Raw genomic sequence first — 226901 nt, 5'->3', positions numbered from 1 at the left:
CGGCGAAAATTGCCGGCGACCTGGATGCCCCATGGTTTGACGTTGATCGAGGCCATCGCAACGGTCTGCGACATGATCACCGGCAGCTTGCGGCAGGCGACGGCAAAATCCGCCTTGGCGTCGAGCGGCTCGATTTTTCCGGCATAGGTGAGGTCGGTGAACTTGTCGACCGGCTCGCCCATGATGTCGAAGACGTAGCTCTCGGTCTCCATCGGCAGGAAGCCGCCCGAACCCAGCCAGCGCGACACCCGGCTTTCACCGGCATTGTAGGCGGCGGCCGCCAGGCCAAGATTGCCGTAGCTGGTCTTCATTTCGGCGAGATATTTTGCCGAGGCCGGGATCGCCTGGCTGATGTCGAAGGAATTTTCGAGCCCCCGCATCTTGGCGGTGCCCGGCATGAACTGGGCGATGCCTTCGGCGCCGACCGGGCTGACGGCGTTGGGATCGAAACGGCTTTCCTTCCAGATCAGCCGGGCGAAGAAATCCCGGGGCAGGCCGTTCTGGTCGGCATGGGCTTGGATCAGGTTGCAGACCTTGTCGATCAGCCGTTGCTTGGCCGATTGCGGCGGATCGGCCTGGACGAGCGTCGACCAGGCCAGCCCGCAAAGCAGTATAAGCGTTGCCAAGAGGAAACGCTGCATCGCGGCTACTCGGCCGCGGCCTTGCCGCGACCAAACCTCTGCTCGATATAGTCGGCGACCATCTTCTCGAAATCCGCCGCGATCGACGGTCCGCGCAGCGTCGCCGCCTTCTTGCCGTCGACGAAGACGGGCGCCGTCGGCGTCTCGCCTGTGCCGGGCAGCGAAATGCCGATATCGGCATGCTTGGACTCGCCCGGGCCGTTGACGATGCAGCCCATCACCGCGACCTTGAGGTTCTCGACGCCGGGATATTTTTCGCGCCATACCGGCATGTTCTTGCGCAGATCCGCCTGGATGTTCTGGGCAAGCTCCTGGAACACGGTGGAGGTCGTGCGGCCGCAGCCGGGACAAGCGGCGACGATCGGCACGAACTGCCGGAAGCCCATGGTCTGCAGCAGTTCCTGCGCCACCTGCACCTCGCGCGTGCGGTCGCCATTCGGCTCCGGCGTCAGCGAAATGCGGATGGTGTCGCCGATGCCTTGCTGCAACAGGATGCCCATCGCGGCGGACGAGGCGACGATGCCTTTCGAGCCCATGCCGGCCTCGGTGAGGCCGAGATGCAGCGCGTGGTCGGAGCGGGTGGCGAGCTCGGTATAGACGGCGATCAGGTCCTGCACGCCGCTGACCTTGGCCGACAGGATGATCTTGTCGCGGCCAAGGCCGATCTCTTCAGCCATCTCCGCTGACAGGATCGCCGACTGCACGATCGCCTCGCGAGTCACTTCCTGGGCCGTCAGCGGAAAACCCTTGTCCTGGTTGTCGTCCATCAGCCGGGTCAAGAGCTCCTGATCGAGCGAGCCCCAGTTGACGCCGATACGCACCGGCTTGTCGTGCTTGATCGCCATTTCGACGATATCGGTGAACTGCCGGTCCTTCTTGTCCTTGAAGCCGACATTGCCGGGATTGATGCGGTATTTTGCCAGTGCCTCGGCGCAGGCCGGATGATCCGCAAGAAGCTTGTGGCCGATATAGTGGAAGTCGCCGACCAGCGGCACGTTGATGCCAAGCCGCAGCAAGCGCTCATGGATGCGCGGCACGGCGGCGGCACTCTCGTCGCGGTCGACGGTGATGCGCACGATCTCGGAGCCGGCGCGGTGAAGTGCCGCGACCTGCGCGACCGTCTGGTCGATATCGGCGGTGTCGGTGTTGGTCATCGACTGCACGACAACCGGGGCGCCGCCGCCGACGACCACGCCGCCGACATCGACGCCGACCGAGGTGCGGCGCGGGAAGGGAAAGGAAAAATATCCGGTCATGCCGGCAGCCTCTAATCTCTGGAGCGCCGTGCGTCCACTTGGGACGTGCGAGCACTTCCCCGGGGCCGATGCGCTGAAGTCCGGGCATGAGGTGGAGGAGCAAAGATGGCTTGTCAATGGCGACAGGTCGCCACCAGCCCCGAAATGAACCGCGAACAGTTGCCCGGCGCCCAGGTTTTTGCCCGGGCGCTTGGCGTTTGCGAATGGCATACCTTGGCGATTGGCTGGACCGCCCACCACTTCGTCATCCACGGGCGGAGCAGGAGCAAAGCTCCGTCGCGTAGACTCGAGGATCCATTCCGTGACCTATGCCATGGAGTGCGGCGGGACAAAATTCCGAACCGTGGCAACGCTTTGAGGTCGCGGCATGGATCCTCGGATCTGCGCCGCGTCGCTACGCTCCTTGCTTCGCCCGTGGATGACGAAGTTCAGGAGGCTTCGGCCAATCTCAAATGTTTATGAGGGTCGGTCGGAAGTAATAAAACGACCACACCGGCGGCAACAGCCGCCGGCAAGGAAGACCGCCTAGTAGGCGGCTATGTCAGTCGGGCATCAATGCGTGGTCGGCTGCGCTTTCAGTTTCTCAATCGCATCCTTGAGTGCCAGCTTGCGTCGCTTGAGATTCACGATTTCGAGGTCGTCCACCGATGGGTGGTTCATCGCGTCATCGATCTCGCGTTCGATGTCGCCGTGTTTCCGCTGCAACTCATCAAGATGGGATGCAAGAGACATGATTGGTTCTCCCTTTCATGGTTTCCTCGATTGCAGCCGCCAAAGGCGCGTCCACCGCAGGTCGCTTCTGTGACGGCACAATGACACTTTGCCACCTTCCGACTGCGATGTCGAATGCTGCTTGGTAGCATTCCACGTCAATGTGAAATGTGATATGGCGTGCGCGCCGGTGGCAGAAATTGCCGCCCCCGCCCAATCAGGCCCAGTTTTGGGCGCCGCAGACGTGCAGACGGTAGAGAATGTCCGATCAGGAACAGGCCGATATTCGCCTCGAATTTTCGCGGCTGAAGCAGGAACACGCCGATTTCGACGTGGCGATCAACGCGATGATCGCCACCAACTGCGATCCCCTGCAGATCCAGCGCATGAAAAAGAAAAAGCTGGCGCTCAAGGACCGGCTGATGAAGCTGGAAGACAGGATCATTCCAGACATCATCGCGTAGCCGTTATTCGCCTACCCACCGATCGAAAGCCTGCCCGCGCGGTCGCGCAGCAGGCCGATGAGACTGCTGGTCCGCTCCTCGGAGGTGTCGATGGGAACCACCAGGCACATCGTCGCCTCGACCTTGCCCGGCGCTGAAAACACCGGCGCCGCAAGACATTTCGTATAGGCATCGACCAGGCCCGAGGTGACGCAGTAGCCGGTCACCCCGGCCTTGGCGATGTCGGTGATGAAATCGTCGAGTTCGAGCTTGCGCCCGTCAGGCAGCACGAGATCGTCGTCCGACACCATGGCTTCGACCTCGGCCCGCTCCAGCCCTGCCAGTAGCAGCCGGCCGGATGCGGTCCACGGCAGTGGAATCTGCAGGCCGGTGGCCGAGCTGATGCGGAACGGCCTGGTGCCGGGGCTGGAATGGACGATGGTGTAGCGGCCACTCTGCAGCATGCAAAGTTCCGAGGTCTCGCCGGTCTCGCGCGACAGATGGTCGACTTCCTGGCGCCCTCGCCGCAGCAGATCGTTGCCGCGCACATAATCCATTCCATAGAGATAGAGCTTCTTGCCGAAATAGACGCGGTTGCCGTCGCCGGCCATTTCCAGCAGGCCGGCGTCCACCAGCGACCGCACCAGCGTGTAGGTCGTCGAGCGCGGAGCGTTCACCCCCTTGGCGAGGTCTCCAATGCCGATCGCCCGCTGCGTCGTGTGCAGAAAGTCGAGGATCTCAAGCACCCGGTTGAGGCCCTTTTCGCGCGAGGCCGTCGTCTTTTCGTCGGCCGAAACGGCCAAGGCATTGCCATCTTGCATTGTCGATTCCTGGTGTTAGTATCTGTCTTGTACAGGATACATGCGTCTCTTGTAAGAGACAATCTTCTCGTAGTCATCATCGCGTGTATGGCCTGTGCATAGGGGAACACAACACGAAAGGAGGTCGCCGTGAACGACACATCCGGAAGACGTGATTTTCTGAAATTGGGAATGGCGGGACTGGCTACCGCCGGCGTACTGGCAACCGTCGATGCTCAGAAGGCAGCCGCCCAAGCCGCATCCGACAGCCTGCTGCGCACCGTGCTCGATCGCGGCAAGCTGATCGTCGGCACCGGCAGCACCAACGCGCCATGGCATTTCGAGAACGATGCCGGCGAACTGGTCGGCATGGACATCACCATGGGCCGCATCCTGGCCAAGGGCCTGTTCGACGATCCGACCAAGGTCGAGTTCGTCATGCAGGATCCGGCGCAGCGCATTCCCAACGTCACCACCAACAAGGTCGACATAACAATCCAGTTCATGACGATGACGGCGCAGCGCTCGCAGCTGATCAACTTCAGCAGGCCTTACTACGTCGAAGGCGTTGCCTTGCTGACGCTGCCCACAGCCGAGAACAAGACCTTCGACAAGCTGCTCGCCGGCGGTTCGGCGACGCGCATTTCCATTCTGCAGAATGTCGACGCCGAAAGCTCGGTCCACTACGCCTTGCCGCAGGCGCAGGTGCTGCAGATCGACACCCAGGCCAACGTGCTGCAGGCGCTGGAATCCAAGCGCGCCGACGCAGCCGCAGTCGATCTCTCCACCGTGCGCTGGCTCGCCTCGCGCAATCCCGACAAATATTTCGATGCCGGCAAGAGCTGGTATTCGATGCTATACGGCGCGGCCTTGCGGCAAGGCGATCTCGACTGGCTGACCTTCGTCGACCAGACCTTCACCATCGCCATGTTCGGTCATGAATCGGCGCTCTACGATGCCGCCTTCAAGGACTATTTCGGCCAGGAGCCGCCGGCCCGCCACCCCGGATTCCCCGTTATCTGATCCTGGTTGGCAACTGATCCCGGATTGCGGAAGGGCGGCATTCCCGCCCTTCCGCAAGCGACACGACGCCCTTCACACCGAGGCGAATGCATGGGCTATGCCCTGAATTTCAATCTCATCTGGCGGCATTTCGACAAGCTCTGGGGCGGTTTGCTGCTCAGCCTCGAGCTTGCCGTGATCTCGATCGCCATCGGCACCGTCATCGGCCTGGTGCTCGCGGTCTGGTATGTCTCTGCCGGGCGCACGGTGCGGGCAATCATCGCCGCTTACGTCGAATTCATCCGCAACGTGCCGCTGATCCTGCTGGTCTATCTGGTCTTCTACGGCCTGCCGACCGTCGTCGACCTGGCTTACAGCGCGCCGACCTCTTTCATCCTGACGCTGTCCGTCTATAGCGGCGCCTATCTGGTCGAGGTGTTTCGCTCCGGCCTCGAAGCCGTCCCGCGCGGCCAGCTCGATGCCGGCAAGGCGATCGGCCTGACCCCCTGGCAAAGACTGCTGCATGTTCGCCTGCCGACGATGCTGCGTATCACCTTGCCGGCGCTCTCCAACACCTTCATCTCGCTGTTCAAGGACACCTCGATCGCTTCGGTCATCTCGGTGCCGGAACTCACCTTCGGCGCCCAGTGGATCAACTTCAACACCTTCCGCATCGTCGAGGTCTATCTGGTGACGACGGCGATGTACCTGGTGACCGGCTACATCCTGCTTTTCGGGCTCAGGCTCGTCGAGCGCCGGTTCAGGGCGGCGCGCTGACATGGTTGGCCAGATCCTCTACGCCCTGCCGTTCCTTGCCCAAGGCTTCGCCCTTACCCTTTGGGTATCGCTTCTGGTCGTGGTGCTGTCGCTCATCGCCGGCGTCACGCTTGGCGTTGGCCTGGTCTATGGCCCTGCCCCATTGCGCTGGGCGGTGCGCATCTTCTCGGATACCATTCGCGGCATTCCGATCCTGGTGTTGATGTTCTTCGTCTATTACGGCCTGCCGGCGATCGGGTTGCACCTGCCATCCTTCTGGGCCGCCGTCCTGGCGCTGACGCTGTTCAAGACGGCGCAGGTCATCGAATATCTCAGGGGCGCGGTCGCTTCGATCCCGAAGGGCCAGTCCGAGGCGGCGATGGCGATCGGGTTGACCTTCAGCCAGCGGTTGACCTACGTCATCTTTCCGCAGGCCTTCAGGCGCTTCCTGCCGCCCTGGATCAACGGCGTCACCGACGCGGTCAAGGGCAGCGCGCTGGTGTCGCTGCTCGGCATCACCGATTTGATGCAGGCCATCAACCAGGTCATCGGGCGCACCTACGAGGCGATGCCGCTCTATATCCTCGGCGCGCTCATCTATTTCGCCGTCAACTACGCGCTCTCGCTCGCCAGCCGGCGGCTGGAGCGGCGTTTTTCTTTCATCCGGGAATAGCACGATGTCCGAAACCTCAAACGCTGGTCCCGCGCTGCTCGACGTGCGCGACGTTTCCAAGGCCTTCGGCGCCGTCGAGGTGCTGCGTTCCGTCAGCCTTCAGGTCAAACGCGGCGAGGTGGTTACCGTCATCGGCCCATCGGGAAGTGGCAAGACCACGCTGCTGCGCTGCGTCAACTTCCTCGAAAGCTACGACTCAGGCTCGATCCGCATCGACGGCAAGGAGGTCGGCTACCTCTCAGCCGGAACACGCCAGCGCCGCGGCGAGCGCGACTTGGCCGCGATGCGTGCCGAGACCGGCATGGTGTTCCAGAGCTTCAACCTGTTTCCGCATCTCACGGCAGCCGGCAACATCATGCTGGGCTTGACCAAGGTGCGAGGCAAGAGCCAGGCCGAGGCACGCCAGGCGGCCGAACACTGGCTCGGCCGCGTCGGCCTCGCCCACAAGGCCGACAGCCTGCCGGCCGAGCTCTCCGGCGGCCAGCAGCAGCGCGTCGGCATCGCACGCGCGGTGGCGATGGAGCCAAAAATCCTTTTGCTCGACGAGATCACCTCGGCCCTCGACCCCGAATTGGTAGGCGAAGTACTGGCCGTCGTGCGCAACCTTGCCGAAGACGGCATGACCATGCTGATGGTGACACATGAGATGGCCTTTGCCCGCGACGCTTCGAGCCGCATCGTCTTCATGGCCGATGGCGGCGTCAGCGCTGTCGGCCCGCCGAAGGAGATCCTCGCGGCGGAGACCAGCAACGAGCGTCTCCGCACCTTCCTGGCGCGTTTTCGCGCTTCGCATTTCTGAGATTGGACGACTAAAGCCGTCCCAAGGAGCCTTCATTCATGTCGCCTTACACCAGGCTCGCCGAACTCGGCCTGACGCTGCCCGAACCGCCGACGCCCATCGCCAATTTCGTCACCCATGCCGAGAGCGGCCGGCTGATCTTTCTGTCCGGCCAGGGGCCGCTGCGCGCCGACGGCACGCTCTGCACCGGCAAGGTCGGCGAGGATGTCACGGTCGAGCAGGCCTATGAGCATGCGCGCCTGACCGGGCTCAATTTGCTGGCCGTGATGCACGCCGCCGCTGGCGATCTCGGCCGCATCGTGCGCGTCGTCAAGCTGCTCGGCTTCGTCAACGCGACGCCGACCTTCAGCGACCACCCGAAAGTGGTCAACGGTTGCTCGGATTTGTTTGCCGATGTCTTCGACAAGATCGGCGGCCACGCCCGCTCGGCGATCGGCGTCGGCTCGCTGCCCGGCAACATCACCGTCGAAATCGAAGCGGTCGTCGAGATCGCCGCCTGACCTGCCACTCACGGGATTCGCTCACATGAAAACCACTTCCTCCGCCGGTTCCAACACCACCATCCGCGAACGGCTGGGTTTGCGGCCGATCATCAATGTCTCCGGCACCATGACCGCGCTCGGCGCATCGATCATCGTTCCCGAGGCGATCAGCGCCATGGCCGAGATGGCCTCGCAATGGGTCGAGATGGACGATTTGCAGCGCGCCGCCAGTACGGTCGTGGCGCGCCTCACCGGCGGCGAAGCCGGCTTCATCACCGCCTGCTGCGCCAGCGGCATCACCATGGCGATCGCCGGCGCGATGACGGGAAACAACCTGCTCGCCATCGAACGGCTGCCGGACGACACCGGCGATCTCAAGTCGGAGGTCGTCATCCAGCTCGGCCACATCGTCAATTATGGCGCGCCGATCGACCAGTCCGTCCGCGTCGCCGGCGCCAGGGTGATTCCCGCCGGCACGGTCAGCGTAACGCAGGACTATCATGTGCGCGAGGCGATCAATGAGCGCACCGCGGCCGGGCTTTATGTCGTTGCTCACCACACGGTGCAATACGGCATGCTGTCCCTGGACGAATTCTGCGATATCTGCCACGCCAAAGGCGTGCCGGTGATCGTCGATGCCGCCTCCGAATACGATCTGCGCGGTTTCCTTGCGCGCGGCGCCGACGTCGTCATCTACAGCGGCCACAAATTCCTCTCGGGCCCGACCAGCGGCATCGTCACCGGCCGCAAGGACCTGGTGCGATCAGCCTATTTGCAGAACCGCGGCGTCGCCCGCGCCATGAAGGTCGGCAAGGAAAGCATCGCAGGCACCATGGCGGCACTGGAAGCCTGGGAGAAGCGCGACCACGCCGGCATCCGCCGGCGCGAGGAGGCTGCGCTCAATCTGTGGAAGGACGCCTTGCAGGGGCTGCCGGGCATCTTTGCGAAAATCATTCCGGACCCGACGGCCAACCCGCTCGACCGCCTGCAAATCTTCGTTTCGCCGGAGAGCCGGTTCAGTGCCGCCGGTCTTACCTCGGCGCTGGCCGCCGGCTCGCCGCCGATCATCGTGCGCAACCACGAGATCGAGCGCGGCCATTTCTTCCTCGATCCCTGCAACCTTCATCCTGGCGAGGCGGAAATCGTCGCCGAACAGCTGCGGGCCATACTGACCGCTAAGGATCGCTCCGCCGACGCGATGAAAGCCGCCCGCAAGGATTCTTCCGGCGTCTTGCGCTGGCCTGACTGAGCGCCAACCCTACTGAAAACACCAGTTGATCACGCTACTGTGATCAACTGGATTTGCGCTGCGGGAATAAACCGGCGCCGCGCCAAGTCTCCTCGGCATACGCCACCATTGGCGTTGAGGAGACCGGCATGCCGTATCATTGCAAGGACAGCGACTTTAGTCGCGGCGTCAGCCATCACCATGTGCTGGCGAGCATGATCGTCGTCAGGCTCTCCTTTGTAGCGCCCCTTCTTCCCACAGCGCTTGACACCGGTGACGCAGATGAATTCAGTTTCGGCAAGGCAGGCGGCTCTGCCTGCTTCCGGGGGATTTCCCCCTGCGAGCAAGGCAAGGCCACCGTCGCATCTTGAGGCGGCACGGCCCGGAGTATCCGATCATGGTGCTGCTTTGAGCGAGAGGGCCCTGGCAGAGCGCTTCAACCAGGTGGTGCTGCCGCATCTTGGCGACGCGCTGTCGCTCGCCCGCTGGCTGACCGGCAATGCCGCCGACGCCGAGGATGTCGTGCAGGACGCCTGCATCAAGGCGCATGCCGGCATATCAGGCTATGCCGGCGGCAACGCTCGTGCCTGGCTGCTGACCATCGTGCGCAACACGTCCTACACCTGGATGGCGCGCAACCGGCCGCGCGCCATGATGGCCGTCGGCGACCTTGGCGATCTCGACGACATGGCGGCGGCACACGGCACCAGCCTGCCGGACGAGGACGGCCCGGAGGCGAGCCTGATCGCCAGGGCCGACACGGCGGCACTGGAGGCCGCGATCGCGGCCCTGCCGCAGCCATTCCGCGAAACGCTGGTGCTGCGTGATATCAACGGCCTCAGCTATCGCGAGATATCGGCCATGCTCACCGTGCCGATCGGTACCGTGATGTCCAGGCTGGCCCGCGCCCGCGGCCTGCTGGCGTCTGAACTGGGGAGAGCGTCATGACGCACGACGACGGACTGCCCAATGATCCCGAAGGTATCAGACTGATGATCCACGCCCTTGTTGATGGTGAGCTCGATGCGGCGGCCGCCCTTGCCGTGGAGCGTCGCATCGCCGCCGACCCCCGGCTTGCCGCCGAGCATGCCCGTATTGTCGCCTTGCAAGGCGCGGTCAGCCGCTTGCCGCGTCCCGATGTCAGCGACGCCTTTCGGGCCCGCATCGCGGCGATCGCCATGGCCGGCGCCGACGAGCAGGCGACCGCCGAGGCGACAGGGCCGCAGCGGGGCGCGGCGTCGGCGCTACCGGGATTGATTTCGGTCGCCGGCGGCGGCCAGAGGCGAGACGCCGGGACACGCCCCGCGCAGACACGGACATCGCCAAGGGCACGCCGCTTCGGCTCGTTCGACTGGCGCGCCATGGCCGCGTCGATCATGATCAGCGCCGTGCTGGCCAGCGGGGCGACCCAATGGGTGATGCAGAGCGGCGTGGATGACGGCTTTGCCGCGGCGGTCGCCAGCGGCCATCGCCGCAGCCTGCTGGCATCAAGCCCGATCGACATCGTCTCGTCCGACCGTCACACCGTCAAGCCATGGCTCGACGCCCGCATCGGCGTGTCGCCGCCGGCGCCCGATCTTGCCCAGGACGGCTATGCGCTGATCGGCGGCCGGGTCGAGGTGATATCAGGCCGGCCGGTGCCTGCCCTGGTCTACCGCCACCGCGAACACCTCATCACGCTGGTCGCCGAACCGCAGCAGGGCGGCAAGACCACCCAGCCGGACGACCTTTCGTCGGGCGGCTTCTCGATGGTGCACTGGAGCGACGGCGCCTTCTCCTACTGGGCGATCTCCGATATGGAACGCCCCGAGCTCGACGACTTCGTCGCCCGCTTCCGCAAGGCGGCGGTGTGAGCCGGATTGTGGCCGTCGGCATCCAGCCGAGGCCTGAAATCCTTGCGGCCCCGCGCGAATTCCGCTAAGGCGCGCCTTTGTCGCCGGGGAGCAATAGCTTGAACGATCAACGCGCCGACGTCGCCATCATCATGGGCAGCCAGTCCGACTGGGCGACGATGCGCCAGGCGGCCGAAACGCTCGAGGCGCTGGGCGTCCCGCATACAAGGCTGATCATCTCGGCGCATCGCACACCCGACCGTCTCTATGAGTTCGCCAAGGGCGCCAAGGCCGCCGGCTACAAGGTTATCATCGCCGGCGCCGGCGGCGCTGCCCACCTGCCCGGCATGACGGCGGCGATGACGCCGTTGCCGGTCTTCGGCGTGCCGGTGGAATCGAAGGCGCTGTCGGGACAGGATTCACTCCTCTCCATCGTTCAGATGCCCGCTGGCATTCCGGTAGGGACGCTCGCCATCGGCAAGGCTGGCGCGGCCAATGCGGCCCTGCTGGCCGCCGCCGTGCTGGCGCTGAACGACGACAAGCTTGCCCAGCGGCTCGACGCCTGGCGCGCCTCGCAGACCGCCAAGGTCGCGGCTGAGCCGACGGACGCGCCGTGAGCCTGCCTGCCGGATCGACCATCGGCATCATCGGCGGCGGCCAGCTCGGCCGCATGCTGGCAATGGCTGCCGCCCGCCTCGGCTACCGCACCGTCGTGCTGGAGCCGCAGCCGGATTGTCCGGCCGCCCAGGTCGCCAACCGTCAGATTACGGCCGCCTACGACGACCCGGCCGCCCTTGCCGAGCTCGCGGCGGCCAGTGCCGTCGTCACCTACGAATTCGAGAATGTACCGGTCGCGGCGGCGAAAATGCTTGCGGCCGAGGTGCCGGTCTATCCGCCGGCACGTGCGCTTGACGTCGCGCAGGATCGCGTGAGCGAAAAGACATTCCTAAACGGCATCGGCATTGCCACCGCCGATTTTCGTCCGGTCGATACCGACGGCGAACTGGCGGCGGCGCTGAAAACATTCGGCGGCAGCGGCATATTGAAGACGCGGCGCATGGGCTATGACGGCAAAGGCCAGCGCGTCTTCCGCAACATGGAATCAGGCGGCTTTGCCGGCACCTGCGAGTCGATGGGAAATGTCCCGCTGATCCTGGAAAGCTTCGTGCCGTTCGAGTGCGAGATTTCGGTAATCGCCGCGCGTGGGCTGAACGGCACGGTCGCCGCCTACGATCCGGCCGAGAATGTCCACCGCGACGGCATTCTCCACACCTCGACGCTGCCGGCCGGCGTCAAACTTGAAACGGCTGAAGCAGCGCGCGCGGCAGCGGCAAGAATCCTGTCGGCGCTCGACTATGTCGGCGTTATCGGCGTCGAGTTCTTCGTGCTTTCCGACGGTTCGCTGCTGGCCAACGAGATTGCGCCGCGCGTTCACAATTCAGGTCACTGGACCGAGGCCGCCTGTATCGTTTCGCAGTTCGAGCAGCATATCCGCGCCGTAGCCGGCCTGCCGCTGGGCAGCCCCGGCCGCCATTCCGATTGCGTGATGGAGAACCTGATCGGCGACGACGTGCTGCGCGTGCCCACCCTGCTCGCCGAGCCCGAGCTGATGCTGCATCTCTACGGCAAGGCCGAGGCGCGGCCCGGCCGCAAGATGGGCCATTTCACCCGCATCAGCCGCCGAACTTAATCCCGCAAACGCGCCTATTGCACCTCGTCGCTGTCCTGGTCGGGACTGGCGCAGCTCACGTCGCCTTCCTCGCAATCGGCCGAGGCGGCGAGCTGCTTGATGCGCTCATTGGTCAGCCTGGTCAGGCACTGCGAAACCACCATCGGATGGATGGAACCGCCGGCGCTGGCGGCGGTGGTGTGCGCGCATTCAGCGTCACGAAAGGTGATCCAGGCCCGCTGCGCCGCCTGCAGCAGTCTCTTGGCATCGGCATCGTCGGAACTGATCAGGTTCTGATAGGCGGCATTGAGCCTGGCGTCGGCGGCCTGGTAGTCCTCGCCGGCGCAGATGTTCATCATCTGCTGGCTGTCGTCGGTGCGGTCGCATTCCTGCGCACCCGCAACCGACGCTCCCGCCAGCACGGTTAGGCAGGCGGACAGCAATATTCGGCGCATGATCGTCCCCCAAATCACTTGAAATACACCGCATCATCCCAGCCCGCCCGGCGCCGTGCAATGCCGAGCGGCGGACGTGGCGGATATTTGATGATATGGCGGTGTCGAGCATTCTTACGGCTGACTTATGGTTGACATGGGCGAGGCTCCTCGTTTATGAGCCACCCACCGTTGAAAAGGCGCGTCTTCTGGCGCGCCTTAAAATTTCGACCCGGAACCGGGTCCACACCGACAGGCAAGACCATGAAGATCAAGAATTCGCTCAAGGCGCTGAAGGCGCGTCACCGCGACAACCAGCTGGTTCGCCGCAAGGGCCGCATCTACATCATCAACAAGACCGCCCCGCGCTACAAGGCGCGCCAGGGTTGAGGTTTCGGCCGGAGGCTTTTGCCTCCGCCAATTGATGCTTGTCGGCCTGCCGACCCCTTTACGCTAAAATCACTTTGCTGTTCCGCCGCCCGGGACTAGGATCGGGCGATGCGGATTCTTTTTGCATTTTTGACAGCCCTGCTCGTTTCCGGCGCCCTGCCGGCCACGGCCGCGGACGATCAGCCGGCAGCGCCGGCCACCCCGGATGCCGCGCCGATGACGAAACAGGCCCGGCTCGACAAGCTGTTTTCCGACCTGAAGCGCGAGCGCAACGAAAAGGCGGCCGAACGCATCGCCGGCAACATCTGGAGCGAATGGTTCCAGTCCGGCAGCGCCTCGATCGACCTGATGATGCTGTGGTCGCAAAAAGCGATGGACAACCAGAAATTCGACGTCGCGCTCGATTTCCTCGACCAGGTGGTGACCTTGCAGCCTACCTATGCCGAAGGCTGGAACCGGCGCGCCACGGTGCATTTCATGATGAAGAACTACGGCAAGTCGATGTCCGACATTGAGCGCACGCTTCAGCTCGAGCCGCGCCATTTCGGTGCGCTGTCGGGTCTGGCGCAGATCATGGCGCTGACCGGCCACAAGCAATCAGCGCTCGAGGCCTGGCAGAAGGTTCTGGCCATCTACCCGATGATGCGCAGCGCCCAGGACCAGGTCGCGACACTTTCCGAAGAGCTGGCCGGCGAAGGAATTTGATGCTCTGAAGGGAGTAAGGGAATAGGGCAGTAAGGCAGTAGGGAGTGGATTGTGCTGCTGGACGCATGACCCTAGTGCCCTACCCCACAACTTATTCCCCTCCACCCCCGTATCTCCCCGGATGAACCTGATCTACGCCGCCTTTGCCTTTCTCCTCGCACTCGTTTTCACCCTAGTCGGCGTCACCCGCGTCGGCTCGTGGCTGATCGAGCGCCGCAATCCTCCGATTGGTGAATTCGCCGACATCGGCGGCGTCCGCATCCACTACGTTCACATTCCCCGCCCCGCCAACGCCGACCTGCCGCCGATCGTCTTCATCCACGGGGCCAGCGCCAATCTCAGGGACCAGATGCTGCCGCTACGGCCGCTGCTCGAAGGCCGCGCCGAGATGCTGTTCTTCGACCGGCCGGGCTTTGGCTGGTCGGGCCGCGGCCCCGGCAACAATGAAAACCCATCGGCGCAGGCCGCCACCATCGCCGCCCTGATGGACCGTCTCGGCATCAGACAAGCAGTCATCGTCGGCCATTCCTTCGGCGGCGTCGTCACAGCCGCTTTCGGCCGCGAGCATGCGGACAAGACGCTCGGTCTCGTCTTCCTGGCGCCGGCGACCCATCCGTGGCCGGGAGGCGCGACGTCCTGGTACTACGACCTGACCACCGTTCCGCTGATCGGCCGGCTGTTTTCCGAGACCCTGACCTATCCGGCCGGAACGCTGCAGATGGCTGATGCCACGACTTGCGTGTTCTCGCCCAACAAAGTGCCTGACAATTATCTCGGCAACGCCTCGATCCCGATGGTGCTGCGGCCGGCGGCATTTCGCGCCAACGCCACCGACGTCGCCGGCCTCTACAGCTATGCGCTGGGAGCCGCACCGCGCTATAACGAGATCACGGCGCCGACCGTCGTCATTTCGGGCGACCGCGACAAGGTTGTCTACGCGCATATCCACTCCGTCGGCCTGGTGCGCGACATAGCCGGCGCCGAGCTGGTCTGGGTCCACAATCTCGGCCACAAGCCGGACTGGATCGCCGGCGACCTCGTCGTCGGTGCCATCGAGAAAGTCGCCGGCAAGGAGATCGATCTGGAGGCGATGGCCAGAACGGTGGAGGCGCGGATATCAGGCGACGCCTATGGCGTGGGCATATGCCCCGACATCAAAGAGCCTCAAGCCGAACTGGCGCCGGGCTGACATGTACGTCCTCAAGCATGGAATAAAGAAAGACCCGGAAAGGCGGTGGGCGCTGCCTGATCGCATCTTTTTCGGTTACGGCGCGTGCCACATTCTTGCAGGTGCTTTCCTGGAACATCCCCCCGTTGAAGGATTCTATGCGGAACGGATCATCCCCGCTGACAACTTTTCGGGAAACCATGTCTATGTGACGAACGGCACGATCGCCTTCGACTACCACAGCTACTCCGGCCGCGTGCGCCTCCTGGACCATCATCGAAGGGGCTGGACCTCTCACAGTGCCGGCTGGAACTGCGCGATAGAGAAGGTTGATTTCGACTTGCTCGAGACGGCCGAATTGAATCAGCGAAAGATGCTGGGGCCGGACCAATATCTACATGACCCCATTTCTCGGGCGCGGCGGTTTCTTCAGCGCATAGACCATGCTGAAGCCGCGACGAGAGCGCTGAGGATCGCGACGGCATGAAATCCGTCAGGCCGCGACTCGGAAGCACTCAGGCGACCTTTCCGTGAAGGATGAACCGCTCTAGCGGCTGCTTTGCGCTTCCGATCCGACATAGGCGATGCGCAGCATGTTGGTCGAGCCCGGCGTCCTCAGCGGCACACCGGCCGTGATGATGACGCGGTCGCCAGGCTTGCCGAACTCTTCTTCCAGCGCGATGCGGCAGGCGCGGTTGACCATGTCGTCGAGATCGATGGCATCCGGCGAGACGACGCAATGCGTGCCCCACAAGAGCGATAGCCGCCGCGCGGTATTGAGGATCGGCGACAGCGCGATGATCGGCACCTGCGGCCGCTCACGCGCGGCGCGCAGGCCGGTGGTGCCGGACGCCGTATAGGTGATGATCGCCGCCAGTTTCAGCGTTTCGGCGATCTCGCGGGCCGCCAGCGAAATGGCGTCGGCGCCGGTCGCTTCCGGCTCGGAGCGCTGGGCATTGATGATGCCGGCATAGGTCGGATCGGTTTCGACCTTGGTGGCGATGCGGTTCATCATCGCCACGGCTTCGACCGGATAGGCACCCGCCGCCGATTCCGCCGACAGCATGATGGCGTCGGCGCCCTCGAACACCGCGATCGAGACGTCGGAGACTTCGGCGCGGGTCGGGACCGGGGCGGTGATCATCGATTCCAGCATCTGCGTGGCGACCACCACCGGCTTGCCGGCGCGGCGCGCTGCGCGCGTGATCTGCTTCTGGATGCCGGGCACAGCCTCCAGCGGCATCTCGACACCGAGATCGCCGCGGGCGACCATCAGCGCGTCGGACAATTCGATGATCTCGGCCAGCCGGGCAACGGCCTGCGGCTTTTCGATCTTGGCCATGATCAGCGCCCGGCCGCGCGCGATCTTGCGCGCTTCGGCCAAATCTTCGGGGCGTTGCACGAAGGACAGCGCGATCCAGTCGACGCCCGTGGCGAGCACCGCGTCGAGATCCTTGCGGTCCTTCTCGGTCAGCGCGCCGACCGGCAGGTCGGTATCGGGCAGGCTGACGCCCTTCTTGTCGGAAATCGTGGTGCCGGCGACGACGGTGCAGGTGATCGACTTCCCATCGCTCTTCACCGCCTTCAGCTCGAGCTTTCCGTCGTCGATCAAAAGACGGTGACCCGCCTCGACCGAACTCAGGATCTCCGGATGCGGCAGGTATACCCTGGTCGACGTGCCGGGCTCGGGATTGTCGTCCAGCGTGAAGGTCTGGCCCGGCGTCAGCACTTCCTTGCCATTGGCGAACCTGCCGACGCGCAGCTTCGGCCCTTGCAGGTCGGCGAGAATGCCGATCGGCCGGCCGACCTTTTCCTCGACGGCGCGGATGCGGCCGACCAGCGTGCGCATCAATTCATGATCGGTATGGCTCATATTGATGCGGAACACGTCGGCGCCCGCTTCGAACAATTTCTTCAGCATCTCCTCGGAGGAGGAGGCCGGACCGATTGTGGCTAGGATCTTGACCTTGCGGCTACGTCTCATTGACTGTTGGTTCCCGGGGCGGCTGGAGCGCCTCCCGTTGCGGGCTCATCGGTCAGCTGGACCATCCAGCTTGCCTGTTCGCCCGTGTCATATTCCTGAAATCCGGCGCGTTGGAAGCCCCGGGCGACGCAGTCGTTTACGCCGGCGATCTTGAACTCTTTTTCAGCCACGCACATGTTGATCGGGCCGTCCCAGCGCCCGCCGCGCTCGGCGTCTTCTGCATAAAGATAGTAAAACCTTGATGACAGCGGTCCTTCGATCAGCGTCTTGCAGCTCGATCCTTCGATGTGCCACCAGCCCTCGGTGATCCAGCCGGCCTTGGCGCGATAGCCGATGCCGACGCCGACCAGGTTCTGCGTGGCGTTGCAGACGCGGAAATCGGCGCGGGCCGGCGAGGCCATGACCATCGCCGACACGCCAACGGTCAGGATCAGGAACGGCATGGCAAAGGCGGAGCGCATGCGCTGCCTGCCGGCGGACCTCATCCAAAAACCCCTCAAGAACCACATCAGCATCTCTCTGCGCCCCTTTTCGGAAAAGTCCGGGCGCATGTCAACGCGCCGTTTTGATCAATTCCAATCGATTTAGGAAGGCTCCCGGCGCACTATCCGTCGCCCCTTGCCAGATTTCCCGGGAAACCTTGGCCAAACAACGGCATTGCGCACGCGTCGTCTTCGTGGAATGACGATAGCATCCTCCCCGGAAGCCAGCGAACAGACCATTTCCCGCCAATGACCCGATCCACAGTTTTCGCGCCTTTCGACATTGTCGAGGGCGACCGCAAGCGGGGCATCGTGCTTCTGGCCGATCATGCCCGCCGCGACCTGCCCGACGACTATGGCAGCCTCGGCCTGCCCGCGGCGGAATTTGAGCGCCACATCGCTTATGATATCGGCGTCGAGGCGGTGACACGCGAACTCGCCGCCACGCTCGACGTGCCAGCGGTGATCGCCAATTTTTCGCGGCTCTTGATCGACCCCAATCGCGGCGAGGACGATCCGACGCTCATTCGCCAGCTTTATGACGGCACCGTCGTGCCGGGAAACTATCCTATCGCGCCGGAGGAGCGCGAAAGGCGGCTCGATCGCTTCTACAGGCCTTATCACGACGCCGTCGGCGCCATGATTGCCTCGGTCGCGCAGGCTTCCGGCTTGGCGCCCTTCATCTTCTCGGTGCATTCCTTCACGCCCGCCATGCAAGGCAGGCAACGTCCCTGGCATGTCGGCATTCTGTGGGACAAGGACGACCGGGTGGCGCGGCCGCTGATCGACATGCTTGCCGAAGACAAGAACCTCGTCGTCGGTGACAATGAGCCCTATGACGGCGCGCTGCGCGGCGACACCATGTTCAGGCATGCCATCGTCAATGGCTACGCCCACGCGCTGATCGAAATCCGTCAAGACCTGATTTCGGACCAGAAGGGTGCGGTCGCCTGGGCGCAGCGTCTGGCGCCGATCGTTGACGCCATCGACCGCCGTCCCGATATACATGCGGTAAGGATGTTCGGCTCGCGCACCGGGCCGTTATGACGGAGGTTTCGATGACCGAACTCAGCGACGAGCAGAAGCGCGACTTCGAGGCGGCGGCCTTTCGCCGGCTGATCGAGCATCTCCGGGAACGCAGCGACGTGCAGAACATCGACCTGATGAATCTCGCCGGCTTCTGCCGCAACTGCCTGTCGAACTGGTATCGCGATGCGGCCAATGCCGAGGGCGTCGATCTCTCCAAGGATCAGTCGCGCGAGATCGTCTACGGCATGCCCTATGCCGACTGGCAGGCGCTCAACCAGACCGAAGCGTCGGATGCCAAGAAGGCGGAGTTCGAGGCCAGGCGGCCGAGGGACCACTAAGCCGAAGCGCCTTGCTCGCGGACCTCACGGCTTCGTCATTCTAGGGTCTACGCGCGTCGCCTCGCTCCTTGCTCCGCCCGTGGATGACGACGTGGAGGATGTCTCGGCCAAGGGCCAACGTACATAGTCCGCCACGCACGCTCACCGTTACGCTTCATATCTTGGTCCAAGCCTTTCCCGCTGCAATCGCTTGACTACGAATTGAATCGATCTAATTTGCCGCGCGCAACCATTTTTGGACCGGATTCGCCTTATGAACGTCTCGAACGCCATGCAAATTGCCATTCGCGGGCGATGGGCCGTGGCGGCCATTTTCCTCGCCAATGGCTTCCTGACCGGCAGCTGGGCGCCGCAGATCCCGGTGTTCCTGACCCGGCTGGACATCTCGAAGTTCACACTCGGCCTGTTGATCCTGTTGTTCGGCGCCGGCGCGGTCACCGCCATGACCTGGTGCGGCCACCTGATTTCGAAACATGGCTCGCGCACCGTGCTGCGCTGGTTCGGCCTTTGCGGCAGCCTCGGCCTGCTTGTCGTGGCGCTGGCGCCCAACGTGCCGCTGGCGGCCATCGCCATGTTCATCTTCGGCGGCTCGATCGGCGGCATGGACGTCGCCATGAATGCCAATGCGGTGGTGGTTGAGCGAAAACTGTCCCGCGCCATCATGTCGTCCTCGCACGGCTTCTGGAGCCTTGGCGGTTTCGCCGGCGGCGCGCTCGGCGGCTTTGCCATCCAACAATACGGCCACCTCGCCCATGCCGCGGTCGTGACCGCGCTTGCCTTCGCGGCGATAGCGCTGGCGGTCGGTTATCTCGTCGCCGAGGACAGGCCGCAGGCGGCCGAGCATCACAAATTCGCTCTGCCGGCAAACCCGCTGGTCTACCTGATTGGGCTTATGGCCCTGCTGACGATGATCTCCGAAGGCGCGGTGCTCGACTGGGCGGCGCTGTATCTGCGGCAGGAACTCGGCGCCGACCTCGCCGTCGCCGGTCTTGCCTACGCTGCCTTTTCCGGCGTCATGGCGATCATGCGCTTCTTCGGTGACGGCGTGCGCAACCGCTTCGGCGCGGTGATGACGCTGCGCGGCTCTGCCATCGTCGCGGCCGCCGGCATGCTGGTCGCCGGCCTGTCGCCCTCCCCCTGGCTCGCCATATCGGCCTTTGCGCTGTGCGGCTTTGGCATCGCCAACATGGTGCCGATCATCTTCTCGGCCGGCGGCAACCAGGAAGGCATGTCATCGGGCACCGGCATGAGCGTCGTCACCACCATGGGCTATTCCGGCATCCTGGTGGCGCCGTCGGCGATCGGCTTCGTCGCCGAACATTCCAGCTTCGGACCGATCTTCATCGCCATGTCGGTGCTGCTGATCGTCGTCTTGCTGATGGCGGGGCTCGCTCACCGCGCCGAATTCGCCCCCGACGTCGCACCAGCCGAATAACGTTTCAACTCCTCATGGAGAAAGTCGGCCACGCGACGGATGCGCATGCTTCTGCGCACGTCGCGATGCATCGCCAGCCATACCGGCAGGTCGGGCAGCGGCAGGCCGGGCAGCACCTTCTCCACCAGCGGATCGCGATCGGCCAGCGGCTCCTGGCCAAGGCCAATACCGTTTCCCGCCCGCACCGCCTCCCAAAGGACCATCTGGTTGTCGGCCCTGAAGCGGAAGCTGCTTCGGGTGACCGGAATGCCTGCTTGCGTAAAGCCCCGGATCATCTCGTCGCTGCGATCGAAGCCGATCAAGGGGTGATCCGCGAGGTCGGCCGGCCCGAGCGGGCGGCCGCGCCGGTCGAGATAGGCAATGGCCGCACAGGCGCAGAGCGGGATATCGCAGACCTTGCGCGCTACCAGTTCGTTCTGCGCCGGCTTGACCATGCGGATGGCGATGTCGGCATCCCGGCGCAGCAGGTTCTCGACCTGGTTCGAGGCGACGATCTCGACCTCGATGCCGGGCTCCTCGATGCCGAGCCGCGCCATCATTTCGGGCAGCACATAGGCCGCCACCACTTCGCTGGCGGCGATGCGCACGGTGCCTTCGATCGCCTCGACCGAACCCAGCGCCAGCCGTGAAAAAGCACTCGCCTGCTCGCTGACCGCCTTGCCGCGCTCGAACAGGGTGGCCCCGGCTTCCGTCAGCGCATAGCCGCTTCGACCGCGACGGAACAGCGTAACGCCGAGCGCCTGTTCCAATTCCGAGATGTGACGCCCAAGCGTTGGCTGGCTGGCCGACAGCTTTCGCGCCGCGGCCGAGAGGCTGCCGGTTTCCGCGACCGTGACGAAGCTCTTGATCAAGTTCCAGTCGATTTCTGCCATTCAAGAATGAATATCAAACCTGCATCCATGGTCAATTTCAATTCATCGATCAGGCAATCATATTCGCCTGCAAACACCAATACGGACTGCAATCACCAACCAAGGAGAACTTCGAAATGACCAAGATCGCACTTACCGCCGCCGCCCTCCTCATCGCCGCCAGCTCCGCTTTTGCCGGCAGCGACAGGTACGGCTCGGACAATGCCAGCCAGCCGGTCGCCGCCAGCACCGACACCACGATCACCACGTCGATCGGCAAATCTGATGGGACCGATCGGAAGCCGGTCGTCCAGGGCAGCAACCGCGACCTCTTCGGCAATCGCTGAGCCAAGAGAAATCCCGAAGCGACGGGCTGGTCCCGTCGCCTCGAACAAGGAGACGAACAATGACCAAGATCGCAATTCTCGGCGCCAATGGCCGGCTCGGCCGCGTGGTCGCCAAAGCCTTCATCGACGCCGGCTTCGATGTCCGCGCCGTCACCCGCACCGGCAAGGTGCCGGCCGAACTCAAGGGCGCCACGGCGGTCGCCGGCGATGCGCTGGACCGTCAGTCGCTGATCCGCGCCACCGAAGGTGTCGACATCATCTTCAACGGCCTGAACCCCATCTACACCGACTGGGGCAAATGCCTGCCGATGGCCGAAAATGTCATGGCCGCCTGTCATGCCAACAACGCGCTGCATCTGTTCCCCGGCACCGTCTACAATTACGGCTCGCCGATGCCGGCGGTGATTACGGAAGACACGCCGTTCCATCCGACGACCGAAAAGGGCCGCATCCGCTGCGCCATGGAGGAGCTGTTCCGCCGCGAGGCAGACGCGGGCCACGTGCGCACCATTATCTTGCGGGCTGGCGATTTCTTCGGCGGCACCGGCAGCGGTTCCTGGTTCGACCTTGTCGTCGCTGCCAAGATAGGCAAAGGCGTCTACACTGCGCCCGGCCCCGCCGACCTCGTACATGAATGGGCCTATCTGCCGGACTTCGCCGTAGGCTTCGTCGCGCTGGCCAGGAACCTCGACAAGCTCGGCCCCTACGAGGCGCTGAACTTTCCCGGCCACGCGGTCACCGACCTGGAGATCAAGGCTGCCGCGGAGAAGGCGGTCGGCCGCTCGCTCAAGATGACTTCGATGCCTTGGTGGGTGTTGCGTGCCGGCAGCCCGTTCGTGGCGATGTGGCGCGAGATCGTCTCGATGTCCTACCTGCGCTTCGAACCGCACCAGCTGGTCTCGACACGGCTGGCCGGCATCATCGGCGAGATACCGCATACGCCACTGGATCAGGCTGTTGGGCAGGCCCTCGGCGATATCGGCATCGCCACTGTGAACGGCGTTTCGAAAGCTGCCTGAACGCTCTATCTCTCTGTTTTGACGCAATTCCGAAGGGAAAGCGGTTTGACACTTTTCCAGCAATTGCTCGAGGGCGGCGAGCCAACTCAGAGCCGCCCCATCAGCAGCAACACCAGAACCACTACCAGCACCACGCCAAGAATACCCGACGGTCCATAACCCCACGAGCGCGAATGCGGCCACGCCGGCACCGCGCCGATGATGACAAGGATCAGGACGATGATGACGATGGTGCTGATCGGCATGAAGAGACCCCGCGTGTGAATTCGTGCGGGGGAACAATGCAAAAGGCCGCCCGGTGGTTCCGGGCGGCCTTTTGCATCCCAAATCACGCAGCTTGCCTATTCGGCGGCTTTCGGAAAGGCGATCGCGGGTTCCGCGCCGGCTTCCGCTGCCGTCGCCTCCGACGATATCTCGCCCTTGCCGCGCCGGAACAGCCGGCTGAACAAGCCGCGCCGCGCACCGGGCTTGACCTTGGCGCGGGTGAACACCATCAGCATCGACGGCGTCACCACCAGCGTCAGCACGGTGGCGAAGGACAGGCCGAAGACGATCGCCGAGGAAAGCGAGATCCACCATTGCGTCGACGGCGCGTTGATCGTCGTCTCGTGATGGAAGATTTCCAGCCCCAGGCCGAAGGCGATAGGCAGCACGCCGAGGATCGCCGACACCGCCGTCAGCACCACCGGACGCGCACGCTCGCGGCAGGTCTGCAGCACCGCGTCCATCTTGTCCCAGCCTTCTTCACGCAGCCGGTCATAGGTGTCGATCAGCACGATGTTGTTGTTCACCACGACGCCGGCCAGCGCGATGACGCCGATACCCGACATGACGATGCCGAACGTCTCGCCGGTGATTAGCAGGCCAAGGAAAACGCCGATCGTCGCCATGACCACGCAGGACAGCACCAGCCAGACGCTGGTGAACTTGTTGAACTGCGCCAGCAGCACCAGGAAGATCAGGAAGATCGCGGCACCAAAGGCCTTGCTGAGAAAGGCGCTGGCTTCAGCGCTGTCCTCGTTGGAGCCGGCCAGCTTCCAGCGGATGCCGCTGCCGAGGCCCATGTCGGTGACGGCCTGGGTAACCTCCTGCTGGACGGCGGCGACCTGGGCGCCAGCCGTAACGTTGGCCTGCACCACCACGGTGCGGGCGCCGTCGATGCGGTTGAGGATGCCGACGCTCGGCTTCGCCTTGCGGACGACAAAGTTCGAGATCGGCACCGATCCTTGCGAGGTCTGCACCCTGAGCTCGTCGAGCGTCGACAGCGTGCGCCGGTCCTCCGGCAGGCGCAGCCGGATGTCGACCGCCTTGTCGGCGCCGGCGGGTCGGTATTCCGACAGCTTCAGACCATTGGTGACGAGCTGCACTACCGTACCAACCGAAGTCGGGCTGATACCGTATTGCGCGGCCTTGGCCCGGTCGACCTCGAGCGCCCAGTCGACGCCGGGCGGCGGCAGGCCATCGGAAATGTCGATGACGCCAGGCACCTTGGCAATGCGCGCGGCAACGGCCCGAGCCTTGTCGTCGAGCCCCTTGGGATCGACCGCCGAAAGCCTGATCTGGATCGGCTTGCCGGTCGGCGGCCCGGCTTCCGGAACGCGAACCTCGACGTCGACGCCGGGAATGCCGGCCATGACGCCGCGCAGATCGTTCAGGATATCATTGGCCGATTTGCGTTCGCGCCAGTCGATGAACTCATACTGGATGACACCGACGACGTCCTCCGGCACATCCTGGCCGCCGCCTTGCGACTTGCCGACGCGGGTATAGACCGACTTGATGCCGGGCCAGCCGAGCAGCCTGTTTTCGGCAATCTTGGTCGCCGTGTCCATTTCGGCCAGCGAAAGGTTGCCGCGGGCATGCACGTAGAGCAGGCCGTAGTCGGGCTCGACACTCGGGAAGAACTCGACGCCGGCACCGTACTTCGAATAGCCGACGAAGATGCCGGCCAGCAGGACGACGGTGAGCACCATCACGGTGATGGGGAAGCGTACCGCCTGTTTGACGACAGCCATGTACCAGCCGTCGCGATTGCCATCCTCGTGATGCTGCGGCGCCTTGGCGAAGATTGCGCCCAGTGTCGGCGCGAAGACCAGCGCATAGAGCATCGATGCCGACAGTGTGACGATCAGCGTGATCGGCATGTACTTCATGAAATCGCCGATGATGCCGGGCCAGAACAGCAGCGGCGAGAAGGCGGCGATGCGCGTCATCGTCGCCGCGATGACCGGACCGGCCATGCGCTTGGCGGCGAGCGCGAAAGCTTCCTGCTTGGGCATACCCTCGCTCATGCGCCGTTCGGCGAATTCGGTGACGATGATGGCATCGTCGACCAGCATGCCGACCGCCAGGATGAGGCTGAACAGCACGATCATGTTGATCGTGTAGCCCATCATCGCCAACAGCAGGATGCCGATCAGGAAGGATGATGGAATGGCCAGCCCGATGAGCAGCGAGGCACGCCCGGACAGCGCGTAGAGGATGACGATGAACACCAGGATGACGGCGATCATCACGTGATTCTGCAGGTCGCCGAGCAGCTGGTTGACGAAGACCGACTTGTCCTGCGTGTAGGTGACGTGCATGCCCTCGGGCATGGTCTTGACGAAGGTGTCGGACACCTCCCTGACCTTCGTCAGCGTGTCGATCAGATTGGCGCCGATGCGCTTCTTCACCTCGATGGCGATGGCCGGCTTGCCGTTGAGGCGCGTGATCGTCGTGGCGTCGGCGAAGGTCGAACGGATCGTCGCTATGTCCTTGGCCTGCACGACGGCATTGGGGCCGGCAACCACCGGCAGCGCCGCCACATCCTCGGGGGTTTCGATCAGCGACGGCACTTTGACGGCGTATTTGCCTTCGGAGCCTTCGATATTGCCGGCGGCGACCAGGCTGTTGGAAGCGCCGACGGCGCCGATCAGTTGGTCGAGCTGCAAGCCATAGGACGACAGCTTCATCGGATCGATGACGACTTCGACGAGATCGTCGCGGGAGCCCTGCAGCGAGCCTTCGAGAACGCCGGGGACTTCCTCGATGCGGTCGCGCAGTTCGCGCGCGGCGGCGGCCAGCACGCGTTCGGGCAACTCGCCTGACAGGGTGACGACGAGCACCGGAAACTCGGAGATGTTGACCTCGGTGACGACAGGCTCCTCGGCCGCCTGCGGCAGGTCCGCCTTGCCGTCCTGCACCTTGGAGCGTGTATCCTGCAGTGCCGTCGCCAGGTTCGTCTGCGGCTGGAACTCGACCAGCACATAGCCGCCGCCCTGGAAGGCGGCCGAGCGCATTTCCTTGAGGCCCTTCAGGCTTTTCAGCTTGCTTTCCATCGGCCGCAGCAGAAGCCGCTCCGAATCCTCCGGCGAAATGCCCTGATAGATCAGGCTGACATACATCATAGGGATAGGAACGTCGGGTTCCGCTTCCTTCGGCGTCGACTGATAGGCGACCCAGCCTGCGATCAGCAGGAAGACCAGGACCGAGATGGTCAGGCGGGCATTGTTGATTGCGAGTCTGACGATATCCATGAGGTGTGCCTGCTGTTGCTTTCGAGAGTGGCGAGCGAAGCCTGTCGCCGGGCAAGGCCCGGCGCCGGCGTCGCTGCGCTACTGCGTGCCGGCGGTGGCTTCGCCGATCAGCTTGTTGATGGTCGCCTGGTCGGCCTCGACGGGCTTGACCTCATCGCCTTCCTTCACCAGCTCCTGACCGGCAACAATGATGCGCGCATCGGCCGGGATGCCGCCAAGCACGAGGCCGGTCGGCGTGTCGTCGACGAGGTCGATCGGGAAGAACGCCACCTTGTTGTCCTTGCCGACGGCGCGGATGCCGAGATCGCCCTTGTCGCCCAGCGTCACCACCGAACGCGGCAAAAGCACCGCGTCGGTCGGCAGCGCGCTGAGCTGGATTTCCGCCGTCATGCCGGCCGGCACCGAGCCGTCGCCATTTGGAATGGCGACCTCGATACGGAAGGTGCGGGTCGCCGACGACGCATCGCGGCTGATGTAGCGCACCGTGCCTTCGACCGTCTGGCCGCCGACCAGCCGCACATTGGCCTTGTCGCCGAGCTTGAGGTAGCCGAGGTCGCGCTCGCTGATCTCGCCGCGCGCGATCACCGGATCGAGCTTGAGGATGGTCGCCACCTCGCCGCCCTGCATGACGGAGCTGCCGAGTTCCACCGGTACCCGGTCGATGACGCCGTCGAATGGCGCCTTGACTTCGTTACGGTCTAGCTCGGCCTGGGCGGTATCGAGCTGCGACTGCGCCAGGGTCAGATTGGAGCGCGCGGTGTCGAGTTGCAGCTTGGGCAGGTTTCCGGTTTTCATCAGCCGCAGGGCTGCGTCCAGCTCTGCCTGGCGTTGCGCCACAAGCTGCTTGGCGTTGTCGACCATCGAGATCTTATCTTCCGCCGCGAGCATCAGCACCAGGTCGCCGGTCTTGACGTGATCGCCCTGCTTGACCGGCAGCTTGTCGATGACGCCGGCGACACGCGTTGCCAGCACCGCGCGCTTGTCGGCCTCGGTCAGCCCGGAAATGCGGATGGCGCGCGCATAGGTCTTACGCGGCGGCGTCACCACCGCGACGGTGCGCAACGTCGCCTTCGGTTCGGCTTCCGCCGCCTTCGGCTTGCTCGCGTCCGGCGCCTTGCCCTGCTCAACTTCGGCCGCCTTGGCTTTGTTCGCCGCTACGCTGCCGACCGACGAGAACTCGCCTGTCGCCATCCACGCAGCGAAACCGATGAGCACAACAATGGCTGCAAGCTTGTGAAACCTGATTTTAGGCATCGTCATTTTTCCACTGCGGGTTCGGCCAGCACCGCGCCTTGATGACGCGGGCGCGTCGCCGATATGGGTGCGCGCCTGACCGTGTTCAAATTGCCGTGATAGGCGAGCGCGCTTCTACATCAAAGTTGCACCGCAATATAGTCCGAAAGTTGCAGCAGCATTGCGTGACCGGGCAAGGTGTGGCCGCCGGGAAACGGTTCTCGATCTGCTAAAATACTGGTTCAGCGGCCTCGCAGCCAGCTCACGATCCGCCTTTACTCACCAGCCTCGAACGACTGATCTTTCATTGCCGACGGACAGCGCGATGCACGCCGGGATGGAGCCGTCATCCTCGCTGGATACTTTACGAGGATACCATTTCGAGGAACGGGCCAGAAAATTTTCGGCCAGCGAAACAATATCGAAGCGCGGCTTCGTGAAGTTGGCCAATACATTGAGATTCCTCGCAAAAATCCAAGGCGCGCCAATCAGGCGAGGTTCTCCGAGGCAGGTCGCCGGCATAGGGTCCGGCGCAGCGAGGCGTCGACACGCTGCCGCACGGAATGTCGGGGATCGGAAAGGCCCACCGGTTCGCGATGCACCACGAGCACAATGCGGCTGCGTAAACCCGGACTATTTTCCGTGCCGGTCGCAGAGGTTGGTGTGGACCGCTCCGCGCACCATTGTCCAGCCATGCCGTGCGACAGCGCGCAACGTCGCTGGCAGCAGGCGTCAGCATGATGAAGCCTCCCACACACGCGAAGGTTGTCGACCCGCCGGATCGCCGGATTGCCAGGCGCCATCCAATGACAGCGGGCGCCGGCGGGTTCAGGCCCGGCGGCGCTCCGCCTCCGGGTTCTTGCGCGCGGCAAGAAACTCCTTGACCCGACGGCCGGGTGCTGGACCACGCACCGGCTTGTAGCCATCGCCGAGTTCGCCCGAGAGATCCAGCGTCGGCCGCTTGCCGACGGCGTCGTAGTTTTCCTCCAGCCAGTCACTGGCGGCGGTGCGGCCGAGATCTCTGAGATAGCTCAGGAACGCCCATTCGGCATTGACCTTGGACGAAGCCGACAGATCCTTGAACGCCTCGTCGGCATCGATGCGGTGCATGCGGATGTCGCGGTATTCGCCATGCGGCAGGCGGCCGGCGGCGATCAGTTCCTTGACGAAGGCGATCGACCGGAATTCGCGCAACAGCCCCGCGTTGAAGGTGATCTCGTCGATCCGATTCTGGATCTCGTTGGCGCTCTTTGGCGTGCCCTCGCGCACCACCGGATTGATCTGCACCAAAAGCACATCCTCGGTCGCCGCCGACTTGAAGAACGGGAACAGCGCCGGATTGCCGCCATAGCCGCCATCCCAATAGGGTACGCCCTTGATCTCGACGGCGCGGAACAGTTGCGGCAGGCAGGCCGAGGCCATCACCGTGTCGAGGTCGATCTCGCCGTCGGAGAAAACCCGCAACTGCCCGGTCTCGACATTGGTGGCGGAGATGAACAGCTCCATCGACTTGCAGGCACGGACATTCTTGAAGTCGATCTCCTGCTCCACCACATCGCGCAGCGGATTGAGGCCGAGCGGGTTGGCGACATAGGGCGAGAACACCCGAGACATGGTGTCGAAGACGACGTAGCCCGGCGTGTTCTCGATCGACCAATTGCCCCAGGCGACGTCCCACGGCATCCGTTGCACCGGACTGAACCGGCCTTTCGCCGCCACGGCACGCCAGAAATCATCCAGCTTCTTGCGCGCCCCGTCGACACCGCCGCGCACATATCCGTCGGCCAGCGCCACGGCGTTCATGGCGCCAGCGCTGGTGCCGGAGACGGCCGATATCTCCAGCCTGCCATCCTCCAGCAGCCGGTCGAGCACACCCCAGGAAAAGGCGCCGTGCGAGCCGCCGCCCTGAAGCGCGATGTTGATCCTCTTCTTTTCCTCCGCCTTGCCGTTCTTCGTCATGGCGTTCCTGTCATGCTGATGCGCCAAGCTGCCCTCACGTCATTGAAAGGAAGCAACTGCCGGCGACCTATGTTGCAGTGCAGCATATAAGGACGGACCAAGGCAAGAACACGAACACGGTCGCGTGATCACATGAAATTTCGGTCATGCGGAAAAGCTCCTCCGCTTCAAGCGGAGGAGCTGGCGTCTCGAATCGGCAGGGAAGCCTAAGCGACCAGATCCGTCACCGGACCGACATAGCGCGATTGCGGACGGATCAGCCGTCCGGTCGTCTGCTGCTCGCGCGCATGCGCGATCCATCCGGCAACGCGGCCGGCGGCAAAGACGTTGCTGAAAGCCTGCGGCGGAAAACCCGCCGCTTCCAGCACCAGCGCGGTGTAGAACTCGACATTGGTCTGCAGCGAGCGCTGCGGCTTGGCGATCCGCAGCACCTCGAGCGCCGTCTGCTCGACCTCTTCGGCGAAAGCCAGCCGTCGGCCGGTCTCACCCTCGCCGCCGAGCTGCCGCACAACCGCTTTGAGCACATCGGCGCGCGGATCGCGCACGCGGTAGATGCGATGGCCGAAACCCATGATGCGCCTGCCATGCGCGATCTCGTCGCGCAGCCAGCCGGCCGCGTCGCCATGCGCCTCGATCGCGTCGAGCATTTCGATGACCGGGCCGGGCGCGCCTCCATGCAGCGGCCCCTTGAGCGCGCCTAGACCTGCCAGCACCGACGAAGTCAGCCCGGCCAATGTCGAAGCGACGACGCGGGTGGCGAAGGTCGAGGCGTTGAGACCATGGTCGCAGACGGTCACCAGATAGGTGTCGAGCGCCTTTGCCGTCGCCGGCGATGGAACGGAACCCCTGAGCATCCGCAGCATGTCGACGGCATGACCAGCCTTGTCGTCCGGCGCCACCGGCTGCTCACCGCGCCGCAGGCGCAGCAGAGCAGGCGTCAGCACCGCCGGCGCCGCGATCAGCCGTAAGGCGTCCGTCAGTGTCTCGCCGTCGGGCAAAAGAGCCATCCCGGCGCGCATGGCGCTGTAAACGTCAAGCGGCGCCAGCAAGGTCAGCGAAGGCAGGAGCCGGTCGAACACCTCGACGCGGGCCTCGCCGAGCCTCGTCGCCAGTTCGGCATCATCAGGCAGATCCTCGAAGAAGCCATCGAGCAGCAGGCGCACCACTTGCGGATAATTCCATCGTCCGGCCAGTTCCGGCAGCGAATGGCCGCGGATCGTCAGGCGGCCGCCCAGGCCATCCACGTCGGACAGCACGGTTTCGGCCGCCACCACATCATCGAGCCCATTCGCCATGGCCTTGTCTCCTTGAAGCTTTTGCGGATCGGAGATAGAGCTAGGCAAAGCGATCATCAATCTTGATCAATAGAATCAATATCAAGGCCAGAAATGTCGGAATGGTTGTCGCGGGAGGAGGCGCTGGAGAGGCTCAAGGTGCGGCCGCAGACGCTCTATGCCTATGTCAGCCGCGGGCGCATCGGCATGCGCCCGGACCGCGCCGATCCGCGCCGTAGCGAATATCGCGCCGACGATATTGCAGCACTTGCAACGCGCAGGGCACGCGGACGCAGCCCCTCGGCCATCGCCGAAAGCGCCATTGCCTGGGGTGAGCCGTCGATCGTCACCGCGGTCTCGACCGTTTGGCACGGCCAGCTCATCTATCGCGGCCAGGACGCCGCCGCGCTGTCCGACCATGCCACGTTGGAGGAGACTGCCAGCGTGCTTTGGACCCTCCCTGAACCGGTCCATTTCGAGGCGCCTGCGCCGGATGCACCGCATCAGTTCGGCCGCGCCCAGGCTTTTACGCAACTCGCCCTGCTCGCCGGCCAGGGGCGACCTTCGCTTGGGCGCAGCGCCGCCTCGCTGTGCGTTGACGCCGCGCGCGCAATCGGCACGCTCGCCGGCGCCCTTGGCGCCTCGGCGGGACCGGATCCGGTGCATCGGCGACTGGCGCGGGGCTGGTCGGTCGATGATGGCGGCGCCGAAGCGATCCGCCGCGCCCTCGTGCTGCTCGCCGATCACGAACTCAACGCCTCGACCTTCGCCGCCCGCGTCGCGGCCTCGACCGGCGCCTCGCCAGCCGCTTGCCTGCTGGCGGGCCTCGCGACACTTTCGGGCCCGCGGCACGGTGGGGCCGGCGAAGCCGTGATGCAGTTGGCGGAGGATGCGGCGCGCCACGGCGCCGATGCCACGATCCGGCGCTGGCTCGGCCATGACCGGCCGCTGCCTGGGTTCGGCCATCAGCTTTATCCCGAGGGCGATCCCCGGGCCACGGCGCTTCTGTCGGCCATCGGCAATACCGACGAGACCTTGCGCGCACTGGAAGCGGCCGCCACTGCCGCGACCGGCGCCCGCCCGAACATCGATTTTACCTTGGCCGTGCTGACGCGCGGCCTCGGCCTGCCGCGCGATGCGCCCTTCCATTTGTTCGCGCTCGGACGCAGCGTCGGCTGGGCCGCGCACATGGTCGAACAGATCGTCAGCGGCAGCATCATCCGGCCGCGCGGCCGCTATGAGGGGCTGTTGCCCTGACGGCGTGTGAAGCCGTCAGGTGGAGCTGGCGTTGGCCCCGAACCGCGCCCGGTACGCGGCGGGCGTGGTCGAGAACTGCTGACGAAAGTGATGCCGTAACGTCGCAGCCGCGCCAAATCCGGCCGTCTCGGCAATCCGTTCGATCGGCATATCAGTGTCTTCCAGTAGCGTGCGCGCCCGCGAAAGCCGTTCCGAAAGCAGCCAGCGCGCCGGCGTGACGCCGGTTGCGGCCGCGAACCGGCGCAGAAATGTCCGCTCGCTCATCCCGGCCAGGCCGGCCAGGATGGCGACGGGATAATCGGCGGAAATATCGGCGCGCATCCTGTCGATCAACGGTCCAAGCCGGCTGCGTTCATGGATCTCGGGAACCGAGCTCTCGACATATTGCGCCTGGCCGCCATCCCGATGTGGCGGCACGACCAGGCGGCGCGCCACCATGTTGGCCGCCTTGGTGCCGAAGTCGCGCCGGACCAGGTGCAGGCACAGATCGATGCCGGCAGCACTTCCGGCCGATGTCAGCACGCTTCCCTCATCGATATACAAGACGTCCGGGACCACGGCGATGTCGGGATACATCTCCCTCAGCCTCTCGCTGTAGCGCCAATGCGTGGTCGCCTTCTTGCCTGCGAGCAGGCCGGCCGCGGCAAGCACGAAGACGCCCGAGCAGATGGACAGGATACGAGCGCCCCGCGCGTTGGCCTTGCGAAGCGCTTCGATCAGCAATGGCGGCACCGGACAATCCACGCCGCGCCATCCAGGCACGATCACCGTGCCGGCCTCGCCGATCAGATCGGGTCCGCCATCGGCGACGATGCGCACGCCGCCCATCGCGCGCATTTCACCGGCATCTATGCCGGCGACGGCGAAGCGGTACCAATCCGCGCCCATCTCCGGCCTGGGCAAGGCGAACATCTCGGCCGCCACGCCAAATTCGAACGTGCACAGCCCGTCATAGGCAACGGCAACGACAAGCCGATTGGCAAGAGGTGAACTGATGGGACGCGGATTGGCAAGGGGCATATTTGGCATGATCTTGACGATATATGGCAAAGCTGCCAGCTGCAATCGCCTGGCCCGCTGCGCTACCCCAGATCCATCAGCAGATGGAGACGAGCTCCATCAGAGATGGGGACGCCTAATGAGCTACGTGACAGACATACCGGCGGCATCTCCGGAGATTGCCCGCGACCATTTCCTGCACCGGCTTTCGGTCAAGACCGACTGTTCCGACGTCGCCGCCACTCTACGCACCGGCGAGCCGGACTTTGTGCTGCTGCATGTGGTCGGTTCGCCGCAAGCCTATGAGCGCCGCCATGTGCCGGGCGCACTCCACCTGCCGCACCGTGAGATTTCGGCCGGGCGGATGGCGGAATGGCCGGCAGGCACGCTGTTCGTGGTTTATTGCGCCGGCCCGCATTGCAATGGCGCGGATCGGGCAGCCTTCAAACTGGCCAGCCTCGGCTTGCCGGTCAAGATCATGATCGGTGGCATTTCAGGCTGGCAGGACGAAGAGCTTCCCTTCGCCTCGGGCAAGGAGCCCGGTACTCTGCGGGCATGATCCAAACGCGGAGCCCGGCGGGCAGACCGGCAGCGCTTATCGTGCGGCCGTTCAAGCGGCGGGATGTCGGCGCGGTGCTCGTCCTAGTGCGGACGCTGGCAAGGGCCGGATCTGGCCAAGCCTTGCCGGCTGACCAGCCGGCTCACGACATCGTGTCGAGCTTGCGCTGCATGGCCGCGATCTGATCCTTCAGCTGTTGCAGATCGTCGGGCTTTTCGGGCTGCGCTTCCTTCCTGGCCGGTTCGGCGGGGGCCGCGGCCGGCGCTGAGCCCGCGGGCGGAAACGGTGTGAACAGCCGCATCGCGTTCTGGAACATTTCCATGTTGCGTCGCGTCTGCTCTTCCAGCGCCTTCATCGGCGTCGCCATCTTCATGACGTCGAGCGGCGACTTGCCGATGGCGCCCTTCATCTGCTCGCGGAACCGCTCCTGTTCCTTGGAAAAGGCGATCATCGACTGTTCGAGGAAGCTCGGCACGATCATCTGCATCTGGTCGCCATAGAAGGCGATCAACTGGCGCAGAAACGGGATCGGCAGCATGTTCTGCCCATCCTTGTTCTCAAGCTCGAAAATGATCTGTGTCAGCACCGGATGCGTGATGTCGTCACCGGTCTTGGCATCCTGGACGGTGAACTCCTCGCCCTTCTTGACCATTTCGGCCAGATCCTCGAGCGTCACATACGTGCTCGTCCCCGTATTATAGAGGCGGCGATTGGCGTATTTCTTGATAATAATCGGGTCGTCTTTTGCGGCCATCTGCATCCTCCCCGGACACCGGCGCGCCTGAGTAAGCAGCCGGTAACGATTGCGCCCTCTTTGAGGATATGCGCAAAAGCCTCATAATTCCAAGCAGTTTGTGCAGTGCGGGATCACATAATGCTGCATAGCAGGCAAAATATGCTGCGCAGCAGCGGCCAGCCCGCCGGTACTGCGCCACGCGCCCCTGCTTGCCGCGCATGGGCGCCATGCCGATTTCCGGTTTGACTTGGGATTGGGAAAGGGCAAGAAAAGTCCTCAACGACAGAACAACATCCTTGAAGTCTGGAGAAGAAAATGTCCGATTCCATCGTCATTGCCAGCGCCGCGCGCACGGCTGTCGGCTCCTTCAACGGCGCGTTTGCCGCCACGCCGGCGCATGAGCTCGGCGCCGTCGTCATCAAGGAACTTTTGTCGCGCGCCGGTGTCGAGGCGGCCGACGTGGACGAGGTCATCCTCGGCCAGGTGCTGACCGCGGCCCAGGGGCAGAACCCCGCCCGACAGGCCTCGATTCTGGCCGGCCTGCCCAAGGAGACCACCGCCTGGGGCCTCAATCAGGTTTGCGGCTCGGGCCTGCGCGCCATCGCGCTCGGCATGCAGCAGATCGCCACGGGCGATGCCAAGGTGATCATTGCCGGCGGCCAGGAGTCGATGTCGCTGTCGCCGCACGCCGAACATCTGCGCGCCGGCGTCAAGATGGGTGACTACAAGATGATCGACACCATGATCAAGGACGGGCTGTGGGATGCCTTCAACGGCTATCACATGGGCAACACCGCCGAGAACGTCGCCCGCCAGTTCCAGATCACCCGCGACGACCAGGACCAGTTCGCGCTGGCCTCGCAGAACAAGGCCGAGGCGGCGCAGAAGGCCGGCAAGTTCAAGGACGAGATCGTCGCCTTCACCATCAAGGGCCGGAAGGGCGACACCATTGTCGACCAGGACGAGTACATCCGCCACGGCGCGACGCTGGATGCCATGACCAAGCTGAAGCCGGCCTTCGACAAGGAAGGCACCGTGACCGCCGCCAACGCTTCCGGCATCAATGATGGCGCGGCCGGCGCGCTGTTGATGAGCGAAGCCGAAGCCGCAAGGCGCGGCATCACGCCGCTGGCGCGCATCGCCTCCTGGGCAACCGCCGGCGTCGACCCGGCGATCATGGGCACCGGCCCGATCCCGGCTTCGAAGCGCGCGCTGGAGAAGGCTGGCTGGTCGGTCGGCGATCTCGATCTGGTCGAAGCCAACGAGGCTTTCGCCGCGCAGGCTTGCGCGGTCAACAAGGGTATGGGCTGGGATCCCTCGATCGTCAACGTCAACGGCGGCGCCATCGCCATCGGCCATCCGATCGGCGCTTCCGGCGCCCGCATCTTCAACACGCTGGTCTTCGAGATGCGGCGCCGCGGCGCCAAGAAGGGCCTCGCCACATTATGCATCGGCGGCGGCATGGGCGTCGCCCTGTGCGTGGAAGCGCTCTGACAAATCCTTGACGGGCGGCGCGAGCCGCCCGTTTCATATCCAGTGCCTGCCAAGCCCGACAACAGGGCGATATCAAAAGGGGAAACGCATGACCAAGGTAGCAATCGTCACCGGCGGATCGCGAGGCATTGGCGCGGCGATCTCGATCGCTTTGAAGAACGCCGGCTATTCGGTCGCCGCGAACTACGCCGGCAACGATGAGGCGGCGGCGAAGTTCAAGGCCGAAACCGGCATTCCGGTCTACAAATGGTCGGTCGCCGACTACGACGCTTGCGCCGCGGGCATCAAACAGGTCGAGGCCGATCTCGGCCCGGTCTCGGTGCTAGTCAACAACGCCGGCATCACCCGTGACGCCATGTTCCACAAATTGACGCGCGAGCAGTGGAAGGAGGTCATCGACACCAATTTGTCGGGCGTCTTCAACATGACGCACCCGCTTTGGGGCGGCATGCGCGACCGCAAATACGGCCGCGTCATCACCATCTCCTCGATCAACGGCCAGAAGGGCCAGGCCGGCCAGGTCAATTATTCCGCCGCCAAGGCCGGCGACATCGGCTTCTCCAAGGCACTGGCCCAGGAGGGGGCTCGCGCCGGAATCACCGTCAACGTCATCTGCCCGGGCTATATCGCCACCGAGATGGTCAAGGCGATCGACGAGAAGGTGCTCAACGAGCGCATCCTGCCGCAGATTCCGGTCGGCCGCCTTGGCGAACCGGAAGAGATCGCCCGCTGCGTCGTCTTCCTCGCTTCGCAGGATGCCGGTTTCATCACCGGCTCGACCATCACGGCCAATGGTGGACAGTACTTCGCCTGACGTCCGGCGGCCTCAGCCTGTCGCGAACGGACCGGGGAACCGGTCCGTCTTCATTCGATGCGCGGCCGCCACAAAAGGTCCGCTGCGGCGCAATGCCCCAATCCGGCACGCAAAGGTTAATGGCGGCAGCGCCATCTGTGCGAACCCTGTGATCAAGCCTGTGGATTGTCGGTGGATAAGCTGTTCACAACACCACATATTGGAGGAACAAAACGGGAAAATATCGCTGGCGCCGTTTTGTCGCCGATTTGTTCTGGCTTTGAGCGGAAGTTAACATTAATGGCCAGGAATCGCTCGGAACTCCTTAACACTCAATTCAGAAAGATTAACAATTTCATAATCTTGCGCAAAAGGCATCGAGCCGTTTCCGTCATTCTCCGGCAAAGCTTAACGGCATGGCCGGCCAAGCACAAAACGGGCCAATTCCGCGATTCAGCATGTGGTGAGAGTCAGGGTCCGAAAATCCATATGTAGCCGTGAACAAAAGCGGAATCTCGGTGAGTCAGCGATTCGTCGCCGATTCGTTCCAGACTCGTTCCAACTGTTAAGCAGCGACTTATTTGCGGATAGAAGCGAGCGTCCCAGCTAGCTGCCGGAACATTCCGCTTTCGCTTCGCGCCCGAAATCCCTATGTGTCGCCTGTCATACGCGCCGCCCAGGCACGCTCCCGACAACGAGTGGCCAGAAAGCCTTATTTCCGAGCCGATGAACATCCAGCCGAAACACACCCAGCCGCTGATCCTGTCGGGGCGCGACGTGACCGCCGTGCTTGGGCCGACCAACACCGGCAAGACCCATCTCGCCATCGAGCGCATGGTGGCGCACGAAACGGGTGTGATCGGCCTGCCGCTCAGGCTGCTGGCGCGGGAAGTCTACACCCGCGTCTGCGAAAAGGTCGGTGCCCACAAGGTGGCGCTGATCACCGGCGAGGAGAAGATCCAGCCGCCAGGCGCGAAGTATTCCGTCTGCACCGTCGAGGCCATGCCACGTGAGACGGATGCCGCTTTCGTCGCCATCGACGAAGTACAGCTTGCCGGCGACCTCGAGCGCGGCCACATCTTCACCGACCGCATCCTTCACTTGCGCGGCCGCCAGGAGACGCTGCTGCTTGGTGCCGCCACCATGCACGGCATCCTGCAGCGCCTGCTGAAGGGCGTCTCGGTGGTGACGCGGCCGAGGCTGTCGCATCTCGCCTATGCCGGTTCCAAGAAACTGACCCGGCTGCCGCGCCGCACCGCGATCGTCGCCTTCTCCGCCGACGAGGTCTACGCGATTGCCGAGCTGATCCGGCGCCAGCAGGGCGGTGCGGCCGTCGTGCTCGGCGCGCTCTCGCCGCGCACCCGCAACGCCCAGGTGGCGCTGTTCCAGTCGGGCGATGTCGACTATCTTATCGCTACCGATGCCATCGGCATGGGCCTCAACCTCGATCTCGACCACGTCGCCTTCGCCCAGAACCGCAAATTCGACGGCTACCAGTACCGCAATCTGACGGCGGCCGAGCTTGGCCAGATCGCCGGCCGTGCCGGCCGGCATCTGCGCGACGGCACCTTTGGCGTCACCGGCCAGGTCGACCCGCTCGACGAAGAGCTGGTCAAGAAGATCGAAGGCCATGACTTCGATCCGGTGAAGGTGCTGCAGTGGCGCACGGCACAGTTCGATTTCGCCAGCCTCGATGCGCTGAAGCGCTCGATCGAGACCAACGCGCCGGTCGAGGGCCTGACGCGCGCGCTGCCCGCCGTCGATGCACAGGCGCTCGAATATTTGTCGCGCGATAGCGATATCCGCGCGCAGGCCACCGATGCCAAGCGCGTGGCGCTGCTCTGGGAAGCCTGCGCGCTGCCCGACTACCGCAAGATCGCGCCGGCCCAGCACGCCGATCTCATCGCCTCGATCTACATGGACCTCGTCCGCCACGGCCATGTCGACGAAAACTACATGGCAGAGCAGGTGCGCCGCGCCGACACCACCGAGGGCGACATCGACACGCTGTCGCACCGCATCGCCCAAATCCGCACCTGGACATTCGTGTCGAACCGGCCTGGCTGGCTGGCCGATCAGGCACACTGGCAGGAAAAGACGCGCGAAATCGAAGACAGATTGTCGGATGCGCTGCATGAGCGGTTGACGAAACGCTTTGTAGACCGCAGGACTTCCGTCCTCATGCGGCGCCTTAGAGAAAATACCATGCCTGAAGCCGAAATCAGTCCTACCGGAACCGTCCTTGTCGAAGGCCACCATGTCGGCGAGTTGCAGGGGTTCCGCTTCACCGCCGACCAGACCGCAGGCGGCGAAGACGCCAAGGCCGTACGCACGGCCGCGCAAAAGGCGCTGGCCGCCGAATTCGAGGCGCGCGCCGAACGCTTCGGCGCCTGCGCCAATGGCGACCTGGCGCTTGGCTCGGACGGCACGCTGCGCTGGATCGGCGCGCCGATCGGCACGCTGGTTTCCGGCGAGGACGCGCTGAAGCCGCGCCTCGTATTGCTGGCCGACGAACAGTTGACCGGCCCGGCGCGCGACAAGGTCGCCGCGCGCGCCGAACGTTTCGTCAATTTCCAGATCGAAACGCTGCTGAAGCCGCTGGTCGACCTGAAGAATGCCGAGCAGATCTCCGGTATCGGCCGCGGCATCGCCTTCCAACTGGTCGAGAATTTCGGCGTCATCAACCGCCGCGACATCGCCGAGGAGATGAAGTCGCTCGACCAGGAAGGCCGTGCGGCGCTGCGCCGGCTCGGCGTGCGCTTTGGCGCCTACCATGTCTTCGTGCCGGCACTGATCAAACCCAACCCCGCCGGGCTGGTGACCTTGCTGTGGGCGCTGATGAACGATGGCAAGGACAAGCCGGGTTTCGGCGACGTCGTCCACGCGCTGGCGTCGGGCCGCACGTCGGTGGTCATCGATCCGGCCTTCGACAAGGCCTTCTACAAGCTCGCCGGTTACCGCAACCTCGGCCGCCGCGCCGTGCGCATCGACATATTGGAGCGGCTGGCGGATCTTATCCGTCCGGCGACCAACTGGAAGCCTGGCCTCGGCCAGCGGCCGGACGGCGCCTATGACGGCCAGTCCTTCATGGTGACGCCGCCGATGATGTCGATCCTCGGCGCCACCGCCGACGACATGGAAGAAATCCTCAGGGGTCTCGGCTATCGCTCCGAGCCGAAGCCGGCCGCCGAAGTCAAGGCACGGCTCGAGGCGCAGGACAATGCCGCGCGGGAAGCCGCCGCGGCCAAGCTCGCGGCGGAAGAAGCCGCTCGCGCCGAGCAGGCCAAGGCCGCGGAGGCAGCCGCAACGGATACGGCCGCGGAAGCCGCGGTCGAGAGCTCGGAATCGGCTGCCGTCGAAGCCACCGTTGACGTTCCGGCGGAAGCCGTCGCGGAAGCGGCTGCGGAGCCCGCCGCGGAAGAGCAGCCGGACGCTCCCGCCGAGGCCGTGGAGGAGCCTGCAGCGGAGGCCGTCGCCGAAGCCGCTGCGGAACCTGCTCCCGAGCCCGAGGCGGAAGCCGAGCCCGTCGAGGCCGCGCCAGTGGAACCGGTTTCCGAGGCTTCGCCGGCGACGGAGGCGGTTTCGGGCGAGCCTGCCGCGGTGGCCGAAGCGGCCGCCGGCGAGCCCGCTGCCGAAGCTCCCAAGCCGATCCTGTTGTGGCGCCAGGGTCGTTTCGAACAGCGCCCCCGCCATCACGAAGGCCGCAACAACCGCCAGCGCAACGGACAAGGCCGTGGCCGAGGCAATGCACCAGCCGATGCTGGTGGCGCACCGGCCTCTTCTGGTCCCGGAGAACGGCCCGCCCAGGAAGGGCGGCGCGACGGCGCCGGCAAGCCGCGCTTCGACCGTTCGAAGTTCAAGCCCAAGCCTCAGGGTGAAGGTGAACAGCGCCGTGACGGCCGCCCGCAGGGCGAGCGTCCCGAGCGCCGCGAAGGCCGGCCCGACTGGAAGGGCGGCAGGCCCGACGGCAAGGGCGGTCCTGATCGCGGCAAGGGCGGCGCCAAGCCAGCCTTCCAGCCGAAGCCGCGCGAGGAACGTCCGGTACGCTTCGACCCGGACTCGCCCTTCGCCAAGCTCGCCGCCTTGCGCGACCAATTGAAGAAGTAATGCATGTCGCCGATAACGACATGCATGGACCAAAGACCTGAAGCGCGTCGCAGACGCGACACGCTTTAAGCTCGGTTCGTTCGATGGTTGCTGAAGGCCGCCAGCGCATCGACAAATGGCTGTTCTTCTCGCGCGCGGTGAAATCGCGTTCGCTGGCGGCCAAGCTCGTCGTCGCCGGACGCGTGCGCATCAATCGCGACAAAGCAGCGCAGGCCTCCGATCTGGTCAAGCCGGGCGACGTGCTGACCATCACGCTCGACCGGCGTATCTTCGTCTGGAAAGTGCTCGGCGCCGGTGTGCGGCGTGGCCCGGCGGAGGAAGCCCGCACCCTCTATGAGGACATGTCGCCGCCGCCCACGCCGAAGGGCGAGGCGCTTCCCGACGCTATCCCGGCCCTGCGCGAGGCCGGCAGCGGCCGTCCGACCAAGAGAGAACGCCGCCAGACCGACCGCTTGCTTGGCGAAGAGTAAGGCATGCCGCTCGTGACGCGGCTGGGCAATGTGGCACAAGATGCGGATGCGGGACAGAACAGAACCCGGCAAACAACGCGCTCCACTCGACATCACGCATCCTTGGAGCGCTTGCCGCTTGGAATTCCATTCCGGAAACGCCGAGGCCGCCAGGCATGGCAACCCTTGCAAGCGACTGACAAAGGCGTTACCTCACGGAAAAAGCCCAACAAAACTGGCCCATTCAAGCTGGGACGTCCCGGAGCCGATCGATGACCTATGTCGTGACCGACAATTGCATCAAATGCAAATATATGGACTGCATCGAGGTCTGTCCGGTCGACTGTTTCTATGAAGGCGAAAACATGCTCGTCATCCATCCCGACGAGTGCATCGACTGTGGCGTCTGCGAGCCCGAATGCCCCGCCGACGCCATCAAGCCCGACACCGAGCCCGGCCTCGACAAATGGCTCCAGATCAACACCGAATACGCCGAGAAATGGCCCAACATCACCGCCAAGAAGGAGCCGCCGGCAGACGCCAAGACCTTCGATGGCGAGGCCGGCAAGTTCGAGAAATACTTCTCCGCCGAACCCGGCGAAGGCGATTGACAATACGGCCGTAAAGGCTTGTATGACGTTGCGTAACAGGCGCGCGGGATTATCCGCCTTGACAGGCGGCGCTGACCTGTGGCCTTCGCGAACTCAGCAAAACCTTGATTCTTCCGACTTTTTGTGTTACATCAGCGAAACATGCCGGTGACACAACGTCGATTTATGGCGCAGACGCCCCAAATCACTGAAAGGTGAGAAACCCATTCCGGACCAGAGCGATCTGGGCCAGGCGATCGCAATCATGCGGTTTGCCGGTCCCGGCTTTTCCGGTGGGTTCATCTGTTGTGCGGCTAACGGTCGGTGACCCCGATCGCACGAGTTCAGCCGGCACCGCCGCCGGCCCACAACAAGGAGTTCAGGGCGTAATGGCAACGATCACCCCGCAGAAGAAGTCCACCGGTGCGCGTCACGGTTTCAAGACCGGCGAATACATCGTCTATCCGGCGCACGGCGTCGGCCAGATCGTGTCGATCGACGAGCAGGAAGTGGCGGGTCACAAGCTGGAACTGTTTGTCATCGACTTCCAGAAGGACAAGATGCGCCTGAAGGTGCCGGTCGCCAAGGCGACCTCCATCGGCATGCGCAAGCTGTCGGAAGAGGATTATGTCGAGCGCGCGCTGAAGGTCGTGCAGGGCCGTGCCCGCGTCAAGCGCACCATGTGGTCGCGCCGCGCCCAGGAATACGATGCCAAGATCAATTCGGGTGACCTGATCTCGATCTCGGAAGTCGTGCGCGACCTCTACCGCGCCGACAACCAGCCGGAGCAGTCCTATTCCGAGCGTCAGCTCTATGAGGCGGCGCTCGACCGCATGGCCCGCGAGATCGCGGCCGTCAACCGCATGTCGGAAACCGAAGCGGTGCGCCTGATCGAGGTCAACCTGAACAAGGGCCCTAAGCGTGGCGCCAAGGCCGACAATGAAGAAGCCGAGCAGGAAGAAGCTGCCTGAGCTTTTTCAACTCTGAGTTTGAAAAACCCGGCCTCGCGCCGGGTTTTTTGTTGCTCGGACAAGCAAGGGGCGCACCTAATTTAAGCCTGACCGCCGCTTTCCTTCTCGGCTTCCTGCTTCAGCGTCGCGATGAAGCGCTTGGTCCGTTCACGCTCCGGGTTGCCGAACAAAGTGGCCGACGGCCCCTGCTCGACAATGACGCCGGCATCGAGGAACACCGCTTCCTGGGCGATCTTGGAGGCAAGCCGCAGGTCATGCGTCGCCATCACCATGGTCGTGCCTTCGCTAGCGAGCTTGCCAAGCACATCGACCACTTCTTGCGCCAGTTCCGGATCAAGCGCCGAGGTCGGTTCGTCGCACAGCAGCACCTTCGGCGACGGGGCGAGAGCCCGGGCGATCGCCACGCGTTGCTGCTGGCCACCCGACAGCGTCGCCGGCCAGGCATCGGCCTTATGCGCCATCCCGACCTTTTCCAGCAGCGCGAGCGCCCGCTCGCGAGCCCTCTCGGGCGACCACTTCAGCACTGTGACCAGGCCTTCCATGACATTCTCGATCGCGGTCCGGTGCGGGAACAGCTGGAAATTCTGGAACACCATGCCGGTCTGCAGGCGTAACCGCCTGATATCCCCGGCCGGCACTTTGACGCCCGGGCGGAACTCGAGCGTCTCGTCGCCGATCCGCACCGTGCCCGAGGTCGGAATCTCCAAGAGATTGATGCAGCGCAAGAGCGTGCTTTTCCCGCCGCCCGAAGGGCCGACAAGGGCGGTGACGCTGCCTTCGGCGATGGCGACGGTCACGCCCTTCAGCACGAGATTGTCACCGAAGCGTTTTTCGATGTTGCCGAGGCCGATCATGCGCGCGCCTCCAGGAAGCCGCCATAGCGGTTGAGCCGGGTTTCCAGCCGCGTCTGCAAGGCCGAAAGCACCGAGCTCAGCGCCAGATAGAGGATCGCCGCCTCGACATAGAGGATCAACGGCTCGTAGGTGGTGGCGACGATGCGCTGCGCAGCCTGGAACATTTCCGGCACGGTGATGGCGGCGGCCAGCGACGTGTCCTTGACCAGCGAGATGAAGGTGTTGGAGAGTGGCGGCACCGCGACCCGTCCGGCTTGCGGAAGGATGGTGCGCCGCATCGCCTGGCTCCAGGTCATGCCGATCGAATAGGCGGCCTCCCACTGGCCTTTCGGTACCGAGCCGATGGCCGCGCGGATGATTTCCGACGTGTAGGCACCGATGTTGAGCGTGAAGCCGATCAGCGCCGCGGTAAAAGCGTCGAGCAGGATGCCGACCGATGGCAGGCCGTAGAAGATCAGAAACAGCTGCACCAGAAGCGGCGTGCCGCGAAAGATCCAGACATAGAAGCGCACCAGCATGACCAGCGGCCTTGGTCCGAACAGCCGGCCGAGCGCTGCACCCAGGCCAACCGTCAAGCCAAGGACGAAGGACAACAGCGTCAACGGCACGGTGAAGATCAAAGCGGCCCAGAGCAGCGAAGGCAGCGACTCCAGCATCAGTTGCAGCCAGTGCGGCACGAAAGACCCTCCGGATTAGTGCAAGTCGCCCAAAAGTGACTTCGGTCTTGGGGAACCGACATGCGTATAAACAACGACCTAAAGCGCGTCGTATCAATCGGTTTCGACGCCACGCGCTTTAGTCGAAACCGCGTCGTCGAAATGCGAATGCGTCAGCCATATCACGACAAAAGCGGCGAGCCGTCAAAGACGCTCGCCGCTGGATACGCCGCGGGACCGGAACCGGCCCGCCTCGAAAAGGCTACTTCGAAACGTCCTGGCCGAAATAGGTGTCGGCGATCTTCTGATAAGTGCCGTCAGCCTTGATATCGGCCAGCGCCTTGTTGATGGCGGCGACCAGTTCCGGGTCGCCCTTGCGCACGATGACACCGGAATAGTCGGCGTTGTCCTCTTGCGCGGCGATCTTCACATTGGCGTCGGGCTTGTGCTTCTTGAAGTCGAGAAACGACAGGCTGTCATTGATGGTGGCGTCGGCGCGGCCGGTCAAAAGCAGCTGGATCGACTGGTCGAAGCCGTCGGTGCCGACCAGCTCCGCACCGTTGGACTCGGCCAGCTTGCCGAAGTTCGAGGTCAGCGACTGGGCCGACTTCTTGCCTTTGAGATCGGCGAAGGTCTTGATGTCGGTGTTGTCGCCGCGCACGATCAGCACCGCCTTGGAGGCAATGTAGGGATCGGAGAAATCATACTTGGCCTTGCGCGCGTCGGTGATGCCGACCTCGTTGATGACGGCGTCATAACGGCTGACGTCGAGCCCGGCGATCAGCCCGTCCCACTTGCCTTCGAGGAATTCAGCCTTGACGCCGAGCTTGTCGGCAATCGCCTTGGCGATCTCGACATCGAAGCCGACCAGGGCGCCGGAAGCGTCATGGTAGGTGAACGGTGCATAGGTGCCTTCCGTGCCGACCTTGAACACGCCGGCCTGCTTGATCTGGTCGAGGTTGGCGCCGGCATGGCCTGCTGTGACAGCCAGGGCCTGCAGCGTTCCGGCTACGATAAGCGACTTGAGCCATTTCATCTTTTTGTGATCCCGTCCTTGGCCTGATATCCGGCCTGTTGTGAGGGTTGGAAAATGACAGATGAGAGGCAAAAGAATAAGGAACCAGATTTCAAAAACAAAGAAGTCCAGAAACCAAATTCTCCAAAAGCGATTTTTTGCAGCGCTTGAACGCCTCTGGCAACTTCATCGAAATCGCCCGGACGGCATCACCCGCCTGCCCGCGCCAGCGGAACCTTTCCCGCGCATGGCAGTTTTGGCTGTTCTAGGGCGCGATGCCGCGATTTCAACCGGTCCCCCGCCAAGTTCGTAACGTCAGTCATATCGCCTGAGCCAGGGAGCGCCTCATGATGGAAGACACGGCAGGACGGATCATGGTCCGGGCGGCAATGAGGGCTCCCTACCTCGAACGCGACGAGGAACATCGGCTTGCCTTGCTCTGGAAAGACGACAACGACCAGAACGCGTTGCACAGCATCACCGTCGCCCATATGCGGCTGGTCATTTCCATGGCCTCGAAATTCCGCCACTACGGCCTGCCGCTCGGCGACCTGATCCAGGAAGGCCATGTCGGCCTGCTGGAAGCCGCCGCCCGTTTCGAGCCCGAGCGGGAAGTGCGGTTTTCGACCTATGCGACGTGGTGGATCCGCGCCTCGATGCAGGATTACATCCTGCGCAACTGGTCGATCGTGCGCGGTGGCACCAGTTCGGCGCAGAAAGCTCTGTTCTTCAACCTGCGGCGGTTGCGTGCCCGGCTGGCGAATGGCCCAGAGCCGCTCTCCAACACAACCCTCTACCGGGAGGTGTCGGTGGCGCTTGGCGTCTCCGAGGCCGATGTGGCGATGATGGATTCGCGGCTGTCGGCGCCCGACTCCTCACTGAACGCGCCGCTCGCAGACGATACGGGCGCTACCGAGCGAATGGATTTTCTAGTGTCGGACGACCCCCTGCCCGACGAGATCGTCGGCGACAAGATCGACGTCGCGCGCCGCTCGCTTTGGCTGAAAGAGGCGCTTCATGCGCTGAACGCGCGCGAACTCAGGATCATCGAGGAACGCCGGCTGAACGACGACGGCGCCACGCTCGAAGCACTCGGCGAGACGCTCGGCATTTCCAAGGAACGCGTCCGCCAGATCGAGGCCCGCGCCATGGAGAAACTCAAGGTTGCGCTGGTCAAGCAGAACCCGGAATTCATGGCGACAGCCGCCTGACGGTAAAACAGAGACACAAGAGCAAAAGTATCAGATTTATCTCAAATAAAATATGTAACCCTCTCGGTGACATATTTAGAGATGTGGAATGTGATTTCTCTAACAGAGAAAATCATGGCAAAAAGTCCTTTCTGGCTACCAGACCCTAACAAAGGTGGGTTTTGCCATGCTAAGGCGCTACGCGTTCCTTGCTGCCTTGATCCTCGTGAGCCTCTCGACATTCGACGCTCGCGCCGATCGAAGGATTGCACTCGTGATCGGCAATTCGCAGTATCGGGAAATCCCGGCGCTCAAGAATCCCGACAAGGATGCTGAGGACGTTTCGAATACGTTCCGGCAGGCCGGTTTCGACGTGTTCGTCGCCAAGGATGTGACCAAGCTCCAATTCGAAGAGAAGTTCCGCAACTATCTGGCCGCCGCCGACGGCGCCGATCTCGCCGTCGTCTATTATTCCGGCCATGGCTTTCAGATCGGAGGTGAGAATTTCCTGATTCCGGTTGACGCGTCGTTGACGGATGCGGCCGACATGGAGGTCCAGACGATCAGACTCAACGACGTGCTGCAGCAATTGCGCACTAAGTCGAAGATCCAGGTGATCATCCTCGATGCCTGCCGCAACGATCCGTTCCCGCGCAAGGACTACTGGCTGCGCGACCAATTGATCGTCTCCGGCGGGACCGGGTTGGCGCAGGTAACAGGCTCGCAGAATGCACTGATTGCGTTTGCCACCGAGCCCGGAGCCGTCGCTTATGACGGGTCCGGCGATCTTAGCCCCTTCTCATCCGCCTTTTCCCGCCGCGCCCTGGCGCCGAACCAGGAAATCCAATCCGTCATGGCCGCCGTGCGCCGGGATGTGGTCAAGGCGACCAATGGCAGGCAGGTTCCGTGGGAGAACTCCTCGCTGATCGATGACGTCGTGCTAATGCGCGCGCCGGGGCAATCGACGCTGCCGGCGCCCGACGCCCAGCAAAACCAGCAGGTGGTGGAGCGCGGAATCCGGGTCGCCACTGCCGCCGAAGCTCTCGATAATCGTGACATCAATATCCCGGTCGGCGTCGGTCCGGTTGCGCTGAAGCTGGATTTTCCTGCCAAGAATGACTCGATCAGCCTCAAACTCGCTGGCTATCCGGCAGTTGGAACGCTGTCCCTGCCGGATCGCGTCCTGTCGCCGCAGTCAAGCCTGATGGCTGCTGAGGTCGGCCAATTGCGCTACGAGCCTCAGATCGGCTCGGCGGCTCCCGTCGAAATTGACTTTCAGATACGCGCCGGCAACGCATCGAAACGCGCGACGATGAAGCTGTCTCCCAGCGTAGACGCCTGCGACCAGGCCGCCGGCGAGCCGCTCGACCCGCAAGGCGTCGTCTCCGGCCGGTTAGAGAACGAGATCGCGGACGGCGCGGTCGGCGCCTGCAAGGCGGCGGTGAGAGCTTATCCCGATATCGCCCGCTTCCGTTACCAACTCGGGCGGGCGCTGCTGGTCGCCGGCAACATCGACGAGGCCAGGAAGGCTATCCAGGAGGCATCCGACAAGGGACACGTCCGCGCCATCTACGAACTCGGCCACCTCGCCTCCTCGGGAATAGGGGGGGTCGTGAATGCCACCCAAGGGAATGGCTTCTATTCGCAGGCGTCCGACAGGGGCGACCCCTACGCCATGAATGCGTGGGGCCACGCCCTGTTCAATGGCGTCGGCGTCCAGCGCGATACCGGCAAAGGGCTTGACCTCATGCTAACGGCAGCAGCGATGGGGAATATCAGCGCCATGAATGATCTTGCGATGATCTTCAACGAAGGTCGCAATGGCGTGCCCGCCGATCCGGCCCGTGCTCTGGCTTTCCTCAAGGCCGGCATCGAACGGCAAGAGGCTTATTCGATGGGCATTCTCGGTCTTGCGCCCAAGCGAAGCACGGTGACGGTCGCGGCGTGTACGCCCAAGGTGGTGACGAAAATCATCACGAAGATAAAGCTGATCCGTACACCTGTGCCAAAAGCGCCGCCGCCGAAGATCGCCAAGCCAAGGGTTCCGATTGTGCCAGGGGAAACCGGATCAGCACCCTGGCGTGGCGGCAATAGCGGCGACCACGACTCCAACACCGGCGGTGGCGGCAATCCCGGATGACGACAGCGACGCCATCGCCGCACCGTCCGAACAGGCAGTGTCGAAGCTGATTGTTCCGCAGCCGGCTGAACGCCGGCACCGACTTACTTGTCGGTGACGATCTTGACCTTGTCGCCGGCCGAAACCGCGGCACCCGGCGACAGCGCGTTCAGCACCCGGAACAGGTCGAGCTTGCGGTCGACGCCTACCATCTGCGCGGCGAGCGAGCCCATGGTCTGCCCGGGCTGCACGGTGAGCACGCGGATGTGCAGCGGCTTCAAGGCCGCCTTTTCGGCAGGACTGAGGATACGGAACGAACCGCTGACAGAACGCGCCACCGTCTCCAGTGAGGTGCTGGCCGAGGGTGCCGCGGTCAAGAGCCGGTAGACCTGGCCGCCGGCGCGGATCACCGCGATGTCGAACTGCCAGCCTTCGGCGCCGGCATGCGCGGTCGCGGCCTCGTTTCCGTTGATGGTTTCCTGCTTGACGCTGCTGTCGTCGAGGCCGGCCACCCAGCCGCTTCTGATATAGTCGGTCAAAGCGCGGTTCTTGTCGATCGAAACGCCGTCGAAGCGGATCGCGATGTCGCCTGGCCCGGTCGCCGTCACCGCTGCCGCCGAATTGTCGATGATGAAACCGTCCGGCACCGTGAACGACACGCCTAGGCCCGGATGCAGGAAGGTCTCGCCGCGCACATAGCCTTCTTCCGGCGTGTCGCCATAGAGCAGCCCGTCTATGCCGGCCAGAAAGGAATCGCGGTCGCGCGTGCCGACGCCGGGCGCGCCGAACTGGCGGGCATGGCGTTGCGCCAGGTCGATGCGCTGCGGCGTGTTGGGGTGCGTTGCCAGGAAGTCGAGGCTGGCGTCGGTGGCGCCTGATATCGAGCGGAAATCGGTATAGGCCGACATGGACTGCAGGAAGCGGCCGGCGGCATAAGGATCATATCCGGCTTCGCCGATCGACTTGATGCCGATGGCGTCGGCCTCCAGTTCCTGATTGCGCGAGAACTGCGCCAGCCGGAGCTTGCCGCGGATCAGTGCCGCCTTGGCGGTCGGGCTGTCGCCCAGCACATCCGAGACCACCTTGGTCGCCAGGCCCTCCTCGGCCTCGAGCTGCTGGCGTTGCAGGCCGTGATTGGCGGTGACGTGGCCCATCTCATGCGCGATGACGGCAGCGAGTTCGGACGAATCGTTGGCCAGCGCCAGCAGACCGCGCGTGATGTAGAGATACCCGCCGGGCAACGCGAAGGCGTTGACGTTGGGCGAATTGAGGATGGTGATGCGATAGGTCTGGGTCGGGTTGGCCGACACCACGGTCAGATTGCCGACCACCTTGGCGACCATGCGCTCGAGCTTGGGATCTGAATACTCGCCGCCATAGGTGGCCAGGATGCGCGGATGCTGCGCCTTGGCCATCTCGGCAAGCTTGCTGTTGGCGACGACATTGTCGACAGTGATCGGCTTGTCGGATGGCTGGAAGCCCGATTCCTGGACGTCCGGCGGCGTGAACATCTGGCAACTTGCCAGCGCCACGGCCAAGCCGGCCAGCGTCATGAAGCGCGCCAGCGGATTCCTTCTTGATCTGTCAGTGCCGATCGCCAGAACGGCTTCCTTTCAGGTCCCGGCGCATGACCACGAAAATCGGGGGATCCTCGGAACCTGTCATGCGCAAAACAAACTTCTACAGCATCCGTCACGCGTCCCTCGGGGCGTGCGGCGGATGCTGTAGGCAAATCACGGCTTGTGCCGGACCAGTAGGGCGGACCTAGCCACACTACTTCTGCCATGGCAAGCAAGCGCCCCATCGCCTGAGGCTGGTTTGACCGTAAATTATGTCCGCTTCCGGGCAATATCCCGTGATACGGCATTCCCGGCACCCGCACCGATATAGCGCCGGAACGCTTCGGGACCAGCCCCGGCAAAGAAATCGTCCGCCGTGCCGCTGGCCGCGACAGTCCCATTGTCCAGAAACACCACATTACGGCCGATGCGGCGGGCGTCTTCCGGCTGGTGCGTGACGAACAGCACCGTCATGCCGCGTTCGGCATGAACAGCTGCGACCAGATCGAGCATATCGTCGCGCAAGGCCGGCCCGAGCGAAGCAAAGGGCTCGTCGAGCAGAAGCACCGGGCGATCGCGCACCAGCACGCGCGCCAGGGCAACGCGCTGGCGCTCGCCGCCGGAGAGTTCGCGCGGCAAGCGCTTTTCCTTGCCGGCAAGGCCCGTGCGGGCAAGCGCTCCGGCGATATCAGCGCGGTCGGCTTCGGTCAGCCGCAGCGATGGCGAGCGGCCGAGCCCGACATTCTGCTCGACGCAAAGATGGGCGAAAAGGTTGTTTTCCTGGAACACCATCGACACAGGCCGCGCAGCCGGCGGCGCGGCGCTCACATCCGCCCCACCGATCAACACATGGCCGGACCCTGGCGTCTCGAAGCCGGCCACCAGATTGAGCAGCGTCGACTTGCCCGAACCGCTCGGCCCCATGATGGCGGTGATTTCCGCTGCGGCGAATTGGACATCGAAGGCGAGTTGAACCTCGCCATAGCTGAACGAGACCTTGTCCAGCCGCACCGGAACGCCCCTCCTGCCCATCGCCCCGTCAGACATTGCGGGCCTTCTCCCTTCCCAGCCAGTCTGCGGCCAGCACCAATGCGAGGCAGACGAGGCCAAGCAACAGCGCCAGACCGGCAGCGTCCGCGGTGCGGTAGCTGCCCATGCGTGCCAGCAGAAGGTAGGGCAAGGTCTGCACGGAATCACTGCCGAACAGTGCGATGACGCCGAGATCGCCGAGCGACAACGCCATGGCGAAAGCGAAAGCGGTGGCGAGCGGACGGCGCAGGGAGGGCCAGTCGACCAGCCGCAGCCTGGCCCAGCCGGAAATGCCGAGCTGCGCGCAAAGCCGTTCGTGACGCTCGCTCGCTGCGTCATAGGCGGGACGGACGGCGCGCAGCGCGAACGGCATCGCCATGACGGCGTTGACGGTGACGACCATGACCGGGGCGATGGCAAAGACATCGCCGGCATGACGCAGCAGGAGGAACCAGCCGGCGCCGATGACGATGGGCGGCACGACCAGGACAAAGCCGGCGCCGGTATCGGTTGCATGTTCGAGCAGCGTCCTTGCGCCGGCACGGCGGCTCAGCGCCAGTGCCCGGCGCGCCATGGTCAGCGCCAGCGACAGCATCACCGAAAGCAACGCCGACAGGAAGGCGAGCACGGCACTCGTGAATGTCGCCTGGCGGACAGTGGCCTCGCCGGCAAGCCGGCCGAGATCGGCGCCCAGGCCGGCCGCCACGGTCGCGGCCATTGGCCCGACGACGAACAGCAGCGCCAGCACGATCAGCCCGGCGTTGAACACGGTTTCGGTACCGTTGACGGAGAGATAGCGGCGCGGTGCGACCGGCAGGTTGGTGTCGCCGACGACGTTGGCGCCGAGCCGCGTCAGCGCCAGCACCACGATGAAGGTCACGGCGATCTGCAGCATTGTCAGGGCGACCGCCCGCGCGGGATCGAAATCGAAGCGTAGCGCCTGGTAGATGCCGACCTCGAGCGTCGTCGCGGCCGGCCCGCCACCAAGCGTCAGCACGATGGTGAAGGAGGTGATGCAGAGCATGAAGACAAGCCCGGCGACGCCAGGCAGGGCGGCGCGCAGCGTCGGCCATTCGATCAACCGGAACGCCGGTGGCGCGGCCATGCCGAGCTGGCTTGCCAGCCGCCATTGGTCGGCGGGGATGGTCTGCAGCGCCTCGAGGAACAGCCTTGTTGCCAGCGGCAGGTTGAAGAAGACATGGGCCACGATAATGCCGGACAGGCCGTAAATGCCTGGCCAGCCCTGGCCGCCAATCGTGCTGAACAAGCCGGCGAAATAGCCTGCGCGGCCATAAAGCGCCAGGATGCCGAGAGCCGCGACGATCGCTGGCAGCGCCAGCGGCACGGCGAAGAGCCGCAGGATGGAGCCGCGGCCGAAGAAACGCGGATGCCGCGACAGGGCACGTGCGACGAAGAGTGCCGGGACGACCGAAAGCAGGGTCGACAGCGAGGCCTGCCAGAGCGTGAACCGGACGACTCGAAGGAGATAGGCATCGAAGGCCGCCCAGGCGCCCGAGAAGTCGTGGGCGCCCTCGACGAGCAGTCCGGCGAGCGCGCCGCCGATCAGCAATGTGATCGCGGCGAGCGCAATGACGCCGGCGGCGACGCGGGGATCGGTCGGACGCGCCGGCGCCATCGCTTCGTCTACTTGCTCATCACCGCCAGCCATTCATCCACCCAGGCCTTGCGGTTGGCCGCGACCTCCTCGGGGCTGAACACTAAGGTCTTGGTCGGCTTGACCAGTTTGTCGAAGGCCGGATTGAGAGGCTTGTCCGTCTTGCCGGCGGGGAACATCCAGTTGGTCTCCGGGATGGCATCCTGGAATTTCGGTCCGGTCATGAAGGCCATGAACTTTTCCGCCAGAGGATTCTTGGCTCCGGTAGTGGTGATGCCGGCGACCTCGATCTGCAGATACTCACCTTCTTCGAACGAAGCCGCCTGGTAACGCTCGGTATTCTCCGCGACCATATGGTAGGCCGGCGACGTCGTGTAGGACAGCACCATCGGCGCCTCGCCCTTGGTGAACAGGCCATAGGCCTCGCTCCAGCCCGGCGTCACGGTCAACACCTTGGATTTGAGCTTGGCCCAGGCTTCCGGTGCCTTGTCGCCATAGACCGACTTCACCCACAACAGCAGGCCGAGGCCCGGCGTCGAGGTGCGCGGATCCTGGATGACGATCTTGTCGTCGGCAGTGCCTTCGACCAGTTCCTTCAGGCTTTTCGGTGGGGTCTTCAGCTTCTGCGTGTCGTAGACAACCGCGAAATAGCCATAGTCGAAGGGAACAAAGACGTCGTCGGTCCAGCCGCCCGGCACGCTGACATCGCTCACCGCGCCATGCGGGGCGAACAACCCGCTAGCCTTGGCATCGGCGGTAAGATTGGTGTCGAGGCCGAGCACGATATCGGCCTTGGTCGACGCGCCTTCGAGCTTGACGCGGTTGAGCAGGGCGACACCATCGGCGACCGAGACGAACTCGACGTCGCAGCCGCATTCGGCCTCGAATTCCTTCTTCACCACGGGACCTGGACCCCAGTCGGCTGTGAAACTCTCATAGGTGTAGACGGTGAGCTTGTCCTTGGCCAAGGCCGGCCCGGACAGCGCCATGATCATGGCGGAAACAAGAGAGTATAAAAGCGTGCGCATCGGCGCCTCCTTCGTTCGAATTGAAAGGAATTGAGGCGTCGGACTGTCCGAAACGTCTAATCCCTCCGCCGGTACAAACCGGATCAGGTTCAGCGGGTTGGCGAGATTGCCTCTCAGCCGGTCCGCGAAGATTGCGTCCGGCACCCCGTTAGAGCGTTTCGACACATAGGCCGGGTCGGCGAACCACGCAAGTGGCAGTTTGCCGGCCTTCCGTTTCCGCGGCCGGGCTGGTACAGGCCACCGGATATGAGCACATTCACGATCCTGCTTGGCGGCGATCTCATCCGCACGCCCCGGCTCGACCGCCAGGTCGAAGGCTCGCGCGTCATCGCCGCGGACGCCGGCATCGGCCATGCCCGGCTGCTCGGCCTTGTGCCTGAACTGTGGGTGGGCGATTTCGATTCGGTCCCGGCCGATCTGCCCGCCGACCTCGCTTCGGTGCCTCGCCAGACCTTCCCGGCGGAGAAGGACAAGACCGACGGCGAACTGGCGATCGCCGCCGCGCTGGAGCGCGGCGCGACCCGCCTTGTGCTGGCCGGCGCGTTCGGCGGCAAGCGCGCCGACCACGCTTTCCTGCATCTGGCGCTCGCCCTGCGCCTGGCCGAGGCCGGAACGGAGGTGCTGCTGACCAGCGGTGCCCAGGAAGGTGTCCCCTTGCTGTTGGGAAAGGCCGGCTTCGATTATGCCGACGGCACGCTGTTTTCGATCCTCGGCTTTTCCGAACTTGCCGGCCTGACCGTCACCGGCGCCAAATGGCCGCTCAACCAGGTCGAGGTCGCCTTCGGCTCGTCGCTGACCATTTCCAACGAGGTCAAGTTCGACAAGACCGGCCGCCGACTCGAAATCGCGCTCGGCCACGGCCGCGCGCTGCTGCTCGCCCATCCCCATCCCTTGCCCGAAAGCTGACATGGCCCCGCCCCTCCTCAATCTCGACGGGATAAGACTGACGTTCGGCGGCACGCCGCTGCTCGATGGCGCCGCCTTGACCGCTTCGACCGGCGACAAGATCGCCCTGGTGGGCCGCAACGGTTCGGGCAAGTCGACGCTGCTCAAGATCGCCGCCGGCCTGATCGAGCCGCAGGATGGCGAGGTCTTCCGCCAGCCCTCGGCGACCGTCCGCTATCTGCCGCAAATGCCAGACATGGAAGGATTCGCCACGGTGCGTGCCTATGTCGAGGCCGGGCTTGGCCCCGCCGACGACCCCTACCGCGCCAGCTATCTGATGGAGCATCTCGGCCTGACGGGTGACGAGCGGCCGGGCGACCTGTCCGGCGGTGAGGCAAGGCGCGCCGCCCTTGCCCGCGTCATGGCGCCCGAGCCCGACATTCTGCTTCTTGATGAGCCGACCAATCATCTCGATCTTTCGGTTATCGAATGGCTGGAAGAGGAGCTTGTCCGCACCTCCTCGGCGCTGATCGTGATTTCGCACGACCGCCGTTTTCTCGAACGCGTGTCGCGGGCCACCGTCTGGCTCGATCGCGGCCAGACCCGCAGGCTGGACAAGGGTTTTGGTCATTTCGAGGAATGGCGCGACCTGGTGCTGGAAGAAGAAGAGCGCGAGCAGCACAAGCTCGGCCGCCAGATCGTGCGCGAAGAGCACTGGCTGCGCTATGGCGTGACGGCGCGGCGCAAGCGCAACATGCGCCGGTTGGGCGAATTGCAGACCATGCGCCAGCGTTTTCGCGGCCACCGCGGCGCCGAAGGCACCGCGACCATGGTGGCGAGCGACGCCGCCGAATCCGGCAAGCTGGTGATCGAGGCGAAGAACATCGAGAAGAGCTTTGGCGATCTCACCGTGGTCAAGGGCTTCTCAACCCGCATCCAGCGCGGCGACCGCGTCGGCCTCGTCGGGCCGAACGGCGCCGGCAAGACGACGCTTTTGAAGATGCTGATCGGCGAACTGGCGCCAGATGCCGGCTCGGTTCGGCTCGGCACCAATCTGGAGATCGCCACGCTCGATCAGAAGCGCGAGGCCGTCGACCCGCAGGAGACCCTGGCGCAGTATCTGACCGACGGGCGCGGCGAGAACCTCGTCATCAATGGCGAGCAGCGCCATGTCGTCTCCTACATGAAGGATTTCCTGTTCAAGCCGGAGCAGGCGCGCACGCCGGTGCGCGAGCTTTCCGGTGGCGAGCGGGCACGGCTGATCCTGGCGCGCGTGCTGGCCCGGCCGGCGAACCTGCTGGTGCTCGATGAGCCGACCAACGATCTCGACATGGAGACGCTGGAGCTTCTGCAGGAGCTGGTCGCCGGTTTTGCCGGCACCGTCATCCTGGTCAGCCACGACCGCGATTTTCTCGACCGCACGGTCACAAGCATCATCGCGCCGGACGGCGGCGGTCGCTGGGTCGAATATGCCGGTGGCTATTCCGATATGCTGGCGCAGCGCGGTGGCACCAGGCTCGACGACCGCAAGGCACGCGCCAGGGCCGAGGCCAGCGATGCGCCGGCGGCGGGCAAGAGTGAACCGGCAGCGGCGAAGGGGCCCGCGAAAAAACTGTCGTTCAAGCAGAAATTCGCCCTGGAATCCTTGCCGAAGAAGATCGAGGCGGTGACCGCGTCGATCTCCCGGCTGGAGAACAACATCGCCGACCCGGCCTATTACGAGCGCGATCCGGCCTCGTTCCAGAAGACCATCGCCGCCCTCGACAAGGAGCGCGCGACGCTGGCCGCGCTCGAGGAAGAGTGGCTGGAACTGGAGATGCTGCGTGAGGAAATGGAAGGGTAAGAAGTCTAGGCCGTAGGCCGATCAATCGACAAAGATTTGTCGATTGAAGCGACGACCGGTGAAAGCCCGGAGGGCTGGAAGCCACGACGGAGGGCTATCAGCCCCACTTGATTGTTGCCTCGATCCCGGACTGCGCATACATTATGCGCATGTTGCGGAGGCTAACATGCGAAAGATTGCCTTGAATGCGATCCGTCAGCCAGCAAATCTGTCGATCGACTCGAACCTTATGAGGGAAGCCAAGGGCCTTGACGTCAACGTCTCGCGCGCGGCGGAAGCGGGTATCGCGGAGGCGGTGGCTGCAGAAAAAACACGGCTGTGGAAGCTTGAGAACCGCGCCACGATGGATGCGTGGAACGCCTATGTCGAGAAAAACGGCATTCCGCTGGACGAGTACCGGCAGTTCTGATGCCTCGTTATGATGTCTTCGCCAGCAGCATTGAAGGCAACTACCTGCTCGACGTTCAATCCGACCTGCTCGACAGTTTCAACACACGGGTAGTCGTCCCGCTCTTGCCAGTCGCAGCAGTGCCGCCACCAATGCGAAAACTTCACCCTATTTTCGAGATCAACGGCCGGAAGTTGATCATGGCGACGCACCTGATTGCCGCCGTTCCAGCGAGCGAATTGGGTGAAACTCGGCTGAACCTGACGAAGCATCACGACGACATCGTCGCCGCGCTCGACATGCTATTCCAGGGCTTCTGAGCGAAGGGCAGCTTCCACGGCGTGCCCTCTCAGCCCGCAGTCTTGGCCTGCCAGGCCTTGATCGCCTCGTCGAACACCTTCTCGCCGGGAATGCCCTTTTCCATGGTCAGCAGCGCCCGCCGACCGGTCTTGTAGACGACCGGCACGTCGATCCAGTCCTGGCCGCGCAGCAAGGTCATGTTGGCGTCCTCGTCGGCCTTGGTATCGTTGAGCGCGACGAGGAAGAAGCCGTCGGCGATCTTGGCCGGGATACCGATCAGCGGGCTGCCGGCGTCCTGTTCCGAACTCTTCATAGCGACGCGCAGTATGTTGTCGACACCGCCGCCTTCAAAACCTTCAGGCGTCAGAAAGATCATCTCTATGATGTGGCTGGCCGGCAGCGTCTGGTCGGTGTTGCGGCGTATGGTCATGCGCAACTGGATGTCCTTGCCGGGGATGGTCGCCTCGGCGCGGATCGCCGGTTCCGGCGGCAGGTCGCCACCGGGCGATTCCTGGACCAGTGACCAGACGATGCTGCCGGGCTCGGCCGAACCCTGCGCGGTGCTGGTGCGCTCCTCATAGAAGATCGCCTTCTGGCCGACTGGCACCGAGGCCTGCGTCGCCGGAGCAGCCGCCGGTGCCGCGGGCAGCGTGGCGGCTGCTGGAGCCGCCGGGGTCGCCGCCGCATCGGCCGGTGGCACAGGTGCGGTTCCGTTGGCAGGTGGCGTTGCGGCGGGTGCGGTGGCTGCCGCGGGCGCGGTGGCTGCCGCGGGCGCGGTGCCTGCCGCGGGTGCGGTTGCGGCAGGTGTGGCCGCAGCCGGCGCATTGGCAGCCGGTGCGGGTACTGCCGGGGCTGAAGTGGCCGGCGCATTCGTCGCCGATGGCGGCGTCGTCAGCGCGGCGACGGATTCACCCTCGCCTATGCCGGTCTGTCCGCCGGCCGGGCCGGGATCGGTCTCACCGCCTTCCGGCGTCAGCCGCTGCGTGAATTTCGTTCCTTCAGCACCGGCCGCGGGTGCCGGCGCCGCAGGCTCTGTCGCCGGCTTGGCCGGCGCCGGCTTCACCGGCTCGGTCTTGGCGACAACCTTGTTGCCGCCGCCGAGACCCAGCATCTTGCCGAAGGCGTCCTTGTTCAGCCAGATGCCGTAACCGCCGCCCGCAACGACCAGCAAGGCAACGACGGCAGCGATCAGCCCGCCATAGCCGCGCTTGCGCTCGGCCGGACGCAGGCGCTGGAAAGTGTCGTCGGCCACAGGCGCTTCATCATTGGCGAAGACGTCGTCCTGATCGTCGTCCCGGACCATGTCCATTCCTGGCAGGGTCTTCTCCGAGAAGTCCGGGGCGGGTTGCGCCGGCGCGGGCTTTTGCCAACTCGGCTCCGTCTTCGCGGCAGGGGCAGGTGCCGCCCGATAAGGTTCGGGGCTAGCCGCGGGCGGCGGCGCCTTATACGGCTCAGGCCTGTATGGTTCTGGCTTGGCAGCGGCGGGCGCCGGCTGATACGGAGGCGAAACGGGGAGAGAATCGGGCTTGGCTGGCTGCTTGGTGTGGCTTGGCTGGTTCTTGTTGCGGTCGATCGAGGAAAAGATGTGTTCCAGCTCGGCGAGCGGATCCGTTTCCGGCACGCTCTTGGCATAGTCGCGCTCGACGCTGGCAATCGCATCTTCCAGACCACGCTTCTGCCTGGCGGCATCCGACGGTGACAGCGGCGGATCGCGCTGGGCAATCTTCGCTGCAATCGTCGAGCGGGCCTTGTCATAGACTCTCGTCCGCATCTCCGGCGACTGATCGCTGAGATTGTCTATCGTTTTTTTCAGAACAACAACGAAATCTGCCATGCTTCAGTCGACCTGTAGTTTGCTTCCGCGCCGGCCCCCGCAAATCAGCCGCGATGCCCGGAAAGGCTTCAGAAACTAGTCTTGAAACGGATCGGTCACAAGTATCGTGTCGTCCCGTTCCGGGCTGGTGGAAAGGAGCGCGACCGGTGCGCCGATCAGCTCCTCGATGTAACGGACATACTTGACGGCCTGGGCCGGCAGGTCGTTCCAGCTGCGCGCGCCGGCGGTGGTGCCTTTCCAGCCCTCCAGCGTCTCGTAGACCGGTTCGACGCGCGCCTGCGCGCCCTGGCTCGCCGGCAGATAGTCGATCATCTCGCCGTCGAGGCGGTAGCCGGTGCAGACCTTGATCTCGTCCAGCCCGTCGAGCACGTCGAGCTTGGTCAGCGCGATGCCCTTGATGCCGTTGACGGCGACGGCCTGGCGCACCAGCACCGCGTCGAACCAGCCGCAGCGGCGCTTACGCCCGGTGACGACGCCGAATTCATGGCCGCGCGTGCCGAGGAATTCGCCGATCTCGTTCTTCTGTTCGGTCGGGAACGGACCTTCGCCGACGCGCGTCGTGTAGGCCTTGGTAATACCGAGCACATAGCCGATGGCGCCCGGACCGACGCCGGACCCGGCCGCCGCTTGTCCGGCAACCGTGTTGGACGAGGTGACGAACGGATAGGTGCCGTGGTCGATGTCGAGCAGCGTGCCTTGCGCGCCTTCGAACAGGATGCGCTCGCCGGCGCGGCGCTTGTCGTCGAGGATTTTCCAGACCCGGTCCATATAGGGCAGGATCTGGTCCGCGACCGAGGTCAATTCGGTCATGATCGCATCATGCGTGACTTCGCCATGGCCAAGCCCGCGGCGCAGCGCATTGTGGTGCGTCAGCAACCTGTCGACCTTCAGGGGCAGCGTTTCCAAATCCGCCAGATCCATCACCCGCACCGCGCGCCGACCCACCTTGTCCTCATAGGCCGGACCAATGCCCCGGCGGGTCGTGCCAATCTTCGTTCCGGAATTTGAGGCGGCGTCCTCGCGGAATCCGTCCAGCTCCCGGTGCAGTGACAGGATAAGCGCCGTGTTTTCGGCTATTTTCAGGCGATCCGGCGTTACTTCGATGCCCTGCGCCTTGAGCTTCGCCGCTTCCGCCACGAAAGCATGCGGGTCGAAGACCACGCCGTTGCCGATGATGGACAGCTTGCCTTGCCGCACGACGCCGGACGGCAACAGCGACAGCTTGTAGACCTTGCCGTCGACGACCAGCGTGTGGCCGGCATTGTGGCCGCCCTGGAAACGCACCACGACATCGGCGCGCTCCGACAGCCAGTCGACGATCTTGCCCTTGCCTTCGTCGCCCCACTGCGAGCCGACGACCACCACATTGGCCATGTTTCTTTTCCCTTGAGACGCCGCCGAGCGGCTTGGATATGGTTCGAAACGACAGGCCTCTATAGCGTCAAGACCTCGCGAGTGCGACCTTTCTTTGCCGCCGAAAATGCGCTGAGGCACAACAATTTTCGGCTTTGACATCATTTACTTGGGCTGACGGCGGCAATAGGCCGGCAAACACCGCAGCGTATCCACCGCGGCCGGAACCAGCGATGCATCGAAACGCCTACATATTGCTGCTGCTCACCACCTTGCTGTGGGGCGGCAACTCGGTGGCCGGCAAGCTTGCGGTCGATCACGTCTCGCCGATGACGCTGGTCTTCCTACGCTGGGCGCTGGCGGTGGCGATCCTGCTGCCGATCGGCTGGCGCACGATCCAGGAGGACTGGCCTGTGGTACGCAGGCATTGGTTCGTCCTGGCGGCACTCGGCGCCAGCGGCTTTACGCTGTTCAACGTGATCTTTTACTCGGCACTCAACTACACGACCGCCATCAACGTCTCGATCGAACAGGCGGCGATACCTATCCTGATCATCGTCGCCAACTTCATCTTCTTCCGCCTGCGCGTGAACTGGGCGCAGATTGCAGGCGTCGTGCTGACCATTGCCGGCGTCGTCCTGACCGCTTGCCACGGCGACCCGCGCCGGCTGCTGACGCTGGAGCTCAATTTCGGCGACGCCATCATGCTCATCGCCGTGCTTCTCTACAGCCTGTATTCGGTTGGGCTGCGGCTGAAGCCGGTGATGCGCTGGCAGAGCCTGATGCTGGCGATGTCTATCGCCGCGCTCATCACCTCGTTGCCCTTCTTGCTGTGGGAGGTCGCTGCGGGCAAGGTCATCGTGCCCGACGCACGCGGCTGGGCGGTCATCGTTTACACCGCCATTGGCGCCTCGGTTGTCTCGCAGATAACATACATCAGAGGCAACGAGCTGATCGGCGCCAACCGTGCCGGCCTGTTCATCAATCTGGTACCGATCTTCGGCACGCTGCTGTCGGTGCTGATCGTCGGCGAGACGTTTCAGCTCTATCAGGCGCTGGCGCTGGTCCTCGTGCTGGGCGGCATCACGCTTGCCGAATACAGTGGGCGCAAGATGGCGATGCGATCACCAACCCGGACACGCTGAGCAGCAAAAAGGCGCGACCAGGGCCGCGCCTTTGGATCTTCACGAAGGGCGTGAATCACACCGCGCCGACATCGAACTGCAGCCGCTTGGCCGAGTCGATCGACTTGTGCGCCCGCACCTGCTCCAGCACCTTTTCCGGGAACGGCGCATCGAGATAGAGCAGCGCGATGGCGTCACCGCCCGGCCGGTTGCGGCCAAGCTGGAAGTTGGCGATGTTGACGCCGTTCTCGCCGCACACCGTGCCGAGCAGGCCGATGATGCCCGGCGCGTCGGCATTGGTGGTGTAGAGCATGTGCTGGCCGACCTCGGCGTCGAGATTGATGCCCTTTATCTGGATGAAGCGCGGCTTGCCGTCGGAGAAGCAGGTGCCGGCGATTGAGCGCGTCCTGTGCTCGGTCTTGACGGTCAGCTTTATGTAGCCGTCGAACACGCCCGACTTGTCGCGCTTGACCTCGGCGACGATGATGCCGCGCTCCTTCACCATGATCGGCGCCGACACCATGTTGACGTCGGCGACCTGCGGCCGGATCAGCCCGGCCAACGCCGCACTGATCAGCGCGCGCGTGTTCATCGTCGCGGTCGAGCCGTCGAACAGGATCTCGACCTCGCTGATCGGATCCTCGGTGACCTGGCCGACAAAGGCGCCGAGCACTTCGGCCAGCTTGACGAAGGGTTTCAGCCGCGGCGCTTCTTCCGCCGTGATCGAGGGCATGTTGATGGCGTTGGAGACCGCACCCTTGATCAGATAGTCCGACATCTGCTCGGCGACCTGCAAAGCGACATTCTCCTGCGCCTCCGCCGTCGAGGCGCCGAGATGCGGTGTCGCCACCACATTTTCCATGCCGAACAGCTCGTTTTGTTCGGCCGGCTCGACCTCGAACACGTCAATGCCGGCGCCAGCAACCTTGCCGCTCTTCAGCGCCGCGATCAGATCGGCCTCGACGATCAACCCGCCGCGAGCGCAATTGATGATGCGCACACCCTTCTTCATCTTGGCGATCGCCGCGGCATCGATGATGTTGCGCGTCTTGTCGGTCAGCGGCGTGTGCAGCGTGATGAAGTCCGCGCGGGCGAACAGCTCGTCGAGTTCCACCTTGTCGACGCCGAGCTCCTCGGCACGCTTGTCCGACAGGAACGGGTCGAAGGCGATGACATGCATCTTCAGGCCGACGCCGCGCGTGGCGACGATCGAACCGATATTGCCGCAGCCGATGACGCCCAGCGTCTTGCCGGTGATCTCGACGCCCATGAAGCGGTTCTTCTCCCACTTGCCGGCATGGGTCGAGGCGTTGGCTTCCGGGATCTGGCGGGCGAGCGCGAAGATCATCGCCACGGCATGTTCGGCCGTCGTGATCGAATTGCCGAAAGGCGTGTTCATCACGATGATACCCTTGCGGCTCGCCGCCGGGATATCGACATTGTCGACGCCGATGCCGGCGCGGCCAATGACCTTGAGATTCGTGGCGGCGTTGATCAGCTTCTCGGTGACCTTGGTCGCCGAGCGGATGGCGAGGCCGTCATACTGGCCGATCACTTCGAGCAGCTTTTCCTTGTCCTTGCCGAGGTCGGGCAGATAGTCGACCTCGACGCCGCGGTCCTTGAAGATCTGCACGGCGGTGGGAGAGAGTTTGTCAGAGACGAGAACGCGGGGCGCCATGGCGACCTCCTTCAAATTGGATTGATCCAGGGAATGGGCGGCCTGAGGGCCGCCACAGAAATCTCAGGCCGCAGCCTTGAGCGACGCCTTTTGGGCCGCAAAAGCCCAGTCGAGCCAGGGCAGCAACGCTTCGAGATCGGAGGTCTCGACCGTCGCACCACACCAGATCCGCAGGCCGGGAGGCGCGTCGCGGTAGGAGCCGATGTCGTAGGCGACACCTTCCTTGTCGAGCGCCGAGACCAGTGCCTTGGCGAAAGCCGCCTGTCCGTCGGCGTCGAGCGCCGCCACGTCAGCATCGGTGAAAGACAGGCAGACAGAGGTGTTTGACCGCGTCGCCGGCTGCACGGCGAGATGGCCGAGCCACGAGGACTTGTCGACAAAGCCATCGAGGACAGCCGCATTGGCGTCCGCCCTGGCGACCAGCGCATCAAGGCCGCCGATCGACTTCGCCCAATGCAGCGCGTCGAGATAATCCTCGACGCACAGCATCGACGGCGTGTTGATGGTCTCGCCCTTGAAGATGCCCTCGATCAGCTTGCCGCCCGAAGTCAGGCGGAAGATTTTCGGCAGCGGCCATGACGGCTTGTAGCTCTCCAGCCGTGCAACAGCGCGGGGCGACAGGATCAGCATGCCATGCGCGCCCTCGCCGCCCAGCACTTTCTGCCAGGAGAAGGTGACGACATCGAGCTTTTCGAAATCGAGCTTTTGCGCGAAGGCGGCGGAAGTGGCGTCGCAGATGGTCAGTCCCTTGCGATCCGCCGGGATGAAATCACCGTTCGGTACGCGCACGCCCGACGTCGTGCCGTTCCAGGTGAAGACCACGTCGCGGTCGAAATCGATCTTGGCCAGATCCGGCAACGCGCCGTAGCCGGCCTCGATCTTTCTGATATCGGCGAGCTTCAGCTGCTTGACCACATCGGTGACCCAGCCGGAGCCGAAGCTTTCCCAGGCGACCATGTCGACGCCGCGTTCGCCGAGCAGCGACCATAGCGCCATCTCGACAGCGCCAGTGTCCGACGCCGGCACGATGCCGATGCGGTAGTCGGCCGGAACCTGGAGGATTTCGCGCGTCAGCTCGATCGCCTGTTCGAGCTTGGTCTTGCCGATCTTGGCGCGATGGGAACGGCCGAGCGCAGCGTTTTTGAGCGCCTCGACCGACCAGCCGGGGCGTTTCGCGCAGGGACCTGAGGAGAAATTGGGGTTTGCCGGACGGAGTCCGGGCTTCGTATGCGTCGTCATCGTGGTCTATCCTTCCAGATAGTGGCCCCTCGTTGGGGAGGGGTGGCCCACGGACGGCGATATGCGTTCAGGCCTCGGGCGTCAAGAGGAAAGTTTTTGTCGCAGCCGGAATACGGGATGCATGCTGCCGAAAAAATTCGCGACGGTTGGGGACGACGACATGCATCGAACAGAGAAGGCGCCGCGGTAAGGATCGCCTGACTTCAAACGCAAACGGCGGACCGCCGGGGTCCGCCGCCAAGAGCTGGCGTGTCCCTGGCCTACCAGAGATCGTAGCGCAGCCCGAGCTTGACCTGATGATTGCTGATCCCCTTCTTGACCGGGAATGAGGTCAGGCTTTCAGCCGTCACATATTCGGCATTCGGGGCGGAGAAATACTGATAGCCCAGATCGACGGAGACGTTCTTCGTCACCTGGTAGGCAAGGCCCGCATTCAACGTATAGGCGAGGGAGTATTGTGTCGCATTGTCCTGCAGGCTGAAACTGTTGGCGGGGTTATTGTTGTCCGTGTAAGTCGCCGACAGCTTCCGCGAACTGCGGACAAAGCCGACGCCGGCGCCAACATAAGGCGTGATTCCGACATATGTGCCGAGATCGACATAGCCGTTGAGTATCCCGGAGAAGGCGTAGTTCTTCAGCGATCCCGATCCCTGGGTCGGCAATGTCGGCAGTACGACGACCGCTGAATCGTCATAGCTGAAGCTGGCATTGTTGCCCGGCAGATAGCCGAAGTTGAGATCGGCGCGGAGGTAATCGTTGAAATGATATCCGAAGCCGACGCTCGCGAAAACTGCGTCTTCGCTCTCGTTAAAGTTTTCGTTGTTGATCACCGACGGGAAGGTGAAATCCCCATTCTTGAAGCTCTTCTGCACCAGATAGGAGACGTCGCCGCGCAGATACCAGCCCGAACCGACCTCGACCGGTACATAGTCAGGTGCCTGGTCGGCATAGATCGGAGGATCGTAGTCGGCGGCGAGTGCGGATGTCAGCGGCAGAAGCCCGAATCCGGCAAGCGCCAGCACAATACGCGATGTGAGTGTCATGATCCCCGACTCCCGGATTTGGCGACATCTGCAATCAACAATCAACGCAGCAGCCGTCGTTTCAGGAAGCATTGTTAACCATAGTGGTTAAGTCGCGGTTAAGGCTAACAGAGCGTTAGCGAATTCATTTCGGCTAATGCACGGCGCCCGAAATGACCTTGGCCCCCAGGCGTTTGATTTGGCGCCGGCTCAAACGAAAACCGCCCGGCTGAGCCGGGCGGTTCGCGACCACTCGATGGAGAGTCTTACTTGGTGTAGATCGGCTCGGGTTCGGGCTGGTAGGCCACGACCGGTGCCGCGCATCCATTGTTGCCGCCGAACTGATAGCGCAGGCCACCGCGTACTTCGTGGGTGTTGATGCCACGGTCGAAGCCAGGACCGGCGCTGCTGACATCCCATTCGAACATGCGACCGCCCTGGATATGGGAGAAGCGATAGCCGGCATCCAGGATGACCTTGTCGGTCAAGCAGTAGGAGGCACCGGCCATCAGAGCATAAGCAAACCGCCAGTTGGATGCACCGGGATTGGTCTCGGTGGTGTTCGGATCGTAGACGGTATCCCACTTGACGCGCGCGCCGCCGATACCGGCGCCGACATAGGGCGTGATGCCGTGCCAGGTGCCGATATCGACATAGGCATTGGCGAGCAGCAGCAGGGCGCTCATCTTCGACACTTCGGTCGAGGTCGTGACGAGATCCGAGGTGCCGCCGTTGAAATTCGACTTGAACCAGTAGTCGGCGGTCACGTCCGCACGCAGATGATCGCTGATCTTGTAGCCGACGCCGGCGCCGAGCGAGAAGCCGCCCTTGAGCTTGGCGTAGTCGAAGCTCTTGCCGCCAACCAGGATGTTACCGCAGTTGCAAGGATCGAGAGAATAGGTCGAGTAGTCGATGCCGCTCACATCTGACTTGTGATAGTCGATGTCGCCACGGATATACCAACCGCCGACATCGACCGGCTGCTCATAGACCGGCGGCGGTGCTTCTTCGACCTGCGGCTCGGGCAGGTCGGCTGCGAAGACTGGCCAGGCCATGCCCGCGAACAGCAACGCGAACAGGGCCTTTCTTGCTGTATTGAACATGCTTGTCACCCCTAGGAACCCTCGAAACGCGATCGCGTCCGAATGAGACTGGCTTTCAGGCGTGGATAATGAATTGCAAAAGTTAAAAGGCGTTTAACCCTGTCGATTAACCACGAATCTCTAGATTTCGAGAGATCCGCGAATGATTTCGACAGCCCTGCATTGGTTTTCGGGCCAACGAAAAAGCCCGCCGGAAGGGCGGGCTTGAGTGCAACCAGACGGTTTGACGCGTGACGCCCTTCGGGCGCGCCATTGATCAGGCGGCGCTGCGGGTCTCCGAAATGACCTCGACGATGTCGTTGACGACGGCCTCGACCAGTTGCGGATCATCGCCCTCGGCCATGACACGGATCAGCGGCTCGGTGCCGGATGGCCGGATGACCAGCCGCCCGGCCTTGCCGAGACGGTGACGTGCATCCTCGATGGCGGCCTTGACCGGAGCTTCCTCGAGCGGCTTGCCGCCGGCGATGCGGACATTCTTCAGGAGTTGCGGCACCGGCTCGAACTTCTTCGACAGTTCGCTGACCGGACGACCCTGGCGCTTGATGCAGGCCAGCACCTGCAGCGCCGACACCAAGCCATCGCCGGTGGTCGAGAAATCCGACAGCACGATGTGGCCCGATTGCTCGCCGCCGACATTGAGCCCATGCGCGCGCATATGCTCCACGACATAGCGGTCGCCGACCTTGGTGCGGTGCAGTTGCAGCTTCATGTCGCCGAGAAAGCGTTCCAGGCCGAGATTGGACATGACCGTCGAAACCACGCCGCCGCCGGCGAGCCGTCCGCTCTGCTGCCAGGACTCGGCGATCAGCGCCATGATCTGGTCGCCATCGACGATGGCGCCATTCTCGTCGACGATGACGACGCGGTCGGCATCGCCGTCGAGGGCAATGCCGATATCGGCGCGCACTTCATGCACCTTCTTCTGCAGGCCGGCCGGATGAGTCGAGCCGCATTCCTTGTTGATGTTGAAACCGTTGGGTTCGACATTGATGGCCACGACTTCGGCGCCAAGTTCCCACAGCGCCTCGGGCGCCACCTTGTAGGCCGCGCCATTGGCGCAATCGACGACGATCCTGAGGCCCGAAAGCGACATCGAGCGCGGCAAGGTGCGCTTGGCGAATTCGATGTAGCGGTCATGCACGCCGTCGACGCGCTTGGCACGGCCAAGCCCGTCGGAATCGGCGAGCGCCAGTTCGATATCCTTGTCGAGCATGCTCTCGATACGCTCTTCGATCTCGTCCGAGAGCTTGTAGCCGTCCGGCCCGAACAGCTTGATGCCGTTATCGTAATAGGGGTTGTGCGACGCCGAGATCATGACGCCGATATCGGCGCGCAGCGAACGCACCAGCATGGCAACGGCCGGCGTCGGGATCGGGCCGAGCAGGAACACGTCCATACCCGCGGCGCAGAGGCCGGCGACCATGGCGTTCTCGATCATATAGCCGGAAAGCCTGGTGTCCTTGCCAAGAACGACGCGATGGCGGTGGCTGCCGCGCTGAAACGAAAGCCCGGCGGCCATGCCGACGCGCATGGCGATCTCAGCAGTCATCGGAAACTTGTTGGCGCGCCCGCGGATGCCGTCCGTGCCGAAGTAATTCCCTGCCATGCTAGTTGGGTTCCCTGACGGTTCTTTGCCGGCATCTAATGCCACAATTGGCCGATGCGCCACGATCACATTGTGTGATTATATGTTACCAATCCTTAGAAAATCATTGTTGTGCAGTGCACACAACTAGGCTGCAGCCTAGCATGATGCCACCGCGGCGCGGCAATATACCAGTTCTGCGAGCTATTCGACGCAGATGCACGCGGAAAATCTTGTTTTTGACCCGGTAAGGAACAATGATTTCATCACCTTATCGGGAGGACCGCGCTTCGGGCGAGATATACCTCACTTAGCATCTGGCGCAACCGATCGTTGAGCGTTATTGATTCGGCGGGACGTATAATGGGCTGCAGCAACGGAGAAACGCTATGCTCATCCACCGACTTGCCACTCTGACCGGCCTCGCCGTAGCGACGTTGTTCCTGGCTGCGCCAGCCAACGCGTTGACGATGGCCGAATGCAGCACGAAGTATAACGCAGCCAAGGATGCGGGGACACTTGCCGGGGCGACCTGGAACCAGTTCCGCAAGGCGCAATGCGGCACCGATGCCGCTGCCACCACGGACACCAAGCCGGCCACGACAAAGGCTGCCGAAACCAAGCCGGCCAAGACCACCAAGGCTGCGGCCGCGGCGGCTGACAGCACCGCCAAGGGCCTGACGGCCAAGGAATGCAGTGCCAAGTACCAGGCGGCGAAAGCTGCCGGCACGCTGAACGGCCAGAAGTGGAACGACTTCCGCAAGGCCGAATGCGGCGCCGGCGCATCCGCCGCCGCCGACACCACCAAGCCGGCAACCACCAAGGCTGCCGCTGCCGCTGCCACCGACAGCGGCAAGGGCCTGACCATGGCCGAGTGCAGCACCAAGTACCAGGCTGCCAAGACGGCGAACACGCTCAAGGGCATGAAGTGGAACGACTTCCGCAAGGCAGAATGCGGCGCTGCCGCGTCGGATGACGATAGCGTGCCTGCTCCGAGCGAAGCGAATTACACCAAGGAGCCGGCAAAGCCGACGACGGTTGCACCCAAGGGCGTCACCTTCCCGTCCGCGATCGCGGCGAAGTATGCCAGCGAGACCCCCGGAAAGGGCCGCATGCATACCTGCCTCGACCAATACTATGTCCTCAAGGACGCCAATGCGCTTGGCGGCCTGAAGTGGATCCAGAAGGGCGGCGGCTTCTACAGCCTGTGCAACGCCAAGCTGAAGGGTTGATCGCCTAATTATTCGAAGAACGAAGGCCCGTGCACCGTGAGGTGCGCGGGCCTTTTTTATTGCCCGAAGATGCCTGCGGCCCCTGCCCGCATCTGCATCTGGCGGGAGCGACCGACATCATCAACCCGCCCACACTTCCCGCCGCCAGGCCTTATAAGTAACTCGCAAAGATTCCGATTGAACATATAGGGAACAAACAGTATACAAAAAGACGTCGAACTCGTTATCAACCAGGAGGGTCTTATGTCCATTTTGAAGTTGGCGATATTGGCCGTGACGGCATTTGTCGCGTGGGGCGTCGCCCCTGCAAGCGCACTGACGATGAAGGAATGCGGAGAGACTTATCGAGCAGCCAAGGAAGGCGGCACTCTGAACGGCATGGACTGGACCGCTTTCCGCAAGGAGAAATGCGCGATATCAGCTGCGGACAGTGTCAGCGCGGACGCGGTCAAAACCGAGCCGCAGCCGAAAAAGGAAACCAGCGCGGCGGTCGCCCCCACGGTAGCGCCAGCGGGCGTGACATTCCCGACCACCCTCGCCGCGGAGTTCAAGACCGAAAAACCCGCAAAGGCGCGGATGAAGACCTGCCTGCAGGGTTACCACGGCAACAAGGACGCAGGTACGCTGAACGGCCTTCGCTGGATCCAGAAGGGCGGCGGCTATTACAGCCTCTGCAATGCACGGCTGAAGACCTGATCGGCAGCAATGGCTCAACAAAGAAAGGCCCACGAGCCGCAAGGTTCGCGGGCTTTTTCTTTGCCGAGCGATCTACACGCGTTTGCGCCGCCCCTCACCTGCCTGCCGGCATCCTTTCCCCGTATAGTGACGGGGAGAGGGACGCTTCCATCGATGGTTTCGCCAATCACCAAGGTTGCAGAAGAGGCGCCGGCGTTGCGGCTACTGCTTTCTCCCCGTCACTATACGGGGAGAAATGCCCGGTGTCCGAACCGGATAGATAGGTAACAGAATGGACTGATTAGATGGGTGACAGTTTTCTTGTCCGCCGGGAGGACCGGCGATGGTTTGGCGAGAGACTGGCATCATGGATGAGCGGCTCCGGTTTGTTGTGGACTGCCTTTCTGGCGAGGAGACGATGACGCAGCTGTGTGCGGCCTACGGCATCTCGCGCAAGAGCGGCTACAAATGGCTAGGGCGTTATCGGGAGTTTGGTCCGGAAGGTTTGCACGATCGGCCGCGAGCGCCGCTCAATCACGGCCGGGCGACGGCCGAGGATTTGGTGGGGCGGATCGTGGCTATGAAGGAGATCCACCCGCTGTGGGGGCCCAAGAAGATCATGGCCAGGCTCAAGCGAGCGGAGCCCTGCTGCGGCTGGCCTGCGGTCTCGACGGCCGGTGAGATTCTGAGGCGGCATGGACTTGTGGGGCGTAGGCGCAAACGCTGGAAGGCGGCAGGCAATGGGCCATGGCCGGAAGCTTCGGAGCCGAACGCGGTGTGGACCGGGGACCACAAGGGTTGGTTCCGGACCCGCGACGGATGGCGTTGCGAACCGCTGACGGTGATGGATGTGTCGAGCCGCTACCTATTGGGGCTCGAGGCAACAAGCTCGACGGCGGATGAAGAAGCCTGGCCTGTGTTTGAGCGGTTGTTTGAGGAGAACGGCCTGCCGGATCGGTTCAGAAGCGACAATGGCTCGCCATTTGCGTCGGCCGGCGTCGCCGGGCTGACGCCGCTTGCGGCGCGCTTCATCAAGCTCGGCATCGCCCTTGAGCGCATCCAACCGGGCAAGCCGCAGCAGAACGGGCGCCATGAGCGTTTCCATTTGACCATGCTGCCGATGGCCAAGGCACCGGAGGCCGACAGGGCGGCTCAAGCCCAGGCCTTCGAGGCCTTCCGGCGCAGCTACAATGAAGAGCGCCCGCACGAGGCGCTTGGCATGGGCACCCCATCACAGCATTATTGTCCCTCAACCCGTCCCATGCCCAGGAAGCCCCCCGAGCCGGATTATCCGGCCGAGGCGGCGGTGCGCAGCGTGCGCCAGAACGGCGCCGTCAAATGGCAGGGCGCCGAAATCTACGTCTCGGCCACGCTGGCAGGCGAGCCGATTGCCATCGAAGAGACTGAGAACGGCGAATGGGCGATGCGCTTCTATGCCCATCCGCTCGGCTTCATCGACCACAAGCACATGAAACTGGTTCGCCGAAGCGCCACACCAACCAAACCGCCTGGCGCGGCGGCGAACCCATCATAAGGGGGAGAACTGTTACCCATGTATCCGGTTCAAACTGGTACCCATCTATCGGCTGGACACCGGCAGGGCGATGAGGGGCGGCGCCGACTTCAACAATTGGTCAACCCTTGGCTGGGCGAACCACCAGCGATGCTCCCACAAACAAAAACGCTGCGGACAAAGCCGCAGCGTTTGTTGAACTCTATCATCTCCTGCTCAGCTCGATGGCTGCGGCTCCATGCCGCCTTCGGGCTCGGGACCCTTCTTGCGGCGGCCTGATTTCGGCACGGCCGAGCCGCGGCTCGGAGGGGTGTCGTCGCCGAGGTCGCGCGCGGGCTTTTCACCAGCGATCAGCTGCTTGATCTCGTCGCCCGACAGCGTCTCATATTCGAGCAGACCCTGCGCCAGCGCGATCCATTCCTTTTTCTTCTTGGTCAGGATGGATTTCGCCGTCGAATAGGCCTCGTCGATCAGGCGGCGCACTTCGGCGTCGATGATCTGCGCGGTCTCTTCCGAGATGTTCTGCGTGCGCGCCACCGAATGGCCGAGGAAGACCTCTTCCTGATTGTCGCCATAGGCGACATGGCCGAGCTTGTCGGAGAAGCCCCAGCGCGTAACCATGGCGCGCGCCAGCTTGGTCGCCTGCTCGATGTCGGAGGAAGCGCCCGAGGTGATGTTCTCTTTGCCGAACTTGAACTCCTCGGCGACGCGGCCGCCCATCATGATGGCGAGACGCGAGATCATGTATTTGTAGCTCATCGAATAGCGGTCGCCTTCCGGCAACTGCATGACCATGCCGAGCGCCCTGCCGCGCGGGATGATGGTGGCCTTGTGCAGCGGATCGGCCGACGGCACGTTGAGCGCCAGGATGGCGTGCCCGGCCTCGTGATAGGCGGTCAGCTCCTTCTCGGCCTGGGTCATGGCCGACGAGCGCCGCTCGGCACCCATCATGATCTTGTCCTTGGCATCCTCGAACTCGGCCATGGTGACGAGGCGCTTGTTGCGCCGCGCCGCCATCAGCGCGGATTCGTTGACCAGGTTCATCAGATCGGCACCGGAGAAACCGGGTGTGCCGCGCGCCACGACCTTGAGGTCGACGTTCGGCGCCAGAGGCACGTTGCGTACATGCACCTTGAGGATCTTCTCGCGGCCGACGATGTCGGGGTTCGGCACCACCACCTGGCGGTCGAAACGGCCTGGACGCAACAGCGCCGGATCGAGCACGTCGGGACGGTTGGTGGCGGCGATCAGGATGATGCTTTCGTTGGATTCGAAACCGTCCATCTCCACCAGCAGCTGGTTCAGCGTCTGCTCGCGCTCGTCATTGCCGCCGCCAAGGCCGGCGCCGCGATGGCGACCGACGGCGTCGATTTCGTCGATGAAGATGATGCAGGGCGCATTCTTCTTGGCCTGGTCGAACATGTCACGCACACGCGATGCACCGACGCCGACGAACATCTCGACGAAGTCCGAACCCGAAATGGTGAAGAACGGCACGTTGGCTTCGCCGGCGACCGAGCGGGCAAGCAGCGTCTTGCCGGTGCCGGGAGGGCCGACCAAAAGCACGCCGCGTGGAATCTTGCCGCCGAGCCGCTGGAACTTCTGCGGATCGCGCAGGAATTCGACGATCTCTTCGAGGTCTTCCTTGGCTTCATCGACGCCGGCGACATCCTGGAAGGTGACACGGCCATGCGCCTCGGTCAGAAGCTTGGCCTTCGACTTGCCAAAACCCATGGCGCGCCCGGATCCGGACTGCATCTGGCGCATGAAGAATATCCAGACGCCGAGGATGAGGATCATCGGCAGCCAGGAGATCAAATAGCCAAACAGCGAATTGGAACCGTCGGTCTCAGGCCGCGCATTGATGGTGACATTCTTGTCCTGCAGCCGCGAGACCAGCTGCGGATCGCCAGGCGAATAGGTCTGGAAGCCGGTGGAATTGTCGGTGTAGGTGCCGGTGATGCGGGCGCCCGCAATGGTCACCGTCTTGACCCGGCCGGACGCGACGTCCTGCAGGAACTGCGAATAGGGCACATCGCTCGAAGCCCCGCGCGTCTGCGGCGTCTGGAACAGATTGAAGAGAGCGATGAGCAGGACCGCTATGATCGCCCAGAGCGCGAGGTTGCGATAGTTCGGATTCATCAATTGTCCCGTTGGCGCCCGCGGACGGACGGCATCATGAGAGGAAACTTGGGCCTAACATAGGGAGAGCGTCTCCCCTTGCCAAGCAGAACAGCATGTCTGGGTTAAGCTTTCGACCATGATCAGCCGGCACTGTGGCCGCTGAAGGGCGAAGCGGGAAGCGGTGACGCGCCGATCAGTTCGGCGACGGCCCGCGCCGGCGCCAGGTCGAAGGACGGCAGAAAGCGGGAAAACGGCGACACGACCGGCCGCACCGCAAACGGTGGCGGCCCTGGCTCTCGCGGTGGCAAACCCGTGTTCTCAAAGGCTTGTCGGGATGTCGGTTCGCCGGCCAGGGCGGCGCGCATCAGGCTTGCCGGGGTTTGTCCGTCGTCGATCGCCAGGCGCTTCACCGCTGCCGCGCCCAGCGGGGCGATCAACAATGCGTCCGACCTGTCGCGCAATGTGATGCGGCGGCGGCCATCCCAGACCATGTGGTCGACGGCCGCGGCGGCGGGCGGCAGACCCCGCGCTTCGCGGCGCAGGAAGATGCCGGCACGCCGGAAATCGACCACGGTCCGCGACAATGTGGCGCAAAGAAATCCAGCCCTCAACCGATCGAACAGCGCTTCGCTGCGCGCCTGGTCCGGGAGAAAGGCAACGCCCCCGGCGGTGGCCAGCAGGATGCGCAACGCGTAGATGGCCGCCCGATCGTCATGCGCGGTGAGCAGGGCGGGATCGAGCCGCATGAGGCCAGTGGCCGGCTGGCGGGCGAAGCGACGGACCAGATCGGCGGCGGCGGCGCCAAGCTCCCTGCGCTCCACGGCGGCCTGGCCGGCAAGCCGCAGCACATCTTGCATATGCTCGGCACCTTCGCCGTCAAGCGCGGCGCGCACGCGCGGCCGCTCGAAGGCCTCGTCGATGTTTGTCGGATCATCGGCCCAGCCGACATGCTGGTCCCGCAGGAAATCGCGAAGCGCCGAGCGCCGCGTGCCCAGGAGCGGGCGAACGATCCACTCGCTCCAGTCATGGAGCGTGGCCTGTGCCATGCCGGCAAGCCCACGGCCTGCCATTTCGGCAGACTCCCGGCCCTCATTGCGTGCGCTCCGCATCAGCACCGTCTCGGCCTGGTCGTCCGATGTATGCCCGGTCAGGATCAGGCCGATACCTTCCGCGCGCGCCGCCTCGGCCAGCAGCCGGTAGCGTGCTACCCGCGCCGCCGCCGGCAGGCCGGTCGATGGCTTTCCTCCGGTCCAGACCATGATGCGGTGGGCGATACCGCGCTCCGCGCACAGCTTCGCCACCGCTTGTGCCTCGCTTGCCGAGGCCTGCCGCAAGCCGTGGTCGACCGTGACAGCGAGCAGTTTCGCGGACGGCGAGGTTTGGTCGAGATAATGTTTGAGAAGAAGAAGCAGGGCGGTCGAGTCACTGCCGCCGGACACGGCCGCAACTGCGCCGTGGGTAAAATCGATATGCGAGAAAAGTCTGATCGAAAGTTCGGGCTCAGTCGCCAGCATTGGAGCAATTCCAGGAAAAGTGCGTGACGGTTTTCCGTCCGGAATTGCGTAGAAACAATAAGTTAGAGCGGTTCGGCGTGTCCATCAAAAGCTGAACCGCTCTAGCAGGCAGCGAGGGCCTTCTCCTGCTTGACGCGTTCCTTGAGTGCATTGGAAATATCGGGGTAGCGCTTGCCGACTTCGCTGAAGGTGGCGCAGGCGACGTCGTGTTGCTTGAGGCCGACCAGCGAGACGCCGAGCTTCAGGAGCATGTCGGGCGCCTTCTTGGCCTTCGGGTAGTCCTTGCTGGCCGCGAGGAAGACTTCGGCCGCGTCGCGGTATTTCTGCTGGCCAAGCAGCGATTCACCCAGCCAGTAATGCGCATCCGCCGTCTTCGCATCGCGGGGGAAGCGCGCGATATGATCGCGAAAACCCTGTTCGGCCGTGCCGTAGTCGCCCGACAGAATGAACTGATAGGAATTGCGGTAAAGCTCTTCCGGGTCCTTGGTGGAGGGCAGCGCCGCGACAATTGTGCCATTGGACTTGCCGGCCTTGGCCGGAGCGCCGGTGGCGGGCGCTGTATCTTGCACCGGCGCGGTCGACTGCGTGCTACCGCCGGCGTCGATTACATTGCCGTTCTTGTCCACGGTGATGGAACCAAACGTCTTCTCCGGCGCCCCCCTGCCGGGAATCACCTTGCCGGGATCGCCATCGGGCGATTCGACGATGACGTCCTCGACGGTCTTGCCGCCGCTCGACTGATCGCTGCCGACAGCGGCACCGGCATCGGCCGGCGCCTGGGTTGCCGGGGCCGCGGCCACGTTGGTGTTTGTGTCGGTGGTTGCGTCGGACTTCTTCTTCGGCGCCGCCGGTGCCTGTCCGCCTTGCGATCCTCCCTGTGAGCCGCCCTCGAGCTGCTGGAAGCGGAACTCGTTGTCTTCCTGCTGCTTGCGGATCTGCTCCTGCATCTGCAGGACCTGGAAATTGAGTTCCTCGATCTTGCCGTTCATCTGCCGCAGTTGGTCTTCCAGGCTGGTGACGGCGGTAGCGTCGGACTGCACCATCTGAACCTGGTTGGGCTTTTTCTTATCCCCGAAAATGCCGGGCAATTCGATGCTGGGCAGATGGAAGGAAGAGCCGCTGTCGGTTGATTGTCCTGTGCCGCCAGCCCCCGAGCCGCTAGCCAGGGCGGTGAAGCCTGATAGAAGCAGCGCCGCAAGCGTGCCGCTCAGAACCGATCTCAAATGCATGTGCCTCTCGCCGTGTGTCGTTGGTCTGTTTCGCGCCTTCCAACCAGGGTGGGACCAGCCAAGCGCCCTCGGCTCATAGCAGGGCGCGAGACTTCGGCCAAATTTTGTTTCGGGTGCCACGATATGAAAAAGGCGGCCCGGAGGCCGCCTTTCGCAAAGCTGTGTTGCATTTTTGCCAGTCGGCGCGCTCGCGTCTCCCGACGCGTGGCAACTCAGGAACCGGCACCGCTCAGCGTGGTGACCGCACGGCGGTTCTGCGACCAGCAGGAGATGTCGTCGCACACCGCGACCGGACGTTCCTTGCCGTAGGAGATCGTCTTCAGGCGGCCGCCGGCGACGCCCTTCGAAACCAGGAAGTCGCGGGTGGCGGCGGCGCGCCGGGCACCGAGCGCCAGATTGTATTCGCGCGTGCCGCGCTCGTCGGCATGGCCTTCGACGACGATGGCGTACTGCTTGTACTTGTTCAACCACTGCGCCTGGCGCGAAAGCGTCTGCTGGGCGTCGGCACGGATCGAGGTCGAGTCCGTGTCGAAGAAGATGCGGTCGCCGATGTTGACGGTGAAATCCTGCGCCGAGCCGGGCGTTGCGGCACCCGCGCCATTGAGGCCAAGGTCGGCGGCGCTGTTCGGCGTCTTCTTCGAGGCGCAGCCGGTGATGGCAAGCGCTGCCACCAGTGCGATCATGGCCGGGTTTCTGGTAAGTGCTGCGATACGGCCCATGCCGCCTCTCCTTCGTATTCGAGTGATCGTATTTGAGTGATTTCGTTGATCACCCAGTAACCACGTTTGGGTTAACCGGCTTTCAAGAAACACGGTTAAAATTTGGTTTAGGCTGCCCGTCCGCAACCTCTTGATCCAAGGCCACAGTTGGCGCGGACCCTAGGCGGAAATGCGGCCAAAACGCGACGAAGGCGTGGAAAAGGGGCCGAAACGGCCCCTTTTCAGCATGTGTGGCAATTCAGCCGAACCTATTCCAGCAACGGCGACCAAGCCGGATCGGAAGCAAAATTCGCGGTCGGGATCGGCTGCTCGTTGCGGCCGGTCAAATCGACCGAGACCAGTTTGGGGCCGCCATTGGAGTCGCGGAAGAACATCAAGACGCGGCCGTTCGGCGCCCAGGTCGGTCCCTCCTGCTGGAAGCCGGAAGACAGGATGCGCTCGCCCGAACCGTCCGTCTTCATGACGCCGATCTGGAACTCGCCACCGGTTTGCTTGGTGAAGGCGATGAGGTCGCCGCGCGGCGACCACACCGGCGTCGAATAGACGCCGTCGCCGAAGGAGATACGGGTCTGGCCCGAGCCGTCGGCGCCCATCACATAAATCTGCGCGCGCCCGCCGCGGTCGGAGGTGAACACCACCTTGCTGCCGTCGGGCGAATAGGAGGGCGAGGTGTCGATGGCGGTCGAGTTGGTCAGCCGCGTCGTCGAGCGGCTGCGCAGGTCCATGGCGAAGATGTTGGAATTGCCGTCGTCGCGCAGCAGGCTCATGATCACCTTCTGGCCATCGGGCGAGAATCGCGGCGCAAAGGTCATGCCCGGGAAATTGCCGACTAGTTCACGCTGCCCGGTCTCGATCTGCAGCAGATAGACCCGCGGCTGGCCGCTTTCATAGGACATGTAGGTGATTTCCTGCCGGTTCGGCGAGAAACGCGGCGTCAGCACGATCGAGCGGCCGTCCGAGAGATAGCGCACGTTGGCGCCGTCCTGGTCCATGATCGCCAAACGCTTCTTGCGCGCATTCTTGGCGCCGGACTCGTCGATGAACACGACACGGGTATCGAAATAGCCCTTTTCGCCAGTGATCTTCTCATAGATCGCATCGGCGATGATGTGTGCAACGCGGCGTTGATTGGCGTCGTTGGCGAAGAACTGCTCGCCGGCCAGCTGCGTGTTGCCAAAAATATCCCACAGCCGGTACTGCGCGCGAATGCGGCCATCCGCTTCCTTGCTCACGCTTCCGGTCACCAGTGCCTGCGCGTTTATGACCTTCCAGTCTTCATAACGGGGCGCGGCGTCGGGGTTCGTGATCTTTTCGACAAAGGCGGCCTTGTCGATCGGCGCAAACAGTCCTGACCGCTTCAGGTCGGCCGTGACGATCTCCGATATCTGCGCGCCAAGACCTCCCTGGAAGTCGGGAATGGCGATCGGCATCGGCTCGACATTGCCCTTGTTGACGTTGAGCTCGAGGGTCGCTCGGGCAGGCAAGGTGACGACAGCATTCATGCCCATCGCCATCGCGGCGACCATCAGGAGCGGCTTGAGGATGGATTTCATGTCTTCTCGCTTCTCTTGCTGATTTTTGGGTGCTCAGGCTAAAGGCCAAGCATCGCTCTTGGATCGAAGTTGACGCGAACGTCGGACCATATGTCCTGCTTCCCCGCAGGAACCTGCAATCCGGCAACATCACATTTCTGCACGGCGCGAACCGCGCTGGCGTCGAATTGGGGGTTGCCGCTGGACTTTTCGACAGTCGGGCGGCCTTCCAGCTTGCCTGAGGCGTCCAGGTTGAAGCGGATGACCACAGTGAAATCCTCGGATCCTTCGAGGCCGACCGGAAGGGTCCAGCAATGACCGAGCTGATCTTCCAACGCCCCTTGCTCAGACTTCGACAACTTCTGACCTTGGTCCTTTTCACCGCCGAGCGATGCCTGCTGCGTCGAGCGCTTGGCGCCGCCGCCGGATGGCTTCTGCTTGTCGAGCAGGGCCGAGATTTCGTTCGCATTGAACTGCTTGTCGTCGGACTTCGGCTTGGAAGAGGCTTCCTTGACCGGCTTCTCGGCATCCTTGCGATCCGGCGCCTTGGCGCTTTCGGCCTGTGCCGGTTGCGGCTTCGGCCGCGCTTCCGGCGCCGGCGCCGAGCTCGGCAGCTGCGTTTCTTCGGTCGGCGGATCCTTGGCTATGGCCTCGGCGACGGCATCCGGCTTGACCTCGGGCGTCGGATCGATCGCGGCGGTCTTGTCCTGCGGCGGCGGGGTCGGCGTCGGCTTGGCCGGTGTCGGCTTGGGCTCGGTCTGCTTGACCGGCTCAGGCTTGACCTCTTGCTTGGGCGCCGGCGCCGGCGCCACTTCCGTCGCTGGAATGGGCTTCGGCTTTTCCTGCGGCTTCGGCACGTCTTCTGTCGACGGCTTCTCCTTCGGCGTCGGCGCGGGCGGCGGCGCCGAGGTCGTGTCGACGGGCTTCGGCTTGGCTTCCGGCGTTATCGGCTTGTCGGTGTCGACGCTGTTTTCGCCGACCTTCTGCGAAGCCGGCACGATGTCGGGACGCTGCGTCGGCAACGGCGCCGGCTTTTCATGCATTACGGCCTTCTTGTCGCCCTGCAACGTCTGCGCGATGGCCTCCATCGGCACGATATCGACCGCGACGGACTCGACATTGGCGGACGGGAGGGCAGCCGGCGCCGACAGGGTGAACAGGCCAAAGGCCAGCACCGCCGTGTGCAAGATCACCGATGTGGTGAGGCCGGTCTTCATCTCGCGTCTATTGATCCTGTTCCTGTAGTGAAACCAGGCCGATGTTCTTGTAGCCAGCGGCCGAAATGCGGGCCATGACCTTCATCGCGGTGCCGTAGTCGGTCGACTTGTCGCCACGGATGAAGATGCGCTCCTCGTACCCGGTCTTCGAAATCGCCTGCAGCTTGGCTACCAGCTCGTCCATCGGGATCTCGGTTTCCTGGAGGAAGATCTTGCCCGTGGCATCGATCGAAACGGTGATCGGCTGCGTGTCGGCGTTCATCGCCTTGGCCTGCGTATCCGGCAGGTCGATCGGCACGCCGACCGTCAGCATCGGTGCCGCGACCATGAAGATGATCAGGAGCACCAGCATGACGTCGACCATCGGCGTGACGTTGATCTCCGACATCAGCGCATGGTGGCGCCCGCGCCGCCTGTGACCTCGGCCGCCGCGTCCACCACTTGCGCCTACAGACATTCCCATGATCGTCCCTCAGGCCTTCGGCGCGACTTTTTCATCGATTTGGCGCGAGAGTATGGCGGAGAACTCGTCGGAGAACCCTTCCATGCGCACCGCGAGCTTGCTCGCATCCGATGACAGCTTGTTGTAGGCGATGACCGCGGGAATGGCGGCGAGCAGGCCTATGGCCGTCGCCAGCAGCGCCTCGGCGATGCCGGGCGCGACCACCGCGAGGCTGGTGTTCTTGGAGCCGGCAATGGCCTGGAACGAGGTCATGATGCCGATGACGGTGCCAAACAGGCCGATGAAAGGGGCGGCCGAACCGGTGGTGGCAAGAAAGCCGAGACGCCCCTCCAGCTTCTCCATCTCGCGGGTCAGTGCCAAGTCCATGGCCTTGTCGATGCGGGTCTGCAGCCCAAGCGGCGTCTTGGCGCCCTTCTCGAAGCTCTTCTTCCACTCACGCATGGCGGCGACGAAAATGGCGCCCATGCCTGTCGTCTTGCGATCGGCGAGCGTGCGGTAGAGCTCTTCCAGCGACTGCCCGGACCAGAAGACCTGTTCGAAGCGGTTCAGCGCCAGCCGCATGCGGCCATAGGCAACCAGCTTGTCGATGATGATCGCCCAGGTCCACACCGAGGCGCAGAGCAGGCCGATCATGACCAGCTTGACCACCCAGCTGGCCTGCATGAACAGGGCCCAAATCGACAATTGCGCGCCCGGTTCGGCGAGTGCGATATTTTCCATCGTTACGTCCTTAAGATTTTCCGGGCGAAGCTGGCGGCTGGCCCATGGCATCCCTTGTGGTCGGTTCGCACGAAGCTACCGGACACCCCAAACCGAGCCGTTAGCGGCCTTTTCAGGGCAAATATTGGTCAAAGGAAGGCGCTGGATAGCGCCGATCTTCACCAATCTCTTCATGAACCGTTATGGTTAAGGATGGGTTAGTAAATAAGGCGCGGCGCATTGCCGCGCCCAGGGCACTGCAAGCAATCATCCAAGCCCGACGCCAGGGCGGGTTGAGATTTGGGTCAGGCCGGTATCACCTGAATATCAGCCCACCCGAGGCATGAACGCCGCCACCCATTCCTTGGGAAAGCGCCTCGGCCGGCCATTCTCGCCGATGATCGCCGCCTCGACCCTTGCCTCGACCAGCACCTCGTCGCCGCGCTTGAGCTGCTGTGCCATGAAAATGCGTGCCCCCGAAATCTCGTCGGTGCGGGTGTCGACGGTCAGGATGTCGTCGATGCGAGCCGGGCTGCGGAAGTCGATCTCCATGCGGCGCACCACCCAGACTATTCTCTCGCCATGCTTGCCGTCGGCGAGTTCCGTGTGATGGACGCCGGTGAGCCTGAGATAGTCGGAACGGCCGCGCTCGAGGAATTCGAGATAGCGCGCGTGGTAGACGACGCCCGAGAAATCGGTATCGGCATAGTAGACGCGCGCCATCAGCCGATGGCCGAACGCCGTCAGCGCGCCGGAAAGCCCGGCCAGCAGCGTCGCCGATTCACCATGATCGCCCATTGCGCTTCCTTTTTCCGTCGCGGCAAGGCACCTGTTTTGCGCGTGACCTGAAGCATGATCCCGAAAAGTAGAAACCGCTTTTTGGAAAAGACCATGCTCCAGACAGAAATAGATCAGGATGACGGCGCAACCCAAACGGCATCCTGATTTGACATCGGATGGCACTGTTGACGGCGATGATCAAGAGTTTGATGGCGGCGCTGTTCGTGCTGGTGGCCCTGGCGTTCCCCGGCCAGGCTGCGACTTTTACCATGAAACGCGGCCTCAATCTCGACCAGTGGGTCACCTGGCCCGGCGAGGACCAGTGGGGCGACGCCAAAGCCATCCTGCCCTATCCGGAATGGCGCAGATTCCTCAATCAGGATGATCTCAAGGCGCTCAAGGAAGCGGGCTTCGATTTTCTGCGCATGCCTGTCGACCCGTCGCCGTTCCTGTCCGACCAAACAATGGCGTTCCGGGACGATCTCTATGCCAGCGTGCTGGACTCGGTGCGCATCGTCAACCGCGCCGGCCTGAAGGTGGTCGTCGACATGCATCTGATCCCGGCCGGCGGCAGTCGTAAGATCGGCATGGCACAAGTGATGGACGATCCGCGGACCTTCGACCTTTATGTCGACATGGTGCGCAAGATGGCCCGCACCCTGGCCGCCGAGGATCCCGAAAAAGTCGCCTTCGAGATGATGAACGAACCGATCGTCGATTGCGACAGCGACGGCACCAATCTGTGGCCGGACCGCCAGCGCAAACTGTTCGCCGCGGCGCGATCGTCGGCGACGAAACTGACGCTGGTGCTGACCGGCGCCTGCTATTCCGCCGCATCATCCCTGGAGAAGATTGATCCCAGGGCGATCCCCGATGACAACGTCATCTGGACTTTCCATTCCTATGACCCGTTCCTGCTCACCCACCAGGGCGCGACCTGGGCCGGCGACTTCATCCCCTATGTCACCGGCTTGCCCTATCCGTTGACTTCGGTGCCGAAGACGCAGCTCGATGTGACGCTCGACACCATCCGCGCTCGCATCAAGTCCGAGGCGCCGTGGACACGGCAAAGCGGCCTGCTTGCCTATCTCGACGAGCAGGTCGCCAGCATGGACAGTCCCGAAAAGCTGCTCGGCCTCATGGATGCACCGTTCGAAAAGATCGAGGCGTGGGCGAAGGCCAACGGCATAAAGTCCGAAAACGTCACGCTCGGCGAATTCGGCATGATCCGCCAGGAATATGGCAATGCCTTTGTGATGCCGGCGCGGTATCGTGCTGCCTATGTCAGGGACATGATCGGGCGCGCCGAGGCGCACGGCTTCTCCTGGTCGGTGTGGAGCTATGGCGGCGCCTTCGGTATCGTCGATGCCTTCAACGGCGACAAGGCCGAGCCGGATGTGATGGACGTGATCCGCTCGCTTCCCTGAAGCAATCAACCGAGATCAATCTGCAGGATCTCCGGCCGCATGCCGAAACGCACCGGCATGATGCTGAAGCCGAGCCCGCCTGAGACGATCAGATTACGGTCGTTCTCGACGACATGGCCATAGGCGTAACGATTGCCGTAGCGCGACGGCACGACGGGCGAATAGCCGAACAGCCGCACCTGCCCGCCATGGGTGTGGCCGGACAGGGTCAGCGAGACCCGCCGCGGCACGGTGGCGAAAATGTCGGGCTCATGGGCGAGCAGGATGACAGGCGCGGTGTCGCCGACCTTCGCCAGCGTGCCGTCGAGATCATCCAGCCCCGTCAATCCGGGACGTTCCGCGGTCGGCAGCAGGGCCTGTTGGTCGGCCAGCCCGGCGATCCACACGCCGTGGCCATCCTTCTCCAGGCGCACGACATCGTTCTCCAGCACCGAGATGCCGACCTTCTCCAAGGCCTTGCGCGCGATCGTCGGGCCGGCACCGGCCCGCTGCGCGAAGCCGTCGTGCCACCAGTCGTGATTGCCGAGGATCGACAGCACGCCGAGCGGCGCCTTGAGGCCCGACAGCGCCGATGCCCATTGCGATGGCGTCACCGGCCCCGTCACCATGGGCATGCCGGAGATATAGTCGCCAAGCAGCACGATCACGTCCGGTTGCAGCGCATTCGCATGCTGGACAAGCGAGGCAATCCGGTCCGGTGTCATCCAAGGCCGGCAGGCATGAATGTCGGCAAGGGCCACGACGCGCAGCTTCAGGCCGTCGGGCCAGTGCGGCGGCGTCAATGCGTAGCGCTTCACATGCGTCAAAAGCATCGGCTCGATGCCGACCGCATAAGCGCCGAGCGCGGCGGCCGTCAGGAACGACCCGCCAATAAAGCGCAGGAATCCGCGTCTGCTTATCATTCTATGGCCCGGCCCATGGATCGCGGCGGCATGCCGCGAGACAAGCGCCGATAAAATCCACGATTGCGCCAGCAAATCGGCAAAGACGAGTAGATTTTGCGCAGGCCCGTTCACTGATGCTTGATCGCCGGTCCGGGAACCCGCGCCCGATCCCTTGGCTGCTATTCTTCCTGGAACAGATTGATCTGCTGCTGCGCCAGGTCCTTGGGCGCGTCGAGGCCGAGATGGCGCCAGGCATTGGCCGTCAGCATGCGTCCGCGCGGCGTGCGCTGGATGAACCCCTGCTGGATCAGATAGGGCTCGATGATGTCCTCGATGGCGTCACGCGGTTCCGAGAGGCCGGCGGCGATCGTCTCGATGCCGACCGGCCCGCCGCCGAAATTGCGCGCGATCATGCTGAGATAACGGCGGTCGAGCGCGTCGAGGCCAAGCGCATCGACTTCCAGCCGGGTCAACGCCTCGTCGGCGACGAGACGGTCGACATGACCGTCGCCGGCGACCGAGGCGAAATCGCGTACGCGACGGAGCAGCCGTCCGGCGATGCGCGGCGTGCCACGCGCGCGCCGCGCGATCTCCAGCGCGCCGTCGTCGCCGAGCGGCATTTGCAGGATGCGTGCGCCGCGCCGCACGATCTGCTCCAACTCCTCGACCGTGTAGAAATTGAGCCGCACCGGAATGCCGAAACGGTCTCGCAGCGGATTGGTGAGCAGGCCAAGCCGCGTGGTGGCGGCGACCAGCGTGAAACGGGCAAGATCGATCTTTACCGAACGCGCCGCCGGTCCTTCTCCGATGATCAGGTCGAGCTGGAAATCCTCCATCGCCGGATAGAGGATTTCCTCGACCGCCGGATTCAGCCGGTGAATCTCGTCGATGAACAGCACATCGCCTTCCTCGAGATTGGTGAGCAGTGCCGCCAGATCGCCGGCCTTGGCGATGACCGGGCCTGAGGTCGAGCGGAAGTTGACGCCGAGTTCGCGCGCCATGATCTGCGCCAGCGTCGTCTTGCCCAACCCCGGCGGCCCGACGAACAGCACGTGGTCGAGCGCCTCGTTGCGGCCCTTGGCCGCCTCGATGAACACTTTGAGATTGGCACGCACCGCCGCCTGGCCGACAAAATCGTCGAGCGTCTGCGGCCGCAAGGTCTGCTCGGCATCCTCGCCGCGTTTTTCGGGAGCAATGAGGCGGGGCGACAGGCTCATGCTGTCTTCCTTGCATATGGCACGGAACCGGACAAGCGAGCCCTCACCGCGCCAGTTCCTTCAACCCGAAGCGGATCAGCTTCGAGGCATCCGCGTCCTCGCCCGCCGTCTTCAGCGCCGCCGCAACCGCATTGGCGGCGGTATCGCGCGAATAGCCGAGATTGACCAGCGCCGAGACGGCGTCGGTGATCGGCGCGGCTGCCACGCCTTCGCCAAGCTCCTGCTTCAGCCCGATCGTGCCGGAGGCCGAACCCGCATAGGCCGGCGCCTTGTTCTTCAACTCGGTGACGATGCGCTCGGCCACTTTCTTGCCGACGCCGGGCGCGCGCGAAACCATGGCGATGTCGCGCAGCGCGATCGCATTGGCGAGGTCGGCCGGCGCCAGCGTCGACAGGATGGCCAGCGCCACCTTGGCGCCGACGCCCTGCACATTGCTCATCAACAGCCGGAACCATTCGCGTTCCAGCGCCGACTGGAAACCGTAGAGCCGGATCATGTCCTCGCGCACATAGGTCTCGATGAACAGCACCACCGCCTCGCCGGGTGAAGGGAGTGCGGCCAGCGTGCGCGCCGAGCAATAGGCGACATAACCGACGCCGTGGATATCGACGAGGCAGTGATCCTCGTCGATCTCGTCGAGCGTACCCCTAAGTTTGCCGATCATTTCCGACAGCCCCTCATGACGCCAATGCCGCCATCCGATAGGCCGCGCTCTGCCGATGATGCGCATGGCAGATCGCGATGGCCAGCGCATCGGCGGCATGTTCGGTATCGAAGATGGCTTTTGGCAGCAGCACCTTCACCATCATGTGGATCTGTTTCTTGTCGCCGTGGCCAACGCCGATGACGGCCTTCTTCACCGCGTTGGGCGCGTATTCGGCGACGACCAGGCCGGCGCGCGCCGGCACCAGCATGGCGATGCCGCGCGCCTGGCCGAGCTTCAGCGTCGCCACCGCATCCTTGTTGACGAAGGTCTGCTCGACGGCGGCCTCATGTGGCATTGCCGCATGCAGGACTTCGGCAAGCCCATCATGCAATTGGCACAGCCGCGTTGCCAGCGCCGCCTTGTCTTCGGAACGTACGGTGCCGGACGCGACGAAGCGCAAGGAATTGCCGAGGCTCTCGACGATGCCCCAGCCGGTGCGCCTGAGCCCCGGATCGATGCCAATGATGCGAATCGCGTCCCCCATCCTGTCACCCTACCCCTTGGGCGAACAGCGATGCCAGCGAAATGTGAACAAACCAGAAACAGCAACCTATGGAGCTGGAATATTCCGAAGCTGCCTAGTTGCGGGCGAACGCCGTATTCAGCAGGCTGATCTGGTCGGAGACCGGATTGAGCCGGCGGCTCACTGGCTGCATGTCGACCACGGCACCGGCACCATAGATCTCGTCGTCCATGCGACGCACCAGCGCCTGCAGGCGAAGCGAGCGGTTGACGAGGTCGAGGAAGTCCTCGGGCAGTTCGGCCCAGCCGGCGGCTTCGTCATGCGCGGAAGCGGTGTCAAGGCGCACCTTGGACTTTTCCGACGCCACCTGGTCGCGGGTCATCTCGCCGGAATTGGCCGCGCGCTGCAAAAGCAGCCAGGAAGCAACCTGCATCAGCCTGGTCGTCAGCCGCATCGATTCGGCCGCGTAGAGCGTGGCCGCCAGCCGCGACAGTTTCTTGGCCTCGGCGCGACCCTTGCCGTCGAGATATTCAGCCGCCTGTTCGACCAGCCCCATACCCTCCTGGTAAAGCGGTTTGAAGGAGTGCGAAAAAACCCGGCGCTCCGCCAGCTTGACGGTTTTCGCACTGCCCTTCGAAGGCTCGTTCATTGATACGCCCCTGCACTTGCAACCGGCCGATTCGGCTCACTGCCGATACACCCGGCACCCTATATGACTGAAGCTCGAAAATGCGCTTCGCCGGGGGTGAAGGCAAGCACATGTTTAACAGAAGGTTAACAGCGGACCGGCGCCCGGCGTGCCACCGGAATGCGGACAAAAAAAGAGCCGCGGATAAGGCGGCTCTCAGGAGTTTAACAGGGAGGCGTCAAACAAAGTGGCTCCAACCACTCGGTAAGAATCCAGATCACTGGATGCGCATAGTAAACACCTGTAAAGCTTAATGAACCTTTAACGGCACCGATGTTTTTTAACCGAACGCCCCATTCCTGTGCCGTAACAGCACAGTCCCAGGAGCCCTCTCGGCACCCGGGTCAGGCCTTTTTCCAGACCACCGGCAGGGCGATGAAGGCAAACAGCAGCATGCCTGCATAGAAACCGATCGAAGCAATTCCCAGCAGCGGCTCGATTGCCGGATGGCCGGAAAGCAGCACGTAGAGGCCGATCATAAGCCCGATCCCGCTGACCGCCGTCAGCCAGAAATGAACGACGGCGATCATCTTTTGCCCGACGGCCGGAAACAGATGATAGAAGAAGGCAAAGACCGCCGACATCAGCCAGCCGGCCACCATGGTGTGGGCGTGAGTCGGCATCTGGCCGTGGTCTTCGCTCATAGCCATGTGGATGCCGAGCGCCATGCCGCACAGCGCGTAGATGATGGCCAGCGTAAAGAAATTCCGTGCTACCCCTTGCATGCTTGTCACCTCGAGTTGCCATTTCCCGTTTTCGGGAATGGGTTGATCGTCAGGCGATTTCAGTCGCCACCGGGCTCCCGGCCTCGGCGCACCAGCATCGGCGGTGTTTCCGCACGATGTCACGCCGACCCTCCCGACACGTTGTACATTAGCAGAGAACGAAGCTGGGCATCTGCGTTGGTTGCAGGTTTTGCACGGCAAAAACCAGCCGAAACAGAGCCGTTTTTTCGCGACATCGTTCCGAAACACGCATCGCGCTAAAGGCCCGCTCCTATCGCGGCTGGCGCAGGCCCGCTCCACCGCAAACCTACTCGAAACACCTCGGGAGCAACCCATGGACTGGTACTCAATCGTCAAATTCCTCCACATCGTCTCGGCCACTTTGTGGGTCGGCGGCGGCTTCGTGCTGTTCCTGCTCGGCGTGCTTGCCGAACGCGCCGGCAATATCGAGGACAAGCTGCAGGCGATGCGTGCCAGCGGACAGCTGGGCGGGTATTTCTTCGCGCCGATGTCGATGCTCACCTTGCTCTTCGGCCTCATCATGTGCGGCTTCTGGGTCGGCTTCTCCGACCTGTGGATCATCATCGGCCTGGTCGGCTACGCCACGACATTCTCGATCGGCATGTTCATCTTCAAGCCGACTGGCGAGCGCATGGGCGCGATGATCGCCAAGGAGGGCGTGACACCTTCCGTGCTTGCCATTGGCCAGCGCATGATGAGCGCGGCGCGCTTCGACTATGCGGTGATGCTGGTAATCGTCGCCGACATGGTGCTCAAGCCGACCACGCATGATTTCGGCATCCTCGCCGGCATGTTGCTCGTCCTTGTGGTTGGCGCCACGCTGGCCTTCGGCGGCAGCCGCCGGCTGGTGGAAAGCGCCGCCTGACGCTTTGGCGGCAGAGCAAAGTTGCCGGCCTGTTATAGCAGGCCGGCAATGCCATCCCACAAAAGCTTCAGCGCCACGACCGCCACGGTCGCGTAGGTGAAGGGATAAAAGATCTCAGGCCGCATGCGCCGCACCAGCCAGGCGCCGGCGATGGTCGACAGCGGCGCCAGCGGCATCAGCACGGCCGACGCCGTCAGATTGGCAGTGTCGAACTGGCCGAGCGCGAAATAGGGGATGAGCTTCAAGGCATTGGTCGCGGCGAAGAAGATCGCGGCCGTACCCGACAGCACCTTGGGGTCGAGGCGGATCGGCAAGGCATAGACCTGGAAGGGCGGGCCGCCGACATGGGCGACGAAGCTGGTGAACCCGGCGACCGTGCCCCATATTGCGGCAGCCACCCGATTGGGTTCGGCGGCATGGTCGGAGCCGTGGCGGAACTGAAGATAGAGCCAGCGCAGCACGAAGATGATGGCGACGGCGCCGACGATCAGCCGCACCGCCTCCTCGGTGACCAGTGCCGCCGTCAGCCAGCCGAGGCCGATGCCGATGACCGCGCCCGGCATCATGTCGACCAGCATCTTGCGGTCATACACGCCCCACCACGTCCACACCGAGACGATGTCCATTAGGCACAGGATCGGCAGCAGGATAGCCGCCGCCTGCACCGGCGGCATGGTCAGGGCCATCAGCGGCACGCCGACGAAACCGACAGCGCCGCCAAACCCGCCCTTGGACAGGCCAACCAGAATGACCGCCGGAATGGCGGCCGCGTAGAACCACGGATCGAGAAGCAGGCCTGACATGGGGAGGGATTGGTCCGGAGGGAAAGCACGTCAACGCCTGAATAGCCCAGAATTGCGCCTCGGGCGACTGAAAATCCGGACTGGTTGCCCACCCTCCGGCAATGTTCGGCCCGTTCCTATCGCTGGGCCGACACCAGCAGGAACATCGGCCGCTCAAGTTCTTCCGCCAGATCTGGTCGGGCCGCGATCTGGGCGTCCGTTGGACGGAATTCCTCGACATGTTCGATCGCGAAGCCGGATCGGATCAGTGTGTTGAGCGTGGTGCCGATGGTGCGGTGATATTTCACCACACCCTTGGCCAGCCAGTCGGTCTTGCGCGGGCCTTCCACCAGATAGCGGTCGACAGGCCATGTCCTGCGGCCTTCGGCTTCGATCACCCAGCCGGGCCTGGTCGGCGCCATGTAGATCGGATGTTCGGTCGAGAAGACGAAATGCCCGCCGGGCGACAGCGCCAGATGCACCGTCCTGAACAGCCGCTCGACGTCCTCGACGTAATGCAGGGCAAGCGAGCTGTAGGCGAGGTCGAACCCGCCTTGCGGCAAGCCGAGCCGGTCGAGGTCGGCGCGTTCATAGACGATGCCGGTGTCCGGGCCGGCGGCCTTCGCCCGGCCCAGCATCTTTTCCGACAGGTCCAGCCCGAGGACGTGCCTTGCCCCGTGTTCATGCGCCCAGCGGCAGAACCAGCCGAAGCCGCAGCCGAGATCGACGATGCGCGAACCGCCGACATCAGGCAGCATCGCGCGCAACGCCGGCCATTCGGCAGCACCTTCCAGGCCTTCGACCGACCGGCCAAGCTGGCTATAGCCCGCGAAGAATTCCGGCTGGTCATAGATATTCTGTGCCATGTCTTCCTCGTCTCTCAGCCATCTCCGGCGGACTGACATTTGGTGGGCCGGTCACGCATTTCCACCGCAGCCATGCGCAGTCAAGACGATGATGAGGATGGTGCCGCGAGGGGAGGCGGCCGCCGCCGGATCGGCTGCGCCTTGATGATGGCGGTGCTGGTCTCGGCCTTGTCGGCGATGCGGTCGAGAATGCCGTCGAGGTCGCCGATCGAGCGAACGAACAGGCGGGCGATGAAACAGTCGTCGCCCGTCACCTTGTCGCACTCGCCAAACTCGGCGATCTCCTCGATCAGCTTCTGCACGATGTGCAGCTTGCCCGGCAGGGGCTTGATGCGCACGATCGCCTGCAGCGTATAGCCGAGTGCCAGCGGATCGATCTCGACCGTGAACGATCGGATGACGCCACGCTCCTCGAGCCGCCGCAGCCGCTCCGAAACGCTTGGCGACGACAGTCCGACCTGGGCGGCCAGCTCCTTAAGCGAGGTCCGTGCATCCCTCACCAGGATTTCAAGAAGATTTCGGTCGAGATCGTCCAGCATTTCAGATTTCTCATAGATTCACGGAAGACGCCTAATATAATTAGGTAATATCTCTATATCGCCGTCCCCGCGAGATAGAAAGCGCCCATATCGCATGAGATCATGCCGCCTCAACGGGTTGAGAGGTCCATCATGAGCGATGCGGTACGCGGCACGGTCGAAATGTCGGCCGCAATGGCGATCCTGGGCACCATCGGATGGTTCGTCGTCATGTCCGGCCAGCCTATCATGGATGTGGTGTTCTGGCGCTGCGCGTTCGGCGCGGTCACGCTGCTCGTCATCTGCGCTTCGCTCGGCTTGCTGCGCGACAGGCTGTCTTTGCGCGTCATCGGTCTCGCCGCGCTTGGCGGCGCCGCCATCGTCGTCAACTGGGTCCTGCTCTTCAGTGCCTTCTCGCGCGCATCGATCTCGATCGCCACCGCCGTCTACAACACGCAGCCCTTCATGCTGGTCGGCTTCGGCGCGGTCTTCTTCGCCGAGCGGCTGACCATGACCAAGCTGGCATGGCTGATGATAGCCTTCGCCGGCATGGTGCTGATCGTCGAGGCCGCCCCTGACGCCGGCAACGTCGGCACCAACTATTTTGCCGGTATCCTGATGGCGCTGGCCGCCGCCTTCTTCTGGGCCGTCGCGGCCATCGTCACCAAGAAGCTCAAGGGCACGCCGCCACATTTGATCGCGCTCATCCAGGTTTGCGTTGGCGTCGTCATGCTGGCGCCCTTCGCCAGTCTCTCGCATCTTCCGGCCGACACCGGGAGCTGGGCCATGCTGGCAACGCTCGGCATTGTCCACACCGGCCTGATGTACATATTGATGTACGGCGCCATCCAGAAGCTGCCGACGCATTTGCAGGGGTCGCTGTCCTTCATCTATCCGGTCGTTGCCATCCTGGTCGACGTCGTTGCCTTCGGCCATCGGCTGCATCTCAGCCAGGTCGCCGGCGCCGCACTGATCCTGACGGCAGCGGCCGGCATGAATCTCGGCTGGTCGCTGTGGAAGTCGAAAGTGCCGGCATAGCGCTCTCGAAAGCTCGACAGCGTCATGAAAGCCCGCAATGGCCTCCGTACCACCTGATGGCGCCTGACAGCTGACGCCTGTTCAATCCCGGCAGTTTGTTCTATGCCGCAATCCAACCATCTTCGCCCGGCATAGGCGAAACCCGGGATCGAAGAGCCATGAACGACGCCACACCCCCAAATCGCTGCCGCATCGTGCTGATCGCGCCGTCCGGCGTGCCGGCCGCCCGCATCGCCACCGCATTCGACGGCGGCGACGTCGCCTCGCTGATCCTGCCCGAGAATGGCATGGACGAGGCCTCCTTCCAGGCCTTTGCCGAACAGATCGTGCCGGCGGCGCAGGCCGCGGGCGTCGCCGTGGTCATTGCCGGCGACACCCGCATCGCGGGCCGCGTCCAGGCCGATGGTATCCACGTCGAGGTCTCCAAGGCCGAACTCGCCGAGACGATCGAGCATTTCCAGGCGAAAATGATGGTCGGCGCCGGCGGCGCCAAGACACGTGACGACGCGCTCGAGCTTGGCGAGACGCGGCCCGACTACATCTTCTTCGGCCGCTTCGGCTACGACAACAAGCCCGAACCGCACCCGCGCAACCTGTCGCTGGGGCGATGGTGGGCCGATATGATCCAGATCCCCTGCATCGTCATGGCCGGGTCCGATCTGGCTTCCATCGAGGACGTCGCCGCCACCGGCGCGGAGTTCGTCGCGCTGTCGAGCGCGGTCTTCGCCGATGGCGTCGATCCGCGGGCAGCGATAGTCCAGGCCAACGCGCTGCTCGACGAGACCGCGCCGCGCTTCGAGGACTGATGTGGCTCCGGTGAGGCTTCCCCTCCAGGCCTTGCTTGCAGCGGCCATGATTCAGGCCGCCGCCGCCGAAACCATGCCCTTGCCACAGCCCAAGCCTGAAATCGGCGTGCACACCGACAAGCCGATCGACAAGCAGCTGCCGCAGCCTGCCACCACGGCGGAACCCGCACCGCTGCCCTCGGCCGACAGCATCAATCCCGACCGCTTCGGCGCCAAGCCGGCGGACGCCGCCTATGGCGCCTTCCAGCGCGGTCTCTACAAGACGGCCTACAATCTGGCGCTGCCCCGCGCCCAGAATGGCGATTCGGCGGCGCAGACTTTGGTGGCCGAGATCCTGTCGCGCGGGCTGGGCGTGCCGTTGAACGCGGCGGAAGCGGCGAAATGGTATGCGCTTGCCGCCGAACAGGGCGTACCGGAGGCGCAGTTCCAGTACGCGCTGATGCTGCTCGATGGCCGTTACGTCAAGAAAGACACGAAAGAGGCCTACGCGCTGATGCAGGCCGCCGCCGAAGCAGGCAACCAGCTGGCGCAGTTCAATTTTGCGCAGATGCTGGTCCAGCAAGATCCCGGCGACACCGGTCTGACCAAGGCGGTCTCGTACTACGAGCGCGCCGCCGCGACCGGCCTTCCCGACGCCCAGTACGCCATGTCCCAGATCTACGCCAACGGCGTCGCCGGCAAGCCTCGCGACGATGCGCAGGCAAGGCGCTTTCTGGCGCAGGCCGCACGGCAGAACTACGACACGGCGCAGATCGATCTCGCCGCCTGGATGATCGAGGGCCGCGGCGGCGCCCGTGACCTGAAATCTGCGTTCGGTTGGACGAGGCAAGCAGCCGAAGGCGGCAACGTCGCCGCCCAGAACCGCCTGGCAAAGCTCTATATGCAAGGCATCGGCACCGATCCGGACCTGGTGCTCGCCGGCGCCTGGTACATCGTTGCCCGCCGCGCCGGTCTCATCGACTCCGACATGGACGATTTCCTGCAGGGACTGAGCGACGACCAGACCAAGCAGGCCCTGCAGAAGGCGAACCGCCTGCCCTGATGGCGATTGCTGGACTACCCGCATGTGGTCAAGAAAGACCTTGCCTAACGACGAGCCGTGCTCAAGATAATGACGCGTCACCGCTTTGCTTCCTGATGGCATCGCTCTTGCGGATGTCGATCTCTCATTCCAGGTGGCGGCACTGCGCTCTCCGCACCTCAACCGGCTGGCAAAGGTCGCGGAGGCCATTGCAAAGGCCGTCGGCGAGGCCGTCAGGATCGAGGCCTGATGCCGGCTAGCCGGCTGAAGCCGATCCGGCGTCCCTTGCCTCTCCGGGCAATTTGTGGTCTTGGAGCCCCTAAATCGCTTGTCCAGGCGAAAATCTCATTCCGGATCCCATCATCATGGCCAAGATCAATGGCAACGAAATCCGTCCCGGCTATGTCATCGAGCACGATGGCGGCCTCTGGGTGGCGGTCAGGACCAACACCGTCAAGCCCGGCAAGGGCGGCGCCTACAACCAGGTCGAATTGAAGAACCTCATCAACGGCACCAAGCTCAACGAGCGCTTCCGCTCGGCCGAGACCGTCGAACAGATCCGCCTCGACCTGAAGGATTTTTCCTTCCTCTACGAGCAGGACGACGCGCTGGTGTTCATGGACACCCAAAGCTACGAGCAACTCGAACTGAACAAGGATTTCGTCGGCGACCGCGCCGCCTTCCTGCAGGACGGCATGATGGTAACGGTCCAGCTCTATGAAGAGCGGCCGATCGGCATCTCGCTGCCCGATTATGTGACGCTGACAATCACCGAGGCCGACCCGGTGGTGAAGGGTCAGACGGCGGCATCCTCCTACAAGCCGGCGGTGCTTGAGAACGGCATCCGCGTCCTGGTTCCGCCCTTCATCGGCGCCGGCGAACGCATCATCGTCGACACCAACGAAATCACTTACGTACGCCGCGCCGACTAGAGCATGATCCCGAACCGAAGGTCAGCGCAGCAGACTTTTCGGACAGGATCATGCGTGCAAAGACAAGCAGATGAGGCAGGGTCGCGATCCAATTTGAGTTGATCCGCCCCAGGCTTTTGGAGTTTCAACGATATGGCACGCTCAGCCCTTCTCAACGTCATGGTCCAGGCCGCTATGAAGGCCGGCCGATCGCTGTCGCGCGACTTCGGCGAGGTCCAGAACCTGCAAGTCTCGATGAAGGGTCCGGGCGACTATGTCAGCCAGGCCGACCGCAAGGCCGAGGACATCGTCTTCGCCGAACTGTCGAAGGCGCGCCCAGGCTACGGCTTCCTGATGGAAGAGCGGGGCACGGTCGCCGGCGACGACAGCCAGCACCGCTGGATCGTCGACCCGCTCGACGGCACCACCAATTTCCTCCACGGAATTCCGCTTTTCGCCGTCTCGATCGCGCTGGAGCGCCAGGGCCAGATCGTTGCCGGCGTCATCTACAATCCGGCCATGGACGAACTCTACACCGTCGAACGCGGCGGCGGCGCCTTCATGAATGATCGCCGTCTGCGCGTCGCCGGCCGCACCAAGCTCGTCGACGCCGTCATCGGCTGCGGCGTACCGCATCTGGGACGTGGCCAGCACGGCAATTTCCTCATCGAGTTGCGCCATGTCATGGCCGAGGTGTCCGGCGTCAGGCGCCTTGGCTCGGCCTCGCTCGATCTCGCCTATGTCGCCGCCGGCCGCATGGACGGTTTTTGGGAAATCGGCCTCTCCGCCTGGGACATCGCCGCCGGCCTCCTGCTGATCCGCGAAGCCGGCGGCTTCGTCTCCGACATGGATGGCGGGCAGGACATGCTGGACAACGGCTCGGTCGTCGCCGGCAACGAAATCATCCAGCGTGCGCTGCTGAAGACGGTGAAGAAGCCGCTGGCGCCACGCTGAACCGATTCCAGGAAAGGCGCGAAGCGGTTTTCCTGGAATTCTGCAGAGACAGACGCCCCCCCGAGCTGAACGGCCGCAGTCGCAAAACCGCCACCTAAGCTTGAAATACTGTGCGGCGATTACCCAATTCAGGGGTGACGCAGGACTCCGGATGGCCAACACACCCCCGCAACTCGACATTCCGTTCACAGGGCGCTGGCACTACTCCCGCGCGGAGATGATCGCCGACGGCATCGTCCATGCGTTCGGCATCGCGCTGGCAATCGCGGCCGGTTCGGCGCTGCTGGCGCTCGCGGCGTTTCGTGTCGGTCCGGGCGAATACATCGCCGCCGCCTTCTACGTCGTTTCGCTGCTCACCGTGCTCTCGGTTTCGCTGACCTACAATCTGTGGCCCGTCTCCTCACCGGTGAAATGGGTGCTGCGGCGCTTCGATCACGCCGCGATCTATCTGCTGATCGCCGCCACCTACACGCCTTTTCTGGCCCAACTCGGCGCTTCGCCGCTGGCCCGCTGGATGATCGTGCTGGTCTGGATCGCGGCCGCGGCGGGCATCGCCATCAAGGTGATTTTCCCCGGCCGCTTCGACCGGCTGGCGATTGTCTTCTATCTCGCCATCGGCTGGAGCGGCATCGTCCTGGTCAAGCCGCTCGTCGAGACCCTGCCGACGACATCGATCGTGCTCATTGTCGCCGGCGGCGTCGTCTATTCCTGTGGTGTCATTTTCTTCGCCTGGAAGGGACTGCGTTTCCATAACGCGCTGTGGCACGGCTTCGTCGTCACCGGCGCTGGCCTGCATCTGGCGGCCATGGTCGACTGTCTGGTCATTAACCGGCTCTGACTTCGGTTTCGATCGCCGAGCAGACTGGCGGCACACCGGCCCTGCGGCAATATTGCCAAGCACCATTCAATTTGGTCACAATTCCGTTTAGAGTCGCGAACTACGTGATCGGCGGCGCTGGAGTAATTCCACGGAAAGTGTGAGCGGTTTCCCGTTCGGAATTGCGTCAAGGCAGATAGAGCATCGGAAACGGGGCACGGATGGCTTTTCTCAGATCCTTCGGCATGGGCAGGCGCTCCGACGTCCTCATCTACGATCCGCACAAACTGTCAAGTCCGCAGGTCTTCCTGCTGACAATGGTCATCTTCCTGGCCATCGTCGCCTTCATAGCCGCCATCCTGACCCGCCAGATCTCGACGGCTTTCGTCACCAATCCCGGGCTCAACGGCCTGATCGTCGGCGTGCTCGCGGTCGGTATCCTGCTCGCCTTCGCTCAGGTCGGGCGGCTGTTCCGCGAGGTGCGCTGGGTCAACTCCTTCCGTGCCGGCTCGGAGACGACAGAACCGGTGCTGCTGGCACCGATGAAGGCGATGATCGGCCGCTCCTCGGCGACGGCCTTTTCGACCAGTTCGATGCGCACCATGCTCGATTCCATCGCCACGCGTCTCGACGAAAGCCGCGACACCTCGCGCTATCTGGTCGGCCTCTTGGTGTTCCTCGGCCTGCTCGGCACCTTCTGGGGCCTGCTGAACACGATCGGCTCGATCCGCGAGACTATCGAATCGCTCGACCCCGGCACGGGTGACGCCGCGGCGGTGCTCGATTCGCTGAAGCAGGGCCTGTCGGCACCGCTGGCCGGCATGGGCACGGCCTTCTCGTCCTCGCTGTTCGGCCTCTCGGGCTCGCTTGTGCTCGGCTTCCTCGACCTGCAGGCGGGACGCGCCCAGACGCGGTTCTACACCGAGCTCGAAAACTGGCTCTCATCGGTCACCGATCTCTCCTCCGACATCGTCGTCTCCGATCCGGCCAAGACCGAACCATCCGACGAAATCCGTCTGCTGTCGGAGCGGCTGCGCAGCATGCAGGAGAATGGCGGCGGCTCCAATCCGCGCGTCGCCACCGCCATGGCCAATCTCGCCGACGGCATTTCCGGCCTGGTCAAGAACATGCGCTCAGAACAGCAGATCATGCGCGATTGGGTCGAGGCCCAGTCCGACGAGCAGAAGGCGATGCGCAATACGCTGGAAAAGATCGCCGAAGCCCTGAAGAAGCCTGGGGTGCACTGACATGGCGCTTGCCAGGGGCCGGCGTACGGATCGCCGCATCGACTACTGGCCGGGCTTTGTCGACGCTTTGTCGACGCTGCTGCTCGCCATCATGTTCCTGCTCACCGTCTTCGTGCTGGCGCAGTTCCTGCTCGGCCGCGAAATCTCGGGCAAGGATACGGCGCTGTCGCGCCTCAACTCGCAGATCAATGAACTGACCCAGTTGCTGGCACTGGAGCGCTCGACGGCCCAGGACAAGGATGATTCGCTTGCCAACCTGCAGGCGTCGCTGTCGGCGGCCGAGGCGGAGAAGAGCAGGCTCGAACAATTGCTGGCGCAAGGCGCCGGCGCCGGCGCCGCCGCCAACCAGCGCGCCGCGGAACTGGGCGGCGAACTCGACAGCCAGCGCCAGATCAGCCAGCAGGCGCTGAGCCAGGTCGAGATCCTCAACCAGCAGATCGCCGCGCTCCGCAAACAGATCGGCGCGCTCGAGGATGCGCTTAACGTCTCCGAGACCCGCGACCGCGATTCCAACACCAAGATCGCCGATCTCGGCCGCCGCCTGAACGTCGCTCTGGCGCAGCGCGTACAGGAATTGAACCGCTACCGCTCCGACTTCTTCGGACGTTTGCGTGAGATCCTCGCCGACCGCGAGAACATCCGCATTGTCGGCGACCGCTTCGTCTTCCAGTCGGAAGTGCTGTTCCCGACCGGCTCGGAGGTGATCAACGACGCCGGCAAGGTCGAGATGAAGAAGCTGGCCGATGCCATTATCGAGTTGCAGAAGGAAATACCTCCCGAGATCAACTGGGTACTGCGCGTCGACGGCCATACTGATAACAAGCCGCTCTCCGGCAACGGCCGCTACCGCGACAATTGGGAACTGTCGACGGCGCGTTCGACGTCGGTGGTCAAGTTCCTGATCGAGAACGGCGTGCCTGCCAACCGGCTGGTGGCTGCCGGCTTCGGCGAGTTCCAGCCGCTCGACCCCGCCGATACCGACGAGGCGCGCAACAAGAACCGGCGTATTGAACTGAAGCTCACCGAACGTTGATCCATCATCACGTCATTTCACGCGAAGTTGTTTGTCGGCTCAACTCTAGGGCGCAGACCGGGGTCGGCAAGGCCTGAAAAGATTATCTTTTTTTAATTACACTTCACGCCGAACCGCTCCTAGCTTGCCGCGCAGGGCCGAGAACCGCCGGCGATGCCTCCCATCGCGACGCGACGGAACTGGACGACCCAACACGGCAGGAAGGCGAGGCGGCGTGGCCGCTCCCTTCCTAGCAGGAGGAAGCGCCCCATGCGCACATCAGCATCTCTCAAGACTGCAACGCTTGCCGCAATTGTCATTGTCGCCCCGCTTGCCGGCGCCTATGCCGCGGGCCATCACAAGGGCGCCCTCGACGCCACCGATCCGACCGACCTGACGGGCCCGCGTGTCGAGGCCCTCATCGAACAGGCTCAAGGCGTCCGCCAGGGCATCGTCGACGCACGACAGGCCAACAACATCACCCCCGCCGTGGCGCAACGTCTGGAAATGCGCACCAACCAGATCAGCCAGGCCGCCGAGAAGATTGCCGCGTCGGATCACGGCAGGATACCGGCCGCGCAGTATCATGACCTGATGCGTCATCTCGACCGCGTCGACCAGCGGCTGAGGATCGATACCGGCAGCGGTTTCATGATGGGTGACGGGTCCGACGGCGGAAACTATCCGAACGGCTGAGGCCATCCCCTCTGGCAAGCTCAAGGAGGAGGAAGGGAACACCTGGCGCCTTCGGGACCCCAATCCCGCGGGCGTCCTTTTTCCTCGCCAGCCCAAGCCTGCCTACCAGCCGAGCCAGACCGCGATCAGGGCGACCACCGCCGGCACGGTCTGGATGAACAGGATTTTGCGGCCGACCGTCGCCGCGCCGTAGAGGCCGGCAATCGCCACGCACAGCAGGAAGAAGACCTTGACCTGAAAACCGGCGCCGCCAAGGTAAAGTCCCCAGATCAGGCCGGCGGCGAGGAATCCGTTGTAGAGGCCCTGATTGGCGGCGAGCACCTTCGACGCCCTGGCGAATTCAGGCGTCAAGCGGAATGCCTTGTGCCCACGCGGCGTGTCCCAAAGCACCATCTCGAGATAGACGATGTAGACATGGATCAAGGCCACCAGCCCGACCAGGATGTTGCCGATCATTTTGCTCTCCCCGTTGCGTTGCCGGCAGCATTTCATGCGCTGCATTGCCTGCGCAAGGCGCATCTGCCGGACGGCATCCAGCGCAATTCCAGGAAAAGTGTGAAGCGGCTTTCCCGGGAAAAGCGCGTAGTGCTTTCCTGGAGAGTTGCGTCAAAGGGAGAGCTGGAGCAGTCCGCCGTTTCCGTGAAACGGCGAACCGCTCTGAGGGTTGCCAACGCTTTTGCGTTGGTGTCTTTTCGCGCCGTCCTCAATCACGGAAGCCGCCATGTCCTTTCAGAAACTCGACGATCTCGGCCACAAGCTCGAAGCGCTTGAGCATGCGCTGGCCATTCTCGGTGCCGATGAAGCGACGCATATGGCCGTCGGCGGTGGCGAAAAGCGTGCCGAGGCGATGGCGGCACTGGCCGGCATGTACCACGCCAGGGCGACCGCGCCGGAAATCGCCGACTGGATCGCCGCCGCCGAAGGCGAGGCACTCGACGACGAGCAACGCGCGGCTCTGGCCGAACTGCGCCGGCAGTACACCAACCTGACCTGCCTGCCGGTCGAATTCGTCGAACGCCAGACGACGGCGCGCATGCGTTGCGAACAACTGTGGCGCGATCTGCGCGCCAAGAACGATTGGGCGGGTTTCCAGCCGGCGCTCGAAGGCGTGGTGGCGCTGGTGCGCGAGGAGGCGGCTCTGCGCTCCGCCGTGCTGGGCCTCGCGCCCTATGACGCGCTGATGGAGCAATTCGACCCCGGCAACCGTACCGCGGACATCACCCCCGTCTTCGCCGACCTGAAGGCCTTCCTCAAAGGATTCGTGCCGGAGGCGCTGGCGATCCAGGAAGCGCGGCTGCGCAAGCATCCACTGAGGCCGCTTTCGGGCACCTATGCGATCGACAAGCAGCGCGAACTCGGCCTGGCCATGATGGCGTCGGTCGGTTTCGACCTGACCCACGGCTCGCTGTCGGTGTCGCATCATCCCTTCTGCGGCGGCGTGCCCAGCGACGTCCGCATCACCACCCGCTACAAGACATCGGATTTCCTGTCGGCGCTGATGGGCGTGCTGCACGAGACCGGCCATGCGCTGTATGAACAGAACCTGCCGAAGGCATGGTCGCACTGGCCGCTTGGCAAGGCGCGCGGCATGGCCGTGCATGAAAGCCAGAGCCTGTTCGTCGAAAAGCAGGTCGGCCGCAACCCCGCCTTCTGGCGCTGGGCGCTGCCGGTGGTGGAAAAGCATCTCGGCGAGGCCTGGTCGCTCGACGATCTCCTGCCGCATGTGCATCGCGTCGAGCGCGGCCTGATCCGCGTCGACGCCGACGAGGTGACCTATCCGCTGCATGTCGTCCTGCGCTACGAGCTGGAGCAGGAACTGGTTTCGGGCAGGCTGGAGGTCGCCGAGTTGCCCGAGGCCTGGGATGCCAAGATGCGCGACTATCTCGGCCTCTCCACCATCGACAACCCGGCCGACGGACCAATGCAGGACGTGCACTGGCCGGGCGCAGCATTCGGCTACTTCCCCTCCTACACGCTGGGCGCGATGATGGCGGCGCAACAATGGGCCGCGTTGACGCGGGAGCATCCGTCGGCCGATGACGATCTGGCAAAAGGGAATTTCGCTGCCATCAACGACTGGCGCCGCAGAAAGATATGGTCGCAGGGGTCGCGCTGGTCGACGCCGGACCTGCTCGAACGCGCCACCGGCGAAAAGCTCAACGCCGTGCATTTCGTCAATCACCTGAAGCAGCGCTACGGCGGATGAGATCGGCCATCGTGCCAACCCGATTTCAGTAAGCGACAGCCACGACAAGAAGACTATAAGACGTCATCGCCTGGCGACGACCGAGTTCCGGCGTATTGCAGGATCGCCTTTACTTTTCTATCACTGGTAGCATCCGACGGTATGTTGAAAGACGTGCGGATCACAAGGGCGGGTGCTTCCGGTGACATCTTCTGCGATCTCACGGCTTTTCGTCTTGATTGCCTTTACGGTTTTCTGCGCCCCGGCCTTGGCCGACGCCGAAATCCACAAGGGCAGCCCAGGGGCCTGGATCGACCGAATCGAGCTTCCGAAGGCGGACCCGCGTCTCGACAGCCGGATCAAGAGCGGCATCTCGAACCTTGTCTCGGAATATCAGATCCGCCAGCGGCCCGGCGGCATCGAGGCCTTCGACCGTTATGCCTACAGAATAGTCGACCGCACCGGGCTCGAACGCGGCGCCGTCATAAATTTCGAATTCGACCCGGCGACGTCGCAAATCACGATGAACTGGCTGAACATCATCCGCGACGGCGTGGTCATCGACCGGCTGCCCGGAGCGACTTTCGATGTGTTCCGGCGCGAGAAGGATGCCGAGAAAGGCCTGTTCGACGGCTGGCTCACGGCCTATGTGAATGTCGACGATGTCCGTGTCGGCGACATCATCGACTATGGCCGGACCACCGTCAGGACACCGATCGTCGGCGCGGATCTGTTCTTCCACTCGGTCGCCATGGCATGGGGCGAACCCGTCGCGCTGATCCGCGAGAAGGTGATCTGGCCGGCAAATCAGCCCTTGAACATCCACCAGGTCCGCACCGACATCCAGCCGGATATCAAAACCGACGGCGCGTCGAAGACTTATACTTGGCAAAGCATCAACCCTGCCCCGGTCAAGCCCGAGGAGAACCTGCCGGCGGATTTCCTGACCTATCCGACGATCCAGATTTCCTCGACAGCCAAATGGCAGGACGTCGTCGACGCGATGTTGCCTTACTATCGGCTCGACCAGGAATTGCCGGCCGCGTTCCAGTCGAAGCTCGATGACATCGCCGCCAGATATGCCAGCCCTGAGGACCGGATGATCGAGGCAATGCGGCTGGTCCAGGACACCATCCGCTATGTCAGCCTGTCGATGGGCCGCGGCTCCTATATTCCGCGCAGCCCAGGCACGGTGATCGCCTCCGGCTTCGGCGACTGCAAGGACAAGGCCCTGCTTCTTGCCTCCAGCTTGCGCCGGCTCGGCGTCGAGGCCGATCCGGCCCTGACGGATCTTGATGACGGACTGGCGCTTGGCGACATGCTGCCGACGATCCGCGCCTTCGACCACGTCATCGTCAAGGCAACCATCAAAAGCCAGATCTACTGGATCGACGCGACCAACTATCTGCAAGGCGGCAGAGCCGAAAACCTCGTTCCGCCCGACTATGGCTTTGCCTTGCCGATTGTCGCAGGCAAAGCGCGGATGGAGAAGATTGAGCGCAAGGAGCTTTTTCAGCCGACCACCTTCGTCAGCGAGGCGTTCGACTTTCCGAAGCTCAAGGGTGAGGCGCTCAAGCTGACGGTCAGCACGACCTATCGGGACGCCGATGCCGACTCGATGCGCTACAGGCTGGTTTCGCAATCGGCCACCAAGCTCGCCGACGACTATCTGCAATATTACAACCGGCAGTATCCGGGGATGACAAGCCTGGAGCCGTTGTCGACGCATGACGATCGCGACGGCAACGTCGTCAGCACGGTCGAATCCTACGAGCTGCCGGCCGATGATCTCGACGCGGATGATCTCATCAAGAACTTTCCGCTGAAGGCGGATGTCGGCATCAGCAATTTGCCGGAGCCGGACATGGTCGGCAGGGCTGGGCCGGTCTGGCTCGGCAGCCCGATGTTCAAGCGCCATCAGTGCATCGTCCGTAACCTGAAGGCGGAATTTGTCGGCCCGGAGAAATCCGACGACGTCATCACGCCCTATGTCGCCTTCAAGGCGCGCTGGTCGAGCACGCCGACCGAGTTCCAGGTCGACTGGTTTCTCAAGACGATCAACGAGCGCGTTCCCGCCAAGGATATCGGTTCGTATCTGAGGTCGCGCAGGAAGATGGGCGACAACGCCTCCTGGAGCTACAATTTCAGCTATTCAGAGCCGGAGGCGAACTAAGTTGCCAGCACGAAGCCGTATTGCGAACCAGACGGCTATCTGCGCCGACGAGAAGCCCTTTGTCCTATTCCGCCGCGCCCCTGAAGGCGCTGGCGCCGGTCTCGAACTGCAGCTTGGCCAGCCTGGCATAAATGCCGCCCTTGGCGACTAGGCTCTGATGCGTGCCTTCCTCGACGATGCGGCCGCCATCCATGACCAGGATCCTGTCGGCCTTCAGCACCGTTGCCAGCCGGTGGGCGATGACGATGGTGGTACGGCCCTGCATAAGCCGTTCCAGCGCCGTCTGCACCAGCGTCTCGCTTTCGGCGTCGAGCGCCGAGGTCGCTTCGTCGAGCAGCAGGATCGGCGCGTCGCGCAGGATGGCGCGGGCGATCGCCACGCGTTGGCGCTGGCCGCCGGACAGTGTCACGCCGCGCTCGCCGACCTGGCTGTCATAGCCAGTCTCGAGCTTGAGGATGAATTCGTCGGCCAGGGCATCCTTCGCCGCCGCCTCGATCTCGGCATTGCCGGCGCCCGGCCGGCCGAAGCCGATATTGTCGCGCGCGCTCGCCGCGAAGATGGTGACGTCCTGCGGCACGATGGCGATGCGCCCGCGCACCGAAGCCGGATCGGCCTGGCGCACATCGACGCCATCGATCACGATCTTGCCGGTCTCGGGATCGTAGAAGCGCAGGATCAGCGAAAAGACCGTGCTCTTGCCCGCGCCGGAGGGACCGACAATGGCCACCGTCTCGCCGGGCATGACCTGAAAACTCAGGCCGTGGACGGCGGCACGGTCGGGCCGCGCTGGATAGGAGAAGGAGACGTCGTCGAAGACGATGGCGCCCTTGGCGACCGCCGGTAGCGGCTTTGGATCGGCCGGCGCCTGGATCGCCGGCTTCTCCGCCAGGATCTCTGTCAGCCGTTCGGCCGCCCCCGCTGCCTGTGCAAGTTCGCCCCAGACTTCCGACAACGCGCCGAGCGCGCCGGCGGCGAACACCGAATAGAGCAGGAACTGGCCGAGCGTGCCTGGCGATATCGCGCCGTCGAGGACGTCGCGCGAGCCGAACCACAGCACCGCCACGACGGACGAGAAGATGGTGAAGATGGCAAAGAAGGTAAGGAAGGAGCGGGCGAAGATCGAGGCGCGTGCCGCGTCGAAAGCAGCCTCCACCGCGCCCGAAAACCGTCCGGTGACCAGTTTTTCGTTGGTGAAGGCCTGCAGCGTGCGCACAGCGCCGATCTGTTCGCTGGCATAGGCCGTGGCGTCGGCCAGCGTATCCTGCGCCTGCCTCGACTTGCGCCGCACCGAGCGGCCGAAGGCAACGAGCGGCAGCACGATGACGGGTATGGCCGCAATGACCAGGCCGGACAGTTTCGGACTGGTGACGACCATCATTCCCAAAGCGCCGAGGCCGAGGATGACGTTGCGCAGCGCGACCGAGGCGGTGGCGCCGACCGCCGACTTGACCTGCGTGGTATCGGCGGCGAGCCGCGACACGATCTCACCCGACTGCGCGGTGTCGAAAAAGGCAGGCGACAGCGTCGTCACATGGGCAAAGACATCGCGTCTGATATCGGCGACGACGCGCTCGCCCAGCGTAATGACGAAATAGTAGCGGCCGGCCGATGCCGCCGCCAGCACGGCGGCCATTGCCACCAGTGCCGCGAAATATTCGGCGATGAAGGTGGTGCTGGACGACGAAAAACCATGGTCGATCATGCGCCGCACGGCCAGCGGCAGCGCCAATGTCGTTGCCGCCGCGATGGCCAACGAGATGAGCGCGCCGACGACCAGTGAGCGATATCGGGTGATATAGGGAAACAGGCGCCTGAGCGGCTTGAGCGAGCGTCGGCGCTCGTCTGCGCTGCTTGATTGCGCCATCTCGGTGTTCCTCTAGCCGCTTCAGCTCATGCGCCGCAATATGAGCTTGCCGCGGCCTTGTGATTCAATTCCGCCTGATGTATAGGCTCGCCGACCGTTTTAGAAGCCGTGGCTCCTCAATAGCTGCGGCTTCGAGTTTTAAAAAGAGGCGCATCGACGCAGGCTTATGCCCGTCAGCCGCGCCGGCAAGCCAGGAACCGAGCCATGAAGAGCGCCATTCACCCCGACTACCACACCATCAAGGTCGTCATGACCGACGGCACCGAATACACGACCCGTTCGACCTGGGGCAAGGAAGGCGATACGATGAACCTCGATATCGACCCGACCACCCACCCAGCCTGGACCGGCGGCCAGCAGACCCTGCTCGACCGCGGTGGTCGTCTGTCGAAGTTCAAGAAGCGTTTTGAGGGGTTCGGCCTCTAAGCCAAACAATATCTGCAGATCGGAAACCCGCCCTTGTGGCGGGTTTTTTGTTGCTGCCGACGTAGATCACCTCGGGCTAGCGCTCACTCCTCCTGCCCCCTTGTGGGGAAGAGGGTGAACATTTTACTCAGCCAGTAGCTCCCGCAGCGCCATGCGTTTGTAGGCGGCGACCAGCCTGTCGCCCTCCTGCCGCTCGACGGAGATCGCCAGCCGCACGGCGGCCTCGCCCATCTGCCAGACCAGAAATGCCGTTGTCTCCAAAGAGACGGGATCGGCACCGGGACGCAGTCGCTTCAGCACTGCCACGAGAAATTCGGCATTGGCCCGGCTGTCGGCGAGTTCGAGCTGGCGCAACGCCTTGTCGGCCTGCGTGCCCGACCAGATGTCGCGCATCACCGGCTCGGCCAGAAACAGGCCATAATAGATGTCGACCAACTCCGAAAAAGCCCGCCGCAGGCCTTCCACGTCGTGGACATCCTTGAGCTCGGCCGAGATGCAGGCCTGGCTTTCGGCGGTGTAGCGCTCGGCCAACGCCCAGACGATCGCCCGCTTGTCGGGGAAGAACTGATAGAGCGAGCCGATCGACACCCCTGCCCGTTCCGCGACCTCGCCCATGCGCATGGCGTCGCTGCCTTGCTCGGCGATCAGCGCTGAGGCTGCCGCCAGCATGCGCTCCACCCGCTCGCGGCTGCGCTGCTGAATTGGCGCCCGTCGCGGCGAGGCCATCTGCTCGTTGGCCGGGGTGCCTTCCATGAATGTCTCCAACAAACGCATTCGGCAAACTCGCCGGGGAGTGGCTTGACTCACAAAATACGAGGGTTTATCACGTTTTGCAAATATGAGGATTACTCATATTTTAATACAGAGGGAGATAACCATGACCGACACCAAACCAATCCTGATCCTCGGCGGCACCGGCAAGACCGGTCGCCGTCTTGCTGAGCGGCTGACGGCGCGCGGCATTCCGGTACGGATCGGCTCCCGTTCCGGCACGCCGCGTTTCGACTGGGACGCTCCCGCAAGCTGGGCTCCTGCACTCGAGAACGTCAGCGCGGTCTACATCAGCTACTATCCCGACATCGCGGTGCCGGGCGCCGCCGAAGTGATCGATGCCTTTGCTCGCCTTGCCGTGCGGCATGGCGTCCGGCGGCTGGTGCTCTTGTCGGGCCGCGGCGAGCACGAGGCGCAGCGCGCCGAAGAGATGCTGAAAGCTTCCGGGGCCGACTGGACGGTCCTGCGTTGCGCCTGGTTCTCGCAGAATTTCAGCGAAGGCTTTCTCGTCGAGCCGCTGCTGGCTGGCGAGGTGGCGCTTCCGGTCGGGCCTGTCGGTGAACCCTTTGTCGATGTCGACGACATCGCAGACGCCGCCGAAGCTGTGCTGACCCAGCCCGGCCATGTCGGCCAGCTCTATGAGCCACCGGACCGCGGCTGTTGAGCTTCGCCGACGCGGTCGGCGAAATTGCCAGGGCGACAGGACGAGACATCGGCTTCGTCCGAATTTCGCACGACGAGTTCACGGCCGCCGTCGCGTCGCATGACCTGCCGCCTGAATTCGCCTGGCTGCTCAACGAGCTGTTCACCCAGGTTCTCGACGGCCGCAACGAAAGCCTCGCCGACGGCGTCCAGCGCCTGCTTGGCCGTGCGCCGAAGGACTTCTCGACCTACGCAACCGAAACCGCCGCTGCCCGGATCTGGAGCAACTGACATGTTCACCAAACTGCTCCCCACCTTGATCTTCATCGCCGCGATCGGCTCCGGCGTCGTCGGCGGCGTGTTCTTCGCCTTTTCCAACTTTGTCATGCCGGCGCTTGCCAGGCTGCCCGTCCCAGGCGGCATCGCCGCGATGAATTCGATCAACATCACGGTGATCACGCCGACCTTCATGACGGCGCTGTTCGGCACCGGCCTGCTCTGTCTGGTGCTCATCGCCGCCGCCATCATCGGCTGGAGCCAGTCCGGCTCGTACTGGCTGCTGGCCGGCGCGGTGATCTACCTGATCGGCAACCCGATCGTGACCATGGTCTTCAACGTGCCGCTCAACGATGCGCTGGCCGTCGTCGACCCGGCCAGCGCCGAAGGCGCCGCCGTGTGGGCGAACCATCTGAGCCAATGGGTGATGTGGAATCACGTCCGCACCATCACCGCCATCGTGGCGATGGCCTGCTTCATCCTCGCATTGCTCTGAAAAATAGCCCTTCGCAAATGCAAAGACCTCGCCTCAGGCAGGGTCTTTCTGCGTGTGGCCCTTGCGATCGGAATGACCGAGATCGCGATCCGGGTCGATCACGTCGCGCACCAGCTGCTTGAGCTTGGCAGCTTCAGGAAAACCACCGTCGCGCTTGCGGTCCCAGACCAGCACGTCGTTGCAGGAGATGGTGAAGATGCCGCCGGTGCCGGGCACGAGCGTCACCTCGCCGAGATCGGTGGCGAAGGTGGAGAGCAGCTCCTGCGCCATCCACCCGGCACGCAGCAGCCACTGGCACTGCGTGCAATAGGTGATGCGGATGACGGGCAGTGGCTTGCCGCTCATGTAGGACCAAACTCGCTTATGTCTCGGGCTGAACTTCGCTCATGCCGCACTGAGCTTGGCCAGTGTCGCCTCATCGACTTCGAAGTTGGCGTAGACGCTTTGCACGTCGTCGTCGTCCTCGAGCGTGGCGACCAGCTTCATCAGCGACTGCGCCCGTTCTTCATCGACCGGAACCGTGTTCTGCGGCTTCCAGATAAGCTTCACCGATTCGGCTTCGCCGAGCGAGGCCTCGAGCGCCTTCGATACCTCGCCGACATTCTCGAAGGCACAATAGATGGTGTGGCCTTCCCCGTCGGTTTCGACATCGTCGGCGCCGGCTTCGATCGCCGCATCCATGACCTTGTCGGCACTGCCGGCCGATGCCGGATAGTAGATCTCGCCGGCGCGATCCCACATGAAGGACACCGAGCCGGTTTCGCCCATCGCCCCGCCGGCCTTGGTGAAGGCGGCGCGCACATTCGACGCCGAGCGGTTGCGGTTGTCGGTCAGGGCTTCAACTATGACGGCGACGCCGCCCGGGCCGTAGCCTTCATAACGCACGGCCTCGTAGTTCTCGGCGTCGCCCATCGATGCCTTGTTGATGGCACGCTGGATATTGTCCTTCGGCATCGACACAGCCTTGGCGTTCTGGATCGCCAGCCGCAGGCGTGGGTTCATCGACGGATCGGGCGTGCCGCTCTTGGCGGCGACGGTGATCTCGCGCGCCAGCTTGGAAAACATTTTCGACCGCACCGCATCCTGGCGGCCCTTGCGGTGCATGATGTTCTTGAACTGTGAATGGCCAGCCATGGCACCCCTGTCGTGTTCGGCTAGAGCATTCCGCAACGAGATGCATCACCTCGCCTTTTGCAAAATGCCCGAATTCAAAATTTTCAGAGCGTCCGGGTGCAACTCGCGGAAGCACGGCGTTCTCTGTCGGAATGGCCGGCTTATAGATAAATCGGCTCAATTCGTCCAGCCGCGCAACGTTCGTGGCGTAACCGGCGGCGGGGTCTACGCCTCGAGGTCCGACTTCAGCCGGTCGATGATGTTGAGCGCATGGCTGGCATATTGGCTGATCCAGCGGTCGTGGATCTGCTTGATCGGCAGGGAATTGAGATGGTTCCAGCGTTCGCGCCCATCACGGCGCGCCACGATCAGATCCGCTTCCTCCAGCACCTTGAGATGCAACATGACGGTGCAGCGATCGATGTCGGGAAAGGCATCGCACAGCATGCCGGTGGTCTTCGGCTCGTCCTTCAGCTGATCGAGCATTTCGCGCCGGCGCGGATGCGCCAGCGCCTTGAAAACATTGTCGTCTTGCGACTGGCTTGACATGTTATATTTCTATAACATATTGTTCGATCGATCAAGGAAGGAGCTGTGGATATGTCCCTCGGATTCAGGGTTTCCGGACGCATCGGCAGGCCGGTCGCCGAAGTCTTCGATGCCGTCGTCAATCCAAAGAAGCTCAGCGGCTATTTCACCACCATCGGCGGTGCCAGCGCGCCGCTGGTATCAGGTGTTGGCGTCGTCTGGTGGGGCAAAGTGCCGGTCGAGGTCGACGAAGTGATCAAGGACAGTCGCATCGTGCTGCGCTGGGATGCCACCGATGCCGACGGCAGGCCGGCCTACAAGACCCGCATCGAGATGAACTTCGAACCGCTGGACGATGGCGGCACATTCGTCACCATAGCCGAGAGCGGATGGCGGGAAGGCGCGGTCGGCTTGAAGAAATCCTACCTCAATTGCGAGGGCTGGTCGCAGATGCTGACCTGCATGAAGGCCTATGTCGAACACGGCATCAACCTGCGCGACGGCTATTACCGCAGCGAGATGAAGGGCGAACCCGCCAACGAGACCAACATCTGAGTGACGGAGGTAAAGCGATGAAGAAAGTGACGCCATTCCTGATGTTCGAGGGCAAGGCCGAGGAGGCAATGACCCTCTATTGCGAGACCATTCCCGACAGCGGCGTCCTTGACGTCACGCGTTACGGCCCCGGCGAAGACGGCCCGCAAGGAACAGTCAAGCTGGCGCACGTCTCCATCGCTGGCTTGGAAGTCATGGTCTACAACAGCCCCGTACACCATGCCTTCACGTTCACGCCGTCGGTCTCGCTGTATGTGGACTGTTCCTCCGAGGAGGAACTCAACCGCATTGTCGAGACGCTGGCAAAAGATGGCGGGTTCCTGATGCCGCCCGACAATTACGGCTCCAGCCGCCGCTTCGCGTGGCTAAACGACAGGTTCGGAGTCTCCTGGCAGCTCAACCTGGCATAGTGAGATGTCGGCCGAACGGTCAACAACACCAATATCTGATCGCAGCGCAAGGAGACAGCAGTGACCGCAACGATCACCGGCGGCATCAACATCGCCATGAAGGTGCCGCCACACCAGTATCAGGCGACGATTGCATTCTATCGCGACGTCGTCGGCCTGAAGCCGTTCACGGCCAAGGCGCCGGCAATCGGCTTCGAACTCGGCCCCAACCGCTTGTGGATCGATGAGGCGCCGATGCTGAGCCAGGCCGAGGTCTGGTTGGAACTGTTTACCGACGATTTTTCCAAAACCGCCACGCATTTCGCCGAGGCCGGTGTGGTGCGGTGCGATGCCATCGAGCCATTGGGCGAAAACTTTCGAGGTGGCTGGATCACCAATCCCGCCGGCATCGTTCACATGCTGCGCGAACCCGACGCCTGGTGAGCGTAGAGCCCCGGCGAGCTAGCCTCAATGCCCGCCGTCTGATCCTGCCCTCTTGCGTCGCCGCGCCAGCATGTTGAGCCCCTCGACCAGCGCCGAGAACCCCATCGCCGCATAGATGTAGCCCTTGGGCACGTGGTAGCCCATGCCGTCGGCGATCAGCGTCATGCCGATCATCAGTAGGAAGCCCAGTGCCAGCATGACGATGCTTGGGTTCTTGGCGATGAAGTTGGCCAGCGGCCCGGCCGCCAGCATCATCACGGTGACGGCCACGATCACGGCGATGTACATGATGGCGATCTCGTCGGTCATGCCGACGGCGGTGATGATGGAATCGATGGAGAAGACGAGGTCGAGCAGCAGAATCTGGAAGATCGCGCCGGCAAGGCTGATCTGCAGCGTTCCGCCCAGCATCGTGTCCTGATGATCGACCGGATCGACCGTGTGATGAATTTCCTTGGTCGCCTTCCAGACCAGGAACAGGCCGCCGGCGATCAGGATCAGGTCGCGCCAGGAGAAGCCATGGCCGAAGGCGGTGAACACCGGCGTCGTCAACTGGACGATGATCGAGATGGTGGCCAGAAGCACCAGCCGCATGACCAGCGCCGCCGAGATGCCGAGCCGGCGGGCGCGGGCGCGTTGCGCTTCCGGCAGCTTGTTGGTCAGGATCGAGATGAAGATCAGATTGTCGATGCCGAGCACGATCTCAAGCACCACCAGCGTCAGCAACGCGACCCACGCGGTTGGATCAGATACGAATTGAAAATGTGGCGCCAAAAATTCAACGAGCTGCATGGAGGTCGTCCCCTCTACGATCTAGAGCAGTTTCGTCGCCAGTTAGGTACTACATCACTACATATCAATGTCATGACCAGAAGGACGGAGCCGTTTCTTCCAATCTTGGCCCGCGACGAAACGGCGCGATCTTCTCGGTCAGTCCGGTACGGTCGGAAATATTGACGCCGACGCCGCACAATGTCGCCGGTCCGGTCGCCGCCTCGAAGCGCCCTTTCGGCACTTTCGACAGGAACCGGTTGAGAGGCTCCTCCTTGTCCATGCCCAGCGAGGAATCGTAATCGCCGCACATGCCGGCATCCGACAGATAGCCGGTACCGCCATTGAGGATCTGGTGGTCGGCGGTCGGCTGGTGGGTGTGGGTGCCGACGACGAGGCTGGCACGGCCATCGACGAAATGGGCGAAGCAAATCTTTTCCGAGGTCGCCTCGGCGTGGAAGTCGATGACCACCGCATCGGCCTGCTCGCCGAGCGGGCAGGCGGCAAGCTCGCGCTCGCCGGCCTGGAATGGATCGTCGAGTTCGGGATGCATGAACACCCGGCCCATGATGTTGGCGACCAGCACGCGCGCGCCGCTCCTGGCGATGTAGACGCCCGAGCCGCGCCCGGGCGTGCCCTTGGGGAAATTGGAGGGACGCAGGAAACGCTGTTCGCGCGGCGCGAAGGCGAGCGCGTCGCGCTGGTCCCAAACATGGTTGCCGGTGGTGACGACATCGGCGCCGGCGGCGATCGTCTCGCGAAAAATCTCTTCGGTAATGCCGAAGCCGCCGGCGGCGTTCTCGCCATTGACGATGACGAAGTCGAGTTTGAAGTCGGAGATCAGCCCAGGCAGTTGTTCCCACACCGCCGTGCGTCCTGTTTTTCCAACCATGTCACCGAGGAAAAGAAGTCTCATCTACGCCCGATCCCGAAAAGCTGCATGACTTTTCGGTTAAAGATCATGCGTCCCAAAGAACTATCTACAATTCTGGCGCGAAGCGGCGCAACCCGCTCTCTGTCAGTATTTCCGGGAGGACCACGTCGTGGGGTTCTTCCGGAACCCGAGGAACCTCCTGGCAATCGAAGGCGATGCCGACCAGCCGGGGCGCATGCCCCTTGTCGACGAGCTTCGCGATGGCGCGATCGTAATAGCCCGCGCCATAGCCGATGCGGTGGCCGCGGCTGTCGAAGGCGGCGAGCGGCACCAGCATGACCGCGGGGTCGAGTACCTCGGCCTCCGCATGCGGCCCGACCGTGCCAAAGCCCATATCCACCAACGGCGCGCCGCGCACCAGTTCGCGAAAGACGATCGTGGTCTTGTCGAGAATGGCCGGCAGGCAAAGCCTGGCGCCCTTTTCACGCAAGGCAAACATCAGCGGCCGCACGTCGACTTCCGAACGCATCGGCCAGAAGCCCGATACGATCTGGCCGGGCTCGATCGCGAGATGATCGCGCGCCGTCTCGGCCATTTCGAGTGCCGCTTCGACTCGCCAGAACTCATCGAGTGCATCGCGGCGCCCGAGTGCCTCCAAGCGAAGCTGCTTTTTCAAAACTTTTGAGGATGTCATATCAGGACGATAGAAAAGGTCGGATACGGATGGGGTTTCAGAAGCGACGTTTTCTACCGCACCATCCACCGAAATGCGTGAATGCGGGAGCAATCAGTGACGATCCACACAACCGGTGGAGAGGTCGATCCCGGGTGCCTACAAAGTAGGTGGGCGCCGTGTGAGAAAACCCACGGGTCTTCCCAGGGACAGCTCCCTAAGGATCGTTAAGGCCCCGGGGAAAAGTGTCTCCTGCCGGGAAGCGCAGACCGTCTCAACCAATATAGGCCGCCGGTCGATCAAGCGCCAGAGAGACGAGCATGGAGCACGGCTTTATTCGCGACGCGCGTCTGCCACCAGACCAATGCCGGCACGACCAGCAACTCGCCGCACAGTCCGGCGATGTGGCCCGCCGATGGTTCGCCGGCCGTCAGCAGCGAGAAGAGCCGTGCCAGACCGCCACAGAAGGTGCAGGCCGCAAGCAATCTGAACCGCTCCGTCTTTGCCTCTATGCCTGGAATGCAACTGTACCAAGCGAGGCCGACGGCCAGGAAAAACCCCGACAGGAAGCGCAAGTGGCTGTCGAGATCGACGGGCCACGGAGCTGCGACATGGAGGAATTCCGGGCCGGAGACGACGCCCGCAATGCCTGCCAGCACCGGCGTTGCCGCCAGCACGGCGACGACGGTCTGCAGGACCGTCTTGCCGGATGTCCGTTCATTCATATTGCCACCCTTCGGCCCGCCGAGCGGCCTTGCGATAGAAACGGATGCCGCCGACACGGGTTTCAAGCCCATTCGTCGCAGCCGGCGCACCCTTGCACAGGCTAGACCTCATCCTTACGGTCGCGATGAACAGCGAAGGAAAAGAAATGCGTTTCGAAGGCACGGCGGCCTATGTCGCCGACAAGGATCTGATGGTGGCGGTCAACGCGGCGATCGCGCTGGAGCGGCCCTTGCTGGTCAAGGGCGAGCCCGGCACCGGCAAGACCGAGCTTGCCCGCCAGGTTGCATCGGCGCTCGGCCTCGACCTGATCGAATGGCACGTCAAATCGACGACGCGGGCACAGCAGGGTCTTTACGAGTATGATGCCGTCTCGCGGCTGCGCGACAGCCAGCTCGGCGATATCAGGTTCAACGACATCAAGAACTACATCAAGCGCGGCAAGCTCTGGGAGGCGTTCGCGGCCGGCAAGAAGGTCGTGCTTTTGATCGACGAGATCGACAAGGCCGACATCGAATTCCCCAACGACCTGCTGCAGGAACTCGATCGGATGGAGTTCTTCGTCTACGAGACCGGCGAGACCATCCGCGCCGCTATCAGGCCCATTGTCATCATCACCTCCAACAACGAGAAGGAACTGCCTGACGCCTTCCTGCGCCGCTGCTTCTTCCACTACATCCGCTTTCCCGACGTCGACACGCTGCACAGGATCGTCGATGTGCACTATCCCGGCATCAAACAGAATTTGGTGCGGGCGGCCCTTACCCAATTCTACGAAATCCGCGACGTGCCGGGCCTGAAGAAGAAGCCATCGACTTCCGAAGCGCTCGACTGGATCCGCCTGCTGGTCGCCGACGACATCGCGCCCGAGGATTTGCGCGCCGACCCCAAGAACGCGCTGCCCAAGCTGCATGGCGCGCTGCTGAAGAACGAACAGGACGTGCATTTGTTCGAGCGGCTGGCCTTCATAGCCAGAAGGCAGCAATAGGCAGGCAGCCGTAGCGCTTTCCTCGGCTGTGGACCGTTGCTGCCGGTCGGCCGGAAAGGCAGCTTCTGCCCAGAACATTCGGAGGAAATGAAATGTCTGAGATTGTTGTCCGCCCACTCGCGCAGTCCGACCACGCCGACTGGAAGCGACTGTGGACCGACTACCTCACCTTCTACGAGACCAAGCTGCCGGAAGAGGTCTATGCCATCACCTGGAAGCGGCTGTTCACGACAGGTGAATTCGAGCCGAAGGGTTTTATCGCCACCCTCGACGGCAAGGCTGTCGGCCTCACCCACTATTTGTACCACCGCTCAGGCTGGGCGGAGAAAAACAACTGCTACCTGCAGGACCTGTTCGCCGACCCGGAGGTGCGCGGCAAGGGCATCGGCGCCGCGCTGATCAAGGCGGTGAAGGACACGGCTGAAAAAATCGGCGTCAAGAACGTCTACTGGATGACGCACGAGACCAACACCACCGCACGCAAGCTCTACGACCATGTGGCGCGCCGCACCGGCTTCATTGAGTATGATCTGCTGTAGATAGAACGATGTTCATCCCCTTCTTCCTCGAACTGAAGGCAGCGCGTGTTCCCGTTTCGCTCAGGGAATATCTGTCGCTGCTGGAGGGGTTGGAAGCCGGGCTGGTCGATTACGACGTCGAGGGTTTTTATTACCTCGCCCGCGCGGCACTGGTGAAGGACGAGCGCCATATCGACCGCTTCGACCAGGTGTTCGCGCATGTCTTCAAAGGCATTGAAGCGCTGGGCGGACCGGATGGGGTCGACGTCGCCAATATTCCCGAGGAATGGCTGCGCCGACTCGCCGAAAAGCACCTGACGGAAGAAGAGAAGAAACTGGTCGAGGCGCTGGGCGGCTTCGAGAAGCTGATGGAGACGTTGAAGCAGCGGCTCGAGGAGCAGAAGGGGCGTCATCAGGGCGGCTCGAAATGGATCGGCACCGGCGGCACCTCGCCTTTCGGCGCCTATGGCTACAATCCCGAAGGCGTTCGCATTGGCCAGCATGAAAGCCGCAACCGCCGCGCCGTGAAAGTCTGGGACAAGCGAGAGTTCAGGAATTTCGACGATGCGGTCGAACTCGGCACCCGCAACATCAAGATCGCGCTGAAGCGCTTGCGCCGCTGGGTGCGCGAGGGCGCGGAGGAAGAATTCGACCTGCCCGGCACCATCCATGCCACCGCCGAGCATGGCTATCTCGACGTGCGGACGCGGCCCGAACGGCGCAACGCCGTGAAGCTTTTGATGTTCTTCGATGTCGGCGGCTCGATGGACGACCACATCAAGAGCGTCGAGGAGCTGTTCTCGGCCGCCCGCGCCGAATTCCGGCAGCTTGAATATTTCTACTTCCACAACTGCCTCTACGAGGGCGTGTGGAAGGACAATCGCCGCCGCCATGCGGAGGTGATCCCGACATCAGACCTCCTCCACAAATACGGGCCCGACTACAAGGCGATCGTCGTCGGCGACGCCTCGATGAGCCCTTACGAGATCGCCCATCCCGGCGGCTCGGTCGAACACTGGAACCCGGAGGCCGGCGCCGTCTGGCTCGGCCGTCTGCTCCAGCAATGGCCGAACGCGGTCTGGCTCAACCCCGAGAGCGAAAAGAACTGGGGTTACACCCATTCCATCGCCATGATCCACGACATCTTCGGCGGCCGCATGTTTCCGCTGACGCTGGCCGGCCTGGAAGGCGCGACGAAGCAGCTTTCAAGGAAACACTGAGCAATTTCCGGAGCCATCATGACCTGTTTCCTCTGCCTGCAATGCGGTGTCCAGTTCGCCGCATCGGAGACGCCGCCGCAACGCTGTCTGATCTGCGAGGATGAGCGGCAGTTCGTGCGCTGGGAGGGGCAGGCGTGGATCACACCGCAAGACCTTGCGGCCGGACATAGGCTTGATGAGGGACGATGCCGGTGTGCTCGGCTTCGGCATCGAGCCACGCCTGGCCATCGGCCAGCGGGCGCAACTGGTGCAGACGCCCTATGGCAATGTGCTGTGGGATTGCATCCCGATGGTGAGCGACGAGGCTGTAGCCGAGATCGTCAGGCGCGGCGGCCTGGCGGCCATCGCCATCTCGCACTGCCACTTCTACTCGGCAATGGCCGAATGGAGCGACGCTTTCGGCGGCGTGCCGATCTATCTCCATGCCGACGACCGGCAGTGGATCATGCGGCCACATCCCTCGATCGTCAGCTGGCAAGGCGAGACGCTGACAATCAACCCCTCGCTGACCCTCATCCGCTGCGGCGGCCATTTTGCCGGCAGCCAGGTGCTGCATTGGAGGCGCAAAGGCGGCAACGCCCTGTTGACCGGCGACACCGTGCAGGTCACGCCGACCCGAAGGCATGTCAGCTTCATGTACAGCTATCCGAACCAGATTCCGCTCAATGCAACGGCCGTGCGCCGCATCGCGGCGGCGCTTGAACCATTCGACTTCGACGATGTCCGCGGCGCATGGTGGGATCTGAACATCATCGGCGGCGGAAAGGAATCAGTCGCCACTTCAGTTGCCCGCTATCTCGCGGCGATCGCCTGAGGAATCCTTGGCGGCCCGAGCGAAAATATGGGCAAATCCGTAACAAACGCCTATGTTGAAGCGAATATGAGGTTGCAACCAATAACGAGCCGCCAAGGCTGAGGAGATCAAATGGACACCCACACCTACCCTGTCACCCGCACCGATGCCGAATGGCGCGCCCGGCTGACGCCGGAGCAGTATGCGGTCATGCGCGGCCATGGCACCGAGCGGCCGGGAAGCTGCGCCCTGCTTTGTGAAAAGCGCGCCGGCACATTTTCCTGCGTTGGTTGCGACCAGCCGCTGTTCGAATCGAAGCTGAAGTTCGAGAGCGGCACCGGCTGGCCGAGCTTCAACGACCCGGTGCCCGGCTCTGTCGAGAACACCATCGACCGCAGCTACGGCATGGTCCGCACCGAATGCCACTGCGCCCGCTGCGGCAGCCACCTCGGCCATGTCTTCGAGGACGGCCCGCCGCCGACCGGCCTGCGCTATTGCATCAACGGCGTGGCGCTGAAATTCGATCCGGCCGCGTGACCGGTATCGGATGGCTTTCTGCAAAGGGCGGCTTCGGCCGCCCTTTTTCGCATACGAACCTCAGACCACCACCGTGGCGATGAGCCAGAGCGCCGAGCCCAGCATCATCAATGAAGCCTTGGCACCGTCGGATTTCTCAGCCGTTCGCCAGACCGCGACAATGAGAAAGACATTGTAGGGCACCGGTGCGAAATGCACCGCCAGCACGAGGCCGAGCGGCATCTTCAAACCAAGCAGGATGAGTGCAGCCGCGGACGAAGCAACGTTGATCCCGGTCCCGACCAGGATCATATCGCGCCAGAACAGCCGGTCGAGCGGCGCCCGGCCAAGCCAACGAAGGCGGAAGAAATCCGCGAACACTCAATCCTGCCCCAGCACGTCGGCAACCGCTCGCTCGACACGCGAGCATTCGCTCACCAGCCAGTCGGTCATGGCAGGCCAATTGTCCTCGGCATAGCAGTTCACCCGCCACATTGAATTGATGCCGAGGCCCTCGCAGCTTTGCTCCGGCCTGAGCTTCAGCCTGTCTTCGATCGCCGGTTGGAAGGGCTTCAGCCGCGACCAGCTGTCCGTGGCGCCGAACTTCTCGTTGCGGCCGAAGAAGACGCCGACATGGTTCTGCGCCGGCGCCACATACATGGAAAGGACCAGCGCGAAGTCGGGCAGCCCGCGCTGCCAGAACCAGGGTCCACGCCGCGCCAGCCGGGCTCTTTCTTCCGGATGCCGTTCAGCGAACAGCGACCAGAAGCCTCGATGGCGAAATTCCGAGGCGCGGCGGCCGCCGAAGTCGAATTCGCTCATGGTTCGATGCCGCTCCAGCATCACCCGTCAGGGGCTGCTTCGAAATTCGCTCTGGCGAACCCTACGATGGTGGCCGCCAGAATGGAATTTCAGACAGTCTCTACTCCATTCCGAGTGCGGCCATGTACAGGTCGAGGATGGCATCCTCTTCCTGGCGCTCGGCCTGGTCCTTCTTGCGCAGGCGGATGATGGTGCGGATCGCCTTGGTGTCGAAGCCGGTGCCCTTGGCCTCGGCGAACACTTCCTTGATGTCGTCGGCGATCGTCTTCTTCTCTTCCTCGAGCCGCTCGATGCGCTCGATCAGGGCACGCAGCTGGCCGGCGGCAACAGTCTGGCTGGTCTCGGTGATATCGTCGGCCATGTTTTTCTCCAATTGGCTCCGCGCCACGACTCGGGGAAAGACCGCGGCGAATTTGAGCCGGTTCGATGCCCGACCGGCGGCGGCGGGTCAAGCTGTTATCGAACAGCTCGCCAAGGGCTGCCGACAGAAGCCGACAGCCTGTCCGCTCCTTACGGGCTCTCAGTTGAAGGCGATCAGCAGATCCTTGGCATCGATCTGGTCGCCGGCCTTGACCAGCACCTCGGCGACGGTGCCGTCACGCTCGGCATGCAGCGCCGTCTCCATCTTCATCGCTTCGATGGAGAGCAGCACGTCGCCGGCCTTCACCGCCTGGCCGGCGGCCACCGAAAGCGCCGAGACCACGCCCGGCATCGGCGCGCCGACATGCGCCTCGTTGCCGGGCTCGGCCTTGCGGCGCGCCTTGGCGGCCGACGCGCCATGCGCCCGGTCCGGCACCTTGACGCGCCGCGGCTGGCCGTTGAGCTCGAAGAACACGGTGACCATGCCCTTGTCGTCGACATCGCCGATGGCCAGGCACCGCACCACCAGTGTCTTGCCCTTCTCGATGTCGACGAAGATTTCGTCTTCCGACTTCATGCCGTAGAAATAGGTCGGCGTCGGCAGCACGCTGACCGGGCCGTAGGTCTCCTGGGCGCCGGCAAAGTCGGTAAACACTTTCGGATACATCAGCCAGGAGGCGAATTCGTATTCCGAGAGCTTGCGCTCCAGCTTCTCCTCGATCTCCTTGCGGCTGGCCTTGAGATCGGCGGGCTTGAGCAGCGAGCCGGGCCGCGCCGTGATCGGCTTGTCGCCCTTCAGCGCCTTCTTCTGCAGCGCCGCCGGCCAGCCGCCGGGGGATTGTCCGAGATCGCCGCGCAGCATCGAGACCACAGAGTCCGGGAAGGCGATGTCCTTGGCCGGGTTCTCTACATCGGCGACGGTCAGGTCCTGGCTCACCATCATCAGCGCCATGTCGCCGACGACCTTGGACGACGGCGTCACCTTGACGATGTCGCCGAACATCAGGTTGACGTCATGATAGGTCTGAGCCACCTCGTGCCAGCGCGTCTCCAGCCCGAGCGAACGCGCCTGCTCCTTGAGGTTGGTGAACTGCCCGCCCGGCATCTCGTGCAGGTAGACCTCCGAGGCCGGCCCCTTCAAGTCGCTTTCGAAGGCGGCGTACTGGTTGCGCACCGCCTCCCAGTAGAACGAGATCTTGCGGATCCATTGCGGGTCGAGGCCCGGGTCGCGTTCCGTGCCCTTCAGCGCTTCGACGATCGAGCCGAGGCAAGGCTGCGACGTGTTGCCGGAAAAGGCATCCATCGCCGCGTCGATGGCGTCGACGCCGCTCTCCACCGCCGCCAGCACGGTCGCCGCCGACAGGCCCGACGTGTCGTGGGTATGGAAATGGATCGGCAGGTCGGTCGCCTCGCGCAGCGCCTTGAACAGTACGCGGGCGGCGGCCGGCTTCAGGAGGCCGGCCATATCCTTGACGGCGATAATGTGGGCGCCGGCAGCCTGCAATTCGCTGGCAAGACCGACATAATATTTCAGGTCGTACTTGGCGCGTGCTGGATCGAGAATGTCGCCAGTGTAGCACATCGCCGCCTCACACAGCTTGCCCTCGGCGCCGACCGCATCCATGGCGACGCGCATGTTCTCGACCCAGTTCAAGCAGTCGAAAACCCGGAACAGATCGATACCGCCGCTCGCTGCCTGCTTGACGAAATGCTGCACGACATTGTCGGGATAGTTGGTGTAGCCGACGCCGTTGGCGCCACGCAGCAGCATTTGCAGCAACAGATTGGGCGCCGCCTCCCGCACCTTGCCCAGCCGCTCCCACGGGTCCTCGGTGAGGAAGCGCATGGCGACGTCGAAGGTCGCGCCGCCCCAGCATTCCAGCGACAGTAGCTGCGGCAGCGCGCGCGCGTAGGTGCCGGCGATATTGGCGATGTCGTGCGTGCGCATGCGCGTGGCGAGCAGCGACTGGTGGCCGTCGCGCATCGTCGTGTCGGTGACCAGCACTTCCTTCTGCTCGCGCATCCAGCCGGCGAATTTCTTCGGGCCGAGCACGTCAAGCTTCTGCTTGCTGCCGCCCGGCACGTTGCCGTTGAGGTAAGGCACGACGGGAGCAGCCGCGTCGGCCTTCGGCATCGGCCGGCCGCGCGTCTCGGGATGGCCGTTGACACTGACGTCGGCCAGATAGTTGATGAGCTTGGTGGCGCGATCCTGGCGCTTGACCTGCTGGAACAGTTCCGGCGTCGTGTCGATGAACTTCGTCGTATAGGAATTGTCGGCGAAGCTCGGGTGGTTGATGATCGCTTCGAGGAAGGTGAGGTTGGTGGCGACGCCGCGGATGCGGAATTCGCGCAGCGCGCGGTTCATGCGGGCGATGGTCTCGGCCGGCGTCGGCGCCCACGCCGTCACCTTCTCCAGCAGCGGATCGTAGAAGCGGGTAATGACCGCGCCGGAATAGGCAGTGCCGCCGTCCAGCCGGATGCCGAAGCCGGTGGCGCCGCGATAGGCGGTGATGCGGCCATAGTCCGGGATGAAATTGTGCTCTGGATCCTCGGTGGTGATGCGGCACTGCAAGGCGTGGCCGTTCAGCCTGATATCCTTCTGCGCCGGCACGCCCGACTCCGACGTTCCGATGGCGAAGCCGTCGAGGATGTGGATCTGCGCCTTGACGATATCGATGCCGGTCACCTGCTCGGTGACGGTGTGCTCGACCTGGATGCGCGGGTTGACCTCGATGAAATAGAATTTTCCGGTATCGGCATCCTGCAGGAACTCCACCGTGCCGGCGCCGATATAGCTGGTCTCGCGCGCGATCTTCAGCGCGTAACCGCAAAGCTCCTCGCGCTGTGACATTTCGAGATAGGGTGCCGGCGCCCGCTCGACGACCTTCTGGTTGCGGCGCTGGATCGAGCAGTCGCGCTCGAACAGATGCACGACATTGCCGTGCGTGTCGCCAAGCACCTGCACCTCGACATGGCGGGCGCGCTCGATCAGCTTTTCGAGATAGACCTCGTCCTTGCCGAAAGCGGCTTTCGCCTCGCGCTTGCCTTCGGTGACCTCACGGGCGAGGTCGGCCTCTGCACGGATGGCGCGCATACCGCGTCCACCGCCGCCCCAAGACGCCTTCAGCATCACGGGATAGCCGATCTCCTTGGCCAGCTTCTTGACCGCCTCCATGTCGTCCGGCAACGGATCGGTGGCGGGAATGACAGGCACTCCGACCTCGATGGCCAGGTTGCGCGCCGCGACCTTGTTGCCGAGACGGCGCATCGTGTCCGGCTTCGGGCCGATGAAGGTGATGCCGGCTTGCGCGCAGGCGTCGGCGAATTCGGGGCTTTCCGACAGAAGCCCGTAGCCGGGGTGGATGGCATCGGCGCCCGAAAGCCTTGCAACTCGGATCACCTCCTCGATCGACAGATAACTCTCGATCGGTCCCATGTCCTTGCCGAGATGCGGGCCGCGCCCGACCTGATAGCTTTCGTCGGCCTTGAAGCGGTGCAGCGAATACTTGTCCTCCTCGGCCCAGATCGCCACGGTTTTGAGGCCCAGCTCGTTGGCCGCGCGGAAGACGCGGATGGCGATTTCTGACCGGTTGGCGACGAGTATCTTCGTGATGGCCAAGGATTGGGCTCCAGCAGCGGAAGGGACGGGAAATCGGTGCAATGATTAGCGTGAAAATGCTGCAGTGCAAACAAAATCAGCGCCGACTTAAACCGATTTAAATCAATTATCCGGCCAACACTCGCATGCTTCGGTCCGAACGGACGGAACAAGGACGACAATTTCGATCCTGGATGCGCTCTTGCCCGGCTGCGACGAGCTCGCAAGCAACGTCATCGGCCACCGGAACGCGCTAAAGAAAATGCCCGGCGCGGAGCGCCGGGCATCATGGATCTCAGACCTGTCTGAGCGGCTTATTTCGGGAACCAGGAATACTTGCCGTCGTCCTTCTTCTTCCACTCGTACATGATGTAGCCCGGCAGCTTCGGGTCGCCCTTGGCGTCATAGGCGAGATCGCCCAGAACGGTCGGGAACGGGCCGCTTTCATGCATGGCCTTGGCGACGGCCTGCGGGTCGTTCGTCTTGGCGGCGGTGGCTGCCTCGGCGACCACCTGCACGGCGGCGTAAGCGTAGAGCGTGTAGGCTTCCGGCTCGAAGCCCTGCGCACGGAACTTCTCGACGAGTTCCTTGTTGGCCGGGATCAGGCGCGGATCGGGTCCGAACGTGTTGAGCGTACCGGCGACGGCGTCGCCCGCGATCGCGGCGAGTTCGTCGGTGACGATGCCGTCACCCGACATCATCGTTGCCTTGAGGCCCTGGTCCGCCGACTGGCGGATGATCAGACCGGCTTCGGTGTGCAGGCCGCCCCAGTAGATCAGGGTGACGCCGGCTTCCTTCATCTTGGCGATCAGCGCCGAGAAGTCCTTGTCGCCGACATTGACGCCTTCATACATCACTTCCGTGACGCCGGCGGCATTCATCGCCTTCTTGGTTTCGTCGGCAAGGCCCTGACCATAAGGGGTCTTGTCGTGCACGACGGCGACCTTGGCGTCCTTGAAATTCGCGGCGATATAAGCGCCGGCGATGCTGCCCTGCTGATCGTCGCGTCCGCAGGTGCGGAACACGTTCCACAGGCCACGCTCGGTGAACTTCGGGTTGGTCGCGGCTGGCGTGATTTCGACGATGTTGTTTTCAGCGTAGACTTCCGAGGCCGGGATCGACACGCCCGAGTTGAAGTGGCCGATCACGAACTTGACGCCGTCGCCGACGAACTTGTTGGCGACCGAGATGCCCTGCTTCGGGTCGGAGACGTCGTCGCCGACTTCGAGCTTGATCTTCTCGCCGTTGATGCCGCCCTTGGCATTGATCTCGGCGACCGCTGCCTCTGCGCCCTTCTGCAACTGGGCGCCGAAGGCCGCGTTCGGACCGGTGATCGGGCCGGCGACACCGAACATTACATCAGCCCACGCGTTGCCGCCGAACGCGACAAGCGCGGTCAGGGCCACGGCGGACAAAAGTGACTTTTTCATTTAAACGCTCCCATTAACGGAGTGGGCGTGGATGAAGCTTTCATGCGATGCCCACCCTTATCGCAGAAAGCATAGTTTGCCGATTTTCAGGCACTTGTCACGCCGATTCATCCCTGACGCGGCGTTAATGATGAACGTCAACCTTTCGGTTTCCAGCTCAAGATTGAAGCTCTTTCGTAGAGCCAATTATATTGTGTGACCATCTGGTTGGTTCGTGTGTATTGATAGCCGACGAAGCCCAGTATCATCAGCACGATGGTATCGATGATATAGTAATGCAGCGAGAACATCGTGCCGTTGAACAGCGCATGATGGATGAAGCGGATGCCGATGCCGAGCCCGAGCATATAGGCGAACAGCTGCGGGAAGCTGCGCCAAGTCTGGGCGCTGGCCTTGCCGGTCATCCATGCCGCCCAGCCACCGAGCAGACAGGTGACGAAGAAGAACTGCCAGATCGACGGTTCCTCGTAGAGAATGCCTTGCATGGTGAAGACTCCTGAACTCAGTGATGTCCGCCTTCGAGATAGGCGGCGCGCACTTCCGGATTGGCGAGCAGCTCCTTGCCGGTGCCGCTCATCGTCACATTGCCGTTGACCATGACGTAGCCGCGCGTCGCGAGCTTGAGCGCGCCGAACGCGTTCTGCTCGACAAGGAACACGGTCAGCCCTTGCGTGCGGTTCAGCTCGCGGATGGCGTCGAAGATCTGCTTGACGATCAGCGGCGCCAGCCCCAGCGACGGCTCGTCGAGCAGAAGCAGCTTCGGGCGCGCCATCAGCGCGCGTCCGATCGACAGCATCTGCTGCTCGCCGCCCGACAGCGTACCGCCGCGCTGCGCGATACGCTCCTTGAGCCGCGGAAACAGCGTGAACACTTTCTCGACGTCCTCGTCATAGTGCTTGAGGTTGTCGAGGCTGGCGCCCATCTGCAGGTTTTCCATCACCGTCATGCGCGGGAAGATGCGGCGACCCTCCGGCGACTGGGCGATCCGCATGCGTGCGATCTCATGCGTCGGCAACTGGGTGATGTCGGTGCCAGCGAAGGTAATGGTGCCCGTGCGGGCGCGCGGCGCCCCGAAAATGGTCATCATCAGCGTCGATTTGCCGGCGCCGTTAGCGCCGATCAGCGCCACGATCTCGCCTTCCTTGACGGTGACATCGACACCGTTCAGGGCACGGATATTGCCGTAGTATGTCTGTACGCCCTTGATATCGAGCAGGGTTGTCCCGGCCATTATTTGCCCCCTCCACGCTTGCCCGACACGGGCTTGGCCGCGGCCTTACCCGAAGCCGCATTCGCGGTCTTCGCTGTCCCACTGCCGGTCTTTGCCGAAGCATGGCTGGTCGCCACCTTGCCGGCATCGACGCGGCGCGAGAACGCCGTATCCTTGCCCTGACCGAGCAGCTTGGCCTGTTTGACCCACTCCTCGCGCGCGATGCGGCCGTCAAAGGCGAGATAGGCTTCGGCGGCCTCGACGTCGGCCTTCTTCCAGGCACCGATCTGGTCGAAATGGAAGATGCCGTGTTCGTTGAGCTTCTTCTCGTTGACCGTGCCGATGCCCTTGATGCGGGTCAAATTGTCGGCCTTGCCGCCACGCGGGGCATCGAGACGGTTCGAAATGCCTTCCGCCTTTGCCTTAGGCGCCTTGGCGGCGGTTTTCTTCGGTGCCGCTTTCGCCGCGCCAACCTTCGCGGCTGGCTTGGATGGGGTCTGCGAGGCGACAGGCCTGCTGGCCACGGTCGCCGCGCGGGCATCGACCTGCTCCGCCTTGGAGGCCCCCTTCGACACCGTGACGCGCTCGCCGTCGCTGTGCCCGACGGTGTCGCTCACCGGTCCGGCCAGGTATGACGACGACGTCCCCGGGCCATGCGCGGCATCCGGGCCTATGTCGAGCTGCTCGATGACATCCTCGTCGCCGACCTCGGTCAGCACGGTCTCGACCTCCTCGTCGTCGACGCCGAGATAGGCGGCGATGACGCGCGGATCGGTGCGCACGGACTGCGGGCTGCCGTCGGAGATCTTGCGGCCATATTCCAGCACCACGACATGGTCGGAAATCTGCATGACCACCGACATGTCGTGCTCGATCAGGAGGATCGAGGCGCCCGACGTGTTCTTGATGTCCATCAACAGCGTATTGAGCGCCAGCGATTCCTTCGGGTTGAGGCCGGCCGCCGGTTCATCGAGACACAGAAGCTCCGGCCCGGTGCACATCGCGCGCGCGATCTCGAGGCGCCGCTGCGCGCCGTAGGGCAGATCGCCGGCCGGATCGTCGGCACGATCGACGAGGTCGGCCTTCTCCAGCCAATGCTTGGCCAGGTCGATCGACTCGGCGGATGCCTTGCGATAGCTCGAGAAACCGAACAGGCCGAGCATCGTATAGCCCGACGCCTTCATCAGCTTGTTGTGCTGTGCAACCAAAAGGTTCTCCAGCAGCGTCATGCCCGAGAAAAGGCGTATGTTCTGGAAGGTACGCGCCACCTTGGCGCGCGCCGGGATTTCATGGTTGGGCAGCCGTTCGAGCAGGTACTTCGAACCATCGGCCCGGTTGAGCGTGATCATGCCCTCGGACGGCTTGTAGAAACCCGTGATGCAGTTGAACACGGTGGTCTTGCCGGCGCCGTTCGGGCCGATCAGCGCGGTGATCTCGCCGCGCTTGGCGGTGAAGGACAGGTCGCCGATGGCGACCAGGCCGCCGAACTTCATCGACAGATGATCGACCTGCAGGATGGCGTCGTTCATGCCCGGATTGGTCCCCTGAATCGAGCTCGCATTCATCAGCCGTGGCCCTCCTTGGTGAAGGAACTGGAGACAGCCCTTCGCTCCTTGAGGAACGCGGTCGGTTCACGACTGCCGACGAAACCGCGCGGCTTCCACAGCATGACGATGACCATGGCCATGCCGAACAACAGCATGCGGTAAAGTTCCGGCGTGAAATCGGGCCCGAACACCGCCTTGAGGAAATCGAGTTCGCGCAGGATTTCGGTTCCGCCGATCATCACCAGTGCCGCGATGGCAATGCCGACCAGCGAGCCCATGCCGCCGAGCACGACGATGGCCAGGATGATCGCCGATTCCAGGAAGACGAAGGATTCGGGACTGACAAAGCCTTGCCGGGCGGCGAAGAACGAACCGGCAAAACCGCCGAACATGGCGCCGGTGGCAAAGGCCGTCAGCTTGGTCGTCGTGGTGTTGATGCCGAGCGAGCGGCAGGCGATCTCATCTTCGCGCAGGGCTTCCCAGGCGCGGCCGACCGGCAGCCGCCGCAGCCGGATGGTGACGAAGGCGGTGAGCAGGCAGAGCGCAAGGATGAGGTAATAGAGGAAGATCTTGTAGTAGGCGCCGGACTGGGCAATGCCGAGAACCTTGGCGATGTAATTCGGGTCCGAGACGTTGAACGACATCAGGCCGAAGAAGGAAACCTTCGGTATGCCGGAAATGCCGGCCGAGCCGTTGGTCACGTCGCGCCAGTTGATCAGCACGAGCCGGATGATTTCACCGAAGGCCAGCGTCACGATCGCCAGATAGTCGCCCCGCAGGCGCAGCACCGGGAACCCCAGCAGCACGCCCCAGAAGGCGGCCATGCAGCCCGCGGCCGGCAGCAGGATCCAGAACGACAGGCCGAAATGCGTGCCGAGCAGCGCATAGGCATAGGCGCCGACCGCGTAGAAGGCGACATAACCGAGGTCGAGCAGGCCGGCGAGGCCGACGACGATGTTCAACCCCCAGGCCAGCATCACATAGATCAGGATCTGGATGCCGAAATTGTCGACCCACTTCAGCGAGCCCTGAAAGCCGACCAGCAGGACGATGACGATCGGATACAACAGAAGGACGCCGATGCCGATCTTGGTGAAGTTGCGGCGCACGAAGCCTGCTTCCGTCGCAACGGCGGGAGCCTTGGCCTTCTCCTCCTTGGCACGCGCCATCGCCGGCTGCGCGAAACCGACATAGAGGAAGCGTCCGACAGCCGTGGCGATGACCACGGCGGCCAGCAGGCCCCAGCGCTGCACCAGGACAAGTTCGTTGGAGATGTTCTGATCGGTCTTGAGGCCGATGAACAGCACGAACAGGCCAAGCGCGATGGCGCCGGCATAGAGCGCTTCCCGAAGGGCGCGTTGCATGGGGGTGGCGACGACGTCGCGTTCCGGAGAAACGGTAACGGCCATGGGTCTCAGACCTTTTCGACTTCAGGCCGGCCCAGAATGCCGGAAGGCAGGAAGATCAGCACGATGGCCAGGATCGAGAACGCCGCGACGTCCTTGTAGTCGATCGAGAAATAGGCCGACCACATGCTCTCGATGAAGCCGATCAGCAGTCCGCCGAGCACGGCACCCGGCAGCGAGCCGATACCGCCGAGCACCGCGGCGGTGAACGCCTTCACGCCCGGCACGAAGCCATCGGAGAAGGCCACCACGCCATAGTACATCAGGAACAGCGTGCCGGCGACGGCCGCAAGCGAGGCACCCATGATGAAGGTGATCGAGATGGTGCGGTCGACGTCGATGCCGAGCAATGCCGCCATCTTGCGGTCCTGCTCGCAGGCGCGTTGCGCCCGGCCGAGCGAGGTCTTGTTGACCAGGTACCAGAACAGCGCCAGCAGCAGCGCGGTGACGATGACGATGATGATCTGCTTCAGCGACACGCTGATGCCGTTGATGTCGTACACCTTCGACACCATCGGCGGGATCGGCTTGTTGCGCGGCCCCTGCGTCACCTGGACGAAGTTGGACAGCGCGATCGACATGCCGATGGCGGTGATCAGCGGCGCCAGCCGGAACGAACCGCGCAGCGGCCGGTAGGCCACCTTTTCGATCGTCCAGTTGTAGAGGCTGGTGAGCAGCATCGCCACGATCATCATGATCAGCAGAGCGATGACCACGGGCACCGAATAGAACAGCGCGCTGAGGATGAGGAAAACGATCAGCGCCGTGAAGGCGCCCACCATGAAAATGTCGCCATGGGCGAAGTTGATCATGCCGATGATGCCGTAGACCATCGTGTAGCCGATTGCGATCAGCCCATAGATCGATCCCAGCGTCAGCCCGTTGATAAGCTGCTGGACAAAGTACTGCATGTGTACATGGCTCCCCTGGAATGTCGCCCATGCAGACGCATTCCTTTTCGTATTTCCCCTAGTCGTAAAGTTTCGAGGCCGGATTGCAACGTGATTTTTTTGATCGCCCCGCGTGTTCCCGATTCACGTCGTTCCGATCGCCTGTTTTTTGTATTCGACCCCTGGACTATCGCGGACCCTATCATTGGCATAACGCAATGTCTTTGACGATTCGACCGCATCATGCGCCCCGTTTCGAAGAAACCGCCGTAAAAATTAGGTGATAGGACGAATCGTTGCGTTCCTGACATGCTTCGCTTTTTCGTCACAATGCTTTCCGTAAGGGCAGGATTCTTGCTACTTGACCACGAAACCATGCGCGAACGGATCGCGGTCGTCGATGAAGATCGTGTTCAGTCCGGTCATCCGCGCCCAGCCGCCGATCGAGGGAATGATCGCCGGCTTGCCCGCGACAGTGACCTCCTTTTCGACCTTGCCCTTGAACAGCGAGCCGATGATCGATTCATGCACGAAGGCGTCGCCGGCCTTGAGCTTGCCCTTGGCATGGAGCTGCGCCATGCGCGCCGAGGTGCCCGTGCCGCACGGCGAGCGGTCGATGGCCTTGTCGCCGTAGAAGACGGCGTTGCGGGCGTCGGCCCCTTCCACCGTCGGCTTGCCGGTCCACAGCATGTGCGACAGCCGGTTGATGCCGGGGTTTTCCGGATGCACGAAAGAGTATTTCTCGTTCAGCCGCTGCCGCACCACCGGGCTCCAGGCGATGAGGTCGCCGGCTGAGTGGTCCGCCATGTCGCGAAAGTTCGCCTGCGGCTCGACGATGGCGTAGAAATTGCCGCCATAGGCGACATCGACAATGATCTCGCCGAGCCCGGGGCATTCGACCGTCAGGCCTTCGGCATGAAGGAACGACGGCACGTTGGTGATGCGCACCTCTTCGACATATTCGCCGACCTGTTTGTATTCGGCGATGACCAGCCCGGCCGGCGTGTCGAGCCTCAGCACACCGGGCGTCTTCGGCTTGATCAGTCCGTGCTCGATGGCCATCGTCACCGTGCCTATGGTGCCGTGCCCGCACATCGGCAGGCAGCCCGAGGTCTCGATGAACAGGATCGCGATATCGCAATCCTCGCGCGTCGGCGGATAGAGGATCGAGCCGGACATCACGTCATGACCGCGCGGCTCGAACATCAGCCCGGTACGGATCCAGTCATACTCGGCGAGGAAATGCGCGCGCCGTTCCATCATCGTCGAGCCATCGAGCAGCGGGCCGCCGCCGGCGACCAGCCGCACCGGATTGCCGCAGGTGTGGCCGTCGATGCAGAAGAAGGATTTCTTGGCCATGTCGCTCCTCGAAGAATTCAAAAACGTTGCGGGCTGAAGGGGGCCAGATCAACAGGCGGACTCTGCCCCAGGACGAGTTCCCGGATCAATCGTCCTGTTGCCGCCGCCTGGGTCAGGCCGAGATGGCCGTGGCCGAAGGCATAGACCACCGACGGGCTTGCCAGCGCCTTGCCGATGACAGGCACCGAATCGGGCAGCGAAGGCCGGAACCCCATCCATTCGCGTCCACCCGAGGGATCGAGCCCCGGCAGGAATGCCTGCGCCTTGTGCAGTAGTGCTTTCGACCTGTCGTAGTTGGGCTGCCGCTCGATGCCGCCGAGTTCGACGGCGCCGCCGACACGCAGGCCCGTTTCGAGCGGCGTGACGACGAAGCCATGGCCGGAGAAGATCAGCATCCGCTTCACGTCGAAGGCGCTCTTCGGCAAGGTCGTGTTGTAGCCGCGCTCGGTTTCCAGCGGAATGCGGTCGCCTAGCTGTCGCGCCAGCCGATGCGACCAGGCGCCGGCCGCGACGACGAGACGCCTGGCATGCCTGGTCGTGCCGTCGGCCAGCGTCAGTGTGGCGCCATCCTGGTCCGCCGCCACCTGGTCGATGCGGGCCATTTCAAAGCGGGCGCCCTTGGTCTCGGCGTAAGCCCACACCGCCTTGCCGAGCAGCTTTGGATCGGCAACCGTCTTCCAGCCCGGCACGAAGGTTCCCTTGACGAAGCATGGTGACATGCCTGGCTGCAGCGCCGCCAGTTCCTCGCCCTCGACATGACGGAAGCCGATGCCGAAACGCTCGCGCGCCGCCCAGCCGGATAGTCCAGCGCGAAACTCGGCCTCGCTCTCGTAGAGTTCCAGCGAGCCGTCCTCGCGCAGCATCGACCGCGTGCCGGAACGATCGAGCAAGCCCATCCACTCCGCCTCGGCGAGCATCATCATGGCGGCCTGGGCGGCAAGGCTGGCCTCGTATTTCGCCGGCGCGCCGGCGCGCCAGAAGCGGATCAGCCACGGCAGCAGCTGCGGCAGGTAGGTCGGCGGAATGCTCAGCGGGCCAAGCGGATCGGCCAGCCATTTCGGCAGGTTCTTGATCATGCCCTTGTGCGCCAGCGGCAGCACGTCGGAGAAGGCGAAGGCGGCGGCGTTGCCGGAACTCGTCTCTTCGCAGATACCGGTGCGGTCGAAGAGCGTGACATCCAGGCCTGCCTCGGCGAGGAAGGCGGCCGCGCAGATGCCGATGATGCCGCCGCCGATGATGGCGACGCCTTCTCCCTGTTCACGGGGAGAAGGCGCCTCAAGGGCGGATGGGGAGCGGAGCCCCGCTTCCCCCGATCTGGAATCCTGCTGCACGTCTGCTGCTGCCCCTATTCGGCCGCTACCATCTGCTCCGCTGGTCGAGAAGTACTCTCAAACGACGGCAACTTCGGACGCACCGCCAGCGCATCCCGGACGATTTTTTCCACCGCCTTGCGGCGCTCGCCCGACAGCGGCTGGCGCGGCATGCGCACACGGTCATTGGTATCGATTGCCAGCACTTCGGCAAGCTTGATGTTCTGTACCAGATAGGTCGAGACGTCGAGGTCGAGCAGCGGCCGGAACCAGCGGTAGATGGCAAACGCCTCCTCGCGCCGGCCCTGTTTCATCAGCTGGTAGATGGCGACGGTCTCGCGCGGAAAGGCGGTGACCAGGCCGGCCACCCAGCCGATGGCGCCGACCGACAGCGCCTCGAAGGCGAGATTGTCGACGCCGGTGAACAGATCGTAGCGGTCGCCAAGCCGGTTGATGATCTCGGTCGAGCGCCTGATATCGTCTGAGGATTCCTTGATGGCGACGAAGCGTCTGTCCGATGCCAGCTCCTCCATCTGGTCGACGGTGACGTCGACACGGTAGGCGAGCCGGTTGGAATAGATCATCACCGGCAGGTCGCCGGCCTCGGCGACCGCGCGCAGCGCCGCAACCGTCTCTTCCGGGTTGGTGTGATAGATCGGGCTCGGCACCACCATCAGCCCATTGGCGCCTTCCTTGGCGGCGCGCCTGGCGATGCTGGCCGCCTCGCGGGTTCCCGCTTCATTGACCGTCATCAGTACCGGCTTCCTGCCTGCGACCTTCTGCGCCGTCTTCAGCACCTCGATCTTCTCGTCAGGCGACAGCATCGGCCCCTCGCCGAGCGAACCGCAGACGATGATGCCGTCGCAGCCGGCCTCCATCTGCAGGCCGAAGCAGCGCTCCATTTCGGCATGGTCGAGCCGGTCGTCGGCGGTGAATTTGGTCGTGACGGCGGGGAAAACTCCGGTCCACATGATCATTGCTCCATCTGATATATCAGTCGTATATCTGTTAAGAAACGCGCTGTCAATGCGGAATCCGCTATGATATATTCAGGATATATCAGGAGATCGCCTTTGATATCCATGGAAGCAACCATGACATCCGAGCCGGCGGCGGCGAGGGCCTATCGCGTGCTCGAGCACATGATCGTCACGCTGGAACTGGCGCCGGCGAGTTTCGTCACCGAGGGAACGCTCATCGATAAGCTGGCGCTCGGCCGCACGCCGGTGCGCGAGGCGATCCAGCGGCTGGCCTGGGAAGGGCTGCTCGATGTCAGGCCACGCGCCGGCATCGCGATCGCGCCGCTGCATCCCGGCGACTGGCTGCGCGTGCTCGACGCTCGCCGCGGTGTCGAGGTGGTGCTTGCCCGCTCGGCCGCACGCTTCGTCACCCGCGAGGCCGCCGACCTGTTTCACGAGGCGGCCCTCGCCATGCAGAAGGCGGTCATCTCGGGCAATGTGCTTGCCTTCATCCAGGCCGACAAGGCGCTCGACGAGGCCCTGGCGCTGGCCGCCGACAATCCGTTCGCCGCCCGGCTGGCCGCCCCCTTGCAGACCCACAGCCGTCGCTTCTGGTTCCGCTACAAGGCGGACACGGGTCTCGCCGAGTCCGCCGAGCATCACGTCGCGCTGATCCGCTCGATCCTCGACGGCGATGAAGAGGGGGCCGCCAAGGACGCCAAGCGGCTGATGGCGCTGCTGCGCGGCCATGCAGAGACGGCCGCAACGCGGTAGGCCAAACGAAAAAGGCGCGACCAACGCCGCGCGTTTTTCAAAAATCTCTGTCGGACTCAATTCATCGTCGGGACGAATTTCGCTCCGTCCCTGATGCCGGCCCGCGCGCCCGCAGCCGAAGGCGAGGACGCGCAAGCAAGAAACCGTCCGGTCAGTTCATCGTCGGGATGACGAACTCGGCACCGTCCTTGATGCCGGACGGCCAGCGCGAGGTCACCGTCTTGGTCTTGGTGTAGAAGCGGAAGGCATCGGGACCATGCTGGTTGAGGTCGCCGAAGGACGACGCCTTCCAGCCGCCGAACGTGTAATAGGCGATCGGCACCGGGATCGGCACGTTGACGCCGACCATGCCGACCTGGACACGGCTTGCGAAGTCGCGCGCGGCATCGCCGTCGCGGGTGAAGATGGCGACGCCATTGCCCATCTCGTGGTCGTTGGCGAGCTTGATCGCGCTCTCGTAGGTCGGTGCGCGCACCACCGAGAGCACCGGCCCGAAGATCTCTTCCTTGTAGATGCGCATATCCGCCGTCACATTGTCGAACAGGCAGCCGCCCATATAGTAGCCGTCCTCATAGCCCTGCATCTTGAAGCCGCGGCCGTCGACGACGAGCTTTGCGCCTTCCTTCACGCCGGCGTCGACATAGCCCTTGACCCGCTCCAGCGCCTGCGCCGTCACCAGCGGGCCGAAATCGGCGGCCGAGTCGGTCGACGGGCCGACCTTCAGGCTCTCGACGCGCGGGATCAGCTTTTCCATCAGCCGGTTGGCGGTGTCGTTTCCGACCGGGACGGCCACCGAGATCGCCATGCAACGCTCGCCGGCCGAGCCGTAACCGGCGCCGATCAGCGCGTCGACAGTCTGGTCCATGTCGGCGTCGGGCATGATGATCATGTGGTTCTTGGCGCCGCCGAAGCACTGCACGCGTTTGCCCGCGGCCGTGCCGCGCGAATAGATGTAATGGGCGATCGGCGTCGAGCCGACAAAGCCGACAGCCTTGATGTCGGGATCGTCGAGGATGGCGTCGACCACTTCCTTGTCGCCGTTGACGACGTTGAGGATGCCTGCCGGTAGGCCAGCTTCGAGGAACAATTCGGCGATGCGGATCGGCACGCCCGGGTCACGTTCCGACGGCTTCAGGATGAAGGCATTGCCGCAGGCGATCGCCGGCGCGATCTTCCACAGCGGGATCATCGCCGGGAAATTGAACGGCGTGATCCCGGCGACGACGCCGAGCGGCTGGCGCATCGAATAGACGTCGATGCCAGGGCCGGCGCCATCGGTGAATTCGCCCTTCATCATGTGCGGCGCGCCGATGCAAACCTCGACCACTTCGAGGCCGCGCTGGATATCGCCCTTGGCGTCGGCGATCGTTTTGCCGTGCTCGCGCGCCAGGATGTCGGCCAGTTCGTCATAGTCGCGGGCGACCAGTTCGAGGAACTTCATCAGCACGCGCACGCGGCGCTGCGGGTTGGTGGCGGCCCACTTGGGCTGCGCCGCCTTGGCGTTCTCGACCGCCGCGCGCAGTTCCGCCTGCGAGGCCAGCGCCACCGTGCCGCGCACGGAACCGTCCATAGGCTGCATGACGTCCTGCTTGCGGCCGCTGGTGCCGGCGACACGCTTGCCGCCGATGAAATGACCGTATTCGATCATGATATCTCTCCCTGGTTTTGTGATGCTGCATTGTCCGCCTTTGTAGTGGCGAAGGCAACGTGAGGGAGAACGCAACCGTTGTGCGAAAATTATATATCGATTGACCGGCGAGCATCAATTCTCGCAAATGGCCCGTTACAAGATATCTCCGGGGATTCCATGAATTGGGATGACGTCCGCATCTTCCTCGCCGTCGCGCGTGCCGGCCAGATCCTGGGCGCCGCCAAGCGGCTGGAACTCAACCACGCCACGGTCTCGCGCCGCATCGCAGTGCTCGAAGACGCATTGCGCACAAAACTCTTCCGCCGCCTGACCACCGGCAGCGAACTGACGCCGGCAGGCGAGCGCTTCCTCGACATCGCCGAGCGCATGGAGGGTGACATGATCGCCGCTCGTTCAACCATATCGGGCGAGGGCGATGACGTCTCGGGAACGGTGCGCATCGGTGCGCCGGACGGTTTTGGCGTCGCCTTCCTCGCCAAACGGCTCGGCGAACTGACAGCACTCCACCGCGAGCTCACCATCCAGCTCGTGCCGGTGCCGCGTTCGTTCTCCCTCTCCCGGCGCGAGGCCGACATCGCCATCACGGTCGAGCGGCCGACGGAGGGCCGGCTGGTGGCGGGAAAGTTGGTCGACTATTCGCTCGGTCTGTTTGCATCGCGTGGCTATGCGGATGCCAATGGTCTGCCCAAGACCGCCGTTGAACTCTCCCAGCATACCCTGATCGGCTATGTGCCGGATCTGATCGTCAGCCCTTCGCTCGACTATGCCGCCGAGTTCAGCCCCGACTGGCGCACCAGTTTCGCCATCTCCTCGGCACTCGGCCAGGCCGAAGCCGTGCGCTCCGGCGCCGGCATCGGCATCCTGCACACTTTCGTCGCCCGCTCGATGCCGGAACTTGTGGCCGTCGAGGTGGTGGCGCCTATCCGCCGCGCCTACTGGCTGGTCTATCACGAATCGGTGAGGCCGCTGCGCCGCGTCCAGATCGTCGCCAGCTTCATCACCAAGGCGGTTGAACGGGAAAGAAGCCTCTTTCTGTAAGGGCGCGGTCAGGGACCATCGAGAACGAAAGAGCTGGCCACCCGTTCGGCTTCACCTCCAAGTGGAGCCCATTTCTGCTTCATTTGCTCGACACTGTCGCCAGTGAGCCCGCAGGTCACCAGGCCGTAATGCGTACCGCGCAGCGAAAGCACGACCTTGGCGTGGCCAGGGGAACCAGCGTTGCCGTCGTCGATCCGGAAATCCATGTCGGCCATGCGTGCCGGGTAGCCATCCGGGAACCGTATCAACTTATCGCTGCTGAAAACGGCCGAGGTAAAGGCGGCTCCGACCATCTCCTGCCAGGCCTCCACGGACCAGTCCGTTTCGATGAATGCCTTGGGATCGGCCGGTGAACCGGACGCCTGCGGGTCGTAGCGGCCGACCGATACCCTGCAGGTAAGGCCCTGGTCGCCGGACTTGACCTTCAGCCGCATCGTCTCGCCGGAAGGTGGCTCGATGGTCCATCCCTCCGGAAAGGTCAGGGAGAACCCGTTGTCCTGGTCGTGGACGGTCTTGTCGGTGGCATGAGCCGCCGAGGCGCAGAACAAAAGCGCGGCAGCCAGGGGCGGAAAGCCGATATGCATCACCGATCCTCGCAAATTAGCATGGCGAGATTTGCGCCCTGATGAAGCCAGGTGTGCCGCCGCGACGATAACACGGCAAGGTGACATACGCCGCCTTTTCCTTGCCACAAAACTTGCAACTGTGGCATCAGGCATGCGGTCGTCGGCCACAAGGCAGGGCCACCGGGTGGGGACAATCGTTCAGAAAGCTGGCGCGGAAAAAATGCGAGCCGTTCTTGCCATCCTGCCGCTGGTTTTCGTTTCGGCCTGCGCCAACCCATGGACCAAGGTGCCGGAAGCCGAATTGCCCAAGCCGATCCGCTCCGCCATGGCGCGCCCTTCGCCCTTCGTCATCGGCAATTACTGTGGTCCCGGCACCCGCACCGGCGATCTGTCGGCCCGGCCGGTCGACCGCCTGGACGCGGTGTGCCGGACCCATGACGCCTGCTACATTGCCCGCCGCAATCATTGCGACTGCGATGGCGCTCTTGTCGCCTCCGCCAGGGCAATCCGAGATGACAAGACAGCACCTCGGAAAATGCGCAACGAGGCGGAACTGCTGATCGCCACTTTCGCTATCCCCGTCTGCAAGGTTTTTCCGCAAGGCTTCATGCCGCCGCGAGATCCGGCGCAGTTGAGCGCCATGAAGGCCGGAGCCAACGGGTGAACCGCCGCGCATCCATCATCCCTGCCCTCATCGGGCTGGCGTTCATTGTCCTTGCCGGTTGCACCGGCGCGGGTCGCGATGCCTGCGATCTCCTGCCGGGGCAAGAAGCCTGGGCGCGGCCCTCTCTGTCGGCCAACACGCCCGGCCTGCAGGTCGCGGCGTCGCAGTTTTTCGGCGCTGCCGGCGCCAGCGACTACGAAAGACGCTTCCTGGCGCTGCTCGCTCACAACCAGCTCGGCGCCTTGGATCGCGCCAACGGCACCGGCCCGTTCGGGCGTAACCGGCGCGATGTGCAGAACAGCGACTTCCAGGCGACCTACTCGAGGCTGCAGCAACTCGCGGGACCGGTCGGCAGGACGCATCTGCCGCCGGGCAATGGCGGCAGCGGCGAGGGTCGTTTCGATGGACGCTGGCGGGTGTCGCGGCAGACGCTCTATATCGATGCGGCAGCGCGGCCATCGGCCCCCAAGGCGTTCGATTTCTCCGGCCTGCAGGCACGCAGCACGGAGATCATCGTGCGCCAGGCGGGCGAACAGCCGGCCGACATCGAGGCCACCTGCGACGGTCCCCTGGCGATCCGCGCCGCCGGCACCTCACGCAGCATCGCCGCCGGCGCGGCGTTCCGCTTTCGCCTTTCGGGCGAGGATGACGCGCTCAGCCTATTTCCCAGCGATGGCCTGAACCGCTGCACGGCAACAATCCGTTCCAGCCTTGCCCCGAACGGCGCGCCGCTCACCATCCAGCGCGAAGAGACCGCCGATCCGGCACTCGCCAGCTTCGACAGCCGCTACCAGCGCTGTCCGGTCCCCGACAGCGCCGGCCTCGACGCACTCGAGCGCGCCTTCTATGCCAGCCGCTGGCTATCGCAGACCTGCGCCCTGCCGATCGGCGATCCCAGGCTGCTGCGCAAGTCGCGCGACGGCTTCAACGCCAAGGTCGAGGCGCTGATGGGCGCGCCACTGTCGGACGCGGCAATAGACAAGGGCGATCCGGAACTGCCGCTCGATTTCTCGCACGCGCCAAGGCTGAAGCTGATCTATCTGTCCTCGCTGGAATTCAAGGCGGACTTTTCGGGCCGCATCATCGAACGGCTGATCCGCCATCATGCGGCCCTTGGTACGAAGGTGCGCATCATGGTCACCGATGTGCTGGAACGCGACAAGGACGATGCCATGCTGCACCGGCTGGCGGCTGAGTTCCCTAATGTCCAGCTACAGGAATACCGCTGGCGCGCTGATCACGGCGCGCCGATCGATGAGCAGATTTCCCAATTGCACAAGGTCCTTCACATCAAGATGCTGGCGACGCTGGCGCAGGACCCTGCGCGCTCGCGCGTCATTATCGGCGGCCGCAACATTCATGACGGCTTCCTGTTCCATCAGCCGATCGACCTGTCGCGCGAACCGGACCTCGAGCAATACGGCAAGACCGACGGCTTTTCGCTGAATTATTATTCGAACTGGAGCGACTTCGACATCGAGTTCGCCGACAACGCGACGGTCGAGACGCTCGCCGCGCACCTGTCGACCCTGTGGCTGCGCGACGCCGACACCAATCTGGCGCGTCCCTTCTCCATTCCGGTCCACGGCGATGGCCGGCCCCGAGGCAATGCCCGACATTTCATTTCAGTGCCCTATGAGGACGACCATGCGCTGGAGGCCTATTTCGTCGAGCTGGTCGACGCCTCCCGGCACCATATCCAGATCGTCAACCCCTATCTCAATCTGACACCGAGCCTCGCCCTGGCCTTTGACCGGGCGCTCGCCCGCGGCGTCAAAATCGACATTGTTGGCCGCATCGACCTCAAGGGCGATATTGGCGGCAAGTTCCTCACCGCGCTCAACAAGCTGTTCGTCGAGAAATATGGCGACCGCATCAACATCCGCGAGTTCAAGGCGCCTGACGTGGTGCTGCATTCCAAGATCATGATGATCGACGAAAGGCTGGTCGCCATCTCCTCGGTCAACCTCAACAACCGCAGTTTCATCCACGACTCGGAGAACGGCATGATGGTGCTCGATCCTGCTTTCTACGTCAGGATGAAGCCGATCTATGACGACTATCTCGCCCACTCGAACCCGGTTCCCACCAACGTGACGATCCCGTGGGCCTATAGGCTGCTTTTCGACGAGACCTGGGTCAGGCAGGCGTTCTGAACATGCATCGAGGATGCACCCGCTATTTCAGGTAGCGTTCCTGCGCCAAAGCACGGGCATCGATATCGGGCACACGGTTCGACATGATGTCGGCCAGCACCTTGGCCGAACCGCAGGCCATGGTCCAGCCGAGCGTGCCATGGCCGGTGTTGAGATAGAGATTGGAAAGCTCGGTGCGGCCGATCAGCGGCGGCCCGTCCGGCGTCATCGGCCGCAGCCCGCACCAGAACGTCGCCTCGCGCATGGCGCCGGCGCCCGCAAAGAGATCACCGACCGAGTGTTCGAGCGTACGCCGTCGCGATTCATGCAGCCTCAGGTCGAAGCCAGAAATCTCCGCCGTACCGCCGACGCGGATGCGGTCGCCCAGCCGGGTGATCGCCACCTTGTAGGTTTCGTCCATGACGGTCGACACCGGCGCCAGGGCGGCATCCTTGATCGGCACGGTGATCGAATAGCCCTTGACCGGATAGACCGGGATCGACCGTTTCATCCGGCGCATGAAACCCGCCGAGTAGCTGCCCAGCGCCATCACATAGGCGTCGGAGACCTTGAAGCCCCTGCTGGTGCTGAGGTTGGCGATGCGGTTACGGCTGCGGATGACGCGGTATATCGTCGTGTCGTATTCGAATTTGACGCCGCGCTCCACGCAGAGCGCGGCCAGCTTGTCGGTGAACATCTTGCAGTCACCGGTCTCGTCATGCGGCAGCCGCAGCCCGCCGACGAATTTCTCGCGCACGCCGGCCAGCGCCGGCTCCGCCGCGATGCAGCCGTCCGGGTCGAGGACTTCGTAGGGCACGCCATATTTCTTCAACACCTCGACGTCGCCACCGGTGCCGTCAAGCTGCTTTTGCGTGCGAAACAGCTGCAGCGTGCCTTGGGTCCGCTCGTGATAGCTGATGCCGGTCGCCTCGCGCAGCGCCTTCATCGTGTCGCGGCTGTATTCGGCCAGCGGCACCATGCGTGACTTGTTGATCGCATAACGCTCGGCCGTGCAGTTGCGCAGCATTTTGACCAGCCAGGTCCACATATGCGGATCGAAGGCCGGCCGCACCACCAACGGACCATGCTTCATCAACAGCCATTTGATTGCCTTCAGCGGAATGCCGGGCCCGGCCCAGGGCGAGGCATAGCCGGGCGAAATCTCGCCAGCATTGGCGAAGCTGGTTTCCAGCGCCGGGCCTTTCTGGCGGTCGAGCACCGTCACTTCGTGGCCGGCCTCGGCAAGATAATAGGCCGTCGTCACCCCGATGACGCCACCGCCCAGCACCATGATCTTCATCGTTCACTCCTTGCCGCGCCGGGCGGCCCCAAGGACGCCCGCGGCCGCGACCGCATTTCTCGATTTGCGCATGATCCCAAGTGAAAATCGATGCCGATTTTCGAGAACCATGTGCTGCTGCCCATTCACGCCGCCGAAGGATCGGGGTCGTCGTCTTCTGTCTGCCGCATTCCAGCCGTCACGCCAAGAGGCCGCCAATCGGCCGCGGCGCTGTGGACGAGAGTGAGCCCCTGCGGTCGCCGCCCGTCGACCCGGTCTTTCCGCGTGACCGCGCGCCGGGCAGCCTCCGGTTGGTAAAGTACGGCCTCGATCAGGATCGACTCTCGCCGGCCATCGGCGTGCTCTATAGAAGCCGTCTGGCCCCGAGCCATGCCAAGCATGCCGAGACCACGCCTGGTCGCCACCGACAGGCTGGAGCCGACCGGCCCGCGCGCCTCGAGTGTGTCGCGATTAATTGGCCTCATATCCGGCCGCTTTGAAGAAGTTTCTGCATTCGGCTGGCTCGAACAGGTGGCAGATATCGCCGAGGGCCTGGCAGAGTGTATCGAAGGTCCTGGCCGCCTTCTTTCGCAGCCGCGCCTTGAGTTTTGAGTAAGCCATCTCGATCGGATTGAGATCGGGCGAGTATGGCGGCAGGAACAGCAGCCAGGCGCCCCTTTGGCGAACCAGTTGTGCGGCGCGCTCGTTCTTGTGGAAGCCGACATTGTCGAGGATGACGACATCGCCGGGCGACAGTTGGGGAGCGAGCTGCGTTTCGACATAGCGTTCGAAGATGGCAGCATTCATCGGCGCGTTGACGATCCATGGCGCGACAAGACCGTGGCATCGCAGTCCGGCGATGAAGGTCTGCGTCTGCCATTTGCCGAATGGCGCGTGCGTCATGAAGCGCTGGCCCTTCGGCGCCCAGCCGGTGCGCTTGGTCAGCTTGGTGTTGGTCGACGTCTCATCGATGAAGATGAGGCGCGCCAAGGCCTTGTTGAAGAAGCGCTTTCGTCGCCCGATCCACAGTTCACGCGCCTTGCGCACGTCGGCCTGTTGCTGCTCGCTGGCCTGCAGAGTTTTTTTTATGACTGAGCCCCAGGCGATGGAGCAGGCGCCCGACATTGGAGCGATGCACGCTCACCCCGCGTACCTCCAGTTCGACGCAAAGCTCATCCAGCGTCAGTTCGCCGCTCTCGGCCAATCGCAAGCGGACAAACTCGACATGCGGCTCGAGCTTGCCGCCGCCCACATGACCTTGCCGTCGCGCTTCAAGCGAACCGGTCTGCCGGCGCAGGTTGATCAGATTGTTCACAAACCGAGGCGAAACACGGAAATGGCGCGCAGCCTCGCGGTGACCGTGTCCCTCATCGACATACGCAACAACACGCCGACGCAACTCAAGCGGTAGCGGCTTGCCCATCGCGGTCTCCTTTCAACCGCAATGAATCACGAACTCAAATCAACGGGAATCCTGAATCCCTTAAATCGCGACACGCTTTCGTTATGCACCAGGGTACGCGTCTCGGCCTGACCGGCATCAATGCTGAACACCACCCTGCTGTTCAGCGTAACGATATCGGGGCCGACCGTATCGATCGAGACCACATCGGCGCTTGAAAGCTTGTGTTCCAGCATGCCCACGATCGGATCGGCGAAGGCCCGCCTGCGCTCCAGCATGACTTCGAGGACAGCGCGGTCCTTTGTTGTCAGGCAGCAATTTGGGTTCGTTATCACCGCCTCCACGATCAGCGCCGCCGCGGTTCGGCGGCTGGCGTGTCGACGGCTTCGACGGTAACCGACAGTTCACGGCCGTCACGACTGCTCCAGCACACCGCCTGCCCGATCGCCGCTCCGATGAGCGCCGTTCCCATCGGCGTCAGCACCGAAATCCTGTTTTCGGCAATGTCGGCTTCGCCGGGATAGACCAGCGTGATGCGCTGGGTATCGCCGCCTTCGGCGCGGACCATCACGATCGAACCCATACGCACCACGTCGGCCGGCATCGCCGCAGCGTCCGTGACGGTAGCCCGGTCCATTTCCGAAAGCAGTTCTTCGGCCGTCTCGGGGGCACGGTCTAGCAAGGCTCTCGCCAGGCCGGTCAACCTGTCATGGTCGGTGTCGCTGATCAGAATCCGGCTGCTTGGACGCAGTCCCGTTGCATGTTGCATGGCAAACCTCATGGATCGGCGCATCGAACGAATGCGCGCTTGCCGCCGCACTGGCGGCGTTACGAAGAGCCGGCAGCGGCGAAAGGCTGGACGGCCTAATGGAGACTGGATGTATGGATGCCCCGATACGAACGGACGCCGACAGGCGGCCGCGCCGGGGCTACGATCCCGCGATCGGGCAGACCCTGAACAAGGTTCTGATATAAGCGAGGTTGCTCATGCCCCGAACCTTGCCGACAGGCGCCCGCTTGTCAAGCGCGGCCAAACCGCTCAACCGCCGACATAGTGCCGGTGAAAGCGCGGGCCGAGACTGGCCAGGATTTCATAGCCGATGGTGCCAGCATGGCCGGCGGCATCGTCGACGCTTTGCGAGGGACCCAGCAACTCGACGAGATCACCTTCGCGCAGCCTGCCGGGCGGCAGGGCGGACACGTCGAGAATGATCGAATCCATCGACACGCGCCCGAGGAAAGGCAGGCGCACGCCCTCGAACCAGGCCGCCGAAGCGGAGCGGCGCAGCCAACCATCCGCGTAGCCGAACGAGATCGTCGCCAGGCTCAGCGGACCGTCTGCATGATAGGTGTGGCCATAGCCGATGCCCGTGCCCTTCTCGACATGACGGGTCTGCGCCACCTTGGCCTGCAACCGTACGACAGGCAGCATCGGATTGGGCTCGCCGGGCGTCGGGTTGATGCCGTAGAGCGCGGCGCCGGGACGAGCGAGGTCGTGGTGATAGGACGGCCCGAGAAAGATGCCGGAGGAATTGGCGAGCGAAGCGGGCACCGGGGGCAGCATGGCGCGTAGCCGCTCGAAAGCCAGCCGCTGTTGTTCGTTGGCAGGATGGCGCGGCTCGTCGGCGCAGGCGAGATGGCTCATCAAATATCTGACATCGATGCCATCGAACGCGCTGGCATCCCCGGCGACGGTCTCGACTTCGGCAGGCGCCATGCCGAGCCGCGACATGCCGCTGTCGACCTGGATGGCGGCCGGCAGCCGACGGCCGGCGGCATGCGCCGCCGCGCGCCAGGCATGTAGTTGCGCGCCACTGTTGACGACCGCGCAGAGATCAGCTGCCACCGCTTCCGACTCGGAGCCCGGCGGCAGCCCGTTCAGCACGTAGATGTCTGCTCCGCTCCCGATCGCCTTGCGCAGCGCGATGCCTTCGGCCAGCAGCGCGACGAAGAAGATGCCGCAGCCTTCCCGGGTCAAGGCCGATGCCACTTGGGCAGCACCGAGACCGTAGCCATTGGCCTTGACCACGCCGGCGCAGCGCACGCCGGCCAGCCGCGCCTTCAGCCGCCGGTAGTTCTCGCGGATCGCGCCCAAATCGATGGTCAGGATTGCGCCAGCCGCCGCTTCGCCGACCGGCCAATCGGCGACAGTGTCCGCGGCAGCCCGGTTGACGGTGTCGTTCATGGCGACCCTCGTTGCATCAGCCATCAATAAGACCACCGCATGGGTGCGGCAACCTCGACGAGAGTTTTCGCGACTATCGCGCCAGATGGCTGAACGCCGCCACCACCTCTTCATAGACCTTGCGCTTGAACGGCACGATCAGGTCGGGCAGGTCCCGCATCGGCCGCCACGACCATTCGTCGAATTCGGCGGTGTGGCCGCCGGGAGGCGGATTGATCTGGATCTCGCTGACATCGCCGTGGAAGCGGAAGGCGAACCACTTCTGTGTCTGGCCGCGATATCTGCCCTTGAGGGCAATGCCGACGAGATCGTCCGGTAGATCATAGTTGATCCAATGCGGCGCCTCGGCGAGCAGCGAGACGCTGCGCATGCCGGTCTCCTCATAGAGCTCGCGCTCGGCCGCCGGCAGCGGCTCTTCGCCCTTGTCGATGCCGCCTTGCGGCATCTGCCAGAGCTGCGTCGTACCGGCGAATTCGCTGTCGGGTTCGGCGATGCGATGCCCGATCCAGACCAGGCCCTCGCCATTGAGGATCATCAGCCCGACACAGGGACGATAAGGCAGCGTTTCGCGATCAATCTTTTTGGCCATGGCGATTTCCAGCCGTTTTGAGAATTCGTTCTGGTGAGGCAGGTGGCGAGCGGTTTCGAGAACCGGAGCGGAGCGTACTTAAAGTACGTGAGCAGCGTGTGACCCCGAAAATCGAAACCGATTTTCGGAAAGGATCATACGCAAATCAAAAAAGCTACAGCGTCCTTTGCGCATCCAAAGGATGCGCGGCGCTGTAGTAGCGCAGAAAACGTCGCCAGATGCCCACCGGAGTAGAATTATCAAGACGGCTGTTAGCCTTTCTGCGGATCGATGGCCACCGCCGAAATCGGCACGATCTCGATGCCGCGCTTCTTGGCCTCGGCAATCCAGGACGAGACGGTGTCGACTGTCAGATCAAAGGCCGAGCCGATGCCGACGGCTGTGCCCTTGGCGCGCGCGGTGGCTTCGAGACTGTCGAGTTTCTTGAGGATGGCGCCGCGATCCTGCACCGCGTCGATCGCCGTGTCGCCGGCGACGAAGGGCACGCCGTCCTTGAGCGCCATGTCCGGTGCCAGGCTGCGCGCCGACGAACCGTCGTCGACATAGGCGAGCCCCCTTTTGCCGAGCTCGGCCATGAACGGTCCCATCGCCCCGGCGTCGGCGGAAAAGCGCGCGCCCATATAGTTCATGACGCCGGTGTAGTTCGTCGTCCTCGACAGCGCCCAATGCAAGCTTTTCAGGTTCTCGTCCGCGCTCGCCGCCACCGTCAGCGTGTTGCGGCCGGGGTTGACGTTGGGATAATCGAACGGTTCGAGCGGCACTTGCATGACGATCTCGTGGCCGCTCTGCCTGGCGGCCTGCATCCAGCGGCCAATGCTGTTGCCTTGCGGCGCGAAGGCCAGCGTCACTTCCGCCGGCAGCTTGGCAATCGCGGCTTGCGTGCCGGTCTGCGAGACGGCGAGCCCGCCGATGACGATCGCCACCCGCGCCCCGCGCGCGCCGGACCAGGGCCGCGCATAGACATCGAACGGCCGCCTGCCATCGGCCGCGCGCATCGGCAACGGCCCGGTGTCGCTGGCTTCGATCAACGCCTTGTCGGGAAGATGCGCGATCTTCAGGTTCTGCCCGATGCTCGAAGGGTCGCGAATGACGATTGCCGCCTGCGGAGGACCATCGCCCTCTTCCTTCTGCACATGGATGATCTGCGGACCACCGGCCTTGGTTGGCGTTTCGACCTTTGGCGCCGCGACAGGGGCCAAGGCGGATGGCGCGGCGGCGAGCTTGGCCGCCGCCGTCACCTTCGGCGTCGAAACGGCGACTTCTTGTGGCTTGCGAAACGGCTTTTCCCGGAGCGCTATCGCGGCTGAAACACCAACCACGGCCAGCACGACGACGCTCGCCGCTACAATGCGCGCACTGACCTTGCCAGCGGCGCGCGGCGCCCGGACGGTCTGTCCAAGCGGGCGTTCGATGTCCTTGCCGATATCAGCCAAGCCCTGTCCCCGGAGCGCATGCTTTCGAAGGCAAACCCTTCGGCGACATGCGCGAATTCATCAATCCTGGCGCACTGCGGCACCGTATCTGGAGGCCGCGCCTTGCCTCCCCGAATCAAACTGCCGGAACCTTTCGGTCCCGGCAGCATCGCATTGCTTCGTTCAACCGGCCAGACGGTTGCCGGCTTACTGGTTGAGCACAGCTTTTTCCGGATTGGGCGGGAAGGCCGGATCGGTCTTCTGGCCGCGCAGCAGCTGCTCTGCGTAGATCAGCTGCAGGTCGTCCTTCGGATCCGGCGGCACATAGGCTGCCGAGCCCGAGCCGGTGGAGCTCTCGTCGGCGCCCTTGATGTGGCCCTTGAGATCGGATTCGCCGCGCGTCAAATCCCTGCCCTGCAATTCAGGCGGCAGCGGCTGGTCGACCTTGATGTCGGGCGTGATGCCCTTGCCCTGGATCGACTTGCCCGACGGCGTGTAATAGAGCGCGGTCGTCAGCCGGAGCGCGCCATTCTCGCCGAGCGGAATGATGGTCTGCACCGAACCCTTGCCGAAGGACTGCGTGCCGACCACCGTGACGCGGCGCAGATCCTGCAGCGCGCCGGCGACGATTTCGGAAGCGCTGGCCGAGCCGCCATTGACGAGTACGATCATCGGCTTGCCGTTGATGTCGTCGGTCTGCTTAGGCTTGGCGTCGAAACGTGTGACGTCCTTCGGATCGCGTCCGCGCGTCGAGACGATCTCGCCACGCTTCAGGAACGCATCGGACACGCTCACCGCCTGGTCGAGCAGACCGCCCGGATTGAGGCGCAGATCGAGCACATAGCCCTTCAGCTTGTCGTCCGGCACCTGCTTCTTGATGGCGTCGATGGCGTTCTCGAGATCGTCATAGGTCTTTTCGGTGAAGGAGGTGATCTTCATGTAGCCGATGTCGTTCTCGACCCGGAACTTGACCGCCTTGACCTTGATGATGTCGCGCACCACCGTCAGCTCGATCGGCTTGTCGGCGCCCTGGCGCAGGATGGTCAGCTTGATCGGCGTGTTGACCAGGCCGCGCATCTTGTCGACCGCGTCGTTGAGCGTCAGGCCGCGAACCTCTTGGCCATCGATCTTGGCGATATAGTCGCCGGCCAGCACACCGGCCTTGGCGGCGGGCGTGTCGTCGATCGGCGTGATCACCTTGACCAGGTCGTTCTCCATGGTGACCTCGATGCCGAGGCCGCCGAACTCACCCTTGGTCTGCACGCGCATGTCCTGCGCCTGTTCGGCATTCATGTAGGAGGAATGCGGATCCAGCGACGAAAGCATGCCGTTGATGGCGTTCTCGACCAGCGACTTGTCGTCGGGCGGGGTGACATATTGTGCCCGCACCCGCTCGAAGATGTCGCCGAATATCGCCAGCTGCTTGTAGGTTTCCGATCCTGCAGCGTTCGCCGACGAGCCAGGAGCGCCATAGACAAGGCTCATGGCGGATGCGCCCATCAGCGCACCGGCAAACAGAAGCGACAGTTTCCGCATCATTTCACGTCCTTCCAGAAAAACGGTCCGCCCACCATGGGGCCGGATCGACGGGTTTTCCATCCTTGCGGAACTCGACATAGAGTTCCGGCGTGGCATTTGCATTCTTCGAAACCGAGGTGCTTGCCACCCGGGCCTCTCCCATCGCGCCGACCGGCTCTCCTGCGAGCACCGACTGGCCGGTCACGACGCTGATTCTGCTCATCCCCGCCAGAACGACATGATAGCCGTCCCCGGCATTGAGGATCAAGAGTTGACCATAGGAGCGAAACGGCCCCGCATAAAGCACATTCCCATCCGCCGGCGCGGTGACGATGGCTCCCGATTGTGTCGCAAGCATGTCTCCGAGCATCACCGCGCCGTTACCGTCATCGGCGCCAAACCGGCGCTTGATGCGGCCGGTGACCGGCAGCGCGATCTGCCCCTGGAGCGCCGAAAAAGGCGCCGCCGAGGCGAGTTGGTTGCCTTCGGGGACCGGCAACGATGCCGTCTTGTCGTCGCCCGCACTGCCGGCGGCGGCTGCCTTGGCGGCATCCGCGGCCTTGCGGCTCTTGTCGGCCTGCGCCTCGAGCGAGGCGATCAGGTCCTTCAGGCTGGAAGCCTTGGCCGCCAATTGCTCGGAACGCTGCCGTTCGGCCGTCATCTGCGCCTGCGTATCGGCCTCGAGCTTCTGCTTGGCCTCCAGCAGCATGCCGAGCCGCTTCTTCTCGGCCGTCTGGTCGCCGACCGCCTCCGTCAGCCGCGCCCGCTCGGCCTCGATCGAGGCCGTCACCCGGGTCTGTTCCTTGAGGTCGGCCAGCAGGCTATCGGTCTGCTGGCGCAATTCCGGCACCACGGCGCCGAGCAGGATGGCGCTGCGCACCGAAGACAGTGCGTCCTCCGGCTTGACCAGGATGGCCGGCGGCGGATTGAGACCCATGCGCTGCAGCGCGCCCAGCACTTCGGCCAGCACGTCACGCCGCGCCATGAGCGAGGCGCGGATCTTCTGCTGCTGGCCCTTCAGCCCTTCCAGCTTGGCGCCGATATCCTCGATGTCCTGGCCGAGCTTCTGCTCGGTCATCGCCGACTGGATCAACGCTGCGGTGATCGAGGCGTGGTCCTTCTTGACCGCGGCGATATCGGCGGCGAGCTTGGCCAGCCGTTCCGAGGACAGCGTGATTTCCTTGGAAACCTGTTCGTACTCGGCGCGGCTCTGGTCCGGATCGGGCGCCATATCGAGCGTGTTCTCCGCCCGCGCCGCATGGAACGACAAAAGCATCGCCGCCGCGGCGATGCCGCAGCGCGCGCGACCGAAGCGCCCGGTTGATGAGCCCGTTGATGAGCCCGGTGTCGATTTCCAGCCTTCAGACATTCGCGATCTATACTATCCGCGGCTTCGTTAACGAATCATCAACCATGTTTGACGAGCTCGCCCCCGGATGCGTGCCGCCCAAAAGTGGTCCCGGTTCTTTGGAAACGACATGCACAGAAACCAAAGATCTTCGATCTTGCGCGGCATTGGGGCGGAAATCCGGGCGGCAAGGCGCGAATCACAGTCGGCGGCAACTGTAGCGGCAGGCTCACGAGCGATGATAGGGATGGCCGGACAGGATCGTCGCCACCCGGTAGAGCTGCTCCCCAACCATCACCCGCACCAGCTGATGCGGCCAGGTCAGGGCACCGAACGACAGCACCAGATCAGCCTGGTCGCGCAGCGACGGGTCGTGGCCGTCGGCGCCGCCTATGGCCAGCACCAGCGCCTTGCGCCCGCCGTCGCGCAACTGTCCGATGCGATTGGCGAAATCCGGCGAGGAAAGGCTCTTGCCGCGCTCGTCGAGCAGGACGAGGGCCGTGCCCGGCTGCAACTGCGCCTGCAGCCTGGAGGCTTCGTCGCGTTGGCGCTCGGCGGCGCTCTGCGACCGGCCCTCGGCAATCTCGCTGACCCCGGCGAATTCAAGCCCGACCGCTGGCCCGCTCTTGGCGAAGCGCTCGAAATAGCGGTCGGCCAACTCCCGCTCGGGGCCGGTTTTCATTCGGCCCACGGCATGAACTGAAATCTTCATCCCGCCTCTATAAGCCGTTAGTGCATGTCACCCAACGGTGAAATCCGGGTTTGGGCAACGACACCGGGCAGCTTAGTGAAGGGTCTCTTCCTCGAGATCCGGCGCCTGCCACATCTTTTCAAGATTGTAGAATTCGCGGACTTCGGGGCGGAAGACATGGACGATGATATCGCCCGAATCGATCAGGACCCAGTCGGCGCCGGACAGCCCCTCGACGCGCGCGGTGCCGAGGCCGGCATCCTTGAGCGCCTTGAGGAGATGGTCGGCGACAGCCGAGACATGACGGTGCGATCGGCCCGACGCGACGACCATGTAGTCGCCGAGGCTCGATTTCCCCTGAATGTCGATTGAGACAATATTTTCGGCCTTGGAGTCTTCCAGACTGGCAAGGACTGTCTTGATGGCGCGGGACACGGCGTCGTCTACGCTGATCCTGGCCGGCGAAGGCATGATATCGGCCTTCTTCCGCAGTGCTGTTCTCAGTGTATTTCCTTTCGCAGCAAGAACAACCAAATCACCCCAAAAGCGGGCGACACCACTTAAATAGGCAGAGTTCCCTGACAGTTTCAAGACGCCGCCTAGACTCATGCGAACTCGCCGGCTACCCGGTTGTTCCATCGGGGAGCAAAAAGATCGGAACCCAGGCGTCGCGCAGCGGTTATCGGCTGACCGACCAGAAAGCAATTCCAGGATAAGTGCGAAGCGGTTTCCCCGACAAAAGCGCGCAGCGCGCTTCCTTAGGAATTGGTTGAAACAACAGGGAACCCAGCCATGCCGATCGACCCGCAAAACACCCTTCTCACCGTCCAGGCTGGTCTCGCGCAGCTCAGCACGCTGATCGTCTCCTATTCCTTCTCGGCCATCGGCGCTGTCATCCTCCTGGTGGTCGGCTACATCGTCGCCGGCCTCGCAGAGCGCTCGATCTTTGCCGGTCTTGGCCACATCCATGGCTTCGATGCGACGCTGCGGCATTTCTTTTCCAAGATCGTGCGCTACGCCATCCTGATCCTGGTCGTCATCATGGTGCTCGGCCAGTTCGGCGTGCAGACCGCCTCGATCATCGCCGCGATCGGCGCCATCGGCCTTGCAATAGGCCTGGCGCTGCAAGGCACGCTGCAGAACATCGCCGCCGGCATCATGCTCCTGGCGCTGCGGCCGTTCCGCATCGGCGAGTCCGTCGAGGTCGGCGCGATATCGGGCTTGGTCGAGGAAATCGGCCTCTTCGCCACCAAGCTCAGGACCGCCGACGGCGTCTACATCCTGGCGCCCAATTCGACGTTGTGGAACCAGCCCGTGCGCAATTTTTCGCGCAATGGCGTGCGTCGCGCCGACATCGGCGTGAGCATCGGCTCGTGGAACGACATCGACCGAGCCCAGAAGACATTGCTTGCCATTGCGGGTGCCGAGAAGCGCATCCGCCGCGAACCGGCGCCGATCGCCTTCGTGGCCGGTCTCGGCGACACCACCGTTTCGCTCACCTTGCGCTATTGGACCTCGGCGGCCGACTACTTCTCGACGAACATCGACATGACCAAACGCGCCAAGCAGGCTTTCGACAGCGAGGGCATCTCCATCCCGCTGCCGCCGCCGGAAGCCCCGGCGCCCGAGGCTCGCAAGCAGTAGGCGGTTGCGGGAATCAGCCTTTCAGTCCTTGGTCCGAACCGTCTGCTCATCCGGTGCATAGGCAAGTTCCACCGGCAGCGGTGCCTGCGCCGTCATCGGCGCGAAGCTGCCGGTCTCGGCGGCAGGCACGGCCTGCGTGGTGAACACGCGCAACAGCGCGAACAGGCAGAACGCACAGGCGATGACGACGGCCACGTAGATGAAGGCCTGCGTCCCGAAGACGGCTGACAGCGCCGTCACGATGCCCGGAACAACAAACCCGGCCAACGACCAGGCAAACAACAGCGAACTGGACAGCGCCACCATGTCCTCCTTGCCGGCGCGGTCGGCGGCGTGCGCGCTGGACAGCGAATAGATCGATTCCGAGGCGCCGTCCCACAAGACGTAGATCACCAGCAGCGCCGGCAGCGCGCCGCCGTCGAAACCGAGCGCGAACATGCCGGACGCCGCGGCAAGCGCGGACGCTCCGATCAGCACGTAACGACGGTCGGTGCGGTCGGAAATCCAGCCGAAGGGAAGCTGCAGGATCAGCGTGCCGAGCGGCATCACCGAAAGCAGCAGCGCCACATCGGCCTGACTGTAACCCTTGGCCGTCGCATGGATCGGCGCGAAACCCGCAATTGACATGGACAGCCCGCCGACCGCCAGCATGCCGGCGACGCCGACCGGCGAAATCCGCCAGGCCCGGCCCAGCGCCACCGAGGCCGCCTGCGGAGCGGGTGGCTGCGCCAGCCGCGTCATGCCGACGGGCAGGATCGACAGAGCGGTGAAGGCGATGCCGATCAGCGGCGCGTCTGCCGTTTTAATATCGACCAGCGCCAGCGTCGCATAGCCGACACCCAGCCCCGCGACGTAGGCGACATAGAAGAAGGCCATCACCCTGCCGCGTATGGCATTGGCGACCGCATCGTTCAGCCAGCTCTGCGCGACGATGAACAGGCCGCATATGGCAAAGCCGTAAAGGGCACGGGCGGCGATCCACAAGACCGGATACGGCCCGGCGCCGACGGCGGCATTGGCGAGCGCGATCAGCGCCGACAGCACCATGAAGGCGCGGGCATGGCCGACCCTGCGCACCAGCGGTCCGGTCAGGATGCAGCCGGCGAGGCCGCCGGCCGACAGGCCGGTTATGATCAGCCCGGCCCAGGTCGGGTCGAAACCCTCGACGCCGAGCCGAACCGGGATGTAGGCGAACATCAGCCCATTGCCGATGGCGATCAGCGCCATCGACACGATGACGCTGGCGATCGCGATCAGCGGTGTCGGCGCGCTGCCATGCTCCGGCTCGATCGTGGTGCGGTTCTTCTCCAGCATCCGCGCAGCATCGCCTACCCCCGGGCGAAAGACCGCCGCAAAAGCGACATCGCCGGACGGGTGCCAAAGCGGGCTTCACATGACCAGGATTTCGCCCAGCGGCGAGGTCGGGTCGGCCCGGGCGGCCCGCAAGTCCGGAAAGCATGAACCGCCGGCAGGCCGGGATCGGTCACGACCTGGCCATCCTGCGGATCGCGCTCGACGACAGCGACGAGCGCGGGCCGTGGATGAAGGTCCAGGCTGGCGCCTTCATGCGCGCCAGCAGCGGCGCGTCGCCTTCATCGATGCGGGCATAGTCGAAGGTCTTGGCAACGACGGACGACAGGAACGACAGCGTCGCGCCCGGCCGGTCGATGACCGCGATCGGAAAGGTCAGCACGATTTCGCGCCAGCGCTGCCAGCGATGGAAATCGCGCAAACTGTCCGCGCCCATGATCCAGACGAAGTCGACGCCGGGATTGCGCGCCTTGACCAGCGCCAGCGTGTCGGCGGTATAGCGCACGTGATGCGCCGCTTCGAAGGCGGTGACCTTGATTTTCGGGTTCTTGGCGATCCGCTCCGACAGTTGCAACCGCTCGGCCAGCGGCGCCAGTTCCCTGGTGCTCTTGAGCGGATTGCCCGGTGTCACCATCCACCACAGCTGGTCGAGCGCCAGGCGCCTCAGCGCAATCTCGGCGACCAGCGCATGACCGGCATGCGGCGGGTTGAACGAGCCGCCGAACAGGCCGACGGCGAGACCCTTTTCGGCATGCGGCATCTTCAGGTAACGGGAGGGTAGCGCCGGTTCGGAAGATGCCAGCATTGCCTCAGGCTCTGACGACGAAAAGCTTCAAGGCCTCACCTGTCCCGACCCGCGCACGCGGTATTTGAACGAGGTCAGCTGCTCGACGCCGACCGGCCCGCGCGCATGCATCTTGCCGGTGGCGATGCCGATTTCGGCACCCATGCCGAATTCACCGCCATCGGCGAACTGAGTGGAGGCATTGTGCAGCAGGATGGCCGAATCGATCTCGTTGAAGAACCGCTCAACGGTATTGGCATCCTCGGCGATGATCGCCTCGGTGTGATGCGAGGAGAAGGTTTCGATATGCTCGATCGCACCACTGATGCCATCGACCAACTTCACCGCGATGATGGCGTCGAGATATTCCGTCACCCAGTCGGCATCGGTCGCCGGCTTGGCGTCGAAAAACACCTTCAGCACCTCTTGATCGGCATGGATCTCGCAGCCGGCGGCGCGGAGCGCGTCGAGGATCGGCACCAGATGGGTGGATGCCACGGCGCGGTCGACCAGCAGCGTTTCGGCGGCACCGCAGACACCGGTGCGCCGCATCTTGGCGTTGACGGCGATCCTCACCGCCATGTCGAGATCGGCCGAGCGGTCGATGTAGAGATGGCAGATGCCTTCGAGATGGGCGAACACCGGCACGCGCGCCTCGCTCTGCACCCGCCCGACCAGGCTTTTGCCGCCGCGCGGGATGATGACGTCGAGCGTACCGCCAAGCCCCTTCAGCATCTCCCCGACGGCGGCGCGGTCGGTTGTCGGCACCAGCTGGATGGCGTCTTGCGGCAGGCCGGCGGCCTTCAGGCCTTCGACCAGGCAGGCATGGATGGCGGCGGATGAATTGAGCGAATCCGAGCCGCCGCGCAGGATTACCGGATTGCCGGCCTTGAGACAGAGCGCACCGGCATCGGCGGTGACATTGGGCCGGCTTTCATAGATGACGCCGACGACGCCGAGCGGCGTGCGCACGCGCTCGATATGCAAGCCGTTCGGCCGGTCCCACTCGGCGATGACGTCGCCGACAGGATCGCGCAGTTCGGCGTTCTCGCGAATACCGGCGGCCATGGCGCGGATGCGATCCGGGTTCAGCTTCAGCCGGTCCATGAAAGAGCCGGACAGGCCGGACTCATGGCCATTCGCGATGTCGATGGCATTGGCGTCGAGAATGTCTTGCTCCCGAGCCACGATCGCGTCGGCCATGGCAAGCAGCGCGGTCTTCTTGACGGCGGTGATGGCGATGGCCAGCGGTCGGGCGGCAGCGCGGGCGCGGCGGCCGATATCCGCCATCAGCGCCACGGTGTCGTCCCCGGATTTTTCATGCAGCTTCAGCATGGCTCATCCTCTGTCTATGTCATCGGAATGACTCACCACCAGATCGTCGCGGTGGATCATCGCGGAACGCGCCTCGTAGCCGAGCACGGTTTCGATCTCGGCCGTCTTCAGGCCTGCGATCCTTACGGCATCGGCGGCATCGTAGGCAACCAGCCCGCGCGCGATCTCGCGGCCCTCGGGCGACAGGATCGCCACCGTGTCGCCGCGTGAAAAGTTGCCGCTGACCAGCTTGACGCCGGCCGGCAGCAGCGATTTGCCCGATGTGAGCGCGCCGATGGCGCCGGCATCGACCGTCAGCCGGCCGGCCGGTTCGAGCTGGCCGGCGATCCAGGTCTTGTAGCCTTTGACCGGATTGGCGCTCGGCCGGAAGAAGGTAGCACGCTCGCCGCGCTCGATCGCCATCAGCGGCGACAGCCGCGTGCCTGAAGTGATGATCATCGCCGTGCCGGCGGCGGTGGCGATCTTGCCGGCATCGAGTTTTGTCCGCATGCCGCCGCGCGACAGCTCCGACGCAGCCGCCCCCGCCATCGCCTCGATGTCAGGCGTGATGCGGTCGACGACCGGTATGAACCTGGCATTGGGATCACGCGCCGGCGGGGCGGTATAGAGCCCGTCGATATCGGAGAGCAGCACCAGAAGATCGGCGCCCATCATCGTCGCCACCCGCGCGGCCAGCCGGTCATTGTCACCGTAGCGGATTTCGGAGGTGGCGACCGTATCGTTCTCGTTGATGACCGGCACCGCCTTCATCTTCAAGAGCGTCGAGATCGTCGCCCGCGCGTTGAGGTAGCGGCGGCGCTCCTCGGTGTCGCCGAGGGTCAAGAGAATCTGGCCGGATTTCAGCGCGCCCTTGCCGAGCGCATCCGACCAGGCGCCGGCGAGCGCGATCTGGCCGACGGCTGCCGCAGCCTGGCTCTCCTCTAGCTTCAGCGCCCGCTTGCCAAGGCCGAGAATGGTGCGGCCGAGCGCGATGGCGCCGGAAGACACGACGAGGATTTCGGCGCCGCCCTGGGCGAGCACGGCAATGTCGTCGGCGAGCGAGGCCAGCCAGTCGCGCTTCAACCCGGTTGCGCGATCAACTAGCAACGCCGAGCCGATCTTGACGGTGATGCGCCGGTATTTTTTCAGCGACTGCATGGCCTTACTTTTCCCAGCGCGTCTCGACCGGGGCAGCGATCTGCGCCCGCGCCTCGGCCACGACTGACATCAGCGCTCGGAGCACCGCCTCGACCCCCTCGCCGGTGACGGCCGACAGCAGCATCGGCGCCCGACCGGCGGCGCGCTTCAACGAAGCGACCTTCTTCTTGCGTTCATCGGCGTCGAGCGTATCGACCTGGCTGAGCGCCAAGATTTCGACCTTGTCGGTCAGGCCGTGGCCATAGGCCTGGAGTTCGGCTCGCACGGTCTTGTAGGCCTTGCCGGGATTTTCCTCCTGCGCCGAGACCAGATGCAGCAGCACGCGCGTACGCTCGACATGGCCGAGGAAGCGGTCGCCGATGCCGACGCCCTCATGCGCGCCTTCGATGAGGCCCGGAATGTCGGCGATGACGAATTCGCGCGCATCGATGCGCGCGACGCCGAGGCCGGGATGCAGCGTCGTGAAGGGATAGTCGGCGATCTTCGGCTTGGCCGCGGTGACGGCGGCGAGAAAGGTCGACTTGCCGGCATTGGGCAGCCCGACCAGCCCGGCATCGGCGATCAGCTTCAGCCGCAGCCAGATGTTGAGCTCCTCGCCGGGAAGGCCGGGATTGGCGCGGCGCGGCGCCTGGTTGGTCGAGGTCTTGAAATGCTGGTTGCCGAAGCCGCCATTGCCGCCCTTGGCGAGCAGGAAGCGCTGGCCGACGACGGTGAGGTCACAGATCAGCGTCTCATTGTCCTCCTCGAAAACCTGGGTTCCGGCCGGCACTTTCAGCGTGACGTCGGCGCCCTTGGCGCCGGTCATGTTGCGGCCCATGCCATGGACGCCGGTCTTGGCCTTGAAATGCTGCTGGTAGCGATAGTCAATCAACGTGTTCAGCCCGTCGACCGCTTCCAGCCAGACGTCGCCGCCACGCCCGCCATCGCCACCATCCGGCCCTCCGAACTCGATGAATTTCTCGCGCCGGAACGACACCGAACCGGCGCCACCGTCACCCGAGCGGACATAGACCTTGGCTTGATCGAGAAATTTCATGGGATTGCAGTTTCTTTTATTGGCCTTGCGGCATTGCTCTAAACCTTGCGCCTTGCTCTAAACCAAGGCGCGGCGAAGGGCGAGGCCGTTTTGCGACAAAGGCCGCGTGGGTTCGGCCGGAGAAATCCTGGCATGAAGCTTGTAACCTACAACATCCAATACGGCATCGGGCTTGATGGCCACTACGATGTCGCGCGCATTGCCGACGCTGTGCGCGGCGCCGACGTGATCGCGCTGCAAGAGGTCACCCGCAACAATCCGAGGAACGGCGGGCGCGACATGGTCGCCGAGATCGGCGAGGCGCTGCCCGATTATTTCGCCGTCTATGGCAGCAATTTCGAGGCCAATATTGGCTCGCGCATCGAAAATGGCCGCGCCATCACCACGACCTTTCAGCTCGGCAACATGATGCTGTCGAAAACGCCCATTCATCTGTCGCGCAACCTGCTTTTGCCGCGCAGCCGCAGCTTCGAGATGATGAACTTCCAGCGCGGCGCGCTGGAGGCTTTGATCGAGACGCCGCTTGGTTTCATCCGCTTCTATTCCATCCATCTCGATCACCGCAGCCCGGTGGAACGCGCCAGCCAGATCCAGTTCCTGCGCCGCCGCCTGTTGAACTACGCGCTCGAGGGCGGCGCGCTGTCCGGCGTCGCCGAGATCGGCCTGCCTGAATTGCCGCATCCCGAGGCCTTTGTCGCCATGGGCGATTTCAACATGCTGGCCGGCTCGCCCGAATATGTCGAACTTGCCGGCCGGCCGGACCATGAATTCGGCATGCCGTTGACCGCCGACTTCGCCGTCGATGCCGCCGTGCGCCTCAATGTCGCCGGCGACGATCTCGTCAGCTGGGTCGACCCCAACGACGCCGCCAACGCCAACCTCCACAAGCGCATCGACTACGTCTTCACCAGCGCCTCGCTTGCTCGGTCGCTGAAGCGCTTGTGGGTCGACGGGCAATCGGTCGGCTCCGATCATCGACCGGTATGGGTCGAACTGGGCTGATGTCTCGTCATCCGTCTGCGTTTTCGCGTTCGACGATCGCCATCATGATCGTATCGCCGTATTGTCCGTCGATACAGATAGCGTCGCGCTGCACACCCTCCCTGACAAACCCGACCTTGTCATAGAGAGCGATGGCGCGGGCATTGTCGGCATGTACGCACAGCTCGACGCGGACAAAGCCGACCTTGCGTGCCTGCGTCAGGGTCGCATTGATAAGCCGCAATCCAAGGCCACGCCCTCGATGGGAGGCAACAATTCCCATTCCGAGGGCTCCGCGATGGGCATGGATGCGTCGATCATGGCGTGAGATATCGCACCAACCGACGACCTCGCCACGAACAACGGCGATGAAACCCGGATCGCCTCTCGCGATACGGTCCAATACGAATCGTCGGGTTTGATCCAGTGGTGGCGCCTTGAGGAAGGACAGGTACTTCCGCTCACGCGCGACGAGATCAAGCGCGCGATGAAAGCTTTCGACGTCGTCCGGGGTTATCGGCGCGATCGCGATCGTTTCAAGATCGTTGCTGTCATCGACCATTGGCTTGCCCGGCGCCATCCATCAAAAGTGCACCCAGTTCCTGAGGCTGGTCCACGTCTTCCTGTCCAGCCTGTACCGCTCGACCGGCACCTGGCCGGCGACGATGGAGTTCAGCATGCCCTGTCCGGCATACTGGAAGCCGCATTTGTGGATCACCCGGCGCGAGGCCGGATTGATGACCCGCGTCGAGGCATGCAGAACCTGGGTCGAGGTCCTCTGGAAGGCGAGGTCGACCAGCGCATGGGCGGCTTCCGTCGCATAGCCGCGCTTCCAGTGAGGCTCGCCGATCCAGTAGCCGAGCTCCAGCCCGCGATCGGTGGTGTTGAGGCCGGCGCAGCCGACGAAGGTGTCGGTGCCGGCCAGCGTCAGCGCATAGACGATGCCGGCGCGGCGCGTCTTGGTCATGGCCAGGAAGGCGCGCGCCTCGGCCTCGCCATAGGGGTGCGGCATGCGCGCCAGCATTTCGGCGACATGGCGGTTGTCGGCAAGCTCGACCAATTGCGCGACGTCGCCCTCGTGCGGCGCCCGCATCACCAGCCGCTCGGTGACCAGCGCCGGGCAGTCAATCGCGTAACTTTCGTCTTCTGAGTCTTCCGCTTCGGCAACCATTTCAAGTCCTCCAGGCAAAGAAAAAGGGGAGATGGAAACCCATCTCCCCTGATCCTTTTCCTGGCTTTGCCAAACTTCCTGGCTTCCAGACACCGGTTCCCGAGATGGGCGCCGGTGTTCTAGTGCGGAACCGGCTACTCCGCGGCTTTGGTAATCGGATTGACCGATACGTAGGTTCGGCCGTTGGCTTTTTTGTTGAACGTCACGGCGCCGGATTCGAGCGCGAAAAGAGTGTGGTCCGTGCCCATGCCGACATTGACGCCGGGATGCCAGGTGGTGCCGCGTTGACGAATGATGATGTTGCCCGGGATGACGGCTTCGCCGCCGAACTTCTTCACGCCCAGACGCTTGGAATGCGAGTCGCGACCGTTGCGCGACGAGCCGCCAGCTTTCTTGTGTGCCATCTAACTAACTCCGTTGCGCCGCAAGGCGCCTAAAAGGCCTTATGAACGCGTTCGCGTTCCGTTTCAAGTCCGATCCGGCGACCTGATCGCCGGAAAAATTACTTCTTCGCCAGTTCCTTGGCCTGCTCGCGCCAGTCCTTGATCTGGTCGGCGCTGAACGGCATGTGCTCGTCGATCTTGGCGACATCCTTGTCGGACAGCTTGGCGAGCTGCGCGAAGGTGATGATGCCCTGCTCGGCGAGATCCTTGGCGGCGACCGGGCCGATGCCCTTGATCACGGTCAGGTCGTCCGGCTCGCCCTTCGGCGCCTTGAACAGCGGCGCCGCGGCCGTCTCGGCCTTCACGTCGTCCTTCGGGGCGGCTTCCTTCTTTGCCTTCGGCTCGGCCTTCGCCTCGGCGGCAACCTCTGCCTTGGCTTCCGCCTTGACGGCGGCCTTCTTGGCGGGCTTGGCGCCACCCAGCAGGATCTCGGCGATCCGCACGGTGGTCAAAAGCTGGCGATGGCCGATCTTGCGGCGCGAATTCTGGCGGCGGCGCTTCTTGAAAGCGATGACCGTGCGGTTCTTGCCCTGCTCGACGACTTCGGCGGTAACCAGGGCACCATCGACGAACGGCGCGCCGAACGTGACATTCTCGCCCTCGCCATGCGCGAGCACGTGGCCGATCTCGACGATATCGCCGACATTGGCTTCGACTTTTTCGATCTTCAGGAGATCGTTGGCGGCAACGCGATACTGCTTACCGCCCGTTTTAATGACTGCGAACATTTTTTGCCTTTCGCTGTTCGGTCGGCCTTGATGAACCACCTGAGGCGGTTCGGCCGTCTTTTTGTCAGTCTGCGGGTTCAAAAAACAAGCGGCGCGGAAGAACCCTCCACGCCGATTGCGCGCTGTCCCTAACCGAAGGTTGAGTGAGAGTCAAGGCAAACGGCCACACCGAGACTTGTCATTGGCGGGCAACCATTGGCCGTGTCCCCATGACGACCCAGCGTTACCACAGCCCGGTGACGACAATGCGTGGCTGACCATGAAACCGCGTGGGCTCTACGGTAAACACCATCTTGAATCCACGGCTTGTCCGGCAAGGCAAATATCTGGCGGATTGGCCTTGTAACCTGCCCGTTCAGCCGTTATCTAGTGCGCCGCGCCGGCAACGGCCGACCATGACCGCGGAGAGGTGGCAGAGTGGTCGAATGCACCGCACTCGAAATGCGGCATGGGTGCAAGCCCATCGGGGGTTCGAATCCCTCCCTCTCCGCCATCCAATCACCAATCCCTCGAGGATCGCGCACTCCGCGAGTGCTCTTGGCGCGATAATTCGGCCAGTTGCTTGATGGCGTGCTGTTTCAATGGATCTGTACTCCAAGCCGCTCGTTCTTCCTCCATCGCACCACGGCACGATATTCGACACCATCCGCGGGAACGTGCAGGACGAACCGCTCGGGAACAATCACGCCCGGCTCCACCCGTAGCTCCGCACCATGAGCGTGTTGATTTCTGACGGAGCAAGCGATTGTCATATTCTCGGTGATAATGGTTCCATCCTTTAGAACGACCGCCCGAGGAAGTGAGCGTCGTTCAATTGGTGGATCACCGGGCTTGCCGCTCATCTCAACCTCCCGAAATCTTGTGTCGATAAACGCATGGCCCGACCGACACAATCGCACTTAAATTAGCATATACTAAAATGGTTCCGAAACTTTTATTGCGACGCAAGGTCGAGCGGTTGCGGCGACGGTATCAGGTCCAGCCCCGGCAACTGCACGGCGGCGACCTTCCTCGAACAAACAACGCAGGCCGAGGATACGGTCTGCTCGGCATCGAGATGCTGCCGCCTGACAGGCAAAAAAGAGCCCGCCCGGAATGGGGATCAAGGGCGGGCCAAAGGTGGCTAGGGATCATCCCAGCTTAGGTCAACGAGCGGCGGAAGGGTTGGTTGCTTGCTCAACTAGTCAAAGCACCACGCCGGTTTGTGCGGCGGCCGATTATTCCATTCGCGGTTGCGCTCCCGCTGGTGGCCCTCACGGTTTGCCTGATCTCGTGAGGGTTTTCAGACCGACCTGTCGGACCCGTGTCCGGCAATTGCCTTGACAAAAATCTCCCCGAATTCCTTGAGCTTCGCCCCTCCCACACCATTCACCTCGGCGAAGGCGTCGAGATCGCGCGGACGGCGCTCGGCCATGTCGATCAGCGTGCGGTCGGAGAACACCACATAGGCCGGCACCTGACGCTCCTTGGCCAGACGCAGTCGCAGCGATTTGAGCGTGGCCAGCAGCGAGGCATCGACGCCTTCGCCGCCCATGCCAGAGCCTTGCGCGGCACGCTTCCGCCCGCGCGCGAGTGGATCCCGGTTCTCGACGCGGTACTGGAACGCAACCTCGCCACGGGCGAGCGCGCCGCCGCTGTCCGAAATGGCGAGGCCGCCATGGCCATCGGGATCCGGCATCAGGAAGCCGCCGGCGACCAGTTGCCGGATCAGCGACAGCCACACCGTCTTCTTGTGCCCCGCTCCGCTGCCGAAGCTGGTGAGCCTGTGATGGCCCCTGGCTTGCACCTTCTCGGTCTCATGGCCGGTCAGGATATCGATGACATGGGCGGCGCCGAAACGCTGGCCGCTCTGCGCGACCGCTGTCAGGATGATGCGCGCCTCGGCAGCGCCATCGGCGCGTGGCACCTGGTCGACGCAATTGTCGCAATTGCCGCAAGGCTCGGCTTGCTCGCCGAAATAGCCGAGCAGCACCTGGCGCCGGCACTGCGCCGTCTCGCAATAGCCGATCAGCGTATCGAGCCGGCGATGGGCGCGCCTCTTGTGCTCCACCGATGCGTCCTCGTCATCGATGAACAGCCTGCGCATGCGGATATCGCCAAGCCCGTAGAGCATGTGCGCCTCGGCCTTGCGCCCGTCACGGCCGGCGCGGCCGATCTCCTGGTAATAGGCCTCCAGGCTGCCGGGCATGTCGGTGTGGAAGACATAGGCGACGTCGGGCTTGTCGATACCCATGCCGAAAGCGATGGTCGCCACCATGACGACGCCCGACAGCGTCATGAAGGCGTTCTGATTGGCCTCGCGCGCGTCCTTGCTCATGCCGGCATGATAGGCGAGCGCGGTGACGCCGTGCTTCTCGAGAAAGGTCGCCATCTCTTCCGTCTTCTTGCGCGACAGGCAGTAGACGATGCCGCTCTTGCCTGGGTGACGCTCGATGAACCGCAGCAATTGCCGCTTGCTGTCCTGCTTGGATTCGATCGCCAGCTTGATGTTGGGCCGGTCGAAACCAAGCACCAGGGTCTCGACCCGCTCGGCGAACAGCCGTGCCTCGATATCGCTGCGCGTGCTCTCGTCGGCCGTCGCCGTCACCGCGATGATCGGCACGTTGGGAAAGATGTGCCGCAACCGCGACAGGTCCTCATATTCGGGCCGGAAGGCCGGTCCCCATTGCGAGATGCAATGCGCCTCGTCGATGGCGATCAGGCTGACGTCGAGCCTCGAAAGCGCTTCGAGCATGCGCTCGGTCATCAGCCGCTCCGGCGCCAGATAGAGCAGCCGCTTCTGGCCGGAGGCGACACGGCGCCAGGCGGCGACATTGGCTTCGCGGTCCAGCGAGGAATTGATCGTATCGGCGCCGACGCCGGCCAGCCGCAAGGCGGCGACCTGGTCCTGCATCAGCGCCACCAGCGGGGACACGACGAGGGTGAGGCCGCCCATGACCAGCGCCGGCACCTGGTAGCAGAGCGATTTGCCCGCACCCGTCGGCATCACGGCCAGCACATGGCGCCCGCTGAGCAGCGCCTCCATGATGTCGGCCTGGCCGGGGCGGAAATCGTCGAAACCGAACACGTCCTTGAGGACGCGCCGCTTGGGGTCCTCGGCCCGAATACCCGCCGCCTGTGCCGACATCAGGCGGACACCGGATTGGAGGCGATTTTCCGGGGATTGGAGAGGATTTGGAAATCGATCAAGGAAACTCTCCGCGTGACGCACTGGAGTAGCGCAGCCGCCCTCCAATCACAACTGGTTGGCGATCGGAGGCGCAGGCCAGAGTGCCTTCCCCAGCGACACCCGCCCCCATGCTGGATTCCTCCGCGCCAGGATGTAAGCTTGGCCAGCCAAGCCAGGGAGGGCGCGATGCTGCAGGTGAGACAGGACGTCCTCGGCGAACGGTTCAGCTTGCAACGCGCCGCCTTCGAGAAGCAGCCCTATCCGGACCTTGGCGTGCGGAAAGATCGGCTGAAGCGCCTGCTGGCCCTGACCGAGCGGCACGAGACCGACATTTGCGCCGCGATCGACGCCGACTTTGGCGGCCGCTCAACGCATGAAACCCGCCTTGCCGAGCTGTTCGTCGTGCGCGTCGGCATCCGTCACACGCTGTCACATCTGAAGGGCTGGATGCGCGAGCGGCGCGTCGCCACCACCTTGCCGTTCCTGCCGGGCAAAAATCGTCTCGTGCCACAGCCGCACGGCGTCGTCGGCATCGTGTCGCCCTGGAATTACCCGTTCCAGCTCGCCGTCGCGCCGGTGACGGCGGCGCTCGCCGCCGGCAACCGCGCGCTGGTCAAGCCGTCCGAGCTGACACCGGCTTTCTCCGCGCTGCTCGCCAGGCTGGCCGGCGAGCATTTTTCGCCCGACGAGTTGAGCGTCATCACCGGCGATGCCGAGATCGGCAAGGCCTTCGTCTCTATGCCGTTCGATCATCTGCTGTTCACCGGCTCGACAGCGGTCGGCCGCCAAGTCGCGGTCGCCGCTGCCGCCAACCTGACCCCGGTCACGCTCGAACTCGGCGGCAAGTCGCCGGCGATTTTCGACCCCTCCTGCGATCTCGATGCCGCAACGGCAAGCATCGCCTATGGCAAGTTGCTCAATGCCGGGCAGACCTGCATCGCGCCGGACTATCTGATGGTGCCGAAGGGGCAGGCCGGTACGGTAGCGGCCAAATTCGCGGACGCGGTGGCGCGGCTCTACCCCACGCTGCGCGACAACCCGGACTATACCGCCATCATCAGCGACCGGCACTTTCAACGCCTGCGCGCCATGATCGCGGAAGCCCGCGATGCCGGCGCCGAAATTGTCGAGATCAATCCGGCCGGCGAAGAGTTGGGCACCGCGAGCCGCAAGCTTTTGCCGACCCTGGTCAGCAATGCCGGCCCCGATCTGCGGCTGATGCGCGAAGAGATTTTCGGCCCGGTGCTGCCGATCGTCGAATACGCCACCGTCGACGAGGCGATCAGCCATGTGAACCAGGCCGACCGTCCACTGGCGCTCTACTGGTTCGGCAGCGACCGCGGCAACCGCCAGCGCATCCTGCGCGAGACCGTCGCCGGAGGCGTCACCATCAACGACTGCATGCTGCATCTGGTGCAGGAGAACCAGCCTTTCGGCGGTGTCGGTGCCAGCGGCATGGGCGCCTATCACGGCGAATGGGGGTTCCGTACCTTCAGCAAGGAGAAGCCGGTTTTCCTGCAGTCGCGCCTCAGCGCCGGCGCCATGCTGCGCCCGCCCTATGGCAAGACGTTCGAGCGGCTTTTCGCCCTGCTCCGGCAAATAACCTGACCAAAGTCGCGGCTTCAGTGCCGAATGAAGAGGCGGGCGGCGGCGCGGAGATGGTCGCGAAATTGCCTCAGGCGAGGAAATCAGCCCGGTGCGGGGTAAAACTGTCGACCAGCCGTCCCGCTTCAAGCGCCTTGACGCCATGCACCAGGCCGGACGGCACGATGAAGCTGCCGCCCATCCCGATGATTTCGGTTTGGCCATCTATGGTCACTTCGAAGCGGCCTTCGGCGACGTAGCTTGCCTGGACATGCGGATGCAAATGCAGGACGCCGACACCGCCCTTGTCGAAGCCGAATTCGACCATCATCAACTCGTCGGTGTGGAGGAGGACGCGCCGCCTGTTGCCGTCGGGTGTCGGCGTCCACGCGGCCTCACCGGCATGCGCGAAAATCTTCGGCTTACTCATCGTCTGCTCCCCATCGCGGATGCCTGGCCAACGCTCATCGCACCGCCCTGGTTCAGAGCCGGTACGCTTTCTTGGCAAGCGTATAGGCAAGGTCCTTGGCCAGTTCATGCGCCTCGTCTTCGCGCAGGCGATGCTCGCAAACCAGCCGCGCCAGGAAGGCGCAGTCGACCCGCCGCGCTATATCGTGCCGGGCCGGGATCGAGGGAAAGGCGCGTGTGTCGTCATTGAAGCCGACCGTGTTGTAGAAGCCGGCCGTTTCCGTCGTCATCTCGCGGAAGCGGCGCATGCCTTCCGGACTGTCATGGAACCACCAGGCCGGCCCGAGCCTGAGCGCCGGATAGACGCCTGCCAGCGGCGCCAGTTCGCGCGCATAGCTGCTCTCGTCGAGCGTGAAGACGATGATGGAGAGGTCGCGTTCCAGGCCGACGCAGTCGAGCAACGGCTTCAGCGCCGTCACATAGTCGGTGCGGGTCGGGATATCGAAGCCCTTGTCCCTGCCGAATTTCTGGAAAATACCAGGTGAATGATTGCGCCAGGAGCCGGGGTGGATCTGCAGCACCAGCCCGTCATCCCGGCTCATCTTGGCCATCTCGGTCAGCATCTGGGCGCGGAACAACTTGCGCTCGCGTTCGTCCTCCGAGCCATGGCGGATGCGATTGAACAGCTCCTGCGCCGCCGCGTCGGAAAGGTTGGCGGTCTCGGCCGTCGGATGGCCGTGGTCGGTCGCGGTCGCGCCAAAGCTCTTGAAGAAGGCACGCCGCTGGCGGTGCGCGTCGAGATAGCCTGCCCAGTTGCCGGTATCGCAGCCGGTAATCTCGCCGAGCCGGTCGAGATTGGTTGAAAACCCTTCGAAATCGGGATCGACGACGGCGTCCGGCCGATAGGTGGTGACGACACGGCCCTCCCAGCCGCTTTCGCGGATCATCTTGTGCCATTTGAGATCGTCGAGCGCGCCTTCGGTCGTGGCGATGACCTCGATGTTAAAGCGCTCGAACAGAGCGCGGGGGCGGAAATTCTCCCACTGCAGCAGCGTCGCGATCGTGTCGTAGTGGCGGTCGGCCGTCTCGGCGTTCAGTGGCTCCTCGATGCCGAACAGATGCGCCAGCACATGGTCGAGCCACAGCCGCGTCGGCGTGCCGCGAAACAGATAGTAATGCTCGGCAAAGCGCCGCCAGATCATCCTGCCGTCGCTCTCGACCGGGGCGCCATCGAGCGTCGGCACGCCGAGATCCTCCAGCCGCACGCCCTGGCTGAACAGCATGCGGAAAATGTAGTGGTCGGGCACGATGAGCAGTTGCGCCGGATCCGGGAAAGGCTCGTTTTGCGCATACCAGCGCGGATCGGTGTGGCCGTGCGGGCTGACGATGGGCAGGGCCTTGATGCCGGCGTAGAGATTGCGGGCCAGCGAGCGCGAATGCGCTTCGGACGGAAACAGCAGGTCCGGATCGGTCAGCGCGACCATGGGAAAAGCGGCTCCTTCCAGGCAGGACATCGGTACGTTTGGACAAAGGCGATGTCAACGTGCGCTGGCAAAGCGGCATCCTTGCGGCAGGCGCGAACAGGTGTTACGCCGCCTGTGATCCACCGCCTCCCCAGCCCCGGTATGGTGATGACCAGAAGCCATCTATCCGACTCCACGCTCCAGACGCTGCCCGCCGGGACCAGTATCCCCGCCTATGATCGCGGCGAGGTCATATCGGGCATCGTGCATCTGGGCGTCGGCGCTTTCCACCGCGCCCACCAGGCCGCCTATGTCGACGACTGCCTGGCGGCGGGCGAAACGGAATGGGGCATAACAGGCGTCTCGTTGCGCAGCCCCGACACGCGCGACGCACTGGCGCCGCAGGACGGGCTCTACACGCTGGCGATCCGCAGCAGCGGCGGGGAACAGCTTCGTGTCATCGGCTCCATCGGCTCGATGCTGGTGGCGCCGGAAGACCCAGGCGCGGTACTGGCCGCATTGACCGATCCACACACCCGCATCGTCACGCTGACCATCACCGAGAAGGCCTATCTCAGGGCTGCCGGCGGCGGGCTCGACACCGCCCACCCCGACATTGTCCACGATCTGGCAAATCCACAGATGCCAAAGACGGCGCATGGCTTCCTGACCGAAGCCCTGGCCAGGCGACGCGCCGCCGGCACGGCGCCTTTCACCGTGCTGTGTTGTGACAATCTGCCGGCCAACGGCGCCACCCTGCACCGGCTGCTGACCGAATTCGCTGCGTTGCGCGATGCCACGGCCGGCATCATCGGAATTGCCGACCACATCGCAAACCAGGTCGCCTTTCCCTCCAGCATGGTCGACCGTATCGTGCCGGCGACCACGGACGCCGATCGGGCGCGGATTGCCACCGAGCTTGGCGTCGAGGATGCCTGGCCCGTCATGACCGAACCGTTCTGCCAGTGGGTCATCGAAGACGATTTTCCCGGAGGCAGGCCGGCCTGGGAGAAATTCGGCGTCACCATGGTCAGGGATGTCGGCCCGTTCGAGGACATGAAGCTGAGGCTCCTCAACGGCGCGCATTCGGGCATCGCCTATCTCGGCCTGCTCAGCGGTCACGCAACCGTCGACCGCGCCTTCGCCGATCCGGCGATCCGGCAATTCGTCGACGCGCTCTGGCAGGAGGCCATTCCGACATTGCCGGAGGACGCCGGGCTCGATACATCGGCCTATACGGCCGAGCTCGCCGAGCGCTTCTCCAACACCGCGCTCGCCCACCGCACGGCGCAGATCGCCAATGACGGCTCGCAGAAACTGCCGCAGCGCATCATTGCGTCCGCCATCGAGTGCCTCGAAGCCGGTACCGAGTTCGTGCATCTGACGCTGGTCGTGGCGGCCTGGATCGCTGCCTGCGCCGCGCGCGGAAAGACCCTGCCTGAGAACCATTTCACCGATCCGCTCGACACGGCACTGACGGCGCTTTTGAGCCAAGAGCTGCCCGCGAACGAGACCGTGACGGCCGTGTTCGACCTGGCCGGTTTTGCCGGGGATCATGCCGAGCGCCAGACGTTGATCGAGATTGTGGCGGTGCATCTCGTCCACCTGCGGCGGGATGGTCCGACACTGGCCTTCGCTGCCTTGGGCATCTAAACAAAAAAGCGGGGCAATGCCCCGCTTTCGCAATCCGCTTGTCGGGAAACGACCTCAGGCTGGCAGCAACGCGCCTTCCAGCGTGGTGAGCTGGGCCAGGAACTGCTCGGCCTTGCTGCGCACCTGGTCGTCCTTTGCGTCGGCGGCGTCTTCCTTGGCTTCCTGGATACGGCGTGCGAGATCCGCACGGTCGACATCCTTGACCGCGACAGCCGATTCCGCCAGCAGCGTGCAGCCGGCCGGGACGATATCGGCGAAACCGCCGAACACGACATAGCGTTCTTCGCCGCCCGAGGCGTTCTTCACCGTGACGACACCGGGCTTGATCGTGGTCATCACCGGCGCGTGGTGCGCCATCACCGTCATCTCGCCTTCGGCGCCGGGGATGACGACGGATTCGACCTGCTCGGAAACCAGCAAGCGCTCCGGCGAGACAAGTTCGAATTTGAAAGCTTCAGCCATGTCGATTTAGTGAGTAGGGAATAGTGAGTAGGAAGTGCGGAGAAACGGCAAATGCCCGGTCACCCGCCTGCTATTCACTACTGACTACTGACTACTCCCTATTCCCTTGATTAAGCCGCTTCAGCCGCGAGGCGCTGTGCCTTCTCGACCGCCTCGTCGATGCCGCCGACCATATAGAAGGCAGCTTCCGGCAGGTGATCGTAGTCGCCGTTGCAGAGGCCCTTGAAGCCCTTGATGGTGTCGGCGAGGTCGACCAGCTTGCCCGGCGCGCCGGTGAACACTTCGGCGACGAAGAAGGGCTGCGACAGGAAGCGCTCGATCTTGCGGGCGCGAGCCACGGTCTGCTTGTCCTCTTCCGACAGCTCGTCCATGCCCAGGATGGCGATGATGTCCTGCAGCGACTTGTAGCGCTGGAGGATCGACTGCACCTGGCGGGCGACGGCATAATGCTCGTCGCCGACGACCAGCGGGTCGAGCATGCGCGAGGTCGAATCCAGCGGATCCACCGCCGGATAGATGCCCTTCTCGGCGATGGCGCGATTGAGCGTCGTCGTCGCGTCGAGGTGGGCGAACGAGGTCGCCGGAGCCGGATCGGTCAAGTCGTCGGCCGGCACGTAGATGGCCTGCACCGAGGTGATCGAGCCCTTGGTGGTGGTTGTGATGCGCTCCTGCAGCGCGCCCATGTCGGTGGCGAGCGTCGGCTGATAGCCGACGGCCGACGGGATACGGCCGAGCAGAGCCGACACTTCCGAACCCGCCTGCGTGAAGCGGAAGATGTTGTCGACGAAGAACAGCACGTCCTGACCTTGGTCGCGGAAATATTCCGCAACCGTCAGGCCGGTCAGGCCGACGCGGGCGCGCGCGCCCGGCGGCTCGTTCATCTGGCCGTACACGAGAGCCGCCTTGGAGCCTTCGCCGCCGCCCTTCTTGTTGACGCCGGATTCGATGAACTCGTGATAGAGATCGTTGCCCTCGCGGGTGCGCTCGCCGACGCCGGCGAACACCGAATAGCCGCCATGCGCCTTGGCGATGTTGTTGATGAGTTCCTGGATCAGCACGGTCTTGCCGACGCCGGCGCCGCCGAACAGGCCGATCTTGCCGCCCTTGGCGTAGGGCGCCAGGAGGTCGAGCACCTTGATGCCGGTGATGAGGATCTGCGCTTCCGTCGACTGCTCGACATAGGCCGGAGCCGGCTGGTGGATCGAGCGCAGCTCGGTCGCGTCGACCGGGCCTTCTTCATCGACCGGCTCGCCGATGACGTTGATGATGCGGCCGAGCATGCCCGGGCCGACCGGCACCGCGATCGGGCCGCCGGTGTCACGCACTTCTTGGCCACGCACGAGGCCTTCGGTGGAGTCCATGGCGATGCAGCGCACGGTGTTTTCGCCCAGATGCTGGGCAACCTCGAGCACCAGGCGGCTGCCGACATTGGTGGTCTCGATCGCATTCAGGATCGGCGGCAGGTGATCGCCGAACTGCACGTCGACGACCGCGCCGATGACCTGGCGGACCTTGCCGACAACGCCGGTCGCCTTGGTGGCAACGGCCGAGGTCTTGGCCGCGGCGGCTTTGGCGGGCGCTGCCGTCGCCTTTGCCGGAGCTGCCTTGGCCGGAGCCGCCTTTGCGGCTGCTCCCGGAGCCTTTGCCGCCTTCACGGGGGCCGCCGTCTTCGCGGCTGCGGCCTTGGGTGTTGCCTTCTGCGGGGTCGCTGCTTTCGCCATCGTCTTTACCCTTTTCGTCCTTTGTTTCTCACGCGGTCCGGTCGCGGGCAGATTGACCCGCGAACCGCGCCTAGAGCGCCTCGGCGCCCGAAATGATTTCGATCAGTTCCTTGGTGATCTGCGCCTGCCGCTGGCGGTTGTAGGTGATCGACAGCTTGTTGATCATCTCGCCTGCGTTGCGCGTCGCATTGTCCATGGCGCTCATCTTGGCGCCCATTTCGCCGGCCGCGTTTTCGAGCAGCGCCCGGAATACCTGCACCGAGATGTTGCGCGGGATGAGGTCGGAGAGGATTTCGCCCGGCTCCGGCTCGTATTCATAGACCGCGCTGGCGCCATCCGCCGACGCTGCCGGAGCAGACGAAGCGACCGCTGCCGGAATGATCTGCTGCGCGGTCGGAACCTGGCTGATCACCGACTTGAACTGTGAATAGAACAGCGTGCAGACGTCGAAGGCACCCTCGTTGAACAGGTGGATGACCTTGCGGGCGATGGCATCGGCATTGGCGAAGCCGAGCGTCTTGACCTCGCGCAGGTCGACACGATCGAGGATCATCGATGCATAGTCGCGGCGCAGTATGTCGAAACCCTTCTTGCCGACGCAGATGATCTTGACCTGCTTGCCGTCGGCCAGAAGCCGGCGGATATGGTCGCGGGCGTGACGGGCGATCTGCGAATTGAAGCCGCCGCACAGGCCGCGCTCGGCGGTGCAGACGACGAGCAGATGCACGTTGTCCTTGCCGGTGCCGGTCATCAGCGCCGGGGCATCGCCGCCGCCGCCGATCGCCTGGGTGATGTTTGCCAGGACGGAACCCATGCGCTCCGAATAGGGACGCGCCGCTTCCGCGGCCTCTTGCGCACGGCGCAGCTTCGCCGCGGCGACCATCTGCATCGCCTTGGTGATCTTCTGCGTCGCCTTGACCGAGGCGATACGGTTACGAAGGTCTTTTAATGAAGGCATGCTTCAAACCTGATCCCGTCTTGTCGCTTCGCTCAGGCGAAGGTCTTGGCGAAAGCGTCGATCTCGGCCTTCAGCTTGGCGCGCAGATCGTCCGACAGCGCCTTTTCCTTGCGGATGGCGTCGAGAACGTCCTTGCCCGCCGCACGCATGTGGCTGAGCAGACCCCGCTCGAACTTGCCGACCTGGTTGACCGGCAGCTTGTCGAGATAGCCATTGACGCCGGCGAAGATCACCGCGACCTGCTCTTCCGTCTTCAGCGGCGAGAACTGCGGCTGCTTCAGGAGCTCGGTCAGGCGCGAACCGCGGTTGAGCAGGCGCTGCGTGGCGGCATCGAGATCCGAGCCGAACTGCGCGAAGGCTGCCATTTCGCGATACTGCGCGAGCTCGCCCTTGATCGAGCCGGCAACCTGCTTCATCGCCTTGATCTGCGCAGCCGAACCGACGCGCGACACCGACAGGCCGACGTTAACGGCCGGACGGATGCCCTGGAAGAACAGGTTGGTTTCGAGGAAGATCTGGCCGTCGGTGATCGAGATCACGTTGGTCGGGATATAGGCCGACACGTCGTTGGCCTGCGTCTCGATGACCGGCAGCGCGGTCAGCGAGCCGCCGCCCAGATCGTCGTTGAGCTTGGCGGCGCGCTCGAGCAGGCGCGAGTGCAGATAGAAAACGTCGCCCGGATAGGCTTCGCGGCCCGGCGGGCGGCGCAACAGCAGCGACATCTGGCGATAGGCGACGGCCTGCTTCGACAGATCGTCGTAGCTGATCAGCGCGTGCATGCCGTTGTCGCGGAAATATTCGCCCATGGTGGCGCCGGCGAACGGCGCCAGGAACTGCATCGGCGCCGGATCGGAAGCGGTGGCGGCGACGATGATCGAATATTCGAGCGCGCCGCGCTCTTCCAGAACCTTGACGAACTGCGCGACGGTCGAGCGCTTCTGGCCGACGGCGACGTAGACGCAGTACAGCTTTTCCTTCTCGGGACCGTTGTCGTGCACCGACTTCTGGTTGAGCATCGTGTCGAGGATGATGGCCGTCTTGCCGGTCTGGCGATCGCCGATGACCAGCTCGCGCTGGCCGCGGCCGACCGGGATCAGCGCATCGATGGCCTTGAGGCCGGTCGACATCGGCTCGTTCACCGATTTGCGCGGAATGATGCCGGGCGCCTTGACGTCGACGCGCTTGCGTTCGGTCGCCTTGATCGGGCCCTTGCCGTCGATCGGATTGCCGAGCGCGTCGACGACGCGGCCGAGCAGGCCCGGACCGACCGGAACGTCGACGATGGCGCCTGTGCGCTTGACGATGTCGCCTTCCTTGATGTCGCGGTCGGCGCCGAAGATGACGACGCCGACATTGTCGGCTTCGAGGTTGAGCGCCATGCCGCGGATACCGCCGGGGAACTCGACCATCTCGCCGGCCTGGACATTGTCGAGCCCATAGACGCGGGCGATACCGTCACCGACGGACAGCACCTGTCCGACTTCGGAGACTTCGGCCTCCTTGCCGAAATTCTTGATCTGGTCTTTCAGAATTGCGGAAATTTCCGCGGCGCGGATGTCCATCAGCCGACCTCTTTCAGTGCAAGCTTGAGCGAATTGAGTTTGGTTTTGAGCGACGTATCGATCTGGCGCGAGCCCATCTTGACCACCAGCCCGCCGAGCAACGACGGATCGACGGTGACGGAGATGGCCACGTCCTTGCCGGCAACGCTTTTCAGCGCCGCTTTGAGTTCGGTCTGCTGGGCAGCCGTCAGCTCATGAGCCGACGTCACCTCGGCAGCGGTCTCGCCCCGGGCTTCGGCCGCGATCTGGCGGAACGCCTTGATCATGCCGGGAACGGCGAACAACCGACGGTTCTGGGCGACGACGCGCAGGAAATTACCGGCGAGACCGGTGATGCCTGCCTTGTCGGCAACCGCCGCGATAGCCTTGGCCTGGTCCTCACTGGTGAAGACCGGGCTGTTGATCAGCCGGGTCAGGTCGGCGCTGCCCGCGAGCATCGCCTCGAAACGGGTGAGGTCGGCCTCGACCTTGGCCACGGAATTTGCCTGCAGGGCGAGTTCAAACAGCGAACCCGCATAGCGTTCTGCGACACCTGAGATTGGCGATGACGATTGAGCCACGGACCGTCTTTTCTCTTGTCTGACAGGCCGCAGATTGTTGGCGCGAGCAAAAACTCTGGCTAAATCTTTGACCTTACTGCATTTTTTCAAGCACGGAGGCGCGGCTTCCGCTATCCCCGGCCGAAAGTCGATTGCCGTCTAGCACAGGCATTTTAAGACCGCAATGCGTCGTTCCGCATGCTTTTCAGGCACTATTGTCGCATCTGGCGAAAGATCAGCGTCCCGTGCGCCGCAATACCCCCGGATTCATGGGACAAAGCCGAAGGCAAAGGCGAGCGGCAACGCCGCCAAAGCCAATTCCACCACAATGGAAACCCAATTGAAAGGTGTGTTGGCGCCATCCGACATCATCGACAGCAATCGGCCGAAGGCGGTGAACAGCCAGGAGAAGCCGAGCGCCATATAGATCAGCGGCTGCGCCAGGAGGATGCAGCACAGGCCGACGCCGAGATAGAAGCCCGACATCCTGCCCCGCCCCTCGGCGATCGCCGCTGCCTTCTCCGGCCTGGCCTGTAGGCGCAGGATGCGAAAAGCGAGGCCCGGCGCCAGGAAGAACAACAGGCCGAGCAGCACGGTGACCACGGCGCTCGACCACGCAAGCCATTCGCCCTGGCTCGTCGGCCAGGGAAGCGCATAATCCATAGTATCCCCTCGAAATGCCTGTTTTTAAATCGCAGGCATTCTAGCGGAGGAAAAGCGCCGCGCCAGATGGCGCGCGGCAGTTTAGCGCAAGCGCATCAACCGAGCGCGAATTCCACCGCCGCCTCGGCGTGGATACGCGTCGTATCGAAGACCGGAACGTCGAAGTCGCGCTGTCCGATCAGCATGGTGATCTCGGTACAACCCATGATGATACTGTCGACGGCCTCTTCACGGCGCAGACGTTCGGCCTCTTCAATATAGGCCCGTTTCGAGGCGTCGGTGACGATGCCCTGGCAGAGCTCGTCATAGATGACGCGATGCACCATGTCGCGCCCGGCCGCATCGGGCACCACGGGCGACAGCCCGTATCTGTCGGTAAGCCGTTTCTTGTAGAAGTCCTGCTCCATGGTGAAGCGGGTCGCCAGCAGCGCCGGGCGCTGCATGCCGGCGCGCTTGATCGCGGCCGCCGTGGCATCGGCGATATGGATCAGCGGGATCGATACGGACGCCTGCACCTGATCGGCAAGTTTGTGCATGGTGTTGGTGCACAAAAGCAGCCCTTCCGCGCCGCCCGCCTCGAGCTTTCGCGCCGCCTCGGCGAGAAGCACGCCGGCGCCGTCCCAATCGCCATGATGCTGCCGCTCGGCGATCTCGGCAAAGTCGAACGACCACAGCAGCAGTTTCGCCGAGTGCAGCCCGCCAAGCCGCTCGCGCACGATCTCGTTAAGCAGGCGATAATAGATGGCGGTCGATTCCCAGCTCATGCCGCCGATGAGGCCAAGGGTTTTCATGTGATCTTCCGTTTCTCGCTGGACTCAGCCTATCGCTGGCAGCACCAAGTCACAAAAAGCTCTGCGGATCGATATCCACCTGGACCCTCACCGAACCGCGCTGTTTCGGCCCATTGGCCAGCATGGCCCTGATAAAACCTTGCATGTCGGCGCGCCGTTCGCCCTGGATCAGCAGGCGGAAGCGGTGGCGGCCGCCGAGCAGCGACAGCGGCGCTTCGGCGGGCCCGAGCACGAACAGATCGCTGGCCTCGGGCGCGGCGCGACGCAGGCCGCGTGCATGGCCTTCGGCCTCGGCCCGCGTCACCGCGCTGACGATGACGCCGGCCAGCCGGCCGAAGGGCGGCAAGGCCGCCCGCTCGCGCTCGGCGATCTCGCGCTCGTAAAAAGCCTCGGCATCGCCGGAGACGATCGCCCGCATCACCGGATGGTCAGGCTGGAAAGTCTGCAGCAGGCCGAGGCTCTTCTTGCCAGTGCGGCCAGCGCGGCCGGTCACCTGGCTGAGCAACTGGAACGTACGCTCGGCGGCGCGCGGATCGCCATTGGCGAGGCCAAGGTCGGCGTCGACGACGCCGACCAGCGTCATGTTGGGAAAATTGTGCCCCTTGGCGACCAGCTGCGTGCCGATGACGATGTCGGCCTCGCCATCGGCGATCGCCTCCAGTTCCAGCCGCAGCCGCCGCACCCCGCCCATCAGGTCGGACGACAATACGATGGTGCGCGCGTCGGGAAAATGCGTGACGACCTCCTCGGCGATGCGCTCGACGCCTGGCCCGCAGGCGACCAGATGGTCGAGCGTGCCGCATTCGGGGCAGGCCTCGGGGCGGCGTTCATTGTGCCCGCAATGATGGCAGACCAGCTGGCCGCGAAAACGATGCTCGACCAGCCATGCCGAGCACACCGGGCAGCCGAAGCGATGGCCGCAGACCCGGCACAGCGTCAGCGGCGCATAACCGCGCCGGTTGAGGAACAAGAGCGACTGCTCCTTCTTCTCCAGCGTCTTGCGCATATGGTCGATCAGCACTGGCGACAGGAAGCCGCCGCGCGCCGGCGGCGCGCGCCGCATGTCGATCGACTTCAGCAGAGGCAGCGCCGCCTCGGCGAAACGGGCGGAGAGAATGGCCCTGTTGTATTTGCCCTGGCTCGCATTGACCCGGCTTTCGACCGAGGGCGTCGCCGACGCCAGCACCACCGGGAAGCCGCCGATATGGCCGCGCACCACCGCCATGTCGCGCGCATTGTAGAAGACGCGGTCCTCCTGCTTGTAGGCAGGGTCATGCTCCTCGTCGACGACGATTAGGCCAAGCTCCCTGAACGGCAGGAACAGCGCCGAACGGGCGCCGGCGACGACGCGCACGCCGCCTTCCGCCACTTGCCGCCAAACCTTTTCGCGCATCCTTGGCGGCAGGTCGGAATGCCATTCGCCCGGCTTGGCGCCGAAGCGCTGCTGGAAGCGTTCGAGGAAAGCATGGGTCAGCGCGATTTCCGGAAGCAGGATCAGCACCTGCTTGCCCTGGTCGAGTGCTGCCGCCACCGCCTCGAAATAGACTTCCGTCTTGCCCGAACCGGTGACGCCATCGAGCAGCGCGACGTTGAAAGCGCCGGCCGCGACATTGCCCCGCAGCATCGATGCGGCGTCATTCTGATCCGGCATCAATTCCGGCACGGCATAGCTCGGGTCGGGCGCGGCCACGACCGGCCGCGGCGGGATCATCACCGTCTCGAACACACCTTGCGCCTTGAGCCCCTCGATCACCGTCGACGACACGCCTGCCGCGTGGGCGAGACCCGAGCGTGTCCAGGCTAGGCCGCCCTCGGCCGTCTCCAGCACGCGCGATCGCGCATCGGTCATTCGATCGGGCATGACAAGCGTCCGCTGCAGCCCCTCGATCCAGGGTTCCGGGTCAAAGGCCTCCGGCGCTCTGAGGAGCATGCGCGCCACCATGCCCGGCGCCGACAGCGTGTATTGCGCCACCCAGTCGACGAACCGGCGCATGGCGCGGTCGATCGGCGGACAGTCGAAAACCTGTTCGATCGGGCGCAGTTTTTTCGCGTCGACAGTCTCGACCGCACCGTCCCAGACGATGCCGGCCACCTGGCGCGGCCCGAGCGGCACGCGCACGATCGACCCCGGCACGACGCGCATGCCGGCCGGCACGGCATAGGTGTAGGGGCGTTCGGCAGGCATCGGCACCAGCACCGGTGCGGCCGCGACAAAGGGCGAATCTTCGATCATGAGGCGTGACCTTGCCCCGACTTTGGTCTAGATCAAAGAGCAACGCTGAACGTGCCTTCCCAAGCACGACGAATTCGTCAGGAGACCCACCATGAAATTTTTCGTCGACACCGCCGACATCAAGGATATCCGTGAACTCAACGATCTGGGGCTGCTCGACGGCGTCACCACCAATCCGTCGCTGATTCTCAAATCCGGCGGCAAGATCGCCGACGTCACCAAGCAGATTTGCGATATCGTCGCCGGCCCGGTCTCGGCCGAAGTCGTGGCGAGCGAGTACAAGGACATGCTGGCGGAGGCCGAAGTGCTGGCCAAGATCGCGCCCAATGTCTGCATCAAGGTGCCGCTGACGCTGGACGGCCTGAGGGCCTGCAAGACCATTCGCACCCAGATGAACCGCATGGTCAACGTCACGCTGTGCTTCTCGGCCAACCAGGCGCTGCTCGCCGCCAAGGCCGGCGCTTCCTTCATCTCGCCCTTCGTCGGTCGCGTCGATGACACCGGCTCGGACGGCATGGAACTGATCCAGGAGATCCGGCAGATCTACGACAATTACGATTTCCAGACTGAGATCCTCGTCGCCTCGGTGCGCACGGTGAACCACGTCAAGCAGGCCGCCCTCATCGGCGCCGACGTCGTGACCGCACCGCCGGCGACGCTGAAGGCGCTGGTCAAGCACCCGTTGACCGACAAAGGCCTGGACCAGTTCGCCGCCGATTGGGCAAAGACCGGCCAGAAGATCGGCTGAGGTCGCGCTGCTTCAATGAAAAAAGGCCGGGCGACCGGCCTTTTTTGTTATGCGTCGGAAGAAGCCCGATCGCCGAAGCGGTCGCCGATCATTCCGCGCCGTCTTCGTCAGGCGCGGCTACCGGCGGGCGCCGGCCCATGATGATCTCGCGCTTGCCGACGTGGTTGGGCGCGCCGACCAGCCCTTCCTTTTCCATCCGTTCGACCAGCGATGCGGCGCGGTTGTAGCCGATCCCGAGGCGGCGCTGGATGTAGGACGTCGAACACTTCTTGTCGCGCACCACCACCTTGACCGCTTCGTCATAGCTGGCATCGCCATCCTCGGCCGCGACGGATCCCTTGTCGAAGACGGCGCCCTGGTCGTCGTCAATCTCTTCGTCATCCTCGTCGGCGGTCACGGTTTCCAGATATTCCGGCCGGCCCTGCGCCTTCAGATGCGCCACGACATGTTCGACTTCCGCATCGGAGACAAAGGGGCCGTGCACACGTGAAATGCGTCCTCCACCCATCATGTGCAGCATGTCGCCCTGGCCGAGCAGTTGTTCGGCGCCCTGTTCGCCCAGAATCGTGCGGCTGTCGATCTTGGAGGTGACCTGGAAGGAGATGCGGGTCGGGAAGTTGGCCTTGATCGTGCCGGTGATGACGTCGACCGAAGGGCGCTGCGTGGCCATGATCAGATGGATGCCGGCCGCGCGGGCCATCTGCGCCAGGCGCTGGATGGCACCTTCGATCTCCTTGCCGGCGACCATCATCAGGTCGGCCATCTCGTCGACGATGACGACGATGAATGGCATCGGCGCCAGATCGATTTCCTGCTGCTCGAACAGCGGCTCACCGGTGCCTTTTTCGAAGCCGGTTTGCACCGTCATGACGACGGCCTCGCCCTTGTCGCGGGCTTGGGCGGCTCGCTCATTGTACCCGTCAATGTTGCGCACGCCGAGCCGCGCCATCTTGCGATAGCGATCCTCCATCTCGCGCACCGCCCATTTGAGCGCGGTGACCGCTTTCTTGGGATCGGTGACGACGGGCGTCAGAAGATGCGGAATGCCGTCATAGACAGAGAGTTCCAGCATCTTGGGATCGACCATGATCAGCCGGCACTCTTCCGGCTTCAGCCGATAGAGCAGCGACAGGATCATCGTGTTGATGGCGACCGACTTGCCGGAGCCGGTAGTGCCGGCGACCAGCAGATGCGGCATCTTCGCCAGCTCTGCGATGACAGGTTCGCCGCCGATCGTCTTGCCGAGGCAAAGCGCCAGCTTGCAGCTGGTCTTGCGGAAACCCTGCGATTCGATCAGCTCGCGGAAATAGACGGTCTCGCGGGTCTCGTTCGGCAGCTCGATGCCGATGACGTTGCGGCCCGGCACCACGGCGACGCGCGCCGAAATCGCCGACATGGAGCGTGCAATGTCATCGGCGAGGCCTATTACACGGGACGATTTGACGCCCGGCGCCGGCTCGAACTCATAGAGGGTGACGACCGGACCCGGGCGGACGTGGATGATCTCGCCGCGCACGCCGAAATCCTCGAGCACGCTTTCCAGAAGATCGGCATTCTGCTCCAGCCGTTCCTGCGACATGTAGAAGCCCTGCCCTTCCGGCGGCTGCTGCAGCAGCCCTTCCGAGGGAAGTTCGTAGGCCTCGCCTGTCGTGGCCGGCACGATCTTGCCCGCCATGGGCAGCGGCGCGGACACGCGCCCGGCCGGAGCCTGCCCGCTCTCCTCCGTGCCTTGCGCGACCCGCGCCGAAGCGGCGTTGCTGGCAACAGCGGGAATTGCAGCAGCCGCCGGCTGGACCCTTTGCCGTGTGCTTTTCGCCGCCGGCTGAGCCGCGGCCTCATTCGAGTTGGCTGGACGGACATCCGGCAGGACGGGCGGGGCCTGCAGGCCTGGAAGACAGTCGATGACACGGAACAACGCAGTGGGATCGGACGCGCACGCGTCGCGAATGTCGACCAATTGGATACCGACAGGCCCGGCCGCGCGCACAACCGGGACCGCGCGTGGCGCCGGTGACGGCGCTTCGATCATGTAGGGCGCCATGAGTTCGAAGAAGACGTGATCCGACAGATAGGGCCAGCGCGCGGTTTCGCGACCTGTCCTGACCGGTGCAGCCATTCCCTGAACCGGAGTCGTTGAGGCGGATGCACGTGGGGTCACGGCTGTCCTCGACCCTGCCGGTGCGACAATCCGCGCCTTTTCTCCGGCATTCCCGGCTGGGGCGGATGGTGTGGGAGAGGCAGGCTGCCTTTCATGCGTGGGGGCCCTGTTGCCTGCGAATGGCCGGGCTGCCTCCAGGGCAGGATTCCGGCTTCTCATCGGCGATGCCGCAGCCTCGCTGGATCGTGCGATTGCCTGGGGCGCCGGTGGCGTCAGTGGCTGACTTTGCTCGACAGCGACATGGTCGCGCTCCGGACGGCGCGTGTTGGCCTCGTAATCCGGCGTGCGTGTGAACCGCACATTGGGCGCCAGGAAGAAATAGTCTTGCCAGGCGGGGCTCTCGTTGCCGCCGAGATCCACCGGTGGCGGGGAATTGCCGGTTCTGACCGCGCCGGGCTGCCGTCCATCCACCTTGCCGCCGATGCTTTTGAAACGCTTTCCCTCGGGATCATCGGGTGAAGCTGCATTCAATGAATTGACCCGAGGAAAACGCTTGGATTCCATGCTCAAGACTCACTCTGAAACGTCTGCTGAGCAATAGGGAGCGAGTGGTTAACAGTTGCTTCCCGTCGGCACCGTTGGAGCGATCGAAATGTATTTTCGCGGCGATGCGTGGGATCCGGATTCGGGCAGCCGATCGTCATTCGGCGAACACCCGCGCAGCCAAGGCGTCGGGCTAAGAAGACGAGGTGAAACGATGGTGCGCCCGGCCGCTGCCAGGCCGCTGGAAGCCATTGTTGCGATGGCTATGCAGCTGCCTTGCCGTGCCGGACCAGATCCTGGGCGATGGACAGTTGCAGGGCTTCTGCCAGCTCGCGCGCGGCGCGATTCTCGGCATCGATCTGCGCCCTGTACGAGGCAAATTCCTGCCGCGGCCGGTCGAAGGACGAGGTGATCGCACGCTTGCCGACCGTGATGACGGCACCGGTCTTCATATCGGTCAGCGTATAGCTGGCGGTCAGCGTCACCGAACCGGCGGTCGGCTCGTCCTGATCGGTTTGGACCTGCACGAGGGCCGAGGATTCCACGGCCTCGGTCACGGTGAGATCGAGCGAATAAAGCGGCGAGGCCGGTTCACCGGCCCCGCGCCCAAAGCCGAAGATCAGATTGTTGCGCACCTGCTGGGCATAGCGCGTCTTGACCGGCTTGACGGCGATCGACGCCAGTTCGGCATTGGCGCTCGCGCCCGTCGACAACGGCGCGTTGGAATAGAGCGGCCGCACCGTGCAGGCCGAAACCAGCGCCAGCGAGCCGACAAGGCCGGCAAGCGCCACGCGGCGCAGCAAACGGCTCAGCTCTGTCTTTTCCCGATCAGGCAACGACATTGACGATCCTCTGCGGCACGATGATCACCTTGCGCGGAGCCTTACCTTCGAGTGCTTTCTGCACGAAGTCGAGAGCCAATACCGCTTTTTCGACCGCACCTTGGTCCGCGTCGCGGGCAATTGTCAAATCCCCCCGCTTCTTGCCGTTGACCTGCACCGGATAGGTCACTTCATTGTCGACGACCAGTGCCGGATCGAAGACCGGCCATGGCCGTTCGGCGACCAGATCCGTGCCGCCCAGCGTCTCCCAGCACTCCTCGGCCAGATGCGGCATGACTGGCGCGATCAGATGCACCAGGATCTCCACCGCCTGGCGGCAGGCCCCTTGCAGTGCCGGATCGGCCTTGCCTTCCGCCACTTCGTTGAGCGGGCCGGTCAGCGCATTGGCCAGTTCATAGATGCGGGCGATGGCGCGGTTGAAGCCGAGCTTCTCGATATCCTCGCCGACCGCTTTCAGGATCTTGTGCGCGGCCTTGGAAACCGCTCCGGCCTCGCCGGCGTCGGCGGCGGCGGGCTTGATTCCCGCCAGCGTCTCGGCCGCCGTCGACACCAGCCGCCAGATGCGCTGCATGAAGCGATGCGCGCCGGCGGCGCCATCGTCGGTCCACTCGACATCGCGTTCGGGCGGCGAATCCGACAGCATGAACCAGCGCGCCGTATCGGCGCCGTAGCCGTCGGTGATGTCTTCCGGGCTGACCGTGTTCTTCTTCGACTTCGACATCTTCTCCAGCGGGCCGATGGTGACGGCCTCGCCGGTGGCGATGTCGAAGGCGCGGCGCTCGCCGTCGACGCCCTCCAGCCGCACCTCTGTCGGCGCCAGCCAGCGGCCGTTCGACGCCGAACCGACGCGGTATGTCTCGTGCACCACCATGCCTTGCGTGAACAGGCCCTTGAACGGCTCGGCCAGATCGACATGGCCGGTCTCTCGCATGGCGCGGGTGAAGAAGCGCGAATAGAGCAGATGCAGGATCGCGTGTTCGATGCCGCCGATATACTGGTCCACCGGCAGCCATTGATTGGCCGCCCTGGGATCGGTCGGCTCATGCGCCCAGGGCGCGGTGAAGCGGGCGAAATACCACGACGAATCGACGAACGTATCCATCGTGTCGGTTTCGCGGCGCGCGTCCTTGCCGCATTGCGGGCACTTCACATGACGCCAGGTCGGATGCCGGTCGAGCGGATTGCCCGGCCGGTCGAAATCGACATCGTCGGGCAGCTTGACCGGCAGGTCGGCCTTCGGCACCGGCACCACGCCGCAATCCTCGCAATGGATCATCGGGATCGGGCAGCCCCAGTAGCGCTGGCGCGAAATGCCCCAGTCGCGCAGGCGGAAATTCACCTTGCGCTCGGCCATCGGCCGGTTGCCGATCGTCTTCTGCTCCAGGAGCTTCGCCACCTCGTCGAAGGCGCGGTCCGGCTTCATGCCGTCGAGGAAGCGCGAATTGATCATCACACCGTCATCGACGTAGGCCTCTTCGATGACCTGGAAGGTTTTCGCGTCGGCGCCTTCCGGCATCACCACCGGGATGACCGGCAGTCCGTATTTGTTGGCGAAGTCGAGGTCGCGCTGGTCGCCGGACGGGCAGCCGAAGATGGCGCCGGTTCCGTATTCCATCAGCACGAAATTGGCGACATAGACCGGCAGCGTCCAGTTGTCGTCGAAGGGATGGACGACGCGGATGCCGGTGTCGAAGCCCTTTTTCTCGGCTGTCTCCAGCGCTGCCACCGAAGTGCCCATATGGCGCACTTCGTCGATGAACTTCGCCAGCGCCGGATTGGTCTCGGCGGCTTTCTTCGCCAGCGGATGGTCGGCGGCGACGGCCATGAACGAGGCACCGAAGATAGTGTCGGGCCGCGTCGTATAGACTTCCAGCTCGTGTTCACCGGCAACGTCGGAGGCCAGCGGCCAGCGGATCAGCAGGCCTTCCGAACGGCCGATCCAGTTCTGCTGCATCAGCTTCACTTTTTCAGGCCATTCGTCGAGCCCGTCGAGCGAATCCAGCAGGTCCTGCGCGAAATCGGTGATCTTGAAGAACCACTGCGTCAGTTCGCGCTGTTCGACCAGCGCGCCAGAGCGCCAGCCGCGCCCGTCGATGACCTGCTCGTTGGCGAGCACCGTCATGTCCTCCGGGTCCCAGTTGACCTTGGAGGATTTGCGCGTCACTAGCCCCTTCTCGACGAAATCGAGGAACAGCATCTGCTGGCGGTGGTAGTAGTCGACGTCGCAGGTGGCGAATTCACGTGCCCAATCCAGCGACAGGCCCATGACCTTAAGCTGCTCGCGCATGGTGGCGATGTTCTGGTAGGTCCATTCCTTGGGGTGGACCTTGTTCTGCATCGCCGCGTTCTCGGCCGGCATGCCGAAGGCGTCCCAGCCCATCGGATGCAGCACGTTGAACCCCTTGGCCCGCTTGTACCGCGCCACCACGTCGCCCATCGTATAATTGCGGGTGTGGCCGATATGGATGCGCCCCGACGGATAGGGAAACATTTCCAGCACGTAGTATTTCGGCTTCGGATCGTCATTGTGCGCTTCGAACAGCTTCTTTTCGGCCCAGGCCTTCTGCCATTTGGGCTCTGACGCGCGCGGATTGTATCGTTCGGTTGCCATGGGACGTTTTTCACTTAAAAGCAGGCACGAACCGCCGATGACTGGTCCGGCGGTTCAGGGAATGTGGTCCGGGTGTTCACCATGGTTTGGCAAACCCGTCAACCATATGGGCATCGCGGCAGCTAAAAACGCGGGTCAAAACAGCGGGATTTGCATATGGGTGACACCGTTCAGCAGTTTTTCGCGGTCAAGGCGAAGATCGCCGCCGCCGAGCAGGAGGCCGGCCGCAAGGCGGGTGCCGTGACCTTGGTGGCTGTCTCCAAGACTTTCGAGGCCGCCGACATCCAACCCGTCATCGAGGCCGGCCAGCGCGTCTTCGGCGAAAACCGCGTCCAGGAAGCGCAAGGCAAATGGCCCGCGCTGAAGCAGGCTTTCGCGGATATCGAATTGCATTTGATCGGTCCGTTGCAATCGAACAAGGCCAAGGAGGCCGTGGCGCTGTTCGACGTCATCGAAACGGTCGACCGCGACAAGATCGCCGCCGAATTGGCGAAGGAAATCGCCAGGCAAGGCCGGGCGCCAAAACTCTATGTCCAAGTCAACACCGGCTCCGAGCCGCAGAAGGCCGGCATCGAGCCCCGCGACGCCGTGGCCTTCATCGCCCGCTGCCGCGATGTCCACGGCCTCGCCATTGAAGGCCTGATGTGCATTCCGCCGGCCGAGGAGAACCCCGGCCCGCACTTCGCCCTGCTGGAAAAGCTCGGCCGCGAGGCAGGTGTCGAAAAGCTCTCGATGGGCATGTCCGGCGACTACGAGACAGCGATCGCCTTTGGCGCCACCAGCGTTCGGGTCGGTTCGGCGATTTTCGGCAGTCGTTAGGCCCTCTGCAGCGTCTGGTATGTGCTTGCCAAACCATTCACCGAGCAGCCCCATGAACTGGGATATTCAGAGCGCAAAGAACAATCTCTCGAAGCTGGTAAGGCAGTCGCGCAAAAAAAGGGCCGCAAACCATTACCACGCGGGGAAAGCCAGTTGCCGTCGTGCTGGCCGTCGAAGCCTGTGAACGGCTGGTCGCTGCAAAACCTTCGCTTACTGAATATCTTCTTTCCGGCCCCGTGTGGGACGACGACTTCGCCTACGAGGTCAATCGCCGCTCAACCACTATGATCCGACTGGTCGATCTCTAATAAGTTTTCGCGGCAGTAGCGACGGTCGACCGAGGATGGTCCACCTTGAAAGGGCCATTATGCCAGCGCTGGAAACGAAACGTTCCGTTCCTATTTGCTTTGTGCCACCACACATTTTCCTGGAGCCTTCGCCATGCGTTACAACCAGCTTGGAAATACCGGCCTATTCGTCTCCGAACTGTGCCTCGGCACCATGACCTTCGGCGCCGCCGGCCAGAATGCCCAATGGGGCCTGATCGCCAGCCTCGACCAGAAGGGCGTCAACGAGATCGTCGGCCGTTCGATCGCCGCCGGCGTCAACTTCTTCGACACGGCCGACGTCTACTCCTTCGGTGAGTCCGAGCGGCTGCTCGGCCAGTCCCTCAAGGACCTCAGTGTCAAACGTTCGGACGTCATCATCGCCACCAAAGTCCATGGCGCCATGGGCAACGGACCGAATGACCGCGGCTCGTCCCGCGGCCACATCATGGATTCGGTCGATGCCAGCCTCGAACGGCTGCAGGTCGACCATATCGACCTCTATCAGTTGCACGGCACCGACGCGGTGACGCCGATCGACGAAACGCTTCGCGCGCTCGACGATCTCGTCGCCAGCGGCAAGGTCCGCTATGTCGGCGTGTCGAACTGGGCAGCCTGGCGCATCGCCAAGGCGCTCGGCATCGCCGACCGCAAGGGCTTTGCCCGTTTCGAAACCATCCAGTCCTATTATTCCATCGCCGGCCGCGATCTCGAACGCGAGATCGTGCCGCTCATCAACGAGGAGAAACTCGGCCTGATGGTGTGGTCGCCGATGGCCGGCGGCCTGCTGTCGGGTAAATACGGCCCCGGCGCCCCCGGCAATGGCGAGGGCCGCCGCGCCTCCTTCAACTTCCCGCCGGTCAACGAGGACCGTGCTTGGGCGGCCGTCGCCATCATGCGCGAAATCGCCAAGAAGCACGATGTCAGCGTCGCCACGGTGGCGCTCGGCTATGTCCTGGCCAAGCCTTTCGTGATGAGCGTCATCATCGGCGCCAGCCGGATGGACCAGCTCGAACAGAACCTTGCCGCCACCCAGCTGAAGCTCGATAGCGACGATCTCGCTCGTCTCGACGAAGTCAGCGCACTGCCCGCCGAATACCCCGGCTGGATGCTGGAGCGTCAGGCCGCCGGCCGGCGCCCGGCGCCGTTCACGCCGAAGGCGTAATCCCCTTCGCACCTGATCACAAAAGCCGCGTGCCCGATGGTGCGCGGCTTTTTGACTTCGTTCAGAGGCGGACGGTTTCCGCGAGAAAATCGAGAAAGGCGCGCACCCGGGCCGGCAGATGCTTGCCCTGACCGACATAAACGGCGTGTGTCGGTTCCAGATCGCCGGGGTTGAACGCCTCCAGCAACGGCACCAGGCGACCGGCGGCGATGTCCGCCTCGACATGCCAATGCGCCAGCCTGGCAATGCCGGCTCCAGCAATCGCTGCCAGGCGCATCGCCTCGCCATCGGTCAGCATCAGGTTTCCGACGATCGGGACGATGATCGGCGCGCCCGCCGCGTCGACAAAGGGCCAGCCGTCAATGTGCCGCGCGAACCCAAAGGCCAGCATGTTGTGGCCCGCAAGATCGGCCAGCGTATGCGGCGTACCGCGCGCTTCGAGGTAGGACGGTGCCGCGATCACCACCATCCGGCCTTCGCCCAGCTTGCGCGCCACCAGTCGTGATTCACGCAGCGGCCCAGCGCGTATGGCGACATCGGCGCGCTCCTCCAGGAGATCGATCACGTTGTCCGTCAGCACCGCCTCGATGGAAATCTCGGGATAGCGCTCCAGGAAACGCGGCAGCAGCGGCATCAGCCGGTGCTGGCCGAAAGGCACGTAGCTGTTGACCCTCAACCTGCCGCGTGGCGTCGCCCCTGCCGCCGCTTCGCGCTCCGCCGCATCGAGGTCGGCGAGAATGCGCGTGCCGCTGTCATGGAAAGCCGCACCTTCCGGCGTCAATTGCAGCTTGCGCGTCGAGCGGGCGAGCAGCCGCGCGCCAAGTCGCGTCTCCAGGCGGGCGATCAGCTTGCTGACCGCCGACGGCGTCATTCTGAGCCGGCGCGCCGCAGCCGAGAAGCTGCCAGCCTCAACGACACGCAAGAACACTTCGATTTCGCCGGAACGGTTGATCTCGGGTCGCGCCATTCATGAATTTATTTCACAGAAAATGTTCCCAATGCAAGTCTGGTTCACAGGTCAGCGGATGACGATCTTCCGGGTCGGGGCATGATCCCGAAAAGTGGAAACCGGTTTTCGGAAGAGATCATGCCCCAACAACACAAAGTGGCGCGGCACTGAAGCGTCCTTCATCAACCGATCGGACCGCCGCCATGCCTCTTGCTCTCTACGCCCTCGCCGCCGGTGCCTTCGGCATCGGTGTCACCGAATTCGTCATCATGGGTCTGCTCATCGATGTCAGCAAGGATCTCGGCGTCTCGATCTCGGCCGCCGGCCAGCTCATTTCGGGCTATGCGCTGGGCGTCGTCGTCGGTGCTCCCTTGTTGACCATCGCCACCGGCAACTGGCCGCGCAAGACCGTGCTTCTGGCGCTGATGGCGATCTTCACGATTGGCAATCTCGCCTGTGCGCTGGCGCCCGACTACTGGACGCTGATGGGCGCCCGCATCGTCACCGCCTTCGCCCATGGCACCTTCTTCGGTGTCGGCTCGGTGGTCGCCACTGGCCTTGTCGCGCCCAACAGACAAGCCTCGGCGATCGCCTTGATGTTCACCGGGCTCACCATCGCCAACATCCTCGGCGTGCCCTTCGGCACCTGGCTCGGCCAGGCCTTCGGCTGGCGCGCGACCTTCTGGGCGGTGACCGCTGTCGGCCTTGCCGCCTTCGCCGTCATCCTGGCTCTGGTACCGCGCGGCCAGGCCGCTCCCGAAAGAACCGACCTGCGCGCCGATCTTGCCGTGCTGCGCCGCACGCCCGTCCTGCTCGGCCTCGCCATCACCGTGTTCGGCTATGCCGGCGTCTTCGCCGTCTTCACCTACATCGCGCCCCTGCTGACCGAAATCAGCGGTTTCAAGGAAGCGGCCGTGTCGCCGATCCTGCTCGTCTTCGGCGGCGGTCTCATCGCCGGCAATCTCGCCGGAGGCAAGGTCGCCGACCGCTGGCTGGTGCCGGCCGTGCTCGGCAGTCTCGCGGTGCTCGCCCTTGTGCTCGCCACCATGAGCTTCGCCCTCCACAGCCAGGTCATGGCCGTGATCTATGTCGGCCTGCTCGGCGCCGCCGCCTTCGCCACCGTGGCGCCGCTGCAGATGTGGGTGCTGGACAAGGCGCAAGGCGCCGGCCAGAGCCTTGCCTCGTCCTTCAACATCGCCGCCTTCAACCTCGGCAACGCCGCCGGCGCCTGGCTCGGCGGCGCCGTCATTGCCCATGGCCTCGGCCTCGGCTCCCTCACCTGGGTCGCCGCTCTGCTACCGGTCGCGGCGCTCGGCGTGGCTGGATTGGCGCTGCGCCTCGATCGCACCCCGGTGCTCGATACGCCGGCTTGCGTCCAGTCGTAGGCATCACTCGCAACTCCGCTTTCCACATCATTAAGGAGAAGAAGAATGGACTATCGACGTCTCGGCGCATCGGGCCTGAAAGTGCCCGCACTTTCGTTTGGCGCGGGAACCTTTGGCGGTTCCGGGCCACTGTTCGGCGCATGGGGCAACAGCGACGCGCAAGAGGCGCGCCGGCTGGTCGACATCTGCCTCGAAGCCGGCGTCAATCTGTTCGACACGGCGGATGTCTATTCGAACGGCGCTTCGGAAGAAGTGCTCGGTGAAGCCATCAAGGGCCGCCGCGACGCGGTGCTGATCTCGACCAAGACGTCCTTGCCCATGGGCGACGGGCCAGCCGATTACGGTTCTTCGCGCTCGCGGCTGATCAAGTCCGTGGACGCCGCGCTGAAGCGCCTCGGCACCGATTACATCGACCTTTTGCAACTGCACGCCTTCGACGCAGGCACGCCGATCGAGGAGGTGCTGTCGACGCTGGACGATCTTATCCGCGCGGGCAAGCTGCGCTATGTCGGCGTCTCCAACTTCTCCGGCTGGCAAGTGATGAAGTCGTTGGCCGAGGCCGACAAGCATGGCTATCCGCGCTACGCCGCCCATCAGGTCTACTATTCGCTGGTCGGCCGCGACTATGAATGGGAGTTGATGCCGCTCGGCCTCGACCAGGGTGTCGGCGCGCTGGTGTGGAGCCCGCTCGGCTGGGGCCGGCTGACCGGCAAGATCCGCCGCGGCCAGCCTCTGCCGGAAAAGAGCCGGTTGCATGACACCGCAAGCTTCGGTCCGCCGGTCGAGGACGAACATCTCTACCGGGTGATGGATGCGCTGGACGTGGTGGCGCAGGAAACCGGCAAGACCGTGCCGCAGATCGCCATCAACTGGCTGTTGCAGCGCCCGACCGTTTCCTCGGTCATCATCGGTGCCCGCAACGAGGAACAGTTGCGCCAGAACCTCGGCGCCGTCGGCTGGTCACTGACGCCGGATCAGGTGAAAAAACTCGACGCGGCAAGCGAGGTCACCGCGCCCTATCCGTATTTCCCTTATCGGCGGCAGGAGGGCTTTGCCAGGCTCAACCCGCCGGCGGTGTGAGCACCACGCGCCGAAGTTAAGGCGTGTTGAGATTCAGGTCAGGCCGAGTCGAGAATGGTGGGTTCCGAGAACCGGAGCGGAGCGTACTTGAAGTACGTGAGCACCGGAAGCGCAGGAAGCCGCCATTCGCAGGCCGGCCTCACCTGAATATCGGCGCGCCTTAGTGCAGCACGAACTCGCCATCGACCTTGCGCCATTCATTCGGCGCGATCAGCTTCTGATGCGTGTAGCAGACCGAGTGCAGCGGCCCGTCGAGCTTGGCTTTCCAGAATTCGATGAATTTGATCAGCACCGGAAACTTCGGAGCGATATCGTAGTCCTGCCAGATGAAGCTCTGCAGGAGGTGCGGATGGTCGGGGAAATGATAAAGAATCTTGGCCGTGGTCAAGCCATAGCCCCTAAGCATCAGGTCCATTTCGGCATGGTCGCGCATTGCGGTCCCCTTGGCGGTCCCTTGGTTGATTCTCCTTTCCTCCCATGGGTTATTGTGCGCGCCGTTGATTAACCGTCTATTGATTTTTTCTTCATCAAAACCGGCTTTAGCATGAGAAAACATGCGCTTAGCAGCGAACCTATTCGAGTGCTGACAGTCGTGGATTAGCTCCCTGCGGCATCCCGCCGCGCGAATCCAACGTCTAATGTTGCCGTCACGCCGGAACTGGTAATAATGCCGCCGAATTCGCGGCCGCTTCGCCGCGATCCCGCCGGCGTTTCAAGCCTGCGGATTTCTTCGGGAGGAAAATCAGGAATGTCCGAGGTTCATGTCCATCGCGTCCAGCCGGCGTGGAAGAAGAATGCGCTGATCGACAATGACACCTACCTGAAATGGTATGCCGACAGCATCAAGAACCCGGACAAGTTTTGGGGCAAGCACGGCAAGCGCATCGACTGGTTCAAGCCTTTCAGCAAGGTCAAGAATACCTCTTTCGACGGCAAGGTCTCGATCAAGTGGTTCGAGGACGGGCTGACCAACGTTTCCTACAACTGCATCGACCGCCACCTGAAGAAGCGCGGCGACCAGACAGCCATAATCTGGGAAGGCGACAACCCCTACGACGACAAGAAGATCACCTATAACGAGCTCCACGAGCAAGTCTGCCGGCTCGCCAATGTGATGAAGAAGCACGGCGTCAAGAAGGGCGACCGCGTCACCATCTACATGCCGATGATCCCGGAAGCCGCCTATGCGATGCTCGCCTGCACGCGTATCGGCGCCATCCATTCGATCGTCTTCGGCGGCTTTTCGCCGGACGCGCTGGCCGGCCGCATCGTCGACTGCGAATCGACCTTCGTCATCACCGCTGACGAGGGCCTGCGCGGCGGCAAGCCGATCCCGCTTAAGGAAAACACCGACAAGGCCATCGACATCGCCGCCAGGCACCACGTCATGGTCAAGAATGTCGTCGTCGTGCGCCGCACCGGCGGCAAGATCGGCTGGGCGCCTGGCCGCGACCTCTGGTACCACGACGAGGTCGCGACGGTTAAGGCCGAGTGCAAGCCGGAGAAGATGAAGGCGGAGGATCCGCTGTTCATCCTTTACACCTCGGGCTCGACCGGCAAGCCGAAGGGCGTGCTGCACACCACCGCCGGCTATCTCGTCTACGCCTCGATGACCCACCAATATGTCTTCGACTACCATGACGGCGACATCTACTGGTGCACCGCCGATGTCGGCTGGGTCACCGGCCACAGCTACATCGTCTACGGGCCGCTCGCCAACGGCGCCACCACGCTGATGTTCGAGGGCGTGCCGAACTACCCGTCGCAGTCGCGCTTCTGGGAAGTCATCGACAAGCACAAGGTCAACATCTTCTATACCGCGCCGACTGCATTGCGCGCGCTGATGGGCGCCGGCAATGACCCCGTGAAGAAGACGTCCCGCAAGTCGCTGCGCGTGCTGGGTTCGGTCGGCGAGCCGATCAATCCGGAAGCCTGGGAGTGGTATTTCAACGTCGTCGGCAATGGCAAGGTGCCGATCGTCGACACCTGGTGGCAGACCGAGACCGGCGGCATCCTGATCACGCCGCTGCCGGGCGCCACCGACCTCAAGGCGGGTTCGGCGACGCGGCCCTTCTTCGGCGTCCAGCCGCAGCTGGTCGACGGTGAGGGCAAGGTGCTGGAAGGGGCGGCGGACGGCAATCTCTGCATCACCGATTCCTGGCCAGGCCAGATGCGCACCGTCTATGGCGATCACGACCGCTTCGTGCAGACCTATTTTTCGACCTACAAGGGCAAGTACTTCACCGGTGACGGCTGCCGCCGCGACGCCGACGGCTATTACTGGATCACCGGCCGCGTCGACGACGTCATCAACGTCTCCGGCCATCGCATGGGCACGGCCGAAGTCGAATCGGCGCTGGTCAGCCACGAGAAGGTTTCCGAGGCCGCCGTCGTCGGCTATCCCCACGACATCAAGGGCCAGGGCATCTACAGCTACGTCACCTTGATGAAGGGCCACGAGCCGACCGAGGAACTGCGCAAGGAACTCATCGCCCATGTCCGCAAGGAGATCGGCGCCATCGCCTCGCCCGACAAGATCCAGTTCGCGCCGGGCTTGCCCAAGACCCGTTCCGGCAAGATCATGCGCCGCATCCTGCGCAAGATCGCCGAGGACGATTTTGCCGCCCTCGGCGACACCTCGACACTCGCGGATCCGGCCGTCGTCGACGACCTCATCGCCAACCGGCAGAACAAGAAGGGCTGATGCGGGACGACACGGCATTGGGCACCGTCAGCCAGCTCTGGCGCTATCCGGCGAGTTCGCTCGCCGGCGAGCGCCAGGACGCCATCCTGGTCGGACCGGCGGGCATCGAAGGCGACCGCATGTTCGGCCTCGTCGATATCCGCGACAACGAGATCGCGCGGCCCGACCGCGAGGCGAAATGGCACAAGGTGCCGCGCATTCGCACCCGGTTGACCAATGATCGCGACCTTGAGATCGCCGTCCCTGACGGCGACTGGCTGAGCGCACCCGGCGCCGAGTGCGATCGCGCTATATCGGCCTATCTTGGCTTCGCGGCCTCGATCCGGCCGTTCGGCCAGGAGAATGCGCCGCCGGCCTATGCCGGCCCGGTCACCGCCGCCCGCTACAGCAAGGCGCCGATCCATCTGTTGACCACGGCATCGCTGGCACGTCTGAAGGCGCTGCATCCGGACGGGGCGGCCGACCCGCGCCGCTTCCGCCCCAACATCGTGATCGACATCGCTGAGGTCGAAGGCTCGTTTCCGGAGACGGAATGGATCGGCCGCAAGCTCGCCATCGGCGAATTGCTGCTGACGATTTCCGAACCATGCCGTCGCTGCGGCTTCACCATCATCGCCCAGGACGGCTTCGAGCACGATCCCGCTATCCTGCGCAATCTGGTCCGCCACAACGCCCACAACCTCGGTGTCTACTGTACGGTCGACCACCCGGCCGGAATCAAGGTCGGCGACTCGATGCGTTTCCTGTAGCTACCGGTAAAGGTCCGCCCGAGTTGGCGGCAGGCCGCTAGGCCCGCGCGCGCGCTTGGTGGCGACGGTCTGGAAGATCTGCGCAGAACCGCGATCGAAGGTGATCGAGCAGCCGGTCAGGTAAAGCAGCCACAGCCGTGCCTTGGGCTCGCCGACTTCGGCGATGGCCTCGTCGAAGCGGGCCTGCAGGCGCTCGGCCCACAGCCTGCAGGTGCGGGCATAATGCTCGCGCAGGTTCTCGACGTCGGCGACGAGAAAGCCGTGCGCCTCGAGATTGCCCAGCGTCATGCCGATCGTGTCGACCTCGCCGCCGGGGAAGATGTATTTGATCAGCGCCTTGTATTCGGCGCCCTTGCGCAGCGTCTTGCGCGTGCCGCCCTTGCCGCGCCTGGTGATGGCATGGTGCAGATAGATGCCGCCCGGCTTCAACAGCCGGTGGACGGTCGAGAAATAGGTGGCGTGATTGGCGAGCCCGACCGCCTCGAACATGCCGATCGACGAGATCTTGTCATAGCTGCCGTCGAGTTCGGTGTAGGACTTGATGTCGATGGTGATCTTGTCCTCCAACCCCTCGGCGCGGATGCGCTCGCGCGCCAGCCGGGTCTGCTCCTCGGACAGCGAGACACCATGGCCGATGGCGCCATAATGCTTGGCGGCATGGATCAGCATCGCTCCCCAGCCGCAGCCTATGTCGAGCAGCCGGTCGCCCGGCTTCAGCCTGAGCTTGCGGCAGATATGGTCGAGCTTGTCTTTCTGCGCCTGGTCGATGCCATCGGCGAAATCGGTGAAATAGGCGCAGGTATAGACCATGCGTTCGTCGAGGAAGAGCCGGTAGAAGGCATTCGAAATATCGTAGTGATGTTCGATCGCCTGCTTGTTCGACCCGCTGACGAAAGGATTGCGGCCGGCCAGATCGGTCCGTTTCGTCATCTGGCGCCGCGAGAACAGGACGGCGGGCAGATCGCGCAGGATCGCCAGCTTCGGCAACGCCTTCAGCCTCAGCTTGCCTTGCGACGGCAGGGCATAGAGGTCGAACAGCGACCCGCCCTCGACGTCGATCGTCTTGGAAATCCACATTTCGAGCAGCGTCGCGAAGTTTGGCCGGCGGGCCAGTTGCCAGACGATATCCTGATCGTTGATGGCAAGCACCGGGCCGCTGGCCGGACCGATCCGCTCCCCGGTCCACAGTCTGACGGCAAAGCCCGGCTTCAGCGCCCCGATCACGGTGCGAACGATGCGCGCGGCTCTCTCAGTGGCTTCCATACTCGTTCCCCCACGGCCCGATAGGACGATCTTGTCCGGTCGGGCCGCCGATCGCAAGTCTTGCAAGGATCTGGCAGGACCGCATTTTCCGGCGGAAATGCCTTTTTCAGCACGGCACCTTGTCATTTGCTGCGACGCACCCCATCATGAGGATGTGTTCAACAAATCGAAAGGAGGTGATCCGATGTCGAGTGATTTCGTTTTCCAGAACGTGGCCTCAGCGGATTGCACTTTCGGGAAGCAGTCTTCCCGTTAAGGCGCGAGATGCGCGGCAGGTAACCCGAAGGGGTTGCCGCCACAGGCCGCGCCATGGACGGAAACACGGAAGGCCGCCGGCTTCGAAAGAAGCGGCGGCCTTTTCCTTTTGGCGAATTACTGGGTCAGTGCGACCTTTTCGGTGTTGCGGATGATTTCCTGGAAGGCGGCGTCCAATTCCACTCCGGTGGACACCTCGAAATAATGCCTCTCCGAAGCGGAGGCGTCTTTCGACGAACAGCCCTTCAGCACCGCCTTTGCCTGGTCCCGCTCGGTCGGCGACATGTCCTTGTCGTTCAGATCGAAGCCGATGGTGAAAATCTCGATGCCATCACTTTTCATGTTGCCGCACAGCGTTTCGGCGTTGCCACGTGCAAGGTTGCCCTGGCTGTTGTAGTTCCCCCCCGCTCCGGCGAAGGCGGTATTGAACTGGCCATCAGTCATCAGGATCGCGACCTTAGCAATCTTCTTCGCATTGGTATCCGAGGCGCCGTTGCCGAGACCGGCATTCTTGATCGCAGCCCGCCATTGCGGCGACAGCATATAATAGGTCCACTGGATGGCGATCGCGCCGGCCGTATAACCATTGGCCCGGAAGACATCGATCGAATCAAGCAATGCGCCAGAATCAGCCGTCAGCGGGATCACCTCCGCGTCAGGGCATCTGTTCATGCTCCCAACACCCAGATGATCATCCCGGTTGACCAAGGCATAGTAATTCTTGCCGTTCTTGTCGGTGCGAACCGTGTCCGGGCCGTCGGCACTCAAATCGGCATTGCCGTTCTTGTCCTTCCTTTCGGTCGTGCAATTGTCGGGCTTTGGCATTGCCGCACCAATAATGGATATGTAGTCGCTGAAGGAGGGTAATGTCGTCTTGCCCGTCTTTGCGACGAGTAGCGAACTGCCGGCGACCGGTGGCAGATCAGAGCTCCCCTGTTTCTCGGCGTAGACATTTTCCGCCAACTTGCCGGCGTTCACGCCGGATGCGTAAGGCACAATCGCGACCCGGATGCGGGGGTTCTTCGGATCCTGGTTCTGGAGCATCGTCTGGACGGCGTTTCTCGCAGCTGCCTTCAGATCGCCGATCTTGTCGACATTGCCTCGTTTCGCCATCGATCCCGTGATGTCGAGCATCATGGCGACCTCGACCTGCTTGTCCGAATAGAGTGCCGTGGTGGAAGCACCGACGCGCCGCATGTCGCTGGTGCCGAACAGCGGAAAATAAAGGCTGACGTCGACATGCACATCCGCCTGCACGGTGTTCGCGGTCCTGTCGACGGTGAGCTTGTCGAGCACGATCTGGTCGGGCTGCAGAATGCCCGCCGCGCTGTTGGCCACGAGAAAGGCCTGCACCGCCTTGTTGGCATCGGCTTCCTTGATGACCCCGGTCGTCAGGTCACGCGCTGTCGATGTCACCGCGGCGTCGACGATGCCCTGCAGGCTCGATCTGGCGTTGTAGAGCTGCGAGATGTTGACCGAGAAGCCGGCGGCTAGCGCCAAGACCGAGGCAGCAAAGCCGAACAGGACCGCGAAATTTCCACCGCTGTGTCTGGCGAACCCGCCGAACGCGTGAACAAGACCCCCATAATTTCGCATCCTACAGCCTCCGCTTGCCTCGGCCTCGTCGCCGCGATGAGGGCAATGCAGGATTCCAGCCGGATGCGATGGCTGATTGGCCACAAAACATCAAACTATTGTTTTTGCTTTATTTTCTTGTCTATTGAAGGTAAATGATCGGTAAATGCCGTCACAATGCGAGTCTGTCATTTACGAAGCACTTACCAAGACATCGCGTCCTGCGGCACAGGATACGCGACACGTCCCGGGACGGCACATCGCAACCTGTGCCAGAGCGAAGCAGGATTAGCTTCTGTGAGTGCCGATCCAGCTCCAGGCCAAAATCTTCTCTAATATCGGCACAACCTTCTCACGCACGTCGTTCACTCAAAACCGAGATCACTTTTGGGCGACATGCATCAAGCCAGCATCTGCGCGCTGACCGTCCTGTCGATGCCGTGATGGGGCGGATTGAACACCCGGCCTTCCTGTTCATAGGTCCACACCTTGAACAGGGCGAGCCTATGCGGGCCGAAACTGTGCAGAAGGGGCACGTCGGTGGCGTCGCGGCCGCGCGCGATGACGACACGGCCGATTCTGGGCGTGTTGTGCCGTGGATCGAACGTGTACCACTTGCCGTCGAGGAACACCTCCATCCAGGCCGAGAAGTCCATCGGCGCCGGATCGGCCGGCACGCCGATGTCGCCGAGATAGCCGTTCACATAGCGCGCCGGAATGTTCATGCAGCGGCACAGCGTGATCGCCAGATGGGCGAAGTCGCGGCAGACGCCGACCCGTTCCTCATGCGCCTGCGCCGCCGTACGGGTCGAACGGGCATAGCCGTAGCCGAACGACAGCCGGTTGTGGACATAATCGACGATTGCCTGCACCCGCGCCCAGCCGGACGGCAGATGGCCGAACAGCTGCCAGGCGAGACTGCTGAGATGATCCGTCTCGCAGTAGCGGCTGCCGAGGAGATAGCCGAGCACCTCGTCTGGCAATTCCGCCACCGGCATCTCCCTGGCCAGCGTATTGACCTCGTCCGTCTCGCCGCTGTCCTCGACGACCGCATCGTAGAGGATGCGAAAGGTACCGGCAGGCGCGGTGAAGCGGCGGCAGCCATTGCCGTGCAGGTCGTGGTAGAGCTTGGTCGGCACCGAAGGCGATGTGAGAACACGAGTCTGGCGCTTGATATCGGCCTGCCTGTCCTTGTGGATCTCAAGCAGCGAGATCACCGGAGTGGCCTCGGTACATTCAATGGCGATTTCGTAGCCGAGGCGGATCAGCATTGGCGGCGTCCCTTGGTTCATGGGATTGGGGTGGTCCGGTCAAACGTCGCAAGGTGGCGGTGGTTCCCTGTATCGCCGCAAAATACGCCCCGCGCCTTTCCATGTCCGCGCCTTGACGTTACGGTTGCACCCTCCCTCGACACGCACCCCGGATTCCAAGGAAAATCATGTTTGTTGGCAGAAAATTCGCCGCCTTCCTTTTCGATATGGACGGCACCCTCATCAATTCCATCGCCTCGGCGGAGCGGGTGTGGAGCCATTGGGCGCGCCGCCACGGCCTGGACGTCGCCGCCTTCCTGCCGACGATCCACGGCGTACGGGCAATCGAAACCATCACCAACCTCGCGCTTCCAGGCGTCGACCCGGCGTATGAGGCCGACTTGCTGTTGAAGGCCGAGGCCGCCGATCTGGATGGCATTCTCCCGATCCCCGGCGCCATCGCGTTTCTCGAGGCGCTGCCAGGGGAAAGCTGGGCGATCGTTACCTCGGCACCACGTTCGTTGGCGCTTGCACGCATGAGGGCCGCAGGCATTCCTGTCCCCGCGGTCATCGTCGCCGCGGAAGACGTTTCCCGTGGCAAGCCCGCGCCCGACTGTTTTCAGCTTGGCGCAACACGCTTGGGCTTCGACGCACGCGACTGCCTGGTGTTCGAGGACGCTCCGGCCGGTATCGCCGCGGCCGAGGCGGCGCAAGCATCGGTCATGGTCATCAACGCCACCCACGCGCACCCGATGCAAACGCCGCATGTTGCGATTGCCGGCTATGAAAATGTCAGCATCACCCTCGACGAGCGCGGCTGGCTAGCGATCGAGCCACAGCGCAACGCCGCCTAGAATGTGTTGAGATTCAGGTGAGGCCGAGTCGAAAATGGTGGTTCCCGAGAACCGGAGCGGAGCGTACTTAAAGTACGTGAGCACCGTTCTACTGCGACGCAGTAGAACGGGGAAGCGCAGGGAGCCGCCATTTGCAGGCCGACCTCACCTGAATGTCGACACATTCTAAAAGTCGCTGGTCAGGCCTTTGACTTCCCAGTCGCCATAGCGGCCGGGTTCCTTGCCGCCGCGGCCGCCGATCTCTTTCGGCAGGGCGGCCTCCGACTTGCTATACTCGGTCCGCCGTGCGTCCGCCTCGGCCAGCGCGCGGCGGGCGGCGGGCGGAAGCTCCTTCGGCGAGGTGTCGCCATCAGTTTCGGCAGGCGTTTTATTGAGTTCGTCGGTCATGCGATATTCCCCGAAGATTGAAACAGGGGCGAGCGTTTCCCATCATATAGCCATGAACCCGAGACGATCGACCCCCTTTCACCGCGATCTGGACAGGAGCAGACGATGAACACATTGCGCACCGCCATGCTTCTGGCCGCGATGACGGCGCTGTTCATGGGCGTTGGCTTCCTGATCGGCGGTTCGGTCGGCATGATGATCGCGCTGGTGATCGCCGCCGGCACCAATCTGTTCAGCTACTGGAACGCCGACAAGATGGTGCTGTCGATGAACCGCGCCGTCGAGGTCGACGAGAAGAATGCGCCGGAATATTACGCCATCGTCCAGGCGCTGGCCAAGCAAGCCGGACTTCCGATGCCCAGGACCTATCTGATCGACAACCCGCAGCCGAACGCCTTCGCCACCGGCCGCAACCCGCAGAACGCGGCGGTCGCCGCCTCCACCGGCCTGTTGCAGCGGCTGACCCATGAAGAGGTCGCGGCCGTGATGGCGCATGAGCTTGCCCACGTCCAGCATCGCGATACGCTGACCATGACCATCGTCGCCACCTTGGCCGGCGCCATCTCGATGCTCGGTAATTTCGCCTTTTTCCTGGGCGGCAACCGTAACAACAACAACCCGTTCGGCTTTGTCGGCGTGATGGCGGCGATGATCGTGGCGCCGTTCGCCGCCATGATCGTGCAGATGGCGGTCAGCCGCACCCGCGAATACGAGGCCGACCGGCGCGGCGCCGAAATCTGTGGACACCCCCTTTGGCTGGCATCCGCCCTTGACAAGATCGCACGCGGGGCAGAACGCATTCCCAACCCTGATGCCGAGCGCAATCCCGCGATGGCGCATCTCTTCATCATCAATCCCTTGCACGGCGAGCGCATGGACAGCCTCTTCTCCACCCACCCGAGCACCGACAACCGCATTGCCGCCTTGCAGGAGATGGCGCGGCAGATGGGTGAAGGTGACGTCAGGCCCGCCCCCACTCGGAACACGACGCCCCGGCAGGCGGACGAGGAGCAGAGGCCCTCGGGCCCGTGGGGCCAGGCGGCGCAACCCGATCAGCCGGCTGAGCCCAAATCCAATCCGTGGGGTCGTAATCCGACCGGGCCCAAGGGCCGGTGGTCGTGAGCGTGGCAGCACCAAGACGTCCAGCCTCAGGCGATCAGGAACACGAATTCGTTGCAGGCCTCGCCGCGCGCAAGGCGGCGGCGCGGCTGCTTGCCGCCGTCATCGACGCCAGGACGCCGCTCGACGGCCTGACCGACCACGAGAACGGCCACCCGCAATACAAGGCGCTCGATTTGCGTGACCGTGGCCTGGTGCGCGCCATCCTGGTCACGGCGCTGCGCTTCCGCATGACCATCACGGGGCTTTTGGCGCAGCGTCTAGAAAAGCCGCTTCCACCCAACGCCACCGCTTTGTCGCACATACTGCATGTGGCGGCCGCGCAGATCCTGTTCCTCGACATTCCCGACAGCGCCGCCGTCGACCTCGCGGTGACGCACGCCAAGTCCGATCCCCGCACCCAGCGTTTTTCAGGCCTCGTCAACGGCGTGCTGCGCACGCTGGCGCGGGCCAAGGAAACTGAACTGCCGGCCGCCCTTGCCACCACCGACGAGGCGCCAAAATGGTTTTCCGACCGGCTGAAGACCGCCTATGGCGAGGATAAAGCCAGGCAAATCCTCGCCGCGCACCGTTACGAAGCGCCGGTGGACTTTTCGGTCAAGGCCGATCCCGAGCTGTGGGCCGAAAAGCTCGGCGGCATCGTGCTGCCGACCGGCACGCTGCGCGTGGAAAACCTTGTCGGGGCCGTCACCGAATTGCCCGGCTTCGCGGAAGGTGCCTGGTGGGTTCAGGATGCGGCGGCCAGCTTGCCGGCACGGCTGTTCGGCGATGTCGGCGGAATGCGCATCGCCGATCTCTGCGCCGCGCCCGGCGGCAAGACCGCGCAGCTCATCCTCGCCGGTGCCAGGGTTACCGCCGTCGACACCTCGAAGAACCGGCTGGCACGGCTGGCGCAGAATCTCGGCCGTCTCGGCTTGTCGGCCGACATCGTCCACGCCGACCTCCTCAAATACCAGCCGGAAGAGCTGTTCGACGCCGTGCTTCTCGACGCGCCGTGCTCGTCGACCGGCACGGTACGCCGGCATCCCGACGTGCCGTGGACCAAGACGGCGGCCGATGTCGAAAAACTCGCCGACCTGCAAAGGCGATTGCTTGCCCGCGCCGTCACGCTGGTCAAGCCCAGCGGCCGGATCGTCTTTTCCAACTGTTCGCTCGACCCTCGCGAAGGCGAGGATCTTTATCGCGCTTTCCTCGAAGGGACGCCTGATGTCGTCGATGATCCGCTGCGACAAGGCGAGATTGCCGGCATCGATTCGTTCCTCACGGCGCAAGGCACGCTGCGCACCACGCCCGCCGATCTTGACCTCGGTGCACCGCAACGCTCGGGCCTGGACGGCTTCTTCGCGGCGCGCATGCGGCGAGCCGGCTAATGCATGACGCCCAAAGTGCGTAGCGGTTTTGGGGATAACGACCTGCATAGAGCAAAAACAAATCGCGTCGCATCCGACCGGCCGGTGCGGCGCCATTTGACTTAACCGGCAGAATTTGCTGACTTTTTTAGGGAGGGTATGGGGCATCGGACCCATTCCCAGGAATTCGCCTTCGCACGACTCGTTCAATCATGTAAACTCCGCGCCGGGGTAGAGGACGACCAGGAGGGCTTTTGGCACTGGCTGCCAGCAACACGACGCGTCTGTGGACGCTGGTCGCGAAGGAGTTCTGGCGCAAGACGCGCCGGCGCCTGCGTGCCGGTCCGATCTATCGCTGGCGCTATTCCGGCCGTACGCCCGAACGCGTCCTGATCGCGCCACCGGACCTGCGCCTCGCCGACCCGCAGATCGCGCTCGAGATCTATTACGGCCGCTATCCCTTGTCAGGACATCTGGTCGAAACCGGTGGCAAGTCGCCGTTCCAGATCAACGTCCCCAATCGTGGCTGGCAGAAGACGCTGCATGGTTTTCGCTGGCTGCGCCACATGCGCGCCGCCGGCACCGAACTTGCCGCCGCCAACGCCCGCGCGCTTGTGTCCGACTGGATCACCATGCACGGAAACAACATTGCCGGTATCGCCTGGGAACCCGGGACGACGGCAAAGCGCATAATTGCCTGGCTGCAGCATTCCTCGGTGGTGCTGCAGGGCGCCGAATTCCCTTTCTATCGCGCCTTCCTGAAATCACTGGCCGTCCAGATCCGCTACCTCAGGTCGATGGCGCGCGAAATGCCCGACGGCAAGGACAGGCTGCGCGCCCGCATCGCGCTGGCCTTCGCCGCGCTCTCCCTGCCGGCGCCGGCTTCGGCGCTACGCGGCGCCACCCGCAATCTCGCCGAGGAACTCAACCGTCAGATCCTTGCCGATGGCGGCCATATCTCACGCAATCCGATGGCGGTGCTGGAAATCCTCGCCGACCTTTTGCCGCTGCGACAGACCTATGCCAACCAGGCGGAAACCCCGCCGCAGGCGCTGATCGGTGCCATCGACCGCATGCTGCCTGCGCTGCGCTTCTTCCGCCATCAGGACGGCAGCCTCGCCCGCTTCAACGGCATGGGCGCCACCATCCATGACCGCATCGCCACCATATTGCGCCATGACGACACCGCCGGCGCGCCGCTGCTGCACGCGCCGCATTCGGGTTATGAGCGGCTGTCGATGGGTGGGGTCACCGTCATTGCCGACACCGGCCTGCCGCCGCCGATCGACGTTTCCAACGCCGCGCATGCCGGCTGCCTCGCCTTCGAACTGTCGTCCGGCCGCCAGCACTATATCGTCAACGCCGGCATCGACACCTATGGCGCCGCCGAATTCCGGCCGCTCGCCCGCGCCACCGCCGCGCACTCGACCGCCACCATCAACGACACGTCCTCGGCACGCTTCAGCCATTCGATACGGGTCAACGACCTGCTTGGCTCGCCGCTGATCGGCGGCCCGCAGCATGTTCAGTGCAAACGCATCGACCAGAAGGGCGTTCACGGCTTCATCGCCCGCCATGATGGCTATGTCCCGCGCTTCGGCTTCCTGCATGAGCGCGAACTGAAACTGTCGACGAACGGCAACGTGCTGGCCGGCAGGGACCGTTTCCTGCGCCCCGGCAATGCCGCGATCCGCAACAATGGCCGGGACTTCATCACCGTGCGCTTCCACCTTCACCCTGACATCGATCTTTTGCAGGATGAACACGACCGCCTAGTGCTGACCGCCGACCAAGCCGACAGCTGGGTGTTCACGGCGAATGAAGTGGTGCCCGAGGTGGAGGAATCGATCTATTTCGCCGGTCTCGGCGGCCCACGCCGCAGCCGGCAGATCGTGCTGGCCTTCAAGGCCTCGGATGTGTCGGAGGTCCATTGGCAACTGACACGCACCAAAGTCGCGGGCTATCCGGAAAACAACTGATCGTATCGGCCGCGGCGGCGCTTCCGGTTTGATTTCCCGATGTCATGTGCTACGGCGCGGGCTTGCCCCTCCAGCCGTGAAAGGCCGCCAGCCATGGCCGTCGCCGCCAAGAACATTCCCGCACCGGACCTCGTTCCCGTCCGCCGTGCCTTGCTCTCCGTTTTCGACAAGACCGGCCTCATCGACTTCGCCAAGGGCTTGGCCGCCGCCGGTGTCGAACTGGTCTCGACCGGCGGCACAGCCAAGGCGATCGCCGAGGCCGGCCTGCCGGTGCGTGACGTCGCCGAGCTCACCGACTTTCCCGAGATCATGGATGGCCGCGTCAAGACGCTGCATCCGTCCGTGCACGGCGCGCTGCTTGGCGTGCGCGACGACCCCGAACATGCGGCGGCGATGCGCAAACACCGCATCGAACCGATCGATCTCCTCGTCTCCAACCTCTATCCGTTCGAGGAAGTCCGCCGCTCCGGCGCCGACTATGCCGCGATCGTCGAAAACATCGACATTGGCGGCCCGGCGATGATCCGCGCCTCGGCCAAGAACCACGCCTATGTCGCCATCGTCACCGACCCGAGCGACTATGCCTCGGTGCTGAACGCGCTGGAGATGAACATCGGCTCGCTGTCGCTGGACTTCCGCAAGAAGCTGGCGGCAAAGGCCTTTGCCCGCACCGCGAGCTACGACGCGGCGATTTCCGGCTGGTTCGCCGAGGCGCTGGAGATCGAGCATCCGACCTGGCGCGCTTTCGGCGGCAGGCTGACCGAGGTGATGCGCTACGGAGAAAACCCGCACCAGAGCGCCGGCTTCTACGTCAATGGCGACAAGCGCCCGGGCGTCGCGACAGCACGGCAACTGCAGGGCAAGCAGCTGTCCTACAACAACATCAACGACACCGACGCCGCCTTCGAACTGGCCGGCGAGTTCGATCCTGCCCGCTCGGCCGCCGTCGCCATCATCAAGCACGCCAACCCCTGCGGCGTCGCCGAGGGCACGTCGCTTAAAGCAGCCTATGCCAAGGCGCTCGCATGCGACCCGGTCTCGGCCTTCGGCGGCATCGTCGCAGTGAACCGCACCCTCGACGCCGACGCGGCGGAGGACATCGTGAAAACCTTCACCGAGGTCATCATCGCGCCCGACGCGACCGACGAGGCGGCGGCAATCGTCGCGGCGAAGAAGAACCTGCGTCTCCTGGTCACCGGCGGCCTGCCGGATCCGCGTTCGCCAGGCACGACGGTCAAGTCGGTTGCCGGCGGGCTGCTTGTCCAAGGCCGCGACAACGCCGTCGTCGACGACCTCGACCTGAAGGTGGTCACCAAGCGCGCGCCGACGCCGCAGGAAATGGCCGATCTCAAATTCGCTTTCCGCGTTGCCAAGCACGTCAAGTCGAACGCCATCGTCTACGCAAAGGACGGCGCCACCGTCGGCATCGGCGCCGGCCAGATGAGCCGTGTCGATTCCTCCCGCATCGCCGCCCGCAAGGCGCTCGACGCGGCGGAAGCGGCCGGCATGGCGCAACCACTGACCAAGGGCTCGGTGGTCGCCTCCGACGCCTTCTTCCCCTTCGCCGACGGCCTGCTAGCCGCCGTCGCGGCCGGCGCCACCGCCGTGATTCAGCCCGGCGGTTCGATGAACGACAAGGACGTAATCGCTGCTGCCGATGAGCATGGCATCGCCATGGTGTTTACGGGCGTACGGCATTTCCGCCACTGAGCAGCTCTTGCCTTCTCCCGTTGTGGGAGAAGGCAGAAACGCTACTCCACCGGCCGGTCAGCCGGATATGGCGTCCTGACCAAAATCGCCATGCCGATGCCGAGGAACAGAATAATCGCCGCCATGCCGAGCCGCGCCGAGCCGCTGGTCGCGGTGATGGTTGCCACCATGAACGGCGCCAGGAAGCTGGTCGCGCGGCCGGCCAGCGCATAGATTCCGAAATAGCGGCCGGATTCCGCCGCCGTGACGCTGCGCGCCATGTAGGAGCGGGACGACGCCTGCACGGGGCCGAAAGCCAGGCCGATCAGCAGGCCGTACAGGATGTAGGCCTTCTCGGCCGCCGTGCCGAACAGCCCGCCTGAATCGGTGGTCGAAAGCTGGATCAGGCCGAGCAGCGTGAAGCCCGGGCCGGTCGAGACGACGCCGACGGTGGCGACGGACAGCATGACCAGCGAAATCATCACCACCGCCTTGGAGCCGAGCGCGGTGTCGAGGCGGGCGGCGATCCAGCAGCCGAAGATGGCGACGACATTGAGGATGATGCCGAACATGCCGATCTCGGTGATCGACCAGTGGAACATGCCCGCCGCGAAGGTGCCGCCGAGCGCCAGCAGGGCGTTGACGCCGTCCTGGTAGATCATACGGGCGACGAGGAAGCGGAAGATGCCGCCGCGCTTGCGCACCTCGGCCAGCGTGGATTTCAGTTCCGACAGGCCTTCCCGCACCGCCGGCCCGATCGGAATGCCCTTGATGGCGTCCGGGGTGAAGAAGAACATCGGCAGGATGAACAGGAAGTACCAGCCGGCCGACAGCGGCCCGGTGGCGCGCGCATCCTCGCCCAACCGCGGATCGAGCCCGAACAGCGGGGTGATGCCGATGATCGTCTTGCCGGTCTCCAGCGAGCCGGCCAGGCAAGTGACGACGAAGATCAGCGCGATCATGCCGCCGAGATAGCCAAGGCCCCAGGCCATGTTGGAGATACGGCCTATCTCGCTCTTCGGCACCAGCCGCGGCATCATCGAATCGTTGAACACGGTGGAGAACTCCGCCGCCACCGAGGCCAGCGAAAACAGCGCCACGATCAGGAACAGGTTCGAGCCGGGCGCCGCGAACCAGAGCAGGGTGAGGCTGGTGATCTTGATCGCCGCGAAGAAGGCGATCCACGGCTTGCGCGGCCCGGTCTGGTCGGCGATCGAGCCGAGGATCGGCGACAGCACGGCGATGACCAGCCCGGCGGCGGCGATGCCATAGCCCCAGACCGCCTGGCCGGTGTTGGGATCGCCAGCCATGCGCGAAACGAAGTAGGGGCCGAAGATGAAGGTGGTGACGACCGTGAAGAACGGCTGCGCCGCCCAGTCGAAGAACATCCACCCCCAGATGCCGCGCCCGGACGCCCGCTGCACTGTCTCTACCGCCATGCTGATTCCTCGGCTCCGCCCGCGACCGGCGCCATGTCTGCATGTTTTTCATGACCGTGCAAACGAACAGGCGCTTGAGCCGCCGTTCATCGGTTTGGCACCTTCATTTCCGCGTGGACGAGAGCACGGGCGCCCTCCAGATGCGGCGCGTTTCAGGTCTGGCCATCAATGACGGGATCGCCACGAATTCCTGATTATTAAGTTGACTATTTTTATCCAGTTTGACTAATTGCGCTCGAGCGGAACCGGAAGGGAGGTCCGTCAAGCCGCTCGATTTTGGTCTGACAGGGGATACGCGATGACAGTTGGTCGGCGAGCATCGATGCACACGCGGGCAAGATTATTGATTACAAGCAGCGCATTGCTGACGGTGTCGTTTGGCTTGGCGGGAACCGGCTGGGCCCAGGACAATTCGACAGGCGATGCGACCGAATTGCAAACGATCATCATCGATGGCAAGTCGGATCGTGTTGTCGGGCCTGATCCGACCATCGTCGCCAGGGACACCGCGACCGGCACCAAGACCGACACGCCAATTGTCGATGTTCCCGCCTCGGTTTCAGTTGTCACCCAGAAGGAGCTGGAGGCGCGCCATGTGGAAAGCCTTCAGCAGGCGGTGGCCTACACGTCCAGCGTCCTCACCGACGAATTCGGCAGCGACGACCGGTACGACTATATTCGTATCCGCGGTTTCGACCAGACATCACTCGGTACCTATCGTGATGGTTTGGCGGCGCGCATTCCTGCCTGGTTCACCGCCACCCGGCTCGAACCCTATGGGCTTCAGCGCGTGGAGGTTCTGAAGGGATCGACATCGACGCTTTTTGGTCTGAACGGCCCTGGCGGACTGGTCAATGCAATCACCAAGCGGCCGCCGGATCAGAAGCAGGGGGAGATTTACACATCTTATGGTGACGGCACCAAAGAGGTGGGTGTCGATTTTGGCGGGCCGATCGATCCCGATGGTGTGTGGACCTATCGGCTCACCGGACTAGCCAAGGATGGCGATCAGGGATGGGATTATTCCAACGATGATCGACTTTACATCGCGCCTGCCTTGACCATCAAACCCGAGGAAGGAACGTCGCTCACCATCCTGACCGACTACTACAAGCGAGACGGCACAGGCGCACGCGGCTTTCCGACCGGTGCCAATATCGACATCAACACATTCCTGGGCGAGCCGGATTTCAACCGCTTCAACACCGAGCAGGCCGATCTCGGCTACCAGTTCGAGTATGAGTTCAACGAGAACCTGACATTCCGCTCCAATGCCCGCTACACGCATTTGAGCCTCGACTATGCCGAGGTCTACGGCGCGTCGCTTGATCCCACCGCGGACCGCACGTCATTTTCCGTCGACGGCATGTCCAACCGCTTTGCCGCCGACAATCAGCTGCAATACGATACAGGCTGGGACGGGATCGACAGCAAGACGCTCGTCGGCCTCGACTACGCCGACGACAACACCCGTGAAAAGATCCTGTTCGGCACCGCCGGTCCCATCGACATCGACAATCCGACCTATTGCGGTCTGTCCTGCATCAATCTTGGCCCCTACGTGAACTGGCGGGTCAAGCAGCAGGCGGTGGGCGTCTATGCCCAGGAGCAATTGACGTTTGACGACCGCTGGATCGTCACCCTCGGCGGGCGCTGGGACCGTGTCCATACGATCGCCGACTATCTCGACTCGGGAACGCAGGACGACGATACGGCATCCGCCTTCACCAAGCGTGCCGGCCTGACCTACAAGTTCACGCCGAATCTCGCGGTCTACGCCAACTATTCGGAAAGTTTCCAGCCGCTCGTGGCGCCAAGCGCCAACGGATACGCGGTCTCGGGTTCGCTGAAGCCTCAGGAGGGCAAGCAGTATGAGGCGGGCATCAAGTACAAGCCCGACGGCTTTGAGGGCCTGTTCACGGCCGCGATCTTCGACCTGACCCAAACCAATGTGCCGACCTATGTCACGCCCGTGATCCAGCAGCAGATCGGCAAGGTCGGCGTCCGCGGCATCGAACTCGAAGGCAAGGCCGCCGTCACGGACGACCTCAATTTGACACTTGCCTATTCCTACTGGGATGCCGAAATCCTGGAGGACGGCATTGGCGGGAACATCGGCAACCGGCCGCAGCGCGTTCCTCGCCATCTGGCATCGGCCTGGCTCGCCTATACGCTTCGCGGGGAAGGACGGCGTGGCGACCTGACCATTGGCGGCGGGCTGCGCTATATTGGACAGACCTGGGGCGATGACGCGAACACGGTTTCGGTTGGCGGCTACGCGGTCGTTGACGCCGCCATAGACTACAAGGTGACGAAGGACGTGACGTTAGCCGTGAACGCAACCAACCTGTTCGACCGGAAATATGTGACAACCAGCTATTACGGGACCGAGTATTACGGCGACCGGCTCAAGGTCGTCAGCACGCTCCGATATTCCTGGTGAGCTTGCTGATCGCTGAGCAAGAAGAACCACACGCATCCGAGAATGCGTGTGGTGACCATCGCAAAGCCGAAATGGCTCACATTCCCGTCAGATCGCTCATCAGCCCCGATGCCACCGACAGCCGCGACACGGTGATGTCGCCGCCCTCGGTCAGCGCCTGCAGCCGCTCTCGGATGCGCGCCACGCGCTCGCCGCCGGCCTCCAGCCAGGCCGTCACCGGATCGGCTGCCTTGGCATGGCCAGTGAGCGCGGCGACCGCGATGCCGCGCCGCGCCGCGCCGATCGTGTCGGTGGCGCGCGACAGAGCGAGCTGGTCATAATAGTCCGAAGGCGTGATCGAACGGGCCGCATCCTCGACGCGAGGAATGCGGAAGGCATCGCTCACCGCAAAGAATGCTCGTGCAGCCGCGACGATGTCGGCATTTGCCATCCGCGCGGTCAGCGCGATGTCGGGAATGAGTTCGGCCACCTCGCTCAGCGCCAGCTGCTCGGCCAGCTTTTCCGGCGCACCAGCCTTGAACAGCCCGTGCCGCTTCTCCTCGATCCGCTCGCGCGAAAAGGCCGGCAGCAGCGAAACCAGCTTCGGCTCCAGCGCCTTGCGCGCTTCCTGCAGCTCGGCAATGCGCTGGCTGAGCGGCGCCGTCCCGGTATCGTTCTTGAGATACCAGCCGCTGGTCACGTAGATCAGCCGGCTCACCATCTGGTAGAGATCGAGCTGCACCTGGCCGTCGATCTGGTTGTCGAGCGCGTCGATCTCGCGATAGTGCGCCGGCAGGGCAAAGCCGTCACGCACCACGGCGAAGGTGCGCACCACATCGGCGGCGGTGCGCCCGGTGGCTTCCTGCAGCCGGTTGACGAAGGACGGGCCACCGCGGTTGACCAGGTCGTTGGCGACGACGCGGGCGATGATCTCGCGGCGCAGCCTGTGGCCATGGATTTCCGAGCCGTATTTCTTCGCCATCCGGTCGGGGAAATAGCCCATCAGGTCGCGGTCGAAATGCGCGTCATCAGGCACGTCGCTGGCGACGATGTCGGAAAACAGCACGATCTTGGCATAGGCGAGCAGCACGCCGAGTTCAGCCCTGGTCAGTGGCTCGCCGCGCGCCTCGCGCTCGGCAAGCGCCGCCGGCGACGGCAGTGTTTCGACGACGCGGTCGAGCAGGCCGCGCGCTTCGAGGGCCGACATGAAGCGGGCCTGGTGCGCGATGTCGGCAAGGCCGCGCTTGCGGGCGATCGAAAGCGCCAGCGTCTGCTGGTAGTTGTTGGACAGCACCAGAGCGCCGACCTCGGCGGTCATCTCGGCCAGCAGTTTGTTGCGGGCCGGGCGCGTCAGCGATCCCTTGCGCATCGCCGATGCCAGCGCGATCTTGATGTTGACCTCGACGTCGGAGCAGTTGACGCCGCCCGAATTGTCGATGGCGTCGGAGTTGCAGCGGCCGCCATTCATGCCGAACTCGATGCGTGCCCGCTGCGTGACGCCGAGATTGGCGCCCTCGCCGATCACCTTGGCGCGCACGTCGAGCGCGGTGATGCGGATGGCGTCATTGGCGCGGTCTCCGACCTCGGCATTGGTTTCGGCGGACGCCCTCAGATACGTGCCGATACCGCCGAACCACAGAAGGTCGACCGGCGCCTTGAGGATGGCGGTCATGATCTCGACGGGCGTTGCAGTGGTCTTGCCGAGGCCGATCGCCGCCGCCGCCGCCGCCGGCAGTGTGATCGACTTCTGGCTGCGCGAGACGATGACGCCGCCTTCCGACAGCTTCGACTTGTCGTAGTCCTGCCAGCTCGAACGGGCGAGGGCGAACATGCGCTCGCGCTCCGCCATCGAGGCCGCCATGTCCGGATCTGGATCGATGAAGATGTCGCGATGGTCGAAGGCGGCGATCAGCCTGGTCTTCGGCGATAGCAGCATGCCGTTGCCGAACACGTCGCCCGACATGTCGCCGACACCGACGACGGTGAAGGGCGAGGTCTGGATGTCGCGGTTGATCTCGCGGAAATGCCGTTTGACCGCTTCCCAGGCGCCCTTGGCGGTGATGCCCATCTTCTTGTGGTCATAGCCGGCCGAGCCGCCGCTGGCGAAGGCGTCGTCGAGCCAGAAGCCATGCTTCTCGGAGATGGCGTTGGCGGTGTCGGAGAAGGTCGCCGTGCCCTTGTCGGCGGCGACGACGAAATAGGGATCATCCTGGTCGCGCCTGATGACGCCGGCAGGCGGGATGACACCGTCCAGCCCGATATTGTCGGTGATCGACAGCAGGCTGGAGACGAAGTTCTTGTAGGCCGAGGTGCCGGCCTCGAAGATCGCGTCGCGGCTGCCGCCGGCCGGCAGGCGCTTGGGGAAGAAGCCGCCCTTGGCGCCGACCGGCACGATGACAGCGTTCTTGACCTGTTGCGCCTTGACCAGGCCGAGCACCTCGGTGCGATAGTCCTGGGCGCGGTCCGACCAGCGCAGGCCGCCACGCGCCACCGGGCCGAAGCGCAAATGCAGGCCTTCGACCTCTGAGCCGTAGACGAAAATCTCGCGCCACGGCCGTGGCGCCGGCAGTCCCTCGACAGCGTGGGATTCCAGCTTGATCGCCAGCGACTGGCCCTTCTGCTTCGTATCGGCAACGAAATGATTGGTGCGCAGCGAGGCTTCGATCAGATTGAGGTAGCGGCGGATGATGGTGTCGTCGTCGATGTTGGGCACATCCTCCAGCGCATCCTTGATCTTTGCCTTGAGATGCTTTGCCGCCACCACGCCTTCGCCCTCGGCCGTCGGTCCAAGCCGGGCGATGAACAGGTCATGCAGGCCGCGCGCGATCTCGGGATAACGGTTCAGTGCCGCAGCGATGAAATCCTGGCTTTGCGGAATGCCGACCTGCTGCAGATAGCGGCCATAGGCACGCAGGATGGTGATTTCGCCGGACCACAGGCCGGCGGTCTGCGCGAGGCCGTTATAGCCGTCATTGTCGACGTCGCCGCGCCACACCGACAGGAACGCATCCTCAAACAGCGCACCGCCATCGGCGAGATCGATCGGCTTGCCGTAGCTGTTCTCCAACTCCATGTCGTGAATGAAGACCATGCCGGTCGCGTCGTCGCCGACCTCGAAGGTGCGCTCGCTGATGACCCGGAAGCCGATGTTTTCAAGCACCGGCACCCGCCGCGACAGCGCCACCGGGGTGCCATGATGATAGATTTTCAGCGCCGCCTGATGCGGCTTCTGCTCGGCATGACGGTAATAGTCGATGGCGATCGGATTATCGGCACTGATCTTGGCGATGCGTCCGGCATCGACCAGCGCCACCGCCGCGCTGAACGAGTCGCGGTAGCTTTCCGGCAGCCGCGCGGCGATGGCCTTCAATGCCTGGTCGCCGCCATCGGCATCCGCCGCGTCGGAAAGCGCGTCTTCCCAGGTCCGTACGATGTCGCGGATCGCCGCCTCGATCGTCGCCGGCTCGATCTTCGGCGTCTTGCCGCCGGAGCGGCCGATGATGAAATGCACGCGCGCCAGCCCGCCTTCGGGGAAGGCCGGGTAATAGGCCGACAGCCGGCCTTCGAACACGGTTTTCAGATAGGCGCCGATCTTCTCGCGCACGACGCTATCGTAGCGGTCGCGCGGCACGAAGACGAGGATCGAGACGAAGCGGTCGAACTGGTCGGCGCGCACCAGCGCCCGCACCCGCGGCCGCTCGATGAGGCCGAGAATGGCTGCGGCATGCTTCCTCAGGATCGGCACCGGCACCTGGAACAATTCGTCGCGCGGATAGCTTTCCAGCACGTTGATCAGCGCCTTGCCGGAATGGTCGTGCCGGTCAAAACCGGACTTGGCGATGATGGTTTCGGCCTTGGACCGCAAATACGGGATCTTCATCACCGAGCGCGTGTAGGCGGTCGAGGTGAACAGGCCGACGATGCGCAGTTCACCCGAAAGCGCGCCCTTGGCGGTGTAGGTCTTGATGCCGATGTAGTCGAGATAGATGCGCCGGTGTACGGACGACTTGGCATTGGCCTTGGTGACGATCAGCGGCTCCGGCCCATGCAGGAAGGCGCGGATTTCGGGTGTCGTCGTCACCGCTTCGGTGCCGCGCCGCAGCACCAGCACGTCGGGATCACTGAGGATGCCGAGGCCGGGCTTGTCGGCGCGCTCCAGATTGCCGCTTTCCTCGCCACCGGTGTATTTGAACTCGCGCATGCCGAGGAAGGTGAAATTGTCGTCGCGCAGCCATTCCAGGAAGGCGATCGCCTCGGCGACGCTCTTCTTGTCGAGCGGCACCGCCGAATAGCGGAATTCCGAGATCGCCTGGTCGAGCCGGGCCAGCATCGGCCGCCAGTCGTTGACGGCGGCATGCACCTGGCCGAGCATCTTGCGCAACCGTTCGGTCAAGCCGTTTGCCGCCTCCGCCGTCAGCCGCGGTATATGGACGTGAATGACGCTCAGCCGGTCGTGATTTCCATCGTCCTTGGCGAAATTGCCGTCGCCGAGGATTTCCTCGACCCCGCGCTTGCCGTGGCGAACGGTGATGACCGGATGGGTGACGAGCGTCGGTTCGCCTGATGTCTCGGTGATCTCGCCGAGGATGGAATCGAACAGGAACGGCATGTTGTCGTTGACGACGGTGATGACCGTCACCGGTCGGCCTTCGCGAACGACGCCCGAATCGGCCTCGACGGCGACGACGCATGCGCCCTTCTTGTGGCCGGCAACCGCCTGGCCTGCGAGGTCGGCGGCGCGTTCGAGGTCGGCCGCGTCATAGGCGGCGATGTCTTCGGCCGGCGCGCGCGCGAGCAGGTAATCGGCGAGCCGGGCTGGCCTTTCCTCGGTCTTGGCCGCCGATGTGGATTTTTTGTTCGGCTTCGCTGCGGATTTCACGCTGGCCATGACGCTATTCCCTCCCGTCGAATGCTTTTACGACTATCGTAGCAGATGACCGCTGTTTGGCGACAAAGGTTTGACGGCTTGCCAAGAATTATCCGAATTCGGCGGCTCGCCATCATCCAACAGGAGAAAAATGACCCATGACCGGCAAAATATCGGCGCTTGATCTGGCTTCAGGGGAGCTGAGCGAGGCGACGAAAGCCTATTTCGCCAAATGCCAGGAAAAGCTCGGCCTGGTTCCCAACGTGCTCAAGGCCTATGCCTTCGACGACAAGAAGCTGCGCGCCTTCACCGACATGTACAATGATTTGATGCTGGGCGAGTCGGGCCTGTCGAAGCTGGAGCGCGAGATGATCGCGGTCGTGGTCTCCTCGATCAACCATTGCTACTATTGCCTGACCGCGCATGGTGCGGCGGTGCGCCAGCTGTCCGGTGACCCGGCGCTCGGCGAAATGATGGTGATGAATTTCCGCGCCGCCGATCTTTCGGCAAGGCAGACCTCTATGCTCGAATTCGCAGTCAAGCTGACCGAGACGCCGGCGAAAATCGTCGAAGCCGATCGGGCTGCGCTGCGCCAGGCCGGCTTCACCGATCGCGACATATGGGACATCGCCTCGACGGCCGCGTTCTTCAACATGTCGAACCGGGTGGCCGCCGCGATCGACATGCGGCCGAACGACGAATACCACGCCATGGCGCGGTGAGGCACGGCAGGAGGCCAACCGCGCCTAATATTAGACATTGCTCATTCTAATTGCTTGTTTGCCGGTTTGGTCCGATGATCGGCAGGCGGCATGACCGCGTGCCGGTTCGATGCCGCTCATCAAGGGAGGAGAACATGGCGAAGTTTCTCTACGTCTATCACGGCTCCGGCAAGATGCCGACGAGCGACGCCGAGCGTAAGGCGATGACCGACGCCTGGACAGGCTGGTTTGGAAAGCTCGGTTCGGCCGTTGTCGACCCAGGCAATCCGGTCGGCATGTCGAAGACCGTAATGCCTGGTGGCAAGATAGAGAACAATGGCGGCAGCAACCCGACCGGCGGCTACTCGATCATCGAGGCGAGGGATATCGACGATGCCGCCGAGAAGGCCAAGGGCTGCCCGATGCTGGCCATGCCGAACTGCAATGTCGAGATAGCGCCTATCATCAACATGATGGGCTGACGCCTCGCCTCAGGACCGTGCCGCGATCGCGGCCGCGGCACCGGCCATCGTCGTGGCGCTGATGCGGTTGGCGATCTTCATGGCGCGCTTGCTCTTCAACAGCTTGCGCGCCTGCGAGGCGGCGAGCACCCAGGCGAGATCGATGGCGATCAGCACCACCGCCATGGTCGCCGTCAGCTCGACCCAGCCGACGATGCTCACCGAAGCGAGGTCGATGATTGTCGGCAGCAGCGCCAGGTAGAACATCATGATCTTGGGGTTGCCGAGCGTCACCGCCATGCCGGCGAAGAACAGTTTCGCCGGGGAATCCTCGCGCGGCATCTCGCCCTCTTTGGCATCGACCGGCGCCGTCCACATCTTCCAGGCAAGGTAAGCGAGATACGCGACGCCCACCCACTTCACCACGACAAACGCAAAGTGGAAGGTCTGCGCCACCACGGCCAGCCCGAACACCGCCAGCGACAGCCAGATGCCTTCGCCGATCCACATGGCGAGCAGGAACGGAAACACGTCGCGAAAGCCCTTGGCGATGACGCGCGCCACCAGTGCCGCGATCGATGGACCGGGCGAACCGGCGGCAACGAACAAGGCGGCAGCGAAAATCAGCAGCGAGGTGAGATGCATGGCGAGGATCTCTGCGTCAGGGCTCGATAGATTACAAATACTCGACAGCCGTGGCTCTGGCAAAGGCAACCCCTGCACGGACCATTGGCGCTGACGTCCCAATGCCTGGTTGCGAAGTCTCTTGAAGGCCGCTAGAAGACCCGCCGCGAAACAATTTCGAGCTTCATTTTGCCTCAGTAACCGCCGGTCTCGTCAACTCCCCCGACACACTCGCATGGCGCCGCATCCGTGGTGCCTGTTCCATGTTCATGTGTTCTCTGGGCGGCGGTTCGAGACCGGTTTGGCACTGCTGAACCGCTGTCGCGCGCTTTCCGCCGGCGACACCTGACTTTACCATCTCCGCAGCCTACCGCCACGCCGCGCCCGCATGGGCATCTCGACATTGCCGACCTGATGAACTTCCCGACGGGAAGGCTTTATCGGCATGTTTTCGACTCTGCTTATCCACTGGACGATCACGCCTGCAACCGCACCCCAACCGCTGATCAACTGCAACCGCTGTAGCGGCGTGAAGGCCTATCGCAGCAGCGGAAAATTCCGCGTCAACGCCAACGGCAAGCGTATCGACGTCTGGTTGATCTATCGCTGCGTCGACTGCGACAATTCCTGGAATTTCGGCATTTTCGAGCGCTGCAATCGCCGCGACATCGAACCCGCGCTGCTGCAGGCCCTCGAAAGCAACGACCCGGCACTTGCCCGGCGCCATGCCTTCGACATCGTCGCCTTGCGCAACCAGGTGGGGCGTGTCGAGGCGTTTGCCGATGTCGCCGTGCGCAAGCGGTTGGTCGGCGGCGCCAGGCAAACCGCGACTGCCCTGGAACTCCAGCTTGGGCTGGACATGCCGACATCGCTCCGGCTCGATCGCCTGCTCGCCGGCGAACTCGGCATTTCGCGCTCGCGGCTTCAGGCACTGGAGGAACGGCGCCTGCTGGCCGTCGATCCGGACGGCGCCAAAGCCTTGCGCAAGCCGGCCCGTCAGGGAGTGACGATCCGGATCGACCTGGCCGGCGAGCCGGATCGGGAAGCCATCATCCGCGCGGCTGGCGGCTGAACGAGGGAGGGGCGAAGCACCAATGCTCCGCCCCTCTCATGCACAGTCGGAAGTAAGAAAATTACGCCGCGCCGACCGCCTTGGCCGACTTCTCGAAACGCTTGCGCTCGTTCGGATCGAGATAGAGCTTGCGCAGACGGATGGTCTTCGGCGTCACCTCGACCAGCTCGTCGTCCTGGATCCAGGCAAGCGCGCGTTCCAGCGTCATGCGGATCGGCGGGGTGAGCTTGACCGCCTCGTCCTTGCCGGCGGCGCGGATGTTGGTCAGCTTCTTGCCCTTCAGCACGTTCACTTCGAGGTCGTTGTCACGGCTATGGATGCCGATGATCATGCCCTGATAGACCTTGACGCCCGGGTCGATGACCATCGGGCCGCGGTCTTCCAGGTTCCACATGGCGTAGGCGACCGATTCGCCCTGCTCGTTGGAGATCAGCACGCCATTGGTGCGGCCCGGCAGTTCGCCCTTGTAGGGCTCGTAGGCATGGAACAGCCGGTTCATCACGGCGGTGCCGCGCGTATCGGTCAGAAGCTCCGACTGGTAGCCGATCAGGCCGCGCGTCGGCGCATGGAAAACGATGCGCTGGCGGTTGCCGCCGGATGGGCGCAGTTCGACCATCTCGGCCTTGCGCTCCGACATTTTCTGCACGACGACGCCGGCATGCTCCTCGTCGACGTCGATGACGACTTCCTCGACCGGTTCGAGCAATTCGCCGTTCTCGCCCTTCTGCATAACGACGCGCGGACGCGACACGGCGATTTCGAAGCCTTCGCGGCGCATCGTCTCGATCAGCACGGCGAGCTGCAATTCGCCACGGCCGGAGACGAAGAAGGAATCCTTGTCCGGCGATTCCTCGATCTTCAGCGCGACATTGCCTTCGGCCTCGCGCAGCAGGCGGTCGCGGATGACGCGGCTGGTCACCTTGTCGCCTTCGGTGCCGGCGAGCGGGCTGTCATTGACAAGGAACGACATGGTCACGGTCGGCGGATCGATCGGCTGCGCATGCAGCGCCTCGGTCACCGCCAGGTCGCAGAACGTGTCGGCGACGGTACCCTTCGACAGCCCGGCGATGGCGACGATGTCGCCCGCCTGGGCCTCCTCGATCGGCTGGCGCTCGAGGCCACGGAAAGCCAGGATCTTCGAGATGCGGCCGGTTTCGATCTGGGTGCCGTCATGGTGCAGCACCTTGACCGCCTGGTTGGCCTTCAGCGTGCCGGATTCGATACGGCCGGTGATGATGCGGCCGAGGAAGGGGTTGGCTTCCAGGATGGTGCCGATCATGCGGAACGGGCCAGGATGAACCGTCGGCGCCGGCACATGCCTGACGATGAGGTCGAACAGTGGCGCCAGCTGCTGGTCCTTCGGGCCTTCCGGATTTTCCGAAACCCAGCCGTCACGGCCCGAACCGTAGAGGATCGGGAAATCGAGCTGCTCGTCGGTTGCGTCGAGCGCGGCGAACAGGTCGAACACCTCGTTGACCACCTCGACATGCCTGGCGTCCGGCCGGTCGATCTTGTTGATGACGACGATCGGCTTCAGGCCGACCTTGAGCGCCTTGCCGACGACGAACTTGGTCTGCGGCATCGGGCCTTCGGCGGCATCTACCAGCACGATGGCCGAATCCACCATCGACAGGATGCGCTCGACTTCACCGCCGAAATCGGCGTGGCCGGGGGTATCGACGATGTTGATGCGCGTATCCTTCCAGTCGACCGAGGTCGCCTTGGCCAGGATGGTGATGCCGCGTTCCTTTTCGAGGTCGTTGGAATCCATGGCGCGCTCGGCGACGCGCTGGTTGTCGCGGAACGAGCCGGACTGCTTCAAAAGCTGGTCGACTAGGGTGGTCTTTCCATGGTCGACGTGCGCGATGATCGCGATATTACGGAGTTTCATGTTCTGGTCTCGGAAGCGTTGCAGGCAGCAGGCCAAAGGCGCTGCCTCTTTCGGTTGCGCGGCTCATACAGGGTTTTTCGCAGTTGCGAAAGGGGAAGCGCGACACCAAATACTCATCAAATCTTAAGCATCTGCGTGCGAAATGATTTCGTTAACCAAGGCGGGAACCTTTTCAGGCCCGGGCAGTTCGACCATCATGACCGACAAACTCAACCGATTTTGGCCCCTCATCGCCTCCGTGGCCTTTGCCATGCTGCTGGCGGCCAACGCCGCGCAGTCGGCCGCGACACTGAAAGAGACGCGCCCGGCGCTGCCGTCCAATGCACCGGCCGAACAGATCTTCGCCGACGCGCCCGATGGAGTCGATCCCGTGGTCACCGGCCCGGTCAGCGCCGCCTTCAAGCAGCGCCAGGCCGCCGCCAACTGCGACAGCGCCGTGTGGCCGAACATTCCGATGGTTTGCTACCCGGATTAGAGGGCGAAGCTGCTAATCTCCCTCCTCGAGGGGGAGATGGCCGGCAGGCCAGAGGGGGTCGGTTCGACCGGGCTCAACTCATTATCGCAGGCGCCGGACGCCAGCGCTTCACGCGCGAGGACCCCCTCTGTCGCCTTCGGCGACATCTCCCCCTCGAGGGGGGAGATTACAGAGCTCACACCTCAAGCTGGCTGCGGTTCCGGATCGAACGCCGGCTTGCTGGTGTTGATCAGCAGCGAGATACAGGCTGCGGCAATCGCGGTCATGCCGGCGATCAGGAACGCCAGTTCGTAATTGCCCTGCAGCTCGCGCATGGTGCCGCCGAAGGCCGCTGCCGTGGCGGCGCCAACCTGATGCCCGGCGACTATCCAGCCGAACACGATCGGGCCGCTGCGGTCGCCGAACGCCTCGTTGGCAAGCCTGAGCGTCGGCGGCACGGTAGCGATCCAGTCGAGGCCGTAGAGCACGGCGAAGATGATCAGGCTGGTTGCCGAGAAACCGGAATAGGGCAGGTAGATCAGCGACAGGCCACGCACCGCATAGTAGACGCCGAGCAACTTGCGCGGATCGAAGCGGTCGGTGAGCCAGCCCGACAGCGTCGTGCCGATGAGGTCGAAAATGCCCATCATCGACAACAGGCCGGCGGCCTGCACCTCGCCGATGCCCATGTCGCCGCAGAAGGCGATGAGATGGGTGCCGACCAGCCCGTTGGTGGTGAAGCCGCAGACGAAGAAGGTGGCGAACAGGTACCAGAACACCCGGGTGCCGGCGGCGCGGCGCAGCGTGTTGAGCGTATGCGCCAGGAAATTGCCTTGCGATGCCGGCGATACCGGCGGCACGTCGTCGGCCTCGGCGCCAAAACGCACCATGCCGATCGAGGCCGGACGCTCCGGCACCAGCAGCCAGACCAGCGGTATCATGGCCGCCGTCGCGACAGCGACCGCGATGACAACCGGCTGCCAGCCACCGGACTGCGCCAAGGCGGCGATCAGCGGCAGGAACACCAGCATGCCTGACGCACTGGAGGCCGACATCAGCCCCATGACCAGACCGCGATTGGTCTTGAACCAGCGATTGACGATGGTGGCGCCAAGCACGCTAGCGACGGCGCCGGAGCCGATGCCGGAGAAGACGCCCCAGGTGATGAAGAGATGCCATGGCTTGGTCATCAGCAGGCTGAGCGCGGTCGAGCCTGACATGATCACCAGCGAGGCAAGCAGCGTGCGGCGCAACCCGATCTTCTCCATCAGCGCGGCGGCGAACGGACCGGTCAGACCGTAGAGCAGGATGCCGACGCCCGCGGCCAGCGAGATCACGTCGCGCCGCCAGCCGAAGCTGTTTTCGAGCGGCAGCATCATCACCGAGGGTGCGGAGCGAAGCCCGGCCGCGACCAGCAGGCAGAGGAAGATGACGCCGACCACCACGAAAGCGTAGCGCTGGCCAAACGGACGGGATTGAATTATCATGTTACTGACCGGTACGTTGCAGACAGGATCGTGTATACGTACCGATCGGTAACATTGTCAATCGAGCCGCATGATGCCAGCCGACAAAAATATTGAACTTGCCATCAGCGACGATCATGCGTCGGCACCACCCAAGGCCGCCAAGAAGATCCTCGACGTCGCCTACGACCTGTTCTACCGGCGCGGCATCCGCGCGATCGGTGTCGACGAGATCGTCAGGCGCGCCGGTGTCACCAAGCCCAGCCTCTACCGCAGCTTCCCCTCCAAGGATGAGCTCGCGGCCTCCTATCTCAGGCAGTACGATCTTGAATACTGGGAGCGTTTCGACGAAGCGGTCGAAGCCCATCCCGGCGACCCGCGAGCGCAGATCAAGGCTTTCCTGACCCGCATCGGCAAGCGCACGCAAGTGGCGGAATATCGTGGCTGCGGCATGACCAACGCGGCCGTCGAGTATCCCGATCGCAGCCATCCGGCCCGTGTGGTCAGCGAAGCCAACAAGCAGGAACTGCGCTGCCGGCTGCGCGCCATGGCCGCCGCCATGGGTGCGCAGGATGCCGACACGCTTGGCGATGGACTGCTGCTTCTGATCGAAGGGGCCTATATCAGCGGCCAGCTATTCGGCCTCGGCGGGCCGGCGCAGTCGGTCGCCCGCAACGCCGACCTGCTGATCGAAGCGAGCTTGAAGAAATAGCGATTGGCGGTACGCTGCCCCGGCCCGAACCGGAGGTGTCAGTCATGCGTGCCGTTCTGATCCCGCTTGCCTTCGCCGGTCTCTGCCAAGCGGCCCATGCCGGCGACATTTCCAGCGCCTACACCGACCTCGACTGGAAGAAGGACTGCGTAACCTACGCGCAAGCTGGAGAAGGGGAAGGCGACTGGGCCGATCTCGCCTGCTCCGGCTATCGCGGCTATCCCGTGCTGATCGCCTATGACGATGCCCGCGAATCGCTGTTCTACGGTTTTCCGCCGGGCGGCGACATGACGTCGGCCTGGGAAAGTTTCTCCGGTTTCAATTCGTCGGGAGCCAAGGTCGAATGGCGCATCGAAACCACAGGCGACAAGGCCGTGCCCTTCGCGGTCATCCACCGCCGCACGATCAGTGATGGCGAGGACGGGACCAAGTCGACGGACGTGCTGCTCGTCGCCAAGGTCGGCCAGGTGGACGGCCGCGACAGCTGTACCGTCGGCCTCGTGCTGGCGACCGGCAATCCACAGGCAAACGACCAGGCGCGAAAACTCGCCGACGAGAAGGCGCGCACCTTCGCCTGCGGCAAGGACCGGCACACCGTCATCGGCGACGTGCCGGCTTTTGGGCGGGTGGATAACTGACAACGTTGGCCGTTCGCTGGAACGCCCGTAATTCGTCATCCTTGGGCGGAGCAAGGAGCGAAGCGACGCGGCGCAGACCCAGGGATCCATGCCGCGATCTCAACTTTGCCGCAACGGTGCGGAATTCCCTTCCGCCGTGCCCTTCGCCAGCGAGGTCAAGGGCACGCACAGGCGCGGCGCCTACTTGGCTGCCTTCGCCCGCGCGATCGCGTCGACGATCATCTTCTTGGCATATTTGGAATCGTGCCAGCCTTCGATCTTGACCCATTTGCCGGGTTCGAGATCCTTGTAGTGCTCGAAGAAGTGTTGCACCTGCTGGCGCGTGATCTCGGGCAGATGCGTGTATTCGGTGACGTTTTCGTAGCGCAGCGTCAGCTTGGGCGACGGCACGGCAATGATCTTCTCGTCCTGGCCGGCATTGTCTTCCATGATCAGCACGCCGATCGGCCTGACATTGATGACGCAGCCCGGCACCAGCGCGCGCGTGTTGCAGACCAGCACGTCGATCGGATCGCCGTCCCCCGACAGCGTGTGCGGCACGAAGCCGTAATTGCCGGGATAACGCATCGAGGTGTGCAGGAAGCGGTCGACGAACAGCGTGCCGGCCTCCTTGTCCATCTCGTACTTGATCGGCTCGCCGCCGATCGGCACTTCGATGATGACGTTGATGTCCTCAGGCGGATTCTTTCCGGTGGCGATGGCTTCGATGCGCATGGCTTTGTCCCTCTCTCGGTTGGGGAGGAGATAGCGGGCGGCGCGGAATGGTGCAATGCGGCGAATCGCATTCAACGGCGTCAGTCGAGACCCGATGGTAGCAGACGCGTTCAATCATCGGCACAGGATGTTTCAGCGTCGTGATTTCACGGGGATATGCTCGGACATGCCGGCTTTGCTCTCGGCGATCAGTCCCCGTCGGTCATTCCCAGACGAAGGCGACCTTCTTCAGCGCTTTTTGTTCGAAGATCTCGACACCCTCGGCGACATCGCGACCGCCGGCGCCGGCATAGAAGGCCAGCGCATTCTGGTTGTCTTCCAGTGCCCACACCACCATGCCTTTCAAGCCGTGGTCGGCAAGACGCGCTTTGGCTGCCGAAAACAGGCGCCGGCCGAGACCGATGCCCTGATATTCGGGACGCAGATACAATTCGTAGATCTCGCCTTGCTGCTTGAGCTCCCGGGCGCGGTTCTTGCCGATCGTCGCATAGCCGGCGATGGTGCCGCCGATTTCCACGACCAGAACCGTCGCGGCGCGGCGAATCGCGTTCGCCCACCAGTCGGCGCCGCGCCGGTTGATCATCGATGTCAGTGTGCGGTGCGGAATGATGCCGGAATAGGCGCCGCGCCAGGCTTCCAGGTGCACTTCGGCGATGGCGCCTGCATCGCGCGGGTCGGCTTTCCGGATGTCGATCGTCAGCGTATTCATGATTTGTTAACCATAAGCCCGCATCGGCCGATTGCAAGAGTCCGGGCGGCCCGCATACCGCTTTCTCACAGCCGGGCCTGACATTGCCGGCAGGGGGCAAAAGCCCGTCCGGAAACAGGCCGGATGAGTAAAGTGGTGCTACCCGAAGGCTTTCAGATTTCGACCAGATGGTCGTCAAGCTCGTTGGCGTCGCCCGCCGTGACCGGGAAATGCTCGGCCAGCACCGCCCCCACCTGCTCGATCGCCTTGACGAAACCGTCGGCGAGCCGGTCGTCGCCGGCGTGCGCCGTGAGATCGCGCACCACGCCGTCCCAGACATGCTGGCCGACCTTGGCGTCGATACCCGAATCGGCGACCACCTCGGCATAGCGTTCTGCGATCGAGACGAAGACCAGCACGCCGGTGCGCGCGGCGGTGCGGTGAACGTTGCGGGCGAGGAACTGCTTGATCGCATTGGCGTGCGCCGCCTGATAGCGCAGCCGCCGTGGCACCATATGGATGCGCAGGCCGGGCACCGCCCACAACAAGGCCAGCACGCATGCCAGCGCCAGCAATTGAGCGATGACGAAATGCGGCAGCCGGATGGTGAGCCACCAGGCCTCCAACCCATAGGCAACGGCGAGGCTGACGACCAGCATGCCAAGCGTCGCCATCACGGCGGCGGGGGCGAAATAGCCGTCGCTGGCATGCGCGACGACGCAGTAGATCTCGCCATCGGTTTTGGCCTCGGCGGCGCGGATCGCGTCGGCGATGCGCTCATGATCCTGCGCGCTGATCGGTCGTGTTGCCATTGTCTCACCAGCTTCCTGAAGAACCGCCACCACCGGACGAGCCGCCGCCGCCCGAAAATCCGCCGCCGCTGCTGCTTGACCCGGACGACCAACCGCCGCCCGACGAGCCCGTTGTCCAGCCGCTGGACCCCGAGGACGATCCGCTTGGCCCACGGCCGTAGCGAAATGTCATGCCCAGCCATCTATACACGCCAGGCGACAGCTTGGTGCCGAACATCGGCGGCAGGAATGCCATCGCCAGGCCACCGAAGAACATCGTCGCCCACAGGATCAGGAACACCGCGACGATCGGGTCGATGGGTGTGCTGCTGTCGGCGGGATTACGCTTGCCGCGCGCTACCAGCTCCTCGGGATTGCCCTCCAGCACCATGATCATGTCGTCGACGGCCTTGGATATGCCGCCGGAGAAATCACCGGCGCGGAAAGCCGGCACCATGTCGTTTTCGATGATCAGCTTGGTGTGCAGGTCCGTCAGCGTGCCTTCCAGCCCATAGCCGACCTCGATGCGCATCTTGCGGTCGTTCGGCGCGACCAGCAGCAGCACGCCATTGTTCTCCTTGGCCTGGCCGAGCTTCCAGAAGCGGAACAGCCGGTTGGCGTAGGGTTCGATCTCCTCGCCAGCGAGGCTGGGAATGGTGGCGACGACGATCTGGTCGGAACCCTTGGTCTCGAAGTCGGCCAGCTTCCGCGTCAACGCCGCCTTTGTGCCGGCATCGATGATGCCGGCATTGTCGACGACGCGGCCAGTCAGTGCCGGCAGGTCGGCGGCAAAACCAGCGAAACAGGACAAAAGCAGCGCCAGCACGACCGTGAGAGCACGGATGGCCGGATTGGAATGGCCAGGCTGCGGCAGGCTGATGGTGGGTGTCATCACGCCCTCACCAGCTTCCCGAAGAGCCGCCACCGCCAGACGAGCCGCCGCCGCCGGAAAAGCCACCCCCACCCGAAGACCAGCCACCACCGGAACTGCCCGAGGACCAGCCACCCCCGGATGAGGAGCGCCGTCCAGGCTCGAACGTCATGCCGAGCCAGCGATAACGGCCGGGCCCGAGCTTCTGGCCAAAGATCGGCGGCAGGATCGATGCCGCGATGCTGCCGAACACGATGATCAGCCAGATGCTGACGAAGACGGCAAAGAACAGATTGTCGGTATTGAACGGCGCTTGCTCGTTGCGCTTGCCGCGCGCTACCAGCTCCTCGGGATTGCCCTCCAGCACCATGATCATGTCGTCGACGGCCTTGGATATGCCGCCGGAGAAATCACCGGCGCGGAAAGCCGGCACCATGTCGTTTTCGATGATCAGCTTGGTGTGCAGGTCCGTCAGCGTGCCTTCCAGCCCATAGCCGACCTCGATGCGCATCTTGCGGTCGTTCGGCGCGACCAGCAGCAGCACGCCATTGTTCTCCTTGGCCTGGCCGAGCTTCCAGAAGCGGAACAGCCGGTTGGCGTAGGGTTCGATCTCCTCGCCAGCGAGGCTGGGAATGGTGGCGACGACGATCTGGTCGGAACCCTTGGTCTCGAAGTCGGCCAGCTTCCGCGTCAACGCCGCCTTTGTGCCGGCATCGATGATGCCGGCATTGTCGACGACGCGGCCAGTCAGTGCCGGCAGGTCGGCGGCGAAGGCGGTCAGGGGAAAGAGAAGGAACCCGAGAAGAAGCCCAAGAAGAGTGATGTAACTGCGAGGCGCCCCAACGCTAATCTCCCCCCTTGAGGGGGAGATGTCCGGCAGGACAGAGGGGGGTGGTTGCACGCCAGCGGTCCGTCGTTTTCGCGGAATTTATTGATGACAGCCGCCGCTCAGCCGCCCTGCTTCGTGCCGAAATCGACCTTCGGCGGCTGCATCTTGTCTTCGTCGACGGTGAAATTGGCGAAGGGCTCATTGCCGCGGAACCAGAAAGTCGCCCACAGCACCGACGGGAAGGTCTTCAGTGTCAGATTATAGTCCCTGACCGCCTGGATGTAATCGCGCCGCGCCACCGCGATACGGTTCTCGGTGCCTTCGAGCTGCGCCTGCAGAGCGAGGAAATTCTGGTTGGCCTTGAGATCGGGATACGCCTCCGACACCGCGATCAGCCGCGACAGCGCGCTGGTCAGCCCGGCTTGTGCGTCCTGGAACTTCTTGAGGGCCTCGGGATCCTTCAGCGTTT

The 226901-nt window shown here is 63.7% G+C and carries 217 protein-coding genes, 1 tRNA gene, 1 other RNA gene, 2 pseudogenes and 1 riboswitch (2 of these 222 only partly in view); of the genes and pseudogenes, 93 read left to right on the top strand and 128 right to left on the bottom strand.

All coding sequences use genetic code 11. The features are described from left to right. From EB233_RS06815 to EB233_RS06805, 3 genes are all read right to left on the bottom strand, one after another. A protein-coding gene (locus tag EB233_RS06815; protein WP_064989898.1) for a lytic transglycosylase domain-containing protein crosses the window boundary here: on the bottom strand, positions 1-641 show its 5' portion. The gene continues 214 nt to the left of window position 1, outside the view; the window shows 641 of its 855 coding nt (coding positions 1-641); its start codon is at positions 639-641; its stop codon lies beyond the left edge, outside the window. Between the two features lie 5 nt (positions 642-646). Next, positions 647-1897 (bottom strand): flavodoxin-dependent (E)-4-hydroxy-3-methylbut-2-enyl-diphosphate synthase, encoded by a 1251-nt coding sequence (ispG, locus tag EB233_RS06810; RefSeq protein ID WP_064989897.1) that lies wholly within the window; start codon positions 1895-1897, stop codon positions 647-649. Between the two features lie 552 nt (positions 1898-2449). Beyond that, positions 2450-2629 (bottom strand): YdcH family protein, encoded by a 180-nt coding sequence (locus EB233_RS06805; RefSeq protein WP_010911953.1) that lies wholly within the window; start codon positions 2627-2629, stop codon positions 2450-2452. A 239-nt stretch (positions 2630-2868) separates the two neighbouring features. Between EB233_RS06805 and EB233_RS06800 the strand changes: the two genes are divergently transcribed. Beyond that, positions 2869-3072: a YdcH family protein gene (locus tag EB233_RS06800; RefSeq protein ID WP_064989896.1), complete on the top strand. Its 204-nt coding sequence runs from the start codon at positions 2869-2871 to the stop codon at positions 3070-3072. Between the two features lie 11 nt (positions 3073-3083). Here EB233_RS06800 and EB233_RS06795 read toward each other — a convergent pair whose 3' ends face one another. Beyond that, the gene (locus EB233_RS06795) at positions 3084-3872 is read right to left on the bottom strand and encodes an IclR family transcriptional regulator (protein WP_064989895.1); all 789 of its coding nucleotides are present in this window, start codon (positions 3870-3872) and stop codon (positions 3084-3086) included. Positions 3873-4043: 171 nt separating this feature from the next. Between EB233_RS06795 and EB233_RS06790 the strand changes: the two genes are divergently transcribed. The 11 genes from EB233_RS06790 (at position 4044) to EB233_RS06740 (ending at position 12313) form a co-directional block, all read left to right on the top strand. Continuing rightward, a complete protein-coding gene (locus EB233_RS06790) occupies positions 4044-4874 on the top strand; it encodes a transporter substrate-binding protein (RefSeq protein WP_171892286.1) in 831 nt (276 codons plus the stop codon). A gap of 90 nt (positions 4875-4964) precedes the next feature. Further along, positions 4965-5630: an amino acid ABC transporter permease gene (locus EB233_RS06785; protein ID WP_027053922.1), complete on the top strand. Its 666-nt coding sequence runs from the start codon at positions 4965-4967 to the stop codon at positions 5628-5630. A gap of 1 nt (position 5631) precedes the next feature. After that, entirely contained in the window at positions 5632-6282 is a 651-nt protein-coding gene (locus tag EB233_RS06780) for an amino acid ABC transporter permease (protein ID WP_064989893.1), read from the top strand. A gap of 4 nt (positions 6283-6286) precedes the next feature. Next, positions 6287-7081, top strand: a complete 795-nt coding sequence (locus tag EB233_RS06775; protein ID WP_064989892.1) for an amino acid ABC transporter ATP-binding protein — start codon at positions 6287-6289, stop codon at positions 7079-7081. 38 nt (positions 7082-7119) lie between these two features. After that, positions 7120-7581: a RidA family protein gene (locus tag EB233_RS06770; RefSeq protein ID WP_027053919.1), complete on the top strand. Its 462-nt coding sequence runs from the start codon at positions 7120-7122 to the stop codon at positions 7579-7581. 25 nt (positions 7582-7606) lie between these two features. Continuing rightward, complete coding sequence (locus tag EB233_RS06765) at positions 7607-8812, top strand: aminotransferase class V-fold PLP-dependent enzyme (RefSeq protein WP_064989891.1); 1206 nt, start codon at positions 7607-7609, stop codon at positions 8810-8812. A gap of 128 nt (positions 8813-8940) precedes the next feature. Continuing rightward, positions 8941-9162 (top strand): hypothetical protein, encoded by a 222-nt coding sequence (locus EB233_RS06760; RefSeq protein ID WP_027053917.1) that lies wholly within the window; start codon positions 8941-8943, stop codon positions 9160-9162. 37 nt (positions 9163-9199) lie between these two features. Continuing rightward, positions 9200-9739 (top strand): sigma-70 family RNA polymerase sigma factor, encoded by a 540-nt coding sequence (locus EB233_RS06755; RefSeq protein ID WP_027053916.1) that lies wholly within the window; start codon positions 9200-9202, stop codon positions 9737-9739. Next, the gene (locus EB233_RS06750; RefSeq protein ID WP_027053915.1) at positions 9736-10644 is read left to right on the top strand and encodes an anti-sigma factor family protein; all 909 of its coding nucleotides are present in this window, start codon (positions 9736-9738) and stop codon (positions 10642-10644) included. The genes EB233_RS06755 and EB233_RS06750 overlap by 4 nt, the downstream gene beginning before the upstream one ends. A 98-nt stretch (positions 10645-10742) precedes the next feature. Then, entirely contained in the window at positions 10743-11240 is a 498-nt protein-coding gene (gene purE / locus EB233_RS06745) for a 5-(carboxyamino)imidazole ribonucleotide mutase (protein ID WP_027053914.1), read from the top strand. Then, positions 11237-12313, top strand: a complete 1077-nt coding sequence (locus EB233_RS06740) for a 5-(carboxyamino)imidazole ribonucleotide synthase (RefSeq protein ID WP_064989890.1) — start codon at positions 11237-11239, stop codon at positions 12311-12313. The genes purE and EB233_RS06740 overlap by 4 nt, the downstream gene beginning before the upstream one ends. Positions 12314-12327: 14 nt before the next feature. Here the strand turns inward: EB233_RS06740 and EB233_RS06735 are convergent, their stop codons facing one another. Then, on the bottom strand, positions 12328-12747 hold the full coding sequence (locus EB233_RS06735) for a lysozyme inhibitor LprI family protein (RefSeq protein WP_064989889.1): 420 nt from the start codon (positions 12745-12747) through the stop codon (positions 12328-12330). Between the two features lie 243 nt (positions 12748-12990). Between EB233_RS06735 and ykgO the strand changes: the two genes are divergently transcribed. The 4 genes from ykgO to EB233_RS06715 all read left to right on the top strand — a co-directional run bounded on the left by ykgO (position 12991) and on the right by EB233_RS06715 (position 15476). Beyond that, positions 12991-13116, top strand: a complete 126-nt coding sequence (ykgO, locus tag EB233_RS06730) for a type B 50S ribosomal protein L36 (protein WP_006203764.1) — start codon at positions 12991-12993, stop codon at positions 13114-13116. Positions 13117-13224: 108 nt separating this feature from the next. Beyond that, positions 13225-13821: a tetratricopeptide repeat protein gene (locus tag EB233_RS06725; protein ID WP_064989888.1), complete on the top strand. Its 597-nt coding sequence runs from the start codon at positions 13225-13227 to the stop codon at positions 13819-13821. 121 nt (positions 13822-13942) lie between these two features. Further along, entirely contained in the window at positions 13943-15010 is a 1068-nt protein-coding gene (locus EB233_RS06720; protein WP_064989887.1) for an alpha/beta fold hydrolase, read from the top strand. A 1-nt stretch (position 15011) separates the two neighbouring features. Next, positions 15012-15476 carry a hypothetical protein gene (locus EB233_RS06715; RefSeq protein ID WP_064989886.1) on the top strand — a complete coding sequence of 155 codons (465 nt, stop codon included), beginning with the start codon at positions 15012-15014 and terminating at the stop codon, positions 15474-15476. A gap of 60 nt (positions 15477-15536) precedes the next feature. Here EB233_RS06715 and pyk read toward each other — a convergent pair whose 3' ends face one another. Together pyk and EB233_RS06705 are read right to left on the bottom strand one after the other, a co-directional pair. Further along, positions 15537-16973, bottom strand: a complete 1437-nt coding sequence (pyk, locus tag EB233_RS06710; protein ID WP_064989885.1) for a pyruvate kinase — start codon at positions 16971-16973, stop codon at positions 15537-15539. Beyond that, the gene (locus EB233_RS06705) at positions 16970-17416 is read right to left on the bottom strand and encodes a DUF1036 domain-containing protein (protein WP_244277693.1); all 447 of its coding nucleotides are present in this window, start codon (positions 17414-17416) and stop codon (positions 16970-16972) included. The genes pyk and EB233_RS06705 overlap by 4 nt, the downstream gene beginning before the upstream one ends. Between EB233_RS06705 and EB233_RS31750 the strand changes: the two genes are divergently transcribed. The 4 genes from EB233_RS31750 (at position 17373) to EB233_RS06690 (ending at position 20257) form a co-directional block, all read left to right on the top strand. Further along, entirely contained in the window at positions 17373-17561 is a 189-nt protein-coding gene (locus tag EB233_RS31750; RefSeq protein ID WP_244277694.1) for a hypothetical protein, read from the top strand. The genes EB233_RS06705 and EB233_RS31750 overlap by 44 nt on opposite strands. A gap of 143 nt (positions 17562-17704) precedes the next feature. Continuing rightward, positions 17705-18502, top strand: a complete 798-nt coding sequence (locus tag EB233_RS06700; RefSeq protein ID WP_027053906.1) for an N-formylglutamate amidohydrolase — start codon at positions 17705-17707, stop codon at positions 18500-18502. Positions 18503-18513: 11 nt separating this feature from the next. Then, complete coding sequence (locus EB233_RS06695; RefSeq protein ID WP_027053905.1) at positions 18514-18822, top strand: DUF1244 domain-containing protein; 309 nt, start codon at positions 18514-18516, stop codon at positions 18820-18822. Between the two features lie 253 nt (positions 18823-19075). After that, positions 19076-20257: an MFS transporter gene (locus EB233_RS06690; RefSeq protein WP_064989884.1), complete on the top strand. Its 1182-nt coding sequence runs from the start codon at positions 19076-19078 to the stop codon at positions 20255-20257. Here the strand turns inward: EB233_RS06690 and EB233_RS06685 are convergent. Continuing rightward, entirely contained in the window at positions 20215-21129 is a 915-nt protein-coding gene (locus EB233_RS06685; protein ID WP_064989883.1) for a LysR family transcriptional regulator, read from the bottom strand. The genes EB233_RS06690 and EB233_RS06685 overlap by 43 nt on opposite strands. A 116-nt stretch (positions 21130-21245) precedes the next feature. On the opposite strand from EB233_RS06685, the gene EB233_RS06680 reads away from it, so the two are divergent. Then, positions 21246-21455: a DUF680 domain-containing protein gene (locus EB233_RS06680; protein WP_064989882.1), complete on the top strand. Its 210-nt coding sequence runs from the start codon at positions 21246-21248 to the stop codon at positions 21453-21455. 59 nt (positions 21456-21514) lie between these two features. Then, a complete protein-coding gene (locus EB233_RS06675; protein ID WP_064989881.1) occupies positions 21515-22474 on the top strand; it encodes an SDR family oxidoreductase in 960 nt (319 codons plus the stop codon). An 86-nt stretch (positions 22475-22560) separates the two neighbouring features. Here EB233_RS06675 and EB233_RS06670 read toward each other — a convergent pair whose 3' ends face one another. The 6 genes from EB233_RS06670 to EB233_RS06645 form a co-directional block, all read right to left on the bottom strand. Further along, a complete protein-coding gene (locus EB233_RS06670; protein WP_032917548.1) occupies positions 22561-22719 on the bottom strand; it encodes a DUF3309 family protein in 159 nt (52 codons plus the stop codon). A 96-nt stretch (positions 22720-22815) separates the two neighbouring features. Then, a complete protein-coding gene (locus EB233_RS06665; RefSeq protein ID WP_064989880.1) occupies positions 22816-25992 on the bottom strand; it encodes an efflux RND transporter permease subunit in 3177 nt (1058 codons plus the stop codon). Between the two features lie 78 nt (positions 25993-26070). Further along, the gene (locus EB233_RS06660; RefSeq protein ID WP_081294105.1) at positions 26071-27246 is read right to left on the bottom strand and encodes an efflux RND transporter periplasmic adaptor subunit; all 1176 of its coding nucleotides are present in this window, start codon (positions 27244-27246) and stop codon (positions 26071-26073) included. Between the two features lie 258 nt (positions 27247-27504). Next, a complete protein-coding gene (locus EB233_RS06655) occupies positions 27505-27747 on the bottom strand; it encodes a hypothetical protein (protein ID WP_155765362.1) in 243 nt (80 codons plus the stop codon). A gap of 306 nt (positions 27748-28053) precedes the next feature. After that, complete coding sequence (locus EB233_RS06650) at positions 28054-29184, bottom strand: patatin-like phospholipase family protein (protein ID WP_064989879.1); 1131 nt, start codon at positions 29182-29184, stop codon at positions 28054-28056. 206 nt (positions 29185-29390) lie between these two features. Then, positions 29391-30479 carry a citrate synthase/methylcitrate synthase gene (locus EB233_RS06645; protein WP_064989925.1) on the bottom strand — a complete coding sequence of 363 codons (1089 nt, stop codon included), beginning with the start codon at positions 30477-30479 and terminating at the stop codon, positions 29391-29393. A gap of 93 nt (positions 30480-30572) precedes the next feature. On the opposite strand from EB233_RS06645, the gene EB233_RS06640 reads away from it, so the two are divergent. Then, positions 30573-31715: a citrate synthase gene (locus EB233_RS06640; RefSeq protein WP_064989878.1), complete on the top strand. Its 1143-nt coding sequence runs from the start codon at positions 30573-30575 to the stop codon at positions 31713-31715. A gap of 15 nt (positions 31716-31730) precedes the next feature. On the opposite strand, the gene ftrA is transcribed toward EB233_RS06640, so the two are convergent. Further along, complete coding sequence (gene ftrA, locus EB233_RS06635; RefSeq protein WP_064989924.1) at positions 31731-32744, bottom strand: transcriptional regulator FtrA; 1014 nt, start codon at positions 32742-32744, stop codon at positions 31731-31733. A gap of 109 nt (positions 32745-32853) precedes the next feature. Between ftrA and EB233_RS06630 the strand changes: the two genes are divergently transcribed. Continuing rightward, a complete protein-coding gene (locus EB233_RS06630) occupies positions 32854-33273 on the top strand; it encodes a rhodanese-like domain-containing protein (protein ID WP_064989877.1) in 420 nt (139 codons plus the stop codon). 142 nt (positions 33274-33415) lie between these two features. Here the strand turns inward: EB233_RS06630 and phaR are convergent, their stop codons facing one another. After that, complete coding sequence (phaR, locus tag EB233_RS06625; protein WP_064989876.1) at positions 33416-34027, bottom strand: polyhydroxyalkanoate synthesis repressor PhaR; 612 nt, start codon at positions 34025-34027, stop codon at positions 33416-33418. A gap of 297 nt (positions 34028-34324) precedes the next feature. On the opposite strand from phaR, the gene EB233_RS06620 reads away from it, so the two are divergent. From EB233_RS06620 to EB233_RS06595, 6 genes are all read left to right on the top strand, one after another. Further along, a complete protein-coding gene (locus EB233_RS06620; RefSeq protein ID WP_064989875.1) occupies positions 34325-35503 on the top strand; it encodes an acetyl-CoA C-acetyltransferase in 1179 nt (392 codons plus the stop codon). A gap of 88 nt (positions 35504-35591) precedes the next feature. Next, complete coding sequence (gene phbB / locus EB233_RS06615; RefSeq protein ID WP_064989874.1) at positions 35592-36317, top strand: acetoacetyl-CoA reductase; 726 nt, start codon at positions 35592-35594, stop codon at positions 36315-36317. Between the two features lie 705 nt (positions 36318-37022). Next, the gene (locus tag EB233_RS06610; protein ID WP_064989873.1) at positions 37023-40403 is read left to right on the top strand and encodes a helicase-related protein; all 3381 of its coding nucleotides are present in this window, start codon (positions 37023-37025) and stop codon (positions 40401-40403) included. 83 nt (positions 40404-40486) lie between these two features. Next, a complete protein-coding gene (locus tag EB233_RS06605) occupies positions 40487-40873 on the top strand; it encodes an RNA-binding S4 domain-containing protein (RefSeq protein ID WP_064989872.1) in 387 nt (128 codons plus the stop codon). Between the two features lie 251 nt (positions 40874-41124). Then, positions 41125-41463 carry a ferredoxin FdxA gene (gene fdxA, locus EB233_RS06600; protein WP_008873823.1) on the top strand — a complete coding sequence of 113 codons (339 nt, stop codon included), beginning with the start codon at positions 41125-41127 and terminating at the stop codon, positions 41461-41463. A gap of 368 nt (positions 41464-41831) precedes the next feature. Then, a complete protein-coding gene (locus EB233_RS06595) occupies positions 41832-42413 on the top strand; it encodes a CarD family transcriptional regulator (protein WP_010911999.1) in 582 nt (193 codons plus the stop codon). Between the two features lie 80 nt (positions 42414-42493). On the opposite strand, the gene EB233_RS06590 is transcribed toward EB233_RS06595, so the two are convergent. The 3 genes from EB233_RS06590 to EB233_RS06580 form a co-directional block, all read right to left on the bottom strand. Further along, the gene (locus EB233_RS06590) at positions 42494-43267 is read right to left on the bottom strand and encodes an amino acid ABC transporter ATP-binding protein (RefSeq protein WP_064989871.1); all 774 of its coding nucleotides are present in this window, start codon (positions 43265-43267) and stop codon (positions 42494-42496) included. Then, positions 43264-43944: an amino acid ABC transporter permease gene (locus tag EB233_RS06585; RefSeq protein ID WP_064989870.1), complete on the bottom strand. Its 681-nt coding sequence runs from the start codon at positions 43942-43944 to the stop codon at positions 43264-43266. Before EB233_RS06585 ends, EB233_RS06590 begins: the two co-directional genes overlap by 4 nt. A gap of 241 nt (positions 43945-44185) precedes the next feature. Then, positions 44186-44959: an amino acid ABC transporter substrate-binding protein gene (locus EB233_RS06580; protein ID WP_027053884.1), complete on the bottom strand. Its 774-nt coding sequence runs from the start codon at positions 44957-44959 to the stop codon at positions 44186-44188. A gap of 326 nt (positions 44960-45285) precedes the next feature. Here EB233_RS06580 and EB233_RS06575 point away from each other — a divergent pair, with 326 nt between their 5' ends. Next, complete coding sequence (locus EB233_RS06575) at positions 45286-46149, top strand: RNA polymerase factor sigma-32 (RefSeq protein ID WP_064989869.1); 864 nt, start codon at positions 45286-45288, stop codon at positions 46147-46149. Between the two features lie 253 nt (positions 46150-46402). Beyond that, a complete protein-coding gene (locus EB233_RS06570; RefSeq protein ID WP_244277692.1) occupies positions 46403-48268 on the top strand; it encodes a caspase family protein in 1866 nt (621 codons plus the stop codon). A gap of 83 nt (positions 48269-48351) precedes the next feature. On the opposite strand, the gene EB233_RS06565 is transcribed toward EB233_RS06570, so the two are convergent. The 4 genes from EB233_RS06565 to thiB all read right to left on the bottom strand — a co-directional run bounded on the left by EB233_RS06565 (position 48352) and on the right by thiB (position 53478). Continuing rightward, entirely contained in the window at positions 48352-49800 is a 1449-nt protein-coding gene (locus EB233_RS06565) for a M48 family metalloprotease (protein ID WP_064989867.1), read from the bottom strand. A gap of 276 nt (positions 49801-50076) precedes the next feature. After that, positions 50077-50853: a thiamine ABC transporter ATP-binding protein gene (gene thiQ / locus EB233_RS06560; protein WP_064989866.1), complete on the bottom strand. Its 777-nt coding sequence runs from the start codon at positions 50851-50853 to the stop codon at positions 50077-50079. Further along, the gene (gene thiP / locus EB233_RS06555) at positions 50846-52471 is read right to left on the bottom strand and encodes a thiamine/thiamine pyrophosphate ABC transporter permease (protein WP_064989865.1); all 1626 of its coding nucleotides are present in this window, start codon (positions 52469-52471) and stop codon (positions 50846-50848) included. The genes thiQ and thiP overlap by 8 nt, the downstream gene beginning before the upstream one ends. Positions 52472-52479: 8 nt before the next feature. Then, positions 52480-53478 (bottom strand): thiamine ABC transporter substrate binding subunit, encoded by a 999-nt coding sequence (thiB, locus tag EB233_RS06550; RefSeq protein WP_064989864.1) that lies wholly within the window; start codon positions 53476-53478, stop codon positions 52480-52482. A 43-nt stretch (positions 53479-53521) separates the two neighbouring features. Next, positions 53522-53636: riboswitch (TPP riboswitch) on the bottom strand. Positions 53637-53724: 88 nt separating this feature from the next. On the opposite strand from thiB, the gene EB233_RS06545 reads away from it, so the two are divergent. The 4 genes from EB233_RS06545 to EB233_RS06530 all read left to right on the top strand — a co-directional run bounded on the left by EB233_RS06545 (position 53725) and on the right by EB233_RS06530 (position 56914). Continuing rightward, positions 53725-54384: a thiamine diphosphokinase gene (locus EB233_RS06545; protein ID WP_064989863.1), complete on the top strand. Its 660-nt coding sequence runs from the start codon at positions 53725-53727 to the stop codon at positions 54382-54384. Between the two features lies 1 nt (position 54385). After that, positions 54386-56206, top strand: a complete 1821-nt coding sequence (locus tag EB233_RS06540) for an ABC-F family ATP-binding cassette domain-containing protein (RefSeq protein ID WP_064989862.1) — start codon at positions 54386-54388, stop codon at positions 56204-56206. A gap of 166 nt (positions 56207-56372) precedes the next feature. Beyond that, positions 56373-56615, top strand: coding sequence for a type II toxin-antitoxin system CcdA family antitoxin (locus tag EB233_RS06535; RefSeq protein WP_064989861.1), 243 nt, complete (start codon positions 56373-56375; stop codon positions 56613-56615). Continuing rightward, positions 56615-56914, top strand: coding sequence for a CcdB family protein (locus EB233_RS06530; protein ID WP_064989860.1), 300 nt, complete (start codon positions 56615-56617; stop codon positions 56912-56914). The genes EB233_RS06535 and EB233_RS06530 overlap by 1 nt, the downstream gene beginning before the upstream one ends. Positions 56915-56943: 29 nt before the next feature. On the opposite strand, the gene EB233_RS06525 is transcribed toward EB233_RS06530, so the two are convergent. Together EB233_RS06525 and EB233_RS06520 are read right to left on the bottom strand one after the other, a co-directional pair. Continuing rightward, positions 56944-58728, bottom strand: a complete 1785-nt coding sequence (locus EB233_RS06525; protein ID WP_064989859.1) for a hypothetical protein — start codon at positions 58726-58728, stop codon at positions 56944-56946. A gap of 75 nt (positions 58729-58803) precedes the next feature. Next, the gene (locus EB233_RS06520; RefSeq protein ID WP_064989858.1) at positions 58804-60102 is read right to left on the bottom strand and encodes an adenylosuccinate synthase; all 1299 of its coding nucleotides are present in this window, start codon (positions 60100-60102) and stop codon (positions 58804-58806) included. A gap of 212 nt (positions 60103-60314) precedes the next feature. Between EB233_RS06520 and EB233_RS06515 the strand changes: the two genes are divergently transcribed. Beyond that, on the top strand, positions 60315-61226 hold the full coding sequence (locus EB233_RS06515) for a DMT family transporter (RefSeq protein WP_064989857.1): 912 nt from the start codon (positions 60315-60317) through the stop codon (positions 61224-61226). A gap of 55 nt (positions 61227-61281) precedes the next feature. Here EB233_RS06515 and serA read toward each other — a convergent pair whose 3' ends face one another. The 5 genes from serA to glmM all read right to left on the bottom strand — a co-directional run bounded on the left by serA (position 61282) and on the right by glmM (position 67856). Further along, positions 61282-62883, bottom strand: a complete 1602-nt coding sequence (serA, locus tag EB233_RS06510; protein WP_064989923.1) for a phosphoglycerate dehydrogenase — start codon at positions 62881-62883, stop codon at positions 61282-61284. Positions 62884-62946: 63 nt separating this feature from the next. After that, positions 62947-64122: a phosphoserine transaminase gene (locus EB233_RS06505; protein WP_064989856.1), complete on the bottom strand. Its 1176-nt coding sequence runs from the start codon at positions 64120-64122 to the stop codon at positions 62947-62949. A 260-nt stretch (positions 64123-64382) separates the two neighbouring features. Further along, on the bottom strand, positions 64383-65165 hold the full coding sequence (locus EB233_RS06500; protein WP_027053869.1) for an outer membrane protein: 783 nt from the start codon (positions 65163-65165) through the stop codon (positions 64383-64385). A gap of 245 nt (positions 65166-65410) precedes the next feature. After that, positions 65411-66247 carry an outer membrane protein gene (locus EB233_RS06495; RefSeq protein WP_027053868.1) on the bottom strand — a complete coding sequence of 279 codons (837 nt, stop codon included), beginning with the start codon at positions 66245-66247 and terminating at the stop codon, positions 65411-65413. Positions 66248-66503: 256 nt separating this feature from the next. Further along, positions 66504-67856 (bottom strand): phosphoglucosamine mutase, encoded by a 1353-nt coding sequence (glmM, locus tag EB233_RS06490; protein ID WP_027053867.1) that lies wholly within the window; start codon positions 67854-67856, stop codon positions 66504-66506. Positions 67857-68224: 368 nt separating this feature from the next. On the opposite strand from glmM, the gene EB233_RS06485 reads away from it, so the two are divergent. The 3 genes from EB233_RS06485 to EB233_RS06475 all read left to right on the top strand — a co-directional run bounded on the left by EB233_RS06485 (position 68225) and on the right by EB233_RS06475 (position 71276). Then, the gene (locus EB233_RS06485) at positions 68225-69067 is read left to right on the top strand and encodes a hypothetical protein (protein ID WP_064989855.1); all 843 of its coding nucleotides are present in this window, start codon (positions 68225-68227) and stop codon (positions 69065-69067) included. A 243-nt stretch (positions 69068-69310) separates the two neighbouring features. Beyond that, the gene (locus tag EB233_RS06480; protein ID WP_064989854.1) at positions 69311-69763 is read left to right on the top strand and encodes a hypothetical protein; all 453 of its coding nucleotides are present in this window, start codon (positions 69311-69313) and stop codon (positions 69761-69763) included. Between the two features lie 322 nt (positions 69764-70085). Next, positions 70086-71276, top strand: a complete 1191-nt coding sequence (locus EB233_RS06475; RefSeq protein WP_064990865.1) for an integrase core domain-containing protein — start codon at positions 70086-70088, stop codon at positions 71274-71276. Between the two features lie 195 nt (positions 71277-71471). Here the strand turns inward: EB233_RS06475 and ftsH are convergent, their stop codons facing one another. The 9 genes from ftsH to ybgC all read right to left on the bottom strand — a co-directional run bounded on the left by ftsH (position 71472) and on the right by ybgC (position 81550). Beyond that, positions 71472-73397 carry an ATP-dependent zinc metalloprotease FtsH gene (ftsH, locus tag EB233_RS06470; RefSeq protein WP_027055557.1) on the bottom strand — a complete coding sequence of 642 codons (1926 nt, stop codon included), beginning with the start codon at positions 73395-73397 and terminating at the stop codon, positions 71472-71474. Positions 73398-73519: 122 nt separating this feature from the next. Further along, complete coding sequence (gene tilS, locus EB233_RS06465) at positions 73520-74893, bottom strand: tRNA lysidine(34) synthetase TilS (RefSeq protein ID WP_064991217.1); 1374 nt, start codon at positions 74891-74893, stop codon at positions 73520-73522. A 101-nt stretch (positions 74894-74994) separates the two neighbouring features. Then, positions 74995-76122, bottom strand: coding sequence for a tol-pal system protein YbgF (ybgF, locus tag EB233_RS06460; protein ID WP_064991216.1), 1128 nt, complete (start codon positions 76120-76122; stop codon positions 74995-74997). 212 nt (positions 76123-76334) lie between these two features. Further along, positions 76335-76841, bottom strand: a complete 507-nt coding sequence (pal, locus tag EB233_RS06455; protein ID WP_027055554.1) for a peptidoglycan-associated lipoprotein Pal — start codon at positions 76839-76841, stop codon at positions 76335-76337. 248 nt (positions 76842-77089) lie between these two features. Continuing rightward, complete coding sequence (tolB, locus tag EB233_RS06450) at positions 77090-78394, bottom strand: Tol-Pal system beta propeller repeat protein TolB (protein WP_027055553.1); 1305 nt, start codon at positions 78392-78394, stop codon at positions 77090-77092. A gap of 38 nt (positions 78395-78432) precedes the next feature. Next, positions 78433-79590: a TonB family protein gene (locus tag EB233_RS06445; protein ID WP_064991215.1), complete on the bottom strand. Its 1158-nt coding sequence runs from the start codon at positions 79588-79590 to the stop codon at positions 78433-78435. 7 nt (positions 79591-79597) lie between these two features. Beyond that, positions 79598-80053 carry a protein TolR gene (tolR, locus tag EB233_RS06440; RefSeq protein ID WP_064991214.1) on the bottom strand — a complete coding sequence of 152 codons (456 nt, stop codon included), beginning with the start codon at positions 80051-80053 and terminating at the stop codon, positions 79598-79600. Positions 80054-80062: 9 nt separating this feature from the next. After that, entirely contained in the window at positions 80063-80773 is a 711-nt protein-coding gene (gene tolQ / locus EB233_RS06435; protein ID WP_064991213.1) for a protein TolQ, read from the bottom strand. A 306-nt stretch (positions 80774-81079) separates the two neighbouring features. Continuing rightward, positions 81080-81550, bottom strand: a complete 471-nt coding sequence (ybgC, locus tag EB233_RS06430) for a tol-pal system-associated acyl-CoA thioesterase (protein WP_027055549.1) — start codon at positions 81548-81550, stop codon at positions 81080-81082. A 158-nt stretch (positions 81551-81708) separates the two neighbouring features. Here ybgC and EB233_RS06425 point away from each other — a divergent pair, with 158 nt between their 5' ends. Then, entirely contained in the window at positions 81709-82959 is a 1251-nt protein-coding gene (locus EB233_RS06425; RefSeq protein ID WP_064991212.1) for a glycoside hydrolase family 5 protein, read from the top strand. A 5-nt stretch (positions 82960-82964) separates the two neighbouring features. On the opposite strand, the gene EB233_RS06420 is transcribed toward EB233_RS06425, so the two are convergent. The 6 genes from EB233_RS06420 to EB233_RS06395 all read right to left on the bottom strand — a co-directional run bounded on the left by EB233_RS06420 (position 82965) and on the right by EB233_RS06395 (position 87642). Continuing rightward, entirely contained in the window at positions 82965-83861 is an 897-nt protein-coding gene (locus tag EB233_RS06420) for a metallophosphoesterase (protein ID WP_064991211.1), read from the bottom strand. Positions 83862-84022: 161 nt separating this feature from the next. Next, positions 84023-85060 (bottom strand): Holliday junction branch migration DNA helicase RuvB, encoded by a 1038-nt coding sequence (gene ruvB / locus EB233_RS06415; RefSeq protein ID WP_064991210.1) that lies wholly within the window; start codon positions 85058-85060, stop codon positions 84023-84025. A 43-nt stretch (positions 85061-85103) separates the two neighbouring features. Then, positions 85104-85724 (bottom strand): Holliday junction branch migration protein RuvA, encoded by a 621-nt coding sequence (gene ruvA, locus EB233_RS06410; RefSeq protein ID WP_064991209.1) that lies wholly within the window; start codon positions 85722-85724, stop codon positions 85104-85106. Between the two features lie 13 nt (positions 85725-85737). Next, positions 85738-86250 (bottom strand): crossover junction endodeoxyribonuclease RuvC, encoded by a 513-nt coding sequence (gene ruvC, locus EB233_RS06405; protein ID WP_064991208.1) that lies wholly within the window; start codon positions 86248-86250, stop codon positions 85738-85740. A 94-nt stretch (positions 86251-86344) separates the two neighbouring features. Continuing rightward, positions 86345-86878, bottom strand: coding sequence for a protease adaptor protein RcdA (gene rcdA, locus EB233_RS06400; protein ID WP_027055543.1), 534 nt, complete (start codon positions 86876-86878; stop codon positions 86345-86347). 383 nt (positions 86879-87261) lie between these two features. Next, positions 87262-87642, bottom strand: a complete 381-nt coding sequence (locus tag EB233_RS06395; protein ID WP_064991207.1) for a hypothetical protein — start codon at positions 87640-87642, stop codon at positions 87262-87264. 334 nt (positions 87643-87976) lie between these two features. On the opposite strand from EB233_RS06395, the gene EB233_RS06390 reads away from it, so the two are divergent. Next, complete coding sequence (locus tag EB233_RS06390; RefSeq protein WP_027055541.1) at positions 87977-88528, top strand: DUF2269 family protein; 552 nt, start codon at positions 87977-87979, stop codon at positions 88526-88528. A 32-nt stretch (positions 88529-88560) separates the two neighbouring features. Here EB233_RS06390 and EB233_RS06385 read toward each other — a convergent pair whose 3' ends face one another. The 3 genes from EB233_RS06385 to EB233_RS06375 form a co-directional block, all read right to left on the bottom strand. After that, positions 88561-89331 carry a sulfite exporter TauE/SafE family protein gene (locus EB233_RS06385; RefSeq protein WP_064991206.1) on the bottom strand — a complete coding sequence of 257 codons (771 nt, stop codon included), beginning with the start codon at positions 89329-89331 and terminating at the stop codon, positions 88561-88563. Positions 89332-89447: 116 nt separating this feature from the next. Further along, a complete protein-coding gene (locus EB233_RS06380) occupies positions 89448-90176 on the bottom strand; it encodes a class I SAM-dependent methyltransferase (RefSeq protein ID WP_064991205.1) in 729 nt (242 codons plus the stop codon). An 80-nt stretch (positions 90177-90256) separates the two neighbouring features. Continuing rightward, positions 90257-90715, bottom strand: coding sequence for an Lrp/AsnC family transcriptional regulator (locus tag EB233_RS06375; protein WP_027055538.1), 459 nt, complete (start codon positions 90713-90715; stop codon positions 90257-90259). 132 nt (positions 90716-90847) lie between these two features. On the opposite strand from EB233_RS06375, the gene EB233_RS06370 reads away from it, so the two are divergent. From EB233_RS06370 to EB233_RS06330, 9 genes are all read left to right on the top strand, one after another. After that, complete coding sequence (locus tag EB233_RS06370) at positions 90848-91732, top strand: DMT family transporter (RefSeq protein ID WP_064991204.1); 885 nt, start codon at positions 90848-90850, stop codon at positions 91730-91732. A 158-nt stretch (positions 91733-91890) separates the two neighbouring features. Further along, positions 91891-92538 (top strand): thiamine phosphate synthase, encoded by a 648-nt coding sequence (locus EB233_RS06365; protein WP_064991203.1) that lies wholly within the window; start codon positions 91891-91893, stop codon positions 92536-92538. A gap of 46 nt (positions 92539-92584) precedes the next feature. Beyond that, entirely contained in the window at positions 92585-93580 is a 996-nt protein-coding gene (locus EB233_RS06360) for a tetratricopeptide repeat protein (protein WP_425487727.1), read from the top strand. A 344-nt stretch (positions 93581-93924) separates the two neighbouring features. Then, the gene (efp, locus tag EB233_RS06355; protein WP_019861758.1) at positions 93925-94491 is read left to right on the top strand and encodes an elongation factor P; all 567 of its coding nucleotides are present in this window, start codon (positions 93925-93927) and stop codon (positions 94489-94491) included. A 132-nt stretch (positions 94492-94623) separates the two neighbouring features. Continuing rightward, positions 94624-95424, top strand: coding sequence for an inositol monophosphatase family protein (locus EB233_RS06350; RefSeq protein WP_027055534.1), 801 nt, complete (start codon positions 94624-94626; stop codon positions 95422-95424). Positions 95425-95575: 151 nt separating this feature from the next. Then, positions 95576-96262 carry a PAQR family membrane homeostasis protein TrhA gene (gene trhA, locus EB233_RS06345; RefSeq protein WP_064991201.1) on the top strand — a complete coding sequence of 229 codons (687 nt, stop codon included), beginning with the start codon at positions 95576-95578 and terminating at the stop codon, positions 96260-96262. Between the two features lie 200 nt (positions 96263-96462). Beyond that, on the top strand, positions 96463-97488 hold the full coding sequence (locus EB233_RS06340; RefSeq protein ID WP_027055532.1) for a MotA/TolQ/ExbB proton channel family protein: 1026 nt from the start codon (positions 96463-96465) through the stop codon (positions 97486-97488). 1 nt (position 97489) lies between these two features. Continuing rightward, the gene (locus tag EB233_RS06335; RefSeq protein WP_064991200.1) at positions 97490-98521 is read left to right on the top strand and encodes a peptidoglycan -binding protein; all 1032 of its coding nucleotides are present in this window, start codon (positions 97490-97492) and stop codon (positions 98519-98521) included. Between the two features lie 249 nt (positions 98522-98770). Continuing rightward, positions 98771-99196: a hypothetical protein gene (locus EB233_RS06330; RefSeq protein WP_064991199.1), complete on the top strand. Its 426-nt coding sequence runs from the start codon at positions 98771-98773 to the stop codon at positions 99194-99196. A gap of 102 nt (positions 99197-99298) precedes the next feature. On the opposite strand, the gene EB233_RS06325 is transcribed toward EB233_RS06330, so the two are convergent. Further along, positions 99299-99652: a DUF1304 domain-containing protein gene (locus EB233_RS06325; protein ID WP_064991264.1), complete on the bottom strand. Its 354-nt coding sequence runs from the start codon at positions 99650-99652 to the stop codon at positions 99299-99301. Between the two features lie 265 nt (positions 99653-99917). Between EB233_RS06325 and EB233_RS06320 the strand changes: the two genes are divergently transcribed. Beyond that, positions 99918-101402: a carboxypeptidase M32 gene (locus EB233_RS06320; RefSeq protein WP_064991198.1), complete on the top strand. Its 1485-nt coding sequence runs from the start codon at positions 99918-99920 to the stop codon at positions 101400-101402. Between the two features lie 181 nt (positions 101403-101583). Beyond that, on the top strand, positions 101584-103554 hold the full coding sequence (locus tag EB233_RS06315) for a DUF3857 domain-containing protein (RefSeq protein ID WP_171892212.1): 1971 nt from the start codon (positions 101584-101586) through the stop codon (positions 103552-103554). Positions 103555-103618: 64 nt separating this feature from the next. Here the strand turns inward: EB233_RS06315 and EB233_RS06310 are convergent, their stop codons facing one another. Further along, the gene (locus EB233_RS06310; protein WP_064991196.1) at positions 103619-105418 is read right to left on the bottom strand and encodes an ABC transporter transmembrane domain-containing protein; all 1800 of its coding nucleotides are present in this window, start codon (positions 105416-105418) and stop codon (positions 103619-103621) included. Between the two features lie 204 nt (positions 105419-105622). On the opposite strand from EB233_RS06310, the gene rpmE reads away from it, so the two are divergent. Next, positions 105623-105844, top strand: a complete 222-nt coding sequence (gene rpmE / locus EB233_RS06305; RefSeq protein ID WP_010912060.1) for a 50S ribosomal protein L31 — start codon at positions 105623-105625, stop codon at positions 105842-105844. Positions 105845-105967: 123 nt separating this feature from the next. On the opposite strand, the gene EB233_RS06300 is transcribed toward rpmE, so the two are convergent. Next, positions 105968-106597, bottom strand: coding sequence for a TetR/AcrR family transcriptional regulator (locus EB233_RS06300; RefSeq protein WP_064991263.1), 630 nt, complete (start codon positions 106595-106597; stop codon positions 105968-105970). Between the two features lie 124 nt (positions 106598-106721). Between EB233_RS06300 and EB233_RS06295 the strand changes: the two are divergent. Beyond that, positions 106722-107548: pseudogene (locus EB233_RS06295) on the top strand (NAD(P)H-binding protein). Between the two features lies 1 nt (position 107549). Then, the gene (locus EB233_RS06290; RefSeq protein WP_064991195.1) at positions 107550-108029 is read left to right on the top strand and encodes an anthrone oxygenase family protein; all 480 of its coding nucleotides are present in this window, start codon (positions 107550-107552) and stop codon (positions 108027-108029) included. A gap of 33 nt (positions 108030-108062) precedes the next feature. Here EB233_RS06290 and EB233_RS06285 read toward each other — a convergent pair whose 3' ends face one another. From EB233_RS06285 to EB233_RS06270, 3 genes are all read right to left on the bottom strand, one after another. Beyond that, complete coding sequence (locus EB233_RS06285; RefSeq protein ID WP_064991194.1) at positions 108063-108374, bottom strand: Rdx family protein; 312 nt, start codon at positions 108372-108374, stop codon at positions 108063-108065. 39 nt (positions 108375-108413) lie between these two features. Further along, positions 108414-109163: a YebC/PmpR family DNA-binding transcriptional regulator gene (locus tag EB233_RS06275; RefSeq protein WP_064991193.1), complete on the bottom strand. Its 750-nt coding sequence runs from the start codon at positions 109161-109163 to the stop codon at positions 108414-108416. Between the two features lie 204 nt (positions 109164-109367). Next, positions 109368-109691, bottom strand: coding sequence for an ArsR/SmtB family transcription factor (locus tag EB233_RS06270; protein ID WP_064991192.1), 324 nt, complete (start codon positions 109689-109691; stop codon positions 109368-109370). Between the two features lie 51 nt (positions 109692-109742). On the opposite strand from EB233_RS06270, the gene EB233_RS06265 reads away from it, so the two are divergent. From EB233_RS06265 to EB233_RS06255, 3 genes are read left to right on the top strand one after another with little or no spacing between them, the layout of a single operon-like run. After that, the gene (locus tag EB233_RS06265; protein ID WP_027053001.1) at positions 109743-110225 is read left to right on the top strand and encodes an SRPBCC domain-containing protein; all 483 of its coding nucleotides are present in this window, start codon (positions 109743-109745) and stop codon (positions 110223-110225) included. Positions 110226-110242: 17 nt separating this feature from the next. Next, entirely contained in the window at positions 110243-110635 is a 393-nt protein-coding gene (locus EB233_RS06260) for a VOC family protein (RefSeq protein ID WP_064991191.1), read from the top strand. A 60-nt stretch (positions 110636-110695) separates the two neighbouring features. Then, complete coding sequence (locus tag EB233_RS06255) at positions 110696-111058, top strand: VOC family protein (RefSeq protein ID WP_064991190.1); 363 nt, start codon at positions 110696-110698, stop codon at positions 111056-111058. A 24-nt stretch (positions 111059-111082) separates the two neighbouring features. On the opposite strand, the gene EB233_RS06250 is transcribed toward EB233_RS06255, so the two are convergent. From EB233_RS06250 to EB233_RS06230, 5 genes are all read right to left on the bottom strand, one after another. Next, positions 111083-111850 carry a TerC family protein gene (locus EB233_RS06250; RefSeq protein ID WP_064991189.1) on the bottom strand — a complete coding sequence of 256 codons (768 nt, stop codon included), beginning with the start codon at positions 111848-111850 and terminating at the stop codon, positions 111083-111085. Between the two features lie 70 nt (positions 111851-111920). After that, positions 111921-112745 (bottom strand): TIGR00282 family metallophosphoesterase, encoded by an 825-nt coding sequence (locus EB233_RS06245; RefSeq protein ID WP_064991188.1) that lies wholly within the window; start codon positions 112743-112745, stop codon positions 111921-111923. A gap of 64 nt (positions 112746-112809) precedes the next feature. Next, positions 112810-113397 (bottom strand): 5-formyltetrahydrofolate cyclo-ligase, encoded by a 588-nt coding sequence (locus EB233_RS06240; protein ID WP_064991187.1) that lies wholly within the window; start codon positions 113395-113397, stop codon positions 112810-112812. Between the two features lie 97 nt (positions 113398-113494). After that, positions 113495-113650: non-coding RNA, 6S RNA (gene ssrS, locus EB233_RS06235), on the bottom strand. 25 nt (positions 113651-113675) lie between these two features. After that, positions 113676-114101, bottom strand: a complete 426-nt coding sequence (locus EB233_RS06230; protein WP_064991186.1) for a DUF4345 domain-containing protein — start codon at positions 114099-114101, stop codon at positions 113676-113678. 146 nt (positions 114102-114247) lie between these two features. On the opposite strand from EB233_RS06230, the gene EB233_RS06225 reads away from it, so the two are divergent. From EB233_RS06225 to msrB, 5 genes and pseudogenes are all read left to right on the top strand, one after another. Next, entirely contained in the window at positions 114248-115087 is an 840-nt protein-coding gene (locus EB233_RS06225) for an AAA family ATPase (protein WP_064991262.1), read from the top strand. Between the two features lie 92 nt (positions 115088-115179). Further along, complete coding sequence (locus EB233_RS06220) at positions 115180-115626, top strand: GNAT family N-acetyltransferase (RefSeq protein WP_064991185.1); 447 nt, start codon at positions 115180-115182, stop codon at positions 115624-115626. An 8-nt stretch (positions 115627-115634) separates the two neighbouring features. Continuing rightward, entirely contained in the window at positions 115635-116825 is a 1191-nt protein-coding gene (locus EB233_RS06215) for a vWA domain-containing protein (RefSeq protein WP_064991184.1), read from the top strand. Between the two features lie 18 nt (positions 116826-116843). Beyond that, positions 116844-117639, top strand: a pseudogene (locus EB233_RS06210) (MBL fold metallo-hydrolase). A gap of 111 nt (positions 117640-117750) precedes the next feature. Next, a complete protein-coding gene (gene msrB, locus EB233_RS06205) occupies positions 117751-118155 on the top strand; it encodes a peptide-methionine (R)-S-oxide reductase MsrB (protein WP_064991183.1) in 405 nt (134 codons plus the stop codon). Positions 118156-118215: 60 nt separating this feature from the next. Here the strand turns inward: msrB and EB233_RS06200 are convergent, their stop codons facing one another. The 13 genes from EB233_RS06200 to EB233_RS06140 all read right to left on the bottom strand — a co-directional run bounded on the left by EB233_RS06200 (position 118216) and on the right by EB233_RS06140 (position 133037). Continuing rightward, a complete protein-coding gene (locus EB233_RS06200; RefSeq protein ID WP_064991182.1) occupies positions 118216-118515 on the bottom strand; it encodes a hypothetical protein in 300 nt (99 codons plus the stop codon). Next, positions 118516-118956, bottom strand: a complete 441-nt coding sequence (locus tag EB233_RS06195; protein WP_027053013.1) for a hypothetical protein — start codon at positions 118954-118956, stop codon at positions 118516-118518. It abuts the gene before it with no gap. A 100-nt stretch (positions 118957-119056) separates the two neighbouring features. Further along, positions 119057-119317 (bottom strand): DUF2312 domain-containing protein, encoded by a 261-nt coding sequence (locus tag EB233_RS06190; RefSeq protein WP_027053014.1) that lies wholly within the window; start codon positions 119315-119317, stop codon positions 119057-119059. 159 nt (positions 119318-119476) lie between these two features. Beyond that, complete coding sequence (pyc, locus tag EB233_RS06185) at positions 119477-122935, bottom strand: pyruvate carboxylase (protein WP_064991181.1); 3459 nt, start codon at positions 122933-122935, stop codon at positions 119477-119479. Between the two features lie 293 nt (positions 122936-123228). Next, positions 123229-124344 (bottom strand): branched-chain amino acid ABC transporter substrate-binding protein, encoded by a 1116-nt coding sequence (locus EB233_RS06180; RefSeq protein WP_064991180.1) that lies wholly within the window; start codon positions 124342-124344, stop codon positions 123229-123231. A 137-nt stretch (positions 124345-124481) separates the two neighbouring features. Beyond that, positions 124482-124829, bottom strand: coding sequence for a DUF6867 family protein (locus tag EB233_RS06175; protein ID WP_064991179.1), 348 nt, complete (start codon positions 124827-124829; stop codon positions 124482-124484). Between the two features lie 17 nt (positions 124830-124846). Next, complete coding sequence (locus tag EB233_RS06170) at positions 124847-125575, bottom strand: ABC transporter ATP-binding protein (protein ID WP_027053018.1); 729 nt, start codon at positions 125573-125575, stop codon at positions 124847-124849. Further along, complete coding sequence (locus EB233_RS06165; protein WP_064991178.1) at positions 125575-127119, bottom strand: ATP-binding cassette domain-containing protein; 1545 nt, start codon at positions 127117-127119, stop codon at positions 125575-125577. The genes EB233_RS06170 and EB233_RS06165 overlap by 1 nt, the downstream gene beginning before the upstream one ends. After that, on the bottom strand, positions 127119-128510 hold the full coding sequence (gene livM, locus EB233_RS06160) for a high-affinity branched-chain amino acid ABC transporter permease LivM (protein WP_064991177.1): 1392 nt from the start codon (positions 128508-128510) through the stop codon (positions 127119-127121). Before livM ends, EB233_RS06165 begins: the two co-directional genes overlap by 1 nt. 5 nt (positions 128511-128515) lie before the next feature. Next, entirely contained in the window at positions 128516-129418 is a 903-nt protein-coding gene (locus EB233_RS06155) for a branched-chain amino acid ABC transporter permease (protein WP_064991176.1), read from the bottom strand. Between the two features lie 336 nt (positions 129419-129754). Beyond that, positions 129755-130756 (bottom strand): 4-hydroxyproline epimerase, encoded by a 1002-nt coding sequence (locus EB233_RS06150; protein WP_064991175.1) that lies wholly within the window; start codon positions 130754-130756, stop codon positions 129755-129757. Between the two features lie 17 nt (positions 130757-130773). Beyond that, positions 130774-132087 (bottom strand): NAD(P)/FAD-dependent oxidoreductase, encoded by a 1314-nt coding sequence (locus tag EB233_RS06145; RefSeq protein WP_064991174.1) that lies wholly within the window; start codon positions 132085-132087, stop codon positions 130774-130776. Positions 132088-132101: 14 nt separating this feature from the next. After that, positions 132102-133037 (bottom strand): dihydrodipicolinate synthase family protein, encoded by a 936-nt coding sequence (locus EB233_RS06140; RefSeq protein WP_064991261.1) that lies wholly within the window; start codon positions 133035-133037, stop codon positions 132102-132104. 69 nt (positions 133038-133106) lie between these two features. Between EB233_RS06140 and EB233_RS06135 the strand changes: the two genes are divergently transcribed. Then, positions 133107-133799, top strand: coding sequence for a GntR family transcriptional regulator (locus EB233_RS06135; RefSeq protein WP_064991173.1), 693 nt, complete (start codon positions 133107-133109; stop codon positions 133797-133799). A gap of 151 nt (positions 133800-133950) precedes the next feature. Here the strand turns inward: EB233_RS06135 and EB233_RS06130 are convergent, their stop codons facing one another. Then, positions 133951-135447: a CoA-acylating methylmalonate-semialdehyde dehydrogenase gene (locus tag EB233_RS06130; protein WP_064991172.1), complete on the bottom strand. Its 1497-nt coding sequence runs from the start codon at positions 135445-135447 to the stop codon at positions 133951-133953. A gap of 159 nt (positions 135448-135606) precedes the next feature. Between EB233_RS06130 and EB233_RS06125 the strand changes: the two genes are divergently transcribed. Beyond that, on the top strand, positions 135607-136488 hold the full coding sequence (locus tag EB233_RS06125) for a LysR family transcriptional regulator (RefSeq protein WP_064991171.1): 882 nt from the start codon (positions 135607-135609) through the stop codon (positions 136486-136488). Between the two features lie 8 nt (positions 136489-136496). Here the strand turns inward: EB233_RS06125 and EB233_RS06120 are convergent, their stop codons facing one another. Beyond that, on the bottom strand, positions 136497-137207 hold the full coding sequence (locus tag EB233_RS06120) for a hypothetical protein (protein ID WP_244277763.1): 711 nt from the start codon (positions 137205-137207) through the stop codon (positions 136497-136499). Positions 137208-137274: 67 nt separating this feature from the next. On the opposite strand from EB233_RS06120, the gene EB233_RS06115 reads away from it, so the two are divergent. Both EB233_RS06115 and EB233_RS06110 read left to right on the top strand, forming a co-directional pair. Continuing rightward, the gene (locus EB233_RS06115) at positions 137275-137718 is read left to right on the top strand and encodes a phospholipase A2 family protein (protein ID WP_064991169.1); all 444 of its coding nucleotides are present in this window, start codon (positions 137275-137277) and stop codon (positions 137716-137718) included. Further along, positions 137715-139874, top strand: a complete 2160-nt coding sequence (locus EB233_RS06110) for a phospholipase D-like domain-containing protein (protein ID WP_064991168.1) — start codon at positions 137715-137717, stop codon at positions 139872-139874. Before EB233_RS06115 ends, EB233_RS06110 begins: the two co-directional genes overlap by 4 nt. A 22-nt stretch (positions 139875-139896) precedes the next feature. On the opposite strand, the gene EB233_RS06105 is transcribed toward EB233_RS06110, so the two are convergent. The 13 genes from EB233_RS06105 to rsfS form a co-directional block, all read right to left on the bottom strand. After that, entirely contained in the window at positions 139897-141153 is a 1257-nt protein-coding gene (locus tag EB233_RS06105) for a D-amino acid dehydrogenase (protein ID WP_064991167.1), read from the bottom strand. A gap of 125 nt (positions 141154-141278) precedes the next feature. Further along, entirely contained in the window at positions 141279-141617 is a 339-nt protein-coding gene (locus EB233_RS06100) for a GreA/GreB family elongation factor (protein WP_244277762.1), read from the bottom strand. Then, a complete protein-coding gene (locus EB233_RS31745; protein WP_244277761.1) occupies positions 141604-142179 on the bottom strand; it encodes an IS630 family transposase in 576 nt (191 codons plus the stop codon). The genes EB233_RS06100 and EB233_RS31745 overlap by 14 nt, the downstream gene beginning before the upstream one ends. Continuing rightward, positions 142163-142555: an IS630 transposase-related protein gene (locus EB233_RS31740; RefSeq protein ID WP_155765420.1), complete on the bottom strand. Its 393-nt coding sequence runs from the start codon at positions 142553-142555 to the stop codon at positions 142163-142165. The genes EB233_RS31745 and EB233_RS31740 overlap by 17 nt, the downstream gene beginning before the upstream one ends. A 26-nt stretch (positions 142556-142581) precedes the next feature. Continuing rightward, positions 142582-142878: a GreA/GreB family elongation factor gene (locus EB233_RS06090; protein WP_244277760.1), complete on the bottom strand. Its 297-nt coding sequence runs from the start codon at positions 142876-142878 to the stop codon at positions 142582-142584. 2 nt (positions 142879-142880) lie between these two features. Further along, positions 142881-143303: a nucleoside diphosphate kinase regulator gene (rnk, locus tag EB233_RS06085; protein WP_064991260.1), complete on the bottom strand. Its 423-nt coding sequence runs from the start codon at positions 143301-143303 to the stop codon at positions 142881-142883. 270 nt (positions 143304-143573) lie between these two features. Continuing rightward, the gene (gene alr / locus EB233_RS06080; protein ID WP_064991164.1) at positions 143574-144719 is read right to left on the bottom strand and encodes an alanine racemase; all 1146 of its coding nucleotides are present in this window, start codon (positions 144717-144719) and stop codon (positions 143574-143576) included. A 73-nt stretch (positions 144720-144792) separates the two neighbouring features. Continuing rightward, positions 144793-145308, bottom strand: a complete 516-nt coding sequence (locus tag EB233_RS06075; RefSeq protein ID WP_064991163.1) for an RNA pyrophosphohydrolase — start codon at positions 145306-145308, stop codon at positions 144793-144795. A gap of 251 nt (positions 145309-145559) precedes the next feature. Beyond that, the gene (locus EB233_RS06070) at positions 145560-146741 is read right to left on the bottom strand and encodes a divergent polysaccharide deacetylase family protein (RefSeq protein ID WP_064991162.1); all 1182 of its coding nucleotides are present in this window, start codon (positions 146739-146741) and stop codon (positions 145560-145562) included. A 186-nt stretch (positions 146742-146927) separates the two neighbouring features. Continuing rightward, the gene (locus EB233_RS06065; protein WP_064991161.1) at positions 146928-148259 is read right to left on the bottom strand and encodes a S41 family peptidase; all 1332 of its coding nucleotides are present in this window, start codon (positions 148257-148259) and stop codon (positions 146928-146930) included. 1 nt (position 148260) lies between these two features. Further along, positions 148261-149607: a murein hydrolase activator EnvC family protein gene (locus EB233_RS06060; protein ID WP_064991160.1), complete on the bottom strand. Its 1347-nt coding sequence runs from the start codon at positions 149605-149607 to the stop codon at positions 148261-148263. Between the two features lie 208 nt (positions 149608-149815). Continuing rightward, a complete protein-coding gene (rlmH, locus tag EB233_RS06055; protein ID WP_064991159.1) occupies positions 149816-150298 on the bottom strand; it encodes a 23S rRNA (pseudouridine(1915)-N(3))-methyltransferase RlmH in 483 nt (160 codons plus the stop codon). Between the two features lie 72 nt (positions 150299-150370). Next, positions 150371-150748: a ribosome silencing factor gene (rsfS, locus tag EB233_RS06050; RefSeq protein WP_023777607.1), complete on the bottom strand. Its 378-nt coding sequence runs from the start codon at positions 150746-150748 to the stop codon at positions 150371-150373. A 321-nt stretch (positions 150749-151069) separates the two neighbouring features. Between rsfS and EB233_RS06045 the strand changes: the two genes are divergently transcribed. Continuing rightward, on the top strand, positions 151070-151921 hold the full coding sequence (locus EB233_RS06045) for a mechanosensitive ion channel family protein (RefSeq protein ID WP_064991158.1): 852 nt from the start codon (positions 151070-151072) through the stop codon (positions 151919-151921). Positions 151922-151942: 21 nt separating this feature from the next. Here the strand turns inward: EB233_RS06045 and EB233_RS06040 are convergent, their stop codons facing one another. The 5 genes from EB233_RS06040 to obgE form a co-directional block, all read right to left on the bottom strand. Next, on the bottom strand, positions 151943-153235 hold the full coding sequence (locus EB233_RS06040) for an MFS transporter (RefSeq protein ID WP_027053040.1): 1293 nt from the start codon (positions 153233-153235) through the stop codon (positions 151943-151945). A 169-nt stretch (positions 153236-153404) separates the two neighbouring features. Next, the gene (locus tag EB233_RS06035; protein ID WP_027053041.1) at positions 153405-153992 is read right to left on the bottom strand and encodes a nicotinate-nucleotide adenylyltransferase; all 588 of its coding nucleotides are present in this window, start codon (positions 153990-153992) and stop codon (positions 153405-153407) included. A gap of 72 nt (positions 153993-154064) precedes the next feature. Continuing rightward, positions 154065-155351, bottom strand: coding sequence for a glutamate-5-semialdehyde dehydrogenase (locus EB233_RS06030; protein ID WP_064991157.1), 1287 nt, complete (start codon positions 155349-155351; stop codon positions 154065-154067). Positions 155352-155354: 3 nt separating this feature from the next. Continuing rightward, a complete protein-coding gene (gene proB, locus EB233_RS06025) occupies positions 155355-156488 on the bottom strand; it encodes a glutamate 5-kinase (protein WP_027053043.1) in 1134 nt (377 codons plus the stop codon). A gap of 4 nt (positions 156489-156492) precedes the next feature. Further along, on the bottom strand, positions 156493-157524 hold the full coding sequence (gene obgE / locus EB233_RS06020; protein WP_064991156.1) for a GTPase ObgE: 1032 nt from the start codon (positions 157522-157524) through the stop codon (positions 156493-156495). 132 nt (positions 157525-157656) lie between these two features. Between obgE and EB233_RS06015 the strand changes: the two genes are divergently transcribed. Next, on the top strand, positions 157657-158526 hold the full coding sequence (locus EB233_RS06015) for an endonuclease/exonuclease/phosphatase family protein (RefSeq protein ID WP_027053045.1): 870 nt from the start codon (positions 157657-157659) through the stop codon (positions 158524-158526). 7 nt (positions 158527-158533) lie between these two features. On the opposite strand, the gene EB233_RS06010 is transcribed toward EB233_RS06015, so the two are convergent. The 4 genes from EB233_RS06010 to EB233_RS05995 form a co-directional block, all read right to left on the bottom strand. Further along, a complete protein-coding gene (locus EB233_RS06010; protein ID WP_027053046.1) occupies positions 158534-159067 on the bottom strand; it encodes a GNAT family N-acetyltransferase in 534 nt (177 codons plus the stop codon). 21 nt (positions 159068-159088) lie between these two features. Further along, positions 159089-159676 (bottom strand): GNAT family N-acetyltransferase, encoded by a 588-nt coding sequence (locus EB233_RS06005; RefSeq protein ID WP_064991155.1) that lies wholly within the window; start codon positions 159674-159676, stop codon positions 159089-159091. Between the two features lie 134 nt (positions 159677-159810). Beyond that, complete coding sequence (gene rpmA / locus EB233_RS06000) at positions 159811-160080, bottom strand: 50S ribosomal protein L27 (RefSeq protein WP_010912120.1); 270 nt, start codon at positions 160078-160080, stop codon at positions 159811-159813. A 98-nt stretch (positions 160081-160178) separates the two neighbouring features. Beyond that, positions 160179-160847, bottom strand: coding sequence for a 50S ribosomal protein L21 (locus tag EB233_RS05995; protein WP_064991259.1), 669 nt, complete (start codon positions 160845-160847; stop codon positions 160179-160181). A gap of 403 nt (positions 160848-161250) precedes the next feature. On the opposite strand from EB233_RS05995, the gene EB233_RS05990 reads away from it, so the two are divergent. Next, positions 161251-161340: transfer RNA gene (locus EB233_RS05990), tRNA-Ser, on the top strand. 85 nt (positions 161341-161425) lie between these two features. Here the strand turns inward: EB233_RS05990 and EB233_RS05985 are convergent. Both EB233_RS05985 and recQ read right to left on the bottom strand, forming a co-directional pair. Continuing rightward, entirely contained in the window at positions 161426-161689 is a 264-nt protein-coding gene (locus EB233_RS05985) for a PilZ domain-containing protein (RefSeq protein ID WP_081294238.1), read from the bottom strand. Between the two features lie 440 nt (positions 161690-162129). Beyond that, positions 162130-163974, bottom strand: a complete 1845-nt coding sequence (gene recQ / locus EB233_RS05980) for a DNA helicase RecQ (RefSeq protein WP_064991154.1) — start codon at positions 163972-163974, stop codon at positions 162130-162132. A gap of 228 nt (positions 163975-164202) precedes the next feature. On the opposite strand from recQ, the gene EB233_RS05975 reads away from it, so the two are divergent. Continuing rightward, on the top strand, positions 164203-165624 hold the full coding sequence (locus tag EB233_RS05975) for a coniferyl aldehyde dehydrogenase (RefSeq protein ID WP_064991258.1): 1422 nt from the start codon (positions 164203-164205) through the stop codon (positions 165622-165624). Positions 165625-165691: 67 nt separating this feature from the next. Here the strand turns inward: EB233_RS05975 and EB233_RS05970 are convergent, their stop codons facing one another. Both EB233_RS05970 and uxaC read right to left on the bottom strand, forming a co-directional pair. Further along, positions 165692-166030, bottom strand: a complete 339-nt coding sequence (locus EB233_RS05970; RefSeq protein WP_064991153.1) for a cupin domain-containing protein — start codon at positions 166028-166030, stop codon at positions 165692-165694. Positions 166031-166082: 52 nt separating this feature from the next. Next, positions 166083-167492 carry a glucuronate isomerase gene (gene uxaC, locus EB233_RS05965; protein ID WP_064991257.1) on the bottom strand — a complete coding sequence of 470 codons (1410 nt, stop codon included), beginning with the start codon at positions 167490-167492 and terminating at the stop codon, positions 166083-166085. 141 nt (positions 167493-167633) lie between these two features. Here uxaC and EB233_RS05960 point away from each other — a divergent pair, with 141 nt between their 5' ends. After that, a complete protein-coding gene (locus tag EB233_RS05960) occupies positions 167634-169124 on the top strand; it encodes a mannitol dehydrogenase family protein (protein ID WP_064991152.1) in 1491 nt (496 codons plus the stop codon). Positions 169125-169178: 54 nt separating this feature from the next. On the opposite strand, the gene EB233_RS05955 is transcribed toward EB233_RS05960, so the two are convergent. The 8 genes from EB233_RS05955 to EB233_RS05920 form a co-directional block, all read right to left on the bottom strand. Next, a complete protein-coding gene (locus EB233_RS05955) occupies positions 169179-169586 on the bottom strand; it encodes a F0F1 ATP synthase subunit epsilon (RefSeq protein WP_064991151.1) in 408 nt (135 codons plus the stop codon). Between the two features lie 110 nt (positions 169587-169696). Next, positions 169697-171307 carry a F0F1 ATP synthase subunit beta gene (gene atpD / locus EB233_RS05950; RefSeq protein ID WP_064991150.1) on the bottom strand — a complete coding sequence of 537 codons (1611 nt, stop codon included), beginning with the start codon at positions 171305-171307 and terminating at the stop codon, positions 169697-169699. A gap of 70 nt (positions 171308-171377) precedes the next feature. After that, positions 171378-172265 (bottom strand): F0F1 ATP synthase subunit gamma, encoded by an 888-nt coding sequence (locus EB233_RS05945; RefSeq protein ID WP_027053067.1) that lies wholly within the window; start codon positions 172263-172265, stop codon positions 171378-171380. A 32-nt stretch (positions 172266-172297) separates the two neighbouring features. Then, a complete protein-coding gene (gene atpA / locus EB233_RS05940) occupies positions 172298-173827 on the bottom strand; it encodes a F0F1 ATP synthase subunit alpha (protein WP_064991149.1) in 1530 nt (509 codons plus the stop codon). Next, complete coding sequence (locus tag EB233_RS05935) at positions 173827-174387, bottom strand: F0F1 ATP synthase subunit delta (protein ID WP_064991148.1); 561 nt, start codon at positions 174385-174387, stop codon at positions 173827-173829. The genes atpA and EB233_RS05935 overlap by 1 nt, the downstream gene beginning before the upstream one ends. Before the next feature lie 246 nt (positions 174388-174633). Beyond that, a complete protein-coding gene (locus tag EB233_RS05930) occupies positions 174634-175029 on the bottom strand; it encodes an AGROH133_08824 family phage infection protein (protein ID WP_064991147.1) in 396 nt (131 codons plus the stop codon). Between the two features lie 95 nt (positions 175030-175124). Next, positions 175125-175820, bottom strand: a complete 696-nt coding sequence (locus EB233_RS05925) for an aspartate/glutamate racemase family protein (protein WP_064991146.1) — start codon at positions 175818-175820, stop codon at positions 175125-175127. Between the two features lie 49 nt (positions 175821-175869). Next, complete coding sequence (locus EB233_RS05920; RefSeq protein ID WP_064991145.1) at positions 175870-178053, bottom strand: primosomal protein N'; 2184 nt, start codon at positions 178051-178053, stop codon at positions 175870-175872. A gap of 91 nt (positions 178054-178144) precedes the next feature. On the opposite strand from EB233_RS05920, the gene fsa reads away from it, so the two are divergent. Continuing rightward, positions 178145-178801, top strand: a complete 657-nt coding sequence (gene fsa, locus EB233_RS05915; RefSeq protein WP_027053073.1) for a fructose-6-phosphate aldolase — start codon at positions 178145-178147, stop codon at positions 178799-178801. An 88-nt stretch (positions 178802-178889) separates the two neighbouring features. Here fsa and EB233_RS05910 read toward each other — a convergent pair whose 3' ends face one another. The 3 genes from EB233_RS05910 to leuS form a co-directional block, all read right to left on the bottom strand. Then, complete coding sequence (locus tag EB233_RS05910; RefSeq protein ID WP_064991144.1) at positions 178890-181463, bottom strand: DNA translocase FtsK; 2574 nt, start codon at positions 181461-181463, stop codon at positions 178890-178892. Between the two features lie 242 nt (positions 181464-181705). After that, positions 181706-182284, bottom strand: coding sequence for an LPS assembly lipoprotein LptE (locus EB233_RS05905; RefSeq protein WP_064991143.1), 579 nt, complete (start codon positions 182282-182284; stop codon positions 181706-181708). After that, a complete protein-coding gene (gene leuS, locus EB233_RS05900) occupies positions 182271-184895 on the bottom strand; it encodes a leucine--tRNA ligase (protein ID WP_064991142.1) in 2625 nt (874 codons plus the stop codon). The genes EB233_RS05905 and leuS overlap by 14 nt, the downstream gene beginning before the upstream one ends. 156 nt (positions 184896-185051) lie before the next feature. On the opposite strand from leuS, the gene EB233_RS05895 reads away from it, so the two are divergent. From EB233_RS05895 to EB233_RS05885, 3 genes are all read left to right on the top strand, one after another. Then, positions 185052-185714: a YggS family pyridoxal phosphate-dependent enzyme gene (locus EB233_RS05895; RefSeq protein WP_064991141.1), complete on the top strand. Its 663-nt coding sequence runs from the start codon at positions 185052-185054 to the stop codon at positions 185712-185714. A gap of 131 nt (positions 185715-185845) precedes the next feature. Further along, the gene (locus EB233_RS05890) at positions 185846-186022 is read left to right on the top strand and encodes a hypothetical protein (RefSeq protein ID WP_244277767.1); all 177 of its coding nucleotides are present in this window, start codon (positions 185846-185848) and stop codon (positions 186020-186022) included. A gap of 133 nt (positions 186023-186155) precedes the next feature. After that, positions 186156-187205, top strand: a complete 1050-nt coding sequence (locus EB233_RS05885; protein ID WP_064991140.1) for an aldo/keto reductase — start codon at positions 186156-186158, stop codon at positions 187203-187205. A 61-nt stretch (positions 187206-187266) separates the two neighbouring features. Here EB233_RS05885 and EB233_RS05880 read toward each other — a convergent pair whose 3' ends face one another. Further along, positions 187267-188172 (bottom strand): LysR family transcriptional regulator, encoded by a 906-nt coding sequence (locus tag EB233_RS05880; protein ID WP_064991139.1) that lies wholly within the window; start codon positions 188170-188172, stop codon positions 187267-187269. A gap of 185 nt (positions 188173-188357) precedes the next feature. On the opposite strand from EB233_RS05880, the gene EB233_RS05875 reads away from it, so the two are divergent. Further along, positions 188358-189539: an MFS transporter gene (locus tag EB233_RS05875; RefSeq protein WP_064991138.1), complete on the top strand. Its 1182-nt coding sequence runs from the start codon at positions 188358-188360 to the stop codon at positions 189537-189539. 45 nt (positions 189540-189584) lie between these two features. After that, positions 189585-190619 carry an aldo/keto reductase gene (locus EB233_RS05870; protein WP_064991137.1) on the top strand — a complete coding sequence of 345 codons (1035 nt, stop codon included), beginning with the start codon at positions 189585-189587 and terminating at the stop codon, positions 190617-190619. 160 nt (positions 190620-190779) lie between these two features. On the opposite strand, the gene EB233_RS05865 is transcribed toward EB233_RS05870, so the two are convergent. Beyond that, on the bottom strand, positions 190780-191052 hold the full coding sequence (locus EB233_RS05865; protein ID WP_064991136.1) for an usg protein: 273 nt from the start codon (positions 191050-191052) through the stop codon (positions 190780-190782). 315 nt (positions 191053-191367) lie between these two features. Here EB233_RS05865 and acs point away from each other — a divergent pair, with 315 nt between their 5' ends. Beyond that, entirely contained in the window at positions 191368-193323 is a 1956-nt protein-coding gene (acs, locus tag EB233_RS05860; protein WP_064991135.1) for an acetate--CoA ligase, read from the top strand. Beyond that, on the top strand, positions 193323-194072 hold the full coding sequence (locus EB233_RS05855) for an MOSC domain-containing protein (RefSeq protein ID WP_064991134.1): 750 nt from the start codon (positions 193323-193325) through the stop codon (positions 194070-194072). The genes acs and EB233_RS05855 overlap by 1 nt, the downstream gene beginning before the upstream one ends. On the opposite strand, the gene EB233_RS05850 is transcribed toward EB233_RS05855, so the two are convergent. The 3 genes from EB233_RS05850 to EB233_RS05840 form a co-directional block, all read right to left on the bottom strand. Beyond that, the gene (locus tag EB233_RS05850; protein WP_064991133.1) at positions 194073-195335 is read right to left on the bottom strand and encodes an SAM-dependent methyltransferase; all 1263 of its coding nucleotides are present in this window, start codon (positions 195333-195335) and stop codon (positions 194073-194075) included. A gap of 372 nt (positions 195336-195707) precedes the next feature. After that, positions 195708-197186 (bottom strand): TadE/TadG family type IV pilus assembly protein, encoded by a 1479-nt coding sequence (locus EB233_RS05845; protein WP_064991132.1) that lies wholly within the window; start codon positions 197184-197186, stop codon positions 195708-195710. A 380-nt stretch (positions 197187-197566) separates the two neighbouring features. Beyond that, positions 197567-198436 carry a transglutaminase-like domain-containing protein gene (locus EB233_RS05840; RefSeq protein WP_027053088.1) on the bottom strand — a complete coding sequence of 290 codons (870 nt, stop codon included), beginning with the start codon at positions 198434-198436 and terminating at the stop codon, positions 197567-197569. Positions 198437-198603: 167 nt separating this feature from the next. Between EB233_RS05840 and EB233_RS05835 the strand changes: the two genes are divergently transcribed. Continuing rightward, the gene (locus EB233_RS05835; RefSeq protein ID WP_064991131.1) at positions 198604-199269 is read left to right on the top strand and encodes an HAD-IA family hydrolase; all 666 of its coding nucleotides are present in this window, start codon (positions 198604-198606) and stop codon (positions 199267-199269) included. 165 nt (positions 199270-199434) lie between these two features. Here the strand turns inward: EB233_RS05835 and EB233_RS05830 are convergent, their stop codons facing one another. Further along, positions 199435-199656, bottom strand: coding sequence for a DUF1674 domain-containing protein (locus EB233_RS05830; protein WP_064991130.1), 222 nt, complete (start codon positions 199654-199656; stop codon positions 199435-199437). Positions 199657-199761: 105 nt separating this feature from the next. Between EB233_RS05830 and htpX the strand changes: the two genes are divergently transcribed. The 4 genes from htpX to purH all read left to right on the top strand — a co-directional run bounded on the left by htpX (position 199762) and on the right by purH (position 205813). Continuing rightward, a complete protein-coding gene (gene htpX / locus EB233_RS05825; protein ID WP_064991129.1) occupies positions 199762-200778 on the top strand; it encodes a zinc metalloprotease HtpX in 1017 nt (338 codons plus the stop codon). After that, positions 200769-202145, top strand: a complete 1377-nt coding sequence (locus EB233_RS05820; RefSeq protein ID WP_064991128.1) for an RsmB/NOP family class I SAM-dependent RNA methyltransferase — start codon at positions 200769-200771, stop codon at positions 202143-202145. The genes htpX and EB233_RS05820 overlap by 10 nt, the downstream gene beginning before the upstream one ends. Positions 202146-202378: 233 nt before the next feature. Further along, on the top strand, positions 202379-204103 hold the full coding sequence (locus EB233_RS05815) for a heparinase II/III family protein (RefSeq protein ID WP_027053093.1): 1725 nt from the start codon (positions 202379-202381) through the stop codon (positions 204101-204103). Positions 204104-204196: 93 nt separating this feature from the next. Next, positions 204197-205813, top strand: coding sequence for a bifunctional phosphoribosylaminoimidazolecarboxamide formyltransferase/IMP cyclohydrolase (purH, locus tag EB233_RS05810; protein WP_064991127.1), 1617 nt, complete (start codon positions 204197-204199; stop codon positions 205811-205813). Between the two features lie 41 nt (positions 205814-205854). Here the strand turns inward: purH and EB233_RS05805 are convergent, their stop codons facing one another. Then, the gene (locus EB233_RS05805; protein WP_064991126.1) at positions 205855-207231 is read right to left on the bottom strand and encodes an MFS transporter; all 1377 of its coding nucleotides are present in this window, start codon (positions 207229-207231) and stop codon (positions 205855-205857) included. Positions 207232-207529: 298 nt separating this feature from the next. Here EB233_RS05805 and EB233_RS05800 point away from each other — a divergent pair, with 298 nt between their 5' ends. Further along, positions 207530-209674, top strand: a complete 2145-nt coding sequence (locus EB233_RS05800) for a TonB-dependent siderophore receptor (protein WP_064991125.1) — start codon at positions 207530-207532, stop codon at positions 209672-209674. 76 nt (positions 209675-209750) lie between these two features. Here the strand turns inward: EB233_RS05800 and EB233_RS05795 are convergent, their stop codons facing one another. After that, positions 209751-214541 carry an NAD-glutamate dehydrogenase gene (locus tag EB233_RS05795; protein ID WP_064991124.1) on the bottom strand — a complete coding sequence of 1597 codons (4791 nt, stop codon included), beginning with the start codon at positions 214539-214541 and terminating at the stop codon, positions 209751-209753. Positions 214542-214678: 137 nt separating this feature from the next. On the opposite strand from EB233_RS05795, the gene EB233_RS05790 reads away from it, so the two are divergent. Together EB233_RS05790 and EB233_RS05785 are read left to right on the top strand one after the other, a co-directional pair. After that, positions 214679-215242: a peroxidase-related enzyme gene (locus EB233_RS05790; protein WP_064991123.1), complete on the top strand. Its 564-nt coding sequence runs from the start codon at positions 214679-214681 to the stop codon at positions 215240-215242. Between the two features lie 134 nt (positions 215243-215376). Next, positions 215377-215703 (top strand): YciI family protein, encoded by a 327-nt coding sequence (locus EB233_RS05785; RefSeq protein WP_027053099.1) that lies wholly within the window; start codon positions 215377-215379, stop codon positions 215701-215703. Between the two features lie 9 nt (positions 215704-215712). Here EB233_RS05785 and EB233_RS05780 read toward each other — a convergent pair whose 3' ends face one another. Continuing rightward, positions 215713-216327, bottom strand: coding sequence for a LysE family translocator (locus tag EB233_RS05780; protein ID WP_064991122.1), 615 nt, complete (start codon positions 216325-216327; stop codon positions 215713-215715). Between the two features lie 424 nt (positions 216328-216751). Between EB233_RS05780 and EB233_RS05775 the strand changes: the two genes are divergently transcribed. Continuing rightward, entirely contained in the window at positions 216752-217378 is a 627-nt protein-coding gene (locus tag EB233_RS05775; protein ID WP_064991121.1) for a DUF1062 domain-containing protein, read from the top strand. A gap of 61 nt (positions 217379-217439) precedes the next feature. Here EB233_RS05775 and typA read toward each other — a convergent pair whose 3' ends face one another. Then, on the bottom strand, positions 217440-219269 hold the full coding sequence (typA, locus tag EB233_RS05770; protein ID WP_027053102.1) for a translational GTPase TypA: 1830 nt from the start codon (positions 219267-219269) through the stop codon (positions 217440-217442). Positions 219270-219465: 196 nt separating this feature from the next. Here typA and EB233_RS05765 point away from each other — a divergent pair, with 196 nt between their 5' ends. Further along, the gene (locus EB233_RS05765) at positions 219466-219744 is read left to right on the top strand and encodes a hypothetical protein (protein WP_244277758.1); all 279 of its coding nucleotides are present in this window, start codon (positions 219466-219468) and stop codon (positions 219742-219744) included. A gap of 182 nt (positions 219745-219926) precedes the next feature. Here the strand turns inward: EB233_RS05765 and EB233_RS05760 are convergent, their stop codons facing one another. After that, a complete protein-coding gene (locus tag EB233_RS05760; protein ID WP_064991118.1) occupies positions 219927-221210 on the bottom strand; it encodes an MFS transporter in 1284 nt (427 codons plus the stop codon). 73 nt (positions 221211-221283) lie between these two features. On the opposite strand from EB233_RS05760, the gene EB233_RS05755 reads away from it, so the two are divergent. Beyond that, complete coding sequence (locus EB233_RS05755) at positions 221284-221901, top strand: TetR/AcrR family transcriptional regulator (protein ID WP_064991256.1); 618 nt, start codon at positions 221284-221286, stop codon at positions 221899-221901. A gap of 44 nt (positions 221902-221945) precedes the next feature. Further along, the gene (locus EB233_RS05750; protein WP_064991255.1) at positions 221946-222539 is read left to right on the top strand and encodes a hypothetical protein; all 594 of its coding nucleotides are present in this window, start codon (positions 221946-221948) and stop codon (positions 222537-222539) included. A gap of 180 nt (positions 222540-222719) precedes the next feature. Here the strand turns inward: EB233_RS05750 and ppa are convergent, their stop codons facing one another. The 6 genes from ppa to EB233_RS05720 all read right to left on the bottom strand — a co-directional run. Beyond that, complete coding sequence (ppa, locus tag EB233_RS05745; RefSeq protein WP_027053108.1) at positions 222720-223253, bottom strand: inorganic diphosphatase; 534 nt, start codon at positions 223251-223253, stop codon at positions 222720-222722. Between the two features lie 202 nt (positions 223254-223455). Continuing rightward, on the bottom strand, positions 223456-223962 hold the full coding sequence (locus tag EB233_RS05740) for a GNAT family N-acetyltransferase (RefSeq protein WP_027053109.1): 507 nt from the start codon (positions 223960-223962) through the stop codon (positions 223456-223458). Positions 223963-224114: 152 nt separating this feature from the next. Then, positions 224115-224753 carry a TPM domain-containing protein gene (locus tag EB233_RS05735; RefSeq protein WP_064991117.1) on the bottom strand — a complete coding sequence of 213 codons (639 nt, stop codon included), beginning with the start codon at positions 224751-224753 and terminating at the stop codon, positions 224115-224117. Positions 224754-224757: 4 nt separating this feature from the next. Further along, positions 224758-225624, bottom strand: a complete 867-nt coding sequence (locus EB233_RS05730; RefSeq protein WP_064991116.1) for a TPM domain-containing protein — start codon at positions 225622-225624, stop codon at positions 224758-224760. Between the two features lie 7 nt (positions 225625-225631). Further along, entirely contained in the window at positions 225632-226426 is a 795-nt protein-coding gene (locus EB233_RS05725; protein WP_244277766.1) for a TPM domain-containing protein, read from the bottom strand. Between the two features lie 125 nt (positions 226427-226551). Continuing rightward, on the bottom strand, positions 226552-226901 hold the 3' portion of the coding sequence (locus tag EB233_RS05720) for a LemA family protein (RefSeq protein WP_027053113.1). The gene runs 289 nt beyond the window's last position; the window shows 350 of its 639 coding nt (coding positions 290-639); the start codon falls outside the window, past its right edge; the stop codon is at positions 226552-226554.

Origin of the sequence: Mesorhizobium erdmanii, assembly GCF_013170725.1 — a bacterium.
In the GTDB taxonomy this organism is placed as follows: Bacteria; Pseudomonadota; Alphaproteobacteria; order Rhizobiales; family Rhizobiaceae; genus Mesorhizobium; species Mesorhizobium erdmanii.
Note: the sequence above shows the minus strand (reverse complement) of the source record. Positions and strands in the feature narration are given on the sequence as shown.

Excerpts from the sequence above, each read along its gene's own strand:
- EB233_RS05740 (WP_027053109.1), bottom strand. The coding sequence starts at position 223,962 with ATGAATACGCTGACGATCGACATCCGGAAAGCCGACCCGCGCGATGCA.
- fdxA (WP_008873823.1), top strand. The coding sequence starts at position 41,125 with ATGACCTATGTCGTGACCGACAATTGCATCAAATGCAAATATATGGAC.
- EB233_RS06260 (WP_064991191.1), top strand. The coding sequence starts at position 110,243 with ATGAAGAAAGTGACGCCATTCCTGATGTTCGAGGGCAAGGCCGAGGAG.
- EB233_RS06725 (WP_064989888.1), top strand. The coding sequence starts at position 13,225 with ATGCGGATTCTTTTTGCATTTTTGACAGCCCTGCTCGTTTCCGGCGCC.
- EB233_RS06130 (WP_064991172.1), bottom strand. The coding sequence starts at position 135,447 with ATGATCGAATACGGTCATTTCATCGGCGGCAAGCGTGTCGCCGGCACC.
- EB233_RS06530 (WP_064989860.1), top strand. The coding sequence starts at position 56,615 with ATGCCTCGTTATGATGTCTTCGCCAGCAGCATTGAAGGCAACTACCTG.
- ruvA (WP_064991209.1), bottom strand. The coding sequence starts at position 85,724 with ATGATCGGCAAACTTAGGGGTACGCTCGACGAGATCGACGAGGATCAC.
- EB233_RS06335 (WP_064991200.1), top strand. The coding sequence starts at position 97,490 with ATGGCGCTTGCCAGGGGCCGGCGTACGGATCGCCGCATCGACTACTGG.
- EB233_RS05830 (WP_064991130.1), bottom strand. The coding sequence starts at position 199,656 with ATGACCGACGAACTCAATAAAACGCCTGCCGAAACTGATGGCGACACC.
- EB233_RS06030 (WP_064991157.1), bottom strand. The coding sequence starts at position 155,351 with ATGCTGAAGCTGCATGAAAAATCCGGGGACGACACCGTGGCGCTGATG.
- EB233_RS06340 (WP_027055532.1), top strand. The coding sequence starts at position 96,463 with ATGGCTTTTCTCAGATCCTTCGGCATGGGCAGGCGCTCCGACGTCCTC.
- EB233_RS06275 (WP_064991193.1), bottom strand. The coding sequence starts at position 109,163 with ATGGCTGGCCATTCACAGTTCAAGAACATCATGCACCGCAAGGGCCGC.
- EB233_RS06010 (WP_027053046.1), bottom strand. The coding sequence starts at position 159,067 with ATGGTCGATGACAGCAACGATCTTGAAACGATCGCGATCGCGCCGATA.
- EB233_RS06795 (WP_064989895.1), bottom strand. The coding sequence starts at position 3,872 with ATGCAAGATGGCAATGCCTTGGCCGTTTCGGCCGACGAAAAGACGACG.
- EB233_RS06370 (WP_064991204.1), top strand. The coding sequence starts at position 90,848 with ATGAGCGATGCGGTACGCGGCACGGTCGAAATGTCGGCCGCAATGGCG.
- ppa (WP_027053108.1), bottom strand. The coding sequence starts at position 223,253 with ATGCGCATCGAAGCCATCGCCACCGGAAAGAATCCGCCTGAGGACATC.
- efp (WP_019861758.1), top strand. The coding sequence starts at position 93,925 with ATGGCCAAGATCAATGGCAACGAAATCCGTCCCGGCTATGTCATCGAG.
- msrB (WP_064991183.1), top strand. The coding sequence starts at position 117,751 with ATGGACACCCACACCTACCCTGTCACCCGCACCGATGCCGAATGGCGC.
- EB233_RS06655 (WP_155765362.1), bottom strand. The coding sequence starts at position 27,747 with ATGCCGGCGACCTGCCTCGGAGAACCTCGCCTGATTGGCGCGCCTTGG.
- pal (WP_027055554.1), bottom strand. The coding sequence starts at position 76,841 with ATGGGCCGTATCGCAGCACTTACCAGAAACCCGGCCATGATCGCACTG.
- EB233_RS06665 (WP_064989880.1), bottom strand. The coding sequence starts at position 25,992 with ATGGATATCGTCAGACTCGCAATCAACAATGCCCGCCTGACCATCTCG.
- tolB (WP_027055553.1), bottom strand. The coding sequence starts at position 78,394 with ATGAAATCCATCCTCAAGCCGCTCCTGATGGTCGCCGCGATGGCGATG.
- obgE (WP_064991156.1), bottom strand. The coding sequence starts at position 157,524 with ATGAAATTTCTCGATCAAGCCAAGGTCTATGTCCGCTCGGGTGACGGT.
- EB233_RS06395 (WP_064991207.1), bottom strand. The coding sequence starts at position 87,642 with ATGCAAGGGGTAGCACGGAATTTCTTTACGCTGGCCATCATCTACGCG.
- EB233_RS06105 (WP_064991167.1), bottom strand. The coding sequence starts at position 141,153 with ATGAAGATCATGGTGCTGGGCGGTGGCGTCATCGGGGTGACGACGGCC.
- EB233_RS05760 (WP_064991118.1), bottom strand. The coding sequence starts at position 221,210 with ATGATAATTCAATCCCGTCCGTTTGGCCAGCGCTACGCTTTCGTGGTG.
- EB233_RS06425 (WP_064991212.1), top strand. The coding sequence starts at position 81,709 with ATGGCACTGTTGACGGCGATGATCAAGAGTTTGATGGCGGCGCTGTTC.
- EB233_RS06375 (WP_027055538.1), bottom strand. The coding sequence starts at position 90,715 with ATGCTGGACGATCTCGACCGAAATCTTCTTGAAATCCTGGTGAGGGAT.
- EB233_RS06380 (WP_064991205.1), bottom strand. The coding sequence starts at position 90,176 with ATGGCACAGAATATCTATGACCAGCCGGAATTCTTCGCGGGCTATAGC.
- EB233_RS06575 (WP_064989869.1), top strand. The coding sequence starts at position 45,286 with ATGATGGAAGACACGGCAGGACGGATCATGGTCCGGGCGGCAATGAGG.
- EB233_RS06690 (WP_064989884.1), top strand. The coding sequence starts at position 19,076 with ATGAACGTCTCGAACGCCATGCAAATTGCCATTCGCGGGCGATGGGCC.
- EB233_RS06040 (WP_027053040.1), bottom strand. The coding sequence starts at position 153,235 with ATGCTGGAGAAGAACCGCACCACGATCGAGCCGGAGCATGGCAGCGCG.
- EB233_RS06265 (WP_027053001.1), top strand. The coding sequence starts at position 109,743 with ATGTCCCTCGGATTCAGGGTTTCCGGACGCATCGGCAGGCCGGTCGCC.
- EB233_RS06390 (WP_027055541.1), top strand. The coding sequence starts at position 87,977 with ATGGACTGGTACTCAATCGTCAAATTCCTCCACATCGTCTCGGCCACT.
- recQ (WP_064991154.1), bottom strand. The coding sequence starts at position 163,974 with ATGTCGGCACAGGCGGCGGGTATTCGGGCCGAGGACCCCAAGCGGCGC.
- phbB (WP_064989874.1), top strand. The coding sequence starts at position 35,592 with ATGACCAAGGTAGCAATCGTCACCGGCGGATCGCGAGGCATTGGCGCG.
- EB233_RS06705 (WP_244277693.1), bottom strand. The coding sequence starts at position 17,416 with ATGCCGTTCCTGATCCTGACCGTTGGCGTGTCGGCGATGGTCATGGCC.
- EB233_RS06800 (WP_064989896.1), top strand. The coding sequence starts at position 2,869 with ATGTCCGATCAGGAACAGGCCGATATTCGCCTCGAATTTTCGCGGCTG.
- EB233_RS05865 (WP_064991136.1), bottom strand. The coding sequence starts at position 191,052 with ATGCGCGACCATGCCGAAATGGACCTGATGCTTAGGGGCTATGGCTTG.
- EB233_RS06650 (WP_064989879.1), bottom strand. The coding sequence starts at position 29,184 with ATGACGAAGAACGGCAAGGCGGAGGAAAAGAAGAGGATCAACATCGCG.
- EB233_RS06155 (WP_064991176.1), bottom strand. The coding sequence starts at position 129,418 with ATGCAGTACTTTGTCCAGCAGCTTATCAACGGGCTGACGCTGGGATCG.
- EB233_RS06140 (WP_064991261.1), bottom strand. The coding sequence starts at position 133,037 with ATGTGGACCGGAGTTTTCCCCGCCGTCACGACCAAATTCACCGCCGAC.
- EB233_RS05730 (WP_064991116.1), bottom strand. The coding sequence starts at position 225,624 with ATGACACCCACCATCAGCCTGCCGCAGCCTGGCCATTCCAATCCGGCC.
- EB233_RS06695 (WP_027053905.1), top strand. The coding sequence starts at position 18,514 with ATGACCGAACTCAGCGACGAGCAGAAGCGCGACTTCGAGGCGGCGGCC.
- EB233_RS06225 (WP_064991262.1), top strand. The coding sequence starts at position 114,248 with ATGCGTTTCGAAGGCACGGCGGCCTATGTCGCCGACAAGGATCTGATG.
- EB233_RS05765 (WP_244277758.1), top strand. The coding sequence starts at position 219,466 with ATGACCGACAAACTCAACCGATTTTGGCCCCTCATCGCCTCCGTGGCC.
- EB233_RS06540 (WP_064989862.1), top strand. The coding sequence starts at position 54,386 with ATGGCCCCGCCCCTCCTCAATCTCGACGGGATAAGACTGACGTTCGGC.
- EB233_RS06565 (WP_064989867.1), bottom strand. The coding sequence starts at position 49,800 with ATGACGCTGGCCGGCTTGGCCGTGGCGCTGGCAAGTTGCCAGATGTTC.
- EB233_RS06060 (WP_064991160.1), bottom strand. The coding sequence starts at position 149,607 with ATGTCTGAAGGCTGGAAATCGACACCGGGCTCATCAACGGGCTCATCA.
- EB233_RS05985 (WP_081294238.1), bottom strand. The coding sequence starts at position 161,689 with ATGAGCGGCAAGCCCGGTGATCCACCAATTGAACGACGCTCACTTCCT.
- EB233_RS06240 (WP_064991187.1), bottom strand. The coding sequence starts at position 113,397 with ATGACATCCTCAAAAGTTTTGAAAAAGCAGCTTCGCTTGGAGGCACTC.
- EB233_RS05925 (WP_064991146.1), bottom strand. The coding sequence starts at position 175,820 with ATGAAAACCCTTGGCCTCATCGGCGGCATGAGCTGGGAATCGACCGCC.
- ybgF (WP_064991216.1), bottom strand. The coding sequence starts at position 76,122 with ATGCATTTGAGATCGGTTCTGAGCGGCACGCTTGCGGCGCTGCTTCTA.
- EB233_RS06180 (WP_064991180.1), bottom strand. The coding sequence starts at position 124,344 with ATGAAAAAGTCACTTTTGTCCGCCGTGGCCCTGACCGCGCTTGTCGCG.
- EB233_RS06420 (WP_064991211.1), bottom strand. The coding sequence starts at position 83,861 with ATGATAAGCAGACGCGGATTCCTGCGCTTTATTGGCGGGTCGTTCCTG.
- EB233_RS06715 (WP_064989886.1), top strand. The coding sequence starts at position 15,012 with ATGTACGTCCTCAAGCATGGAATAAAGAAAGACCCGGAAAGGCGGTGG.
- EB233_RS06445 (WP_064991215.1), bottom strand. The coding sequence starts at position 79,590 with ATGAAGACCGGCCTCACCACATCGGTGATCTTGCACACGGCGGTGCTG.
- EB233_RS05835 (WP_064991131.1), top strand. The coding sequence starts at position 198,604 with ATGTTTGTTGGCAGAAAATTCGCCGCCTTCCTTTTCGATATGGACGGC.
- EB233_RS05875 (WP_064991138.1), top strand. The coding sequence starts at position 188,358 with ATGCCTCTTGCTCTCTACGCCCTCGCCGCCGGTGCCTTCGGCATCGGT.
- EB233_RS06660 (WP_081294105.1), bottom strand. The coding sequence starts at position 27,246 with ATGCCTAAAATCAGGTTTCACAAGCTTGCAGCCATTGTTGTGCTCATC.
- EB233_RS06215 (WP_064991184.1), top strand. The coding sequence starts at position 115,635 with ATGTTCATCCCCTTCTTCCTCGAACTGAAGGCAGCGCGTGTTCCCGTT.
- EB233_RS06805 (WP_010911953.1), bottom strand. The coding sequence starts at position 2,629 with ATGTCTCTTGCATCCCATCTTGATGAGTTGCAGCGGAAACACGGCGAC.
- EB233_RS05775 (WP_064991121.1), top strand. The coding sequence starts at position 216,752 with ATGTTTTCGACTCTGCTTATCCACTGGACGATCACGCCTGCAACCGCA.
- rcdA (WP_027055543.1), bottom strand. The coding sequence starts at position 86,878 with ATGAACGAGCCTTCGAAGGGCAGTGCGAAAACCGTCAAGCTGGCGGAG.
- EB233_RS05750 (WP_064991255.1), top strand. The coding sequence starts at position 221,946 with ATGCGTGCCGTTCTGATCCCGCTTGCCTTCGCCGGTCTCTGCCAAGCG.
- pyk (WP_064989885.1), bottom strand. The coding sequence starts at position 16,973 with ATGAGACGTAGCCGCAAGGTCAAGATCCTAGCCACAATCGGTCCGGCC.
- EB233_RS06330 (WP_064991199.1), top strand. The coding sequence starts at position 98,771 with ATGCGCACATCAGCATCTCTCAAGACTGCAACGCTTGCCGCAATTGTC.
- EB233_RS06790 (WP_171892286.1), top strand. The coding sequence starts at position 4,044 with ATGGCGGGACTGGCTACCGCCGGCGTACTGGCAACCGTCGATGCTCAG.
- EB233_RS05735 (WP_064991117.1), bottom strand. The coding sequence starts at position 224,753 with ATGGCAACACGACCGATCAGCGCGCAGGATCATGAGCGCATCGCCGAC.
- EB233_RS05970 (WP_064991153.1), bottom strand. The coding sequence starts at position 166,030 with ATGAGTAAGCCGAAGATTTTCGCGCATGCCGGTGAGGCCGCGTGGACG.
- rlmH (WP_064991159.1), bottom strand. The coding sequence starts at position 150,298 with ATGAAGATTTCAGTTCATGCCGTGGGCCGAATGAAAACCGGCCCCGAG.
- EB233_RS06685 (WP_064989883.1), bottom strand. The coding sequence starts at position 21,129 with ATGGCAGAAATCGACTGGAACTTGATCAAGAGCTTCGTCACGGTCGCG.
- uxaC (WP_064991257.1), bottom strand. The coding sequence starts at position 167,492 with ATGGTCGCGCTGACCGATCCGGACCTGCTGTTTCCGTCCGAAGCGCAT.
- EB233_RS06360 (WP_425487727.1), top strand. The coding sequence starts at position 92,585 with ATGATTCAGGCCGCCGCCGCCGAAACCATGCCCTTGCCACAGCCCAAG.
- EB233_RS06505 (WP_064989856.1), bottom strand. The coding sequence starts at position 64,122 with ATGACGACGCATACGAAGCCCGGACTCCGTCCGGCAAACCCCAATTTC.
- EB233_RS05840 (WP_027053088.1), bottom strand. The coding sequence starts at position 198,436 with ATGCTGATCCGCCTCGGCTACGAAATCGCCATTGAATGTACCGAGGCC.
- ftrA (WP_064989924.1), bottom strand. The coding sequence starts at position 32,744 with ATGCCAAATATGCCCCTTGCCAATCCGCGTCCCATCAGTTCACCTCTT.
- EB233_RS06680 (WP_064989882.1), top strand. The coding sequence starts at position 21,246 with ATGACCAAGATCGCACTTACCGCCGCCGCCCTCCTCATCGCCGCCAGC.
- thiP (WP_064989865.1), bottom strand. The coding sequence starts at position 52,471 with ATGGCGCCGGCGCGTCCGACCGATCCCCGCGTCGCCGCCGGCGTCATT.
- EB233_RS05780 (WP_064991122.1), bottom strand. The coding sequence starts at position 216,327 with ATGCATCTCACCTCGCTGCTGATTTTCGCTGCCGCCTTGTTCGTTGCC.
- EB233_RS06720 (WP_064989887.1), top strand. The coding sequence starts at position 13,943 with ATGAACCTGATCTACGCCGCCTTTGCCTTTCTCCTCGCACTCGTTTTC.
- EB233_RS05910 (WP_064991144.1), bottom strand. The coding sequence starts at position 181,463 with ATGGAATCCAAGCGTTTTCCTCGGGTCAATTCATTGAATGCAGCTTCA.
- EB233_RS31750 (WP_244277694.1), top strand. The coding sequence starts at position 17,373 with ATGACCATCGCCGACACGCCAACGGTCAGGATCAGGAACGGCATGGCA.
- rpmA (WP_010912120.1), bottom strand. The coding sequence starts at position 160,080 with ATGGCACACAAGAAAGCTGGCGGCTCGTCGCGCAACGGTCGCGACTCG.
- rsfS (WP_023777607.1), bottom strand. The coding sequence starts at position 150,748 with ATGCCTTCGCCGGCCAGGATCAGCGTAGACGACGCCGTGTCCCGCGCC.
- serA (WP_064989923.1), bottom strand. The coding sequence starts at position 62,883 with ATGGCGCCCCGCGTTCTCGTCTCTGACAAACTCTCTCCCACCGCCGTG.
- EB233_RS06290 (WP_064991195.1), top strand. The coding sequence starts at position 107,550 with ATGTTCACCAAACTGCTCCCCACCTTGATCTTCATCGCCGCGATCGGC.
- EB233_RS06475 (WP_064990865.1), top strand. The coding sequence starts at position 70,086 with ATGGTTTGGCGAGAGACTGGCATCATGGATGAGCGGCTCCGGTTTGTT.
- EB233_RS05800 (WP_064991125.1), top strand. The coding sequence starts at position 207,530 with ATGACAGTTGGTCGGCGAGCATCGATGCACACGCGGGCAAGATTATTG.
- EB233_RS06075 (WP_064991163.1), bottom strand. The coding sequence starts at position 145,308 with ATGGCCAAAAAGATTGATCGCGAAACGCTGCCTTATCGTCCCTGTGTC.
- atpA (WP_064991149.1), bottom strand. The coding sequence starts at position 173,827 with ATGGACATCCGCGCCGCGGAAATTTCCGCAATTCTGAAAGACCAGATC.
- leuS (WP_064991142.1), bottom strand. The coding sequence starts at position 184,895 with ATGGCAACCGAACGATACAATCCGCGCGCGTCAGAGCCCAAATGGCAG.
- EB233_RS06775 (WP_064989892.1), top strand. The coding sequence starts at position 6,287 with ATGTCCGAAACCTCAAACGCTGGTCCCGCGCTGCTCGACGTGCGCGAC.
- ispG (WP_064989897.1), bottom strand. The coding sequence starts at position 1,897 with ATGACCGGATATTTTTCCTTTCCCTTCCCGCGCCGCACCTCGGTCGGC.
- livM (WP_064991177.1), bottom strand. The coding sequence starts at position 128,510 with ATGGCCGTTACCGTTTCTCCGGAACGCGACGTCGTCGCCACCCCCATG.
- EB233_RS06100 (WP_244277762.1), bottom strand. The coding sequence starts at position 141,617 with ATGAGGCCAATTAATCGCGACACACTCGAGGCGCGCGGGCCGGTCGGC.
- atpD (WP_064991150.1), bottom strand. The coding sequence starts at position 171,307 with ATGGCGAAAGCAGCGACCCCGCAGAAGGCAACACCCAAGGCCGCAGCC.
- EB233_RS05885 (WP_064991140.1), top strand. The coding sequence starts at position 186,156 with ATGCGTTACAACCAGCTTGGAAATACCGGCCTATTCGTCTCCGAACTG.
- EB233_RS06670 (WP_032917548.1), bottom strand. The coding sequence starts at position 22,719 with ATGCCGATCAGCACCATCGTCATCATCGTCCTGATCCTTGTCATCATC.
- EB233_RS06125 (WP_064991171.1), top strand. The coding sequence starts at position 135,607 with ATGAATTGGGATGACGTCCGCATCTTCCTCGCCGTCGCGCGTGCCGGC.
- EB233_RS06485 (WP_064989855.1), top strand. The coding sequence starts at position 68,225 with ATGCTCATCCACCGACTTGCCACTCTGACCGGCCTCGCCGTAGCGACG.
- EB233_RS06300 (WP_064991263.1), bottom strand. The coding sequence starts at position 106,597 with ATGGAAGGCACCCCGGCCAACGAGCAGATGGCCTCGCCGCGACGGGCG.
- EB233_RS06220 (WP_064991185.1), top strand. The coding sequence starts at position 115,180 with ATGTCTGAGATTGTTGTCCGCCCACTCGCGCAGTCCGACCACGCCGAC.
- EB233_RS31740 (WP_155765420.1), bottom strand. The coding sequence starts at position 142,555 with ATGGGCAAGCCGCTACCGCTTGAGTTGCGTCGGCGTGTTGTTGCGTAT.
- ftsH (WP_027055557.1), bottom strand. The coding sequence starts at position 73,397 with ATGAATCCGAACTATCGCAACCTCGCGCTCTGGGCGATCATAGCGGTC.
- tolQ (WP_064991213.1), bottom strand. The coding sequence starts at position 80,773 with ATGGAAAATATCGCACTCGCCGAACCGGGCGCGCAATTGTCGATTTGG.
- glmM (WP_027053867.1), bottom strand. The coding sequence starts at position 67,856 with ATGGCAGGGAATTACTTCGGCACGGACGGCATCCGCGGGCGCGCCAAC.
- ruvB (WP_064991210.1), bottom strand. The coding sequence starts at position 85,060 with ATGAGCCTGTCGCCCCGCCTCATTGCTCCCGAAAAACGCGGCGAGGAT.
- EB233_RS06785 (WP_027053922.1), top strand. The coding sequence starts at position 4,965 with ATGGGCTATGCCCTGAATTTCAATCTCATCTGGCGGCATTTCGACAAG.
- ykgO (WP_006203764.1), top strand. The coding sequence starts at position 12,991 with ATGAAGATCAAGAATTCGCTCAAGGCGCTGAAGGCGCGTCACCGCGAC.
- EB233_RS06520 (WP_064989858.1), bottom strand. The coding sequence starts at position 60,102 with ATGGCCAATGTGGTGGTCGTCGGCTCGCAGTGGGGCGACGAAGGCAAG.
- EB233_RS06750 (WP_027053915.1), top strand. The coding sequence starts at position 9,736 with ATGACGCACGACGACGGACTGCCCAATGATCCCGAAGGTATCAGACTG.
- EB233_RS05755 (WP_064991256.1), top strand. The coding sequence starts at position 221,284 with ATGCCAGCCGACAAAAATATTGAACTTGCCATCAGCGACGATCATGCG.
- EB233_RS05920 (WP_064991145.1), bottom strand. The coding sequence starts at position 178,053 with ATGATCGAAGATTCGCCCTTTGTCGCGGCCGCACCGGTGCTGGTGCCG.
- EB233_RS06350 (WP_027055534.1), top strand. The coding sequence starts at position 94,624 with ATGGCACGCTCAGCCCTTCTCAACGTCATGGTCCAGGCCGCTATGAAG.
- alr (WP_064991164.1), bottom strand. The coding sequence starts at position 144,719 with ATGAACGACACCGTCAACCGGGCTGCCGCGGACACTGTCGCCGATTGG.
- tolR (WP_064991214.1), bottom strand. The coding sequence starts at position 80,053 with ATGGGAATGTCTGTAGGCGCAAGTGGTGGACGCGGCGGCCGAGGTCAC.
- EB233_RS06590 (WP_064989871.1), bottom strand. The coding sequence starts at position 43,267 with ATGATCGGCCTCGGCAACATCGAAAAACGCTTCGGTGACAATCTCGTG.
- EB233_RS05795 (WP_064991124.1), bottom strand. The coding sequence starts at position 214,541 with ATGGCCAGCGTGAAATCCGCAGCGAAGCCGAACAAAAAATCCACATCG.
- EB233_RS06035 (WP_027053041.1), bottom strand. The coding sequence starts at position 153,992 with ATGCCGCATGCCGAAAAGGGTCTCGCCGTCGGCCTGTTCGGCGGCTCG.
- EB233_RS06610 (WP_064989873.1), top strand. The coding sequence starts at position 37,023 with ATGAACATCCAGCCGAAACACACCCAGCCGCTGATCCTGTCGGGGCGC.
- ybgC (WP_027055549.1), bottom strand. The coding sequence starts at position 81,550 with ATGGGCGATCATGGTGAATCGGCGACGCTGCTGGCCGGGCTTTCCGGC.
- EB233_RS06270 (WP_064991192.1), bottom strand. The coding sequence starts at position 109,691 with ATGTCAAGCCAGTCGCAAGACGACAATGTTTTCAAGGCGCTGGCGCAT.
- EB233_RS06495 (WP_027053868.1), bottom strand. The coding sequence starts at position 66,247 with ATGTTCAATACAGCAAGAAAGGCCCTGTTCGCGTTGCTGTTCGCGGGC.
- EB233_RS05845 (WP_064991132.1), bottom strand. The coding sequence starts at position 197,186 with ATGCGAAATTATGGGGGTCTTGTTCACGCGTTCGGCGGGTTCGCCAGA.
- EB233_RS06770 (WP_027053919.1), top strand. The coding sequence starts at position 7,120 with ATGTCGCCTTACACCAGGCTCGCCGAACTCGGCCTGACGCTGCCCGAA.
- EB233_RS06620 (WP_064989875.1), top strand. The coding sequence starts at position 34,325 with ATGTCCGATTCCATCGTCATTGCCAGCGCCGCGCGCACGGCTGTCGGC.
- EB233_RS05975 (WP_064991258.1), top strand. The coding sequence starts at position 164,203 with ATGCTGCAGGTGAGACAGGACGTCCTCGGCGAACGGTTCAGCTTGCAA.
- EB233_RS05945 (WP_027053067.1), bottom strand. The coding sequence starts at position 172,265 with ATGCCTTCATTAAAAGACCTTCGTAACCGTATCGCCTCGGTCAAGGCG.
- thiQ (WP_064989866.1), bottom strand. The coding sequence starts at position 50,853 with ATGTCTGACGGGGCGATGGGCAGGAGGGGCGTTCCGGTGCGGCTGGAC.
- EB233_RS06515 (WP_064989857.1), top strand. The coding sequence starts at position 60,315 with ATGCATCGAAACGCCTACATATTGCTGCTGCTCACCACCTTGCTGTGG.
- EB233_RS06675 (WP_064989881.1), top strand. The coding sequence starts at position 21,515 with ATGACCAAGATCGCAATTCTCGGCGCCAATGGCCGGCTCGGCCGCGTG.
- EB233_RS06645 (WP_064989925.1), bottom strand. The coding sequence starts at position 30,479 with ATGGCGAATGGGCTCGATGATGTGGTGGCGGCCGAAACCGTGCTGTCC.
- EB233_RS05905 (WP_064991143.1), bottom strand. The coding sequence starts at position 182,284 with ATGTCGTTGCCTGATCGGGAAAAGACAGAGCTGAGCCGTTTGCTGCGC.
- thiB (WP_064989864.1), bottom strand. The coding sequence starts at position 53,478 with ATGCGCACGCTTTTATACTCTCTTGTTTCCGCCATGATCATGGCGCTG.
- EB233_RS05855 (WP_064991134.1), top strand. The coding sequence starts at position 193,323 with ATGCGGGACGACACGGCATTGGGCACCGTCAGCCAGCTCTGGCGCTAT.
- EB233_RS06735 (WP_064989889.1), bottom strand. The coding sequence starts at position 12,747 with ATGCGCCGAATATTGCTGTCCGCCTGCCTAACCGTGCTGGCGGGAGCG.
- EB233_RS06385 (WP_064991206.1), bottom strand. The coding sequence starts at position 89,331 with ATGTCAGGCCTGCTTCTCGATCCGTGGTTCTACGCGGCCGCCATTCCG.
- EB233_RS05785 (WP_027053099.1), top strand. The coding sequence starts at position 215,377 with ATGGCGAAGTTTCTCTACGTCTATCACGGCTCCGGCAAGATGCCGACG.
- EB233_RS06320 (WP_064991198.1), top strand. The coding sequence starts at position 99,918 with ATGTCCTTTCAGAAACTCGACGATCTCGGCCACAAGCTCGAAGCGCTT.
- EB233_RS06640 (WP_064989878.1), top strand. The coding sequence starts at position 30,573 with ATGTCGGAATGGTTGTCGCGGGAGGAGGCGCTGGAGAGGCTCAAGGTG.
- EB233_RS06045 (WP_064991158.1), top strand. The coding sequence starts at position 151,070 with ATGCCGATCGACCCGCAAAACACCCTTCTCACCGTCCAGGCTGGTCTC.
- EB233_RS06150 (WP_064991175.1), bottom strand. The coding sequence starts at position 130,756 with ATGGCCAAGAAATCCTTCTTCTGCATCGACGGCCACACCTGCGGCAAT.
- EB233_RS06250 (WP_064991189.1), bottom strand. The coding sequence starts at position 111,850 with ATGCAGCTCGTTGAATTTTTGGCGCCACATTTTCAATTCGTATCTGAT.
- EB233_RS05880 (WP_064991139.1), bottom strand. The coding sequence starts at position 188,172 with ATGGCGCGACCCGAGATCAACCGTTCCGGCGAAATCGAAGTGTTCTTG.
- EB233_RS06595 (WP_010911999.1), top strand. The coding sequence starts at position 41,832 with ATGGCAACGATCACCCCGCAGAAGAAGTCCACCGGTGCGCGTCACGGT.
- typA (WP_027053102.1), bottom strand. The coding sequence starts at position 219,269 with ATGAAACTCCGTAATATCGCGATCATCGCGCACGTCGACCATGGAAAG.
- EB233_RS06605 (WP_064989872.1), top strand. The coding sequence starts at position 40,487 with ATGGTTGCTGAAGGCCGCCAGCGCATCGACAAATGGCTGTTCTTCTCG.
- ruvC (WP_064991208.1), bottom strand. The coding sequence starts at position 86,250 with ATGGGGGACGCGATTCGCATCATTGGCATCGATCCGGGGCTCAGGCGC.
- EB233_RS06310 (WP_064991196.1), bottom strand. The coding sequence starts at position 105,418 with ATGGCGCAATCAAGCAGCGCAGACGAGCGCCGACGCTCGCTCAAGCCG.
- purH (WP_064991127.1), top strand. The coding sequence starts at position 204,197 with ATGGCCGTCGCCGCCAAGAACATTCCCGCACCGGACCTCGTTCCCGTC.
- EB233_RS06365 (WP_064991203.1), top strand. The coding sequence starts at position 91,891 with ATGAACGACGCCACACCCCCAAATCGCTGCCGCATCGTGCTGATCGCG.
- htpX (WP_064991129.1), top strand. The coding sequence starts at position 199,762 with ATGAACACATTGCGCACCGCCATGCTTCTGGCCGCGATGACGGCGCTG.
- EB233_RS06525 (WP_064989859.1), bottom strand. The coding sequence starts at position 58,728 with ATGGCAGATTTCGTTGTTGTTCTGAAAAAAACGATAGACAATCTCAGC.
- EB233_RS06170 (WP_027053018.1), bottom strand. The coding sequence starts at position 125,575 with ATGGCCGGGACAACCCTGCTCGATATCAAGGGCGTACAGACATACTAC.
- EB233_RS05870 (WP_064991137.1), top strand. The coding sequence starts at position 189,585 with ATGGACTATCGACGTCTCGGCGCATCGGGCCTGAAAGTGCCCGCACTT.
- EB233_RS06630 (WP_064989877.1), top strand. The coding sequence starts at position 32,854 with ATGAGCTACGTGACAGACATACCGGCGGCATCTCCGGAGATTGCCCGC.
- EB233_RS06325 (WP_064991264.1), bottom strand. The coding sequence starts at position 99,652 with ATGATCGGCAACATCCTGGTCGGGCTGGTGGCCTTGATCCATGTCTAC.
- EB233_RS06175 (WP_064991179.1), bottom strand. The coding sequence starts at position 124,829 with ATGCAAGGCATTCTCTACGAGGAACCGTCGATCTGGCAGTTCTTCTTC.
- acs (WP_064991135.1), top strand. The coding sequence starts at position 191,368 with ATGTCCGAGGTTCATGTCCATCGCGTCCAGCCGGCGTGGAAGAAGAAT.
- EB233_RS06120 (WP_244277763.1), bottom strand. The coding sequence starts at position 137,207 with ATGCCTGATGCCACAGTTGCAAGTTTTGTGGCAAGGAAAAGGCGGCGT.
- rpmE (WP_010912060.1), top strand. The coding sequence starts at position 105,623 with ATGAAGAGCGCCATTCACCCCGACTACCACACCATCAAGGTCGTCATG.
- EB233_RS06165 (WP_064991178.1), bottom strand. The coding sequence starts at position 127,119 with ATGAATGCGAGCTCGATTCAGGGGACCAATCCGGGCATGAACGACGCC.
- EB233_RS05995 (WP_064991259.1), bottom strand. The coding sequence starts at position 160,847 with ATGTTCGCAGTCATTAAAACGGGCGGTAAGCAGTATCGCGTTGCCGCC.
- rnk (WP_064991260.1), bottom strand. The coding sequence starts at position 143,303 with ATGCAACATGCAACGGGACTGCGTCCAAGCAGCCGGATTCTGATCAGC.
- EB233_RS06535 (WP_064989861.1), top strand. The coding sequence starts at position 56,373 with ATGCGAAAGATTGCCTTGAATGCGATCCGTCAGCCAGCAAATCTGTCG.
- EB233_RS06015 (WP_027053045.1), top strand. The coding sequence starts at position 157,657 with ATGAAGCTTGTAACCTACAACATCCAATACGGCATCGGGCTTGATGGC.
- EB233_RS05960 (WP_064991152.1), top strand. The coding sequence starts at position 167,634 with ATGGTGATGACCAGAAGCCATCTATCCGACTCCACGCTCCAGACGCTG.
- tilS (WP_064991217.1), bottom strand. The coding sequence starts at position 74,893 with ATGCTGGCGACTGAGCCCGAACTTTCGATCAGACTTTTCTCGCATATC.
- EB233_RS06480 (WP_064989854.1), top strand. The coding sequence starts at position 69,311 with ATGTCCATTTTGAAGTTGGCGATATTGGCCGTGACGGCATTTGTCGCG.
- EB233_RS06500 (WP_027053869.1), bottom strand. The coding sequence starts at position 65,165 with ATGACACTCACATCGCGTATTGTGCTGGCGCTTGCCGGATTCGGGCTT.
- proB (WP_027053043.1), bottom strand. The coding sequence starts at position 156,488 with ATGCAGTCGCTGAAAAAATACCGGCGCATCACCGTCAAGATCGGCTCG.
- EB233_RS06135 (WP_064991173.1), top strand. The coding sequence starts at position 133,107 with ATGATATATTCAGGATATATCAGGAGATCGCCTTTGATATCCATGGAA.
- EB233_RS06245 (WP_064991188.1), bottom strand. The coding sequence starts at position 112,745 with ATGAGACTTCTTTTCCTCGGTGACATGGTTGGAAAAACAGGACGCACG.
- fsa (WP_027053073.1), top strand. The coding sequence starts at position 178,145 with ATGAAATTTTTCGTCGACACCGCCGACATCAAGGATATCCGTGAACTC.
- EB233_RS06285 (WP_064991194.1), bottom strand. The coding sequence starts at position 108,374 with ATGAGCGGCAAGCCACTGCCCGTCATCCGCATCACCTATTGCACGCAG.
- EB233_RS05955 (WP_064991151.1), bottom strand. The coding sequence starts at position 169,586 with ATGGCTGAAGCTTTCAAATTCGAACTTGTCTCGCCGGAGCGCTTGCTG.
- EB233_RS06195 (WP_027053013.1), bottom strand. The coding sequence starts at position 118,956 with ATGAGCGAATTCGACTTCGGCGGCCGCCGCGCCTCGGAATTTCGCCAT.
- EB233_RS06700 (WP_027053906.1), top strand. The coding sequence starts at position 17,705 with ATGACCCGATCCACAGTTTTCGCGCCTTTCGACATTGTCGAGGGCGAC.
- EB233_RS05895 (WP_064991141.1), top strand. The coding sequence starts at position 185,052 with ATGGGTGACACCGTTCAGCAGTTTTTCGCGGTCAAGGCGAAGATCGCC.
- phaR (WP_064989876.1), bottom strand. The coding sequence starts at position 34,027 with ATGGCCGCAAAAGACGACCCGATTATTATCAAGAAATACGCCAATCGC.
- EB233_RS06230 (WP_064991186.1), bottom strand. The coding sequence starts at position 114,101 with ATGAATGAACGGACATCCGGCAAGACGGTCCTGCAGACCGTCGTCGCC.
- EB233_RS06065 (WP_064991161.1), bottom strand. The coding sequence starts at position 148,259 with ATGATGCGGAAACTGTCGCTTCTGTTTGCCGGTGCGCTGATGGGCGCA.
- EB233_RS06580 (WP_027053884.1), bottom strand. The coding sequence starts at position 44,959 with ATGAAATGGCTCAAGTCGCTTATCGTAGCCGGAACGCTGCAGGCCCTG.
- EB233_RS06780 (WP_064989893.1), top strand. The coding sequence starts at position 5,632 with ATGGTTGGCCAGATCCTCTACGCCCTGCCGTTCCTTGCCCAAGGCTTC.
- EB233_RS06760 (WP_027053917.1), top strand. The coding sequence starts at position 8,941 with ATGCCGTATCATTGCAAGGACAGCGACTTTAGTCGCGGCGTCAGCCAT.
- EB233_RS05790 (WP_064991123.1), top strand. The coding sequence starts at position 214,679 with ATGACCGGCAAAATATCGGCGCTTGATCTGGCTTCAGGGGAGCTGAGC.
- EB233_RS06545 (WP_064989863.1), top strand. The coding sequence starts at position 53,725 with ATGAGCACATTCACGATCCTGCTTGGCGGCGATCTCATCCGCACGCCC.
- EB233_RS06005 (WP_064991155.1), bottom strand. The coding sequence starts at position 159,676 with ATGGTTGCCGAAGCGGAAGACTCAGAAGACGAAAGTTACGCGATTGAC.
- EB233_RS06765 (WP_064989891.1), top strand. The coding sequence starts at position 7,607 with ATGAAAACCACTTCCTCCGCCGGTTCCAACACCACCATCCGCGAACGG.
- trhA (WP_064991201.1), top strand. The coding sequence starts at position 95,576 with ATGGCCAACACACCCCCGCAACTCGACATTCCGTTCACAGGGCGCTGG.
- EB233_RS05930 (WP_064991147.1), bottom strand. The coding sequence starts at position 175,029 with ATGGATTATGCGCTTCCCTGGCCGACGAGCCAGGGCGAATGGCTTGCG.
- EB233_RS05805 (WP_064991126.1), bottom strand. The coding sequence starts at position 207,231 with ATGGCGGTAGAGACAGTGCAGCGGGCGTCCGGGCGCGGCATCTGGGGG.
- EB233_RS06190 (WP_027053014.1), bottom strand. The coding sequence starts at position 119,317 with ATGGCCGACGATATCACCGAGACCAGCCAGACTGTTGCCGCCGGCCAG.
- EB233_RS06115 (WP_064991169.1), top strand. The coding sequence starts at position 137,275 with ATGCGAGCCGTTCTTGCCATCCTGCCGCTGGTTTTCGTTTCGGCCTGC.
- EB233_RS05850 (WP_064991133.1), bottom strand. The coding sequence starts at position 195,335 with ATGGAAGCCACTGAGAGAGCCGCGCGCATCGTTCGCACCGTGATCGGG.